We start from the raw sequence: 224,780 nt of genomic DNA on the forward strand, positions 1-224,780 counted from the left end.
AACCCAACCAACTCCCACTTGACACCCGGCCGCAGGTGGGCACCCCCCCTGGGGGGGGTGGTGTTCACCACCCGATTCCGCGCCGACACCACCTTTCCCGTTACTCGACGAAATCGAATTCGCCGGCCCGCACCCCCGAAACGAAGGCCCGCCACTCGGAGTGGGTGAACCACAAGGTCGGGCTGTGCCGATCCTTGGAGTCACGCACCGCTATCTGACCTTCGTGGTGGGCGACCTCGACACAATCGCCGCCACCATAGCTGAAGGTGCTCTTGAAGAACCTCGGGCCGCGATACTCGCCGCGAACCATGTTGCAGTTCACATTCATTCCTTCCCCCCGGAGCGCCACTCCCCATGGCCCTCGCGTGAATCACTTACACCGACCACACTGCTATCCGAACCACCTACCGCGCAACCGAATTCGTCCGGACTTGCCCGCCGCCGCTTCGATTTCCTCATAACCGCAACCCTACGGCGACCCACCGACAAATCCCGGCCTCGGCCCAACCCCCCGACTCCCGATCTTGGACCGCGCATTACCGGTGATAACCCCGCCCACCCGTAACGGGCCCACAAACCCGCCCGCTACGTTCGACTGCCCCTTCTTCCTACGCCATCCAGTTGCTGTGGCACAGTCATTTTCGGGTCCCCGCCCCCGAGGCTATGGGTTGGTCAAGCCCATTCCCTGGGCCAGGAGGGGCCAGGAGTCGTGGAGGGCCTGTTCCCAGTAGGGCCAGTAGTGGGTCCCGACGGGGGTGAACTGGTAGGTGGCCGGGATCGACAGGGCGTCGAGACGTGATTTGAGGTTGTGGGTGCAGCCGTTCACCGCGGCCTCGATGACCATCCCCAGGGCGAGCGTGGTGGGTCCGCCGGTGGAGAGGTAGTAGTGCACGTCGTCGGCGACGGGGATGCCGCTGCCACTGGAGATGTAGAGCTGTGTGCCGCGCAGCTTTTCGGCATTGATGACGGGGTCGTTGGCCGACCAGAGCGGGCTGTCGGCGGGGCCGTACATGTTCGCGGTGTTGCCACCGCCCCAGGTCTCGACCGAGAGTTTGACGAACTGCTGACCCATCGGGTCGGCGATCTGCGCGCAGCCGCTGTAGGCGGCGACGGTCTTCCACAGGCCCGGTTTGGCTTCGGCCAGCGCCAGCACCGAGGTACCGGACGTCGACAGACCGGTCAACGCGTTGAGCCCCGTCGAGTGCAGGGCCTCGTCGAGCAGAGGCGGCAGTTCCTCGGTGAAGAACGTCTTCCACTGGTTCACGCCCAGTTGCGGATCCGGCTTGAGCCAGTCGGCGTAGTAGCTGCCGAAGCCGCCGATCGGCTGAATCACATTGACCTGCTTATCGGCCAGCCAGGCGATCGCGTCGGTCTGGGTCTTCCAGTTCGCGGTGCCCTCACCGCCGTCGAGACCGTTGAGCATGTACAGATTCGGCGCGGGCGTCGACTCGTCGACCGGACGCTGCACATCGACGGTGATGTCCCGACCCATCGCCGCCGAGTACACCTTCAGACGCCAGGTCCGCCCGTCCTTGGTGAGCGAGGTGATGGCCGAGGGCTTCTCGGGTTCCGCCGCCCCGGTGCCGCTGAGCATGGTCAAGGAGAGCACGGCGGCGAGGGCGGAAACACCGGTCCGGACAACGGCCGCGCCACGCAATATCGAAAGTTTCATCGAAACGGTACGTCCCCGGGTGACGCAGAACCGTTACACCACAGCCATGTTCGGCGTCATCGGCCATTCTGCTGGGCGGCGCGGCGGAGCAGCACCGGATCGTGGGCGTTGACCAGAAGAAGACCGGAAGGCTCGGTGGTCCAGAGTTCGGTGAGCCGTTCGTGATTGGCCCGCACCCGCGACACATCCTGGGCGACGAAACGTTCCATGAGGGTCAGGGCCGGTGGCACACGGCCGGTGCCGTCGATCTGCCCGTGGTGGTAGAAAGCGTCGCCCGCGTGCAGGATCCACCGCTCGCCGACATCGATGGCGACCGCGGCGTGGCCCCGAGTGTGGCCGGGCAAGCCGATGATGACGAGGCCGGGCGCGATATCGGTCAGCTCCCGGGTGGCGGCGAAGCCGTTCCAGGATTCGCCGTCACCGGGAAGGTGGCACACCAGGTTCGGGTGGTGGTCACGTTGCGCGGGCAGGTACCGGCGCTTTTCGACATAACTTCGCGGGTGCAACGCCGCATCGGCTTCGTCGGCAGTGAGATGGACTCTGGCCCAGGGAAAGTCGGCCAGCCCGCCGACATGGTCGGCATCGAAGTGTGTGATCACGATGTCGCGGACATCGCGGGGGTCGAAGCCGAGCCCTTCGATCTGCCGGATAGCGGTCTCGTTCTCGTCGAAACGCGGCCGCACATAGAAGCGCGCCGGGCCGAAACGCCCCGCCGGATCGGCGATATCACGCAAGCCGAGCCCGCTGTCCACCAGTGCGAGACCGGTGGCGGTCTCCAGGAGCAGGACGTGGCAAACCAAACCCGCGGGCGTGCCCGGCGGATGCATGGTGCCGCAGTTGAGGTGATGGACCTTCATCCGAGTGCCTCGAGCATCGCGGCCATGGCGGCGGGATCACCACCGATGAGATCGGCGTCGATGGCCTGGATCGGGTTGCTGCCGTCCCAGTTCGCCGCGGCCAGCTTGACCAGGTCGAAGACGAACCGCTTGGTACCACCGACATCGGAGATCTCGATGACCGTGCCCGGATGATGCTCGGTCCGCAGGTAAGCGAATCTGCCGTCGGCCCCGCCGATCCGGCCTTCCTGCCCGACCGTGAATCCGGCCGCCAACGCGCGGTCGTAGAGCCCTTGATAATCGTCACTCCAATAGGCGACGTGCTGCACGCCCTCATGACCGGCATCGAGGAAGTCCCGGTACATCGACGGGGCATCGTTGGCGGGACTGATCAATTCGATCTGGATGTCGCCGCTGTTGGCGACCGCGACATCCATCACCAGCGCCGACGGCTCACTCTGATAGGTGAAGTCCTGTGGGCGGACACCGCGCAGGAAGAACCACGGACCGATCCCGCAGGCGACGAAATTGCGCATCGACGCCTCGATATCCCGTACGACATAACCGATCTGGGCGATACCGCCGAACAAGTTGGCCACCGGGTCGGGGGCGGGTGCCACGCCGGTGTGCGCGTCGGCGAACGACAACACCACCTTCCCGGTCGCCCCGTTGTCCCGTAGCCGCCGCGCCGCTGTGACGGCGTCGCCGACGGCGTGGACACTGTCAAGCTTGGGGACGATCTCGCCTGCCGCGACGGCGGGCAGCACCCGATCGGACAGTGCCGCAACGACATCACCGAGTTCGGTACGGGTGCGGATGCTGAAGGTGGTGCCGAGCAGACGCTGGCGGCGGAAGGCCACGGTATCGAGATCGAGGGTGGTCACCGCGCCCGCCAGTCGCCCGATACTGACGATGGTGCCGCCGATCGAGGTCGCGGCGGGCAGTTGCCCGAAGAGGTCACCGCCGACGTGATCGAGGGTGATGGTCGCGCCGGTGCCGTCGGTCGCCGCGAGCACCGCCGCGGTCAGGTCCTCGGTGGCGGTGTCGACCGCGATGTCGGCACCCGCCTCCAGCAGGGCGGCGCGCTTCCCGGCACTGGTTGTCGTGGCGATGACCGTACCGGCACCGAGAGCCTTGGCGATCTGGATACCGATCAAGCCGATCGAACTGCTGCCGCCGACGATGAGAACGGTGTCACCGGCGACGAATCCAGCCTGGGTGACCAGGGCGTCGTGCTCGGTGATGAGACCGACGGGCAAGGTCGCCGCGGCCTCGAACCCGAGGTGATCCGGGATCGGCACCAGCAACCGCGGGTGACACAGCGCGTAGTCGGCGAACGCGCCGACGGTGATCCCCATGACCCGGGTCCCGACGGGCAGGTGCGGCGCGAGCAGGCTGGAAGATTCGACGATGCCCGCGACCTCCATGCCGGCCACGAAGGGTCCTTCGCCCTGTGAGTTCGCGGAGTAGCTGCCTTCCAGCGCGTAGAGGTCGGCGCGATTGAGTCCGGCGGCCATCACCTGGACGCGGACGGCACCGAGTTGCTCCGGCAGGTCTCGGTTTTCGAGGATCCAGTCGGCTCCCCTGCCACCGACGAGCGCACGCATTGCCACGGTCCTTCTCCTGAGTTCGTTCGAGTCCGGCGGTCAGTCGCCGAGTTCGGGTGGGGTGGTGGTCAGCAGGCGCGGGTCCGGTTCGGTCCCGGCCGTGGCGAGAGCGCCGGCGAGAGCCCTTGCGAGGGTGAGCAAGTCGCGGGGGTTGCGTTTGTTCAGGCCGGCCAGCAGTTGTTTGAGGACGGTGAGCTGGTCGAAGTAGATGCGTTCGATGGCAAGGTGCTCGTGTTCGTCGAACACGAAGTACGCGGTCATTCTGGTGCGGTGGTGCGAGCCGGTCGGGGGGATCTTGCCCAGTGGGCCGAGATGGGTTCCCAGCAGCCAGAATTCGACGATCACCGCGTCGTGGCTGTGGCGTAGCGCGATGATCTCGTGGTCCTGGTCGGGGAAGGCGACGCGGGTGTCGTGGTAGTAGCCGCGGACCTCGCTGTCGCCGTCGTGCACGAGCATCGGGGCGATCAGCTCGTAGTGCGGGTGCGGGAACGTGGAAAGCGTTGCGTCCCAGTCCTGTGCGACCTCGTCGTGGAAGTGGTCGAGGACGAGCTTCTCCCGGGCACGCAGGACGTCTTCGGGAGGCAGGGTGAATCGTGACGACATCGGATCTCCTCGGAGCTGTGGCGTCGGACTCTAATATCCACAGCGTGGGTTTACTGGATCCCAGTTAAACCCACAGTGTGGATTAAAACAAGAGGGTGGGGCAGAATGGCCGCATGCCCAGCCCAGCTCCCCCAGCCCGCCGCGGCCGCCCGCCGAAAGGAGCCGGGCAGCTCACGCGCCTCCGCATCGTGGAGGCAACGCTCGAGGTCATCGACGGCGACGGCATCGATGCCGTGGGGATGCGTGCGGTCGCCCGGGTGCTCGAGGTCGATCCCAAGAGCCTCTACAACCATGTCGACGGCAAGGACGGGCTACTCGACGCCGTAGCCGAGCAGCTGCTGGGCTCCATCGAATTACCCACGCGCACCGGCGATCTGCGTGCCGACCTCCGCGCGATCGCGAACGCCTTCCGCAATCGCGCACTGGTGCACCCCGCCGCCGCAGCCTTGGTCCTGACCCGACAACTGGCATCCATGGCGGGGTTGGCCCCGATCCAGGCGGTCCTGGAGATCCTGCGCGCCGCCGGTTGCGCCCCCGCCGAAGCGGTACACCTGATGCGCACCCTGCTCGCCGCCCTCATCGGCACCGTGCTCCGCGAGGTGAACGCCGGTCCCGTCTACGGCACCAGTGACACCGACGGCATCGCCGCCCGTCAGACGATCCTGGAACAGTCGGGCCTCCCAGCGGTGATCGAAGCCGCGCCCTACTTGGCGCGGTTCGACAGCCAGGCCGAATTCGACTTCACGATCGACGTAGCCCTCGATGCGGTCATCGCCCGCATTTCGCCTACCCGCCAACGCTGAAGCCGCATGCCGCGACCGCCGATCCCACGGCTCCGGACGCTGCCGGGTCGACGATGATCGGCCGGGCCGTGGCCGGTAAAGTTGCCGGTCGATTGTCGGGATAACCCAGCGGTTGCTCTGGGTGGATGAATGCACTGGGCGTGGAGAGGTTCGATGGGTCGGGCGAATGCGCTGCACCTGACCCTGCTGGACGGGGTAGAGGCGCGGCTGGGCGGGCAGGCGCTCGCGTTGGGGCCGCCGCAGCGCCGCGGGGTGCTCGCGATACTGGGTATGCGGCGGCGGCAATGGGTTTCGGCATCGGCCCTGATGGACGCGCTCTACGCCGACGAGCCGCCGGCCAGCGGTAGTGCGGTGATTCAAACCCATGTCTCGGCGTTGCGCCGGGTACTGGAGCCCGGGCGGCCGCCGCGGACACCGGCGACCGTGTTGCTGTCGGGACACGGCGGCTACCAGTTGCGCATCGAGGACGATCAGACCGATATCGGAGTGTTCGACCGGTTGGTGACCGAGGCGGCGCAAGCCCGGCGCGCGGGCGAAGGGGAAAGCGCCGCACGACTCTATGCCCAGGCGCTCGCCCTGTATTCGGGTGAACCACTGGCCGCGATTCCGGGACCGTGGGCCGAGCAGCAGCGGGCCGCATTGGCGGAGCGGCGGCTGGCCGTGTCCGAGGACAGTCTCGAGCTCGCGGTCGGGCGGGGCCGGGCGGACGAGGCGATCGATACCCTCCGCTCGCTGACCGGAGCGCATCCGCTGCGGGAGCGGCTGCGCGCGATTCTCATGCGGGCCTTGGCCGATCGTGGACTGCGGTCCGAGGCCCTGGCCGTCTACCGGGATACCAGACGATTGCTGGTCGACGAGCTCGGTGTCGAACCCGGCGCGGAACTGCGCGAGCTACAGGACCGGATTCTCGCGGGCTGGGAGCCGCAGGCCGCCACGCAAACGCGACAGCGGACGGCAGTCGCGGCGACACCGGCGAATATCCCCGGCTCCGCACCTGATTCGAGCTCGCCGCAGCTGGTGGATCGCGATCGGGAGCTCGCGACGATCGGCACGCTGGAACGACGGGCGGCAGCGGGAGCGGGCGGACTGGTGGTCCTCACGAGCCGTCCCGGCTACGGGAAGACCGTGCTGCTCGACGAGATCGCGCACCGTTATCCGCACGCGCAGCGTATCGATCTGACGGCTACACACCAGGATCTGGCGAACGAACTGCTGACCCGGCTCGGCGACTCGATCCCCGGGGACGACACCGACGCGACAACGCTGACCGCACAAGTGCGTACCGCCCTGACAGTTCGATCCGAGGATGTGCCGCTGCTGGTGCTGGTCGACGAGGCGACCCGGATGGACGAGCGGTCGGCGCGAGTCCTCGCCGCCGTCTCCCCCGCGCTGCGCGCCGCGCGGACGCTCCTCGTGGTGGCGCTGGACGGCAGCTTCTGGGATCAACGCGTTGTCGACCTGCACAGCCGCCTGGAACCTCTTGCAGTGCAGGTGCTTCGACTGCAGCGGCTGAGCCCAGCCGCGATCGCCGGTCTCTACGAGCAGCGCACCGGACTCGTCTGCCCGCCGCTGTTGGCCGCGGAGATCGAGCACGCCGCCGCCGAGATACCGATGCTCGTCGATGCGCTGATCGCGGACATGGCCGAGCGCGCGGACCGCACCCACGTCCCGGACCGCCTGCTCGACGGCCGCTATTCGCGCGCGACCAAGCGTCTCCTGCACGGCTTTTCGCCCCGGGGCTCCACGATGATGCGGGCCCTGGCCGCCCTCCAGGAGTTCGAACCCGGCCTGGACACCCTCGCCGCGGCCTGCGACCAACCGCCCACCGAGGTCCGGCACCGCTGCGAATTGCTCACGGACGCCGGCATCCTCGCCGCGGCGGACACGCCTCGGATGCGTCATTCCTTGATCGCCAACACGATTCACTGGCTCAGCAGTCGCGAGGAGTCCGCACGGTTCCGCACCGCCGCCGCCGAGCACGGGCGCGGCACCGGCCATCCGGCCCGGCAGGTCGCCCGGTATCTGCGCGACCTGTGCGGCCCCGGTTACGCCCGCTGGACCGTGGTGCTCATCGACGCCGCCGAGGAATGCCTGCGCGACTGCGTCCTGCCCGAGGCCGTGCGCTGGCTGGAGCTCGCCCTGCGCATCTGCACCCCCGAGCAGCGCGACGAGCTGCTGGTGCGGCTCGGGCAGTTGGAGCTGTGGACGAATCCCGCTGCGGCGCGGGCACATCTGGACGACGCACTACGCGGTCAGCGCGCCCACGCGGCGGCCCCGACCGCGGCCGTCCCGCTGGCCTGGACCATGGCGATGCGCCACGAAGCGACGACGGCGATGCGCCTGCTCGACGCCGTTGTCGCCGAGACCGAGCCCCGGGATCGCGAATCCGCCGAGGAGATTCGCGCATCGATGTGGATGATCGCGGGCCTGTCCGCCTCGAGCTGGCGAGCCCTGGTCGCCGGGCTGCGCACCCGGCCGAACCCTGATCTGATCACTGCGGCGACCTTGACCTGGGCCGATGCCTTCGGTGTCCGCATCGATGCTCGCACGGCCGTGGCCCGGATCGCTCCCGAACACCCGGACGAGATGCTGCCCTGCCGACTCATCGGCCTGCTGGCACACCTGCGGATGTGGAGCGGCGACCTGCCAGCCGCACTGAATCTCACCGAACAGCGCGCCGACCAGCATTTCGGCACCATCGACACCTACCGGGTCATCCTGCGCTCGGAGGTGCTGCTGCGCAACGGCGCCTACCGCGAGGTGCTGACGGAATTGGGTCCGGTGCTGGGCGATATCGACGACGCGCTGGTCGTGCCGCCGGCCACCCTGGCCGCCCAGTACGCGCACGCGCTGATCGGCCTGGGCCGGCTCGAGGAGGCCGAACGCTGGCTGGATCGGCGCACCGCCCATGCCAACCCGGCGACCTGGGAATGGACCGTCGCCATTCACATTCGCGGGCTGCTGTGCGCCGCGCGCGGCGAATCCCGTGCGGCCGTCGGCCATTTCCTGGAATGCGGACGGCGGGTCGGCGCGGTGGGCATCACCAATCCGGCGCATATCGCCTGGCGCAGTGCCGCAGCGATGGAGCTGGTGCGCCTGGGTGAGCACGAGCGTGCCCGGGAACTCGCGGATGAGGAGCGGGCGCTGGCCGAGCGCTGGAATACTCCCGCGACCATCGGAAGGGCCATGCGCGCACAGGCTTCGGCAGCACCCGGCGGTCCCGACGCGCACCTGCTGGAGCGGGCCGTCGCTGTCCTACGCACCCAGGACAGCCCGGTCGAGCTGATCCCGGCCCTGATCGAGCTGGCCCGACTGCTGCGCACCGAGGGCGACCGTGCGCGGGCCTTGCTCGAGGAGGCTCGCTCGCTCGCCGACGAGATCGGCGCCGTACTCGAACTCGCCGAGATCGACGCCGCGCTCGACGATGGTTCAGACCTGCTGTCCTAGTGCGACTTCGGCTTCGGCCCGGTCCACGGGATGCCCGAGACCACCGAATTCGTGCAGGTCCCCGAAGACCTCGATGCGAATGGCGGACTCGATGCCACCCACCCGGACCGGATCGAATCCCGCTGCGGTGATCAGGGATTCGACGGCGAGTCCGGCGCTCTGGTCATCGGTGGCATAGAAACCGACGGCCCGCGTGGGAGTCCGGCGCGCCGCGGCGCTCAGCGAGTCGGCTCCGAGCGTTCCGAACGCCTTGACCAGCGCGGTATCCGCGGGCAGCAGTGCGGCGAGGAGCTGTCCGGAGGACTGGTCGGCGGCGATCGTCTTGACGAATCCACCGTTGCCGTCCGGGGCGATCGGGTTGGATGGATCGACAATGATCTTGCCGTGCAGGCGATCCCGATACTGCGCGACGAGTTCACGGATGGTGTCGAACCACACCGCCAGAATGATGATGTCGGCTTCATCGATCGCCTGATCGAGGGTTACGGCACGGGCGTGCGTACCGAGTTGCGCGGCCAGCCGGTCGGCGTCGGCCGGTTCACGCCCGGCGACGAGAACGTCGACGCCGCCGGTGACGAGATCGGCTGCCAGTCGGCTGCCGATAGTTCCGGTACCGATGATCGCGGTGGTGGTCATGGCTGTTCTCTCTCCTCGGGCTACTCGGTACAGGGCGGAGCGGTCGGCGGCCAGCCGGTCGCGCGGAGCGGTGATGCCCGGTGCGAGGCGCAACGGGTCGAAATCCAGATCGCGATCGGCCGTGCGGGTTTCGAGGGTCAATCGGCCCAAGGGCACGAGCTGCGGCGGATATGCCCACAGCGTGGTGGGGTCGTGCACCGGGTCGCCGGGCTTCGGTAGCCGGGCGTGGAGGGTCATACCCACGGGCAGTCGATCCAGTAGGTCGTCGGTCAGATATCCCGCGGGTCGATGCGCCGCATCGTCTGCCTCGAGCGGTGCGAGCTCGGCATCGGGATGCCATTCGAGCCGCACCCAGGTGTTCTCGCCGTCCGGCGCGGTCAGCCCGAACGCGTGAACGGCGTGATACCGCTGCCCGACATAGCTTGCGGGCGGCCGATTGTCGGCGGCCGCCAGGGCCGCCGCCGACTCGGGGTGCAGACTCCGGAACTCGTCCATGGCCTCCGGCCCGGCGTGGGCGGCGGTCAGGAATTCGATCATGTCCGCCCCGGTGCGGACGAAGAACACCGGCAGCGTGAACGCGATCAGATCGGTGGGCAGCGCGCCGGGCGGCGCGAATCGCACCGACAGGCCTTGATCGCCGGTGTCGGCATCGCGGGCATCGCCGTGGGTGCCGGAGAAGCGTGCGGTCACCGGAATATCCCTGCCGCAGAACAACTCCGCCGTGCTGAGGCGGGCCGCCTCGGGACCCGCCCGGAAGGATCCCGACACCGTCACGCCACGGTGGTGCAGCATCCGCTGCCCGCGCGGCACGGGTGTCAGCGCGGCCATCCGGGCGGCGATGTCCTCGGGGGTGGAAGTATCGGTCATTGCGAAAGATGCTCACCTGTCGTGGTTTTCGGATGTAGCCAGCCGTGCAGCAGCCTGGTCGCGGCGGGCAACGCGAGGAATGTCATCGCGAGGCTGAACAGGACCGTGAACGTGAGAGTGCGCACGATCAACGGCTGCGCGGACAGCACCGGGCCCAGCAAACCGTTGCCCAGCAAGGAGATCGGGAAGATCGCCAGCCCCGACGCCACCGCCTGTTTCCATCGCGGTGGCGCCGGGAGCGGCAGTTCCGCCGTCATGCCCCGCGTGGTGCGGGGTGGACCATGTGCTTGATCTCCTGGAATTCGCCCAGGCCGCGCAGACCGTTGAGACGCCCCATGCCGCTCTGCTTGTAGCCGCCTTCTTCGAACTGGTCGACGACCACGGCCCAGGTGTTGGTCCACACCGTGCCCGCCCGCAGCTCCCGGCCCACGCGCAGCGGCCGGTCCACATCCCGCGTCCAGATGCTTGCCGCCAGACCGTATTCGGTGGCATTGGCCCGCTCGATCGCATCCGCCTCGGTGGTGAAGACCTCGAAGGTGGCCACCGGGCCGAAGACCTCGTGCTGCACGATCGGCACGGTGAGGTCGGACACCTCGACCAGGCTGGGCCGGTAGTAGGCGTCGACGGCGTCGACGCTGGAGTTCACCAGTCCCCCGCGCTCGACGATGACGGCGTAATCGGCGGCTTCGGCCACCATCCGGTCCACCCGCTCGGCATTGGCGCGGTCGATCATCGGACCCATCTCGCTGGCCGGATCGTCACCCGGGCCGACCCGCACCGCCGCCAGGGATTTCGCCATCCGCGCACGCAGTTCGTCGGCGATGCCCTGCTGAGCCAGGATGCGGCTGCCGGTCATGCAGAACTGTCCGGTGAAGGTGGTGATCGCCTTGGTCAGCACCGGAACCACGGCCTCGAGGTCGGCGTCGTCGAAAACGATCATGGGGCTCTTGCCGCCCAGTTCGAGCGAGAGCGGCTTGAGCGTCGGCGCGGCGTTCGCCATGATGATCCGGCCCACCGCGGTGCTGCCGGTGTAGCTGACCACATCCACCTCGGGAGACGAAATCAGCAGCGGCGCACCGGTATTGCCGGACTCGGTGAAACAGTTCACCACACCGGCGGGCAGGCTTCGAGTCGCGGCGATGATCTCGTACAGCAGTCCGTTGACCAGCCCGGTCTGGCCGGGCAGCTTCATGACGACCGTGCACCCGGCGGCCAGGGCGGGCGCGAAGGAACGCACCGCGAGCACCACCGGAGAATTCCAGGGCGCGATCACCGCGGCCACACCGGCCGGTTCGGTCAGCGTCATGGAGTACAGCCCCGGCTTCACCTCGGCGGCCCGACCACCCTCGGTGAGGGCGAGCGCACCGTAATAGCGCAGCTTCGGGATCGTCAGATCGATCTCGAAGGCGGCTTCCGCCAGGATCTTTCCGTTCTCCCGCGCCAGCAGGGTGACGAGTTCGTCGCGGCGTTCGGCCATCCGGTCGGCCATTTCGAACAGGGCTCGGGCGCGCAATTCGCGGTCCCGTGACCAGGCTGTGGTCTCGAAGGCGCGCCGCGCGGCGGTAATGGCCGCGATCGCCTCCGGCTCACCGCCGTCGGCGAAGGTGCCGAGGGCCGCGCCGGTGGCCGGGTTGTAGGAAGTGCGTACCACGCCGCCGTCGGTCCAGCGGCCGTCGATGTAGTGGCGGGCGAGAAGATTCGTCGAAGACGACAAGAAGATGCCTTTGCTATCGGGAGGATTCGGTGAATCAGAGCTGGGCGGCGATGTGCTCGGCGGCCATGATCACGGTGGCATTGGTGGCGGCGCAGACGGCGTCGGGCAGGATCGAGGCGTCCACGACCCGTAGGCCGGTCAGGCCGCGGACCGCACCGAGCGCGTCCACCACGGCGGCGGCGTCATCCTCGGAGCCCATGGGGACGGTCGAGGTCGGATGGTGATAGGTGTCGAGCGTGCCGCGCACCGAAGCCGCGATCGCGGCCGGATCCTCACTGCCCGGGGTCATTTCGTGATCGACGAGGTCGGCCAGCGGTCCGCTGCGGCCGATGCGGCGGCTCAATGCCACACCCTCGAGCAGGCGACCGCGGTCGGCGGGATCGGCCAGGAAGTTCGGGTCGATCCGCGGTGCGACGCGTGGATCACGGCTGGTCAGGGTGAGCGATCCGCGCGAGTGCGGGCGGGTGAGCGCGACCGCGAGGACGAAGGCCGCGCCGGTCGGGCTCAGGCCCTGGTCGATGAGATGGGTGGCGGTGATGTGCAGGTCCAATTCGCCTGCCTCCGCAGCGGAACTCGCGGTCCACACCTTGGCCCCGATCACCGGTTCACCCGCGCCGAGTCGATCGGGATGTGCGGCATAGGCGTTGTAGTAGAACGGGTGGTCGTAGAGGACGCTGCCCACCGGGAGGTCCGCCACTACCGGAATTCCCAACCGTCTCAACTGATCCGCGGGACCGATGCCGGAGCGCAGCAGGATCGCGGCGCTGCCGAACGTCCCGGCGCACAGGATGACTTGTCCGGCGACGATCGATTCACCCTCCGCTGTGACGACGCCGACCGCATGTCTTCCACTGTTGTCCACCATGATTCGATCGACGAGCACATTTCCGCGCACGGTCAGATTCGCCTCCCGCACCTCATCGGTCAGGTAGGCCATGCCGGTATTGACCCGCACCCCGTCGACCACGTTCATCGGATACGGTGCGACGCCGTACGGCTGCGGTCCGTTGAAGTCATCGGTCGATGGAATTCCGCACGCCAGCGCGGAATCCACGAACGCGCGCTGCATCGGGCTGAGCTCCGCGCGGGTGAGCTGATGCACCGGCAGCGGCCCGCCGCGGCCGTGCCATTCGTCGGCGCCCGCCGTGGTGCGCTCCAGCTTCCGGAAGCTGGGCAGCACCTCCGGAAACGACCAGCCCTGCAGGCCACGGGCCGCCCACCGGTCGAAATCCGCGGGCAGGGCCCGCACCAGCACCGAGCCGTTGACCGCCGAACTGCCACCGAGCACCTTGCCGCGGTAGAGCCGGATCGGATGCCCGACATAGCCGGGCTCGGCGGAGTAGCCCCAATCGTGGCCGGTGTAGCCGCCCAGCAGGCTGCTCGAGGCCACGGTGTCCGGATAACCTGCGGCGGGGTACACCGGTCCGGCTTCCAGCAGCAGGACCCTTCGATCCGCGTTCTCGCTGAGGCGGGCGGCCAGCACCGCACCGGCCGAGCCGCCGCCGACGATCACCACATCGGCCAGAGTGTCTGACACGGCCGGAGTTTCCGACATCAGTGCACCGCGCCGGCGGCCTGATCGATGACCGCGACCACCGCATCGGGATGGGAGACGGCGATGGCATGGCTGCCCGCGTGCTCGGTGACCGTGGCGTTGGCGCGCCGCGCCATCTCACGCTGCCCGGCCGGTGGAATCATGCGGTCGTCGGTGGCGACGAGATACCACGAGGGCAGCGTCTTCCACGCCGGCTCGCCGGTCTGTTCGGTGAAGGCCGCCACCGAGATCGGACGCTGCCCGGCCGCGAATACGGCCGCCTTGGCCGGGGACAGATCCTGCGCGAAGTACTCCGGGAACTTGTCGTCGGCGACCCGCAGTTCGGGAACCGGGCTGCCGCCGACCGGGTGCGGGACTGTGATCTTGGTGGCGGGCCCGCCGAAACGGCCGTCGAGTTCGCCCAGGGACTCGCCCTTGTCCGGCGCGAACGCGGTCACGTAGACCAGCCCGGCGGCCTTCGGGGAACCGGCCGCCGCGTTGGTGATGACCGCACCGCCGTAGGAGTGGCCGACGAGCAGGGTCTTACCGGGCATCTCGTCGAGAATCCCGCGAATGTAGGCGCTGTCGTATTCCAGGCCACGCAGCGGGACGGCTGCGGTGGTTACCCGGAATCCCTTGGCTTGCAACTGCTCTGCCACACCACCCCAGCTGGAGCCGTCGGCGAAGGCGCCGTGGACCAGCAGCACGCCCGGCTTGTTCGGGTCCACAGCGGGCACCGTCGCCGAGGTCGGCGCGGCCGACTTGTCGCCGCTCGAGGAGCAGGCCGCGGCGGCCAGCGTCAGGGTGAGCGCACTCATCAGCATCATGGTGCGGCCGGACCGGCGGAGGCCGAAGCTCTTACGCATGGTTGACATGCCTTTCTGGTTGATCGGGTTTCGGGGAGAACCTTGACCCGGTCAACTCAAAGGCGGCTGAACGATCTCGAAACGCACTGGTCAGATAGGAAAGTCAGCGTCGAGTTAGGCGTTCACGCGGGTGATCCAGGCGAGCAGGTCGGCTTCGACCTCGTCGCGGTTGATCTCGTTGAGGATCTCGTGGCGAGCGCCCTCGTAGACGCGGTAGGTGATATCGGTCAGGCCGGCGTCGCGGTAGCGGGCGATCAGCAGGTCGCTCAGGCGCAGGCCGTCGTTCAGCGGGTCCTGGTCGCCCACCATGACGTAGAGGGGGAGGTCGGCGGGGACGGTCACCGGCTTCGACAATCGCTCGGCGGCAACCGATGCGAGCAACGCCATGTTGGCCGGGTCGATCTCGAACCCGCACCACGGATGCGTGAGGTACGCGTCGACCTGAGCCTCGTCGCGGCTGATCCAGTCGGCGATCGTCCGGGTCGGCTGAAACCGAGCGTTGAACAACCCCAGCAGATCTCCCCCGGACTCGGCGATCCTGGCGAACAAGAGGTCGACGGCGGTGGTGCCGCACAGGACGACGTCGTCGATCAACCCGGAATGATCGAGGATGTACTGCTGGACGGCGAAGGACCCGAGGCTGTGGCCGAACAGCACCACGGGAATTCCGGAGTGTTTGTCGCGCAAGGACTTCGTGAGTGCCGCGAGGTCTGCCACGAGCAGGTTCCAGCCATCGGGACCGAGGTCGCCGGGCGTACCGGCGATGCTGTGGCCGTGGCCGCGGTGATCATTCGCGTAGACGGCGTAGCCGTGGTCGGCGAGCCGCTCGGCGAGGTGAGCGTAGCGACCGGCGTATTCGCCCATCCCGTGCGCGATCTGCACGATGCCGATCGGCTCACGACCGGTCGGCAACCATTCCCGGACATGAATGATGGTGCCGTCACTGCTGGTGAATGTGGACATGGCGAAAATCGTTGCACCGGTGCGACGGCGATCCCATGGCCGCGGGAACAACACCGCTGCCGCCACGATTGTTCTCAGGGACAATCGCGCTGCCGGTAATCTGCGGAAATGTCCAGATCCACCCCGCCGGGAGAGGTCGTCGAAGTAGCGGACATCCTGCTCGAACGCATCGATGACCTCGGACTCCGGCTGGCCCAGCGCTTCCTGCTCGACCTCGACACCTACCGCAACGAGGTGCAGGTTCCGTTCGACAGCATCCGTACGTCGTGTACCCGCAATCTGGCACTCATGCTGCGGCACTTCACCACCGACGTACCCGTCGACCCGCAGCCGCCCAAGGAAACCGGGCGGCTGCGCGCACAACAGGGGGTGCCGTTGGCGGAAACCTTGCACGCCTTCCGCATCGGATTCGAATTCCTGTGGTCCGAACTCGTCGCCGAGTCCCGACGCCACCCCGAGGTCACCGACGCCATGCTCGTCCCGCTCGCCGCGGACGTGTGGGCGCTGTCGGGCGAGTACGCGGTCGCGGTCGCGGCGGCCTACCGGGACATGACGGCGGAACTGGTGATGCAACGCGAACACGAGCGATCGGTGCTGGTGGAGGCGCTGTTCACCGGCATGATCGCGGATCCGGCCACGCTCGGCGAGGCCACCCGGATTCTCGGCTTACCGCCCACCGGACGGTATGTCGTGGTTGCGGCGGAGGTGCCCGCCACCGGCCGCGAGGCGCTGCCCGGGATCGAGGCGATGCTGCGGGCCCGGCAGATCACGTCGGCCTGGCGACTGCTGCCGGAGCAGCAGATCGGCGTCCTATCGCTACCCGCCGCCCGAGAAGCCGCCGCGCTCACCGTATTACGGAAGCACCGCAGGCGGATCGGGGTCAGTCCGCCCTACGATGCGCTCCCCGAAACCCCGCAGGCGCTGCACTTCGCGCGGCTCGCGGTCACCGGCCTGCGGGGTCGCACGCATGGTGTGGCGCTGTTCGACGACGACCCGCTCGCCATGCTGATCGCGGCCGCACCGGTGGAAGCCGAACGGATGGCGCGGGTTTCGCTGGGACCACTGCTGTCGCTGCCCTACGAAGAACGTGAGCGGCTGCTGGAAACCCTGCGAACCTGGTACGCGGCAGCAGGTTCGGCAGCCGAGACCGGCCGGCTGCTGTTCCTGCACCCGAACTCGGTGCGCTACCGACTGCGCCGAATCGAGGAACTCACCAGCCGTTCGTTGAGCGATCCTCGAACCGTGCTCGAACTCGGTGCCGCAGTGCGCGCACTCTCGGTCAGCGGGCTCGATGCAGCACGAGCGGGCCGCCGGGCAGCTGCAGGGTCAGGGCACCGGGTGTCGCGGTTGCCTTGAACTCGCGCAGTGCGGTGGTGCCGGTGAGGGTTTGGATGGCGGCGGCCAGGGCCGGGGGCTGGCCCGGGAGCCCGTCGAGGACGGCCTGTGGGACCTCGATCGCGGCGAGATACTCACGGGGTACCGCGGTGAGGCCGTCGGCGGCGCGTAGCAGTCGCAGACTGTCGATCAGGTGAAGGCGCAGGTCCACACACGCGTCGGCGGCGCATACGCGCAACGGGGCGGGTGAGGCGGCGTAGTCGAAATCGGCTGTGCTCATGGACCATTGGGACGGATCGGCGTAGCCGAAGTCGATGCCGGACGGGGGTGCGAGGGTCTCGTCGGAGTGGTCGCCGGGGCGGTTGTCGAGCAGTTCCGCCGTCAGGTCCGCGCCGGTCGCCTCGAAGCTCCAGTTCGCGTCCGGGTCGACCGGCTTGTGCCAGTACCCGTTCCGACCGGCGCTGCGGCCCTGCACCCGCAGTTCGCGATCCGGGGAATCCCCGCCGGTCTGGTGGACGCTGACCACCGAGGTGATCTCACCGGGAATCTTGGGCTGCCGCACCCACTCCGGCGCGGGCAGTTGGTTCGCGGCATAGGTTTTCGGGCCGAACAGATTGTCGATCTCGGCAAGGCTCAGGTTGGGGGCGGACGGTTTTCCGCGCTGGTCGGCATACGAGTACCGGAAGAAGAGATTGTCCGCGCCCGACATGTCGAAATCCCATAGCCGCGTGTACATGTCACCGAACCGGTTGATCACCAGGGTGGTCGAACCCGCCGAGCTGAGATTGACCGCCTCGAAGCGCCCGCCCTTCGGGGTGGACATCTCATAGGAGTAGTCGTCGGGTGCGCCGGGGTCCCCGCCGGGCAACCACGGATCCAGGATGGCGATCCGATTCCCTTGTGCGCTCAACACATACGCGGTGGTGACACCCGCCCCGCCGACCGGTTGACGGCTGTCGGACGAATCGTTCCAGAAACCGAACTGCTCCCAGAAGCCCGGCTGGTTCGACGGAATCAACGTCGGGATCCGATTGTCCAGCCAGGACAGACTCCAGGCCCGCGAACCCGCCCGCACCCGCTGCCCGAACGGGCTCTGCCAGATCGGCGATCCGAATCGTGAAGTCCAGGCCCAGGTTTCGGGCCCGTGCGCGGCATTGCCCATGGTGTAGAGGCGACCGGTCGCGTCGGTGGCCATGAGCACATTGCCGTCGACCGAGACGGACGTGAGCTTTCCGGCGAGGCAGGCGGGCAACCAAACCTGCCGCCACGGCTCGCCGCCGCCGGTGACGTAGAGGTCGCCCCGATCGAGTGCGAAGGTCCACTGGTCGTTGAGTCCCTGCTGCTCGGTACGCAGGTCGACCTGCCGCGGCAGCCGAGCCTGGACCTCACCGGCGGCGACGGTCAGCGGACCGAGCCCGCCGCCCGGATTCGGCGGCGTATAGAGCGACAGCGGCGGCCCGACCATTCCCGGCAGTGCCAACTGGGTGCAGCTGTCCAGCGGTCCGTCCGCGTTCGCCGAGTCCGCGTGCGCCGGACCTGCGGCCGCACACGCCGCGACCAGTGCCAGTCCGACCCGCAGTGCGCTGCGGACACCATTCACGGTCAACAGATCCTCATTCGCTCGTCGCGCAGGATGATTCACTCAACGAAGTCAGGACCGTACTCGGTGGTCTGCACCAACGGTGATATTCGCTTGGGCCGTGTCGCCGCACTCCGGTCGCTCACCGCGTGAATATCGGGGCGACCGGACCCGTGGCGGAGCGGCTGAGTTCGATAGCGGGAAACACGATGGGGGCCAGCGGTTTCCCGCCCTGCACCTCCCACGCCCGGCCGGTTTCACCGCTGCGGATCACGTGTTCGACGGCGGCGGCGACCTCATCGGGATCGGCGACGAAGAAGCCCTGATCACGCAGGCGGGGTAGCCATTCCGTGGGAATCATGGCGGTTTCCACCACACCCGGGCAGATCGCGTTCATGGTGACCCCGGAGTCGGCCCAGACCATGGCCAGCGACCGCACGAAACCGATGATGGCGTGCTTGCTCGCGGAATAGGCCGGGTCGAAGGGGGTGGGCGCGACTCCCGCGAGGCTGGAGGTGACCACGATCGAACCGCCACCGGAGGCGATCAGGGCGGGTAGCGCGGCGCGAATGCCGAACATGGTGCCGTCGACATTGATCGCCATGACCCGGCGGTAGCGCTCGAGGTCGAAATCCGCGCCCGCACCGCCCGCTCCACCGGCCCCGGCATTGAGATGCACGACGGTAAGACGGCCGAACTCCGCCATCGCGACCTCGACCGCGGCCCGATTGTCCTCCTCGCGGGAGACATCCGTGACGACGAAGGTCGCGCCGGTCTCGGCCGCCACGGCCAGGCCCGCGTCCTCATCGAGATCGGCGATCACCACCTTCGCGCCGGCGGCGGCACAGCGGCGGGCCACCGCCGCGCCGATTCCATTGGCTCCCCCGGTCACCAAGACGACATCGTCGCGCATCACAGCTCCAATCCGGCTTCGGCGGCGACCTTGGCGCGGGTGCGCGAATTGCGCACGACCCGAAGGCTGGACACCTCGAGCACCACGAACACCACGACGTACTGCAGGCCGTTGATCAACGGCACCTGATCGACGGGCAGCGTGTACGCCAGCACCACCCGCACCACCGCGTCCGCGATCAGTCCCACACCCCAGATGAGCGAGGCCAGCCGCACCGCACGCTGGAAGGTGGCAGACCGCGCCCAACTGATCTCGATGCGCTCACGCACAGCACCGGTCGTCATCGCCCGCGCCATCTGCAGATAGAACGGTGTCCGTAGCAGGGTCGCGCACAGTCCGAGCCCGATGATGCCGGTCACCCAGCCGTCCTTGGCGAGCACGAAGCGGGGACTGCCGGTAAGGAACGAGACCGCCACGCTGATCACCAGCACGCCGATCGTGAACAGCGCCAACGCATCCACGCGCCGGCGCGTCACAACGGTCCAGGCGGTGTAGGCGGCCGGCGGGAGCACGCCCAGCGTGACGGCCGCCCACTGATCGACGCCGCCCGCCCGCAACCCGTAGAACAGGGCGACCGGTGCCACCACATTGATGGCGAGATTGGCGAGCGCGGCCCGCCTCGGATCCGGTGCCGCCTCCTGCGTCGAGGCGGGCACGGTGGTCGGCATAGTCATGACATTCCCTCCGAACTTCACGGAAACTGCTGGTAGCACCGAAATTACGAGAACCGGGTGCGCGGCGACATCCGCTTGGCACCCCGGCGGGGTGGGGCTGGCCCCACCCCCTTCCACGGGGGTTGAGGGCACTGCCGTGCGAATCGCGGTAGGCCAGACTGGAACCGACGAGGAGGTGAGAGTGTCCCGGCTGTACACCGGAATTCGGGCGATCGGACGCGGACTGGCGTGGTGCGTGCTCGCGCCCGTGCAGTTGGCGGCCTTCCTCGCGCAGGCGGTCGCCATCATCGCCGCCTGCGTCGGCCTGATCTTCCTGTTCCCGCCGATCGTCGAACGGGTCCGGGCACTGGCGGCGCTGGCACGGCGACTCTCGGCGAAATGGTCTGCGGTGCCGATCGATTCGCCCTACCGACCCGAACCGGAGGTGGCCGTGCGCGGCACGGACGAACGATTCCACGCCCCCGACGGCACCGCCTATCCCACCCGCCGCACCGCCGTGTTCGGGACGCGCTCGCGATGGGTGTGGACGGATCCCGCGACCTGGCGAGACCTGCTGTGGATGCTCACCGACCCGTTCGTGGGCGGCACGCTCGCCGCCTTCCCGGCCTTCATGATCGGGGCCGGGCTGGCGTTGCTGTGGTGGCGGCCGTGGTCGTGGCCCGCCGCGCTGGGCGTGGTGAACATCGTGCTGGGCTGGGTGATCGCGCCGACCATGGTGGTGCTGCACGGGTATTGGACGCGACTGCTGTTGGCACCGGCCTCGGCGGCGGCGCTCGCGCGCGGGGAACGGTGGCGGCGGCGTTTCGGGGCGGGCCTGCTCGCGGTGTTTCGTTGCCTGGCACTGGGCGTGCTGTCGCCGCTGGCCGCGCCGGTGCTGGCCGTCTGCTTCGTATCGCTGGTGTTCACCGGTCCCGTGGTAGCGATGTGGGTGCTGGCGTGGGCACGCTGGCTGCCGAATCTGTTCCGGCGCTTGGGCATCGACTGGTCGGCTGCGGACCTGCCGCGGCCCTATCTGTCCACACCACGGCTCGACCTGGTGGACCGGCAGGACCCGAGGACGAGCTGGTGGGCCGGGTTCGCCGGTCAAGCCCGCGCCATGTGGTTCGATCCGGCGACCTGGCGGGACCTGGTATGGCTGGCTTGTCAGCCGGTCGCCGGGCTCGCACTGCTGGTTCCCGCGGGACTCGTGGGCTACGGCATCTGGGGACTGGTACTGCCGGTGCTGGAATCTCCACTGGGCGAGACGGTTTCACCGTGGTACGGCGAGGTCGCGGGATCGAGTTGGACCGCGGTGCTCGTCGGGCCGCTGCTGGTGGTGTTCGGCCTGATGCTCGCGCCGCGACTGCTGCTACGGCACGGCGACTGGCTGTACATCCTGCTGCGGCCGACCGACCGGTCACGTCTGGTGGTGGAGCGGGCACAGCTGGCGGCCCGTGTCGCGCGATTGACCGAGACGCGCACCGCCGCCACCGACACCCTCACCGCCGAACTGCGCCGCATCGAACGCGACCTGCACGACGGCGCGCAGGCCCGGATGGTCGCGGTCGGCATGACGCTGGGCGCGGTCGAAGCCCTCATCGACCGGGATCCGGCGGCCGCGAAAGAGCTGGTGGCACAGGCACGTACGGCGTCGGCCGCGGCACTCGCGGACCTACGCGGGCTGGTGCGGGGCATCCATCCGCCCGTACTGGCCGAACGCGGGCTCGTCGACGCGGTGCGGGCACTCGCTCTCGACAGCCCGATCGAGGTGCGCGTGAAAGCACGCCTGGACGCGCCGGTCGCGTCGCCGGTGGAGTCGGCGCTCTACTTCACCATTGCCGAACTGCTCACCAACGCGGCGCGTCACTCCGGGGCCGACCGGGTCGAGGTGGAGCTGACCGGGCACGGCACGCTGCTGCGAATCAGCGTGCGCGACAACGGTTGCGGCGGCGCGAACCCGGCGGCGGGCACCGGCCTGCGCGGGATCGAACACCGCTTGAGCAGCTTCGACGGACAGGTCCGGCTCGACAGTCCGCCCGGCGGGCCGACGGTGGTCACGGTCGAAATACCGCTCACCGCGGACTGATCCCGCGCGATAACCTGGTGCGCGACGATCCCGACCCTGGAGCCGCCGTGCGCATTGTCCTCGCCGAGGACCTCTTCCTCCTCCGTGACGGCATGACCCATCTGCTGACCGCCCACGGTTTCGACGTGGTCGCCGCCGTCGCCAGCGGGCCCGAACTCCAGCGGGCACTGCGCGATACCGAACTCGACGTGGCGCTGGTGGATGTGCGGCTGCCACCCACCTTCACCGACGAGGGATTGCAAGCCGCGCTCGCGGCCCGGCGAGAGCGTCCCGGGCTGCCGGTCCTGGTGCTCTCCCAGCATGTCGAACAGCTGTACGCGCGTGAGCTACTGGCCGATGGCACCGGCGCGATCGGCTATCTACTCAAGGACCGCGTCTTCAATGCCGACCAGTTCGTCGACGCCATCCGCCGGGTCGCGGCGGGCGGCACCGTCATGGACCCCGAAGTGATCGCGAAACTCCTCGCCAGCACGCCGCGCAACGAACCGCTCAGCACCCTCTCCCCCCGCGAGCGAGAAGTGCTGGCCCTCATGGCCGAAGGCTGCTCCAACACCGCCATCGCCGGTCGTCTGTTCGTCAGCGAGGGCGCAGTCGGCAAACACACCGCCAACATCTTCACCAAACTCGCCCTCACTCAATCCGACGACACCAACCGCCGGGTCCTGGCAGTCCTCGCCTACCTCCACGGCCGCTGACCAGACCGGTCGGTTGTGCAATTCCCCATCCGGCCCACCGAAGATTGGTGATCTGCCACATTTCACTCCCACCGGTCTCAGATAGCGTTGACGCACCATGAGAATCACGCTGGACCGAGCGTCTGGTCGCCGTCCAGAGGGAGATTCCAACGATGAAGGGCCTCGACACTTCGACAGTGCGAGCAGACTGGCGCGAAATCCTCGGTGAGATCTCCACAAACGCCGAAACCTTCGTCATCCTCAAACACGGCCGCCCCGAAGCCGTCCTCCTCCCCCAACGAATCTGGACCCAAGGCTGCCGCATCCTCCCCGTCCCCGACACCGCCCGCCGCTACCGAGCCTCCTCCGACGCCCGCAGCGGCCTCCGCTCAGTCCGCTCCGCCGCCGTCCAACGCGGCGAACACACCCTGATCCACCAGCTCTACGCCCCCCTCTTCAAAGACACCACACCCCTGAAAATCGCAGCAGTAGTCTCCCCCTACACATGGGTCCGCCAAGCCTTACCAGAACTAGGCGAGTTCCCAACCGCATAAGACACCCACCGGCAGCAGCGGGCGATTACGGCGCGGTCGCCCAGCCCCGAATAGCCACGGCCGGTTGATCCGACGTCCCCGCGCGTGCGCCATGAAGATCAGGGAGCACTCACCGCGGAATTTTGTCCACTTTCCCTCGCTGACAACTCCCTGATCTTGTCGCTGACGGCCCACCCAAAGGAATACGGGTGATTTTCAAGGGAGGCCGCTCGTGGCAGAGTCGGTCCACCAGTGGCCAGACCGAACAACCTGGTAAGCGGCGTGTAGTGCGTTGGCACCGTCATTCGGCCTCAAGGGATGAGCGCGTCGACGACTGCGCGGATCCGGGCATCTCTGTCGCGTGGCAGGGCTTGGGGTCCGGCGAGATGCTCGGTCCATGCCTGCGATTGTGCTGCGCCGCAGAACATCAGCGCCAAAGCCCAGGTGTCGGCCCTGGTGGCGAGCGCGCCGGTTGTCTGCCAGCTGCCCAAATACTCGGCCATCGACTGCACGGCCAGTTGGGGTCCGGTCCCTTGGGAGGCGTTCGTGGCGCGGTAGGCGTCGAGAAGGGCGATGTCGGCGACAGCGCCGGCAATGAGCGGGAGCGAAGCTGCGTAATAGCTCGACATCGGGAGTGACACGTGGACATCGATATGCTCGTCAACATCGGATTCACCGGAATCGAACGCTTCGCGGTCGGCGTTGTCGCCGCGGGAGGGCTGATCATGGTTGCCGGAGTCCGCCCACTCCTGCTAGCCGCTCAATCACCAGGAACAGCACCGAATATCGCCCTTGCCGCCGAGCGGATCTCGGTCGGGGCGTGGACCCGCTACAACCGCGCTTCGCTGATCGCGAGCATCGTCCTCGCAGCGGTCGAGGTCGCGCGCCTTGCTTCCGGTGCCGGGCCGATCGCTGCGGTGTATCTCGCCGGAGCCGTGGTCATGGCGGCCATCCTCACCGTAAAGCTGCGCGTCGACGCCGTTCTCGCCATGCGCGTGGCCGGCGGCGCGGACAGCGTCAGGAGCGGCCCCAAGGGCGGAACAAGCATCAATTCCGATCTCGACCGGACTCATCGCCTGGTCGAGCGACTCTCGGCTCCGCTACTCCTTATCGCGGTGCTGCTCGCCCTGATTCCGGTACTTCGCTGAGTCGAAACAGCCTCGACTCGTTGATCTTTCGCCGACTCGCTCGGCCGGCTTGGAACGCGCGGGTTGCGGCATGAGCATGTGTTCGTATGGTTCGGGCGATCGAGCGGAAGTCCACAGCGCACATTCGTAGGCTGGCGGTCGCCCGGACTAGCGCTCGTAGCCGTACACCCATCCACCGTCATCGTCATCGGCGGTGACCATCTGCATCCATGCCTCGTACTCCGGATTCGTCAGCCGCAAATCGATACCTTGCTGCGAATAGCCCACGAGTTCAACGAAAACCAGGGGTCTCGACCAGCAGAACCGGAGTCCGAACCCTCTGCTCAGAACTTCGATCCTTGCGTCCCCGAGCCCGTCCTTCATGCCTCGGCCCAACTGCTTGAAACGTTCATACAGGGCTTCCTTGCCCACCGGGTCCTCGGTGTCGAATCTATCGCTGACACCCACATGGATGTACTTGAGGTTGCCGTCCACAAACGGCCACACGAGCGGCGACGCAACAGGCAGGTGGGTGCGGATCGGGGATCCAGAATCTGGTGACCATTGCCCCAGATCCCATCCCGCAGCCGCTGCGAAACGACCCACGTCCGTCTCTGACCAGGTCCAATCAAACTCCGCCGCGACCACAGCGAGATCGACCGCGGGCTCTCCACCTTCATGCATAGCGTGATATTTGGCCACGAATCGCCACCATACAAATCGACAGTGTCGGGAGCGGACCAGCCACCATCCACGATGGCACTGAACTCGGCAGAAGCGGATGTTGGGTGGGTTAGCCCCAAGGCTTCTTTCTCATCAGGTGATCGAGATCCTCGACCACACCTTGCCAGCTCTCGACTTCCATGTACTCGATGAGTAGCCACCGTTGAAACGGGCGGAGAGGGTGCTGAGACAAGCACCACCGGAATGGAGTTCGCGCTACCCGTTTCGGTTGCTACAGCCGGTTGTTGAGGCGACGACGAATGGCGAGTATCGCGCCGCCGACCAGTAGCAGACTTACCAGGAAGGGCAGTACGCCTGCGATAAAGGCATTCGCTCCGTCGGCCGCGCCCTGGATTACCAGGGCCAGTACAACGATGCCGCTCAGCACGGGGAGAACCTTGAATATCTTGTCCGCCGCACCGATCCAGCCTCCGGGACCGGCCTGCAATTGCCAATCCAGGGCGGTCAACTCGGCTCTGATCAGATCGCCGGTCCGGTCGCGTGGGTCCCGGGCGCTCTCCGGCGGCAGATCGCCCGGCCCGTCGTCTCGCTGATACACCGGCGACATCCATGCGCGGCTGTTGTTTTCGTCCAACCGCAGGTGATATCGGAACGGTGTGCGTGTCTGGCTGTTGCGGAAGGGGCGCTCGACCTCTAATCCATCGTCGACGAAGCGCACCTGGAAGGGGGTGCCGCCCAAGACGACCCGCAGTCGATCTTCCAACACCATCAACTTCGACTCGTCCACCGCACCCACAAGATCACTATAGGGTCGAAAACTCTTGTGTAGCAGCGCTATAGGATGCATTTATGATGGGGAGGGACCTGCGGCGGTTCTTGTCGCCGGCAGTCGCAGTGGTCGGGGTTCTGGTTGTGCTGGTAGCGGGCGTCTTCGGCTACCGGCATTGGCTTCGACCGGCCAACCAGGCCAAGACCTTCCTCGACAAGATCAGCGTGGACGGTTTCTCCGAGCAATCGCGACGCACTCACCCCTACAGCCATGGCTACGAGGATGCGGACGCCCTGTTCATCGGTCCACCGATACCCGATCAGACGTGCGCAGAGACCGAGTGCAAACTCCAAGCGATCCTGCGCCGCGTCGACGCGCCTGGCCTGACCTTGAATCCCCTCAACAGCGATCCGCACACCCTGGTTCGTCTGGATCCCGGCGGAACCGTCACCGAGTACTACACCGTCGGGTGGGGCGACCACCCCGGTGGATTCACCGTCACCGTCGAGCAGGAAATCGAGAATCCGTCCTACAACGACCGACTGGACTCCGCCCAGCGCGCCGCGATGAAGAACGGCACGATCACAGTCCTGCACATCGCGGTCACCCATGGATACGGATAACCGACAGGGTGTCGCGGGCCTTGGGAGCTGTCGACCGTGGGGGCGCACAATGGTCAGCCGCCTGCTCCGCTCGACAGGGTGTCGGGCGGTCCGGCGGGGCGGGTCGCACGGCGCCTGACCGTTGGATCGCGCCGCACCGATGGCGATGCGGGAGGCGGTTGTTGGGAGGCCGGCGCCGACGGCCGACCAGTTCGCCACTGTTTGAACTGCCCACATGCCATCGCACCCCACCCCAGGGCAAGCCCCGCGGAGAGCACATATTCGGCCGGTGTCGCGGACAACGTCACGGCGCGGGCGATCGCGTCAATCGACATGATGGTCTGAGCAAGGAACAACCAGACCAAACAGGAATCCGACCATCCCAAGGAGCGATCGTTGCGCTTGGTCGGCCTCGGGGCCGCCGTTTTCGATCGGGGGCTCATCCCACTCGGTACCCCCGGGACTGGCCTTGACGGGCCAGTTCATCGAGGTCGGCGAGCAGGCTGGGACCCATCAGGCGGTGCCAGAACACGAAGCCGCTGCCGAGCATGGCGTAGACCACCAGCATTCCGGTTGGGAGGAGCCGGAATCCTGGCCGCAATGTTTGGGCGAGAAGTACCAGCATCGAGCCGCCGCCGAGGGTGATCATCACCCAGATGAAGCGTCTCTGCTTCTCCAGCCGGTGCCGCTCGGCGAGGATGTGGGCATGCCACCACGGCGGATGGATTCGATCCGGGAGGCGGCGATTGTCCTGCGCCTCATAGAATTCGAGCTGGAGCGCCCACACGCCGAACCGTTGATAAGTATCGCTTCGACGACCGACTATCCCAACGCCGAACCCGGTGGCGAAGTACACCGCTGCCCACAACCAACCGGGGTAGAGGTCGGAAATCGAGATGCCCAGCGCGCCCAGCCCACACAGAATCGGCCCTGCCGCCCACATGCGTCGAATTCTGCGAAGCAGGCCGCGCAAGCGATCGCGTGCCGCTACCGACGAGGCGGATCCGAGTCTCTGCACCGTTCCTCCCGATGGATATGCACCAGTTCGATATGCACCGAAACGCCACCAGTCAGGCAGGTACCGGAGATCCGCTGGAGATGCGAAACTCGTTTCCGCTTCGACTTGGCTACTACAGCTGGAACCCCGATGGAAACGGAACCCCGACCCCTGTCACACCGCCGTGTAAACCCGCTGCCATTTCGGGGTTTACACAGGTAACGACTGGGACATCAGGTCGGAATCGCGCGGGGTGATCCATGCCACAGTGACACCGCAGGCCCTAGAATTCGACTCTGTGAACCACCGCGATCAAGGCCGCGAAGCGCTCGCAGAACGCATTCAGCAACTTCGTGGCGAACATCCGGAGTTGAGTTTGCGGGCCATCGGTGACCGGGCTCAGGTCAGCCACACCACGGTCGCGCGAGCGCTGTCGACGGCCGACAAGCTGCCGTCGTGGCCTTCGATCGCCGCGATCGCTCGCGTCCTGGGCGGTGCGGGTAGCGATGTCGAAGCCTTGTGGCTCTGGGCCTCCACCGGTACGCCCCCGGAATCCGGGCCGAACTCCGACGACGCCGTGACACTGGCCGAGGCCACGGCATCGCGCCGACCGCGCTGGTTCATTCCGACCTGCGTCGCCGTGGCCGTCACGATGATGATCCTCGCCATCGTGCACAGCGCCGTCCCACCCCAATCGCACGCGGATCGATGGCTCGGCAACGTCGCGCAAACCGTGTTCGCCACCGCGGCGACCCTCGCCTTCGCCGTCAACGCACGCCGCGCCCACGCACCCGAGCGCCGCTGGCTACTCGTCGCCTGCCTGGCCAGTGGCTGCTGGACCGCGGCCATGGTGTGCTGGACCGTCGTTCACGAAATCGGCGGCGACCATGACCGTGGCACCACGCTCGCCGAGGTCGGCTTCCACGGCTACTCCCTGCTGATGCTCACCGCGCTGTGGCTGCGCCTGCGACCCGCACTCGGCCGGGCACCTCGCGGCGACACTCTCCGGACGGTAGCGCTCGCCGCGGTTGCGGCCCTGTCGATTCCGGCGCTGATCTGGATCCTCGCCGCCCTGCTGCACACGAACCCCGCCGACCCACCCGACAACACCGCGATCCGATTGACCTACCTGTACCCGATCGCCGACGCCGCCATGCTCGCCCTGGCCCTGCTCACCGACGCGCACGGCCGCTGGAGCACCCAATCACGTTTGCTCGCAACAGCATTCGTCGCCCACACCGCCGCCGCCATCCTTGCCACCATCGACATCGCCGCCGACGCGAGCACCGACCTGGTCGCCAGCTCCGAACTCGGATTCACCAGCTTCACCGCACTACTCGCCCTGGCCGCCATCACACCCGCCGACCACCACACCCCCTCGCCACGCCTGCACCACCGCATCGCCCGTGGCTTGCAAGCAACGGGACTCATCGCCGTCGCCATCTACATCCTCGCCCCGGCCACCGGGCACCTCCCGGCAGCCATCAATTCCGGTATCGCCGCAGGCATTGCCCTGCTGCTGGTCGTCGCCCTCCTCGCCAGCTTCTATCACCCGACCCGCAACCCCCGACCCCTTCCATAGTCGGGGGGTGCGGCCCGGACCCTGCAGGAAACTAGACGGGGCGAAGACCCGCTCCGACGCCGCCGGTGGCGTTGACGGCTTGCAGGATTTCCATGATCGGCCGGAAGTATGCGGGCGAGTGCATCGGCGATGCGGCGTTGACACACTGCATGTCGACGCCGAGCGGGTTGTAGTGCCCCTGATTCATGCCGACGAGTTGATCGCCCACGGTCACCGATCCACCGGAATCGCCGGGGACGGAACAGGATTGGTTGATGATCCGGTCACCCATCGGACCCCAGACCACACCGCAGTCGTAACCGCTGGACCGCCCGCTCGAGCAGACGGTCGCCCCCGTCCCCGGTGGTGCCCCGAACCCGGCGATCGTGGTCTGCCCCACGCTGCGCACCGGTGTCACCTTCGAGGGCTCGAATTCGATGATCGCGTAATCGAGGCCGCGCCCTTGATCGGAGAACACCACGGTGCCCACCGGACCGGCCGCCAGCGCGCGTTCCACGCGAACCGACGCGCCGGCCCCGGCACAATGCCCCGCGGTGAGACCGACCAGCCGACCGGACCCGTCGTAGCCGATCGTGGTCAACGAACAGGTGACACTGTCGTCCAACACGATCCCGGAGCTGCCACCCAACGGTGGCGGATCCGCCGCGGCGGGCCCCGCTGCGGCGGCGACAGCGCTTGCGGCGCACGCGATGAACACCACTACGAGATGACGTCGTTTCATTGCCCGAAATCCTTTGCGTAGAAGTGGGAATGGTCTGACGCGCCTACCAGTACTGGCCTACGACGAGCACGGCACCCGGATCCTCCGGGTCGAAGGGATTCAAGACCCCGATGAACGTGCCGCCACCGGGGTGCGCCGCGGCCTCGGCCGCGATCTCGTAGGTGCTGGCGAAGGTGCTGCCGTCGGGCTGGATCAGCTGGGAATCCGGTTCCAAGTCCACGCGCTGAACCCCGGCGGGCACCAGTGCGTCGATCGCACCGGGAATCGGGCCGGCGGCGAAGGCCGCGTTCTCACTCGGCAAGAGCACGACACCGGTGGCATCGGGACTGGTGAACGGCACCGCGGCCGAGGCCGCTCCCGAGCCGAGGACCAGGGCTGCGGCCGCGCTTGCCGACAGTGTCGTCAGGACGAAGATGGCACGAGTACGCATTTCAGCTCGCTTTCCGGGAGTGGTGCCGATCGATGGCGGTCCGCGATGAGGGACCTCTGACTGCGATCGGAACCAGAATGAGTCGATCCGACTCGGCAACTAGAGCTGGAACACCACTGTCAACGGAAGGTCGGTGGCTGTCACACCCTGTTGGAAACCCCGTCACACCGTGGGGTTTCCACCGCTCATCACCCCTCCGGAGCGCGTCGATCAGGCTGGGTGATCCACACCACTGTGACAAGGACGCCCAGCAATACACGGCCGGGCGGCCGGCTCCGTGAGCACTCGGCAAGCACCCGTCAGCCGCGGTACATGGCGTCGATTGTGTCGGCGTAGCGGGTGGTGATGATGTGGCGCTTGACCTTGAGGGTGGCGGTTAGTTCGCCGGATTCTTCGGTCAGGTCGTGGTCCAGGAGGGCGAACTTCTTGATGGCTTCGGCGTGGGAGACGGTGGTGTTCGCGTCGTCTATGGCTAGTTGCAGCTCGGCTCGTAGGGCGGGGTCTGCACGGAGGTCGGCGACCGTCGCGGGGGCGGGTTTGCCGTTGGTGGCTTTCCAGGTTTGGAATGCCTCCGGGTCGATGGTGAGCAGCGCGGTGATGAAGGGGCGGCCGTCGCCGAGTACTACTGCCTGCGAAATCAGTGGGTGTGAACGGATTCGGTCTTCCAGGGGGCCGGGTGAGACGTTCTTGCCGCCGGCGGTGACGAGGAGGTCCTTCTTGCGGCCGGTGATCGAGAGGAAGCCGTCCTCGTCGAGGACACCGATGTCGCCGGTGCGCAGCCAGCCGTCGCGGACCGCTGCTGCCGTGGCTTGGTCGTTGTGCCAGTATCCGGCGAACACGACACCGCCGGACAGCTCGATCTCGCCGTCCTCGGCGATGCGAACCGCGTTGCCGCCCAAGGGTTGTCCCACACTGCCGATCTTGATCGCACCGGGCACGTTGACGCAGTGCGCGGCGGTGGATTCGGTCATTCCGTAGCCCTCGTAGATCGGGACGCCGACACCGCGGAAGAAGTGGCCCAGCCGCGGGGCCAGTGCGCCGCCGCCGGAGATGGCGAACTCGCAGTGCCCGCCCAGGGCCGCGCGCAGCGGTGCGTACACCAGTCGATCGCACAGGGCATGTTGGAGGCGGAGGAGCGGGCTCGGGTGGAATTCGCCTGTGCTGTCAGCTGTTTCGCTCCAGCGGATGGCGGTCCGCTCGGCGTATCGGAATACCGCGCCCTTGACCTTGCCGCCCGCCCGCGCCTTCTTGTCCGCACCGTCACGGACCTTCTCGAAGACTCGCGGTACCCCGAGAATCGTGTGCGGGCGGAAGCGCGTGAACTGCTCGGTAATGGTTTTGAAGTCCGCCCAATGCGCCTGTGTCATACCGCCTTCGAAGGCGGCCAGCGAGACGGCGCGCGCCAGCACGTGCGCGAGCGGCAGGAAAGTGAGCATGCGCTGCCCCGGGCGCGCGACCTCGCCGATGCTGGCGTGCAGGATGCCGCGCACCTCCGAGAGCAGGTTGCGGTGGGTGAGCATGCAGCCCTTGGGACGGCCGGTGGTGCCCGAGGTGTAGACCAGCGAGGCGAGACCGTCCGCACGCAATCCGTCGAGGCGCTCGCGCAACACCGCGTCCGCGGTCTGCTCACCGTCGGTGATCAGGATGGCTTCGGCACCATCGTCGATCACCACCATCCGCTGCAGGCTGTCCGGCGCGGCGTCGAGCAGGTCCTTGTGCCGAGCGGTCTCCACCACCGCGAGCGCCGCACCCGAGTCCTCGAGAATCCAGCGCACCTGCTCGGCGGAGGACGAGTCGTAGACCGGGACGGTGACCGCGCCCGCCGCCCAGATCGCGAAGTCGAACAGCGTCCATTCGAATCTGGTCGCCGACAGCAGTACGACGCGGTCGCCGGGCCGAATCCCGTTGGCTATCAACCCTTTCGCAACCCCGGAGACCAGGCGCGCGAACTCCGCGGCGGTGACATCGAGCCAGCGATCCCCGGACGGCCGAGAGAACAGCACCCGCTCCGGCGTCTGCTCGGCCTGGGTGTAGACCGAGCGGACGATCGTCTCGTCCTCGGCGATGGCGAAGGTGCTCGCCGTGGCGAATTCACGCATGATCGTCTCCAATCGTCGAATCGGGGTGACCGAGTCGCCGCAGCGCTCGCGCCAGGTCGGCAATCTCCCGGGTGGTCCATTCGGCCGTGCGCTCGCCCAGCCGAGTCAGATCGTGTCCGATCGCCGCCGACAACGCGGCCCGCCCCGCATCGGTCAGATGCAGCGGGAAGCCGACGCGCAGGTTGCCTTCCCCCGCCTCGAGCCAACCCTCATCCATCAAGGTCCGCACCTGCCGCGACACCGTCGACCGGTGTACTCCGAACATCTCGGCGATCTCCGTGGCACGGCACCCCGGTTTCCGGTCGACATACGACAGCACCGACTGCTGGGTGAACGACGGCACCCCTTCGGCGGCCGGGCGCCCGGCCACGATCTCGCGGACGATCCCCGTCAAGCCGTCATGGACCGCGAGCAGTTCGGCGGACCACCGCCCCGGTTGGTGTTGCATCACGCAACTATAACCTCACGCCGGCACCTCCCCACGCAACCCCACGTCCACTCCTCCCCGAGGCCTCGAAACTCACTGCACCGGCAACATCGGCCAACAAGCGGTGATGCCGGACTGCATCTCCTATTGCGCACCAAATCTCTTGCGGCCGAGTATGTTCACGATCCTGTGGACGCAAGAAACCCCGAGTGGGTGTACGACTCTGTCGTTGAATTCGTGGAGAACTACCTCAGCCTCGTTTACCGGCGAGAAGTCGATAACGGCCGTCGAGTGTGGTGCCAGGAGTGGTGGAAGCACGCCGAGGCTGTCGCGCGATTGGATGCCATGTGGCGGACGTGGGAGCACTATCGACTCGACTGCAATACGGGATTGAGCGTGTGGTTTCTCGACCACGCCGATCCGCATATGCGCGTCCTGTTCGACCTGGACGGCCCCTTCCAGTACTGCTCCATCAAATCCGGGCACTCCGACCAGATATCGCCACTGCCGCTGAAGTCGCCACCGTCCGGCCTTTTCCGCTTGTCCTGAACTCGCGGATTCAGCCGGTGATCAGCTGTTGCATGGCGGTGGCGACCACCGCGTCTCCGTGCACGCTGGGGTGCCAAGGGAATCCGAGTGGGTCGGAGCGCGGGTCGAATACCCCGTCCAGCCAAGGGTCCGAGGTGCAGGGGCCGTGACCGAGGGTGACCGCTCGGGCGTCGAGGAAGTCCGCGTTCAGGAGGGCTGCGGCTTCGCGCTGGGCCGTGTCGAGGCGATCCAGGAACGCGGTGATCGCGCCCGCTCGGGGCTGCACGACATCGATGCCGAGGATGCTTGCACAGGCGGAATCGCCACCGGGAGAGTGAATTTCCGGGTATCCGACGAAGACGATGCGCGCATTGGGGGCGTAGTAGCGGATGTAGTTCACCGCTTGGCGGACTCGGTCGGCGTAGGCCTCGCCGGTGACGGCGTCGGCGTCGGGGACGCGGCCTTGGGCTGCGGCTTCCGGATCGCAGCCGTCGATCAGGTCGGTCAGGCACGTCACCGCGTGGGCCATGGAGACCGGGTTATCGGTTCCCCAGGCGTCATTCATGCCGAGTTGAATCGTCACGGTGTGGGTGCTCGGCCCGAACGCGTTGTCGGACATGGCCAGTTTCACCTGATGCACCAGTGTCCAGCCGACGGTGTCGATCGCCGCGCCCTGGCACGAGGTGTCCTCGACGTCGCCCGGCGACAAACCCAGACGCTGCGTCAACTGCGTCGGCCATGCTGTGGACACATGCTTGCAGCCGACCCCTTCCGTGTTCAGCAGGTCGAGGATCTCGCCGTTGGCGGAGAAGGAATCGCCGATGACCACGAGGGTTTTGCCGCCGGGAGTCTCCGCCGTGGTCGGCGACGCCAGTGCGGCGACCAGCATCGCCCCGCAGGCCGTGGATGCCGCGAGCAGCCGCAATCGAACCGAATTCCGCACTGGCCGTGCACCTCCCATCGCTTCGTTGCGATATGCGAAGCGTCATCGCTTCAGATTTGATGGCTCACTGTAGCCGCGCGACGCTCACGCCACCGGCGATCGCTAGATCGTCATGCAGATGTGTTGCCGGACCGCACGTTCGTTCATCTTCCAGTGACGGTGACCAGACAAGCTGGGAGTGGGCACGCGGGTGGCCTGGTGCCGAACCCGGAATCTTGTGCGTCCGCGAGGGCTCGCGGAACGAATACTGAAGACGACGAGCGCAGGATGTGCAGCCTTGACTATCGACACGACGCTAGAGCAGCCGACGACCCCACCGACGGGGACCGCGGCCGCATCGACGCGCGGCAGTGAGTACGCGACCCTGATGCGGCGAATCCGGCAGGCGGGCTTGCTGGATCGGCGCATGCGGTTCTACGGATGGCGAAGTGCGGTCACCGCAACGGCTTTCGTGGGCGGCTGGGCGGCATTGTGGCTGATCGGGGACTCGTGGTGGCTGTTGGGCGTCGCCGCCTTCCTCGCCATGGTGTTCGCGCAGCTGGCGTTTCTCGGACATGACGCCGGACACCAGCAGATCTTCGGGACCAAGCGGGCCAACCAGTGGTACGGGCTCGTGGTCGGCAATCTGGCCACCGGAGTGAGCATCGGCTGGTGGACCAGCAATCACAACCGGCACCACGCGCACCCCAACACCGAGGGCGCCGATCCCGACGTCGAAGGAGTGCTGGCCCATTCCGGCGCGCGGGCGATGGCCGGAAAGGGCTGGCGGCGCTTCATCTTCCGATACCAGGCCTGGCTGTTCTTCCCGCTGCTGCTACTCGAGGCGGGCAGCCTCCACTTCGCGAGCGTGCGAGCAGTACTGAGCTGGCCGATCCCGCACCGTCTGCGCGAGGGCGCAGCGCTCGCCGCACACGCGATCATCTACCTGAGCGCGGTATTCCTCATCCTCTCCCCGGTCCATGCACTGGTCTTCATCGCCGTCCAGCAGGGCCTGTTCGGCTTCTACATGGGATGCACCTTCGCCCCGAATCACAAAGGCATGGCGGTACTCCCGGAGAACGACCGCACGGACTTCCTCCGCCGCCAGGTCCTCACCTCCCGCAACGTCCGCGGCAGCATCCTGACCGACCTCGCCCTCGGCGGCCTCAACTACCAGATCGAACACCACCTCTTCCCCTCCATGCCTCGCCCCGCTCTCCGCGCCGCCCAGCCCCTGGTCCAAACCTTCTGCGCGGAAGCAGGCATCCCCTACGCCGAAACCACCCTCCTCGACTCCTACGCCCAAGCGCTACGCCACCTCAACGAGGTAGGCCGCCAAACCCGCCGCTAGCGGGCCGGGCGGCACCGGAATTACTGCGCGAGTAGTTTGCGGAGGCTGGTGAGGACGTAGCCGGGGTTTTCGTCGAGGACCCAATGGTCGGCGTCGGGGACGACGTCGGTGGTCACGGTCGTGGCGACTCGCGTCATCATGGTGCCGACGGCGGAGCCGATGCCGTCCTGGCCGCCGAGGCCCAGCACCGGGATGGTGAGTTTGCCGTCCTTTTCGATCAGGGCGTCAATGGCCTTGTCGCCGGCCGGTTTCTGGCGGTAGTACTCCAGCCCGGCGTGGGTGCGGCCGGGACGGCTGAAGGCGGCGATGTAGGCGTCGCTCTCGGCCCGGTCGATCGCGCCGTTCTTCGCCGCCCGATAGAACTGGCCGTAAAACGCGGATTCCTTGCCCTCGATCAGCTGTTCGGCGAGCTGGTCCTTGGGTCCCAGCGCCAGCCAATCGAACCAGAGCACGTCGGGTTTCGACAGCGCCACCTTCGCGTAATCGCTGCTCGGCGCGGCCTCCATGATCGCCAGATGACCCAGGTCCGAACGGTATTCGTCCGCATAGGCCAAGGCGATCTCACCGCCCCAATCGTGGGCGAACAGGTCGAAGCGGCCCAGATTCAAGTGCTGAGCGACCGCGTGCACATCCGTGGCGACGCTCAGGGCCTGATAGCCGTCGTCGGATTTTGCGAAGCCGGAGTCACCCATGCCGCGCAGATCGATCGCGACCACGGTGTGATCCTTGGCCAGATCGGGGGCCAATTTCGACCACGCACGCCAGGTTTCGGGCCAGCCGTGCAACAACACGATGCCGGGCCCGTGTCCGCCGACCACGTAATGCACCTGCACGCCGTCGTTGTCGATGGTGCCATCGCGGAACCCCGGCAGCGGGTCGGTGGCGGTCGGAGCCGACGACGAGCAGGACGTGACCAGCGCGCCGACCGCTACCAGCGCGGCGGCGACTGGCAGCAGTCTGTGACGGAATACGTTGAACCGCATACTATTTGGAACCTCTCCGGGGTTGTACAGCCTCATCCGGCCGGGGGAACCTGGCCCCAATCACTGCCGCCACCCTGAACCCCGCCCCTGGCAGACCGCTGGCAGTGCCGGCATTCATCTGCTGGCCCGGGTCCCGAACCCGCTAATCAGGGTTCACTCCAAGGCATTCCGCCAAGTCTCCAAGCCGGTGTCGACGTCCCAAGCCCAACAGATACTTAGGCCATTGGTCCGATACCGCGGCGGCTTGCAGGTACCTACGGTCCTGGGTATGACCATGGAAACCCTGATTGCCGACCGTCTCGAAATCTCCGACCTGTTCAGCCGTTTCGGGCAGTTGCTCGATGAGCATCACTGGGAGGCAGCCAACACGGTGTTCGCCCCCGACATCACCGTTACCTCGCCGCGGGCGGGAAAGCTGACGGGAATTGATCAGGTCATCGGCTACATTCGACAATCCGTGGTCGAGGGAGAACATACCCAGCACATCACCACCGACCTGCAGGTCGATATCGACGGCGACCAGGCGGCCGCTTCGGCGAACTCGCAGGTCTACTTCTACCGTGACGGCCAGGCTCCCCACCAGACAAGCGGGCTGCGATTGGTCGCGGGTGTCGTCCGCACGCCGATCGGCTGGCGACTGAGTAGTACGCGCACAATCCTCGCCTGGGTGCGCAAGGACTAGCGTGGCAAATCAAACACCCCGATGCCCCCTCGAGCATCGGGGTGTGCTCAATTCGAGTTGCAGTACAGAGACTTGATCACTCGTCCAATAGCATATATGCGCAGCGTGCGTGCCGCAAATATGCGGCACGCGCAGGCGGTGAAGCAGCTTCAGCGCCGGCCACCCTCGGGTTTACTCGTGAGCACCAGGAACCGCGGCACCTATCGAAGGATGACGCATATTTGCTGGCTTCATGATGCAAATATAGAATGAGGGAGATCGAAACATCGGGGACGGACTTCACGGGCCCCACCGGCCCCAAGGTGCCGACCCCGAATCCAGGGAGGAGCCAGGGTGCCGACTTACGACAGGACGACCGCAACCGACTTCCTCAACCAGGCTTTCCAAGACGAAGCAGCGGTTATGCGCGTGGACCCACCCGAGCCCGGCGACAACCCGCTCCCCTACATTCCCGTCGACAAAGCCATCGGGGCAAACGTCCTGCGCTACCGAGAGGCCGCGGGTCTCAGTCAAACCGCGTTGTCTCGTCGCCTGTCCACACACGGCATGCACATCGCACAGCGTCAGATCTCAGAGCTGGAAAACGGCAATCGAACCCTGAAACTGACCGAAGCGGTCGCCCTGACCCACGCACTCCGTATCACGATCGATCAACTATTGGCGGGCGTGCAGTTCGCCGGTAATGGCCAGCGCTCGCCGCACCCTTGATCGAGGATCGCCTGCCTGGCGCCATCCACGCCCCGTCGCCGCTCGGCGCTGGTGAGCCGCACCGGCGGATCGGCGAAGACAGTGGGCCGCTTCCCTCGAGCTGCTATGGCGTGAATGTCCTTCCGTCAGAAGGAAGATAAGCGCGCGAGTTCGACGCGGCTGGCCACACCGAGTTTCGGGAAGGCCCGGTAGAGGTGGTGGGCAACGGTTTTCGGGCTGAGGAACAGTTTGGCGGCGATCTCCTTGTTGGTCGCGCCTCCCGCTGCCAGCTTGACCACTTGTAGTTCTTGCGGGGTCAATGCTGCCGAGGATTTCACGGTGGGCTTCTCAGGCAGTGGCGTTTGATCGCCAGCGGCGAGCAGTTCGAGACGAGTGTGGTCAGCCCACGGGAGAGCGTCGAGCCGGTCGAATATCTCGACAGCCTGACGCAGGGCGCCGCGGGATTCGCCGATTTCGCGTTCGCGGCGCAACAGTTCTCCGAGTAGCAGCAAGGTCCGCGCGTAGTCGTACCAGAGTCCCTCCGCGACTTGCAATTTCGCTGCCTCGCGATAGGCGTTGCTGTCCGAGTCGAGGAGCCCGCGTGACCGTAACCGGATCGCCTCGGCGAACGGCGATCCGAGAGCCTGCGCCCACCTTTCGATTTCGGCCATGGCTTCGCTCGCACGCTCGGGCTGCTGGGCACGGACCGCCGCCTCCACCAGATCGCGCAGCAGGTGCAACCAATGTCCGCGGATCCGGTTCGGTATTCGATACAGCGCATCGAGCCGGTCGATGGCACGGTCATAGCGCCCGTGCCCCAGATCCAGCAGGCCGAGCGCCCACTCGTTGTGCGTCACATCGATGAAATTGTCCTGGCCGTGCGCGCGCCTCGATCGCTCGATCAGGTCGCGGCAACTCTCATCGTCTCCGCGGATGGCCGCGATGAGCGCGAGATAGCCTTGCCCGGAAGCGATTGTGTTGACCTGACCGATGTCTCGTGCCACGCGAGCGGCCCGCGTCTGGATCTCTTGAGCCTCGGGCAGTCTGCCGAGCATGAGCTCGGCTGCGCCGGCGTAGACGGCCGCAGTGGTGAAGCGACCCACCATGCCCTGGTTCTGGGCATCGTCCAAAGCCCGGTAGGACAGGGTGCGCGCGTCCTCGAGATCCCCGATGAGCATGGCTTGCGCGGCAGCCACCAGCGCCAGTGCCGGATCCTCGGTGCGGTGGCCTTCCGCGACGGTCGCGCGCACGATGGCGATCCCCTCGACCAGCTCACCCGAATACAGCTTCAGTGGGCCGTCGATGGCTGCGAGCAGCGCCGAACGTTGTTCCGCGGGCAGCCGCAGAGCCGTGAGTTTCGCTCGCGCCGTTCGCGCGTGCTCCCCATCGCCGAGAAACCAGGACGCCCGGCTCGCCTCGATGAACAGCGGACCCGCCCGCACCGGTTCGACCGCCGCGACTTCTTCGGCGGCCAGCAGCAGTGCGTCGCGCGCTCGGCGCAGCTTGCCGCTCTCGAACTCGACCGAGGCCTGCACCCAACCCAACCGGGCTCGGCCCTCGGTACCGATAGGTAGTTGCATCGCCTGCCCAGCCAGGGTCGCCGCGCGCTGGAAACTTCCGGCGGCCGCCGCCCACTCGGTGGCCAAAACCATCCGACGACCGCGGATTTCGTGGTCCGGGGTGAGCCCGGCAGCACGCTCCATGGCGGCGGAGGCCGCCGAGTATCCGGCCCGATCGACCGCGCGTTCGGCCGCCGATTCCAGGAGCGCAGCGACACTCTCGTCGCGGCCGATGGTCGCGGCGGCCAAGTGCCAGGCTCGGCGATCTGGATCATCCAGCGACGCCGCCGCCAACGCGGCGTGCACCGACTGCCGTTCGTGGAACGAAGAGCCGTGGTAAACGGCCGCACGCACCAGCGGGTGTCGAAACCGAATCTCTCGCGCGGAGACCTCGATCAGGCCGGCCGCTTCACCCTCGCTGATGCCGCCTCGACCCACCTCCAGAGAGTCCAGTGCCTGCAGCGCGATCCGCGGATCACCGTGGGGCTCGGCGGCCACGGTCAACAGCGCGAGACGCCCGGCCTCGGACAGCGCGTCGACGTGTCGCCGGTACCCGCCGGCGAGCCGGTACGGAAGCGGCAGCGGTCCGATGGGCAGCTCGTCCAGATCCATGCGCGGAAATTCCAGCAGCGCCAAGGGATTTCCGGATGCCTCGCGCAGAACACGTTCGCGCATAACCGGATTGATTCCCGGCCACCGCTCCTGGAGCAGGCGCTCGGATGAGGCATCGTCCAGTGGCGGCAGGTGCAGCTCCGCGATACCGGGCAGACAGCGGGTACGGCTCGCGAACAGCATCACGATGCTCTCGGTGCCCAGGCGGCGCGCCGCGAAGCGCAGTGCTTCCGCGGACATCGGGTCGAGCCATTGGACGTCGTCGATGACGCACAACACGGGACCCTCGTCGGCGAGCTCCGCGAGCAGCGACAGCGTTGCCAGACCCACCAAGAAACGATCCATCTGATTCGGCGCGATGGTGAGGCCGATCACCGCGCGCAGCGCCTCGGCCTGGGCGGGAGGCAACGCACCCAGCGGCAGCGCAGCAGGGCGACCGACCGCCGCCAGCAGTTCCTGCAGTCCCGAGAAGGGAAACTCCGATTCACCTTCGACGCCTGTGCAGCGCAGTACCTTCCACGACTCGCCCGCGAGTTCGACAGACCGATTCAACAGCGCGGTCTTGCCCGCACCTGCCTCGGCCACCAGTTCGAGTGCCGCGCTCCGACCAGTGGCCGCGGCGTCCAAGAGAACGCCGATTCTCCGTTCTTCGAGATCCCGGCCGTACAGCATTATCCCAACCTATCCGGAACCGCAAATGTTCAGCACACCGGTATGCCTTAGAAGATTTCCCGATAACGCATTCGATCGCGAGCCGTTACCGTTGCCCAAGCGTGGCCGGTGAATATCGCAACGAACGTTCGAGGACAGCCACCAAGTGGTAAGCGAATTCTTTTGCATCGGTATGCATACCATTGCGCACACCTGGGAATTCGGTGACCTAGTTACCGAGCGTAGGCGTCGACGTTGTTGTAGAGGCCGGTGCTTGTTACGGCTGCGACGGCTATTCGGGTGTGTCCGCGGCGATCCAGCGTGCGAAGACCTCGACACGGTCCGCAGGCCAGGCACCGTCGCAGGGCATCGAACCCTGTTCGAGCCGGTGCAGAATGGCCTCCGCGTGAGTGGCGACATCCGCGTGAGACCACAGGTCGAAGGCGAAACTCATGGATTTGCGGTCCCTTTCACGGAAGAGCGGCTTGATGTCACGGGCGAAGCTCAGCGGCGACTCGGGCGTTGGGAGAGCGACAGCAGATTCGGGCTCTGGGGCGGCAAGTGCCGAGATGCGTGCGCCCGGAGTCGCATTGCACACCCACCACCAGCGTGGTATCGGCATATGGGGTGGCGGTGTGGCTCCCGGCTGCGAGTTCTCGACCGCGATCCGCGAGCCCCACTCGATGTAGGACACGAAGGCGGCCCGAAACTCCGGATCGGTCGGCAGGCCCGCGTCATCGGCCGCGCGGGTGATCAGTTGGGCCCAGCGAGCGCGCCATTCCTCGGTGAGGGCCTTGCCGGCGTGCTCGGCGACCATGTGGTCGTAGCCGCCGTACTGCTCGGTGTACAGCTTGGGCCCGCCGAAGGTTTCGGCGAGCCATGCCGCGACTCGCTCTGGATGATCGGGTGACATTCGGGCGAAGAGCGGGCCGAGCAGAGGGTCGGAGGGAACGTACTTGGTGTAGAAGTACTGGGTCATCCGAGTCAGCGCGGGCAAGCCACCGGCCCACTCGAACAGGGTCGGCTCGTCCGAGAGCGCCGGATCGGAAAAGCCTGCGTAGTAATGCATTCCGCTGCAGAATGGCTTGTTCTGCGAATGACCACAGCGGCACAGGCTGTAGTGCTCGGACGAGGCTCCGGCATTGCGCGGCCCCCCGTCCACCAGGGGGATGCCGCCGGTGACACGGTAGGGGCCGTCTTTGGATACCTCGATGGCGGGCCCTCGGCGCGGTGGCGCCGCGTCCATCCCATCGACGGCGTAACCCAGTGCACCGGAGGGACAGGCACGCACCGCCCGTTCGATCTCATCCTGGCGACCACCACTGGGTGCGACGAAAGGGTCTTCCCCGGCACGGAATACGGTCGGAAGCCGGTCGGTGCAGAACCCCGAATGCGCGCACAGGCCGCGATTGTCGAGCACGGTGACGGCGGTGCCTTCGTAGCTGTCACGCTGGTCGGGCACCCGTTGCGAGTTCTTGTCGCCGTTGAACTCGATGCGGGAGTGGCTGCCGTCGCACAGCGGCTTGGTTTCCGATGCGCCGCAACGGCACAACGCCATCTGCGGCAGCGCGCGTAGCGGCTCGCCGAGCCAGTTCGTGATGGTGACCGGATTGGTGACCAGGTACGGGCCATCCGGGGCGACCTGGATGCAGGAATCCAGCTCACTCTGCAGGGCCGCAAGCTCCGATACCCGGGCGTCGGGGTCCTCGGCGGCCAATACGGCCAAGTGCTGCAAGGCGGCCGTGGCTTCCTGTACGCCGGGGGGTGCGTCCGGCGTAGCGCGCAGTCGGGTGAGATCGGATGCCAATTGCCAAAGCGCGGAGCCGATCTCCTCATTCTCGTCGGTTGCCAGTGGGGAGTCAGGCGATGCGGGCGGATGGCCGGTCAAGGCCGTGTACACCTGAGTCAGCGGACGAATCACCGAGTTCCGCAGTGGTGCTGCATCTCCCGACGGACTGTCCGCCATCGCCTGAGCCAGGCGACGATCGAGCGACACGGCACGGTTCAGCACAGATTCCAACTCTTGGTGCACTGTCGTTGCCTCTCTCCAGATTTCAGACTCGGCGCTCCCGAACGGGACCGAACCGCATGAGGATTACTTGATTACACCGTTGCAGATGTGTGCGGCCGGTGACGTCCGCTTCGCCGAGGGCAGAAATCGTGCGGTGGGTGGATCCGGAGTGGACCCACAGAGAAGGTTGGCCAACGAACGAGGTGGGAACAATGCTCGATTGCTCAGCAATCCCTTAGTGATACTGAGCAATCGAGAACGATCCCCTACCCCGGTCAGAAGGACGGCGACGCGCAGTGTGGGCTGCTCCGGCTGGTCGACAGAGCGATCTCGCTGAACGTCCGAATCTTGTTGGTCTCGTGCGATGTTCGCCATACCAGGCCCAACTCGATCGGTGCGCCGTCGAGCACCGGGAGATACGTGACACACGGCCGTTGATGGAGCGTGGCCGCGCTACCGCCGACCAGGAACCCGCCCTCTCCTGCACTGGCCAACGCCACCATCTCCTCGAACGTGTTGGCGCGCTTACCATGAGAGATCGGGCGACCGTTCGGAGTTCGGCGCGGATTGCGATCTGCCGCGAGTGCGGCGGGCCAGGCCTCGGGTACTCGCAGGAGCCGCACCTGCGCGAGATCCTCGAAGTCGATGGCCGTGCGTGCGGCCAGCGGATGTCGAGTCGAGATCGCCAGCATGCGCCGCTCGCTGATCAGCACCGGACCGAGAGTCAGCGCGGGATCCACCAAGGGCCTATCGACCAGAACCATGTCGCGCTCCTCGCCGAGCCAACCGTCGATACCGTCGGACATGCGCACCTCGCAGATGTCGAAATCGGTTTCCGGCGAGAGCGAAAGAAATTCGCGGCCTGCCGAATACGTCAGTTGCCCGGCGGCGGCCCCGAGGAAGCCCACGGACAATCGACCCTCGAAGCCGCGGCCGGCATCGGTGGCACGCTGGATCGCTCGGTGGATCTGGTCGTAACCGGGCCGCAGATCGGTGAGCAATTGCTGCCCGATTCGGGTCAGCGCGACCCGGCGCGTGGTGCGGTCGAAGAGTCGCGCGCCGAGGCGGCGCTCCAGTCGCTGTATCGTCTGGGTTATCCGCCCGGATGTCACATGGAGTTGTTCAGCGGCACGTCCGAAGTGCAGATGGTCGGCCACCGCGAGGAATGCCTCGATCTCGTAGCGTTCCACAGTCACTAACTCGATTCATTGCCACAGAACACATCCCGTTCCCGCTCGAGGCCGCCGATCGCGGGGCTCGCGGAAACAGTCATTCGGATCTCCTGTTGCTGGTCGCCGGGTTCGCCGGTAGGTTGCGAATCCTATTCATCGGCAAAGTCTTTCGGGATTGCGACCGCACCGTAGGCGGCTTGCAGTATCGCGCCGGATTCGGCGCGGACCTTGCCCACAACGACGGCCCCGCTACAAGGCGATCAGTCGTTCCGGGACGGTTTCGAGGATCTCGCAACGGCCATTGCACATTGGGCGCGACACCACTACCGACATCGCTGCATGGAACTCGACGATGTAGGTCTCTCCGCTCGGCTTGAAGCGGACGACATCACCGGGGCTGAACATCGGAGTATCCGTTCTCCATCGGCGCAACGCGGCCGGGCGTCGAGTTGGGGCGCAGATCGTAGCCTTTACTCCACGCCCAGAGCATGAACGCCAGCACGACCACCGAGACCACGGCCGAGACAACCACCGACACCGAGACCAGAGGATTGCGCGGATCCGGCACCTCGCGCGAGTCGCTCACGATGGAATCTCCAGTCGCGCTACGAGCCTGCGTCGGACGGTTCCGAACCTCCCGAGCACATACCGCGCGAGCACAGAGACGCGCCGCTCACCGGTGGGGTTGTCGAATTCGGTCATGCACCTTAGCTTTCGGCTGTTGTTGTGAACGTCAGGGATTTCGACGTACGAGCTCTCGATCGAGTGCGACTGGATCGGGAGTCGACGGACCCGGATCGCGGGCGAGATCAGAATCCGCAGGGTGTCCCGACCGCGTCCATGGCAGCGGTGAATGCAGCGTCCCGCGTCACCCCGTCGGCCTCGTCGAGGCCCTCCGCAGTGGCGAGTCGATTCAGCTGTACCGCAGCGATATAGAGTGCGTCCTTCAGTGCGCCCCGGTCCGCGACTGCCGCGGCTGCGTCGAATTCCGCTGCGGTGTCGGCGTAAATCAGCCGCAAGTCCGCAATCGAGCCCCTGCCGCCGAGCGCTGCGGTCCGCTCGACCAAATCGGTCCACGCCACGTCGACGGCGGCGCAGGTCGCCTTGTCGTCGACCGCGCCCGCCGTACCAGCAACCGCAGTGAGCCCAACGGTAGCAGCCACCAGCGTAATCGCGGCGAAAAGTGTTCTCCGCATCGGCATTTCCCTTCTTCGCTTCGAACCAACAGCTGTCAGACTTGCTGGGTCGGCAGCACGATGGCCTGGCGCAGATTGACGCGCGCGGGGCGGCTGGTGATATAGGCGATCAGGTCGGCGACATCGTCGGCGTGCAGCGCTTCCATGGCCGTGTACATGCCATCCAGCTGGCTGCTGAGCTCAGTGTTATCGATGTGGCTGCCCAATTCGGTATCGGTCAGGCCCGGTTCGATGTTGGTGACGCGGACCTTTCGGGGGCCCAGTTCGGTGCGCAACGTCGCGGACAGTTGGGTGATGGCGGCTTGGGTGGCCCCGTACACGGCATAGGTGGGGAAGAGGACGTGCGCACCTATGGAAGAAATATTCACCAGGTCGGCTGCGTAGCCGGCGTCCGCCGCGGCCACCAGGTCCGGAATGAAAGCACGAATTATGCGCAGGCGCCCAGCCACATTGGTGTCGAGCATGCGAGTCCATTCGTCTTCACGACCGGCGTCGATCGGATTGGGCAGCATGACCCCCGCCGAATTCACCACCAGATCGACCGGCCCGAAAACCGCGTGCACCTTTTCCGCCGCACGTCCGACGCTTTCGGGATCGGTGACGTCGACCATGACCGACAGCGCGGTTCCGCCGCGATCTTGTCGGCTAGTGCTACCAGTCGATCCGCGCGACGGGCGAGCAATGCGACCCGAGCGCCGTGGCGGGCAAGGAGCAGGGCGGTGGCCTCACCCATGCCGCTGGCGGCACCGGCGACGACGGCGGTACGGCCGGAAAGGTTGTCGTAACTCATTTCTTCCTCGTTCTCGGTTCGATGCCGCGGGCGACGGGTCACTCGGCCCAGCGCAGCGGCAGCTTCTTGTCCGGGTCGGCAGGGACGCCGGCTTTGCCTCCGACCGCCATGGCGACGAGTGCCTGGGAGTCGCCGACAGCGGTGAGTCGGCGTTCGCTATTCCTGCGGAACGTGTCATGCACCGAGTTCTTGCGAGAGCGCCGCGGTGATGGTGATCAAGACCTTGGATGCGGTGCGGCTGTCTTCGTCGGACACCTGGCCGTAGGCGCGAGCCAGGATGGGTGCCAGACTCGCCCGCACATCGGTCACCAGTGTGCGGCCGAGCTCGGTGGGCTGGGCACCCTCGAGCAGATCCCGCTCGTTGAGGCGGGAGATAGCGGATTCAACAAGGGCGGCATCGAATTTCGTGGCACTGACAACGTGGGCCAGCAGCGCGGTGCGGTCGGCCGGATCGATGGCGATGGACTGGTTGAGAGTGATCCACTGTGTCTCATCCAGACCCGTACCCGCCAAGGCGCGCGACAGAATCACCGTGTGCACCTTTTCTGCTTGGCCGACAATCGAAGGGTTCAACGGAACAGTCATTGGCGAGTCCTGTCTACGGCCACCGAGTTCCGGCAGCGCGAGGTATGAAATAGGCTGGAAATCAACAGATTTCGCTTGGAGTACGTGCGAACTACGGGCACCAACGTGCGATGGCGTCAGCAATGGCCCCGGGCTGATCCTCGGTAGCGTGGTGGCCGGCCGGCCCGATGTGTTCGACGGTCAACGCGGCGATGTTTTCAGTGCACCACGCTGCCGTTTCCGGGGTGATCAGCAACGTGGGCGAGGTATCGAAGGTCAGCAGCAATTTCGGGATCTGCGGGCTGGCGGCCAGCCATTCGTCGTAGGCAGTCACGGCCTCCGTGACATCGACAGGGTCACCATCCAGCGGGATGGAACGTGCCCAGTGCAGGACCGGCTTTCGGCTCTCGCGTGTCGGATACGGCCGCAGATAGGGGGCCAGTTGCTCGGTATCGAGTGGATGCAGCACTCCGCCCGTGTAGGCGGTCTCGATGAAGAAGTTCGTGTCGAGCACCAACTCCTCGCCCTTGGACGAGCGCATCGCCTCGGACCGTTGACGCGGTCCTTCGCCGAGCTCACTCCAGGAGAGCGGCCGCACGATGGTCTCGAAAAAGGCTACGGCCCGGACTCTTTCGGGATGGCGTGCGGCCCAGTCGAAGGCGAGCACGCCACCCCAGTCGTGCCCGACCAGCACGACATCGTCAAGTTCGAGCGCGTCGAACCAGGCATCGAGGTAGCGGGCATGGTCGGCGAAGGTGTAGTCGATTTCGGGTTTGCCCGAACGACCCATGCCGATCAGGTCGGGAGCAAAACCGCCGAGGGTCGGCAGGATTTCGCGCCACATATGCGAGGACGCAGGATTGCCGTGCAGAAATACGAACCGAGTACCGCCAGGGGCCTGTTCGTAGTAGATGGTCGAGTCCAGGACCTCGACTGCGGGCATAACGGTGACTCCGAACTTCGATCGGGAACAGAGATACGACGACATCGATGAGCTCAACTACGACAACCCCTCGATGTCGAAGCTGCCCGATGCCGCCGCCGGACGAATCCGTCACCTCACGGTAGGAAGGCCTGGCCAGAGGCGGTATCCGTCAGATGTCCTAAGTGCCCGCCGGTCTTGGCGAGCCGGTTTGCCGAGAACGGCGGATCGGGCTCGCTCCCCCGCTTCGGAGCTGGGGACTACGACAAGAGGCCGCGCGCTACCCGTTCCGGACGGGAGCGGGAGGCGCGGGCCTCCGACTGCGCCTCGTCACGATGTTCCGTATCCAGCAGTCGACGTGAAAGCTCTTGGACGAGTTGACTGTTCGTCGCCGCATGCAGCGCCTCACCGATACTGGATCGATCGTCGACCATGGGCAGGGTGAACATTTCCGCCGGTGCCAGCCCGGCCTCGATCAGGCCTTCCGCCGGGTTCACACCGAAGGTGACACAGAAATCGATGACCGTCTGCGCGACCGGCGCCTTCTTGGGGTCGAACAGGTGCCGGTTCACCGTGCTGGGGTTGACACCCATCCGCTTGGCGATCGCCAGCTCGCTCATACCGCCTGAGATCTGCTTCAACCAGCCCTGGAACCTCGTGCGCATGCGCAGAGTCTAGTCGCAGTTTTGCGGCATTCCGCCGGTGCTCACCTGTGAAAACAGCCGATCAAAGCTGAACCGTGCCGCAGAAGTGCGCGATCCTAGGACTCCTGCCAGCCGTACTGTGCGCCCTCCTGCTGCCTTCGCACCCGGCGATCACGCCGAGCGGTCAGCCAATAGTTCAGAATCGCGTAGGCCGAGTACGCGAAGACCGTGGCGACGCCCAAGGAAAGCGTGACCCGCGACGAGAACCCGTAGACGGCAGGTACCCAGATTCGGACGATACGGTTGGCGCCCCAGATGATTCCGAATACCGCGGCAACGCCCAGAAGCGAGAGCGCGATCCGGTCGGTACGGGCGAACCCTGCCCAGCCGTGGCGTGCGGCGTACAGCACCGTACCGAGGACTGTCCCGTTGGCGATCACCGTCACGGATCCGCCGATGGTCGCGTACGCCTGAGCCCAGCCGCCCAGGTCGCCGATCAGACGCGTCGGCGTCGTCGGCGCGTCTGATGCAGCGAAGGAACCGACGACACCGAGGGCGGCAATCGCGGCGGCGGCACCGATCCAAGGCACGAGATCACGTCGCCCCCATGCCTGCCCGGCGACATGCACGCAGAGCAGGCGGGAGGTCGCGATGGCGACCAGTTCACTGGCGAGGGCTCCCAGATTGTGACCGGGCGCGGTGTCACCGATAAAGTCCAGAACACCCCGGATTCTGAGAATCGCGAAGATCGCGAAACCGGCCATTGCCGAGGTCATCGGGCGGGTTCCCGGATCACGCCGCCAGCCCGGCAGACGCACCGCGACCGCAACCGTCGCCGCGCAGCAAGCGGCCAGGTAGTAGGGCGCTGTCACCGGCAGAATCCCTTCGTCGTCAACGCGTATCGTCGCGTCCCCACGCCTCCCGGTCAGGGACATCGCTGCAGGTCATGATGCCACCCGCAGCGAGCCCCACTTCCACGAGCACCAACCTGCAAGTTGCCAGCAACTAGGCAATCACCTAGGACAGATGACCGATTGTGAGGCAAATTCCCACACCATACGGTCGACAACAGAGATCAGACATGAGTACCGATCTCAAAGTGGCAGCGATCGCGAACAATCAGCAAGTCGGCGGCGCGCCAAGGCACCACAATCGAGAGGAACCAACCTGATGTCCACAGGAATTGAACTGGGAACCCTGCTGCTCAAGCTGTTCGGGAACGGCATCGTGCCGCTGACCGGCTCTGCCGGCATCCCTACCCCTCGCTAGACGAAGCGTGTAGCGGGTTGAGAACGCCCCCAAGGTCCAGCCTCCCTCGCTGGCGTCTTGGGGGCTTTTTCGCAGAGTCGCCCGAAATCGCTCCCTGCAGCCAGCGACGCCTTTGGTTGCAACACCGCCCATTGAATGATCGCGACGGAAGAGCACCACCGCCAAAAAGCAAGTAACGCTTGGGGGTTGGTGATAGGTCCGAGAGTCGGGGGAGCCGGGCGCTCGAGGATGTGCTCACGCTCGCGTCACGATGTAGTCCGTTGGGTTGAAGCGTGCGGTCATGCGGCGGAGGCGACGTGCCGACCAGGGCCAGGAGAAGCCGTTGCGGCCGTTCTCGTCGAAGTAGTAGCTGCGGCATCCGCCTGAGTTGTAGACCGTGCTCTGTAGTGCGGCTTGGACGTCGTTGTTGAACTGGCGCATCACGTTTGCCCGGACTTCCAGGGATACCGCGCCGCTGTGCCGCAGATGAGCCAGTGCCTGAATCACCTGCTGCAGTTGGGATTCGACGATCAGGAACCCCGACGCGACGGCCGACACGTTGGGCCCGAAAAGGATGTAGAGGTTCGGAAAGCCGGGCACCGTGGTCCCGAGGTACGCCTGTGGGCTGCCGGCCCAATGCTCGGACAGACTGCGTCCGTCGCTGCCCCTGACCTTGCCCGCGATCGGCATGTCGAGGATCTTGAATCCGGTCGCCATGATCACGATATCGACCTCGGTCTTGGAATTGTCTTCGCCGATAAGGGTATTCCCGCGAACGGCGGTCAGGCCGGTCGAGACAACCGAGACATTCGGGCGCGCGAGCGCCGGGTAGTAGTCACTCGACATCAACAGCCGTTTGCAGCCGACCGACCACTCGGGCGTGAGGGCGGCACGCAACGCGGGGTCATCGATGGCCGACCGGATGTTCTGGCGCCCTAGCCATTTGAAGGCCGCCTGCCCCCAGCGATGGTTGAACGCGATATTGGTGAACTCGAGAATCAGTTCCTCACGCCGACGGTTGAATTCGTGCACGCACCCCAGCCGATGCAGACCCAGGCGGCGCACGATCCGGGACCGCGCAGGCTCCATCTTGGGCACCACCCACTGCGGAGTCCGTTGCAGGACATGGAGTTCGGTGACCTGCTCGGCAATGCTCGGCACCACTTGGATCGCCGAGGCTCCGGTTCCGACGATCGCCACCCGCTGTCCGGTCAGATCGACGTCATGATCCCAGCGCGAGGTGTGGAACACCGGGCCTGGGAAGGAGTCGAGGCCGTCGATGGCGGGCAGGCTCGGCTCATGCCATGGTCCGGCGGCGGCGACGAGCGAACGGGCACGGATCTCGCCGCCGCTGGTGTCCAACACCCAGCATCGCTGCGGCTCGTCCCAGCTCGCCTCGAACACCTCGACCCCGAGACGCAGATGCTCGGTGACGCGGAAGCGGTCCGCGGTCTCGCTCAGATAGGACAGGATCTCCGGCTGCGGCGCGAACTTTCGACTCCAGTCATCGTGGGGCGCAAAGGAATACGAGTAGGCGATCGACGGGATGTCGACCGCGCACCCCGGATAGGTGTTGTCTCGCCACACTCCGCCGACACTGTCGGCCTTCTCCAGCACCACGAAGTCGGTGATCCCCGCCTCGCGCAGCTTGATCGCGGTGCCGAGACCGGAGATGCCGGCGCCGATCACGGCAACCTCGAACAGGGGTGTCATGCGTCCTCCAGGACCAGTTGGGCGGCGCGCTCGCCGATCATGATCGACGGCGCGTTGGTGTTGCCGCCGGGAATGGACGGCATCACCGATGCGTCGGCGACGCGCAGCCGCTCGATGCCGCGCACCTTCAATTCGGGGTCGACCACGGCTCGATCGTCCACGCCCATCCGACACGTGCCGGTCGGGTGATAGACGCTCGAAATCCGACGGCGGGCGTCCTCTCGGGCGGGCGTGGTGCCGGCGCGGCCGGGCGCTACTTCGGCGCGGACGTAGGAAGCGGCTCCCGGATGTGCCATCGCCTCGCGGACGATCTCCAGTCCCGACATCAGCACGTCAAGATCCGCGGCTGCGCTCAGGTAGCGAGGGTCGATCACAGGCGCGGCATGCGGATCGCGCGAGGCCAGCCGAACCGTGCCCGAGCTCTCCGGATACAGCAGCACCAGATAGACCGTGAAGCAGGCGCCGTCGATATCGGGGTGAACTCCCGGGATCGTGGCATCGGGGCCGCGGCGGCCAAGCGGAGTCGCGAACAACTGCAGATCGGGAACGGCGTCCGCGAACTCCGACCTGAGGTGAGCAATACCCTCCATGTACGAGCCTGCCAGGAAGGTCGAATTCGCCCGCAGGCGCTCCTTGGCCATCGCGGCAACGAATTTCGCCGGACCGAGGATCGGGCCTTCGGTCACGTTGTAGACCACCGGGACAACGGCGTGATCTTGCAATCCCTCCCCCACCGGCAGATCACCGAGTACCGGGATCCCGTGTTCGGCCAAGTGTGCGGCCGGTCCGATGCCGGAGAGCATGAGCAGTTGAGCGGTGCGGAACGAACCGGCGGTCACGATGACTTCCTGGTGCGCGACAAGACGTTCCGTGCCTCGCTTGGTAGCGACTTCGACGCCGACGGCGGAGCCTTTGTCGATCAGGATCCGCGTGACGTGCGCACCCGTCCGCACCCGCAGGTTCGGCGGTGCACCGCGCAGGTAGGCCTCCGCCGAGCTCTGCCGACGTCCGCCGGCCGCGTTCCATTGGGCGACCGAGACGCCCTCCTGTTCGGCCGCGTTGTAGTCGGCGTTGTGGGCGACTCCGGCCGTCGTGGCGAGCGTGTCGAGGAAGGCTTCGGTCACCTCGGCGAGATTGCGTGCACGAGTGACGCCGATCGGGCCCGAGCCGCCGCGGTAGTCGTTCGCGCCGTCCTCGAACGACTCCATGCGCTTGAAGATCGGCAGCACGTCCGCGTGACTCCAGCCGACGCAACCGGCCGCCGCCCAGTCGTCGTAGTTCTTGTGGTGCCCGCGGGACCAGATCATCCCGTTGACAGCGCTGCCGCCACCCAGTCCGCGCCCGTGCATCTGCGATACCCGGCGTCCGGCGGCATTCGGCTGCGGGCTGGTGCGCGGCTGCCAGGTGACACTGCGCTGCAGCGCGCCGACCCCATGCATCGCCCCGACCATGCCCGGAACCCGGACGAGCCGGGAGTCGTTGCGGCCGCCCGCTTCCAGCAGCAGGACCTCGGCACCGGCATCAGCGATCCGACGTGCCACGGCCGCTCCGGCGCTGCCGCCGCCGACCACGATGTAATCCGCAGATGTGTCGTGCGGGAATTCTCTTGCCATGGATTACTTCTCCTTGTCGGATCGCTCGATGGCGACGGACGGGTAGTTACGGCGAAGCGCGACAAGGGCATTGCTCAGCTCGATCACAGCCTGCAAACGAGCGTCCTCGAGCTCCGGCCGCGGCAAGACTTCGCGAAGGACGGCCTCTCCGTCGAACATGTGCACCAGCGACGTGCCCATCAACCGCAGCACTGCGGGATCGACTCCCGCGCCCGATGAGGGCACCACCGCGAGCTCGTCGACGGCAGCGTAGAGCCGGGCCGCCACCGGCGTGAGCTGCTCACGCAACTCGCCGTCCGTGCGAGCGGCGACCAGCAATTCGAACCAGACCGCATTGATCTCCGCTCGCGACTGGCTTCGCGTCAACGCGAGCATCTCCCCGACGGGCGCGTCACCGAGAGCGCGAAAGCCCGCAAGGTGCCGACGACCGACCTCTTCGGCAACTTCGACAACCAGCGCGAGCCGCGAATCGAAGTGACGGAACAACCCGCCCTTGGATACCCCTGCCCGGGCACAGATCTCGCCGAGCGAAGCACGGTAGTAGCCGATCTCGGCGATAGTCGCGATCGTCGCATCCACCAACGCCGCCTTCGTGGATGCCGTGCGCTCCGCCTGGGTCCGGCGCACATGCTGGTTCTCGGTCACACAGCAGATTGCAACCAATCGGTCTCTAAATGTCAATAGGCCGAAGATTATTGGGGGACATGAACATTCGAGCGCAACCGCGCATCACGTCACGGGTCGGCGACTATCTCGGTGACCGGGACCTCCCCTTGCCACAACGAATCTCGACCCCATGCCCCGACGAGTGTTCACGGAGTGACTCGGCCCCAGGCCACCTCGGAGACTCCGCGGCGGAACCAAAAGGCGTGATTGAATATTTTCGACATCGACGCACGGAGCAACGCATGAGCATCACACATGAGCAAGCCTGCGAAATTGTCTATCGGACCGTGCAGCCAACGTGGACCCATGGCACATTCTGCATCGACGATCGCATGATCGCGGAGACAGACGACTACTATCTAGTCGTCATCGGCGCACGAGAATGGTTGATCAATGGCGATGATTCATTCCTGACTTTTGGTGGTAGGGCGACTGTTGTCTATAAGCAAAGCGGAGAAATAGGGAGACTGATGCCCTTTACCGTCAATGACGATCCGACCTTGCGGAGACGTGAGAATCCGAATCCGAGAGTGCTACTTCAAACCTAGCGCGCCTACTCCGGCGACCCATCCGCCGAACCACTTCGAGATCGGCCTGAAACGGTTGCCAAAGCTGTGTCAGCGGCTCTGTCAGGTCGACATCAGCGGGGTGTCAGTCGCGGCGGACAAAGTATGCCCATCGAACAAAGCAGGCCCGAGCCAACACCGGCTCCGAGCTACTGCCACAACAGCTTTCGAAGGAGCACACCATGTCCGCCACTCTGAACCTGACCGACCAGGACAAGGCCACCATCCGCTCGGCCGCCTACGGCGCGGTCTCGCTTATCTCCGCCGCCTAAGCCGCGATCAAATGCGTTGAGCGCGATACCCCTGCGCCGATCGCTACGCGATGTCGCGAATATGGACGTCGCCCTCCCGTATATCCGACACTTGCAGGTCAGGCAGGAGCAAGTCAACCGGACTAGGTTGCCCCGGCTCCCAACCGAACGATCAGCGGCAATGCAGGACGCCCGAACCTCAATCGACCTCGCCTCTCCCTCCACCACCAACGTTGTAATCGCCAGCAACGGCACATATCTCGTCGCCGAGTGGCACATCCCGAAGGGGTTTCGTCTGGTTTGTCTTCGTTTTTGTGCCACTCGATATTCGGCATGTACGTGCGATCCGCCGGCATCGGATGGCCTGGCCCCGTTGATCTTCCAGGCGGTGGCGTTGGTCGGTACGACCGGCGGCATGAGCTTGCATTCCGAACTGGCCTCATCACGAGGAGGATCCCGCGTCGCTCGATCTGCGAAAAATGCAACGGATCCGGCACTACGTGTCTGCGCGGGCGAGGGCCTCGGCTTCCATCGCGGCGATGAAGTCGCCGACGTCGGATCCGTAGATGCCCCAGCTGTTCACGCCGCCGAGTTCGACGAGGCGAAGTACGCCATCGGGGCCGACGCCGATATCGACGGTGAGCATGGTGCAACCCTGAGCGAGTAGCCGCTGCGCTGCTATTTCCGCGAAGCCACGAACGTGATCGGGGACGGGGAGATACGGCTCGATCGGATAGGAACTTCCGCAGACGAAGCGGCCGTGGCGGCAGAAGCAGCGGTACTCGCTTTCGAAGGGCACCACCTCGGACACGACGACGAGCTCGTCTCGGTACTGGTCGTAAGTCTCGAGCCAGTGCCACAGCTCCGTGATGGCATGCACGCCTGCGGGGAACAGCTTGTAGTTCGTATCGCTGCGGATGAAGACCTGGTCGCTGTCGAACATGCGTCGCAGCGGTAGACCGGCAACCGCCGAGAACGGCACGAAGACGGCGGTGCGTCCAAGGAGGTCGTAGACGTGCCGGTAGTAGAACGAGCAGCGCAGCATCGTGTAATCGTCGAAGACCGCTTCTCCGAGCCGAGGCACGCGACGGAGACTTCTCATCGTGGGCATAGTCCCGTACCCGACGATCGGCCGGCCGTCTCCGACGACCGGCCAGCGTCCCGTCATCGCATCGCGCGATTGAATAATCAGGGCATCGTCGAGCGCGGCCGCGACGAGAGCGGATCCGGGGAATTCCTCATGGAGATCGATGAGCCATTGCGGTCGCATGGCACGATGCTATTCGCGCTGAATGCGAGAGCACGCCGCAATCAGGTTGGGTCAGTCTGTGATTCGGGAATGACGACCACGCCCGGTCAGCGCGCTTCGCGGCAGTTGAGTGCATGTCAGCTGCGATAGCTACAGTCGCACCGTGGTATTCGGCGAGTGGTTCTCGTTGGGTTTGTCGGGTAGTGCTGGCACGATCGATGCCGTGAACGAGCCCGACCTCCGCGCCTTGATGCGACTGCACATCCCCGAAGAATTCCACTCCGAGATCGAGCTGACCGTCCGTGAAGGGTTGCGGCTGCGGCACGCTCGCGAGGATGACTCGGTCATCGGCTATTTCGGTGGTCTGCCGCAGTTACCGGACGGATTCGCTTGGCCTGGAGCCGATCACGGTCACGACCAGCACGTCGCCACCATAGATCTCGCCACTCTGCCGAAGCTGGATGTGAATCTGCCTGCCTCCGGGACGATCTCGGTCTTCGGAGATACGAATGGCTGGGCCGGGGCTTGCCTGTACTTCCCTCACGACGTGGCCCTCAACGAGGCGCCCTTGCCGACGGATCTCGCCGAACGTAACGGCATCATCAGTCGTGTCGACATGACCTACGCGGTGGTCGAAACCATTCCCGACGCACAGTGGTTCGAAGAGAACCTACTCGACGGAAACGACCACGACGACGAGGTATACGAAGGATTCGAAGCGTTCGGCGAGGCATTCTTCACCCATTCCTGGGCCTGGCACCAGCTCGGCGGCTGGGCCAACGAGATCCAGGGACAACGCGACCGCGGCCTGCTGCCAGGGACCGCCGCCGAACGACACTTCTACCATGACTTCGAACCGTCAGGTCCGCTGCTGCTCGCCCAGTTCGACACCGATCCCGAAATCAACATGGGATGGGGAGACTTCGGCACTCTTTACTGCTTCATCACGCCACAGGATCTGGCCGTGCACGACTTCACGAAGGTCAGCGTTCACTGGGAAAGCTACTGAACAGCCAAATCTGCCCCCGAAGACTCGACCGCGGTGCCAAGCGACGATCGGCAGAAACGGATACCCCACGCTGGCTGGTTCCACCAGCGAGGTATGCGGCTACTTGGACACTTGATGTCGATTCAGGCAGCCGGCACGCATCGTAGCTCGGGGAGAGCGGCGAATGTGCTGGGGCTCAGCGGAAATCGGCAAGGTGGTCGTTGACCCAGTCTCGGTATGTGTGTGCGGGTGCACCGGTAACCTCGGCGACGGTGGGGAGGACCGGCTCTGGCTGCGCGGTCAGCTCGTCCATGTCCAGCAGGGCCTTGTCCACGTGGTCGACTGGCATCCAAGTAGACATCGCCGCACGCATCTGTTCCCGGGGCATTTTCTCGAATCGCACCGGCACCCCGAGCGTGTCGGCGATGATCCGCGCCCGCTGCGGGGCGGTCAGGGACTCGGGGCCGGTCACCTCGTAGACGGTGCCGGTGCGACCCTCGAGCAGTGCCCCGACGCCCACCGCGGCGATGTCCCGCTCGTGGATCACCGACCTGGCCCATTCGTCGTAGTGCTCGCGCACAACACCTTCCGCACGGATCGACTCCGCCCAGCCGAGGTCGTTGCCCGCGAAACCGCCTGCGCGCACGAACGTCCAGCCCACCCCCGATTCCTCGATGAGCCGCTCGAGATAGCCGTGCGAACCGAGCACCGCGCCAACCCGTTCGTCGGCACCCCTGGCAGAAAGGTAGACAATGTGGCGCGCCTGCTCGGCCAGCCGCCGAATCACGGCCCGCGCGACCGTGTCCGCTTCCAGCGTCGGCCACACCAGGAACACCGCGTGCACTCCGTCCAATGCGGCATCCAGACTGCCCGGGTCCGACAGATCGCCGCGAACGACCTCTACACCTGGCGGAAGATCCACCGCCTCCGGGCGACGAACCAGTGCGCGGACATCGACGCCTGCCTCGTGTAGTTGGTTGACGGCTGCGCGGCCGACCTTGCCTGTTGCACCGGTTACCAGAATCATGACTCGATCCTGCAACCTGAACTAATGTTGAGGTCAAGCATCGACTCGGATCGATCTTGCGGACACAGGCGCGGCCACGTTCGATAGGCCACGACCTCGATACCGTCCATCCAGTGCGTTCACAGCAGCAGGCATCAACACTGCGTGTGCGGGTCCGATGCGGGCGAAAATAGCTCGGCGCCTTGATCTTTCCGAGTTGCTCAGCGTCTGGCGCCGGGGCCTCTCCGGGTCAAATTGCCTCGAATTGGGTTGTGGCACAAGTATCATGGGCAGTTGGTGGGAACGCGCGCACCCACCCTTCTAGATACTCTTCGAGAAGGGGCGGGCCGATGAAGGCTAGCTACCAAAATCAGATCGCGCTGCCCGAGGGCATTTCATTCGATGTCGTTTGGGTTCCGGACGCCGCAATCGTGCAGGCCACCGTGGACGCCTATGTCGGCGCCTTGGCGAGGCCGGCCTGGTACACCGATCCCAGTCAGCTGCGTGTCACCCGGGACACCCGGATCTTCATGCTCACCAACCACAAATTCCTGCCGGTGACCGATCCGTGGAATCCGACCACGCAGATGCGGATCTACCAGTGCGGTACCTGCGGCCACGGGTGTAGCGAGAGCGGCATCGAACTGGGTCACGTCCAGAAATGGCGGGACCACCTCAAGTTCGCGGCCGTGACCACCCCGGCCGAAGCCAAAGCGGCATACAACAACCTGAACAACCTGCGGCTGGAATGCCGATCCTGCAACGCCAGCCACGATTGGGAGTAGAGCGAATCACGATCGGGCCGAAGCCAAAGAGACACCCCCGCCTGGCGGCCGCGCTACTTGTTGTCGGAGCCGAACTGCTCGCGCCATGACGCCACCTGGTCATCCGAAACTTTTGTGAACAGCACCGGCGGCACGGTGAATTCGGTTCCCGCGCGCAGCCAGGCGAGGGATTCGACGTCGGCACAGTCCGGCCAGTCGATTCCGGCGACGTTGGGTTCGCTTTGCCGCCAAAGGCCCCGGAGAGTCGCGGCCGTGGTCGGAATAATCGGTGCGGAGATCATCGCGAACAGGAAGATGAGGTTTGCGGCCGTGCGTAGCGTGAGTGCTGCGGCGTCCGGGTCGGTCTTGATCTGGATCCACGGTGCACGGTCGTTGATGTATTCGTTGGCCAGGCTCCACATGCTTCGAAGGGTCGCGGTCGCCTTGCGGAGTTCGATCGCCTCGAGGTGGGTTTCGTAATCAGCGAGCAGCCGTGAGAGCCGGTGGCCCAGTTCGCGTTCGGCGTCGCCTGCGGGTGAGCCCTCGGGCAGCTGCTCACCGAATCGCTTGACACAGAACGTCAGCACGCGGTTGACGAAGTTTCCCAACACATCCGCGAGATCCTTGTTCGTTTGCGCCGCGAACAGCTCCCACGTGAAGCTGACATCGTCGGACTCGGGAGCGTTGCCGATCATGAAGTAACGCCAGTAGTCCGCGGGCAGCATGGCCAGTGCGTCGTCGGTGAAGATGCCGCGATGCTCAGAGGTGGAGAACTTCCCGCCGTAGTAGTTCAGCCAGGAGAACGACTTGATGTAGTCGACCATCTTCCACGGCTCACGCACGCCAAGTTCGGTGGCGGGGAACATGACCGTGTGAAACGGGACATTGTCCTTGCCCATGAACTCGGTGTATCGCACGTCGTGCGCGTTGAACCACCAGTCTTTCCAGTCCCGCCCACCCGGATCGGCATCGGACCATTCCTTGGTGGCGGCCAGATATCCGATCGGGGCGTCGAACCAGACGTAGAAGACCTTCCCGGCCGCCGCAAGATCCGGCCAGGTATCGGCAGGAACGGGCACACCCCAGTCCAGATCGCGGGTGATCGCACGATCTCTCAGGCCCTCGCTGAGCCACTTGCGCGCGATCGAAGTGGCCAAGTGCGGCCAGCTGCCACTCACCCGGTCGATCCAATCCTCTACCTCGGGTTGCAGCTTGGATTGCAGCAGGAACAGATGATCGGTTTCGCGGACCTCGAGATCGGCCGAGCCGCTGATCGCCGAGCGTGGATCCACCAGGTCGGTCGGATCCAGCAGGCGCGTGCAGTTCTCGCACTGGTCGCCACGCGCCCGCTCGTAGCCGCAGTGCGGACAGGTGCCGGTGACGTAGCGGTCGGGCAGGAACCGCCCATCGGTGGGCGAGTACACCTGGGTAACCGGTCGCTGTTCGATGAACCCGTTCTCCAACAGCTTGCGGGCGAAATGCTGGGTGATCTCGAAGTTCTGCGGTGAGGAAGTCCGGCCGAACACATCGAACGACAGTCCGAAGTCGTCATAGATCGCCTTCTGCGTGGCGTGCGCCTGGGCGCAGAACTCCGAGACGCTCAATCCTGCAGCTGCAGCGGCCAATTCGGCCGGCGTGCCGTGTTCGTCGGTGGCGCAGACAAAAAGCACCTCATGCCCGCGAGCCCTGAGATAGCGGGCATACACGTCCGCAGGCAGCATCGACCCCACCAGATTGCCCAGGTGTTTGACCCCATTGATGTAGGGCAGGGCGCTGGTGATGAGATGCCTTGGCATGACGGCGTTTCCCCCTCGATCCGCTCTACGACGCCGGGACAATAAGGCCCCCGACCGCTTGACGGATACTACTCATGCACCGTTACCTGCGGAAATTCTTTAGCCCCGGATGCGCGTGCGCCATCAAGATCAGGGAGCACTCACTGCGGAATTTTGTCCGCTTCCCCTCGCTGACAAACTCCCTGATCTTGTCGCTGCCGGCCCACCCGAAGGCATACGGGTTGAATTCAAGGGAGGTTGCTCGTGGCGGTGACAGTCCACCGGTGGCCAGACCGAACAACCTTGTAAGCGGCAATAGCGTGCGTTTTGCTGACCGTGATCGGGTGGCTGCGTGAGGTGTTGCTGAGCCCGGTCACAGCCGGTCAGTCTTGATCCGGTTACAGGCTTGGGAGTTCCTTACGATCGTCGATGGTCAGTCCTGCTGCGCGGACGGCGATTTCGGCTAGGCCACGCCATGCCTCAGGCGAGGCTGGATATTCGCCGTTGATCGTCCTCGTCGACTCGTCGATCAAGATCCACCAAGCGTCCGCATCGCTTCGGAGGAGAGTCAGTGCCACCGCCGGAGTCGATCGGCCGCCACCGGAGCGAGCGCCCAACACCGTACGGCTCGGGTCGGTCGCCGATCCAATTCCGGTCAGCCCCAAGGCATCACGCAATGCATCCAGCCGTATCTGGTCGAGTTGCCCGTTCACGGTGAGCAAAATTCGTCTCATGACAGTAATCGGGCGGGTATGCCCAGAAGAGGCAGATCGATGGCGCGCTCGCTCGTGTCGAGATCCCAGGCGTCGTACGCCAACGTTGAGGCATTCGGGATGCAGTGAAAGTCTCGAAGACCTGTGACGATCATTTTCGCCAATTGCCCGTGGATCAGTACCGATACCGGCCATGGCAACTCGATCCACCAGCAAGTTCCATGGTCGGGGTTTCCTGGCGGTTGCCAGCCCACAGCCGACATCAGCTCCGGGCCGGAACCGAGGGAGACCGAAGCGCCAACGAGCGGCAGCTCCAGAACTATCGCCCACAGACAGTCGCCGAACTGCGCTATCTGCACTAGACGGTCGGATGTCGGCCACCGGAAGCAACCGATATCCACGACCGCATTCTCGGGGAACGTGGCCACCTGCTCAGCGAGTCGATCGGTGAACTCACGCCAATCTGTCATGACCACCCCGGCCTCGAATCACCATTCGAGCCCGTATCCCATTCCCGTCGTGCGCATTTGACGTGGCACTCGCATGTACCACCGGCGACATGCTATCGGCACGTCCGTGCATTCGGCCGGCCGAGATGGGCTTGCCGCAGTAACCTTCGGAGCGCATCGCGGCCACTCCGATCAGCGCGGGATGCGGCATGTGCGGATGTGTGACGGAGGGTCGTTCAGCGTGGATGGCGATTGAGCCACGAAGATAGGGGCCATGCAGTCTTTGGGGAGCGAGCTGGAACACCCGGCGGTGGATCGGTTTCTGAGTGCGGTGGACCAGGTGATGAACAGCAACACACTGTTGCTGAAGATCCGAACCGACTCCCCCATCACTGACGAACACGAAGGCGCGGCAGTACTTGAGTTATTCCTCCGATCGGCAGTGTTCAGCTCAGCCATGCTCGAAGCCGATCGCAACCGTAATTGGTGGATCCTTCAGTCGATGGCCGACAGTGCGGCGGCAGACAAATCCAGGCTGCTGCAGGAGGGATTCGAGCTGACTTGCTCCCCGATGGACGCATCCCAGTTCGAAGCACGATTGCTCTGGATGTTGTGCACGGCATTCAGCCCGTATGGACGGCACCGAACAGCAAGCCAGGCGCGCGAGTTTATTCGTGACTTCGAACGTCAGCTGTTCGGGCCGTCCCCGGCCGGTTGGTCCTTCGTTGCGGTGCAACCGAACTTCCTCGCCTCGACTCATTACTACGACCAGCAGGATGGAGGCTCGGACCCCGCCTACTTCGATGGCGGACCTAATGACTCGGCCAGCTTCATCTTCCGCGGTGACATCTTCTACTTCCTACTCACCAACGGATGTCCTTGACCCCCGCGCTGCCATCGGCGTGTGCGGACACCAGAACGGCCCGAGTTGCCTCGGGCCGTCGGTCTTCCACAAGACCGCGTTGACCGCTTCGAACCGCGCGGGCAGCGGCAGACTAGGACGCTCCGGCATCCGGCCGACCCCCACCCCTCCCGCCGACACCAGCATCGTAATCGCCAGCAACGGACGATATTTCGTCGCCGAGTGGCACATTCTGGAGGGGTTTGGCCCGGTTTGTCCTGCTTTTTGTGCCACTCGGCATTCGGCAATTCCGTGCGTTCGCCCAGTCCCGAATAGCCACGGCCGGTTGATCCGGCGTCCCCGCGTGTGCGCCATCAAGATCAGGGAGTACTCACTGCGGAATTTTGTCCGCTTTCCCTCGCTGACAGCTCCCTGATCTTGTCGCTGACGGGCCACCCGAAGGAATACGGGTGCGGTGCGGTCAGCGATGGCCGTACAGCGCTTGTCGTAGGGCACGGCCCAACTTCCGCTGCAGGCCCCGGAGGATCGCGATGGTCTGCTCGTCCGAGAAACCTGTGGTGATCGACCAATCCAGGCCGGATCCGAAAACGTCGCTGGCGAAGACGAACTCGGTTGCCAGCAGCGAGCGCCGCCAATCGCGAGCACTCAGTGGCTCGTTTGCGATCAACGCCGAACGCAGTCGACGCCCTTGTTCGTACAGGTCGGCCACGCTTTCGAAGTCCATGGCCACCGCGAGCGCGTCACTGCAACGAGCGGGCCCGCCCCACTCGTTCAGCCCGCAACGCAGCACATCACGTTCGTCATCCGACAGGTCGATCTCGACCAGGTGATCCGAGTCCACCGGCACCAGGATGAACGATTGAAGGCTCTCGCGCCAATTGCCGGCTCGAACCGCCCGACGAGCGGCGACCGTCACACTTGAACATGTTCAACTGGCGGGTTAGCCTTCGTTTTGAACACGTTCAAATAGTTGAGGAGTTGGGATAATGGACTTCGTCGTCGTTACTTACGGGGCATACGCGACTATCAGCTTGGCTGTCACGTTCTGGGTGGCGCGGACGCTGCATCGGACCGGGGCACGGTTTCTGGTGGATGTTATGAACGGGGACAGTGAGCTTGCCGAGGTTGTGAATCATCTGCTGGTTATCGGGTTCTGGCTTGTGAATGCGGGGTTTGTGGCGGTGGCCTTGCGGATCAGTGGGCCGGTTGTGGATACGCGGGCCGCTATCGAGGAACTGGCGTCGAAGCTTGGGATGGTGTTGCTGGTGCTCGGTGGGATGCACTTTGCAAACCTGATCGCTCTGAACAAGATCCGTCGTAGCCGCCATCAGGAGAAGCAGGGCGTCGTCGCTGCGGTTCCGGCCGGCGCGGCCACGCTAGCCTGACCCGCATGACCCGCCCCGAGCCCGCGACCGCGCGCGGCGAGGAAACTCGCCAGCAGATCATCGACGCCGCCCTGCGGCTGTTCGAGCAGAACGGCTATACGAAGACCACCATGCGCGCGATCGCGAGCGAAGCCGGCGTCAGCGTCGGGAACGCCTACTACTACTTCAAGTCCAAAGAGTATTTGGTTCAGGGCTTCTACCAGCACATTCAGGATCTGCACGCGCGGCAGCTCGAGCAGACGGCCCGCGGCGACTCGCTCGCCGCCCGCTGGCAGACGATGGAACTGACGTTCGTCGATATCGCCGCGCCCTACCACGAGTTCGGTGGCAAGTTCTTCGCCAGCGCCGCCGAACCCACCAGCCCGCTCAGTCCCTTCAGTGACGAAAGCCAGCCCGCCCGAGCGTCAGCCACCGCCATCATGCGCGACCTGGTCATCGGCAATGAGGTCAAGGGTGACAAGCGGCTGATGGCCGAGCTACCGAATCTGCTGTGGCTGGCCCATATGGGCGTCGTCCTGTTCTGGGTTCACGACCGCAGCCCCGACCAAGAACGCACCCGACTGCTGATCCGCCGGGTCGCGCCACTCGTCGAACGCATCGTCGCGCTGTCGCGACTCCGGCCCCTGCGCGCCGTCCTCTACCCGGCCCTGGATCTCATCGACGACCTCGGCAAGTAGGTGCCAACCGAAAATCGCTTTACCGCTTCGGAACCCACTGCTACTTTGACTTCAAGACCACGGCCACGACAACAGGAAGGCGGCCCCGCGACGATGCGCAACCAGCAGCAGTTCACTCTCGGCCAGCGCCGCTTCCTCCGAGTACGCGCCGGCGCACGGAGCTGCCACTGAGGTCTCGACCATCGCAGACCTTTCAGGGCCGCTTCCTCGCATTCGCAGGAGCGGCCCGCTCTCATTTCTGGCACAGCACAGTAGCCACCGCGTGCAGTTCGACGACGAATGGCGTCACAGCCGATGCCCGCACAGTCTCGTGTGGATGCTGTTGCCCCACAACGACGTAACCAACCGATCTTGCTCCGCGCACCTCAGTGCCGAGCCGATGTCAACGCCGACATCCGCGTGGAGCCCTGTGCCCGTAGCTCAACTGGACAGAGCGTCTCCCTACGAAGGAGAAGGCTGGAGGTTCGATTCCTCCCGGGCATACCAACCCTCGATGAAGCGTGGTGTAAACGGCAGCACGGCAGATTCTGATTCTGTCAGTTCAGGTTCGAATCCTGGCGCTTCAGCAATGATCGAACGTTCCGGCCGCAACCCCGCCGACGAACGAATCCCACTGGCCGGGGGTGAAGACCAAGGCGGGGCCGGCGGAGTTCTTCGAATCACGCACGCCGACAGCAGCTTCCCCAACCCACGCCACCTCGACGCAGTCGGTCTGACCGCCGCTATGACTGCTCTTGAACCAGGCCGCTCCCGCCAGATCGGTGCTCATGCTTGATAACTCCTTGCCACCTGCCTGAGCAGGTCTCGTGTGCGGGGCTCGTCCAATGCGGTGCGACGGACCGCCGAGGCAATGTCAATGTAGCGCTGCACGTCGTCGGCATGCTCGAGGTAAAGGTCAAGTTTGCCATTGCCTTCGCAGTAGACGAGCGGCGGTTCGATGCGATGACCACGCGGATCGTCGCCGAAGTCCAGAATCACGAACGGGCCGTGCAGAATTCCCCACGCGTAGCCACTGGCGAACGGTTGGATGCGCACGGAAACGTTGGGAAGAGTGCCGATCTCGGCCAGATGCCGCAGTTGGGCGGCCATGATTCGCGGACTGCCGACGACCCGGTGGAGAGCCGATTCATGGAGCATCAGCTCGAGTTTCACCGGCTCCACCTTGCGGGTGATGATCGTCTGCCTTTTCAGGCGCAACTCGACACGGCGGTCGATGTCCTCGGTACTGCCGTCCCGATAGAACGCGCTGATCAGAGTCCTGGCGTAATCGGCCGTCTGCACCAACCCCAGGACCATCTCGTGATAGGCGATCAGACGGTGTGCGGATGCCGCCAGCCCGACGTACATGTTGAAGGTCGCGTCGCTGTAGAGCCCGCTGAAAGCGGTGTACCAGGATGGGGTTCGTGCCTGCTCGGCCAACTCGACGGCGCGCGCCGTGTCAGCCTCGTCCACTTCGTACAATTCGCACAGGGCGCGGATATCGCGGACGCGCATCTTCTTCACGCCGCCTGTCTCGATCCGATGGAGCGCGGTCTTACTCAACTCCACCAGATTCGCCGCACGATCCATCGAGAACCCGCGCCCCTCACGGGCTTCCCGTAGAAATCGCCCGAGCTGTCGCCGCGGCAGCGTGGACGGTTCTTCGTCATCGGCCATGTTCGCATCCTCGGCATTTCCGGAACGGAGCAGACACCATCGCGGAACAGACGGTACGCCGGGCACGGACCCCATCCTGGCGTTTCGGACCAATCCTGTTCGGAAGGTCCGATTTCGCTGGGACCTGCGAACTTCCGATGATGTTCTGGTGGCACAGCAGCGACAGGGAGGAGATCGCGATGTCCAGCGAGAACCCGTGGTCGGTTCGGGCCATCAGTGCGCGAATCGAATCGGAACGTAGGAGTGGCGGGAGCGGTGGGCGGCGGCGTCCCACGCAACATCGGAGACGGCGACCGAGTGCGTGGCGGTATGGCATGACACTGCTCGCGATGGCGTTCTTCGGTGACGGCACAGCGGGATTGGGTGGCCGCCATGCCTTGCGATGATCTCGGACAGGTCGAGTTGCAGGTCATTCAGGACGTCCTCGAGGCGGTGGAAGCAAGGATCCGCGATATGGAGCGTTGCGGGTGGCGATTGACGGTGCCCCGCTCACGCGTCTATGCCACGGTTCTGCTGGCGGTGGTGGTGAGTGCACGGGAGGCGCACCGCATTCCGGCCACTCTGGATCGAGCCGAGATACTCGACGAAATCCTCGACGGTGCAGAACCATTCGACACCCGCCCCAGTCGGCAACCGGTCGAGGAAACCGTTCGCAGGTACGCGACACCGGCGAACTGAATAGTGGCCGTGGGTCGTTCGTCCACGGAATGCACTGTCGGGGCATGCGGATACGCTGGCCGGGACGAAAGGGAGGCGCGGCCATGGGGATGGCGATGTACTTCAGCGCGACGCGTGAGCGACCGCTGGAAGTCGGTGAGATCGCGGAGATCGATCGGGGGCTCGAAGCGATCGCGGAGAAGGGCAAGGAACCGTACTCGATCGACGATGATGGTGCGCGGGAGCCGGGCACCATCTTCTCCCGCTGGCTACAGCTCCCGAAAACCGCGGCCGCCTGGGACGCTATCCACCGCTGGTCGGTTCTGCTCACACATATTCGACGCCATGTGCCCGATGCCGAGTGGCTCGTGACGGTGGACGACCATGAAATCGTCTGGGATGAACAGCTTCGGGCCTTCGACCCTTCCCGCTAGCGTCCTGGTGCCGCATCGGATCGTTGTCGGTGGGCACTGCGATCATGGTGCGGAGCAAGCGAGTTGGGTTCGGAGGATCTCGGTGAGTAGCCAGGAATGGGATACGTTCGCGACAAATCTTGCGGGAGTGTTGTGCCGGTGCCCCATCTACACTGCCTTGATCCTCAGATCAGGCAATAGGTTTCTGGATTTCAGCAAGGGCGAGGGCTCAGGAGGTCATTACCTCAACATCCTCGTGTGTGATGACATCACCGACCCGGGACGGCAGTACCTGCACGAACGTGGTTGGTATATACCAGATTCCGATGACAACTGGTGGCTTTCGATCCAGCGACCGGGGCCGAACGACTACCGCGAAATCGCCTGGGAGTCAGTGGGAATCCTGCGCGAGGTGTTCGGCGTTGCCTCGCCGACGGATCTGCGGCTGGATGGATGGGTCGAATGCAATGACTGGCAGGTGCCGTTCGATCAACTGCGAGGAGTCGGCTCGCCATCGGCCGATGGCGAGCCGAATTCGCTGCCTGCGATCGCCGAAGCGCTACTGAGCGATCATCTGTGGCTGGTCGACACTGTGCGATACGCGCTCCGGGATCCCGCGACGGATCGGGGTTTCGGTGCGTGGAGTCGACTGCTCGATTGCCTCGGCGACTGTAGTCACGGCGGGATCGGCGTATTCGCACAGTTTTACTGGAAGCAGGACCCCCAGGACATCCGAGAGAGGTTGCAGCGCTCGCTGTTCCACCCGAGGGATCTGTCGTGGGAGTGGTTCCCCGAATTCCTCGCGACCGCGGCCGAGTGGCATCCGGGCGATGTCACCGAAGTCTTGCTCAATCGTGTCGGCGAACACTGCGCCGGTCTCGGGGTCACGCTGGTTTCCTTTGTCACGGAGGGTGACGACTTTGCCGTCACCTTCGTGTCCGCCGACCGGTTGATCCGGTTGAACGAGCTCGCCGCCGGCGAAGGCATTCGCATCGACACGATCCCCTGATCGGATCCGGCGTCGAGCCGCCTCAGATATTGACGCCGATTTGGCGGAGGAGGGTTACGTCGTCGAATACTGCTCGGGCTGAAGCGATCTTGCCGTCGCGGATGGTGTACATGCCGAGTTGGGTGTATTCGACCGGGCGGTGGGTGGCGGGGATGCCTCGGAGGTCGCCTTCGTGGGTGCCGCGGATGGTGATGTGGGCCCAGACTTGGTCGCCTTCGGCTACCAGGTCATCGGGGGTGAAAGTGGCGTCGGGGAGGGCCTCGAAATAGGCGAGCAGGAAGGTCTTGTAGTTCTCTACACCGAAGTTCGGGATGCCTGCCCGGAGGGCGAGGGTGGGGAACTCGCAGTCGGGGGTGAAGGAGTCCCAGATTGCTTGCAGGTCACGGGTTTCCACGTCGCCGACCTTCATGAACTGGCGGATCACGTTCTTGTTGTCTTCCAGCGACATCTCTTGCCCCTATAGTCTCATTGGTACGGTCTCGCTGGCATGAAATCTATAGTCCCACTGAGACTGTGTCAACCCTCGCAGGTCAGCTGGATGCGGACGACAGGTTGCTCATGAGCAGGCCGAGGGCGAATTCGAAGCGGTCGGGGCCGGTTCCGGAGATCAGTTGGGCGGCATGACGTTTGGTTTGCGGGAACTTGTCGGCAGGGAGGGCGGTGAAGCGGTCCAGGAGCTCGTCGTGACTGAGCACCCATTCCTGGTCCTGGCTGCGGCGACGCTGACTGACCAGACTCTGCTCGAGGGCGTAGGCGCTGACATAGAGGGAGAGGGCGTCGCGGGCCCAGCCGGCCGTTTTCGGGTCGATGCCGCCCGCGAGCAGGATCGACAGGATCCCCTCGCCGACCCGCAGGGTTTCCAGATTGGTCGACACCATAGCCAGAGCAGCGCGCGAGATGCCGGGATATTGCAGGTACAGGTCGCGGATCTGGATGTACACGCCGAGCAGTTGTTCGCGCCAGACGGCCGGATCCGGTTCGGGGAGAACGACTTCGGCATAAAGTCGACCCATCAGCAGATCGTCGATGTCGTCCTTGTTGACGATGTGCGCATACAGCGAGGACGGACCGGTCCCGAGCACGGCGGCGACCCGGCGGATGGTGAGCGCGTCATACCCCTCGGTGGCGACGACCTGCATGGCGGCGTCGGTGATGCGCTCGACCGTGATCGGCTGCTTACGCGGCGCCGGCGCGGCGGTGTCGGCGGCGGGTTGGGCGTGACGGGCGGCGCGGCGTTGGCGGGGATCGGTGGGCATAACGGCCACCATACCTTGACACGAACAATGTTCGTCACGTAGAACTTAGATCGTCAGAACGAACTTAGTTCGTGTCGATGTCCTGGAGGTGCGTGATGCGAGTTTCCGTCGTCGGAGCTGGTCTTGGTGGTTTGGCTCTCGCTCAAGGTCTGCGTGGTGCCGGTATCGAGACCGAGGTGTTCGAGCGCGATCCGGGCATCGTCGCCCGATTCCAGGGCTACCGCCTCGTCCTCAACCCGATCGGTTTCCAGGCGGTGCGCGACTGCCTGCCGACGCGCTGGCATCCGCTACTGGACGAGATCGTCATGGACGCCACCGCCGAACAGCTGATCCTGGACCCGCAGCTCAACGAGATCGGCAGGCTCGGCGCGGGCCGGACCGGCATCGTGGTCGACCGGCAGGTGCTGCGGCACCTACTGCTGACCGGTCTCGACATCCACACCGATGCCGCCTTCACCGGCTACGACGCACAGGCCGACGGCCGGGTCCGAGCCCAGTTCACGCATCGCGACCCGGTCGTCTCCGACCTGCTCGTCGGCGCGGACGGCGTCACCTCCGCGGTCCGCGGCGTGCTGTCGCCGCAGACCACCCCGACCGACACCGGCGTCCGGTTCGTCATCGGACGCACCCCGCTGACCGACGAATTCGAAGGTCTCTCCAAGGCTTTCGGCTCGAAGATCGCGGGCGACGGCGTCAGCCTGCTGCTCGGCGCGATGCGCTTCCGCACCCCGCCGAAGCAGGCCGCCGAACAGCTCGCGCCCGAAGTCACGCTGCCCGATATCGGTGACTACGTACGCTGGGCCATGATCCTGCCGCCCAACGGCTCGCTCGAGGATCTGTCCGCGCAGGACGCCGTGCTGTCCAGGATGGACGGCTGGCATCCGCAGTTGCGCGCGCTGATCGAGGAGGCCGACCCGGACAACAGCACCCTGCTGTCCATCCGGGTGGTGAAGCCCGGCGCGCGCTGGGCAACCGGCCCGGTCACGCTGCTCGGCGACGCCATCCACGCCACCTCCCCCACCGGCGGCAACGGCGCGAACACCGCGCTGCGCGATGCAGACCTGCTGCGCCGCTGCCTGATCGACGCCGACCAAGGCCGCCAAGACCTGCTCGGCGCGGTCGCCGACTACGAGAACCAGATGTTCGAGTACGGCGCCGAGGCTGTGCGCAGCAGTCTCGAGAAGCTGCCCGCATTCGCCCCCGAAGCGAAACTTTCCTGACGCAGGCAGTCCCCTCCGGGTTAACAAGCCGACCGGCAGCAACGATCATGTGTTGATCTTGTTGTCTCGAGGTACAGGGGAAACCCACAGTGAGAGTTATTGTTTCGACGGTCGCACTGATCGCGGCAGTTCTGAGCGTCAGCGCCTGCCAGTCGGGCTCGGACACCTCCGGACCGCACTCCACCACCGCGGAGTTCCCACCGCCCCCGACGAGCACCGCCGTAACAAGCACCGCTGCGCCGAGTACCGACACCACAGCGCCGAAAACCACGACGACGGAAGCAGATTCGAATCCGTGCGACACCGTAACCGCCGCGATCCTGCAGCAGGTGGCCGCGAGCGCGCACGCCTCATCGGTTCCCGTCGAGTTCAAACAGCCACAGTGCGTACAGGGTTGGGCGCTGGCGTCCTCGAAATCCACTCCCGCCGCACCCCAGTCCTCGGGATACCTGTTCCATGCGACCTCGCCGGGAGCGTGGCGCTACATCACCGTCGGCAGCGCGATCGACTGCACGAACTTCGGGATGCCACACGAGGTGGCAGCAAAGCTGCAAGGCTGCCGCAGCTAGTCGGGTACGGGACAGAGGAGTTCGATCATGAACGGTAGAAAACTTCACATCCTGGGCCTCATCGGCGCGGGATTGGTCGCCATGACGGCGTGCAACTCGGCCACGGTGACATCCGGGCCCACGGGAGGGACACCGCCCACCACGACCGCGCCGACCGGGGGCGGCACGCCGACCACCGAATCATCCAGCGCGGCAGCGGGTATCGGCGAATGCCGGGCCGATCAGCTGAGCGTGGCAATCGGCAAGGGCGGCGCGGCAGCCATGCATTCCTACTTCCCCCTGATCTTCACCAACACCGGCTCCACACCGTGCACCATGCAGGGCTACCCCGGCGTCTCCCACACCAACGGCCCCGACGGCGACCCGATCGGCAAACCCGCCGACCGCGACACCAACACCACACCCGTCACCCTCGTCCGCCTCGATCCCGGCGCGACGGCCTCGGCCAAAATCGTTGCCCTCAACGGCCAAGGCGCTTACTCGTCCGCCGACTGCAAGCCGGTCCCCGAGAAGGGCCTGCGAATCTATCCGCCCGACAACAAGTCCTCACTGTTCCTGGACCTGCCCGGAACCACCTGTAGCAACCAGTCCCTGACCACCCTCACGGTCCAAGCCGTTCAATCCGGCGTCGCGAACTAGCGGCGGCTTATCCGGTCCTGCAGGGCGGCGGCGAGGATCCTGTCGCCCTGGGCCGTGGGGTGCCAGGGGAAGCCGAGGAGTTCGGTGGTGGGGTCGAAGACGCCGTCCACCCAGGGGTTCGGGGTGCAGGCGCCGTGGCCGGCGGTGACTGCTCGGGCGTCGAGGAAGTCGGCGTCGAGCATGGCGGCGGCTGCGCGCTGAGCGGTGTCGAGGTGGTCCAGGAAGGCGGTGATCGCGCCTGCCCGGGGCTGGACAACCTCGACGCCGAGGACGGTTGTACACGCGGAATCTCCACCGGGAGAGTGGATTTCCGGATAGCCGACGAAGATGATGTGCGCGTTCGGGGCGTAGTAGTGGAGGTAGACGACCGCTTGGCGGACGCGGTCGGCGTACGCCTGCGGGGTGATGGTTTCGGGGTCGGGGGCGCGGCCCTGCGCGGCGGCTTCCGGGCCGCAGCCGTCGATCAGGTCGGTCAGGCACGACACGGCATGCGAGAGGGCGACCTTGCTGTCGGTTCCCCAAGCGTCGTTCATGCCGAGCTGGATCGTCACGGTCCGAGTGTCGGGACCCAGTGCACCATCGGACATGGCCCGTTTCACCTGATAGGCGAGGGTCCAGCCGGAGGTATCGATGGTGGCGCCCTGACACGAGTTGTCCTCGACGTCGTCGGGTGACAGGCCGAGGCCTTGCGTCAGCTGCGTCGGCCAGGAGGTCGGCACGTGCTTACAGCCGGTATCCCCGCCCTTGTCGATCAGGTCGAGAATGCCCGCGTTGGCGGAGTAGGAATCACCCAGCACCACAAGGGTTTTGCCGCCGGTGCCGGCCGCCGTCGCCGGGGCCATCGCAGCGAGCACCGCCGCGGTGCCGCAGACCGTGGACGCCGCGAGCAACCGCAACCGAGCCGAACTCTTCACTTGCTTTGTACCCCTCATCGTTCTAGGTCGAACGTCCAAGATAGCGGCGAGGAGGGTGCCGTCGAGGCGGTTTCGATACCTGGCACCGATGACTTTCGCGGTCCGATCCGCTCTGTATGTGTAGGAGACACCCCCGACACGATGGGCGGATCATGCACACGGTGACCAAGACCGGCAGCGAGGACTTCGGACGGCTCAGCGAGCCGTTCCGCCGCGAGCTGCTCGCCTACTGCTACCGCATGCTCGGATCGGTCGACGAAGCCGAAGAAGTGGTGCAGGACATCTATCTCGACGCCTGGCGGGCCTACGACGGGTTCGAGGGCCGATCGTCGTTGCGCACCTGGCTCTACCGCATCGCGACCCGGGCCTGCCTCAAGGCGCTCGAGAAGGGCAGGCGCAGGCCGCTGCCCGCCGACCTCGGCGACCCCGAGACGAGCGTGCGGGCCGGGCTCGCCCGATCCCCGGAAGTGCCGTGGCTGCAACCGATCCCCGACTTCCTGTTCACCGCCGCCCCGAGCGACCCCGCCACCGTGGTGGTGCAACGGAACAGCCTGCGACTGGCGCTGATGGGTGCGCTGCAACAGCTGCCGCCACGGCAACGGGCGGTGCTGATCCTGCGCGACGTGCTGCAGTGGCGAGCCACCGAAGTCGCGGAGTTGCTGCAGATGACCACCGCCGCCGTCAACAGCGCACTGCAGCGCGCACGAGCCCAGGTTCCGCTGCGCGAGGACGGTCTGAGCGAACCCGACGAACCACGGCAGCGCGCCCTGCTCGACCGCTACGTCACCGCGTTCGAGACCGCCGACGTCGATCAGCTCGTCGCGGTCCTGACCGAGGACGCGCGCTGGGAAATGCCGCCCATCGCAACCTGGTTCGAAGGCCGCGACACCATCCTCGCCTTCCTGGTCCAGCAGATGCGGACGATCGGCCCGGCCGAACTGGTCGCCACCTCCGCCAACGGCCAACCGGCCTTCGCGGTGTACGCGCGCGGCCGCGACGGTGCGCGTCACCCGCACGCCCTGCACGTCCTGACAGTCACCGCGGCGGGCGTCAGCCGGGTCGTCGCATTCCACGGCTCCGCCCTGTTCCCGCTGTTCGGCCTCTGAGGGACCCGACATGCCCGAACCAGCGCAGCCCGATGAGGCGCTGCCCGCCCAACTACGCCTGTTCTGCGAACTTATGCTCGGCTCCGCCGAGGCCGCCGACTGCGTGATTCAACAGATCTACCAAGCGGATTCGCCCGCCGAACGCCTCCGCCTGTTCCGCCTCGCCGCCGCCCACTGCGGGCTGCTGCCGTGATCGTGTACGAGGCATGGGCCGGTCGGCTCGCGCGGATCGCCGACATCTCCAGCGGCCACACACGCGTGGGCGAGCGTCAATCCGACAGCCACGGTGGAGGTTCGGCGCCGCTCGAGTACTGCTCCCACAGCGGGCCTATGTCAGGCCGGCGGGGTAAGCCGTCGCGGCCACCGACCGTGGCGGAGGCTGCCAGTGCCATGACGTGGGCCAGGTTGACCGCCTCCTCCGGGGTGCCACCGTTGAGCAGGCTCAGCATGACGCCCGCGACCGATGCGTCCCCGGCTCCGGTGGTGTCGGTTAGCCGGTGGCAATCGACGTCGACGACCCCCTCGGGATAGTGGGTCGTCATCCGGTCGCCGGCTTCGGTCACCGTGATCGCGACCGATCGCGTTTTCGCCACTCCGGTAGACAGTTTGAGCACGATGACCGACGGCCGCAGCCTGGACAGTCGTGCCCGGACGTCGCGAATCTTGTCCTCGACCGGACGATCCTGGACGGTGCGGTGGCCGAGAAAGAGGTCGAGCTGTTGTTCATAGACGAACACAACGTCGGCAAGGCTCAGTAACGGTTCCACGCCCGCGACTCCCAGGGACGCGTAGATCGCACCTGGGTTCAGGGTGATCACGGTTCGATCCGCCACCGTCGCAGCGACTTTCTGCTGCAGTACCCGCTGTCGATGGCCTTCCATCGAGGTCAGGTGCAGGATTCGGCAGCGCTGCGCGGCCTCGATCAGCGCATCGACACGACCTTGGCGGCGCAGCCGAGTCGCCAATTCCGAATTGATGCCCGGCGATACAACGATCATCCTCCCGCCGGATTGGTCCGCCAGGACAATGGTGCTGCCGGTGGGAAGCCGGGAATGGGGCACCGACAGTACACAGTCGACGTCGACCTCATCGGCGACGAGCTGGGCCACCAGATTACGGCCGGCACTGTCGTCGGCGACAATGCCTGCGACGGCGGCCCGGCCGCCGATTCGCGACAGTGCGACAGCGGTATTGGCGCCCGAGCCGCCCGGCGCGTATTGGCTCCAGCGGCTGACGACCTCATGATCGCGCTGGATGCGGTCGACCAGATGCACCGCGTCGGCATTCATCGCGGTGATGGTCAGCAGATCGGTGGGACGGTCGCGTCGTGCTTTCTCGACCGCATGACTCCATCCGTCAACGGGCGCGGGTGCGGAGTTGTAGCAACGTCGGTAGAGGTCGTCCCACCAGTCCTGGTCCCGCCATTGAGGATTGATCGGCTGGCCGGTCCGGTCGGCCAGATCCAGGCAGGCCCCGACAAACGCTTCAACGGTGGACCACACCGGTACCCGGGTGTCGGCCGGCGAATCCATCCGGTTGTACAGGTCGTAGAGGGTGTTGCGGCCCAGCTGGATGCCGAGGATCTGAATGCGCCGGAACAGATCCGCCACCGTCGGGGATCCCACCGCGGCCCGGAGCGCGCGCAAGGCCGTGAACAGATCAGGCTCCGTCGCCACAGCTACCCACCCCAGAACGAATTCCGGCCCGGCAGGCCGGATCCGGACCGGATTTTCGGGCCTGCTCGAGCGGTGACCATATTTTATGGCAACTACTCCCGTGGGGCACAAAGAAGATGCCCCACAACCATGGGTGACACCGGGCCGTGGATCGGTCATCGGCGTCAATGTCCGCGCCCCGAGGCTATTACGATGGTTGCGCCGCAGCCACTGGCAGCCGTGATCCCGGCGGGGATCCTGCTTGTCGAACAGGCACTCGCGCCGATTACGGTGCCGCCCAGCCTCGGCGCGATCCTTCTCATCTTCGCGCTCCAGCTTCGACTCGCTTCCTCCAGCCGCCGAGGTCGGGCATCGATCCTGGTCCGGTTCTCACCGCTGCAACGCCGGCTCGGAATGCTGATCCACCTTGTCGACGACTCGGGACGGCGGTGGGAGGCGCGCTTTCTCCCGGTCACCGCGATGGAGCTGGATATCGGCGACCCGGTGTTCACCGAGGGCAGGATCGACCGTCGTGGCCGACTGCGGATTCGCGCGATCACCAACATCCGCACCGGTGTTCGCCGGCTCAGCCGCGGTTCCGCGGTGTGGCCGATCGTCGTGATCAGCGTCGTGGTGATGATCCTGACTGCTGCCGCGGCGGTCTGAAGCGGCTGGAATCGAACTCAGCCCAGGATGATGGAGGCGGCGTGTTCGCCGATCATCATGGTGGCAGCGTTGGTGTTGCCGCCGACGATGCTGGGCATGATGGAGGCGTCGGCTACTCGGAGGGCTTCGATGCCTCGGACTCGGAGGGTGGGGTCGACGACGGCGCGGGCGTCGGTGCCCATGCGGCAGGTGCCTACGGGGTGGTAGACGGTGGTGGCGCGGTTGGGGACTTCGGCGGCGAGGTCGGCGCGGGTGGGGTACTGGGGGCCGGGGGCGATCTCGGTGTCGACGGCGGGGCTGATCGACTTGGCGGCCATGACTTCCCGGGTCAGCTCCATGCCATGCACGAGGGTGTCGACGTCCTGCTGTTCGGCGAGGTAGTTCGGATCGATTGCGGGGGCGGCGGTGGGGTCCGCGGAGGTGAGGCGCAGGGTGCCGCGGCTGCGCGGGTAGATCATCGTCACCAGAACCGTCAGCGACTGGCGTGGGTCGGGAACATGGCGGATGGGGGCGTCCTGATTCGGTCCGGGGTAGCCCCAGGGCAGGACGTGCAGTTGCAGATCGGGGGCGTCGACCGCGTACGGGGTGCGCAGGAACGCGACCGCCTCGAAGACGCTGCGGGCCAGCCAGGTGCTGTTGTTGCGCAAGGACTCTCGCACGAAGGCGCGCGCGAAGTAGCCCGGTGACGAACGGCGCACGGCGGTCGGCATGGCGAAGGACATCGGGACGAACAGGTGGTCGTGCAGGTTGTCGCCCACCGGGAGGTCGGCGACCACATCGATGTCGAAGGCCCGCAGGTGGTCGGCCGGTCCTATACCGGAGAGCATGAGCAGTTGCGGGGAGCCGAATGTGCCTGCGCTGACGATGATCTCGCGCTCCGCACGCAGCACGTCGAGACCGCCGTTTCCGGTCCGGTACTCCACCCCGACGGCCCGGCCGTTCTCGATCACGATTCGCGTGACCTGCGTATTCGGCAGCACCGTAAGGTTTTTCGGCCGATCGTCGAGGTATCCGACCGAAGTGCTGTAGCGCAGCCCATTGCTGTTGCTCTGCTGCAGGATCGAGATGCCGTCCTGCTCGGCACCGTTGTAGTCGGGGTTGAACGGCAGATCCACGGTGTCGGTGAAGGCCCGCATGAACGCGTCGGAGGCCGGGGTCAGATCGTGCGCGCGAATCACCCGGATCGGGCCGGAGTCGCCGCGGAAGTCGCTCGCGCCGTCCTCGAAGGACTCGAACTTCTTGAAGCTGGGCAGCACATCCTGATACGCCCAGCCGCTGTTGCCCTCGCCGGCCCAGTCGTCGAAGTTGCGCCGGTTGCCGCGCACGAACACCATGCCGTTGACCGAGCTCGAACCGCCGACCACCTTGCCGTGCGTCTGCGGGACGGTGCGGCCCAGGGCGTGCTTCTGCTCGACGGTGTAGTGGCCCCAGTCGATCCGCTTCTTCAACTGGGGCACACTGTGCATCGGGCCGATCATGCCGGGCTTGCGGACCAGCCGGGAGCGGTCAGGTCCGCCCGCCTCGAACAGCGTGACGGCCGCGCCGGAATCCGCCAGTCGGCGGGCGATGATGGCCCCCGCACTCCCGGAGCCGATGACGATGTAATCCGCCGATGCCATGACCAGTCCTTCCGCCCTCGCAAGTCCCGCCGCGAGTCGCCGACGACACTGGAACGTGTTGCGAAAATACTCGAATTCGGACGCGAACGAACCCGTTTCGGGCCACCCGACCCGCAGGATTCACCTGGCGAGCTGAAGCGCCACCGTCGCGGCGGCCGGAACCAGGTACAGCACCGGGAAGATCGCCGACCCGGCGTGACCGGCGCGGATGGAGGTGGCCGAAGCGCCGAGGAAGTACAGCACCAGGCAGATCGCGGCCGCGATGCCGACGGCGGGGATGAAGAAACCGGCGATCAAGCCGAGCGCGCCCGCGCCCTTGGCCGTCGCCAGCCAGTTCCACCAGGACTTGGGGACGCTGTACTGCTCGAGCGGCTCGGTCACGAACTGCTTCTCGGTGAACAGGGAGAAGCTGGAGAATCCGATCCACAGGGCCGCGACGATTCCGACGACGTGATAGGCGATGTTCATGAGGGTCTTCCTTGATGAATTCGTGGGAGTGAAAGTGCTTGGGTGTCAGGGACGTTCGTCGACGATCTCGCCGGTCGTCACGGAGGCGTCCAGCATCAGCGCCTCGGTGGCCTCGACGAGTGGAACGCCCTGTGCGGCGGTGAGGGCGGCGAGCATGTCTTCGGCGCGATCCCAGCGCCAGGCGTCGAGGTAGGTGCCGTCCTCGAGGCGGGTGAGGCGGGTTCCGGTCAGGCCCGGATTGGCCCGGCGGATGCCGTCGATGAGCATCTTGCGTTGTGTCAGCAGGGTTTCGAGATCGGCGCGGGCCACTCGGAATCGGTGGATCCGGACTACGGCCATGGTGTCCTCGCTTCTTGGGGCTTGTCGTGCGAACAAGAACAAGCCTCACAGCGGCGAGGGACGCGCAGTAGTGCGCACGGCACCGATCGCACCTGCGTCAAGCACTGTCGGACCATGCAGAATGCACGGTCAGCAGGGCAGCGCGGCCGCGAGGCGGAACTCGCCGTCACCGATCGAGGTCGTGAACGAGCCACCGGCGTCCAGCACGCGGGCCCGCATATTGCGCAGTCCCTGCCCGGCACCGTTCGTGTCGGCCGCACCGACCCCGTCATTGTGAATGTTCAGCTCTACCTGCCGATTTCGGCTGCGGCACCGAATTTCGACGCGGGTCGCGGTGCTGTGCCGCAGCACATTGGTGACGGCCTCCCGCACGACCGGCGCGAGCACCAGGTCGGCCCGCTCGGGCAGTTCGTCGTCGTAGTCGATGCTGACGCTCGCGATGGCGGCGGCGAGGATGGCCGCCGCCGAATCGAATTCGCCGCGCAAGGTGCGGGCGGCACGATCGTCGGTGAGGGCGAGCGCCTCGAGTTGCGCGTCGGCCGAGATGCGCAGCGCCTGCCCGATCTCCGACTCCGCCCGGCTCGAATCCCGGGCGATCAATTCGCCGATGAGGTCACACTTCAATGCCAGCACCGACAGCGTCAGGCCGAGCAGATCGTGGATGTCGCGGGCCAGTCGCAGTCGTTCGAGCTGCGCCGTCCGGGCGGCCAGCGCGGCACGGGATCGGTTGAGCTGCATCGAGAGCTGGTGAAACCGGGCGAGCCCGAACAGCACCAGGGTCGCCTCCAGAGCCAGCAGCACCCAGCTGGTCCGATCGGCCAGGCCGCCGGTCGGTGCGGTGAAAACGGCACGCAGCGCGAGCGCGCCGACCGCCACGAGCAGCCACGCCACCCGCTCGCGCAGCAGGGCGGCCACCGCGAGCGGGACCAGCCACAGCGCCCAGAACGGGCCGAGCCACGGCAGCGGAGCCAACGTGAGAACCAGCTGGGTCCACAACAACGATCCGGCGAGGCGTGGCCGGACCACCTGTGCCAGTAGCAGACTCGAAACAGTCAGCCCGCCGATCGCGTTCGCCACGGGGTACCGCTCGACCTCGAAGACCTGATTGGCGGTGAGCGCCAGCATGCTTGCGGCCAGCGTGGCCAGCGCCAGCCGGGGTGCCGTGCGGGACACCGGCGCCGGGTCCGCGGCGGGCAGGTCGAGATCGTGCTGGGCGGCGGCGGTGCGACGCATCATGGCGACGATCGCGCGCGTCCGCTCGGCCGCGTCGTCGGCCGTGCGGACCGCGAGGTCCGGCGTGTGTGCCAGTTCAACTCGCGCCCGGTGCAGGTGTTCGGTCACCGCGACCAGTTGTGCGCCGAGCCCGGCGCGCAGATCCCGCGCCACCCGCAATCGTTCCTCGGAGCGGATGACCCGGGTCAGTTCGTCCCGGGTCGAGCCGAGCCGATCGACCAGGCCGGGCAGGCGCAGCAGGCTGAAGATCACCAGTCCGATGGCGGCCGTGCCGACCGAGGCGAGCAGGTAGGTCGAAGCGCCCGCGTGCCATCCGTGGTGAACGGGACCGGAGGCGAGGGCGACGGCACCGAAACCCAGCCACCGCCACCGCGGCCCGAGCGCGATCGTCGCGGCCAGCAGCGCGTCGAGATCCGTGGCGGGATCGAAGAGTGCGATCGGAAGGTAGGTGAGCAGCCCCTGCGCGACCAGCGCCGAGCGATAGTGACCGCGCCACCGGTACGCCACGACGAGCAGTGCCGCCTGGACAACCGCACACCCGCCCGCGGCAATTCCGTTCTCCCCGAACACGACCGAGAGGACGTACGCGACCAGGAACAGGTACCCGGTCGACCTGGCGAGCAGCGACACGCGATGATTGCATACCGTCCGGCCGGTCCTGAGCAAATCGAACGGCTCGGGTGACCCGGTTCGCACAGAGGAGTGGTATCAGATGATCAGAATCCTGATCGCCGAGGACATGCGGCTGCTGCGCGAAACCCTGGTCGCCTCACTGGAACTGGAAGCAGACCTCGAGGTGGCCGCCGTACTGGCGGACGGCAACGCCATCGTCGCGACCGTGGCGGCCGAGCACATCGACCTCGCCATCCTCGACATCGATCTCCCCGGCAAGGACGGTCTCACCGCCGCCGCAGAACTCCGCCGCGACCACCCGCACTGCCGAATCCTGGTGCTCACCTCCCTGGCCTCCCCCGGCCATCTCAAGCGAGCCATCGACATCGGCGTCGGCGGATTCGTCCTGAAGGACAGCTCCCGCCGCGACCTGCTGCACGCGGTCCGGGTCGTCGCGTCCGGCGGCAGCATCCTGGACCCGGGACTCGCCTTCACCGCCCTGCGCGGCCCCGCCAATCCGCTGACCGACCGCGAAGCCGACGTCCTGCGCGGCCTCGCCGCCGGCGCCGACCCCAAACAGATCGCCGCGGACCTGCACCTCTCCTACGGCACAGTCCGCAACTATCTGGCTGCCGCCACCACAAAACTCCAGGCCCGCACGCGGGTCGACGCCATTCGCATCGCCCGACAGGCCGGTTGGCTCTGACTCAGCGTCAGCCGCCGGGCGCGGCATCCCGGCGGAAAATGCCCTGAAACGCGCGAAACCCGCGCCGTAGCGCGGGTCTCGTGTGTCAGTACCAGAACTTAGATGACGCGGACGTTCTGGGCCTGCGGGCCCTTCTGGCCCTGGCCGATCTCGAACTCGACACGCTGGCCCTCTTCGAGGGACTTGAAGCCGGAGCCGGAGATCGCGGAGAAATGAACGAAAACGTCCGGATCGCCATTATCCTGCGCGATGAACCCGAAGCCCTTTTCGCCGTTGAACCACTTCACACTGCCTTGCGACATTCTTTTTATTTGCTTTCTGTTGCGAGCCGAGCGATCACATCAACAACCCGTTCTCGACATACAGCATGCCACACATTGGTGCGGCTGCCGACGGCGACCCGGCGTGGAGATCACAACTCTCGACCTACGATGTGACCGAGGCCACTTTCGCGATGTACGTTTTTTGGACGACGCAGAGGAACTCAACTCGTTTCCCAGCTATAGATCCAGGAACTTCCCTGCGTCGCGGGACCACCATAGCGGGCCCACGCCGTCAACGCCACCTGATTGGCGGCACCGGCATCACGAGCCCGATCGACACCGGCCCCGCGATCCGGGATCGATGCAGCTCAGGACTGTGCTTTGCCGAGGCGGGCGATCGCCTCATGGAGAGTGGCGTCACGTTTGCAGTAGGCGAAGCGGACCAGGTTGTTCCACTGTGACCGAGCCGCCAGTGCCGCCACCGGGATAGCGGCGACGCCGGCGCGGGCGGGGAGTTCGCGACAGAAGGCGGTGCCGTCGCTGCCGACGTCGGCACAGACGAAATAGCCTCCGGCGCTGCGCTTCACGGGGTAACCAAGGTCACGCAGGGCGGTCGAGAGCAGCTCGGACTTGCCGCGCAGCGCGGCGCGATTGGCGGCGGCCCACTCCTGTTCGTGGGCGAGGGCATGCGCAACAGCGGGCTGGAAAGGGGCGGGCGAGACGAAGGAGAGGTACTGCTTGGCGGCGTGGATGGCATGGATGAGCGGGGCCGGGCCCAGCGCCCAGCCGATGCGCCAGCCCGTGACGTGAAAGGTCTTGGCGGGGCTGGAGACGACGATGGTGCGCTCACGCATGCCGGGCAGGGTCGCGATCGACAGGTAGTCGTCCGCGTCGAAGACCAGGTGCTCGTACACCTCGTCGGAGACGACGAGAAAGTCGTGCGCGCAGGCCAATTCGGCGATCAAGCGCAGATCCGCGGGGCGCAGTAGGGAACCGCTCGGATTGTGCGGCGAGTTGACGACCAATAGCCGCGTGCGGGCGGTGATCGAGCGGCGCAATTCGTCGAGATCGAGGGTGAAGCCGTCACCGTCGGAGACCATTGCCACCGTGCGCGGTACGGCACCCGCCATCGCGACGGCGGCCGCGTAAGAGTCGTAATACGGTTCGATCAGCACGACCTCCGCGCCCGGCTCCACCAGGGCGAGCATCGCCGACGTCAGCGCCTCGGTGGCGCCGGCGGTGACCACCACCTCCGCGAGCGGGTCATAGCCGCCGCCGAGCCGCCGCCCGCGTTCGGCGACGATGGCCTCCCGCAACACGGCCTGCCCCTTCGAGGACGAGTAGTGGTTCATGCCACCGGATATCGCCGATCGGGCCAGCTCGAGCATGGCGGCGGGGCCCTCGTAGTCGGGGAAGCCCTGACCCAGGTCGACCGCTTCGTTGCTGGTGGCCAGCCGGGAGATCTCCTCGAACACCGAAGAGCTGTAGGGCCGTAACCGTTCGACCAGGATGTCGCTCATCGCAGACCCCGCAGTACGAAGCAGGTGACCGGTTCGCGGCGGCCCTTCACGGCGATCGCGTGCAAGGGTTCCACCAGCGCCCGGGGTCCGAGCTGGGCCCGGGTCAGCGGGCCGATCACCACATCGCCGGGATGCGCCACGCCCTGCAGCCGGGCCGCGGTGTTGGTGGTGTCGCCGATGGCGGTGTAGTTGCGCATCTGGGCCGCACCGATATTGCCGACCAGGGCGGGACCGGTATTGACCCCGACCCGGAAGCGCGGCCACTCCGGCCGGCCCTCGGCGATCCGTGCCACCGCCTGTTGCAGGCCCAGTCCGGCGTGCGCGGCGCGCAGCGCGTGATCCGGTTGCGGGGTGGGCGCGTTGAACACCGCCATCACCGCGTCACCGACGAATTGCACCACCACGCCCCCCGCTTCCAGAATCACCGGCACGATAGCGCCGTAGTAGGTGTTCAGCATCTGCACCACCAGCGCCGGGTCGGTGCGCTCGGCGAACGGGGTGAAGCCGCTCAGGTCCGCCATCAGCACGCTGACCTCGGCGATCCGGCCGCCCAGGTCGGCCTCGGCCGGATTGGCCAGCAGGGCGGTCGCGACCTGCGGGGACATGTAGGAGCGGAACAGCTGATCGAGTTGACGGTAGAGCCGGGCGTTCTGTTCCAGCACCACGAACTGTCTCTCGGTGAGCCCGAATCGCTTCGACAACTCGACCCCGACCGCACCGAGCGGCTGGTCGGCCGGGACACCGTGCGCGGCGCGCTGCCGCAGCACCTCCGCCATCTCGGTCATCGCGCGGGTGTAGTCGCGTTCGAGGGCGGCCATGGTCTGGTTCAGGGTGACGCTGTCGAAGAGGCCGAGCTCGGAACCCTCGCGCCGGAATTGCAGGTGGCTGCTGACCGCGATCAGGCCGAAGGCCGCCACCATCAGCACATGCCATTCCCACCAGGAGACCTGCCAGCTGCGCCCGTAACCGACCGCCAGCAGTGCCTCGATCAGCAGAACGAGTGCGGAAAGCACACTGAGCAGCAGCAATCCACGCCGTCGGCGGAACTGGCGGGCGTAGGCCACCACCGCTCCCAGGTACGCCAGGGAGCCGATGTAGGCGACCACCACCAGCGAGTGGGAGGTCTCGGTGGCGCTGGGCATGGCGTCGAACGGCGGTGATCCGGTGAGCGACAACATGGCCCACACCAGCAGCGCGAGTACCGGCAGCGCCGAGAGCAGCCACATGAGTCGATTCAGCCGGGCAGCGGCGACCGGTCCGTATTCGAAAGCCGAAGCCAGCGCGGCGAATCCGCCCAGGGTCAGTCCGACCGGGACGGCGTAGACGAATCCGGCATTGGGCATCTGGATGATGACGCCGGGGGTGGCGATGGCGTGCAGGCCGAGGAAGCCCGCCGAGAACTGGAACATCAACGACACCAGGATGAGTCGCAGATCGTGGCGGCTGCGTGCGGTGCGGTAGAGGACGACCCCGAGGGCCATCGCCAAGGCCGCCGCGGCCAGGACCAGCCAGAAATGCTGGGGATGGTGTTCGTAGTGGGCGTCCAGGCGTGGGTGCGAGATCAGCAACCACAGTCCCGCGACGGGCAGGCTGATCGCTGCGGTCCAGGTCAGGACGCTTACCTTCGACACCTTTGAACCCTACCGACGGATCGGCTCGAGTGCGGGGGCGATTCCCGCCGGGCGGAACGGCTTTCGCAGTGGCGCGGTCTGCCCGGCGGGGATTCGGTACCCGATCAGATCAGGACGACCGATGTGTCGGGACGACTAGTGCGCCGAGAGGCTGCTGAGCAGACCGGCCAGCGGGTTGGACGCCGAGGAGCCGCTGCCGCCGCCGGTGGTGCTGCAGTCGACCACGGTGACGGTGGTGGACTTGTTGCTGATCACTTCCTGCACGGCCTTCAGGGTGTGCGAGCCGGTGGTGGTCGGCGTCCAGGAGAAGGTGGCCACGCTGTTCGACGGCTTGTTGCTGCCGACCTGAGTGTCGTTGTCGGACAGCGTGACATTGAACAGGAACGACGTGGGGGTCACGTCGACGCTGACGGTGTAGGTCTGGTTGGCGCAGTACTGGCTCGCGCTCGCCACGCTGATACCCGTGACCAGGGCGCTGGCATTCGGTGCGGTCAGCAGTGCGACCGCGGCCGCGGCGCCGATTGCGGTGGCGCCGACGCCTACCCGCCGAGTGGTGTTCATGAGTGTGCTCCTCTCATCGTCCACAGGATCGTGGACGATGCGAAACGTTAATACTTCACAGTCTCGTTCGGAGGAGATTCACAGGAAATCATTCACCACCGGAGCTTCTGCCGACCCTATCCGGCCAGCAGGCCCTTCGCGATGTGGGTGACCTGGATTTCATTGCTGCCCGCGTAGATCATCAGCGACTTGGCGTCGCGGGCGAGCTGCTCGACCTTGTACTCGGCCATGTAGCCGTTGCCGCCGAAGAGCTGCACGGCCTCCATGGCGACCTCGGTGGCGGCGCGCGAGGAATAGAGCTTCATGGCCGACGCCTCTGCGAGGGACACCTTCTCCCCCGCCGCGGTGCGCTCGATGGCGTTGAACACCATGTTCTGCACATTGATTCGCGCGATCTCCATCTCGGCCAGCTTCAACTGGATGAGCTGGAACTGGGCGATCTCCTTGCCCCACAGCTTGCGCGTCTTCGCGTAATCCACACACAGCCGGTGACATTCGTTGATGATGCCCAGCGCCAGCGACGCGATGCCGATGCGCTCGGCGGCGAAGGACTCCTTGGCGCTGTCCTTGCCGTCGCCCTTGGCCGGGGTCTCGGTCTCGCCCAGCAGGCGGTCCGGGGTGATGCGGACATTGTCGAAGAACAGTTCACCGGTGGGCGAGGAGTTCATGCCCATCTTCTTGAACGGCTTGCTCTGCGTGAAGCCGGGCATGCCCTGGTCGAGTACGAAGGTCAGCACCTTGCGGTCGCGGCGGTCGGTGCCGTCCTCCTCGTCCAGCTTGGCGTAGACGACGGTGACATCGGCGTACGGGCCGTTGGTGATGAAGGTCTTCTGCCCGTTGAGGATGTAGTCCGCGCCGTCGCGGCGCACATACGACTTCATGCCACCGAAAGCGTCGGAGCCCGAATCGGGTTCGGTGATCGCCCACGCGCCGACCTTCTCGAAGGTCACCAACTCCGGCAGCCAGCGCTTCTTCTGCGCCAGCGTGCCGCGGCTGCGAATGGTCCCGACCGTCAGCCCGAGACTGACACCCATCGAGGCCACCAGGCCGAGGCTGATCCCCGCCAGCTCACTGTTGAGAATCACGCCCATCGAGCCCGAACCACTGAACCCGCCGCCCGCCTTCCCGGTGGTCCCGGCCTCTTCACGCGCGATCGCCTTCTCGAGACCCTCCTTCGCCATCTCGTCCAACCCGAAGGTGGCGTACAGCTTCCGAATGATGTCGAACGGCGGCAGCGCCCCACTCTCCAGCTGCTCGACGTGCGGCTTGATCTCCTTGTCGATGAACCCGCGCAGCACATCGCGGAACATCAGATCTTCGTCGGACCACTGGTACATGTGAGAGAACTCCCGGAGGCTCGCGGAACAGTCACCCCGAATATAGAACACGTTCTACATTCGGAGTGACTGTCGCAGGTCATCCACGAGTTCGGATGATCAACCGGGCAGGGCGGTAGGTGGGTTGGGGGTGAGGATGGGGGCGGGCGGGGTGGAGGTGGGAGTGGCTTCGCCGGTTTCGAGGTAGTGGACGACCGCGTCGTCGACTTCGGGGATGCCGCGGGCGAAGGAGCCGTGGTCGGTGCTGTCGACCCAGATCAGGGTGGCGTTCAGGGCGGCGGCCATGGCGGGGCCGCCAGCGGCGGGGGTGGCGGTATCGCGGGTGGATTGCAGCACCAAGGGGCGGGTGGTGAGGGCGGTGCCGTCGACACGGATGCGGTCGGTCGAGGACGGCCAGGCTCCGCACATCGCGCCGGAATCCTGCAACCGGGATAGGAACGCGAAAATACTTGCGCCGGAGATGAACTCGCTGACCGCGCCCGCTACGACGGCCGGGTCCTGGGCCGTGGTGTCCTCATTGCAGGTGATCGCGTCGTACATCCACTGGCCGGTCGGATCGAGGGCGGTGCGGCCGGACACGTAGGTGAGGAATTCGGTGTTCGTGGCGTCGGCGCGATAGCGGCGCATCCCTTCGGCGAGATACGGCCAGAGGTTGCGCGAGTAGACCGCGGTCGAGGCGGCGGCATAGGTCGGGGTCGCCGATCCGTTCGGGTGCCGCACGGTCTCCACCAGATTCGCTATGCGCCCGGACAATTCGTCCGAGCCGGGCGTCTGCCCGGGCGCGGTGAGCGCACCGGCCGCGCCGCCGAGCGCGGGATCGAGCCGGGCCAGCCAGCCACCGCCCTGGGCGTCGACCTGCCGAACCCATTCGGCGGCAACGGTATTGCGGGTCGCACCCAGACCGTAAATGGGGTCGTTGGCGGCGATCCAATCGAACAGCTCGGTGAAACCGGCCTCCCGCGCCTGCCAGCCCCGCGCGAACTGCTCCCGCCACGACCATTGCGGGTTCACATTCCCGTCCAGCACAAGGCGATCGACGCGCGACGGGAACAGCGTCGCGTAGGCGGCGCCGAGAAAAGTGCCGTACGAGCCGCCGTAGAAATCGATCCGATCGACGCCGAGCGCCTGCCGGGCCTGCTCGATATCGCGGGCCAAGGTTTGGGTGGTGATGGTGTGCGAGTAGCCGGGATCGGCTCTCTCACAGGCGGAACGGTCGGTGGTCGAGATGACCAGCACGGTCGTCATCGCACACTGCAGCGGCGTCGCCCACCGCAACCCCCGAGGCTGCACCGCGACCTCATCGAACTCCCGATGCAGTACGGGCACAGTCGAATTCCGCGACCCCCAGAACCCCAGCGCATCCGCCCCGGGCCCACCCTGCCCAGCAAAAAGCACCCCGCGCTTATGCGCCGGATCAGCAGCCGCAATCCTGCTCACCGTGATGTCGATACGCGCCCCGTCCGGCACCGCGTAATCCCGCGGCACCGACAACGTCGCACACACCGCCCCGCCCGCGTTCGCCTCGACAGGGCAAGGCCCCCACTGCAATCCATCCCCGACCTCGGCCGTCACCACCGGCGCGAGCACGGCCACCGCGATCACGCCGACCACCCCCGCCGCCGCGCGCAACCAGCCTGCCGAATGAATTCCACCCACCATCGTGCCCCTCCCCGGGCGTGATCTCCGCAGCCGTCACCCTACACAGCCGCCACGAGTACCGGTGCGTCCCGATGGAGCTCAGTCATTTTCGAGTCCGTGACCCTCAACACATAGTTAGCCAAAAGATTGCTGAAATCGTTCTGGTTTGTTGTTGTTGAGCGAACCACCCGCCGACTGCACTCCCCAAGCAGGTGATCGGAATGTCAAAGATCGTGCGTTGTAATCGAATCACCGCCGGGCTCGTCGGCGCCGCAGTGGTATTCGCAATCGCCGCATGCGGTTCCAACGACCAGCCCCCCGACAGCACATCGCCGACCCCACCGGTGCAAACCACCGTCGCGTGGTCACCGCCCGTCTACCGCACCATCCCCTCAGCTCCGGGAGATGTCGTCGTCACCAGGGACCAACTGATCGGCACCACCGTCGCTGCCACCCGCGCACTGCTGTCAGCAGGTTCGTGGCAGCCGGAAATCGTCGAGGGCACCTACGTCAGCACCAGCCCAGGCCAACCCACCCCCGACACCACCGACACCGGCAACTGGCGGATCGCGGGAGCCTGCATCACCCCCGACTACAAGGTGCGCATTACAGCCAAGGCCCCGGACCAATTCCGCGACACCGAACTACCCCGGATGCGCGACGGCCGATACGACGACAGTGCCTGCCAGAACGGCTGGAACGGCATCAACCTTTCGAGAAAGCCATAACCAGGCAGACCGCGTGTCACTGTCGGATTTCGGGCGCGGGAGCGACGACCATGGGCTGAATCCCGGTATCGGAACTGGTAGGAGGCGCAATGCTCGCACTCGGGTTCTTCGGCTGGATCATTATCGGCGGATTGGCCGGTTGGATCGGCAGCAAGATCATGGGTACCGACGCCCAACAAGGCATCGTCCTCAATGTCGTAGTCGGCGTTGTCGGCGGCCTACTGGGCGGATTCCTGCTGAAACTGGTCGGCGTGGATGTCAACGGCGGCGGCCTCATCTTCAGCTTCCTCACCTGCCTGGCAGGCTCGGTACTGCTGCTGTTCATCGTCCGCAAGGTCCGCAGCTAACCCACCGGGCATCCCCGCCCGCACCCGGCGGCCCGGACCAATTCCGCGACAGCGAACTACCCCGGATGCTCGACGGCCACTACGACGACAGGGACTGCCAGAACGGCTGGACCGGCATCAACTTGTCGGAAAAGCCAGAATCGGCACCGCCGCACCTACAGCGCTGGCGGCGTGGGTGCGGCGGAGGCGTTATTCCTGGTCGAACAGATCCGAAGCAACGTTCACGGTGACAGCCCGAGTGAGCCAAACCGACAGCAGCCCGAGATCCGAGCAGGTCAGAATGCGCTCGCGAGAAGAGCACTCGACCTCGATGCAACGAGCGGCCAGAACCGTCAGGATCGCGGAGGCCTCCCCTTCGGCCACGCCCTCCGCACGACCGATTGCCTGGTGGCGATGGGCGAACTCGCTCTCCCACTGGTAATCCTCGACAGAGATCGACATGAGCTCCTCCAGCTCCGAACGGACCGCCTGCGGCAACCGCGCGCTGATGTAGTCATAGTAAATCAGGCCACGCTCGGGCCCGAATGCTTGAATCGCCCGCATCACCATCTCGAGCACGCGATGTCGGGACGTGTCGTCCACGTGCCCAGGAGCCGACAACAACACCAACTCGGGCCATTCGTGTGCCTGCACCGGGTCAGTCACCGCCGCCAGCCGGCCCGGCCAGTAGGTGATCGGCGCGAAAACGAAACCCGGATGCCCAGTTTCGACCGGCTCGCCGACTGCAGCCGCGACCTTTTCATTCGGGCAGTAGGCCAGCAACGCCACGGGACAACGTAGCCGTTTGCGCAGGTTCGTCACGTACTCCGGCCAACTCGACCGAATGCGAATCAGATCCTCACAGGTAGCCGAGTTTTGGACCTCCTGGATGATCGCGAAGTCGGGCCGCTCCACGCTGCCTCCGACCACTGACACATCCAAATGCAGTTCTAGCGGACCCAGCATGGTCACCGTCTCCGGTCCCAGCCGCCAGCACGGACCCTCCGGGACGGCTAAGCCGAACACCTCCCGCGCCACCTTCGGCGCGAGCTCAGGTCTCTCCCGGAACAGTTCCAACGGCACCTCATGGTTATTGGAAGGCACGTCGCGGACCGTATAGCAGGGTCTGCGGCGACACGCCCCGAACACACATTCGATGACCGATCGGTCTTGCTGTCGGCGTGTCCGGCGGCCCTGCGCCGCACTCGATTTCCTTTGGCCGTCAAGGGTGTTGGTGCGGGAAGGTGGGGGCGAAAGCGGGGGTTAGGTCGTCGAGCCAGCGGGCGGTGGCGCTGTAGTTCGCGAAGAATGGTGTGCCGACCAAGGATTCGTTGCGGGCTTGGAGGAAGCGGAGGGCGAAGACTCGGTGGTCGGCGATGGTGGTGATGCCGTCGATGACTACCTTGCCGGGGGTGGCCGACATTACGGGGCCTCGGACGGTGCGGGCCAGGCCGGGGACGGCGCGGTAGGCGGCGGTGAAGAGGGCGGTAGAGGCGGCGAGGGGGACGGCGAAGTGGTCGCGGGGGCCGGTGTCGCGTTCTACGAACATGTAGTACGGGATCATTCCGAGGCTTACTTCCTTCTGCCACAAGGTGATCCAGTCGTCCGCCGTGTCGTTGACGGTGCGGACTACCGGTGACTGGCACCGGATCATCGCACCGATGCTCTGCAGGCGCTGGATTGCGGTTCGGACGATCTCGGTGTCCAACTCCCGGGCGTGGGAGACGTGGGCCATGATGGCCAGGTGGCGGCCGGAGGCGGTGATTCGGGCCAGCAGGGCCAGCAGGTCGTCGGCGTCGGGATCGGTGACGAATCGGTACGGCCAGAATGCGAGTGCCTTGGTGCCGATGCGGATGGTGGTCAACTGTTCCAGTTCCGGGGTCAGTAGCGGTTCCAGGTGCCGCGCCAGGACCTGGGCGCTCATGATCATCGGATCGCCGCCGGTCACCAGCACGTCGCTGGCCTCGGGATGCCGTTTCAGATAGCGCACCAGCGTTTCCGGTCCGGCCGCGGCCATGTGCAGTTCCGGGTCGCCGACGAACTGCGCCCAGCGAAAGCAGTACGCGCAGTAGGCATGACAGGTCTGGCCGTTGCGCGGGAAGTAGAGGACGGTGCTGCGGTACTTGTGCTGCAGTCCCTCGAAGGTCTCGCCGTCGACCTCGGGCAGATTGAGGGTGCGCTGGCCCTCCGGATGCGGATTCATCGATTTGCGAATCCGGGTGGCGGCGTGGCGGATATCGGCGGCGGGCGCGTCGGTGGCGAGCAGCGACACCAGTTCGACACGGTCGGCGTCGGCCAGCATGCCCGGATTCGGCATCGTCAGGCGGAAGATCGGATCGTCGGGCGCGCGGTCCCAGTCGATGAGTTCGTCCAGCACATACCGGTTCGTCCGGAACGGCAGCACCGCCGCCACCGCCGCCAATTCCCGTGTCCGCGCGGCATCGAGCCCGGCCCGCGCGGCCAGCCGCGGCAGTTCCCGGGCGCCGAGCGCGCGAAATCCATACCCCGTGGTGCCCAGCGACATCCGATGCCTCCAGCCACTTGCCCGACGGATGTCGAGCGACCGAGGTCCGATCTTATCGATCCGCGGTTGCCCCGTCTTCGCGGACATGCTCCAGGATCAACGGAATGGAATCCAACCGGCGAAAGGTACCGCCCGGTGCGTCATGGAAGAGTTCGGCCAGCATCGCGTCCAGGCGTTGCACCAGCTCGGCTTCGACCACGCACGACACGGCATGCTCGCCGCCGCCGTCGATCCGCACCGTGATCGAACTCGGATCGGCCCCCTCCAGGAAACGATCCACCTTCGAACTATGAACGAACCGGACATCGTCCAGCACAATCGTTCTCACCAACCGCTGGAGCTCAGCACCGCGACCGTCGGACACCGTGATACCGATCAAATGCTCCAGCGGCGAGGAACGACGCCAGACCGCGTGAAAGCGATCATTGACGAACTTGCCGAGTGGGGAATATCGCGACACCTCGAGCTGACGCGAATCGCCGGAGAGCTCGCCGAGGGTATAGAACGAGATCAGGCACCTGTCGTCGGACCTGTACATCGTCACGTCGGGGCCCGAATGATACAGCCGCACTTGAAATTCCGCGCGCAGCCCGCGCCCGCTGTGCCCTTGATCGGGTTCGCCGATCTCCCGCTGCAATTCACGCAGCGTGTGCAGATTGCGGGCGAGCTGTCGTTGCAGATCCTTCGAAGCGCCCAACTCCAGATCACGCTGCTCGGCCGCCAGGGTCGAGGGGTTGATGAGCAGGACGTGCACCGACACCCCGCGCGCCACCGCCGCCCGAACGATCCGCCCGAAGCGCTCGGAATACGGCTCGAGCAGCATGTTCGAGAAGGTGTCGACGATCCGGATCGCATCGGTGCTGCGGTCCGCGCGGTCGAGGAAGCGCCCGTAGTCGAGCTCGCGGTGCTCACGCACCCGGGACTCCCCCACCCGCTGGATGATCGGGGTCAGCAGGAAGATCGTGAAGACTGCGCCGATGAGATCGGCCGCCGTGTTCAGCTCGAAGTTGCGCCAGTAGTCCGGCAGTCCGCCGGCGAGCATGGACAGCGTCAGGATGGTCGCCACCCCGACACCCAGACCCGCGATCCACCGCGGTTCCGGCCACCGCCATCGTCGATTCCGCTTCCGACGCTGTGAAATTCCCCCGCCTGCCACGACTTCAGGGTATGGGCACCGGCCGCGAGCTTCAATTCCGCGCGGGGGTCGCGGTTCTCGCTCCGGAGATCCAGGCAAGATGGTGGCGGTCGGGTCGCTCGGTGCACGGGAGGGTTCAATGCTGGAAGTGGCGCGGTTGGTGCGCAGGTTCGGAGAGAAGGTGGCGGTGGACGAGGTGTCGTTCACGGTGCCGGAAGGGGAATTGAGCGGGTTCGTCGGCGGGAACGGCGCGGGAAAGACCACCACCATGCGAATGATTATGGGGGTCTTGGGGATTCACGGCGGGGAGGTGCGGTGGGCCGGGCGCGCGGTGACGGCCGGGGACCGGCGGAAGTTCGGGTACATGCCCGAGGAGCGGGGGCTCTACCCGAAGCAGCCGATCGTCGATCAGCTCGTATACCTGGCGCGATTGCGTGGGATGAGTGCTGCGGCGGCCGTTTCGCGGGCCGACGGGCTGTTGGAGCGGTTCGAATTGAGTGGGCGGCGCAAGGACAAGCTGGAGTCGCTGTCGCTGGGCAATCAGCAGCGGGTGCAGATCGCGGCCGCCGTGATCGCGGAGCCGGTGGCGTTGGTGCTCGACGAGCCGTTCTCCGGATTGGATCCGGTGGCCGTAGATTCCATGGCGGAGCTGTTGAAAGAATATGCCGCGCAGGGTGTCCCGATTCTGTTCTCCTCGCATCAGCTGGATCTGGTGGAGCGGCTGTGTGACCGGCTCATCATTCTGGCCGACGGGCGGGTCGTGGCGCAGGGATCTGCGGCGGAGCTGACCGAGTCCGGGCCCGCGAGGTATCGGCTGGTGCTGGGCGCGGACGCGCAGTGGCTGCGGGCGCTCGCCGGAGTCGAGGTGATCGAAATCGACGGCGCGACAGCGATTGTCGAGTTGCCGGATACGACGACGGACAAGGTGCTGACCGAAGCGCTGAGCCGCGGATCCGTGCGGGAACTGGCCGAAGTACGGCCGTCCGTGTCCGACATCTACCGGGAGGCGGTGGCATGAGCCACGACACCATCGACGAGGCCGCACCCCGGGGCGTGTGGCGGCTGGTCGCACAGCGCGAAATCGCGGTGAAACTGCGCGACCGCAACTTCCTGATCTCCACGGCGATCACCATCATCGCGATCGTCGCGTCACTGGGGATCAGCGGATTTATCAGCAGCCGAACCGAAACCATCGATATCGCGGTCACCGGACCGGGCGCGAGCGCGGTGGTCGAGCTGGCCGGGCAGCTGGCCCACCACTCCAACGCCAAGGTCGATTTCGTGGCGCACGAGGTCGCCGATCCGGCCGCCGTCGAGGCGAAAGTCCGGGCGGGCGACGCCGATGCGGGCCTGGTGCCCGACCTACCCGGTGGCTGGCGACTACTCGGCAAGACCGCCAAGAACGACAAGGCCGACACCTACCTCTCGGCCGCCGCCGGGCAGCTCGCCATCCAGCAGAACACCGCGGCCGCAGGCATTTCCACGCAGCAACTCGCCCGCGGCGGCACCGTCACCTCGGCGTTGCTCGAACCGAACGCCATCGACCCCGGCCTGGCAAAAGCCGCCGGTTTCGTGTTCGCGTTCCTGTTCTACCTGTCGTCGATCCTGTTCGGCCTGTCCATCGCCCAGAGCGTGGTCGAGGAGAAACAGAACCGCATCGTCGAAATCCTGGCCAGCGCGATCCCGTTGCGCCAGTTGCTGATCGGCAAGGTGATCGGCAATACCGTGATGGCACTCGGCCAGCTCATCCTGTTCGTCAGCGCGGGCCTGATCGGCCTGGCCGCCACCGGCAAGGGCGATCAGATATCCCAGATCGGCGGCGCCGCAGGCTGGTTCGTGGTCTTCTTCCTCGTCGGCTTCCTAGCCCTGGCCAGCCTCTGGGCCGTCGCCGGAGCCCTGGCCACCCGCACCGAGGACCTGCAAGCCACCTCCACCCCCTTGACCATGCTGGTGATGATCGTGCTCTTCGCCGGAATCTTCCTCTCCGGCACCGCACAAACCATCGCTTCCTTCGTCCCGCTGGCGTCGGTCGTCGCCATGCCCGCCCGCCTGGCCGCCGGTACCGCCGCCTGGTGGCAACCGGTGATCGCCCTGCTGATCATGGCCTGCGCCGCCTACGCCATCGTCCTGATCGCGGAGAAGATCTACCGCCGCTCCCTCATGCAAACCCAGGGGCGGCTGACCCTGCGGCAAGCCCTGGCGCTGGAGGACTGACTCGGCCGCCTAAGGCCGGCAGAGGCCATCGATGGTGTGATTCGGGAGGATCGCGGCCAGCCGGGCCGCGATCGTCGCGGACGTCTGGGCACAGATCCGTGTCACCGCGTGATCGGGATTCAGATCCCAGATGCGGACGGTGCCGTTGTCACCGGCACCGAGGAGGAAGCCGCCGCGCGGATGGAAGGCGACGTGCCACACCATAGGTCCCGCAGGGGTCAGCGACTGTCCTTGCCGGACAAGATGCTTGGGATCCGAGGCGTCCCACAGCTGCACGGTGCCGTCCGCGCCGCCCACCGCGAGCGTGGCACCGGTCGGCGCGAAATCGAGCGACTGAACGGCATTGCCCGTGACCGTCTGTGGATCGCCCAGCGGGACAACATGGCTCGGGTCCGCGACCGACCACAGCCGGACCGCCCCTGCTCCCCAGCCGGCGGCCACCACACGATCATCGGCACTGACTGCGAGGCCATTGCCCCCGCCGGTCCAATCCGTCGCGGTGATGCTGTCCGGCCGCAAGGCCAGCGTGTCCTTCTCCTGCCAGACATGCAGTTTGTCGGTCAACGCGACAACCAGATGCCCGTCATGGCTCGTGGCCATGGTGAGAGCGGCTGCCGCGTTCGGTGATCCGAAGCTGAACAACCCGCTGCCACGGTTCACCGGATTCCAGGGATCGGTGAAATCCCAGATGTCGAACCGCGGGAATGGTGTCGGATAGATCGCCTCGAGCATTCGACGGTCAGCTGCGAAACCGATGCTCACCGCGCCGGGAAAGGTCTTCACCGTTCGCTGACGATCGGGTTGGGAGACGTCGAGCAATGTCTCCTGTCCTTGCAGCACGGTCGCGGCGAACTGCCCGTCCGCACTCATGGTGGGCGACACCCTGATAGACACGTTCGGAAGCCGGTAGTCGGGTTTCGGGATGGATCCGACGATCCGCGCCGCCGCGGGATCGTGGATATCCCAGATGCGTGCGTCGGCCCCGGGCGCCCCGGTGATCATCCGCTCGCCATTGGCACTGATCGCCGAGGTCAGTACGCCAACCTGTCCGGCTTGTCCGGCGAGGACGCCACCGGGTAATGCCCAGTGCGCGACAGCCCCCGTATCGAACCCGATCGCGACGTTGCGGCCGTCCTCCGAGAAAGCCGCATTGGTCACCATGGGAGCGCAACGAACCTGGGGATTCGGGCATTCGGCGGTGGTGCCGGTGAGTGGAGAACCCAGCGGAGTTGGTTGCGCCGGATCGGCCAGGTTCCACAGCTCGCTACCCAGGGTCGAAATCGTCAGCAGGACACGACCGTCCGAGCTGTGCGCAAATCCTCGGAGAGCGTACGCGGTGGTTACCGGGAAGGGCGGAGCGATAGCGACTGGCTGCGTCGGATCATCGATCCGGAAAAACTGGACGGTGCTCTTGCCAACATTCGCCCCTTCGCCCTGACCCCTGACGTCACCGATCGCCAGTACGGGTTCGGTTTCGGAGACCTCGATGAGTGGCACGTCCCCGCCGGTGAAGATCGTCGATCCGTGGGCGGTACCCGCGGTTCGATCGATGCTCCAGACCGACGTCGTCACCGCCTGACCAAAAACGTTCTGCTTCGTATACGCCGTGGCGAGCAGCATGCCATTGCTGCTGAAGTTGAGGGCGGCGATAGTCCCGCCCACCGGGAACACGATCGGCTGCTGAGTATCCGGTGCGGCGAGGTCGAATACCGAGACATCGCCGTCCTCTCGGGCCACCGCCAGGCTGTGCTGATCGCGGGAGAGCGCGGCCAGCGTGATCGGGACTCCGACGTCGACCGCCCGCACGAGCCGGGGATTGGCGGGATCCGAGAGGTCACGGATCCGCACGATGTGATCGACAGCGGTCGTGACCAGCAATGATCCAACCGTGTAAAACGTGCGGATCCCACCGGCGTTGTCGGCGATGGCCGGACCCGCCGACACTGCCGCCCCGGATCCCCGGACCCGCCACAGCCTGATCATCCCGTCATTGCTCCCGACCACCAGTGTTCCGTCGGGGAGATAGGACACGCCCGCCACCGAACCGCCGCCGTTGTCGAAGGTCTTTGCCACGGGCGAAGTTTGGCTCGCGACCAAACGGGATCGGATACCCGCGTCATCGGGCCTCAGATGATTCGCCAGCACGGTGAGTTCGGCCGCGAGCGTCGGGTCGGAGGTCTGCCATCGATCGATTTCGCTCGTCACCGTGTCGAAGTAGTCGGCCGCACGCCGTCGATTCGTCTCACCGATCCGTACCAGCACCACCGAGACGAGCACGAGCAGCACCACGAGCGCACACGCGGTGGCGGCCTCCGCTGCCCGCCGGCGTTGCCGCGCCCGGATCGACGCCGCCAGGAAAGCGCCACTGCGCCCACTGATTTCGGGATCGCTGCCGCGCGCACGCAGCAGGCGCTCGCCACGGTAGAGCAGGGCCGAGCTACGGCCGGCGGATTCCCATTCGGCGGCATCGGCCTCGGTCCGCTGGCGGACCACCAGGCTCTGCCGGTCGTCGTCGATCCAGCCGCGCAAGCGCGGCCAGGCGTCCAGCACGACCTCGTGCACGAGAGTGACCGCGCCGTCGTCGAGAGTGACCAGGCGGGCGCGGGCCAGCGTCTCGAGTGCCGCCGCGGCCTCGACGGGATCCGTTGCGCGCGCGAGCAGGTCGCTCCTGGTCACGCGACGCCGCATGTCGCGGGTGCCGTCGCCGACGGTCACCATGGCGATCAGCAGGTGCCGGGCCGCGACCCTGCCTTCGGGCTCGAGCTCCTGCCACGCCTGGTCCGCGGTGTGGGCGATCGACGAGGCGACACGGCCCGCCGCGACGTAGGCGGCCATGGTGAGCTTGCTGCCGCTGCGCCGTTCCCACATCACCTGCATCACATGCGATACCAGCGGCAAGGCGCCCGCGGCGTCAGCACCCGAGAGGTGGACGAGGTCCGCCAGAATCAAGTCGACCAGACCGGTTTCCAGTTTCAGGCCCGATACCCGGGCCGGGCCGCTGATGGCCTCGCGCAGTTCGGACTCGAGCAACGGCCCGAGGATGACACTGCGTTGCGCGACAACGGTTTCCGCGTCATCGGTCACCTGCTGGTTCGCCAGCGCCTCCGCCAGCACCGGGTACTCCAGACAGCGTGCGAAGAAGTCGGCCCGCACGCCGACGATCACAACGATGCCCGCCGCCGCGCAGTTACTCAATCGATCGAGGTAATCGCGACGCTCGTCCTCGGAATCCGTTGTCGTGAAGAGCTCTTCGAATTGGTCGACGATTTCCACCCGGCGCTCGCCGGGCGCGGGCGGGGTCAGCGCCCGCGCGTCGCCGCCACCGGGCGTGGATCGGACCACCGTCCACACCGCGTCGAGTTTCGGGATCAGCCCGGCTGCCAACAGGGACGATTTGCCCGAACCCGATGCTCCGACAAGGACACCGACACCCCCACCACCCGCGCCGATGGCCTCCACCAACGCGATCAGGTCCACGACCGCTCGATCGCGGCCGAAGAATCGGTCGGCGTCCTCGGAGCGATACGACCGCAGGCCGCGGTACGGACAGACCGGTTCCGGTGTCCACGCCTTGGCCTCCGACCAGAGCTGGTACCAGTATTTTCGCCCTAGCTGCTCCGCTGGAAGCGGTGCGTCGGAGGTGGCCGAGCGGGCGATCAATACGCCGAGAACCGGCCACACCGAATCGAATTCGCCGGGGAGGTTGTTCCCGCTCTTCCACGCGGCGAACTTCTGGAACCGAAGCTCCTTGGCGTTCGGGCCGCGCGCGGGGCCCATCAGCCGGTTGGCGGCGGCGACCACGCTGGTCTGCGGTGGCCGGCCGGCGGATTCCCATAGTTCCGTGAGCCGCCGCGCGAACATCTCACGCGGCGATACGGGCTCCGCCGGCTCGGCCATGTTGTCTCCCCCACTGGATACTCAATGGTCGGTATCTCCTGCACCGCAGACTGTTTCGATACCGCGTTACAGTATGAACGGGGCGGGGGACGGGAGGCGCCGAAGTCAGTAGGTGCAGTGCCACCCCGTAATGCCCGCGCCGCTCCCCGCTGCCGACAACGCCTCGTTCTCCGCTATGGACAGGGTCGCTCCGGTGCCGTAGCCGATGTAGTTCGTGCCCTCGGCGATCGCACCGCAGCCGTTGTACCAGCTGATCTTGTATACACAATCGGTGTAGCCACAGGCATTCTTCGCACCGGTGATCGCGGCGCTCAGCGATGCCGCTTCCCACGACCACCCGAACCGGTGCCCGCTCGGCGAGTACGCGATCGCACCCCAATAGGTCGTGGAGGCATGTGCCGCCGGGGCGGTCGCGACCGATACCCCACCGATACCCACGGTGGCGATCGCCAGCACGGTAGCAAGACTGCAAGCCAGCTTCTTCATGATCATCTTCTTCGAAAGGTGCGGATACTCCGCAGCATTGATCGAGACCCGGAAACCGATCCCCCCAGACCTCATCCGACGCTTCAATTCTCGATCCGACCACCCGCCGGCCACCATTTCGCGATGATCAGAATTCAGCATTTACACAGTTCAGAGGCATAACTAGAGGTTCCGGACCGGAACCGGACCCCCGGAAACCGCTTTGCGACCGAATGCCCGGCCGACAATGCGACCATTAAGTAATGCGTCGATCGAGATCGATTACGTACTTTGCCTTTTCACTGATCTCACTGTCGATCGCGGTACTGCCGACCGCGATTCCACCCCGCGCCGAAGCCGCCGACGACATCGTCCGCGACTACACCGATGCGGACGGAACGATGGAATACCACATCCATCTGCCGCCCGGGGACCCCGCGGGCAAGCCGATGATCGTCTGGCTGCACGGATGCGGGCGGGGGCCGGGACTCTCCGAGCAGGAGACCCGGGATCCGAACGACGACTGGGTCGTCAACCGCGTCGCCGACGAATTCGGCGCGGTTCTCGTCCGCCCGATCCGACGCTACGGGCCCGACACCCTCTGCTGGGACTGGCTGAGTCCGGCCAATCAGCAACGGGGCCACGGTGACCCGGCCCGGCTGGCGAATCTCACCACCGCCATCGTCGCGGAGTTCGGATTGGACCGGTCGCGCGTCTATATGAGCGGTTACTCGGCGGGCGGCGCAATGGCAACCGTCATGGGTGCCACCTATCCCGATCTGTATGCCGCGATCGCACCGATGGCCGGCGCGCCCTTCCGGATCGATCCGACCACGGCGTTCGAGTCACTCACCGGCACTGTGATTCCCGGCTCCGGCCAGCCCATCCACGACGCGATGGGGGCGCGGGCGCGGCCACTGCCCACGTTCTTTCTGCAGGCGCCCGGCGATCAGCTCAGCCTGTACTCGGTCGGGCGCGCCGATCTCGAACAGTGGCTCAGCGCCGACAATATCGCCTACCGCGGCAGTGACGACGGAACGGTGCCGCGGCTACCGGCGTCGAACGAAACCGTCGGGCCCGGGCCCGGGTTCATGGTGGCGGCCGGTGACGAGCACTACTCGACCCATGGGTGCGAGATCGCGGAGTTCGTCTCCCCCACCGAACTCGAACATTTTCAAACCCTGGGCCTGCTCAGCTCCGATGACGGTATCGGCTATGTCCGGATGATGATCGGGTTCCTGCTCGCGCACAGCCTGGACAGCTGCCGTTGATGTCGGCTACTGGTCCTGGTCCGGCTCCGCGTCGGGCGGTTCGCCGCCGCCTCGGATGGTCCAGAGGAGGCCGTCGAGTTCGTCGGGTTTGATGAGGACGTCTCGGGCCTTGGAGCCTTCCGACGGGCCTACTACGCCTCGGGTTTCCATCAGGTCCATGAGGCGGCCGGCCTTGGCGAAGCCGACGCGGAGTTTGCGTTGCAGCATGGAGGTGGAACCGAATTGGGAGGTGACTACCAATTCGATGGCTTGGACGAGGAGGTCGAGGTCGTCGCCGATATCGGGGTCGACGTCCTTCTTCTCGCCGGCCTTGGCGGCGGTGACGCCCTCCTGGTAGTCGGGGGTGGCCTGGGTTTTGGCGAAGTCGACTACGGCGGAGATTTCCGCGTCGTCGATAAAGGCACCCTGTAGACGGGTCGGTTTGCTTGCGCCCATGGGGAGGAACAGGCCGTCGCCCATGCCGATCAGCTTCTCCGCGCCCGGCTGGTCGAGGATGACTCGGGAGTCGGTGAGCGACGAGGTCGCGAACGCCAGGCGGGACGGGACGTTGGTCTTGATCAGACCGGTCACCACGTCCACCGACGGGCGCTGGGTCGCCAGCACCAGGTGGATGCCTGCGGCACGGGCCTTCTGGGTGATGCGGACGATCGCGTCCTCGACGTCACGGGGGGCCGTCATCATCAGGTCGGCCAGCTCGTCCACGATCGCCAGGATGTACGGGTAAGGGCGGTACACCCTTTCGCTGCCCAGCGGCGCGGTGATCTGACCGGACTTCACCTTCCGGTTGAAGTCGTCGATGTGGCGGACCTTGTTGACCTGCATGTCCTGATAGCGCTGCTCCATCTCCTCCACCAGCCAGGCCAGCGCGGCGGCGGCCTTCTTGGGCTGGGTGATGATGGGCGTGATCAGATGCGGAATGCCCTCGTAGGGCGTCAGTTCCACCATCTTCGGGTCGATGAGGATCATGCGCACCTCCTCGGGGGTGGCGCGGCACAGCAGCGAGACCAGCATCGAGTTGACGAAGCTGGACTTACCCGAACCGGTGGAACCGGCCACCAGCAAGTGCGGCATCTTCGCGAGATTCGCGGACACGAACTCGCCCTCGATGTTCTTGCCGAGACCGATCACCAGCGGATGGTGATCGCTGCGCGTGCTCGCGGCCTTCAAAACATCGGCCAGGCGCACCAATTCGCGATCGGCGTTCGGCACCTCGATACCGACCGCCGACTTGCCCGGAATCGGGGCCAGCAGGCGGACGTTCTCCGTCGCCACCGCGTAGGCGATATTGCGGGCCAGCGCGGTGATCTTCTCGACCTTCACGCCCGGACCCAGCTCCACCTCGTAGCGGGTGACCGTCGGGCCGCGCACGAAACCGGTGACCGCAGCATCGATCTTGAACTGCACCAGCACCTCGGTGATGGCCTCGATCATGGATTCGTTCGCCGCACTGCGCTGCTTGGGCGGATCGCCGTCGGTGAGCAGGTTCAGCGACGGCAGTTGGTAATCGCCGTCCACCTCGCGGTCGGTGACGAACTCCAGTTGCTGCGGCTCCGGCGGCGGCGGGGTCTGGTCGACGACCTTCGGAAGGGGCTTGCGCGGCTTGACCTTCTCGGCGGGCCGGGGCTTCTCCTCCGCCGCGACGATGTCCTTGGCGTCCTGCAGCGGCGGCTCGCCGATGATCTCGGTGACGGCGTCGGAGCCGGAGAACTCGTCGGCCGGATAGTTCTCCGACGGGGATTTGCTGCGGCGCTTGCGCACTTCGGGGCGATGGCGCGGAAAACCGTCCGCGTCATAGTCGTCCGGGTCGTAGAGGCCGTGTTCCTCGGAGTAGTCCTCGTATTCGTCGCCGCCCGCGCCCGTGCCGAAGATCTCGCGCATGCGGGCGGGCACGTCACGCACCTGGGTGCCGGTCAGCAGCAGCACGCCGAAACCGATGGCCAGCATGAGCAGTGGGACCGCCAGGAACGCGCTCAGGCCGTCCTTCAGGGGTCCGCCCACCACGTAACCGACGAAACCGGCGGCATGTTCGCGGCCGTGCTCATCGGCCGGGGAACCCGCCGCCATATGCCACAGGCCCAGGATCGGCAGACCTGCCAGCAGCCCGCCCAGCACCAGGCGTGGCCGGATCTCCGGCTGCGGCTCGGTCCGCATGAGGATGACCGCGATCCCGACCGCCACGAACGGCAGTGCCGCCGAAGCGGATCCGGCCACCCAGCGCACCGCGGTATCCACCCAGTGCCCGACCGGGCCACCCGCCGAGAGCCAGACGGCCGCCGCGATCACGAACGAGAAGGCGACCAGGGCCAGCGCGATGCCGTCGCGCCGATGCCCGTGCTCGATATCCCCCGCCCGGCTCACGGCCCGCGTGGTGGCCCCCAGCCCCCGCGCGGTCGCCGTCCAGGCCCTGGTCGCGCCCCGCCGAACCACCGCCAGCGGAGCGGTATTCGAGGCGCGCCGCGGTGCGGGCCGCCGCGCCGGAGCCTTCCGCGCCGCCCGCTTCGCGGGTTGGCGTGGAGTGCGAGCCCGGGACTGTGCAGGAGTCTGACCCCGCGTAGCCCCCGCTCGCGTACGTGACGTTCCGGTGCGGGCCTTACCTGCCATGCGTCCCAGGCTAGCCGCTCAGGCCCCACCCGGACCATCCGCAACACCCGGCCCACCCATATCAGACATGTGGCGCTCACTACCCGAAACCAGCGGTTCACCGGGGCGGGAAGGGCGGTTCAACCCCGCTGCCGCCGTGCGGAATCGCGGGTCAGCGGGTGGCGGGGAGGTGGGTTTCGGCGGTCCAGGCCGTCAAGGCGGCATCGAAGTCGGGGATTTGGGTGGAGGCGGTGCGGTAGCACTCGGCGGCGTCGATATTGCGGCCCAGGCGGCGCAGGGCCGTGTAGCGGATGAGGAGGTTGTGGGTGTGGACGGCGCCGGTACCCGCCGAAATGCGGGTGGCTTCGGCGCGCTCGGCGTGCTCGGCGGCCCGGGCGAAGCCGCCGGCGGCCAGGTGGGCGCGGGCGGCGCGGGCGTGGACGACGGATTCGTAACGGGTGTTGCCGAATCGACGGGCCACCGACAGGGCGGCGTCGAACAGGCGGGTGCCGCGCTCGGAGTCGCCCTCTCCGCTGAGCACCCAGGCGGCCTCGGTCAGGCCGTACACCACATTGCGGCGCACCCCGGCGTCACTGTCGGCCACCACGGCGCGGGCGGCGGCGGCCAGCGAATCGCGATTGCGCCCGGCCGCCGAATAGGCCCGCGACAGCAGCGAATACGCGAACCGGACACACTCGGGGCTGCTGCCGCGGCGATACATGGTGAGCGCGGTGGCGAGATACGTTGTCGCACCGGCCGGATCACCGTCGTACAGCGCGAGCAGACCCGCCATCGCGTTGGTGGCGCCCGACGCCCAGGTATCGGAATCCGGATCGTCGGCGGCCAGCAGCAACTGCACGTGCTCGGCCGCGCGCCGCGGGTCCTCCATCTCCCCCAGCAACGCGAAAACCAGCGCGATCCGGACCCGGCGCACCGCACCGGAATCGCCGTCCGCCTCCAGCGCGCGGATCAGATCCTCCAGGGTCCTGGTCAGATCGATGGTGGCGTCACAGGCCAATCCGGTCTCCGCGACCGTCAACGCGAGATCCGCCGCCACGACCCGGTGCCGGACCGTGCCCGTGATGGCCAGCCGGTAGAGGGCATTGAGATTGCGCCGCTCGATGGTGAGGAATTCCCGTGTCGAATCCAGATCCGTCAGGCGCGCGCCCGGATGACCGGTCGACGCCAGCCGCAGTCGCAGACCCGGATGCCGCACGCGCAGCACCGTTTTCATGGTGGCCAGGTAATAGTCGAGCAGGCGGGCGGTGACATCCGCCTCCGCATCGGTGCGCACGGAGAGGTGATGCCCGAACAGCCGCATCAGGTCGTGGTAGTGATAGCGGCCGCGGCCGACCGATTCCAGCATGCCGCGATCGACCAGTTCCTCGCACAGGTCCTCGGCGACCGGTTCGATGGTGTCGAGCACGGCGGCGGTGGCGGCCAACGGCAGATCCGGCAGATCCGCGACCGCGAGCAGCCGGAAGGCACGCGCGGCCTCCATCGGCAACTGGTCGTAGCCGGCGCGGAAGGCGGCCGTCAGGGCCAGGTCTCCGGTGCGGAAGCGGTCCAGGTCGTGGCGTTCGGCGGCCAGGCGTTCGGCCTCGGAGACGATGGTCCAGCGCGGGCGGGCCGCTACCCGGGCGGCCACGATCCGCACCGCCATGGGCAGCAGACCGCACAGTTCGACAATGCGGCGCACCGCGTCCGGCTCCGCCGACACCCGCGCACCGCCGACGATGCGGGCGAAGAGCTCCACGCCCTCCTCGGGTTCGAGCACCCGCAACGCGGACACCCGCACCCCGGGCAGCGCGGTCAGCGGGCGGCGGGCCGTCACCAGCACGGCGCACCCGGACTCCCCCGGCAGCAGCGGCGTGACCTGCGCGGCATCACCGGCATTGTCGAGCACCACCAGCATGCGGCGGCCACTGATCGCGGAGCGGAACAGGGCGGCCCGCTCGGCCACCCCGACCGGAATCTCCTTCTGCGCCACTCCCAATGCGCGCAGGAACGCGCCCAGCACATGCTCCGGATCGGCGGGCGCGGCACCCGCGCCACACAGGTCCACATACAGCTGCCCGTCCGGATAGCGGCTCCGAATCCGGTGCGCCACATGCAAAGCCAGCGCGGTCTTGCCGACACCACCCATACCGGAGATCGCCACCGGTGCGGGCGCGGCACCGCCGAGCACCGCACACAACTCCTGCGCCAGGTCACCGCGACCGGTGAAATCGGCTGTGTCGGGCGGCAATTGGGCCGGGCGCGGCGCGACCATGGTGATCGGCGCGGTCGCCGACTCCGGGACGGGCAGCTCGTCGGACAGGATCTGGCGGTGCAGTTCGGCGAGCATCGGGCCGGGCTCGATGCCCTGTTCGGACACCAGCAGTCGCCGGATGCGCTGGTATTCGTCGAGCGCCTCGGTGCGACGGCCCGCCCGGTAGAGGGCGGTCATCATGAGTCCGCGCAGCCGTTCGCTGTGCGGGTCGCCGGTGATCAGCGCCTCCAATTCGGCCATGGCGTGCGAGAAGTCGCCGCGCTGCACGGTGATCTCGAGCAGGTCCTCCTCGAGCACCCGGTGCAGGCGTCGCAGTCGTGCGCGTTCGGCCGCCGCCCACGGGCCGGGCACACCGGTCAGCGGATCACCGCGCCAGGCGCGCAAGGCGGTGCGCAACGCCGAGTCGGCGGTCTCCAGGCAGCCGCCCGCGCGGGCCTCGCTCACCTCGGCACGCAATCGTTCGATGCAGTCGACATCCAGTTCCAGCGCGCCGTCGAGGCGATAGCCGCGGGCCTCCGAGGACAGCAGCACCGCGCCCTGCGTGGCGAGGTGCTTGCGCAGTGCCCAGGCGTAATTGCGCAGCGCGCCCACCGCCGAGGACGGCCGGTCGGCACCCCAGATACCGTCGACGAGCTCCTCGACCGAAACCGTGCGACCCCGCGCGCACGCCAGCATCACCAGGGCGGCCTGCTGTTTGGGTGGCATGGGCGGTATCGGCACCCCGTCGGCCGCCAACTCGACCGGTCCGAGAACCGCCAGTTGCCAAGACATTGCCTACCACCTTCATCACACCCGGAACGCTTGCTGATTACGCAAGTTACCGCTCGTCGCGTGATCGTTTCATGACCGGTACGTACCACGCCACTCCGGCCGGGACGACGGTCTCAGGAGGTGGGATGTCAGACGCTGCGGTCGAGGGCGTGGACCAGTGCCACGTCGTCCGGCGCTCCCGTCGCCTCGAGCCGAACCTCGTTGCGGCCGAAGGCGTGCAGCAGCAGTTCCGAGGGCGGGCCCGCGAGCACCACGGTGCGGTCACCGGCCTGATGCGCGACCGTGCGGCGGCCGTCGGGCGTGGTGAGCGCGACAGTAACCGGCGATTTGCGATATGCCATGCGCGCCAAGCCCGTCAGGACCTTCCAGAGGCGGTCCTCATCGGCGGGCGGCAGGATGCGCGGCTCCCAGCCGGGAACACCGCGACGGACGTCCTCGTGGTGGACGAACATCTCGGTGAGGTTCATCAGCGAGTCCACCGGCCGCAGCAGCAAGGGCGGGCCGCTGCGCACCTGATCGAGCAGCTCGGCGAAGGGCCGCTGCACGACCTTGGCCTGCACCCGGTCCAGATACGGCGCGAAGGGCTTCAGCATGATGCCGGGGGCGGCGTCGGGGCGGCGCTCGCGAACGATCAGATGCGCCGCCAGGTCTCGGGTGGTCCATTCCCCGCACAGGGTGGGGGCGTCCGGACCGGCCTCGGCCATGGCCTGGACCAGGGCCTGGCGCTCCCGTTGAGCCATACTCATAAGGGGGACCTTAGTCGTGCGTATCCGAATATGCACGGCACCACTTTTCACGCCCTTGCGCTCGACCGCCGCGGTGAACCGGCACAAAACACAGATGCGGGTTGGCGTCAACACTTTCGTATCGGTAGCTTGATCGGCGGTCCAGAGGGTCATGGACCCGAAAGCACAAGAAGGGCAACAACTTGAAGAAGATCCTCAGCGGCGCAGCCGTGATGGTCGCGGCCGCCGGTTCCCTGCTGGTGGGCACCGCGGCCCCGGCCAATGCCTACCAGGACTACAACTTCGGTGCCATCGCGCTGTCGGTATCCACGGGCAACATCGGCTACTCCTACGACTACTCCGACAGCCCGTCGGCGCAGAACGCGGCCATGAGCTCGTGCACCTACAACGATTGCAAGATCGTGGCGCGCTTCACCAACGGCTGTGGCGCCGTCGCCTACTCGCGACGCGACGGCTACTACACCTTCGGTGCGGCCTCCTCGCGGGTCGCCGCCAAGAACCAGGCCCTGAACCGGAACTCCGGCGACGCCACCATCATTCACTGGAACTGCACCACCGGCTACCAGCTGTAGCCCGCCGGCTCCGAAACCATTGGGGAGAATTTCGTTGAAGCACACCATCTTTCGCGCGACCGCCGCGCTGATGCTGGCCACCTCGGCGCTGGGCCTGGTGGCCTGCAGCAAGTCCGATGACACCAGCAAGGCCGCCACCACCACCTCGGCGGCCGCGCCCGCCGGCAAGTTCGACGGTGGCGTCGACGGCGACGGCAAGCTCACCGGCGAGGCTCCGGCCCCGACCACCACGGCCGACCTGGCCAAGCCGAGCGTCGCCGACCTGAACGACAAGGTCGCCAAGGCCTTCGATCCGTCGATCGACGCGAAGACCAAGACCGACTGGATCGAGGACGCCGCGCTGGATCCGCAGCTCGCCCAGAAGCTGGTCGACGCCGCCAAGGCCAACAACGTCAAGATCAAGATCACCAACGTGGGCGACCCGTCCGCCGGCAAGCTCAAGGCCGACGCCGACGTCACCATCGACGGCAAGCCGGTCCAGAACGCCACCGTCTCCTTCGTCGCCGACGGCAACGACTGGAAGATCGACCACAGCTACGCCTGCTCGATCGTCAAGGCCGCCAAGCTCGATTCGGCCGCCTGCCAGGACAAGTAACCCGGCCGAGCCGGGTACACACGAAACCGCCCGAACATCGAATGATGTTCGGGCGGTTTCGTTTCGGGTCGATCAGACGCCGATGACCGTGGGGACGATCATGGGGCGGCGGCGGTACTTTTCGGCGACCCAGCGGCCGACCACGCGGCGGACCGATTGGGCGATGCGGTGGGTGTCGGTGACACCCTCCACGGCCAGGCGGTGCAGTTCGCTCTCGACGAGTTCCTGGGCGCCGGTGAGGGCTTCGGGGTCGTCGGAGAAGCCGCGGCCGGTGACCTCGGGGGTGCTGACGGCCTTGCCGGTGGCGGAGTCGATGGCGACGTTGATGGAGATGAAACCGCCCTCGCCGAGGACCAGGCGGTCCGACAGGGTGGATTCGCCGACGTCACCGACGGAGAGGCCGTCGACGTAAACCTGGCCGACCGGGACGCGGCCGGTGATGGTGGCAATGCCGTCGACCAGGTCGACCACGACGCCGTTCTCCGCCAGGATGACCCGATCCTCCGGCACGCCGGTGGCCGCCGCGAGCGCACCGTTGGCGCGCAGGTGCCGCCATTCGCCGTGCACGGGCATGGCATTGGTCGGGCGGACCGCGTTGTAGAGGTAGAGCAGCTCGCCCGCCGAAGCATGGCCGGAGACATGGACTTTCGCGTTCTGCTGGGTGACGACCGTTGCGCCGAGACGCGCCAGGCCGTTCACGACCGCGAAGACCGCGTTCTCGTTGCCGGGGATCAGCGAGGAGGCCAGCACCACGAGATCGTCGGGGCGGATGTTGATCTGGCGGTGATCGCCGCGCGCCATGCGCGACAGCGCCGAGAGCGGCTCGCCCTGCGAACCGGTCGAGATCAGCACCAGCTTGTGCACCGGCAGGTTCGCGGCCTGATCCAGATCGACGACCAGATTGTCCGGGATATCGAGGTAGCCGAGATCCTGGGCGATCTGCATATTGCGGACCATGGACCGGCCCACGAAGCACACCCGGCGGTCGTAGCGCTGCGCCACATCCACCACCTGCTGAATGCGGTGCACGTGAGAAGCGAAGGAGGCCACGATGACCCGGCCCTTGGCCTTGCCGATCACATTGTCGAGCACCGGGCCGATCTCACGCTCGGGCGTGACGAAGCCGGGCACCTCGGCATTGGTGGAATCCACCAGGAACAGGTCCACGCCCTCGTCGCCCAGGCGGGAGAACCCGGCCAGGTCGGTGAGGCGGCCGTCGAGCGGCAGCTGATCGAGCTTGATGTCACCGGTGTGCAGCGCGATGCCCGCGGGCGTGCGGATCGCGACCGCGATGGCGTCCGGGATGGAGTGGTTGACCGCGAAGTACTCGCAGTCGAACGGCCCGTGCTGGGTGCGCTCGCCCTCGACGACCTCGGTCAGGTTGGGCTGCAAGCGATGTTCGCGGCACTTGGCCGCCACCAGCGCGAGGGTGAACTTCGCACCGATGACCGGGATGTCGCGACGCAGACGCAGCAGGAACGGGACCGCGCCGATGTGATCCTCGTGACCGTGGGTCAGGATCACCGCGGCGATATCGTCCATGCGGTTCTCGATGGGACCGAAGTCCGGCAGGATCAGGTCGACGCCGGGCTGCTGGTCCTCGGGGAACAACACACCGCAGTCGACGATCAGCAGCTTGCCGTCGTACTCGAAAACGGTCATGTTGCGGCCGATTTCGCCGATACCGCCGAGCGCGAACACCCGCAGGCCGCCCTTGGGGGCCTTCGGCGGGGCGCTCATGGCGTGCGGATCGCGCGGGGCCGGAGCCGGGTCGCGATCGCGGCCACCGGCACGGCCACGGCCACCGCCGCGGCGATCGCGGCCACCACCGGAACGCGAATCGTCACGGCGGGAACGGGAATCGTCCTGACGCGAGCGCGGGGCCTCCTCGGCCGGTCTGGACGATGCAGCCTTGGCGCCATTGCGCTCCGAGGTGCCGTTGCGGCCGCGACCGTTGCGCTCCCGAACAGGTTCGGCGGCAACGGATTCCGAGCGAGCAGCGCTCACCGATTCCGGCTGGGCGGCGGCGGGCTGGGCGGCCGGTTCCGGCTGCGCCACGGGCTGCACCGGAACTTCCGGGGCCGGCGGCGGCGCACCGGCGGCGCGGCTGGCGGTACGGCGCGGGCGACGGGCGACTGGTTCGCTCATGCAAGCACCCCCGCAGCGCGCAGGTCCACCGCGAGCTCATCGAGTTGGTCTTGGGACGGCAGAAGTTGAGGCAAGCGTGGCTCTCCGGTTTCGATGCCCAGCAGTCGCAGCGCACCCTTGGTCATGGCGACACCACCGAGGCGGGCCATGGCCCGGTTCAGCGGGGCCATGCTGACATTGATTTCGCGTGCACGCTGCACATCACCGGCGCGGTAGGCGTCGAGGAGGGCACGCAGGCGATCCGGCACGAGATGGCCGATGACACTGATGAATCCGGTCGCGCCGACCGACAACCACGGCAGGTTGAGCGTGTCGTCACCGGAGTAGAAGGCCAGCCCGGTCTCCGCGATCAGCTCCGCGCCCGCGCCCAGATCGCCCTTGGCGTCCTTGACCGCGACGATGTTCGGGTGCGCGGCCAGACGGCGAATGGTGTCGGTGGCGATGGGCACCACCGAGCGCGGCGGAATGTCGTAGAGGGTGACCGGCAGATCGGTCGAGTCGGCGATCGCGGTGAAGTGCGCGAGCAGGCCGTCCTGATTGGGACGCGAGTAGTACGGGGTCACGACCAGCAGGCCGTGCGCGCCCGCGCGCTGTGCGTTGCGGGAGAGTTCGATGCTGTGCGCGGTGTCGTAGGTTCCGGTGCCCGCGATGACGGTGGCACGGTCACCGACGGCGTCCACGACGGCGCGCAGCAGGTCGAACTTCTCGGACTCGGTGGTGGTCGGCGACTCACCGGTGGTCCCGGAGATGGCGAGGAGATCGACGCCTCCGTCGATCAGGCGGGCGGCCAGCGCGACACCGGCATCGACGTCGAGCTTGCCTTCGGCGGTAAAGGGGGTCACCATCGCGACACCTACTGTGCCGGACGCGTGCAGCTCGATTCGCGTCGATTCACCGTTCGTCATAGTCAGAAAGGCTACAGCGTCGCTGGAACGGGATTTGCACCGTTATACCCGAACCGTGCCGGGTGCGATGCCGATTCACGTCAAGCGCCCGATTCAGGCGTCAAAAGTTTCCTTGAATGGTGTCAGAAATGACGCCACACTGGTGTCATGGATCTCAATAAATACACCGCCCAGCTGCGCGAGAACCTGATCGCGGCGGCCGCTCTGGGTGATGAGAAGACACAGTCCACCGCGGCCGCGCTGGCCGCCGCCACCGAGAACTCGGCGCGGCTGGTGTTGCTGGCGGCACTCTCCGATCTCGCCGCCGAGGTCAGCGCCACCCTCCCGGACCGGACCGTGCACGTGTCCGTGGACGGCACCGACGCGCACGTCGACGTCCGCAAGGCCGGGCGCGAGGAGGAACATCCGACGTTCGAGGAGATGACCGGCGACATCAGCCGGGTCACGCTGCGGCTGGTCGAGCAGATGAAGTCGCGGGCCGAGGAGGCCGCGGCGCAGAGCGGGCAGTCGCTCAACTCCTGGCTGTCGACGACCGTCCAGTCCGCGCTGCGCGATCAGATGTGGAAGGGCGGGCCGGGCCGCTACGAGGACAAGTACCGCTACGGCGAGAAGCCCCGCCCCACCGAGAAGCCGGGCGACGACGACAAGGCCTAGCCCGGCGAACCCCGATCGGTCAGTCCGTCATCGTGGTGACCTGGCCGTCGGTGTCGATCTCGGTGCGGCGGTCCTGATCGGGCGCTGTGGCCAGGACGGTCGCCAGCACGTGGCGGCCCAGCGGTAGCACGCGAACGGTGATGCGGCCGGAATTGGTGGCGTCGAGTTCCTTTGTCGCGGCATCGATCACACGCTTGCGGACCCATTCGGGGACACCCGCGAAACCGCCGTCATCCAGCAGGATGACCTCCACGCCGCGGCCTCGCGCGCCACGGGCCGCGCCACTGAGTTCATCGGTCACCAGTTGCGGGGCGCGTAGGCCGTCACGGAGTTCGGCCTCCAGCAGACGGCATTCCTCCCGTTCGGCGGCGCTGAGTTCGACACCGTCGGCGATGCGTTCCAGGATCGGGCGCGCCACCCGGTCGAGGCGGGCCAGCTGCCGGGAGCGTTCGCTGTCGGCGGCGGCCATGGTCGCCTCGGCGGCGGCCCGCATCATGGCGTCCTCGCGCAGGATCCGCAGCGAACGCTGCATGGGACGCATGACGGCGGTGAACACCGAGATCGCGGTGACCGTGCCGACCGGCATGAGCGAACCGACCAGGGTGCCGGGCTGCAGGTGACCGCCGATCAGGCCCAGCGACACCAGCACGGCCGCCACCGCGATGACACCCACCCACGCGGTGCGAATCCGGCCGCGCAACACCAGGACCGCAAGTACATAGGAAGACGCGAACGCCGACCACACCGTCTCGTGCACGAGATCGTGTTCGGGGGTGATGACGGTCAGCGTGGTCGCCACCGGCGGGGCGATGGCCGCGTACAACGCCACCGGGATCGGCAGCGGATCCACCGGGATCGCGGTGACCAGGGCACCGGCGCTGAGCATCAGCACCATGCTGGCCGCGGCCGCCCACGGCGGGGACTGACCGAAATTGCGCACCATATAGAGCGCGATGACGGCTTCCAGGATCAGCAGGAACAGCCAGGCGGCACTGCCGCGCAGGCCGAGCAGATCACGCAGCCCGAACCGGGGGTCCAGTTCCAGGCTCGCATTGTCAACGGGAACCATCGCCACCCCAGACCAATGTCACGGTGGTGCCCTCGCCCGGTTGGGTCTCCACGAAGGCCGAACCGCCCGCGAGCTGTCGCATGCGGCCGATGATGCTCATCGAGATGCCGAGCCGGTCGGCGGAGACGGCGGCCAGGTCGAAACCGGCGCCGTCATCGCTGAATACGATGCGGATGCTGCCCGCGCTGACGGTGGCGGTCACCGTGCGGCGCACCTCGCGGCCCGGAATCGCGGCGTGCCGCAGGCTGTTTCGCACCGCCTCGGAGAGGGCGGCGGCGATGGTGCTGGCCGAGTGGACCGGCATGCGCAGGTCGTCGTAGCCGGGCCAGGTGCGGGTGGCGAAGCGCACGCTCGGATTGATCTCCTGGACGGCGGCGCGCAGGAACAGCACCGCCGAGCGGGCGTCGAGCAGGTCCGGATCGCGTTGCTCGCCATGACATTCGTCGAGTTGCTCGATGGTGCGTTCGGCCTGGCGCTGCAGCACATCCGATGCGGTGCCGGCACGAGACGCCTCGAGCAGGGTCGAGAGCACGGCGTCGTGGATGAGCGCGGCGAAGCGGGCGCGTTCGCGGTCGCGGGCCAACGCGGCGGCCTGGGCGGCGGCGCGGCGGCTGGCGATCGCGGACTCGCGGTCGACGCGGGCCGCGGCCCCGGTGAGGGCGACGCCACACCACACGAACAGCGCCGAGAGGCCGACCGCGCGCAGGAAGTTCTCGGCGACATGCTGAGTCGTGAACGCGGGCACCGTGTACAGGGTCGCCGCGGCGGCCGAGGTCGCGGAGACCAGGAGATAGATCACGGTCATGCGGGTCTGCCAGGCCAGGACCGCGGCGGTCACCGCCAGCGGGGTCACCCGGTAGGGCCACACCGTGGTCGCGTCGATCGCGTGCAGGTGCAGCCCGAACGGGATCGAGGCCAGCGCGCCGAGGAAACTGACCGCGGCGCAACCGGATACGAAGCGGATGGCGCGCGGACCCGACACGGCGGCAACGATGCCGATCACCGGATACCAGCCGAAGGCCAGCAGGACCGCGGTCACCGTCCACCACATGGGGCCGTAGCGGCCCTGTTCGGCGATCTCGGGCAGTTCGACACCGCCGACGATCACGCCCGCGATGCCGATCGAGATGCCCAGCCGCAGCATGATGCGGTCGTAGGCGGCGGTGGCCGGATCCTCCCGCATGGTGAGGCCGCGGCGCAGGCGCGCCACGAACGCCGCCGGGGAGGGCACCGGCCGGGTCGCGGCCGTCGAATCCAGGGTGCCCGAGGCGGTCATGCCCGCGGATTCCGTTCGGGGACAGGCAGCCACCCGTCCTCGACGGCCCGCTTGTACAGGTCGGTCTTGGTGGGGGCCGGGCGGCCGGCGTCGGCATACTTCTGCCGGATGCGGCCCAGATAGTCGTTGACGGTCTGCTCGGACAGGCCGGTCATGCGGGCGACGCGCGACGCCTTCTCGCCCGAGGCGTACAGCTGCAGCACCTGCTGCTGGCGCGGGCTCAACCCGACATCCTGCAGTTGCGGGTCGCCGTCGATGGCGGCCGCCCAGTCGGTGGTCACCACCTGTTCGCCTTGCGCGGCGCGGCGTACCGCGGCCACCACGGTCGCGGCGTCCTCGGATTTGCGGACCACGCCGAGCACGCCCTCGCGGGCGGCGGCGCGGACCAGGAAAGCATTGTCGGCGCCGGTGAACACCAGCACCTCGATCCCCCGCGCCCGCAGTGCGCGCACGTTCTCCTCCGGCTGCGAACCGTCGGCCAGGCGCAGATCCAGCACCACCAGATCCAACTGCGGCCCCGCCGCGAGCAATTCGGCGACGGTTCCCGCCGTGATCACCAATTCCAGATCGGCCTGCGGCGCCAACATCGCCGCCAGTCCGATCGCTACCGACTCATGGTCCTCGACCAGCCCAATCCGGCGTATCCCCGACTCTTGCGCCATCACGGCGGCCGTCACCTCTTCCCACACTCCACAAACGGACATTCAGCGAATGTCCTCCCGAGTATGACGGTCCCACCACCCGATGTGTCAGCCACCAGAATTCGGGGGAACGCTCCGCATCTCGGCGAACATCCAACTCAGCCCATCAACCGAGCCGCCACCGTAGCCCCCAACTCCCAGCACCGCTCGACATCCGCCTTCTCCGGCTTCCCCGAAACGATCACCGGCGCGATCACTTTCTCCCACCCGAGCCCGGTGGTAGCGCTCACCACACTCCGCTCCGCCCCCTCGGTCCCCTGATTGCCGTGGATATAAAGCCCGTACGGCCGCCCCTTGGTGGAGTCCAAGCACGGGTAATAAAAGGTGTCGAACGCATGCTTGAGCGCCCCACTCATGTACCCGAGGTTCGCCGGAGTCCCGAGCACAAACCCGGCCGCGGCAAGCACATCGCTCGCCGTCACCGCCAAGGCGGCCCGCCGAACCACCTCCACCCCCTCGATCTCCGGATCGGTCGCGCCTGCCACGACAGCCTCGAACATCTCCTGCATGAACGGCGACGGGGTGTGATGAATGATCAGCAAGGTCGGCACTCCCCGAGCCTAGATGCGGCGACCGCCTCGACCCGGAAAATGGCAGTGAGTTTCGGTGGGCGGCGTGCTATATCTGCGGTCGGCATTCGAGAATGGGGAGTTCAGGGGATGGGGAGCGATGCCGGGAGCAGCTGTGACGCTGCAGGTTCCGGGATGGGAGAGCGGACGGCGGGCAAGCGGCTGATCACTCGGCGCGGGGTACTGGCCGGAGGCGTGATCGGAGTGGCTGCCGCTGCCGCCGGGATCGCATACGGGGTCGGCGGCGCGGGTACGCCGCATACGCGGCCACTGCCGTCACCGCCGACGGCGGCCGGGACGATTACCGGGCATACCGACTTCGTGCTGTCGGTGGCCTTCAGTCCGGATGGCACGCTGCTGGCCAGCGGAAGCGCGGATACGACGGTCCGGCTGTGGAATACGAGAACGCTCCAACCCGACGGCCCCGGGTTCGGTCACAACTACTGGGTGCGCTCGGTGCTTTTCAGCCCCGACGGATCGACGCTGGTCAGTGCCGGTGAGGATCGATCGATCCGATTGTGGGACATGCGATCCCGTGCACCGCAGGGTGTCAAACTGCTGGCGCACGCGGGCGCGGTGCGGACCCTGGCCCTGAGCGCGGACGGAACGCGACTGGCCTCCGGTCACGAGGACAAGACCGTGCGGCTGTGGGATATGCACAGCCGTCAGCAGATCGGGTCACCGCTGGATCCACGGGGCAAGGACCTTCTCGACGAGGATGATTCGGTCGTATCCCTGGCCTTCAGTCCCGACGGCGCGCAACTGGCCACCATGATGCTGTTCGAGAACAAGCCGGTCAGCCTGTGGAACCTGCGCGACCTCGGGGTCGGGCGCACGGACATCAATGTCGCCGGTAGTAGCGCCGGGGCCGTGGCTTACAGCCCGGACGGCACGCTGCTGGCCATTACCTGTGCCGATAATGCTGTGCGGCTGTGGAATACGCGGCACAACGCCTTCGAGGACACCGCATTGACCGGGCACGAGAAGGGGCCGGACGCGCTGGCATTCAGTCCGGACGGCAGGCTGCTGGCCAGTGGCGGGTACGACAAGACGGTGCGGTTGTGGGACGTCGCCGGCCGAAAACCGTTGGGGCCACCGCTGACCGGGCACACCGGGCCGGTGGAGGCCGGCGCGTTCAGTCCCGACGGGATGCTGCTGGCCAGCGGTAGCGAGGACAAGACGGTGCGGCTGTGGAAGTTCTGATGTCATGGATCGGGCGGCGACTGGCCGCCCTGATCCTCACCTGCGTGCTGCTGCTCGCCGCGTGCGGCGGTGAGAAACACGCGAATCCCGTTGCGCCGCCGAGCACTCCCGCCGCGAGCAGCGCCGCACCGACGACGGCTCCGGTGTCCGCCGACCCGGCGGTCGCGGTGTACCGCGCCCGGACCGAGTTGGGTTTGGTCACCGCCGATCGCGTGATCGCCCACGTGGACGGCCAATTCTCCGACGACGGATTCGCCCGCGACGAATCCCTGATCTACGCGATCGACGAAACCGGCGATCTGGAAGCCATCGACCCGCACTCCGGCGACTTACTGCCCGAGTACATCGGCTGCCACTGCGGCCAGGCCTTTCCGACCACCGCGACCACGGTCATCTGGTGGAACGAAACCGATAAGTCGCTGTACGAAGCCGATCTCCACCACCTGCGCGCGGCAACGAAAACCCCGATGACTCTTCCTGATCCACGCGACCCACCGGGCGCGGGCAACCGCTTGTCCGACCCGACCCTGGTAGCCGCCGACGCCCACCACCTGATCATGACCCGGCAGGAGACCGGCGGCGGCTACTGGTCCTACAACCACCTCTATGTTGTCGACCGCGACACCGGCGCCATCCACCAACTCGGCCGCTACGAGCACCTGAACGAGCCCTTCAACCGCGGCGTCATCACCCCCGACGGCCGCAGTGCGGTCCTCGCCGGCGAGGCACACGTCAGCAACGGCTGCTCACACCTGGAGCTGATCCGTTTCACCCTCGACGCCGACCACCCCACCCCGCTGGCCTTCCCGATCACCTCGGAGTGCCTCACGCTCGACACGATCCACCTGACCGATTGCGAGCTGACCATCTCCGTCACCGACCGCAAATGGGAACAACAGCCCCGCGAGAGCACCCACTCCCTCTGGCAATTCGACAGCCGCCAATGGCAGCAAAACCCCGACCCCGACCTCCTCGCGCACGCCACCCTCTCCCCCACCACCACCTTCGAAATCCGAACGGGCCCACCCTCCCCCAAAGACACCTCCGCCCAACTGACCGTGGTAACCGCAACCAAAACCACCGTCCTCGCCACCCACGCCTACGACATCCAAACCGCCCACGAACCCACCTGCGCCCAGTGATGTCCAGGCATGAAAGAATGCCGCAGCGACCGCGCGACGTCGAATCTCGGTGGTAGGAACTTCCGGATCAGGTAAAACCTCCGCACCATCACCCGGGCCCTGACCCGCCGCGAACTGCGGAACGAGCCATCAGCTCCAGCAGCCGTCCGAGCTGTCCGGCCTGAATCTCCGCGTCTCCGAGCCAGGTTCGCAACGCTTGTTCCTCCAGTACCGTAACGAAGCGCTTCCCGCCACGTTTCAGGACTCGCTGACGTTCCTGCCGCACGGCGACGGCCTCTTCGAGGTCGTTGGGTGCGCCGAGGACACGCTTCAAACCCGCACGGCTCTGCCGCCGGAACTCGCGGTATGCCGAGTCCACTACACGCAGCGTGGCAATCAGGTCGAGGACATGCCCATCTGCCCGGCAAGCCCGGCACCAGTCCCGGATGTCTTGATCGGTGGGCGGCTGGATTCCGTTCTCGATCTTCCACACCCGCGTGTAGTGCTGACCGGTCTGTTGTGCCAGCTCACGTGCGGTCAGGTCAGCGTCTTTGCGGAGGTCCCGTAAGCGGGTGCCGAGCGCTCGTCGGGCCTGCTGCGCCGAGCTAGATGGGCTGGTAGTCACGGTGAGGAATCGCCAGTGTCCACACCGCCTCGAATGCCTTGCGGCACATCCGGATATCACCAGGATCGGTCGATGTGTCCTTTCCCCTTGCCAGACCATTACCCGAGTAGTGCAGAAAGACAACGAGACGATCGTCGAACAGGTAGAAGTCGTTGCCAGGCAGACCTATTGACGAGATCAGCCGTCGAGGGGCCCAGCGAATGTCCTCACCGGCGTCGACCATGGGCTGCGCGATGCTGTGCGACCAAAGCTGGTATCCGCTGAGCGGTTCGGACACGATGCGAGCGCGCCGCACGGATCGTCCGGCTGCGACATGACTGCGCAGGACGGCACACCAGCCTTCCAACCATTCCGAGTCGTCAGGTTCCCCCACAGCCCATTTCGCCATGTGCGGCAGCTCGACCGCGGTGCCGTAGGCATCGCGGGTCTCCAGATGAATCGACTCCTGGCCGAAACCTGTCAAGAGCCGATCGAACTCGTCATCACTGATCGAGGCCACTGTCCCCCTGCCCGAAAAATGGAATCAGCCGGTCCGGGATCTCGACGCTTGTCGGTCCGATACAAGGTCGGAGAACCTGTCGGGTTCGAATTCGGATCCTTGGCAATGAAAGTCAGACACATAGAGGTCCACCAGCCTCTAGGTTGCGAATGGTTGCGCCGAGAATCCGATGATTGCGCCCCTCATGGCCCCTAGTCAAGTGGATCTGGTGATGAGGCGTGCAGTGGGGGAACTACGTTCGACTGGTCGATCGGGTCGTTCGCGATGACATTGATGCTGTGTCTACTGCGTCGCAGAAGGCTGGCGATTCACCGTGCATAGCGAGGATCAGTACGCCGATTACGGCTCGCTTCCGAGCGGATAGAAGACCTTGCCGGTGTCCAGAAGCTTTACCGCGGTGAAGTATTCGCGGTCGTTGCCCTCGAGGAGTGGGAGGACGTCGTCGGCGTGGAACATCGGGAGGTGCATGGAGCCGCGGAAGTGGGCTTCTGCCAGGCGGACGATGAGGTCGGTGGGGAGGCGGGGTGGTTCGGCTCGGGGGATCCGACAGGTCGGAGGCTGCGCCTAGGGTGGGTTGGTGTGAGTGGTGGTGAGGTGCCCAAGCAGCGGTTTCTGGTTTGCCACGACTATGGGATGGGGGGCGTGTGGTGGGTGATTCTTGCGCGGTCGGCGCGGGAGATTGTCGAAACCTTTGCCGAGACTGCGGTGGTCGACGATCCGCAGCGGTGGGTGGAGGTCGAGGAGTGGGGATTGGACGAGGTCGATATCGATGATCGGTCCGATTCGTCGTTGAACAGCCTGCGTGCGCGGCGAGATACGCAACGTATTCGGCCGGGGTTCGGGGTGATGGCCGACCGTGCGTTGCTGTATACCCGCAATCGTTGGGATCCCGAGGAAGATAGGGCTGCTGCGGACTATCTGACCGAGATCACCGACGGCTATCGCACCCGCCAGGTCGAGATCCTGGACACCGGGGAAGCGACGCGCACCGATCTCGACGACTTTCCACTCAATCCGCCGATCGACCTCTGGGATCCGGACCTGGCGGAGCAGGAGATAACCGCCGAGGAGTTCGAAAAGGCTTGGGACAGTGCGATGCCGCCGCCAGAGGGTTGGTATCTCTGACGGCGGCGGGGTTCAGATTCCGCTGGGGAAGGTGAGGGTTTGGAGGGACGGCCAGACGTCCGCCCAGGGGTGTTTGGGGTTGTGGCAGACGTAGACGGTGATCAGGCGTTGGAGGCCGGGGAGGCCGTTGGGGTCGATGATCTTCTGAATCGTTGTGGTGGATTCGAATTGGGAGAGGAATTCTTTGTCGCCTACGCCGTCTACGGAGAGGTAGACGATGGTTTTGGCGGAGTTGGGGGGTGGGCCGAAGTAGCCCCAGCCTCGGTTGGGGCTGTAGACGGGGGGCAGGTTGTATTGGCGGCCGAATTCTTCGAGGGCGCTTGCCTGGACGTAGGCGGCGGCTACTACCGCGGTATTCGAGCGTTCGGATTCGGGGAGGCTCTGCACTGCGTCGTTGACGGCGGCGGTGAAGGTGGCGTAGCCGTCGGGGCCGTACCAGGATTCGCGCATCCAGTACTGGGCCTGGTTGGTGATGGGGGAAGAGATCGTGGTCAGGCTGTTCGGGAGGGGGATCCAGCTGCGGGACAGGGGGACCGAGGTCATCCAGACGGCGAAGAGGGCCGCGGACACTACTGCCGCACCCGTGATCCAGCGGCGGATCAGACGCTTGGCTTCGACGGTGCCGAGGGCGAAGGCGCCGGCGCCGAGGAGGGCGGGCCAGAAGCCTGCGACGTAGTAGGAGCGGCCGTTTTCGACCAGCACCACGGCGACCAGCAGGAGGCCTGCGACGAAGGCGAAACGGTAGGGGCGCAGGGGTTCCAGGCGGACCATGCCCCACAGGCCGAAGAGGCTGAGGATGCCGCCGATCAGGCCGCATTGGATGGCGATCTCGACCGCGCAGATCAGCGGGCCGGTGTTGGCGGCGTGCTGTTCCTGCGAAATGATCTCGGTCATCTGGGATTCCACCCAGCCGTGCCGCGTCTGCCACACGATGCCGGGGATCATGGCGGCCACCATGATCAGGGTGCCGATGTACAAAGCTGGTCGCCGCAGCACCTCGCGCGGGCCGGCCACCAGCACGCCGATGCCGAGCATCGCCCACACCCCGGGGACCATCCATTTGGCTTGGAACGCAACGGCGGCAGCGACTCCCGCAGCAATCAGCAGCCAGTCCTGGCGGGTGCGCACCCAGCGGATGAGCAGGTAGACGATCAGCGCCTGCAGCGGGATGTCGAAGGTGAGGGTGATCAGCTGCACCTGATCGAAGGCCAGCGGCGAGACGGCGTAGGCAAGGGCGGCGAGCATCTGGTAGCGCGCCCCGGCACCGAGTTCCCGTGCGGTGGCGCCCGAGAGGATCGCGGCGGCCGCCATCAGGGCCAGCGCGGGAATGCGCAGTGCCAGTACCGAACCGGGCGCGATGAGGTCCATCAGGTGCGCGACGAACGGTGCGAGCGGCCCTTGGTCGGGATAGGCCCAGGCCAGTCGCCGACCGGCCGCCACGAAGTACAGTTCATCACCGAAGTAGTTGATGCGGGCGGCCGCGATGCCCATCACGGCGGCGAAGCCGAACGAGACGGCGAGCACGCCCCGCCAGGCGAACGGTACGTGTGCGGTGACCGGCCCGTGTTCCTCTACCGGCGCAACGATGTCCGACGGCAGGACCGCGTCGGTAGTTGACATTGTGTCCCCTCCCAAAGGAACGAAAAGACGCCCGGCAGAACCGAAAGTCGGCATTGCCGGGCGTCGATCAGAACAGCAGACTATCCGGTCTGACGCACACCGTCTTCACATTCATTTCCGGGGCTTGCCCATCCGGCCACGATGGTCTGTGATGTAGGTCCACAACTCAACGACAGCCTGTAGTATTGAGTCATGACCGAGCGCAAACCGCCCGGAATCTCCTTCGAATCGTTTATCGACAAGCAGGTGCGCGAGGCCACCCAGCGCGGCGAATTCGACAATCTGAAGGGCGCGGGCCAGCCCATCCCAGCCGGTGCAGCCGATGAGAACTGGTGGCTGCGAAATTATTTGACGCGCGAGGGTGCGAGCGCCGACGGCCTGCTCCCGGAATCGATCATCCTGCGCCGTGAGCGCGAGCGCATTCAGGACACCGTCGCAGACCTGCTCTCCGAGAAGGAAGTTCGCGCCGTCGTCACCGCCCTCAACGATCGCATCGTCGACTATCTGCGGATGCCCAGCGGCCCGCACGTCCCGATCGGCCCGCTGAAGACGGACGAGGTGGTCGCCGCCTGGCGCGCCGGACGCGAGGCGACCCGAGCCGCGCGCACACCGGCCGCCCCGACCTCTCCACGCCCGCAATCGACCGAACAGCGTTGGTGGCGGCGACTTTTCGGGCGCGACTAGCGCGATTGCCCACGTTCGCGGGCGGTGGCGGTTTCGCGGGCGTTGTCGACGACGAGGGGTTCGTCGTCGAGTTCGGTATGGGATTCCACGGTGTAGAAGCGGACTTCGTGGCCGTCCGGGTCGTGCAGCAGGGGCAGGATCCATCCGATGGTGGCGAAATGGACGCCCGCGTGGGATTCGCCGAGGGCGGTCAGGTGTTCGGCGAGCGCCTCGATGGCCGGACGATCCGGCACGCCGATCGAGAAGTAGTCGAATCCGGCTGCGGCGGCAGCCTTTTCGGGGTCGAGCCGGAGGCCCAGCATGGGACCTCCGGCCGGGTGATGCAGGGCGACACCCCTCAGCACGCCCTGCTCGTTGAATTCGACGCCGACCTCGTAGCCGAGCCGGGTGCGGTACCAGTCGATCGAACGCGCGAGGTCGGAAACGGGAAGTTTGAGGTGATGCACCCCGGCGAGAGTGGGGATCATTGCTGGTATCCTCTGCAGTACAGATGTAATAGTGCAGCATCACTGTAGTGATGCAGTAAGGATGCAGCGAATGAGCCGTGATGTCAAGAAGACATCTCCGCTATGGGATGCCCGCAAGGCCGAAACCGAGCGGAAGATCCTCGACGCGGCCACCCGGCTGTTCATTACCGACGGTTATGCCGCCACCTCCCTGGCCGCGGTCGCCGACGCCGCCGAGGTCGGATCCCGCACGGTCTACCTGCGTTTCGGCTCCAAGGCCGAACTCCTCAAGCGCGCCATCGACGTCGCGATCGTCGGCGACACCCAGGACATCGACCTGGCCCATCGCGACTGGTCCCAGCGCGCCGCCACCGCCCCGACCCTGCACGAACGCATCGCCGCATACGCCCAGGGCGCAAGCGCTCTCATGCACCGCGCGGGTCCGTTGATCGCGGCCGCCGCGGCCGCCGAAGCCAGCGAACCCCTGATCGCCGAGGCCGGCCGAGTAGGCCGCCTGGCCACCCAGCAACACATCGCCGACCTCTGGCGCGGTATGCACGCCGACGGCCTCCTGCACCCCGACGCCGACCTCGAGTGGATCATCGAGACGGTCGGCCCGCTCGGCCAGGCCGACACCTACAACCTGATGACCAGCACCCTCGGGTTCGACCCGCCCGCCTACGAGCGCTGGCTCTACGGGACCTGGCTGCGCCTGGCCACCAGCTCTTCGACGCTGCAGGCCTGAGCCGAATCCGTCAGGACGCCAACTGGGAATGGCACGCGGACCAGGCCGCGGGAGTCAGGTGGGGACGGACACGACTGAACAGGTCGTAGAGGGGCTGGCCGATTTCGGCGGTGAGTTCAGGGTTGTGGGACAGGACGTCTAGTTCGTTGGCCACCGTCAATTCCAGGAAGGCGTGGAAATCGGTTGGGGTGGGCACGAATTCGCGGGTGGTGAAGCGGTCGCGGAACAGGACCGGGGTGGAGTCGATTCCGGGGTATACGGCTTTGCGATCACAGGCCGCGTAGAAGTAGATGAGGGATTCGGTGCGCTCCCCCACCAGCTCGACAACCGTTGCCCGGTCGGACAGTTCGACCAGCCGGCGATCGAATCCGTCGGTGCCGTAGACGGCGTGGGCCAGGCCCGCGAGTTGTAGATCGGCGTCGTGACCCCAGGAGGCGAGGGTGTCGGCGACGCGGCCGAGGTGGGCGAGGAGGGTGCCGCCGGGGTGCGGGATGGTATCCGCGCCGCGATCCCGCAGGAACCGCTCGACGCGGGTCCTGCGGGATGCGAGGGGTTCGTTCACTCGTTCAGTGTGGCGCGTGAACCCCGTTCGGCGGCAGTGCCGTTCGCCACTACGCCTTGCGCTGGTGGTTGCGCAGCACCGTCGAGGCGACCGCGGACACCAGTGACAGCGCGGCGAGCGCACCGAACGCGACGTGGTAGCCGGTGACCGGCTCCCAGCCGGAGGCCGTTGCGCGGGAGAGGATCACGGCGACGATCGCCACCCCGATCGCGCCGCCCACGCGCTGCATGATGTTGACCAGGGCGGCCGCGTCGGGCAACTGCTCGTGACGGACGGACCCGTAGGCGGCCGACACGAGCGGCATGGCACCCACGGCGGTGGCCAATCCCGCTGCGAACAGCAGCAACTGGATGACGATGCCGTTGGTGTCGACCGGCAGGAAGGCCAAGGGCAGGATGGCGGCGGCGATCAGGAGGTTGCCGATCACCGCGACCCGCCCACCGCCGAAGCGGTCCGTGAGCCGGCCGCCCAGCGGCAGCATGATGACGCCGCCGAGTCCGAAGCTGAGCAGGTCGACGCCGGTGCGGATGAGTCCGGTGCCGTGCAGGACCTGGAAGTACAAGGGCAGCAACACCATCACGCCGAACATGGCGCCACCGGCGAAGGATCCGGCGGTGGTCGCCGCCCGGAACCCGCGGTTGCCGAAGAGCCGAATGTCCAGCAGCGGCCGGGCATTCCGCAGGGCACGGGCGATGAACCCGCCCAGCCCGGCGAGCCCGAGCACCACGGGCAGCCACACCGACAGCGAGGTCACCGATCCGGTCGCCCCAACCTCGGACAGCCCGTACACCACGGCCGACACGCCGCCGCCCGCCAGGATCAGGCCGACCACGTCGAGCCGCTGCACCTCGGTACCGGCACTGCGCGGCAGGTATCGCAGACCCAGCGCCAGCCCGATCAGCCCGAGCGGAATGTTGATCAGGAACAGCCATTCCCAGCTCCAGTTGGCGAGCATGAGCCCGCCGATGGTCGGCCCGATGGCGGGCGCGCCGACGACCGCGATGCCGACCACGCCCATGACGCGGCCCATGCGCTTCGGCCCGGCCGCCTGCCCGAGGATGGTCTGACCTGCCGGAATCATGAGCCCGGCGGATAGCCCCTGCAGGATGCGCAGCGCGATCAGCCAGTCGGCAGTGGATGCGAGGGCGCACAACGCCGAGGTGATGGTGAACGCGACGAGCGCGCCCATCCAGAGCCGGGTCACGCCGACCCGGCGGGCCAGCCACCCGCACACGGTGAGTGAAACCCCGAGCGCGAGCAGGTATCCGCTGGCCACCCATTGGATGGTGGCGAGCGAAGCGCCCAGGTCCGCACCGATGGTGTGCAGCCCGATATTGACCAGCGACGTGTCCAGCATGCCCATGACCGCGCCGAACACCACCACCGCGGCGGTGCGCCAGACATGCGCGGGGATCTTGTCGGAATCGGCGGGTGGCGCGGCGGCCACTCCGGTGCCGGATGTCTTGGTGTCCGAACGCATTTGCGTCATCGGACCTCTCCTTCAATCGTTGATGAGCGACTCAATTGCAGAGCGTATCAATGATTGAGTGGCTCAACAATAGATATAATCAGCGGGTGACCGACGAACCTTCCCCCGCGCGGCCCTACCACCCCGCCGGCCTGCTGAAACACCCCACCTACGCGCTCGGCAAGCTGCACAAGGCGATGCACACCAACCTCGCCACCCCGCTGCGCGAACACTGGGTGCTCACCTACCTGGCCGAGCGCGCCGAGGTCTCCCAGCAGGAGATGGCCAATGCCATGGAGATCGACCGCAGTGAAGTGGTGCGGCTCATCGACACCCTGGAGAAGGCCGGACTGGTCACCCGCACCCGCGATCCCGAGGACCGCCGGAAATACCGCCTGACTATCACCGCCGCCGGTGAGCGGCTGCGCGCCGAGACCGACGCGAAAATCCTCGAAGCCACCGATGTGCTGCTGTACCGGCTCACCCCGGCGGAACGCGAGACGCTGCATCACCTTTCACTCAAGGCCCTCGGCTACGACCCCGACGAGATCTGACCCACACCCCGCCGCACGAGCGGCCGCGACCGGTACGGCGTACGCAGCGGTTCGGCGACGGGCTAGGGTTGGGGCCGTGCCTTCTCGCCCGCGTCTACCTCGTCTGCCCCAGCTCAACCCGCCTCTGGATGCCCGCCGCGGCTACTCCCAGCAGGAGATTCTCGGCGAAATGCGCCGGTTGATCTTGGAGGGCAACCTGCCACCGGGCACCGGTCTGCCACTGGGCGAGCTGGCGCGCATGTTCACGGTGAGCGCGATCCCGGTGCGCGAGTCGCTGCAGACCTTGATCGGCGAGGGCCTGGTCGAGCATCGCCCCAACTTCGGCTACCAGGTGACCATGCTCACCTCCGAGGAGTTGCGCGAGCTCTACGTCGTGCGCGAACGGCTGGAGTCCGTGGCCATGGCCGCGGCCGTGCACAACGCCACCGAGGCCGATCACCAGCTGGCCCGCGACATCCACGCCCGCCTCGAGCAGGCGGTATTGACCGAGGACGCGGTCGCCTATCATCGCGAGACCCGCAACTTCCATCTCGCCCTGGTGCGTCCGTCGGGTATGCCGCGCGTGGTGCACATGCTCGAATACGCTTGGAACATCACCGAACCCGTGCAGCCGATGGTGCACGTGTCGACGATGGACCGGGTGGTGCTGCACGCCGACCACAGCAAGCAGTTGCAAGCCTTCCTCGCGAGGGATGCTGAAGGTTTGCTGACGGCCAGCGAGGGCCATCACACACGGCTCAACAGTGTTCTGGAACACCTGCCCACAGACACCGGTTTGTTCGCCGAACCCGCAGGTGAAGAAGATATATAACCCCTGAGCCAGGGCCGTTCGAACATATACGGTTCCAGCAACCACGAAGCTCTGTCTGTTCGATAGCGTGGACCCATGCGGATCCGGGTTATCAATCCCAACACCACCGCCGCGATGACGGCTCTCATCGGGGACAGCGCGCGCTCGGTCGCCGCGCCCGGCACGGTGATCGAGGCCGTCAACCCCGAGATGGGCCCGGCCTCCATCGAAAGCCACTACGACGAGGCGCTGTCGGTGCCCGGCCTGCTCGCAGAGATCGCCAAGGGCGAGGCCGAGGGCGTCGACGCCTACGTGATCGCCTGCTTCGGCGACCCGGGCCTGGACGCCGCCCGCGAGCTGGCGCGCGGTCCGGTGATCGGCATCGCCGAGGCGGCCATGCAGTCGGCGAGTCATCTCGGCCGCAGCTTCAGCGTGGTGACCACGCTCGCCCGCACCGCGGGCCGGGCCTGGGAACTCGCGGAACGCTATGGCATGGAACGCTTCTGCGCCCAGGTCCACGCCTGCGAGATCCCGGTGCTGGAACTGGAGGATCCCAAGGCGCGCAAGGTGATCGCCGACGCCTGCCGCGACGCGGTGGCCGCCGACAACTCCGACGCCGTCGTGCTCGGCTGCGCCGGGATGGCGGATCTGTGTGAATTCCTGACCCAGGAGGTCGGGGTACCCGTGGTGGACGGTGTCGCCGCCGCCACACTGACCGTGCAATCGCTGGTCACCATGAAGTTGCGAAAGTCCGGCCGCGGGGAATTCGCGGCCCCACTACCGAAAACGTATGTGGGATTGCTCGCCGATTTCGGCATCGAGGAAAAGGAGGCGCAGGCGTGACGCTGCCACCGGAGACATTGAACGGGATCGAATCCCGTTTGCAGGCCGTGGATTCGGAGCTGCTGCGACATTACCCGGGTGACCGCCCGGGGCAGCCGATCCATACCGCGTACGTATCCGGCGCGGACGCCTCCGTCGACACCCCGCGCGAATGGGGTTCGGCCGCACTGGAACTCGCCGAGAGCCAGCGGGACCTGCTGGTCGCGCTCGCCGGTGAGGACGTGGTCGCACGCACCCTCGAGACGCTGCGCGAGCGCCCGATTCAGGATCTGCGCTTCGATTTCGAGGACGGCTACGGCACCCGCGACGACGAGACCGAGGACGCCGCCGCCCTCAATGCCGGCGCGGTGCTGAAAGCCCTTCCGGCCGAGGTTCGTTCGCGCGGTATCCGCACCAAGGGTCTGACCACCTTGGAGTGGGCGCGCGCCATCCGCACCCTCGAGAAGGTCCTCGAAGGCGCGGGCGGTGTGCCCGAGGGCTTCGTGTTCACCGTGCCGAAGATTCGCCACGTCGAGCAGGCCGATCTCACCGTGCAGGTGTGCGAGGCGATCGAGCAGGCGCACGGGCTGCCCGCCGGTGCGCTGAAGTTCGAGCTGCAGATCGAGTCCCCGCAGGCCATCATCGCCGCCGACGGCTCCTCCCCGGTGTCGCAGCTGATCCAGCGGTCGGCCGGACGCGCCACCGGATTGCACTACGGCACTTACGATTACAGCGCCGCGCTGGGTATCGCGCCGAAGTTCCAGTCGTTGGAGCACCCGGTCGCCGATCACGCCAAGGCCGTCATGCAGGCCGCCGCGGCCACCACCGGCGTGTGGGTGTGCGACGGTTCCACCCAGGTGCTGCCCATCGGCACCGACGAGGAGGTGCGCGCGGCGGTGTCGCGGCACTTCCGCCTGGTCACCCGCTCGCTCGAGCGCGGCTACTACCAGGGCTGGGATATGGGCGCGGGCCACCTGGTCACCCGCTGGCTGGCCACCTTCGCCTTCTTCCGCGAGGGTCTCGGCGTCGCCGCCCCGCGCATCGGCCGCTACCTGGATCGCCAGGGCGGCGCGGTCATGGACGAGCCCGCCACCGCGCAGGCGCTGGCCACCGTGGTGCTGCGTGGATTGGAATGCGGCGCGTTCGATCCCGCCGATGTCACCGCCATCGCCCCCAAAGCCTCTGTCGACGTACTGCATCAACTGCGAGAAAGGAAGATTCCGGCGCTATGAGCGACGACTTCACGCTGCTTCCGGACCTGGCCGTGCGCACCTTGGGTGGCGCCGTGCTGTGGGCCAACGACGAGTCCTTCGCCGAGCGGGAGAACCTCATTCGCCCGCAGGCGGCGACCTACTCCCCCGCCACCTTCGGCCACAAGGGCCAGGTGTACGACGGCTGGGAGACCCGCCGTCGCCGCGGCGAGGACGGCGGCCACCCGGCCGGAGACGACTGCGATTCGGCGATCATCCGCCTGGGCGTGCCCGGTGTGATCAAGGGCGTCGTCGTGGACACCGCCTGGTTCAAGGGCAACTACCCGCCCGAGATCACCGTGGAAGCCATTGCGGTGGAAGGACATCCGTCCACCGAAGAACTGGTCGCCGCCGAGGGCTGGACCACCATCGTCGAGCGCGCCAAGGTCGCGGGCGATTCGAAGAACCCGTTCGCCGTGGACTCCGCCAAGCGCTGGACCCACGTGCGGCTGCGCATGTTCCCGGACGGCGGCATCGCGCGACTGCGCGTACACGGCGTCGCCAAGCCGAATCTGGCGTGGCTGGAGTCGGGTCCGTTCGACCTGGCCGCGATCGAGAACGGCGGCCTGGTCGCCGACTGCTCCAACATCTTCTTCTCGCACCCGCAGAACATCCTGATGCCGGGCCGCGCCGCCACCATGGGCGACGGCTGGGAGACCGCGCGCGGTCGCGACAAGTCCACCAACGACTGGGTGCTGGTGCAGCTGGCCGCCGAGGGCGTCATCACCGCCGCGGAGATCGACACCTCGTACTTCCTGTTCAACAGCCCGGGTGCGGGTTCCCTCACCGGCATTCGCGCCGACGGCTCCGAGGTGGAACTGCTGCCGCGCACCCGCCTGCAGCCCGACACCCGACACCGCTTCCTGATCGACGCCGCCGAGGCGGTCGTGCGGGTGCGCTTCGACGCCTTCCCCGATGGCGGCATGGCGCGGCTGCGACTGTTCGGCACCCTGACCGATGACGCCCGCGCGCAGCTGCGCGCCGAGCTGGAAAATGAACTGGCATGAGTGATTTCGACCTGAACTACCCGCGGGACATGGTGGGGTACGGACCCAACCCGCCGCATCCCCACTGGCCCGGCGATGCGAACATCGCTGTCAACTTCGTGCTGAACTACGAAGAGGGCGGCGAGAACAACCCGCTCGACGGTGACGAGGGCTCCGAGGCGTTCCTGACCCCGGACATCGTTCCGGGCGGGGCGTTCCCGAACCGCCACCAGAGCGTCGAGACCATGTACGAGTACGGCTCCCGGGCCGGACTGTGGCGCATCCTGCGGCTGTTCGAGCAGCGCGACATCCCGCTCACCATCTTCGGTGTGGCGCGGGCGCTCGAGCGCAACCCGGAGGCCGTGGCGGCGTTCAAGCGGCTGGGCTACGACATCTGCTCGCACGGGCTGCGCTGGTTCACCTATCAGCTGGTGGACAAGGAGACCGAGCGCGCGCACATGGAAGAGGCGGTGCGCATCATCACCAAGCTCTTCGGTGAAGCGCCGAAGGGCTGGTACACCGGCCGCGACTCGCCCAACACCCGCGACCTGGTCGTGGAGCACGGCGGGTTCGTCTACGACTCGGACTCCTACGGCGATGACCTGCCGTACTGGGTGAAGGTCGGCGAGCAGGACCAGTTGGTGCTGCCGTACACGCTTGAGACGAACGATATGCGCTTCGCGTCCCCGGCCGGTTTCGCCAACGGCGAGGAGTTCTTCTCCTACCTCAAGGACGCCTTCGACGTGCTCTACGCCGAAGGTGCCGCGGGTGCGCCGAAGATGCTCTCGATCGGTCTGCACAACCGCATCATCGGCAAGCCCGCCCGTTTCAAGTCCCTGGAACGCTTCGTGGACTACGTGCAGTCGCACGACAAGGTCTGGCTGGCCCGGCGCATCGATATCGCCGAGCACTGGCGCACGGTTCACCCCGCGCCCTGACACCGAAAACCCCTGCGGCCCGGATGATTCGCGCGGAATCCCCGGGCCCGGTGGAATGCCGGTAAGGCCCGCTGAGCACACCGCTTCTCACCGGCGCCCGCCCGTCACGGGTGGCCGGACTCCTCGGAGTGCGAGCCGTGGCCGACCGGCAACGAATGTGGCCCGGAACCATCAGGTTCCGGGCCACATTGGTGCCTTCTGGAGGTAATCGATTCAGAGCGTGCCGTTTTCGATATCGGCCTTGACCGCATGTTGCGAAGCCATGTGCGCGGCAACACCGTTGGTGGCGGTGAAGTCGATGAGCGCGGCGTCCGCGATGAACTGCAGGTGCTCGTTGACGGTGGTGGTGCCGTCACCGTTGTCGGTGAAGGTGATCAGCTGGTGGGTGGTGACGTTCGGGACGTCCCAGCTGTCGGAGGTGTAGTAGTGCTCGTCGGGGTGCAGTCGCTGCTCGGCCTGGGTGTGGCCGGGGAAGGTGACCGGGCCCATCGGAATGTCTTCCAGCGCGGTGAAATCCCGGATCTCCACGCCGTCCGCGTCGCAGGTGCGGTGCATGATCACGTCCTTGAGGAACGAATGCCGCCCGATGCCCTTGCTGACATCGGAGTACACGTCCCACACCTTGTCCAGCGGGGCGGCGATGATGATCGGCAGATCCACCTCGGTCACCGCGCGGCCGTCGGCCGGATTCTGCTGCTCGGCTTCGAAGATCGCCCAGCTGGCCTGCCACTCCAGCTTGTAGCCGTTCTCGTACTCCACACACGAGGGCGCCTCGTCCGCCCGCGCCACGCCCGGCCCCGCCGCGGGCGACGCCATCGCCGCGCAGGCCACCGCGAGCGCATAACCCACCATCAACTTCACCGGCCGGACTTTACTCCGGCTAAAGGCTACCGGCAGGTTTCGCGCGAAACCCGGGCTATCGTTTGCCCGAACGTTCGGCGCGCTCCAATTCGACTGCGCGCTTCATCATTTCGCGCGCCCGGGAACGGTCACCCGCATAATCGTAGGCGCGGGCGGCGCGGTAGTTGCTGCGCCAATTCTCCGGATCCGCCTCGAATTCCTGCTTCACCTGCTCGAAAAGCGCGTCGGCGGCGTCCTTCTCGATGCGGCCCGAGGCGCGGCGGGGCAGCGCGGAGACATCCAGCTCGCCGCCCTCGTCGTGCATGCGCCGCGCCAGATGCTGATGCGCGAAGGCGGCCCGCACGCTGGTCGCGACCGTCCACACGCCCAGCAGCGGCAGGATGAGCACGCCGACGCCGAGCAGGATCGCCGCGACTTTGCCGGAGGTGATCAGGCCGATCGCGATCCGGCCCAGCAGCACGAAATAGAACCCGAGGATCAGCACCAGGGCGGTGATGAAACCGACCCGCTTGTAGACCTCGCGCGTGTTGTTGTCGGCCGGGGCGCTCACAGGTCGAGCAGCGGGTCGATGCCCACGGTCAGGCCGGGACGCAGCGGCGTCTTGCGCACACCCAGCAGCACGCCCGGCACGAAGGAGGTGCGGTCGAGGGAATCGTGGCGGATGGTGAGGGTCTCACCCTGGGTGCCGAGGATGACTTCCTGATGCGCGACCAGACCGGCGAGCCGGATCGAATGCACCCGCACCCCGTCCACATCCGCGCCGCGCGCACCCTCCAGCTCCTGGCTGGTGGCGTCCGGGCTGCGGCCCACACCCGCCTTCTCCCGGGCCGCGGCGATCAGGCCGGCCGTGCGGAAGGCGGTGCCCGAGGGCGCGTCGGCCTTGTTCGGGTGATGCAGCTCGATGACCTCGACCGAGTCGAAGAAGCGCGCCGCCTGCTCGGCGAAACGCATGCTCAGCACCGCGCCGATGGCGAAGTTGGGGGCGATCAGCACGCCGACCTCGGGCTTGGCGGCCAGCCAGCCCTTCACCTGCTCGAGCCGACCGGCGTCGAACCCGGTGGTACCGACCACCGCGTGAATTCCGTTCTCCACCAGGAACTTCAGATTCGGCATCACCACATCGGGATGGGTGAAATCGACCACCACCTCGGTCCCCGCGGCCGTGAATGCGTCGAGCGAATCATCCTTGTCGACCTGCGCCACCAACTCCAGATCCGCAGCCGCCTCGACCCCGGCACAGATGGCCTGCCCGACCTTGCCGCGCGCCCCGAGCACACCTACCCGGATCCGGTTCGTGGTCACCTGGTCTCCTTCATTACGCCCACCATGGAATAGCCCTAGCTTAGTGGGCGGCGTCCGCGCCCCCGCCCGCAGCCCGCGCACGCCCGTGCCGAACACAGTGGTAGCGCCCGCCGGTCGACGCGTCTCCGCCGCCGGGCGCGCGCTCATCGGGTAATCAAGATCAGGGAGCTCTCAGCGTGGAGATTTGTCCGAATCTCCACGCTGAGAGCTCCCTGATCTTGTGGCGAACGGCTACTGGTCCGAGTTGGAGGGGCGGCATAGCGTCGCGGGGTGTCAGGGGATAACCGACGCGTGGCGCGAAACCCAGTTATCGATCGGCAGGGTCGGGGCGTGTTGCTCGATCACGTCGGCTGTGCGGGAGGGGTTTCGGTGGACGGGCGGGTTTATTTGCTGGCGGCGGGGGTGTTTCTGGCGGGGGTTGCCGAGAATATCTGTGCTGGAATACTTCCCGAGATTTCCAGTGGACTCGGGGTGTCGATTGCGGTGGCGGGGCAATTGACCACCGTGTTCTCCGGTGTGTTCGCGGTGGCCGCGCTCGGGGCCGCGGCGCTGGTGGCACGCACCGAGCGCAGGATCACAGTGTTGATGTCGCTGGCGGTGTTCGCGGTGGCCGATCTCGCGGCGGCGGCCAGTCCGAATTACCTGGGTCTGCTCGCGGCGCGGGTGGTGATGGCCGCGAGTTGTGCCGTCCTGGTGCTGGTCGCGAGCCGGCTCGCGGCCGAGCTCGCCGCACCCGAGCAGCGGGGGCGGGCCATCGGGATCGTGTTCATGGGGATCAGCGGGTCGCTGGTGCTGGGGGTGCCGATCGGGATGCGAATCGCGGAATGGGCCGGGTGGCGTGCGGTGTTCGTCGCGATCGCGCTACCGGTCGCGCCGCTGATGATGTGGCTCGGGAGGCGGTTGCCGCGCAGGCAACCGACGGCGGTGGCCGAGCATCGGTCCTATCGAACGGTATTCACCGACCGGCGGCTGGTGGCCGCGCAATTGGTGTCGATCTTGATGATCGGCGGGCATTTCACGCTGTTCGCTTATCTGACGCCGTATCTGAATGCTGTTCTGCGCCCGAACCCCACCGCTTTACAGGGCCTCTATGTCGCCTTCGGGGTTGCCGGTGTCACCGGCGCATGGCTCGGCGGGCTGTTGTCGGACCGCCTCGGCGTCGCTCGCGCTTTGTGCGTCTGCCCGGCGGTATTCCTGTGTGCCATGGCATTACTGCCCGCCGCCGGTAGCGCGCCGGGCTGGTTCGTGCCCGCGATGATGCTGTGGGGTGCGGTCAGTTGGTCTGTTTCCCCGATCGTGCAGAACTATTTGATCAATGCCGGTCCGGCGGTCGCCGATACGACCGTGGCCGTCAATGTGTCGGCGATGCACGTCGGGGTGGCGCTCGGCTCCGCGCTGGGCGGCGTGCTCGTCGGTGCGGGCGCGCTGCGGGCGACGCCGTGGGCCGGGTGTGCGCTGGTCGCCGCCGCCCTGGTCTGCGCGGTGGTGTCGGTACGGAAACCGCAGCGCGAGTGGGAATTACGGCAATCGATCAGATGATGTTCGCCGCGATCAGGATGCCGATGATCAGTAGCACGGCGGCGGTGATCAGGTTGGCGCTCTTGTCGATCCACGCGCCACGCAACTGGTAGCCCGCCAGGGTGCCGAGCATGGTCAGGCCGACGATGGTGCCGAGAGTGACCAGGGAGAAGGCGATGAGGGTGCCGATCGCGGCGGTGACGCCGACCGCGCTGGCCGCCAGGAAGACCGGCAGGATCGTGAGATCCGGCGAGGCCGCGGCACCGAAAGGCACGGCGACGGCGAGCAATCGGGTGCCACGCGACCGGTGCTCGTGACCGTGGTCGTCGTGGTCATGGCCGTGGTGGTGTCCATGGTCATCGTGATCGTGGTCATGGTCATGGTCATGCCCGTGCCCGTGCCCGTGCCCGTGCCCGTGAGCATGGTCGTGACTGTGCCCGCGGCCGAGTAGTTCGAGCACGGCGAACACCACACCGGTCGCGATCAGCAGTCCCCCGACGATGAGTCCCTCGTTGCGTTCCACCACCGAGCGGAACTGCAGGCCGACGCCGATCACGATCGCGCCCAGGATCAGTGAGAGTGCCACGTGCGCGAACCCGGCCAGCCCGGACAGCCGCAGGACCCGGCGAAGCGGGTAGCGCTGGGCCCGGGAGATGACGGCCAGCGGCACCCAGTGGTCGGGCAGCACGGCGTGACCGAAGCCGACTCCGGCTCCGGCTGCGATCAACGCGGGAGCGGTCAGGCTCATGACGACCTCCTGGACGAACGGCGGGAACGCTGGAACCATAACAGAACACATGAAGACGTCTTCATATATATCCTCGACTGTGGGCGTCGACACCACCGGTAGGCTCCGAAACCATGGGACATGGAGTCGAGGACCGCGACCGCCCCGCGGCACGTCTGGACGCGGACGCCGCGGCGCACATCGCGAATACTCTTCAGGCCCTCGCGACTCCGAGCCGACTGCTGATCCTCACCGAACTCCGGCAGGGTCCGCTCGCGGTCACCGAACTCGCCGAAGCGGTCGGCATGGAACAGTCCGCGGTCTCCCACCAACTGCGCCTGCTGCGCAATCTCGGCCTGGTCAGCGGCACCCGCACGGGTCGCAGCATCGTCTACAGCCTCTACGACAGTCACGTGGCGCAACTCCTAGATGAGGCCGTCTACCACATCGAACACCTCCGCCTGGGCATCCCCGACCAGCCGGAAACCGCCGGCTGACCGCACCGAACTCCCACCGGCGCGCACGCCTTTCGCCGTTCGCCGCCACCAGCGCAGGCTCGCTGCCGACGGGTTCCCGCTACCGTCGGGGAGATGGACGTCGATCGAGCGGGTCTGGTGCACGACTACGGGAGTTTCCCGACGCAACCATTACCGATCCAGCGTGCGCACCGCTCAATCGCGGCGGCCGATCCGAAAAGCGCTGGCGGGCCGGGCCGTTCGGAGTCCGGCGAGCTGGCGCGGGCGGGCCGGGCGCTGGCGGTGGCCGGGGTGGTGAGCCGGGTGACCGGGTTCGCTCGCACCCTCGTGCTGGCGGCCGTGCTGGGGACCGCGGCGGTCGGGGACGCCTACAACGGCGTGAACACTCTGCCGAACATGATCTACGAGCTGCTGCTCGGCGGGGTGCTGGCCGGCGCGGTGGTTCCGGTGCTGGCCCGCGCACGACGGCACGGGCGCAAGCACTCTCGCGAATTCACCCAGCGTGTGATGGTCGGCGCGGTGCTCACATTGACGGTCATCACGGTGCTGACCGTGGTGTGCGCGCCGCTGATCGTGCGGTTGTTCATCGCCGATACCGGGCAGCGCAGGCTCGCCACCGGATTGGCGTATCTGCTACTGCCACAGATCTTCTTCTACGGGGTGGCCGTCGTGGTGGGCGCGGTCCTCAATGTGCGGGACAGTTTCGCGAGCGCGGCATGGGCTCCGGTGGTCAACAATGCGATCGTGCTGGCCACCTGCGGGGTATTCACGCTGCTACCGGGCCCGGTGACGCTGACCCCCGGCACCATGACCACGGCGCAGGTGCTCACCCTCGGCATCGGCACCACCGCCGGGATCGTGGGCCAGTCCGCATGGGTGGTTGCGGCGTTGCGGCACAGCGGGTTCCGGTGGAGCTGGCGGGCCCGGCCACTGCCCTACACGCTGCGGCCGGTGCGCGTGGGTATGCCGATCCTGGGCTGGCTGCTGGTGTACGCGGCGATCAGTCAGGTCAGCGTCGCGGTCACCATGCGGGTCGCCTTCGACCATGACGGCGTCTCCATCAACAACTATGCCGAACTGCTCTTCCAGGTTCCGTACGGCATTCTGGCCGCCTCGGTGCTGACCGTGCTCATGCCGCGCATCTCCCGCGCGGCGGCCGGGCACGACCATCGCGCGGTGCTCGCCGATCTGTCGCGCGGCGCGCGGTATCTGTTCACGGCGCTGATCCCGATCAGCATGGCCATGAGCCTGCTCGGTCCCACCTTCGCCACGCTGGTGTTCACCGGCCGCGTCGATCCGCAGGCCGCCCGCCTCATCGGCATCGCGATCGCCTGCTCAGCCTTCGGCCTGGCCCCGTTCGCACTGGTCATGCTCCAGATGCGAGTGTTCTACGCCTATCACGACACGCGCACCCCAACCCTGATCAATCTGGTCATGGTCCTCACGAAGGTCGCCATCGTGGCCCTGACGGCGACGCTGTGCACCGGCCCGACGGTCGTCGTAATGCTCGGCGTCGCAAGCTCCTTCGCCTACGTCACCGGGGCTGCGACCGGTCATCTGCTGTTGCGCCGCCGCCACGGCCCGCTGGGATTCCGCATCGTCGCCGCGAGCGCGCACCGAGTCGTGTGGGCCACCGTGGCGGCCGGAGCCACCACCCTGGCCACCGTCTTCCTCACCACCACGACGATCTCCGCCCCGACCCTCGCCCAGATCACCACCCTCACAGCCGGATTCGTCTCCGGCACCGTCGTCTTCCTGCTGACCGCCAAGGCCGTCGGCATCCCCGAACTCCGCGTGGCCCGCACCCTGCTGACCTTTTCCTGAAGTTCCGGGCCGTCACCCCACCTGTTACTAGCGAAACGATAGTACGATCCCGGCATGTTCCCGCTTCGACTGATCTCCCTGGTGGCGGCCTGCGGCGCGCTCACCGCACCGGCTTCGGCGGCAGCACCGGAGGATTCGGCCCCGATCCAGCGCTACGTGGCACTCGGCGACTCGGCCGCGGCGGTCGGCTCGCTCGACCGGCTGGAGACGGGCGTCCCGCTGTTCTGCGCCCGCTCGGACGACAACTACCCCTCCGATCTGGCCCGCAAGCTCGCGCCCGCGCAGTTTGTGGACGCCACCTGCAGCAGCGCGAAGACCACGCACATGACCCAGCCGCAGACCGGCGCCACCCCCGGATCGGTACCGCCGCAGTTCGATGCCTTGACCCCCGACACCGACCTGGTCACGATCACCATCGGCGCCAACGACATCGGCGCGCTCGGCCACCAGGGCGCGGTCACCGAGACCGAATTGGCCACCATGGGAACCAATGTCGGCGCGGTCCTCGACGGCATCCACCAGCGCGCACCCCACGCCACGGTCGTAGTGCTCCCCTACATCCGCTACGCCCCACCCGACGGCCCCGGCTGCTACGGATTCAGCAGCGCCAACGGCCAGCAACGCATGGCCGACACCCTCGCCGCCACGGCAGCCGCCCACCACGCCCGCTTCGCCGACATCTTCGCCATGACCGGCCACGACATGTGCGAGCCCGCGGGCACCAACTGGGTCAACGGGCCCCTCCCCGACACCTTCTCGGTTCCCTTGCACCCCAACGCCGTCGGCCAGTCCTACGCGGCCGACGTCATCGCCCGCACCCTGTCCTGAACCACCACGCGCAGGGCCCGTTCCCGCTTCCGCGAACGCGAAAAGCCGCTCGAGCGTAGCGATCCCGGGTGGCGGGCCTCAGTCGAAGGTGATGATCTGGCGGAGGGCGTGGCCGGAGGCTAGTTCGTCCATGGCCTGGTTGATGTCCTCGAGGCGGATGTGGGAGGAGACGAGGCGTTCGACGGGGAGTTTGCCCTCGCGCCACATGCGCACGAATTCGGGGATGTCGCGGGCGGGGACCGCGGAGCCGAGGTAGCTGCCGATGATGGCGCGGCCCTGGGCGACCAGGCCCAGGGGGGAGATGCTGGCGCGGGCGTCGGGGGCGGGGAGGCCGACGGTGACGGTGACACCGCCGGGAGCTGTTGCGGCGACGGCGGTTTCGAAGGCGCGGATATTGCCCGCCGCCTCGATGACGGCTTCGGCCTGGATGTGCTCGGCCGCGACCTCCTGCGGCGTGTAGGCGGCGGTCGCACCCAGATCCATGGCGATCTTGAGCTTCTCGGGGACGGTGTCCACGGCGATCACCTCGCGTCCGGTCCCCGCGCGCAGAGCGGCGGCCACCAGGACGGCGGCCATGCCGACACCGCCGAGACCGACCACCATGATGCGGTCGGCGGGACCGGGTTTCGCCGAATTCAGCAGCGCCCCACCACCGGTGAGGACGGCACAGCCGAGGACGGCGGCCACCTCCGGCGGCACATCGTCGTCGACCGGCACCACCGAGCGGCGATCCACCACGGCATGCGTGGCGAAGGCCGAAACACCCAGGTGGTGATGAACTTCCGCGCCGTCGCGCAGCAATCGCCTACCGCCGGCGAGCAATTCGCCCGCATTGTTGGCCAGGCTGCCGGGCTCGCACGGGGTGCGGCCGTCGGTGGCGCAACCGGCGCATTCGCCGCAGCGCGGCAGGAAGGTCATCACCACGCGCTGCCCGACCGCGATATCGCTGTCGCCCGGCCCGACCGCCTCGACCCGTCCGGACGCCTCGTGCCCGAGCAGCATCGGCACCGGCCGCACCCGATTGCCGTCCACCACGGACAGATCCGAATGGCACAGCCCGGCCGCCTCGATCCGGACCAGCAGCTCACCCGGACCGGGTTCGCCCAGGTCGAGTTCGGAAATGGTGAGCGGCTTCGACTCCGCGAACGGCGTCGGCGCGCCGATGCTCTCCAGAACGGCACCACGAATCCTCATGCGCCCGACGCTACACCGGCGGCCGGAAGCCACACCGGGGAACCTTCCCAGACAGCTGGATATCTGATTCCATGAGTACCGGACAGGAGCACACATGAGCACTTCGCTGACCACCGGCAATCGCGCCTTCAACCATGTGGTGACGCAGTTCTTCGGAAACGTCGCCCGCGCCTACGACACCGCGGCCCTGCAACAGGTCGTCTACCGTCCCCCGCAGGATCAGGTGCTGTCGGAACTGCGCCGGGCCAAGTCCCGCCGCATCGCCGACATCGGTTGCGGCACCGGCATTCTCACCTCCCGCATCCAGCGCGAACTACGGCCCGACGCGGTCTTCGGCGTGGACGCCTCCCCCGGCATGCTGGCGCAGGCGCGCGCCCGCTCGAAGGACGTGCAGTGGCGGCAGGCCGCGGCCGAGCATCTCCCCTTCGCCCCCGGCGATCTGGATGCGGTGGTCTCGACCAGCGCCTTCCACTTCTTCGATCATCCGGTCGCGTTGCGTGAGTTCCATCGGGTGCTGGTGCCGGGCGGTCTGGTCGCCATCGCGACCATGCACCCCGACGGCCCGACCTCCCGCCCGATTCAGCGTCTCACCCGCAGCCCGCTGTTCCCGGCCCACGCCCCGTCACCGCGTGAGACCCGGAAACTGTTGGAGGACGCCGGTTTCGAAATCGTCGACCAGCGCAAGATCGCCCGGCCGCTGCCGTCCTGGTTGATCCCCGACGTCATCACCGTCGGCCACCGGGTCTAGCGATTCACTTCCCCGGATTGTCGCTGCCGCGGAAGCAGACGGTGAGCTGGAGCTTGTTCCACACCACCCACACCGCCCCGCGGCCGTCACGGGGGCAGCCCGCACCCGAGGTGGAGTTCACGAACACCGCGGTCGCCTGCACGATGTGCTCACCGGTCGCGGCGCAGTCGACCTTGGACGGCACATCCATATTGGTGGTGTCGTAGCAGACCCCGGCCCGCCAGTCGAAGGTCAGGCACAGGTGATAGCGGACCTTGCCGGTCTTGTCGTGCGGGGCGGATTCGAGGGTGTAGAGCGGATCGGTGCACGAGTCCGGCCCGATCTGCAGCACCCGATAATTCGCGTCCACCGACGCGCAATCCGACGGCTCCGGTGTCCCCGCCTTCCAGGTCGGGTCACCGGCGGCATTGCGGGCCTGCTCGATCGGCACCTCGACACAGTCACCGACCTTCAACGCGGCCATCGGATCCGGGGCCGGCGCCTTGCCGGTGACCGTACTGGGCTGACCGGCCCGCACCAGCTCCGGCGGGGCGGCGAGCGCGCTCCCGGCAATGGTGTCGTGGTGCAGGAACGGCAGATTCGAGGCGACCGCGGCGTACACCAGCACCCAGCCGCTGACGGCCAGACCCGAAATCAGCGCGCGCGGACGGACTCCCACCCCGGCAACGGCGGGGTCGGCCCGGGCCCGCGCCTGGCGAGCGACGGCCCGAACGGCGAGCACGGCCCCCACCGACAGCAGGACGACCGCCGTCCCGACCACAAACCACACGCCGCAAACCCCTCCGCAAACCCCTGCCCGATCGACTGCAAGCTATCGCACGGGCGAACAACCGGGCAATCCGGCAGCCCCGGCGAGCATGCGGTGGAATGCTGGACCCCGCCGGGGCATTCCCGGCGACCAATCCCGAAAACAAAGGAATTCCAGTGCTCACAACCGAATTCGTTCCCGGTTCACCCAACTGGCTCGACCTCGGCAGCCCCGACCTGGACGCGGCCACCGCCTTCTACGGCACCGTGCTCGGCTGGGAGTTCCAATCCGCCGGACCCGACGCCGGCGGCTACGGGTTCTTCCAGGTGGACGGCAAGACCGTCGCCGGCATCGGGCCGCTCACCGAGGCGGGCGCGGCCTCGTCCTGGACGGTGTACTTCCAGACACCCGACGCCGATGCCACCACCAAGGCCGCCGAACAGGCCGGGGCCACCGTCCGCAACGAACCCTTCGATGTCATGGGCGTCGGGCGCATGGCCAATCTGACCGGTCCGCTGGGCGCGCAGTTCGCGGTCTGGCAGCCGCTGGCCTTCCCCGGCTTCGAACTCGCCAGTGTGCCCGGCGCGCTGGCGTGGGTGGAGTTGCACGTCTCCGATCCGGCCGCCGCCGCGGCCTTCTATCGGACGGTGTTCGATTGGCGGACCACGCAGATGGACATGCCCGGGATGCCGTACACCGTCCTGGCCACCGGTGACAGCGCGCCCGACGACACCGGCTTCGGTGGCATCGCGCCGCTGCAGGGCGAGAACGAGCCGCCGCACTGGCTGGCCTATTTCGGTTCCGAGGATGTCGACGCGCAGGTGGCGTCCGCGACCTCGGTGGGCGGCTCGGTCGTGGTGCCGCCCATGGACATTCCGACGGTCGGCCGGTTCGCCGTGCTCGGCGATCCGGCGGGCGCGGTCTTCGCGCTGCTGAAGCCCGAAATGCCCGCGTAGGTCTCGCGTCAGGCTGCCGGTTCCTTGGCGGATTCCGCCAGGGCCGGTGGCCACGGCGTGGGCGTGATGTTCGCCGGTTTGGTGTTGGGGCTGCCGTCCCAGTCGAAATGCACGCCGACCCAGGCCTTCGGCCCCTCGAAATCGATGGCGCGGGCATCGAAACCGACACGGCGGAACGAGATGTCGCCGAAGAAGTCGCCGCCGGCGAAGGTCACCAGCCGACCGGAGAAGGTGGCATCGGCGAACGACACCCGCCCGTGGTACTCGGCGCGGGCGAAGGAGATTTCCTGGGTGCGCCCGGTGCGCCAACGGACCTGCGCGCCGAGCTGGGCGCAGTCGAAGGAGCTGGATTCGGTGTAGAAGCGGGTGTCGGCGAAAGTCGTGCGGGCGCCGGAGAATTCGGCGCCGGTGAACGTCACCCGGTCACCGTCGAAGACCGCGCGCTCGAAGGAGGTCAGGTCGGCGGCGAAGCCCGCGTTGGCGAAGCTGCTGCGCTCCCCCGCGAAGGTGGTGCGCTCGAATATCGTTCGCGCGCCCCGGAATCGAGCGCCTTCGAAGCTGACACCGCCGCCGAAGGTGGCCTCGGTGAACACCGTCGCGGCGGCGCGCCGCTCACCCCGACGCACGGCGCTGTGGGCGAAGTCCGTTCGATCGAAAACGGCCAGGCTGCGGAAGATGGCCCCGCGGAAGGTGACTCGCTTGCCGAGGAACCGCGCCTGCTCGAAACTGGCCGTGCGGCCGCTGAGGAACATGGCATTGGCGAAGCTGGTATTGCGGCCGCCGAAGATCGCGCCCCGGAAGTCGGCGTCCTCGAATACCGCGTCGGAGAAGTCGAAATCACAAGCCGACCAGGATATTTCGGCCGAGGATCGGAGGCGCCGGGTGACCACGCGCACGATGGTGTCGCGAACCTGCCGGTCGTTCTGCCGGTAGGTGTACACCCGTTCCACGGCGGTGCCGTGATCCTCGATGCGCTGCGATTTGGAGACCAGGTGACTGGCCCCCTCCTCCGGCGCATACGGCAGCCGCAGGTACCCGCACAGCACATCCACGCACTGCTGACGCCGCCGGCGCGCCGCGAAATCGTCGGCCACTCCGGCCATGGCGTAGACGCCCGCGATCCGCACGGCCACATCGGGATCACCCAATTGCCGTGCGGCGGCGGCGAAGACCTCGGCGAAGCGTGCGCGCTCGGCATCACGCCGCCAGCGGTAGACCAGCAGCACTACGAACGCGGCACCCACACCCACGGCCACGGCCGGGGCCACCTTGCCCGACCACCACCAGGTGAGGCCGCCGACTGTGAGGCCGCCCAGCACCGCCACCAGTATCGACACCGTCTGACCCGACCGATGAAACGTCCGGCTCACCACCCCACCGAACCTCCACCGCGACATAGCCGAAGAATAGCGATTCTGGGCCGGTCACGCATCGGTTGCGAGGATTCGTTCACGACTTCGCACCCCCGAAAATGATGTCCCGCCAATCCGTTTCGCCGGAAATGCCGCGTCCGCCCGGCGACGGGTGGTCACCGGGCGGACGCGAAACGGGCTATCGGGGGAGAAATCACGCAACCTCGGCAGGCACGGCAGCCTCGACGGGTGCCGTCACCTCGGCGTTGCGCCGCAGCCCCATTCCGGCGGCACCCAGGCAGGCCAGCGCCACCACGATCACGAACCACGGGAACACCGTGCTCAGCCCCCAGGTGGTGGCCGCCCAGCCCGCGATGACCGTCGGAATCGCCATGGCCGAGTAGGCCAGCAGGTAGTACGCCGACATGGTCTCGCCGCGCTTGTGCTGCGGCACCACGTTCGACAGGTGCCGCAGCGACCCGCCGAAGCCGAGCCCGAAGGTCCCACCCAGCGCGAATCCGGCCAGCAGCACCAGCACCCAGTTGCCGGTGTTCAGCGCCGGAATGGTGACCATCAGCGCGATCGCCATGCCGATGTCACCGGCGATGGCCGCGCGCCGGGCCGTGATCCCACCGGCCACGGCCTGCGCGAGCGCGCCCGCGGTCGCCGTGGAGGCCACCACCGCGCCACCGAAGACCAGATTGTGGATGCCCGTCTTGGACGACGCGAGCGATGGATACAGCGACAACAGCACACCCAGCACCGACCAGGCCGCCATCACACCGAGCGCGGAGAACCAGAAGTCACTGCGAATCTCCTGCGGTACAGCCGGTTTCGCGATGGTGATGCGCTGCTTCTTGCGTGCCGTGTGCGGCTCGCGCAGCGCCAGCACGCCCGCCGCGAGGAGCACGCAGACCACGGTGATCACCACGTACGGCGTCCGCAGCGGATGCGGCGCGTACTGCGCCAGCACCGCCGAACCCAGAATCGCCACGGCCATACCGACATTGAAGGCGACGCCGGACAACTGCCCCGACCGCGCCCCGTGCTGCGGGCGCAGATCCAGCAGCGCCGCCGCGCCCGACACCACGATCGCGCCGACCGCCGCGCCGTGCAGCGCCCGGGCCAGCAGCAGCATGGCCACATTGTCGGCGAACAGGAACACCACCAGTCCGAGGATCATCAGCCCGAACGCGCCCAGCAGCACCGGCTTCCGCCCCACCACATCGGAGATGCGGCCGGACACCAGCACCGAACCCAGCGCCGCGACGGCGTAGGTGGCGAAGACGAAGGTGGTGGTGAGCGGCGAGAAATGCCAGCTCTGTTGATAGATCCCGTACAGCGGGGCGGGCGCGCCCGATACCCCGAGCGCCACGCCACAAGCCGCAAGTATGAGGGCGTAAGCCCAGGTCTGGCTGCCCTGTTCGGCTCGAGTCGCAACTGCCGTTGCCGATGCCATCGAACCCTCCATCAGGTAAGTTTGATTTGTATCGAACCCGACTCTACGGCAGGTTCGATAATTATCAAACCAGTCCCCAGAGTGAGGTAGGTCATGTCCGACACCGAGGCGAAGCCCGCGGTCGCCCCGCTGCCCGCGGTGCTGGGCGCACTACAGGACCCCATCCGCCTCGAGGTGGTCCGCCGCCTCGCCAATGCGGGCGGCCCGATGCGCTGCGGCCTGACCTACGAGGGCATCAGCAAATCGACGGCCGCGCACCACTTCAAGATCCTGCGCGAGGCCGGTGTCACCGAAAAGGTCACCATCGACGGCAACACCCACCTGCAACTACGCGCCGAGGATCTGAACACCGCCCTGCCCGGCCTGCTGGACGCCGTCCTGACCGCCGCCAACGAGGCCGCCGAGTAACCGCTCGTTCTCACGGCGCAGTTCCTCGATCTCGGCGGTCAGCCGATCTCGCTCGGCGGCGGCGGTGCGGCGTTCCAGCGCGATGGCCTCGTCGAGGCGGTCCTTGGTGAAGCGGGGGCGGATGTATTTGACGCAGTTCCAGTTGTAGGCCTCGACCGTGATGATGATCGCGCGCTCGGCGATCTTCTGGATTGCGCCGTTGTAGGCGGCGGAGATCCGATCCACCGGGCCGGGATCCTCGGTGCGTTCGACCATGCGGGCGCGGCCGTACACCTTCAGGCGTTCGCGCAGCGGATAGTCGATGAAGAACAGGGCGACTCGGTCGTTGCCGGCGAGGTTGCCGACGGTGACGTACTGGCCGTTGCCGGTGAGGTCGACGAAGGCGAGGGTGCGTTCGTCGAGGACCTGCACGAAACCCGGCGGGCCGCCGCGATGTTGGATATAGGGCCAGCCGTCGGGGGTGGTGGTGCCGAGGAAGAACGAGTCCGCCGCGCGGATGAAGCCCTGCTCACGCATTTCCAGCGGTTGCGGCTCGTCGCGCCCGCGCTCGAGTTGGGCACCGTAGTCCCGATAGCTGCCGATGAGCTTCTGACGCTCGCGCGCCGCCTCCGAGAAGGCGATCCGCGCATACCGATTCGACATTGCGCTCCCTTCCACACCCTGCGATCAAATTTAACAGTACGGACGTACTGGATACAGGAGGGTGCGGCGGAGATCACTACTGCGTGAGCGGCAAGGATTTCCACCAGTCGACGACGCCGCTGGGCGCCTTGGGCGTGCCACGGGTGTACATGAGGAACTTCTCACGCTTGGGGTCGTCGAAGAAGGTGGTGGCGAAGGCGGTCGAGGGGACCTCGGGGAAGGAATCGAAGCGGAGGTTCGTGTATTGCTTACCGCCGCACGCCTCCTGGAAGGTCAGGTTCTCGAAGGTGCTGCCCGCCGGATGGATTCGGCTGGCCACCGAGTGGGCCGCCGCGCCCGAACTGTAGGCGAACAGCACGTACTCACGCACGTCGTGGTCGGCAGAGTATTGGCAGTCCCACGCGGCCGCCCAGCCCTCGAAGGCCCACGGCGGCAGGAAGTCCTTGGTGTCGTGGTCGACAACGCGGCAACTCGCGGCGACATAGCCCGAACCGAGTTCCGGCTGAGCCGGCACCAAACCGGGGAAAGCCGCACTGATCTCGGCGATTTCGGGAGCCGGGGCCTTCGGTTTGGCCGTATTGCCGAAGGGGGTCACCAGAAAGACGGCCACACCCAGCCCGACCGCCAGGCAGACACCGAGCAGCACCACCATCCGCAAGCCCACCAGCCACCTGCGCGGTGACGGCGGCGATTTCGCCTCGGCGAGCGGGATTCTCGAATGCCGGTCGGTCGCCGGTCCCATCAGTGCCGGAATGTCGGTGAGTTTTCCCGACCGCAGCGCCACGGCGGACGGTGCCGCCCGGCGCTGGGCATGGGGCCCCGACTGCGGCGACCGGGCTTGCGGCGGCGACAACCGCGCCGCGGCCGGCGACGACCGGGCCGGGGTCGCGCCCGCCTTCCCGCGCCGCGGGGCCGGAGCCGGTTTCGCCCGGCTCGCAGGAGTTTCCGGAGCCGTATCCCGGATCGAGATGGTCGCCGAACCCACCGGGTCACCCAGCGTCAGCGCTCGTTGCGCGGCGGCCGCGAAGTCCGAACACGACGGATAGCGATCGTCGGGATTCTTGGCCAGCGCCCGCGCCAGCACCGGGTCCAACGAGGCAGGCAGACCGGGGCGATAGCTGCCCACCGGCGGCGGACTGTCGTACAGATGCGACTTCACGATCGCACCGAGATCGGTCGCACGAAACAGCGGCAATCCGGTCAATAGTCGAAACAGTGTGCAGGCCAGCGAGTATTGGTCCGAGCGGTGATCGACGGGCTGACTCTGCAGTTGTTCGGGTGAGGCGTAGGCCAGGGTGGCCATCACCGAGCCGGAACCGGTGAGCCGCCCGGTGTCCTCCTGTAGTCGCGCGATCCCGAAGTCGGTGAGCAGCACTCCGGCCTGCTGTTCGCGAGTCTCGGTGGCCAGCATGATGTTGGCGGGCTTCACATCTCGATGCAGCACCCCGACGCGATGCGCGTAGTCGAGGGCGGCGGCGGTGGCGACGACGATCGCGACGGCCTGCTCGGGGGTCATGTCCCGCACCGATTCGGCCTCGACGCCGTCGACGTACTGCATGGCGATCCACAGCCGCCCGTCCTCGACACCCCGGTCGTACACGGTGACCACATTCGGGTGATTCAGCCGCGCGGCCAGATCGGCCTCTCGCTCGAAGCGGGCGTGAGTTTCGCTGTCCCCGTGGAATTCCGCGTTCAGCAGCTTCAACGCGATCCAGCGCGGCAGGCGCGGGTGGCGGGCCAGGTACACGGCGCCCATCCCGCCGCGTCCCAGCTCTCGTTGAATCACGTACCCGGCGAAGATCTCACCCGGTCTGAGCACAAGCCCCTCCCATCCAGCGAGGAGATCATAGCCACAAACCGGCACACCTAGCAGGGTGTACGGGCCTACTGTCGAGTAGCCGTCTCAGTCGGCGAGACGGCTACTCTCAGGGAACGAGACAGTACCTTCAGGGCACCAGCGATAACCCTCAGGGAACCAGTCGGCGCACCGCGGCCGGAAGGTCGCGGGTGCGGCGGTACGGACCCGCCACCGCCACGCCGAACGGCCGGGCGAGCAGGTTCGCCGCGATGCGGGAGACCTCCTCGGTGGTGACTTCGTCTATGCGCGCGAGGGTTTCGGAGACACTGCGGTGATTGCCGTAGCTGAGTTCCGAACGACCGATGCGGTTCATCCGGGAACCGGAATCCTCGAGCCCGAGCACCAGCCCACCGCGCAGCGAACCCTTGGCGCGGGCGCATTCGGCGTCGGTGATGCCGTCGGCCGCGACCTCCTCGAGCACCCCGCGCGCCAAAGTCGCGACGTGGCCGAGGTTTTCGGGCTGGCAGCCGATGTACACCGAGAACGCGCCGGTGTCGGCGAAGGTGTCGACGCTGGAGTACACCGAGTACGCCAGGCCGCGCTCCTCCCGAATGCGCTGGAACAGCCGCGAACTCAGGCCACCGCCGAGCACGGTGTTGAGCACCGACAGCGGCCAGCGCTTCTCACCCTCGTGCCGCCCGAAGGCGCGGGTACCGAACACCAGGTGCGCCTGCTCGCTGTCGCGCTGGATGCGCAGCAGCTCCGGATTGCCGCGCGGGCGGAACTTGCCCTCGCGCCGCGGCGCGGGTTCCAGGCCCGGTTCGAGCCGATGCGCGAACGCGCGGTACACCAGCTCGACCACGTGCTCGTGCTCGATATTGCCCGCGACCGCGACCACCATCCGGTCGGGCCGGTAGCGGCGCAGATGGAACGAGCGCAGCTGATGGGCCTGCATATCCTCGATGGTCTCGACGCTGCCGATCACCGGCCGGCCGATCGGATGATCACCGAACAGCGCGGTCAGGAAGGCGTCGCCGACCATGTCCTCGGGATCGTCGTCGCGCATGGAGATCTCCTCCAGCACCACCTGCCGTTCCACCGCCACATCCTCGGCGCGGCACAGGCCGTTGAGCACCACGTCGGCGACCAGGTCCACCGCCATCGGCAGATCCTCGTCGATGACGTGCGCGTAATAGCAGGTCTGTTCCTTGGCGGTGAAGGCATTGAGCTCACCGCCGACCGCGTCCATGGCCTGCGCGATCTCCAGCGCCGAACGGGTCGGCGTGGCTTTGAAGAGTAGGTGTTCGAGGAAATGCGCGGCACCGGCGACCGTCGGGCCTTCGTCGCGCGAGCCGACGCCGACCCATACGCCGATGGAGGCCGAGCGCACGCTGGGTACATGCTCGGTCACCACCCGTAGCCCGCCGGGCAGCACGGTGCGCCGCACACCGATATCGGTTGCGGGCGCTTGGTTCTGGACAATGGCCAGCGCAGAACCCCCCTGCTCCAGATTCCGGAGCAAGGGGGCCGTGTCTGTCGCGGCGCGCGCGGAACCCGCGCCCACCGCCGACTGCTTCTTCGTCACAGAGAAATAATTACTCTGCGATCGCGTCGACCGCAGCAGAGGCTTCGGAGTTGTCCGAATCCTCGTCGACCGGCACCAGCGAGATCTTGCCGCGGTTGTCGATATCGGCGATCTCGACGCGGATCTTGTCACCCACGTTGACCACGTCCTCGACCTTGGCGACGCGCTTGCCGTTGCCCAGCTTCGAGATGTGGACCAGACCGTCGCGGCCCGGGAGCAGCGACACAAACGCACCGAAGGCGGTGGTCTTGACGACCGTGCCCAGGAAGCGCTCGCCGACCTTCGGCAGCTGCGGGTTCGCGATCGCGTTGATCGCGTCGATCGCGGCCTGCGCCGACGGGCCGTCGGTCGCACCGACGAACACGGTGCCGTCATCCTCGATGGAGATGTTGGCGCCGGTGTCCTCGGTGATCTGGTTGATCACCTTGCCCTTGGGTCCGATCACCTCGCCGATCTTGTCGACCGGGATCTTGATGGCGGTGACGCGCGGAGCGTAGGGGCTCATCTCGTCCGGGGTGTTGATGGCCTCGGCCATCACGTCCAGGATCGTGTAGCGAGCGTCCTTGGCCTGGTTCAGCGCACCGGCCAGCACCTGCGACGGGATGCCGTCGAGCTTGGTATCCAGCTGCAGGGCGGTCACGAACTCGCGGGTACCGGCGACCTTGAAGTCCATGTCGCCGAAGGCATCCTCGGCGCCCAGGATGTCGGTGAGGGCCACGTAGCGGACCTCGTCCTCACCCTTGTCGTTCTTCACGGTGTCCGACACCAGGCCCATGGCGATACCGGCGACGGGGGCCTTCAGCGGCACACCGGCGTTCAGCAGCGACAGGGTCGAGGCGCACACGGAACCCATCGAGGTGGAACCGTTGGAGCTCAACGCCTCCGAGACCTGACGGATGGCGTAGGGGAACTCCTCCTGCGACGGCAGCACCGGCATCAGGGCGCGCTCGGCGAGGGCGCCGTGGCCGATCTCGCGGCGCTTGGGCGAGCCCACGCGGCCGGTCTCACCGGTGGAGTACGGCGGGAAGTTGTAGTGGTGCATGTAGCGCTTGGAGGTCTCCGGGCCGAGCGAGTCGACCTGCTGCGCCATCTTCACCATGTCCAGGGTGGTGACACCCAGGATCTGGGTCTCGCCACGCTCGAACAGCGCCGAACCGTGGGCGCGCGGGACGACCGCGACCTCGGCGGACAGCGCGCGGATGTCGGCCAGACCACGGCCGTCGATGCGGAAGCTGTCGGTCAGGATGCGCTGGCGGACCAGCTTCTTGGTGACCGAGCGGAACGCCGCGCCGATCTCCTTCTCGCGGCCGACGAAGTCCTCGGCCAGCGCGGAGAGCACGTCGAGCTTGATCTCGTCGATCTTCTCTTCCCGCTCGTGCTTGCCCGCAATGGACAGCGCGTTGTTCAGCGGAACCTTCGCGGTGCCCTCGACGGCGGTGTAGACGTCCTGCTGGTAGGGCAGGAAGACCGGGAACTCGCCGGTCGGCTTGGCGGCCAGCGCGGCCAGGTCCGACTGCGCCTTGCACAGGCGGGCGATGAACGGCTTGGCGGCCTCGAGGCCCTCGGCCACAACGGTTTCCGTCGGCGCGATGGCACCGTCGGCGATCAGGCTCAGCACGTGACTCGGGGCCTCGGCCTCGACCATCATGATGGCGACGTCACCCTCGACCACGCGGCCGGCGACGACCATGTCGAACACGGCGCCTTCCAGCTGCTCCACGGTCGGGAACGCGACCCACTGGCCCTCGATCAGCGCGACGCGCACGCCGCCGACCGGACCGGAGAACGGCAGGCCCGCGATCTGGGTGGACGCCGAAGCGGCGTTGATCGCGACCACGTCGTACAGATCCTTGGGATCCAGCGACATGACGGTCACGACGACCTGGATCTCGTTGCGCAGGCCGTCGACGAAGGACGGACGCAGCGGCCGGTCGATCAGGCGGCAGGTCAGGATGGCGTCGGTGGAGGGGCGGCCCTCACGACGGAAGAACGAGCCGGGGATGCGGCCCGCGGCGTACATGCGCTCCTCGACGTCCACCGTCAGGGGGAAGAAGTCGAACTGATCCTTGGGCTGCTTGGAGGCGGTGGTCGCCGACAGCAGCATGGTCTCGTCGTCGAGGTAGGCGACCACGGAACCCGCGGCCTGCTTGGCCAGGCGGCCGGTCTCGAAACGGATGGTGCGAGTTCCGTAGCTGCCGTTGTCGATCAGGGCGACGGACTCGAAAACGCCGGGCTCGACCTCGGCGGCGGAACTGGTCTGTGTGTCAGACATGTGTTTTCTCTCAACCTCTCGTCTTCGCCGGGGTTCGCACATTCGTCTCGTGCGATCCGGCTCGTCGGCCGTACCCGACATGGGCGCGCGCCAACCCTCGTGGTCGGCGTACGCACACCCGGCCTTTATCCCCTCTGAACCAGAAGGGCGACGCGGAGGCGATCATCGATCGAAGCCCTCCGGGCGCGCATGGTTCATCTCAATCCGCGCCCCGAAAAGCCACTACCGAAGACCGACGCCACGCGGCGGGTGCATACGGCTTCTGTTGGCGTATACCCGTCTCGACCTCCCCCTCGTGGGGAAATCGGACACATATACGAAAGGCCAACGAGGAGATTCTATGCCTCCTCGTCGGCCGGTTCGTCAACTACCTCCGGCGGCAGGGGCATGTCGCCCCTGCTGGGAGGAAGACGTCACTGAAATCAGCGACGCAGGCCCAGACGCTCGATCAGCGAACGGTAGCGGTTGATGTCGTTGGCCTGCAGGTACTTCGACAGGCGACGACGGCGACCGATCAGCGCGAGCAGACCGTGGCGGGTGTGGTGGTCGTGCTTGTGCACCTTGAGGTGCTCGGTGAGGTCGGCGATCCGCTTCGACAGCAGCGCGATCTGAGCCTCCGGGGAACCGGTGTCAGTCGGGTGCAGGCCGTACTCGGCGAGGATCGTCTTCTTCTGCTCGGTGGTGAGAGCCACTGAATCTCCTTGTTTCAGTCCGCGCTCAGGAAAAGTCCGGGAAAACCCGGCTGGGCAGCAACCGCGGACCGCAGCAAACCCAACGGGCCACCCTACCGGAACGTCCCGTTCCAGCGGAAATCGGCCCCGCCAACCCGTCCGAAGGGGTGACGCTATTCCTCGGTTTCGTCGTCGAGCACCTTGCGGGCCTGATCGACGTCCTTGCCGATGGCCTCGACCAGATCCTCGATGGAGTCGAATTTCCGCATGCCGCGCAGCTGTTCGACGAAATCCACGCCGACGTGCTTGCCGTAGAGGTCGGCGTCGAAATCCAGGATGTGCGGCTCGACCGTGCGATTGCGGCCGTCGAAGGTCGGATTGGTGCCGACCGAGATGGCGGCCATGAGCCGCTGCCCCGCGAGCGGGTCGCCCGGTTCGAGCACGGTGAACCAGCCTGCGTACACGCCGTCGGCCGGAATCGCGGCGTGCATGGTCGGGGCCACGTTCGCGGTCGGGAAACCCAGGCCCTTGCCGCGGCCGTCGCCGTGCACGACCACACCCTCGACGCGGTGCGGGCGGCCCAGCGCCTCGGCGGCCGCGCCCACATTGCCGTCGCCGAGGCAGCCGCGAATGTAGGTGGAGGAGAAGGTGACCGCGTGCTCGCCGAGCAATTGCACGCCGTCGACGTCGAAGCCGTGCTCGCGGCCGAGCTCGCGCATGGTGTCCAGGGTGCCCGCGGCCTGCTTGCCGAAGGTGAAGTTGTCACCCACCACCACCTCGGAGACGTGCAGCCGGTCGACGAGCAGCTCCTCGACGTATTCCTGGGGCGTGAGCTTCATGAAGTCGCGGGTGAACGGCATCACCACGAACACGTCGATGCCGAGTTCCTCGACCAGTTCCGCGCGCCGGTTCAGCGTCGAGAGCTGCGCCGGATGCGAGCCGGGCCGCACCACATCGAGGGGGTGCGGGTCGAAGGTCATCAGCACCGATGGAACACCGCGCACCGCAGCGGATTTCACCGCGCGGCTGATGAGCTGGGCGTGCCCGCGGTGCACGCCGTCGAATACCCCGATGGTGAGGACACACCGGCCCCAGTCCGCGGGCATCTCGTCGAGGCTTCGCCATCTCTGCACACCGGAAGCCTACGCAAAGCGCGTCACAGACAATATTCGGCCGTGCCGATCTTCACGGGTCGAAGCATGCCCGTCACCGTGCGTTCACCGGGGCGGGCGCTCGGCACAACATGCTCGCTACGCTCGGCGCGGCATCGTCCCTACCAGCGTGCGAGCCGATGTGGGAAACCGCGCCAGGTGTGCCTAAGCTCGGGTACGTGCCCGGAAAACGAGACATCGCCACCCGCCGCGAGTTGGCCGATACGTCCGCATCTTCCGAATCTCACGGGACCACCACGACCCATGCCACCAGCATCGCGCCGGAGCTGTCCTCGGTCGCGCAGGACTACCTGAAAGTGATCTGGACGGCCCGGGAGTGGTCGCAGGAAAAGGTGACGACCAAGCTGCTCGCCGAGAAGATCGGGGTGTCCGCGTCGACGGTGTCGGAGGCGGTGCGCAAGCTGGCCGACCAAGGACTGGTCGAGCATGCGCGCTACGGGTCCATCACCCTCACCGAGGACGGCCGCCGCGCCGCCATCGCCATGGTGCGCCGGCATCGCCTCATCGAAACCTTCCTGGTCAACGAGCTCGGCTACGGCTGGGACGAGGTGCACGACGAGGCCGAGGTGCTCGAGCACGCCGTCTCCGAAACGCTGATGGAGCGCATCGACGCCAAACTCGGCCACCCGGACCGGGATCCGCACGGCGACCCCATCCCCTCGGTGGACGGCGCGGTCCCCACTCCCCCGGCCCGGCAGCTCAGCGATTTCGACGCCGGTGAATCCGGCCGCGTGGCCCGCATCTCCGACTCCGACCCGGCCATGCTGCGCTACTTCGATTCCCTCGGCATCGCCCTGGACACCCCGATCGCCGTGGTCGAGCGCCGTGATTTTGCGGGCACCATCGCCGTGCGCGTCGAGGAACGCACCATCGACCTCGGCAGCATTGCCGCCGAGGCCATCTGGTTGAGCGAAGCGCACTAGCGCGTCGGGCTATCGGGCCCGGTTCAGAGGTCGCCACCCTTCGGGTAGACACACGAGCTCGAACCGACGGTGGGCAGCATGCACACGAGAACGAAGGGGAAGGGCACCGCGATCCGGGCCCCCGAGCCGCTCCACAGCGGCAGGCCCGGCGTGTAGTTGTCCGAGCCGGTACCCGAACCGGTATCCGCGACCGGCGCGACCGGGTCCGCCGAGGCGGTGACCATCCCCGCCGCGACGCCGGACAGCACTACACCGGCGACCAGGGTCAGGCGCAATGTCTTACTCATGTCTTCCTCCATCTCGAGACCAGAACATTGCGCCAGATCAGTGACGGTCCGGCATGCCCCCACTCACCGTGCCCAGGGAAAGCGGGGGGTTGCTATTCGAAATCCGTTTGCTATGAGAGGGATTCAGACCAGCCGGTGGCCGCCGTCGACGTGCAGCACGGTGCCGGTGACGAAGTGGCTGCGCAGTAGCGAAGCGACCACTACCGCGATGTCTTCCGGGCGGCCCAGGCGGCGGGCGGGGAGCTTCTCGGCCATCGCGCGCAGGCGCTCGTCCTTGTCCTCCCAGGGCATGTGGTCCCAGATTCCGGTCATCACCCAGCCGGGTGAGACCGCGTTCACGCGGATCGGGGCGAGTTCGACGGCCAGGGCGCGGACCAGGCCCTCGAGGGCGGCGTTGATCGCGGCGACCATGGCGCCGCCGACCGCCGGGCGGTAGGCGGCGATACCGGAAATGACCGTCAGCGAGCCGTTTTCGGTCAGGCGTGCGTGCTTGGCGAGCAGCATCGCGCCGAGCAGCTTGGACTCGAGGAAGCCGCTGCCGTGTTCGAAATCGAAGGTGGCCATCGGGCCGTAGGAGCCGTCCAGATCCGCCGCGGTGGTGATGACGTGGTCGACGGTGCCGACGGTGTCGAACAGCCGCGCCACCTCCTGCTCATCGGTGATGTCCGCGGCGATGGCGGTGAGCTTCCCATCGCCGAGTTCGCGCACGGCGTCGGCGAGCCGCTGCTCATTGCGCCCGACGATGATCACCTCGTAGCCCTCGCCGAGCAGTGCGTCGGCAATCGCCTGTCCCATTCCCGAGCCGCCACCCACAACCAGCGCACGCTCGGCCTGTCCCGTAAATCCCTTGTCTGTCATGCCTTTCAGCCAACCCGTGGCGTGCGCGGCGGTCCACGACGCGCGATCGAAGCCATGTGAGGCCGGGGCTAACACCGCAGGAATAGTGCCGAATCACTGCCATATTGGACGAGTGACCAGTATGGTGCCTGGGTGTGAAACGTTCACGAGTCATGTGCTCGATGTTGACCGCGCTCGCCGTCATCGCCGGTAGTGCCACCGTGGCTGCCGCGGACCCGACCGACATCGCCGGATCCGGCAGCTCCAGCGGATCGGGCAGCGGCACCGGTTCGGCCTCCGGCAGCGCGAGTGGGTCCGGGACCGGGAGCTCGGGGGCGCCGACCAGCGTGCCCGCGCTGGGGCCGGACTTCCTGTGGGGCGTGGCCATGGCGGGCTTCCAGTCCGAAGGGCATGCGCCCGACAGCAATTGGCTGCGGTATGCCAATTCCGGGAAAGCGCATGACACGTACCGGAATTCGGTCGATTTCTACGACCGGTATGCCGAGGACATCGATCTGGCGGCGGGCATGGGGTTGAAGGTGTACCGCCTGTCCATCGAATGGGCGCGGGTGCAGCCGCAGCCGAACACCTGGGACGAGAACGGCTTCCAGTTCTACGACCGGGTCATCGCGAAGATCAAGGCCGCCGGGATGCGCCCGATGCTGACGCTGGATCACTGGGTGATCCCCGGCTGGGAGGCCGATCGCGGCGGCTGGAAGAACCAGGGCATGGTGGCCGATTGGCTGACCAATATGCGCCGCGTCGTGGACCGGTACGCGGGCGACGACCCGATGTGGGTGACCATCAACGAGCCGATGGGCTATGTCGCGCAATCGATTCAGATCGGCGACATCGGATTGCTCGACGCGCCGGCCATGTTCGATCGGCTGGTCGCCGCGCACAGCGCGATCTACGACTACATCCATCAGCGCCAGCCCGGCGCACGAGTGACCAGCAATATCGCGCAGTACCCGATGATCCAGAACCTGACCGACATCTTGTTCGCCGACCGGGTCAAGGGCAAGCTCGATTTCGTCGGCCTCGACTTCTATTACGGTGTGTCCCTGCAGCATCTGCCCAGCGCGTCACTGGTCGGCAGCGATCTGTGGAACAACGCCATCGAACCCGAGGGCATCTACTACGACCTGCGCACCTACGCCGAGAAGTTCCCCGGCCTGCCGCTCTACGTGGTCGAGAACGGCCTCCCCACCGACGACGCCGCCCCGCGCGCCGACGGCTACGACCGCGCCGACCACCTGCGCGACACCGTCTACTGGCTGCAACGCGCCAAGGCCGACGGCATCGACGTGATCGGCTACAACTACTGGAGCCTCACCGACAACTACGAATGGGGCAGCTACTCACCGCGATTCGGCCTCTACACCGTCGACGTCCGCAACGACCCGACCCTGACCCGCCGCCCCACCGACGCGGTCCCCGCCTTCAAAACCATCACCGCCGCCCAGGGCGTCCCCTCCGACTACCGCCCCACCCGCAAACCCACCCTCTGCTCGATCGTCACCCCGCTGGAGAGCTGCCTGCGTCCGGTCTCGGTCCCCTGACGGTCAGAACGGGACCTCGGTTCCGAGTGGTGGGCCGGCGGGGCCGCGTCCGGAGAGGGCACGGCAGAACTCGATGGCGTCGAGTTCGAACGGTTCGCCGTCGCCGTCCGGCGACGTCCAGGTGCCGCCGGCCGGACCGGTGAGGGTGAGGCGGTAGGGCTTACCGTGCCGCTGCGCCCATTCCCGCACCACGTCTTCGACGATGCGGCCGTCGTGGACGGCTGTCAGGCGGAGTGGGTGGCCGGTGGCGCGGCACAGGTCGATGCGGTGCATCCACGGGTCGCGGGTGAGGATGATGTCGAGTAGGTAGCCGAAGCTCCACCGTTCGGGAATCCCGTTGATCACCTCGGTTTCCGGCATGGATCGACGCCGGAGCAGGCCGGGGGCACGGCGGCGGCCACGGGCGACGCGCGGGCCCAGCTCGGCGAGCATGGCGACCAGTTCTTCCGGTGTGCGCCTGCCGAATTCGCGGACCTGCAGGGCGCCGAGGGCATCCACCGTGGTGGCCTCGCCGCCGGGCCGCTTGCTCGCGATGCGGTTCTGGCGCAGGCTCTCGCGCATCGAGGCCGCCATGGCGGCCGCGCCGACCACGTGGGCGACCAGTTGATGCACCGACCACTCCGTGCAGTCGGTGGGCTTGTCCCAGTCCTCGGGACCGAATCGGTTGAGGAGGTCGACGACGCGGAGGTATTCATCCGCGCCGAGCCGCAGGGCCTCCGGACGCTCGATCTTCGGCTGCCGGAGGTCGGAATCGGTGCTGCGCATGGCTGTGTCCTTGTTCGGAGCCCGGTCGGGTATGACTCACACCACTACCGAATTCTATAGCCGTGCGGCATCGCCGATCAGTCCGAGGACAGCCGCAATCCGCCGGCCAGGGCGTCGGCCATGGTGTGCAGGAGGGGGTTGCGGGTGGCTGCGCGCCAGGCGGCGGCGTAGGTGATGACCAGCGGGCGGGGTTGCAGTGGACGCCATACCAGGCCCGGGACGGCGGCGGTGCGGGCGGAGCCGACGCCGATGGCTTCGGGACGCAGCGGTAGCAGTTGCAGCATCTGGGCGTGGCTCATGGCGCTGTCGCTGAGCACCACCGAGGCGCCGCGCTCCCGCAACTGTTCGAGCACCGAGTCGTGGACCTCCGGTGCGGCGTCGCGGGCGAACATGATGAGCTCGTGGCCGCCGATGTGCGCCGGTTCCACCGAACCCGTTGCGGCCAGCGGATTCTCCCGGGACATGACGATCCCGAGCTCCTCGTCGGCGATCGGCGTGTAGGTCAGGTGTTCGGCCAGTCGCACCGGCAACCGCAAGACCGCCAGATCGACTTCGTCGCGATCGAGCAGTTTGGCTTGATCACCGCTCGTGCCGGTGGTCAACGCCACCCGCACGCCCGGCTGCCGGGCCTTGAGCAGGGCCTCCATTCGGCCGGGCAGCCATTTCGGCGCACCGTTCACGATGCCGAGCCGGAACACCGCATTGCCGGGCTGCGCCACCGCGCGCGTCTCCCGCAGCGCGATCTCCGCCGCCTCCAGCACATTTCGGGCAGTCTTCAACAGCACCTCGCCGGCCGCGGTCAACTCCACCCCGTGATTGCCGCGAATCAACAACGGCCCCCCAACTTCCCGCTCGATCGCGCGAATCTGCTGGCTCAACGTCGGAGTCGAGATGAACAACCGCTCCGCCGCCCGCCGAAAATGCAGCTCCTCCGCCACCGCCACGAAGTACCGCAACTGCCGCAATTCCACCCTAGAACCGTACGCGGCCCCGCCCCCCAAAAGACAACCCCGACAACCCCCACCGAGGTGGCGGCGTCACGAGTCGCGAGGGCAGGATTCGAACCTGCGATCTCCGGCATATGAGACCGGCGAGCTGACCATCTGCTCCACCCCGCGTCAAGGAATCTCACGCTACGCCCGAGGTCGGCAGGCAGCCAATGGTTTACGCCCAGCCGGGGTGGGGTGAGGGCTGGGAGACGGTGGCCCAGCGTTCGGCGATGCGGCGGCCCTGGAAGCGCCAGAGGACGAAGCCTTGGAAGGTGAGGGGCTGGCCGGTGGTGCGGTCGGTCCATTGCCAGATGTTGCGGCACATCACCTTGTCGCCCTCGGCGAGCATTTCGACGACGGTGACGTGGAGGTCGGGCATGGCCTCGTACATGCCGAGCATCATTTTCTCGTCGCCGGTGAGGTCGGTGGGCTTGCCGCCGGGGCCGTCGTGGTCGAGGAAGTCCGGCGTCATATTGCGGTGGATGACCGCCGCATTGCGCCGGTTGACGAACTCCTCGAAGTGGTCGGCGACAAACTGTTTCATGGATTCCTGCGACAGGTCGGTGGCCATGATCGCCTCCTCTACGCGGCCGGACGACCTTTCCATGGTGCGCCCGCCGCGCGACCCGCGTGCGGATTTGGGCAGCGCCGGGTCGGCGGTTGGGCAGTGTCAGAGATTGGCGGGACGTACCACCAGCACCGAGGCGGCGCGCTTGCCGGACTCTTTGATCAGCGCGACCGCGTGCCCGGCCGGATCGACGGCGGCGTAGACGCCTTGCAGACCAATCGGTTCCAGCCAGCGGCCGTTGCGCAGATCCCCCGCCTCGGCCTCGCTGATCTCGCGGACCTCGAAGGCGGTGCGCACGGCCGCGTCGATGTCCAGGCTCAGCATCGGCTCGCCCGCCGCGGCAGAGGCGGCCAACTGCTCGAGGGTGCGGGCGTGTTCGAGGGTGAAGGGGCCGACGCGGGTGCGGCGCAGCGCGGTGAGATGCCCGCCGACGCCGAGCTTTTCACCCAGGTCGCGGGCGAGGGCGCGAATGTAGGTGCCCGACGAGCACGCCACCTCGACATCCAGATCCACGAACTGCGTTGTGCCGGTGTCGATATCGCGGCGGGCGAGCACCTCGAAGCGGCTCACCGTGACGGGCCGCGCGGCCAGTTCCACCTCTTCACCCGCGCGGGCGCGGGCGTAGGCGCGCTCTCCATTGATCTTGATCGCGCTGACCGTGGCGGGGACCTGCTGGATATCGCCGGTCAATTCCGCGATGTGCGCGGCGATCTCGGCATCGGTGACATGACCGGCGGCGGTCGTCGCGGTGACCTCGCCCTCGGCATCGTCGGTGATCGTGGACTGCCCCAACCGGATGGTCGCGGTGTAGGCCTTGGTGGTCAGGATCAGCTGCCCGAGCAGTTTGGTGGCCCGCTCCACGCCCAGCACCAGCACGCCGGTGGCCATCGGGTCCAGGGTGCCCGCGTGCCCGACCTTCTTGGTGCGCAACAGCCCTCGCCCCTTGGCGACCACGTCGTGACTGGTCCAGCCGCCGTCCTTGTCGACGATGACCAGGCCGCCGAACGCGTCCACCAGCGGCGGCAGCTTCTCCCGCCGGGGCGGGCGCGGCTCACGAGATCGCTTGTCCCGCTTGCCCTCGGCGGGCTTGTCGCGCTCGTCCACAGCGGGCAGGGTGCCGGGTTCGGTTCCCATCAGGCCTCCACGATCGCGGTCAGGATGAGGCCGTCGCTGATCAGCCAGCGGCCGTCGAACGAGCTCAGCGGGGTGCCGCCGTCGGTCACCTGACCGGGGATCAGCAGGTCGGTGTGGAAGGTGCCCGCGCCGCCGCCCGCGGACTCCTCGTCCACGGTGAAAGTGATGTGCGCGTCCTCGAATCCGAGCCAGCGGCCGGTCAGCGGCCGCCACGCCTTGTAGGTGGCCTCCTTCGCGCAGAACAGCAGCCGATCCAGGTGCAGATCGGTGCCGGACAGCACGGCGGCCAGCCATTCGCGTTCGGGCGGCAGGCTCACCGAATCCAGCACCCCCTCGGGCAGCCGGTCGTGCGGTTCGGCGTCGATGCCGATGGACCGGACCCGCAGCTTGTGCCCGAGCGCGGCCGCCTTGTACCCGTCGCAATGGGTCAGGCTGCCGACGATGCCGCGCGGCCAGGCCGGCGCCCCGTCCTCGGCCTTGCCGATGGCGACCGCCGGTTCACCGAGCTGTTCGAGTGCCTGCCGCGCGCAATACCGCGCGCCGATGAAGTCGCGACGCCGCTTCTCCACCGCGCGGGCGATCAGATGCTCCTCGCCGGGATGCGGTTTCAGGTCCGCCGGGTACACCGTCAGTTCGGCCGCGGCGACCCCGTTGGGCAGAATCCTGCCGAGTATGCGCGCCGACTCCGTCGCCGCGACTGCCCGCTCCTCGATGACCGCCTCCTGCTCGCGTCCTGCATTCTCGCGTCCTGCACTGCCGGATCGAGCCTACCGGGCAGGCCGGGACCACTCGGCCACTCGTGCGGGCCCCGATCGCCGCCGCGCGCGCTCCCGCGAACGTTGCTAGGCTTTTGCCAGCTCATCCCAACCGCAGTCCGGCAATCGTCGCGGCACTCCTGAGTCCGCGAGGCAGGAGGCGAGGCATGACAGTCGAACCGTCGAAACGGACCGGGATCGCACCGGCCGAATTCATCGGGCCCACCCGCACCATGACCACCCTGCGCGTCAACGGCCACGAGTACTACACGGTCTTGGAACCGCGCACCAGCCTGCTGGACGCGCTGCGCGAGCATCTGCACCTGACCGGCACCAAGAAGGGCTGCGATCAGGGCGGCTGCGGAGCCTGCACGGTCTGGATCGACAATCGGCGCGTGCTGGCCTGCCTGACGCTGGCGCTGGCCGCCGAGGGCCGCGAGATCACCACCATCGAGGGCATCGCTGACGGGGATCGGCTGCATCCGGTGCAGCAGGCCTTCCTCGAGGCCGACGGATTCCAGTGCGGCTACTGCACTCCCGGGCAGATCATGTCGGCCATCAAATGCATCGAGGAGGGCCACGCCGAATCCGGGACCGAGATCGCGGAATGGATGAGCGGCAATATCTGCCGGTGCGCCGCGTACCAGAACATCCGCGACGCGGTCGGTCAGGGCCGGGATGCCATGCGCCGCAAGGACGGTGAGCGATGAAGCCCATCGCCTACGCCCGGCCGACCACCGTCGAGCAGGCCGTCAGCACCGTGACCTCCAGGCCCGCAACGGTTTTCCTCGCAGGCGGCACCACCCTGGTGGACATGCTGCGCATCGGCGCGATGCAGCCGGACAATATCGTCGACATCACCTGGCTGCCACTGGGCGGTATCACCCACACCCCCGACGGCGGACTGCGCATCGGCGCGCTGACGAAGATGAGCGAGGTGGCCGCGGAACCCGGTGTGATCGAACGCTATCCGTTCCTGTCGGTGGCACTGTGGAAGGGCGCGTCGGCGCAGCTGCGCAATATGGCCACCATGGGCGGCAACCTCATGCAGAAGGTGCGCTGCTCCTACTTCCGCGAACCCGAAAGTGCTTGCAACAAGCGCGAACCCGGCTCCGGCTGTGACGCGGTCGACGGCTTGCACCGCGGGCACGCGATCCTGGGTACCAGCCCGAAGTGTTTCGCCACTCATCCCTCGGACGTGGCGATCCCCTTGGTCGCCTTGGACGCGACGGTCACCGTGTGGGGGCCGCGCGGCGAACGCACCATCGCCTTCGACGATTTCTTCCTGCTGCCCGGCACGACCCCGCACCTCGAACACCCGATCGCGGCCGACGAACTGATCACCCGCATCGACGTGCCCGCACTGCCGTTCGCACGCAATTCGCACTATCTGAAGGTGCGGGATCGGGAGTCCTACGAGTTCGCGCTCACCTCGGCGGCGGTGGCGCTGAGCGTCGCGGACGGCACCGTGCTGGATGTGCGAATCGGGTTGGGCGGCATCGCCACCAAACCGTGGCGGGCCCGCATCGCCGAGCAAATGCTGATCGGCGTCTCGGCGACCCGGGAAAACTTCGCCAAAGCGGCCGCGACCGAACTGCAGGCCGCCGACACCTCGCATCCGATGAACGCCTTCAAAGCCGAACTCGCCCAGCGGACCTTGGTGCGGGCACTGGAAACGGTGGCGCAGCAGCTGCATTCGGGAGGCAAACGATGACCGCCACCGCCGCACGGCCACTGGTCGGGCAGGGCTTCGATCGCATCGACGGGCGCGCCAAGGTGACCGGTGCGGCGCAGTACACCGCCGAGGTGCCATTGCACGGACTTGCGCACGCGGTGCTGGTGGGCGCGCGAATCGGCAGCGGCACAGTGCTGTCCGTCGACTCCAGCGCCGCGCTGGCGGCCGGGGCGGTCGCGGTCTACACGCACGAGAACCTGCCGAAGGTGGCGGCGATCCCGTCGCAGTGGCCCTCCGGTTTCGGCGGACCCGCGCCCGGGCAGACGTTCTTCCCCTTGCAGGACACCACGATTCACTACTACGGGCAGCCCATCGCGGTGGTGGTCGCGGATACCTTCGAAATCGCGCAACACGCGGCCGAACTCGTCACCGCACGCTACGACGAGGGGCACCCGCTCATCCGGCTCGCGGACGGACGGCACGCGCAGTATCAACCCGAGAAGGTGTTCTGCGATCTCGTGCCGGCGGTGCAGTCGCGTGGCGACTTCGATACCGCGCTCGCCACAGCCGCCCATTCGGTCGATCCCACCTACCATTTCGCCGCCAACCATCACAATCCCATCGAATGCTCGGCGACCGCCGCGAGCTGGGACGGCGACACCGTCACCGTCTACGACGCCACCCAGGGCGTCGCGGCCACCCAGGCCACCGTGGCCGCCTACCTGGGCATGTCGCCCGGCCACGTGCGCGTCATATCGCATTATGTCGGTGGCGGTTTCGGGGCCAAGGCACTGATGTGGCCGCACGTCACCCTCGCACCCATGCTGGCCCGCGAACTGGGGCGGCCGGTCAAGGTGGTGCTCACCCGCGAGCAGATGTTCTACGGCACCGGATTACGCGAGGAACAGGAACAACGGGTCACCCTCACCTGCGACGACCGGGGCACCTTCACCGGCCTGCGGCACCACAAGCTCTCGGTCACTTCACCTTTCGACAATTGGGCCGAGGTGTCGCTGGGCGTGGCCGGGCAGGCGTACGCGATCCCGAACTGGGACGGGCAGTATCGCCTGATCCGCGGCAACACCATGACCCCGACCTTCATGCGCGGCCCCGGCGAAGCGTCGGGCATGCTCGCCCTGGAGTGCGCCGTCGACGAACTCGCGGCCGTGATCGGGCGCGACCCCATGGCATTACGGCTGCACAACCACGCCACCATCGACCCGGAGAGCGGGCATCCGTGGAGCTCCGACGGGTACGCCGAATGCGTGCGCGTCGCCGCCGAACGCTTCGGCTGGTCGGCCGAGTCCGGGCGCGGCCCGGCCCGCACCGACGGAAACTGGCTCATCGGCTGGGGCATGGCCACCGCCGGATACCCGGTGTACGAACCGGGACAACCACAGCGGGCGCACGCACGCCTGCTGGCCGACGGAGCCTTGATCGTGCAGGCGGGCACCCAGGAGTTCGGCACCGGCGTGGCCACCACCATGGCACAGGTGGCCGGGGACGCCATGGGCATCGAATTCGACCGCATCCGAGTCGATATCGGCGACACCGACTACCCGAACATCGCCGCGGCTGTCGGGTCCATGGGCGCGGGGATGATCAGTGCGGCCGTGCACACCGCATGCACGGAGCTGCGCGGCCAGGTGATCGCGCTGGCGGTCGGCGACCCGGAATCGCCGCTGCACGGACGGATCGCGCTGGAGATCGAATCCGTCGCCGGGCGGCTGCGGGTGCGCTCCAATCCCGCGGTGGGCGAGACGTATTCGGCGCTGCTGGCGCGGCATCACCTCACCGATGTGGAGACCATCGGCACCTGGCATCCGCCAGCCACCGATCTGCCCTTCGGCCGCATCACTTTCGGGGCCCAGTTCGCCGAGGTGGCGGTCGATCCGGAACTCGGGCTAGTCCGGGTGCGACGCATGGTCGGCGCGTACGCGCCCGGCCGGGTGCTCAATGCGAAGCTGGCCCGCAGCCAGGTGCTCGGTGGGATGAACTGGGGGCTGTCACAAGCCCTCATGGAGGCGACGCTGCCGGATCCGCGCACCGGCGCGTGGGCCAATCCCTCACTGCTGGAGTATCTGCTGCCCGTGAACGCGGACGCGCCGGAGGTGGATATCAGCTTCGTCGAAGTCACCGACGGGATCGTCAATCCGCTGGGCGTGAAGGGACTCGGCGAGCTCGGCATGATCGGTGCCGCGGCGGCCATCATCAACGCGATCTCGCATGCCACCGGCAAACACCTGCACGAGATCCCGGTCCGCATCGAGCACTTGCTCTGAAAGGCGTTGCCGCCGAGCGTCAGCCGTTCACCAGCTGGTCGACCTCGGCGGCGAACAGCACGGCCGGGTCGAAATCCATCCCGGTGAAATGCCCGGCCAGTTCCAGTGACAGCACGCCGTGCACCCGAGTCCAGAACGACAGGGCCCGGGGCAGAGCCTGCTCGGCGCGCACCGGCAGCCGGGCGTGGGCGGCGCTGAGCACCGTCATGATCTCGTCGGAGATGACGGTGGTGTCCGCGGGCGCGTGATAACCGGGGACCGGCGTTCCATAGATCAGGAAATAGCGCTGCGGATCGCACAGTGCCCATTCCCTGATCACCTGTGCGATCCCTGCCACGTCGGCACCGGCGTCGAAGGCCGCGCGGACGGCGTCGGCCAGGCTGCGATAGGCGTCCCGAATGAGCTCGGTGATGAGGTCGTCGCGCCCGGCGAAGTACCGGTACAGCGCGGGCCCGCTCATACCGACCTGCTTGGCGATCGCATTGAGCGACAAGGCCGAAGCGCCGGAGGTCGCGATCTGCTCCCAGGCGCGTTCCTTGATCTCCGCGCGGATCTGCTCGCGATAGCGCTCCCGCGAACTCGTCGCACCCACCACAGCAGCTCCTTCGTCGGCTCGGCCTCGTTCAGTTAGAGGTTATCACTTTTCCTATTGACTCTAACCAGAGTCCAGTTATAGGTTCTAACTAACTCGATAGCATCTAACCGATTCGCGAAACAGGAGCAGCATCATGCACCGCACCCTTCTCGGCATCGCACTGGCCGCCGGAATCCTCGGCGCCACAACCACTCCCGCCACCGCCGACACCCCGGACCCTGCGCCGCTGTCCTGCGAGGGTCAGACCATCGACACCAGCGCGCCCATCCACTACCGCACCGAGGCACTCATCAAGGCGCCCCTGGACACCGTCTGGAACCTGCAGACCGATGTCGAACACTGGCCCGCCTGGCAGCCGCCGGTCGCCACCGTGCAGCGCCTGGATTCGGGCCCGCTGCAGCCGGGTTCGAGCTTCCACTGGACCACGCCGGTCCCCGCCTCCGCCTCGACGCCGGCGACCACGCTCGGCATCACCTCCACCGTCCAGCAGGTCGTCGACCGGCAATGCCTGCGCTGGACCGGACCCGCCGTCGGCGACGGGCTGAATATCGAAGGTGGCACGCATGTGTGGACCTTCACTGCCGTCGCCGACGGCGTCCTCGTCCAGACCGAGGAGAACTGGCGGGGAGCCCAGGTAGAAGCGGACATTTCGACCTCAACCGGCTTCCTGGGCATGGGTCTCGAGGCATGGCTCACCGACCTGCGCCACGCCGTGGAACACTGAGGTCGCGCCGGAGAGTCGTATTGTCGACGGCAATCCCCGTTGGGGCTCACCGCTCGAGAAACCCTCCCGCGATGGCCCGACAAGGGATGATCAAGAAAGTGACGGGCTACCTGACCGTCATTGCTCGTCCCCCCTCATACGAAATGAGTTTGGCTATGGCCGACAGGCAGAGCGGGACCGTGAAGTTCTTCAACGACGAGAAGGGGTTCGGCTTCATCGCACCGGATAGTGGCGGCGATGACCTGTTCGTCCACTTCAAGGCGATCGAGAGCGATGGCTTCCGGTCCCTCAAGGACGGACAGCGCGTGTCGTTCGTCGCGGCCCGCGGCCAGAAGGGCATGCAGGCCGAGCAGGTCCGCCCGGAGTGATCGCTCAGCGGTAAATCGCAATCAGCGGTGAATCGGGCCGTCCGCCTCGGCGAGGGGACGGCCCGAAGCTCCGCCCGCCTCCGCGATGATCTGAGCGGCGATGGACACCGCGGTCTCGTCGGGGGTCGAGGCATTCAAATCCAGGCCGAGCGGACTGCGCAGGCGGCCCAGTCGTTCGGGTCCGATGCCCGCGGCCGCGAGGCGCGCCACCCGGTCGCGATGGGTGCGACGCGATCCCAGCGCGCCGACGAAGGCCAGGTCGGGGAGCTCGAGCGCCTCGGCGAGCATGGGGACATCGAATTTGGCGTCGTGGGTGAGCACACAGACGACCGTGCGGGAGTCGATCCGACCGCCGTCGTGTTCACGGCGCAGATAGCGGTGCGGCCAGTCGACCACGACCTGCTGCGCGGCGGGGAATCGGGTTGGGGTGGCGAAGGTTTCGCGGGCATCCACGACGGTGACGCGGTAACCGAGTTGCGCGCCGAGACGACTCAGGGCGCGGACGAAATCATTGGCGCCGGCCAGGATCATGCGCGCGGGGGAACCGAAACTGTGCACGAAGGCGCGCGGCGGGTAGGGCGGCTCGCAGTCCGCGGAGCCGATCGTGCCGGTGCGGCCGGATCTGGCCATGGCCACGGCGTCCCGGCTGATCGCATTCCGGCCGGTCGCGGCGTCACCGGTGGGCCCGATCAAGTGCCAGACGGGAGAGCTGTCGAGAGTGGTCGTCAGTGCGACCGGGCAGCCCTCGTGGATCGCCCGCTCGAGTGCCTCGAGGTCGGCCAGCCGCTCGGGTCCGACGGGTTCGATGAAGACTTCCAGTTCACCGCCGCAGGTCAATCCGATGGCGATGCCGTCCGGATCGGCGAAGCCGTAATGCTCGAGCACCGCGCATCCGGTGGCCAGCACGTCACCCGCCGATTCGACGACCGCGGCCTCGACGCAACCGCCGGACAGGGAGCCGAGGACCTCGCCGGTCGCGGTGACGACCATGGCGGCCCCGAGTTCGCGCGGCCCGGCACCGGTCACGGCCACCACTCGCGCCAGCGCGACCGGACCCTGCCGGACCCGATCGATCAGCTGCGCCAGCACATCCCGCACGCCACCTATCTTCACAGCTCAATAGCCTTGGCGCACGCCATGCCATGCGCACGGCAATTTGACGGCTACCGGCGTTGCGGCTACCGGTCAGACGCCGCGGCGGCGCTCGGCGGCTGCCTTCATCTTCTCGCCCGCGGCACGCATTTCGGGAGTGACCTTGAAGTGGCCGCCCCACTCGTTGAGGGTGTCGCCGTAGTCCGGGACCGGCAGGATCTGGCGCAGCAGCGGGTCGGGCACGCCGCGGCGCTGCCATTCGCGCGGGTAGCCGAGCGAGACCTCTTCGAAGCGGACACCGTCGTACCAGGTGGTGCGGGGGATGTGCAGATGGCCGTAGACCATGCACACGGTGTTGTAGGTGACGTGCCAATCCGAGGTGAGATCGGTGCCGCACCAGAGCGCGAACTCCGGGTACCACATCATGTCGACCGGCTGGCGGACCAGCGGCCAGTGGTTGACGAGCACCAGCGGGGTCTCCGCGGGCAGGGCGTCGAGGCGGCGCTGGGTGTACTGGACGCGGGCGTGACACCAGGCGTCGCGGGTCAGATACGGCTCGGACGACAGCAGGTATTCGTCGGTGGCCACCACATTGCGGTCCTTGGCGATGGCCAGGCCCTCGGCCTTGGTCTTCGCGCCGGCGGGCAGCCACGAGTAGTCGTAGAGCAGGAACATGGGTGCGATCGTCACCGCGCCGCCGTAGTGCTCCGCGCCCGCGCCCTCCCACACCGGGAACGGGTCCTCCGGGGTGAGCACGTCCACGTCGCGGCACAGCGACACCAGGTAGTCGTAGCGGCCCGCACCGTGCATCTGCACGGGATCCTTTGCGGTGGTCCACAATTCGTGATTGCCGGGCACCCAGATGACCTTGGCGAAGCGGCCGCGCAGGGTTTCCAGCGCCCAGCGGATGTCATCGGTCTTCTCCCCGACGTCACCGGCCAGAATCAGCCAGTCCTCGGGAGAATCCGCGCGAATCGCCTCGACCACCGGCTTGTTGCCCTGATGACCGACATGGATGTCGCTCACCGCCATCAACTTCGGAGTCACCCGGTTCCGCCTCTCTGTTCACGACCGATCACTGCGGCAACAGCCCCGGCCCCCACCAGATTCCCACGCCCGCCGCGAGCAGCGCTCAGCGCACCCAGCGGATGCGGGCCGCGGCGGCGAAGCCGGTAGCGACGGTGAGGCTTCCGGTGGGCTCGCGGCGGCAGGAGGCGATCGCGATGTGGCAGGGGCGCGGGATTTCGGGTGGAATGCGGACGCCGCCCTCGATCTCGTAGCGCATATTGGTGATCTTCCAGCGGCGGGCGTGCGGATCGTGCGGGTCGACCGGTGGCGCGTCGGGGCGGGCCACCACCATGACCTCGGTGATGCCCGTCGGCCATTCGAAGACCAGCAGGCCGCGCTGTTCGGTCAGGCCGCGGACGGTGGGCATGCCGCTGGGGCGGTCATCGGCGGCGCCGTCCCCCGCGTCGGCGTCGGATCGGCCGTCGGAGCGGGTCATTTCGGAGGTTCTTCCGGAGACGGACGCGACCACGCCGTAGACGGGCACGGCTCCCGTCGAACCCGCTCCGCCGTCCTCGAGTGCGATGCCGCGCGTGCGGCCGACCACCCGCCAGGACCCGTCGACCAGTAAGCGGGTCACCCGGTATTCCACCTGTTCGGTGGCCGAGGCGAGCCAGGCGATCACCACGGTCCCGTCCGGCTTGCGGCTGGCGCTCACCCGGCCGGGCGCACCGACTCGCAACTGCGCCAACGCCGCTCGCGCCTCCGCGTGATCGGCACACACCTCCAGCACGTCCAGCACCGCCCGCAGCCGTGCGTCCGGCGGCTCCGGCGGCGCGGCCTCGAACATCCGCCCGGCCTGGATGACCGCCGCCCGCGCCCTGCCGCTGAGCAGTTCCCGGCTGGCCCCGTGCGGATCCGGATTCGCCACATCCATGGCCCGCCGCTCCAGGAAATCCAGATGCTCGGTCAACGCCTCCACGAATCGCCGTCCCGCACAAGCGGAGACGGCCGCCCGCCAACGCAACTGAGCCTCGGCCAACACCCGCTCGACCTCATCGCCCACCGCCCGCACCGACTTCGCGCCGGTAACATCGTCGCCGACGCCCCGCCGCGCGTCCTCGACGAACCCGGCCGCCGCCCGCGGCCGCCCCGCCCGCAAAGCCCCCCGCGCCGCCTGCAACGCCGCCTCCCACGGCCGCGCGGCCCGCGCACCCGTCAGATTCCCGGCCGTTCCAGACGCATCATCCCGCCCGCCACCGCCGTAGGGCGTCCGCTGCCAGTGCGCCGGATCCGGCGCACCCGCCGCCGCACCCGCATCCCGCCGCGAATCCTGCCGCGCCCCACCGCCTTCCACCGACTCGCTCGACGTCGAACCTCCGACCTCTCCCGAATCTCCCCGCGCGCCACTATCACCCGCCGATCCGCGTCCCGACCTGTCTGCGGCCGCAGACGATCCGGTGCGATCGGCAGTGTGTCCCGCGGAGCCACCGGCGGTCCTCAGCGCGGTGCCGCCGGGTGAGGCGGCGAGGTGTTCGCGGCCTTCGACGACGGTGCCTAGTTCGTCGGTGAGGGAGATGAGGAGGCGTTCGGAGGTGGGGCGGTCGAGGCCGGCGGTGATGGCTTCGCCGAGGAGGTAGTCGAAATCGGCTGCTACGAGGAGGTCTTCGACGAGGACGGCGGCGCGGACCTGGGGGCGGAGTTGGTCGGTGACGTCGTCGATGACGGATTGGAGGTAGGCGTCGACGAGGTTGCCGCCGGGCTCGAGGAGGTCGGCGATGTGGATGAGGAGTTCGTCGAGGACGACGCGGAGGCGGCCGGGCGGGAGTTCGCGGGTGCGGGCGCGCCAGGCGTCGGCGCGCAGCCGGATTTCGACGGTGTGGTGGGCGTCGGCGAAGGTCAGGCCGAGCACGGACAGCAGGGTGGGGACCGGGTCGTCGTCGCGCAGCCGCTCGAGTTCGAGCAGTAGTTTGCGGATCTGGCGGCGGCGTTCGGGGGTCAGGGCGGGTGCGGCCGGAGGCGGTGCGGGCGTGGGTGATTCGTCGATGATGCGGTGGCGGCGGACGTGCGCGGCGATCTCGGCGGGGGTGAGCCCGCCCATGCGGCCGATGTCCTCCAACCCGGGAATCTTGCCGGCCGGAATGCCGCCGTGGCGCTGCACCAGCCGGTCGATCGCGGCATCGAGCATCTCGAAGCGTTCGGCCTCACGCCGCGCCCGCAACTGCCGCACCCGGTCGGCCTCGATGAGCCGGGACCCGGTCTCCAGCAAGGGTTCCGAAAGCTCCCGGTGCGCGTCCACCAGCAGCCCGGCCAGCACCCGGAACTTGGGATGGTCGCGCAGCTTCTGCCACAGCGTCCACACCTGCTGCACCCGCGCCGCCACCTCGGCGTCACTCAGCCGCGCGGCCTCGGCGATCGGAATATCGTAGAGCTCGAAGGCATCCGACTCCTCGGGCCCGCCCCGGCGTTCGACGGCGGCGAGGACACGTTTGCGATAGTCGTTGGGATCGAAGGCGTGCATGGCTTTACGTGGACGGCGCTCTCAGGAGTTGCGGCGGCGGGTGCGCTGCAACTGATCCAGCTCCCGCTCGACATCGGCCTGCGACAGTGTGGCCCCGGTCTGCACCGACAGCGTGAGCGGAATATCGGCGTCCACGTGATAGGCGGTCACGTGCAGCACCCCGTCGAACCCCATCTCGAAGGTCACCCGGACCTCGCTGCCCTCCGGATATCCGGGCGGAATATCGCTGATCCGGCCTGCCACCAAGACTTTCGAGTCCTCGGGCCGGGTCGAGGCCGCCTGCCCCTGCTGTTCGACAATGGTCAACTCGATCTGATCCTGATCGGCGCGCACCGTGCCGTAGGAGCGCTTCACCTTGATCGGCAGCGTCTGATTGCGATGCACCAGCCAACTGGCCGCCAGCCCGTTGAACGGATCCAGCGCCAGCACCCCGAACCCGCGCGACACCACGGTGTCCACCTGGATCTCGAGCATGCGCCGCACCAGACTCACCGGCTGCCCGAACGAGTCGGCCACCCGTTTGAGCGCCGCCTCCAAATCCGCGGGATCGGCCTCGAAAAGCTCTGCGCCGTCGCGTAGTCGGCCGCGGGTGATCAGGTCGGCGGACACCAGCCGCTCCATCTCGAGCTTCTCGCCGTAGAGCGCGGCCCCGCGCGCCACCGACAGGTCCGGGTCGCGCAGCTCACCGAAGAGCCCGAATTCCTTCTGTAGTTGTTCGGCGACCATCGGCATCCGTGAGGAGCCGCCGACCAACAGCAGCCGATCCACGTGCCGTACTCCGCGCTGCCCGGCCGCGGCCAGCACCGCCCGGGTGAGGTCGAGGGTGCGCCGCATGAGCGAGGCGGTCATGGTCTCGACTTCGTCGCGGGTCAGTTCGATGACCGCCCGCGCGCCGTCGTGCGCGATCACCACCTCGGTGGTCTCGGCGGTGGTGAGCTCGTGTTTGGCCTGTTCGGCGGCCAGCACCAGCAGCTGGGAGCCGACCGAATCGTCAAGCGGGTCTTCGGCATCCGGGTTGGCGGCGCAGAAGCGCTGCGAGAGGTGCAGCGCCAGCCGCTCGTCCCAGTCCGCGCCGCCGAGTTGATGGTCGCCCTCCACGGCCAGGACCGAGATGCGCCGGTCGGCCAGTTCGATCACGGTGGCGTCGAAGGTGCCGCCGCCGAGGTCGTAGACCAGCACGGTCTCCCGCGCCGGGCCCTTGTCGATCTCGATACCGCCGTCGAGCCGCCCGAAACCGTAGGCCAGCGCCGCCGCGATGGGTTCGGACAGCACGCCCGCCACATCGAAGCCGGCATAGGTCCCGGCCTGGATGGTGGCGCGGCGTTCCTCGTCACCGAAGTAGGCGGGCACCGTGATCACCACCCGCCGCACCGGTTCGCCGCCGCCGAATTCGGCATCGGCGGCAAGGCTTTTCAGAATCAGCGAGGACACCGCGGGCGCGGACCACATCTGCCCGTGCGCACCGAAACGCCATTCCGCATCCCCCATGCGGCGTTTCACCAGCGTGCAGACGTGATCGGGGTCCAGGCGGGCCTGTCGCCGCGCGCCCTCCCCCACGACGTGATCGGTGGCCGAGGCGAACAACACCACAGACGGGACGGTCGGTTCGCCGTTCAGTCCGATCAGCACCTGCGGCCGACCATCCGCGTCGATTGCCGCAATTGCCGAATTCGTTGTGCCAAGATCGATTCCGTAGACCCCCACGTCGGCGATGGTAGCAGCCGGGACCGACAGCTGGGTCTATCGTTCCACCATGACCGATCCAGCCCCGGCGGCCGCGATGACCGAGGTAGCCGAGACCCCAGTGGCGGTACCCGCGACGAGCCTCGACCGCATTACCGAACGCATCGACGACCTCGCGCGGGTGATCGCCCGGCAGGCCGCCACCATCGAGCGACTAGCCGACGAAGCGAAGGTGCAGATCCGCGATGAGCGCGCCGAAGCCGACGCACCGATGCTGCGGGATCTGTTCGCCCTGCACGGGCTGGCCCAGACCTTCGCCTCGACCTCCAATTCGGAGGCGGACCGGCCGGGCTTCGAGGCGATCAGCCGGCGCGTGGAACGGATGCTGACCGAGCGCGGTGGTCAACTGGTGACACCGTTCCGCGGGGCGGCCTTCGATCCGGAGGTGATGGAGGCCGCCGAGCTCTCCGATACCGATGATCCGGAAGCGGACCGAACCGTCGAGTCCGTTATCCAGCCCGGCCTGACCGTCGGGGATCGGTCCATTCGCCCGGCGAAAGTCGTTGTCCGCCGGTATCGCAGGTTCTGATCGACCCGTGCCCATAAACTGACACTTGTTCTAATAATCACAAGTGCTTAACCTCGGGCACATGACCTATTCCTCCGCGACCGCGATCGTGACGGGTGCCGCTTCCGGCATGGGGCGCGCGCTCGTCACCCGGCTGCTGGCCCAGGGCGCGGCCGTCTACGCGGTGGATCGCGAAGTCACCGGCCTGGATTCGCTGGCGGCCGGCAGCCGCGGCGACCTCACCACCATGGTCGCCGACGTCACCGACCGCGAGGCCCTCGCCGAAGTCGTGGAACGCGCCGTCGCCGAACACGACCGGCTCGATCTCATGTTCAACAATGCGGGCATCGTGGTCGGCGGCGATTTCGCGGACATGACCGACACCGTCTGGAACACCATCGTCGACGTCAATTTCTGGGGCGTCGTGCACGGCACCCAACTCGCCTACGCGCACATGCTGAAACAGGGCCGCGGGCACATCGTCAACACCGCCAGCAGCGCGGGCGTCATGCCGGTCGCGCGCTCGACCGCCTACGCCGCCACCAAGCACGCCGTCGTCGGCCTGAGCACCTCGCTGCGCGCCGAGGCCGCCGCGCACGGCATCAAGGTCAGCGTGGTGCTGCCGGGGGTCGTCGACACCGGCATCTTCGACAATGCCGTGAACCTGCCCGGCTACAACTACCGCGCCACCATCGACAAACTCCCCTTCGCCAAGGTGACACCCCTGGCCGCCGCCGACGCCATTCTCGACGGTGTCGCGAAGAACAAGCAGTACATCAGTTTTCCCGCATACAACCGGATCATTATCGGGCTCAATCGAATGCTGCCCGATGTGATGGCCCCGATCATCAATCGCGGAGGACGCAAATGAGCCAGCACTATCGCAGTATCGATGTCGGCGAGCCGATGACCCGATTCGCCCGGGGCTGGCACTGCCTCGGACTCGCGGAAACCTTCCGCGACGGACAACCTCACTCGGTCAATGCTTTCGGCACCAAGATCGTGATCTGGTCCGACAGCAAGGGCGAATTGCACGCCCTCGACGGCTACTGCCGGCACATGGGCGCGGATCTCGCCTACGGCAGCGTCAAGGACGACAATATCGCCTGCCCCTTCCACGATTGGCGCTGGCGCGGCGACGGCAAATGCGCCGCCATTCCCTACGCGCGCCGCGTTCCGCCGTTGGCGCGCACCCGATCCTGGACCACCTGCGAGGAGAACGGGCAGTTCTTCGTCTGGAACGACCCGGAGGGCAATCCCCCGCAGCCGGAGGTCGCCATCCCGCACATCGAGGGCATGGGCACCGACGAGTGGAGCCCCTGGGACTGGAACTCGCTGCTCATCGAGGGCGCGCACTGTCGCGAAATCATCGACAACAACGTCGATATGGCGCACTTCTTCTACATCCATTTCGCGTACCCGGTGTACTTCAAGAACGTTTTCGAAGGGCACGTGGCCACCCAGTTCCTGCATTCCAAGGGCCGCCCCGACATCCACGCGAAGTCCAACTATTCGCAGGAGATGTCGCTACTGCGTTCGGAGGCTTCGTATTTCGGGCCCTCCTACATGATCAACTACCTGCACAACGACTTCGGCGACAACACCGTGGAAGTGGCCCTCATCAACTGCCACTACCCCGTCACCCACAATTCCTTCATGCTGCAGTGGGGCGTCAGCGTGCAACGCATCAAGGGCCTCCCCCCGGAGAAGTCCGCCAAACTCGCCAAGGCCTTCGGCAAGAGCTTCGGCGTCGGTTTCCTCCAGGACGTAGAAATCTGGAAACACAAGACCCGCATCGACAATCCCCTCCTCACCCAGGAGGACGGCCCGGTCTACCAACACCGCCGCTGGTACGAACAGTTCTACGTCGACGTCGCCGACATCAAACCCGAAATGACCGACCGCTTCGAATACGAGGTCGACACCACCCTCGCCAACCAGCACTGGGAGGCCGAGGTCGCCGACAACCTCGCGAAACAGGCTGCCGCCCAGGGCAATGGCTCCGCCGAATAGAGCGGTACGAGGCCGGGACGGATCAGCCCAACCGTCCCGGCACCTCGGCTCCCACCTGCGCCCACCGTCCCGACAACGCACGCCAGCTGACGGCGATCAGGCGCAGCAGCATGAAGGCGACCAGACCGGTCCAGATTCCGCCGATGCCCCAGTCGTAGGCGAGGGAGAGCCAGATCATCGGCAGGAAGCCGATCAGCGCCGAACCGAGGGTGGCATTGCGCAGGAACGCCGCGTCGCCGGCGCCGAGCAGGACGCCGTCCAGGGCGAAGACCACACCCGCCACCGGAATCATGGCGACGAAGAACCACCAGACCACATGGGTGCGATCCAGTACCGACGGGTCGGTGGTGAACAGACGCGGGATCACCGAATACCCGGCCGCGAAGAGGGCAGCCAACGCCACCGAGAACATCGCCGACCAGGCCGTGATCCGGCGTGCCAAACCCTGTGCGCCACGGGCGTTTCCGGCTCCCAGCGCGGCACCGACCAGGGTCTGGGCGGCAATGGCGAGCGAATCCAGGGTCAGGGCAAGGAAATTCCAGATCTGCAGGACCAGCTGATGAGCGGCCACCGAGGCCGCGCCGAAACGGGAAGCGACGGCGGCGGCCGAGACGAACGAGGCCTGAAACGCCAGGCTGCGCACGATCAGATCCCGGCCGAGCACCAACTGCGCCTTCATGATCGTGATGTGCGGCGCGAGGGGCACCTTGGCGCGCCACAGGGCGCTCACGAACAGCGCGCCGGAAATCGTCTGGCCCACCAGGTTCGCGATGGCCGAGCCCTCCAGCTCGAGCCGCGGGGCACCCAGCAGGCCATGCACCAGCAGCGGGCACAGAATTGCTGAAATCACCAGTCCGGCAAGCACGTACAACAATGGCCGCCGAGTCTGCTGGACCCCGCGCATCCACCCGTTCCCGGCCATCGACAGCAAGATCAGCGGCACCCCGAACAGCGCGATCCGCACCCACGACTCCGCCTTGGACGCAATGTCATCCCCGCCCGCGATGGCCCTGGTGATCGGCCCCGCGAAGATCTGCACCACCGCCACGATCGCCAACCCCACCCCCACCGCGATCCAACTGGCCTGCACCCCTTCGATCACGGCCCCGCGCTCATCCCCCGCCCCGTGCCGCCGCGACGCCCGCGCGGTGGTCCCGTAACTCAGGAACGTCAACTGCGAACTGACCTGCGCCAGAACCAAACCCCCGACCGCCAGCCCGGCCAGCGCCAACGCCCCCAACCGCCCCACCACGGCCATATCGAACAGCAGATAGATCGGCTCCGCGACCAACACCCCGAGCGTCGGAATCGCGATCCCCAGAATCCGCCGCGGGCCCGCCGCCGCGGCCTCGGCCCCGCGCGCGGCAGCCAGCATGTCCCGAGCCCCTCCGGTCTGCTGGGACTTCCGGATAGATCCGGGGTCCTCGCCATCGACAATCTCGGTGCTGCTCATCAGCTCACCATCCCACACCGGTACGACGCCCCCACCCAGCCGCGCCGCGCCTGCCGGTCCGCCCTCTTCCGCCCCGAACCAGCACGCCACCAGCGGGTTTCCCGCCCGCACCCGCGCCGAGCCAGTACCGCCGACGGGGCACCGCATGCCCGGCACGGCGCAAATATATGTCCCCCGAATATGTCCCACGTGCGACCTCGGCTCACCGCCAGCCGCCGACGGTGGCACCCCGGCTCCATCCGGGCCTGCTTGCAATCGTGACCGCGATCGCCCGACGCCGCCTATCGCAGAGGCCGATACATAGTTACGCAAACATATGTCAGTGTCCGCATCCAACCGACCGGCCCTATTCCGGTCGGCCCCTGCGGCCGCGAAGGCCACACCGGCAGCGCGATTCGCGGCGCGCCTCGACGACACCACGATTCGCGGGCGTAATCACGTCGACTCCCGACCGCGGCTCGGGCAGGCTGGGCGGCATGGTCGATCTCGAGACAGCAATCGCGGCGGTGACGGTCTATCCGGATCGGGCGCGGGTCACCCGGTCCGGTAAAGCGACGCTCGAGGCGGGTGAGCATCGGATTCGGGTCGCTCCCCTGCCGATGGAACTGCTGCGCGACTCGATTCGCGTGGCCGGGCGGGGCGAGGTGACGGTGCTCGGGGTGGACATTGTCACCGAGCGACAGCCCGAGCCCAGCGATGAGCAGGTGGCCGAACTGACCGCGCGCAGAGACGAAGTCGATGTCGCGCTCACCGAGCTTGCCGACGCGGACAAGGCCGCGGATGCCCGCGTCGAATTCCTGCAACGACTGGTGCAGAAGTCCGCCGGGCAGCTGGCCAAGGCATCGGATGAGCGGGTCGTCGCGTTCGGCGACAGCCTCGAGGCCCAGTACGCCGCCGTCCACGCCGGACGCCGGGAGCGAGCGGGCCTGCGGCAGGACAAGATTCGAGAGAAGAACTCGTTGGAACGGCGGCTGGCCGACCTCGGCCGCAAGAACCGCCCCGACATCCGGGCCGCGGTCATCACCGTCGACGCCGCCCAACCGGCGACCGTCGAACTGGAACTGTCCTACGTGGTGCCGGGCGCGAAATGGTCCAGCACCTACGATTTGCGCATCGACGACAAGGGTTTGAGCCTGCGCTGGTTCGGGCTGGTCAGCCAGCAGACCGGCGAGGACTGGCCCGAATGCCGACTCGAATTGTCCACAGCTCGCCCGGCCGTCGCTCTCGACGTGCCCGAATTGGACCCCTGGTATCTCAGCACCACCCCGCCCGAGCCGACCCGCAGGGCGCGGGCCTCCCGCTCCTACGGCAGCCCGGAAGGCGCTCCCATGCCCGCCGCGATGGCCATGCCCCCGGGCGCGCCCGGCGGGGCACCGCCCATGCCGGCGCCCGCCCCGGTCCGGGAAGCCGTCACCACTGTGGAGCACGGTGCCACGGCCGCAACCTATTCCCCGCAGCGTCCGGTCGCCGTCGCCGCCGACGGGACCGAACACCGCACGCTGATCACCGCTCTCGACCTCGAGGCCGACCTGGATCACGTGACCGCCCCGATCCGCTCCCCCGAGGCGATCCTGCGCGCCACCGCTCGCAACACCTCCGAGCACACCCTGCCCAAGGGCCGCGCGTCGCTGTTCAACGACAGCGAATACGTCGGCGCGACGAACCTCGACATCTGGGCCCCCGGTGAGGAACGCGAACTCGCCCTCGGCGTGGACGACCGCATCCGCGTCGAACGAGAACTGGTGCGCCGCAACGCCTCCAAGGCCACCCTCGGCTCGGCCCGCCGGGTCGAATGGGAGTACACGATCACCGTCGCCAATCACGGCAAGCGCCCCACCACGGTCACCGTCCTGGATCGCCTCCCGGTGGCCCGCGACACCACCGTCACGGTCAAGGAGACGGTGATCAAGCCGCCCGCCGAGCGCGACGAGCTCGGAATCCTCACCTGGAAGCTGAATCTCGACCCGCAGGCCACCTCGGCCATCACCCTCGGCTACCGGGTGGAGGCCCCCAAGGGCGTCACGATCTTCGGCCTGCCGGACTGACACACTCGGTCCGGGCCCGGCGCGGTCGCGGTCAGTCGGCGGGTTGGTCGTCGGATCGGTGCCCGCGCCGGGCATCCCGGTCGAAGATGCCGAGGATCTCGCACGGCTTGCCTTCGGCCCCGAGAGCGTGCGGCATCATGGTGGGAAATTCGGCGGCCTGATTGGTCTCGATGCGGAAGCGGCGGTCGCCGAGCAGCAGGATCGCGGTGCCCGACAGCACGACCAGCCATTCCCGGCCCGGGTGCGCGCGCATCCGGGCCGGGTTGTCCGGCGGCGGGTCGGTGAGCCGCTGCCGGACCACATGCACGCCGGGATCGCCCTTGATGGGCCAGCGCATCGTCTGATGCGAGGCATTGATCATCGGACTGATGACGACATCCTCATCGGCGGTCTCGACCAGTTGGTCCAAGCTGGTGTCCAGCGCGCGAGCCAGGATGACGAGCTGATCGAGCGCGAGGCGGCGCTGTCCGTTCTCGATCCGGCTCAGCGAGGACTGGCTGAGATTGGCCCGCCCGGCCAGTTCCTCCAGCGACCAGCCCTGGGCGACACGCAACGCGCGGATCCGCTGGCGTACGAGGCCGTCCAGGCCGCCATCTTCTTGCGTCATAGGCAAGAGTCTATGCCTCTCATGCAAACAATGCTTATCGTCGCTGGTACGAGCACTTGCGGAGAGGAACCCATGAGTACGAACCAGGCCGAGCAGATACCGGCAACCGGGCTGCAGACACCGGCAACCGGCGCGCAGACACTGTCTACTAACGGGCAGGCACTGTCCATCCAGGCGCAGACAGTGTCTACCGACACCCCCGATCCCCGGCGGCTGCGCGCAATCCTGATCGCCGTCTCGATCGCCCTGATGGCGGTCATCGCCTCGGTGTCCGGACTGAACGTCGCCCAGACCCAGATGGCCGTCGAATTCGGCGCCTCCCAGACCACCATCCTCTGGATCATCAATCTCTACACCCTCGTGCTGGCGGCCCTGCTGCTGCCACTGGGCGCACTCGGTGACCGGTGGGGCCGCAAACCCATGCTGATTACCGGACTGACCGTTTTCGGGGCCGCGAGTGTCGCTGCGGGCCTGGCCCAGTCGACCGAGGTGATGCTGATCGCCCGCGCGGCCGCCGGAATCGGTGCGGCAATGATCATGCCGATCACGCTCGCTGTCATCACCGCGACCTTCCCGCAAGATCAGCGCGGCAAGGCGATCGGCGTCTGGACCGGCGTCGCCGGGGGCGGCGGCATCCTGGGCATGTTCCTGTCGGCACTGCTCGTCGATGTCGCGGATTGGCGATGGCTGTTCGTGCTGCCCGTCGTCCTGGTGCTCGCGGCCTTGGCGATGACCCTGCGATCGGTGCCCAATTCCCGTGCGCACTCCCCACATTCGTTCGACGGTGTGGGCGCACTGCTGTCGGCCGTCGCCGTGGTCGGTCTGATCCTGGTCCTGCAGGAAGGCCCGGAACGCGGCTGGACCGCGCCCGTGACAGTGATCGGTCTCGCCACCGGGCTCCTCGCCGCCGTCGGCTTCATCGTCTGGGAGTTGCGACGCCGCGACGCCGCACTACTGGACGTGCGCCTGTTCCGCGAGCGCGGACTCGCGGGCGGATCACTCACGCTGCTGGTGGTTTTCGGCGTACAGGCCGGTATCGCCGTCGTCCTGTTCCCGTTCTTCCAAGCCGTGCTCGGTTGGTCGGGTCTGCTGTCCACGGTGGCGATGCTGCCGCTGGCCGTGATGATGATGGCGACCTCGGGCCTGGCCCCGAAACTGGCCGCCCGCATCGGCTCCCGCGCCACCATCGCCACCGGAATCGCCTTCGCCGCCGCGGGTTCGGCACTGATGGCCGTCTTCGTCTCGGTCGACGGCGGCTACCTCCCCGTGCTGCCCGGACTGCTCGCCATGGGTATCGGCATGGGCCTGTCGATGACCCCCGCCACCGAGGCCATCACCGGCTCCCTGCCCCGCGAGCAGCAGGGCGTAGCCTCCGCACTCAATGACGTCACCCGCGAATTCGGTACCGCACTCGGCGTCGCACTGCTGGGCGCACTGGTATCGGCGGGCTACCGCAACGCCATCGCCCCACGCCTACAAGGCATTCCGGCCGCCGCCGCGAACACCGCCCGAGAGGGCATCGCGAACGCCGTCGACGTGGCCGCCAGCACCGGCCCACACGCGCAAAACCTGATCCACGCCGCCCAACAGTCCTTCATCGACGGCTGGCAGCAGGCCATGTGGGCGGGCGTCGCCGTCATGGTCGCCCTGTTCGCCTTCGTCCTCGTGCGTGGCGTCGGCCGACCGGACTGACCCTCAGATCAGGTCGACGGCTTCCAGACCGTCGAAGACTGTTTCGGCGGTCTGGTACATCACGCGCATTTCCAGTGCGGTCGCATCGTGCAGCGCCGGAGTTCCGAGCGCCAGGCCATTGGCGAAGGAAACCCCGCGCACGCTCTGGAACATGACGTAGCTGGTCGCGTTCTCACCCAGCACCGAGTCGAGGGCGGGGCCCACGAAGTAGGCGTGGAAGAAGTCGGCAAGCTTCGCGCCGTACACGGCGTCCAGATCGGCGGTGATGTGGTTGGTGGTCGCGATGAGCGAGTCGCCGATGACGAAGAAGTCCCGGGTGTGCGCGGCAAGGGTTCCGGTGGCGGCGATGGCCTCCGGGAAGTCGATGTGCAGGTGCGCGTCGAGCGCCGCGGCGGCCACGCGCCCGGGCGAACGGGCCGGGTCCGCGGCCAGGTCGTAATAGCGCGCCCACTCCGGCGTGACGGTACCGCCGGTCAGATTGCTGTGCAGATTCACCAGGTAGATCCGGAAGAATTCGGCGCTGACCGCGCGGGCCCAGGCCGGATCGTCGAAGTTGCCCTGATCCAGAACCGGGTTCGCGTCGCGCAGGATATTGCGATAGAAGATCGCGAAGATGCCGCGGCGATCGTGTGCGCCCGCGAAGATCTCGGCGATCCGTTCCATGCGGCGCTGACCGTCGTGCAGGTCGGCCACGGTGGCGGGGTCGGACAGCGCGACCAACTCGGCGCTCTCGGCCGCGGCGAGGGCACGCGCGACGCTCGGTCCGGCGGGTGTGATGACCCCGGCGGAACCGCTGGGCGCGGCCGGATCGGCGGCAGCGGTGGCGGCGGAGGCGGCGGTGATCGCGGTGGCGATCGCCAGCACGAGGGCGAAGCGGGTGGCTTGAACCATGACTGTTGTGACTCCCAAAGACGAATGTTCCCAGGGAGTCTGCCGACAGCGCTATTTCATAGCAAATTGCGATAATCGCTGATCCGGGCCCTGATCGGAGTCGAACCATGCGGCGGCACAAGGAGATCCGGATCCGGTTGTCACAGTGCCACGCGAGCCCGCCGGTGCGGTGATTCACGCCCCGCACGGACGGTGGGCTCAGTCACTCAAGCGGGCTTTGAGAGCCTCGAGCAGGGTGTCCAGGTGGCCGGCGGTGGAATAGCCTGCGGCGTAGCGGTGTCCGCCGCCGCCGAGGGCGGTGGCTACGCAGGCGACGTCTACGCCGGGGGTGCCGTCGGGGTTGGCGTGGGAGCGCAGGGAGACCGTCCAGTAGTCGGGGGCGGTGCGGGATTCCTTGAAGACGGCGGCGACTTGGGCTTCGGCGGTGGTTCGGATCAGGTCGATGACGGATTCGACTTCTTCGGAGCGGACGGCTTCGGTGTCCTCGCGGCGGACTACCGCGTAGACCAGGCCCGCGCCCTTCGCCGCGTCGGGGAGGACCTGCGCCGAGGACAGGACTCGCGACAGCATTGGGAGCCAGGCGAAGGGGTGGGTGTCCATGAGGGTGCGGGTGATGGCGGCGGCGTCGATGCCGGTGGCGATCAGGCGTTCGGCCAGGGCGTGGGAGCCGGGGCGGACCCATTTGAAAGAGCCGGTGTCGGTGACCAATCCGGCGTAGAGGCAGTGTGCGATATCGCGGTCGATGGGTTCGCCCCAGGCGTCCAGGACGCGGGCGATGACGCCGGCGGTGGATTCGGCGTTCTCGTCGATGACGTTGACCTTGCCGAATCGGGTGTTGGAGCGGTGGTGGTCGATGACCAAAGTTGTTGCGGCGCCGTCCAATCGGTCACGCAGCACGCCGAGGCGACCGGCGCTGCCGCAGTCCACGGAGACCAGCACGTCGACCTCGCGCGGCACCTTGTCGGCGGGCACCAGCAGGTCGGTGGCGGGCAGCGACCGCATGGAGACCGGCAGTTCGGCCGGTTCGGCGAAGGCGACGACGACCGGGACCCCGCGTCGACGCAGCACCTGCGCCAACGCCAGCCCGCTGCCGACGGTGTCGGCATCGGGCTGGACGTGGCAGAGAATCGTCACCGATTTCGCGCGGTCGAGAATCTCGACGGCGGGAGTGACATCAACGGGGGTCACGGCAGGTCAGGCTTCGCCGTCTGCTTCGTCCTCGTCGGACTTGTACGGGTCGGCCTCACCGGCGTAGCTCGCGCCCACCGACACCTGCGCCACGCGGGCGTCGACGGCACGGGCCTTGGCCAGCAGCTCTTCCATCTCGCGTGCCGCCTCGGGCACCTTGTCGAGCTTGAACGCCAGCGTCGGGGTGAACTTCACCCCGGTGCCCGCGCCGACCTTGGACCGCAGGATGCCGGCGGCCTTGGCCAGACCGGCGGCGGCCTCGGCGTAGTCGGGTTCGGCGTCGATGGTTTCACCCATGACGGTGTAGAAAATTGTTGCCTCACGCAGGTCACCGGTCACTTTTGCGTCGGTGACGGTGACGAACCGCAGTCGCGGATCCTTGATCTCGTACTCGATCGCGGTAGCCACGATCGACGAGATGCGCTTTGCGAGTCGGCGTGCTCGAGCCTGGTCAGCCATGCCGAGCCTCCTCACTTCTTCAGTCTTCGGGTCCGAAGATGCGGCGGCGTACTGCCAGCAACTCTAACTCCGGACGATTGGCGATGTGCCGTTCACACTTGTCCAGCACCTCGGTCAGGTGGTTCATGCCGTAGCTGACCATTGCCACACCGAGCAAGGTCCGTCGATAACGGTCATGATCTCCGCCCTCGGTGACACTCACGTCGAACCGTTTCAGGTCGGCCATGATCGGGCGAATGACAGAGCGCTTCTCCTTCAGTGAATGAACATCACCGAGCAAGATATCGAACTCGAGCGCTCCGAAAAACATCTTTTCAGTCATATGAACGCGCCCCGGGAAATGCGCGCACCGTTACCCGGAAAGGGCTGGGACACTTCAAAAACAAGGCCACAACCCCGCCGGACCCGAAGGCCCGGCGGGATCGTGTAAAGCTTCCTAGTCGCGCGGCTTCTCCCGCAGCTCGTAGGCCTCGATGATGTCACCTTCACGAATGTCGTTGAAGGTCAGCGTGATACCGCATTCGTAGCCTTCACGAACCTCGGTCACGTCATCCTTCTCGCGACGCAGCGACGCGATGGTCACCGTCTCCGCGACAACGACGTTGTCACGCAGCAGGCGCGCCTTGGCATTGCGCTTGACCGACCCGGAGGTGATCCAGCAACCGGCGATGTTGCCGAACTTGGAGGAACGGAAGATCTGACGGATCTCCGCCCGACCCAGCTCGTGCTCCTCGTAGATCGGCTTGAGCAGACCCTTGAGGGCCTTCTCGATCTCGTCGATCGCCTGGTAGATGACCGAGTAGTAGCGGATGTCCACGCCTTCGCGGTTCGCCAGCTCTGTCGCCTTGCCCTCGGCACGGACGTTGAAGCCGATGATGATCGCGTTGGAGGCCGACGCCAGGTTGACGTTGGTCTCGGTGACGCCACCGACACCGCGGTCGATGACGCGCAGACGCACCTCGTCGCCGACATCGATACCGAGCAGCGCCTCTTCGAGGGCCTCGACGGTACCGGAGTTGTCGCCCTTGAGGATCAGGTTCAGCTCCGAAGTCTCCTTCAGAGCGGCATCCAGATCTTCCAGGGAGATCCGCTTGCGGCTGCGCGCGGCCAGGGCGTTGCGCTTGCGAGCGTTGCGGCGATCGGCGATCTGACGCGCGATCCGGTCTTCCTCGACCACGAGCAGGTTGTCGCCTGCACCCGGCACCGAGGTGAAACCGATGACCTGGACGGGCCGCGACGGCAGGGCCGCCACGACATCGTCGCCGTGCTCGTCGACCATGCGGCGGACGCGACCGTAGGCGTCACCCGCCACGATCGAGTCGCCGACCCGCAGGGTGCCGCGCTGGATCAGCACGGTCGCCACGGGGCCACGGCCACGGTCGAGGTGGGCTTCGATGGCCACACCCTGCGCGTCCATGTCCGGGTTCGCCCGCAGATCCAGCGAAGCGTCGGCGGTCAGGACGACCGCCTCGAGCAGCGATTCGATGTTCGTGCCCTGCTTGGCGGAGATGTCGACGAACATGGTCTCGCCACCGTATTCCTCGGCGACCAGACCGTATTCGGTCAGCTGCTGGCGAATCTTCTGCGGATTCGCGCCTTCCTTATCGATCTTGTTGACCGCCACCACGATCGGCACATCCGCGGCCTGCGCGTGGTTGATGGCCTCCACCGTCTGCGGCATGACGCCGTCGTCGGCCGCGACCACGAGGATCGCGATATCGGTGGCCTTCGCACCACGGGCACGCATGGCGGTGAACGCCTCGTGACCGGGGGTATCGATGAAGGTGATGAGACGCTCTTCGCCGTTGACCTCGGAGAGCACCTGGTAGGCGCCGATGTGCTGGGTGATACCGCCGGCCTCGCCCTCACGGACGTTGGCCTTACGGATGGTGTCCAGCAGTCGGGTCTTACCGTGGTCGACGTGACCCATGACGGTCACGACCGGCGGACGGATCTGCAGGTCTTCCTCGTCGCCGTCGTCCTCGCCGTAGGTGAGGTCGAAGTTGGCGAGCAGCTCGCGGTCCTCGTCCTCCGGGGAGACCACGTGCACGACGTAGTTCATCTCCGAACCCAGCAGCTCGAGGGTCTCCTCGTTCACCGACTGGGTAGCGGTGACCATCTCACCGAGGTTGAACAACGCCTGTACCAGCGAGGCCGGGTTGGCGCCGATCTTCTCGGCGAAGTCCGACAGCGAGGCGCCACGGGCGAGGCGAACGATCTCGCCGTTGCCGCGGGGCAGCCGCACGCCACCGGCGATCGGAGCCTGCTGGTTCTCGTACTCGGCGCGCTTCGCCCGCTTCGACTTACGGCCCTTGCGGGGCGCGCCACCGGGACGACCGAAGGCACCCGCGGCACCGCCACGACCACCACCGGAACCGGGACGACCACCGCCGCCACCGCCACCGGGACGACCGCGGAAACCACCGGGAGCACCGGTGTTACCGCCCGCACCCGCACCGGCACCAGCGCCGGCACCGGGAGCGCCGCCGCCGCGGTAGCCACCGCCACCGCCGCCTCCGGGACGACCGCCACCGGCACCGCCGGGACCACCCGGACGCGCCGGACGACCGGCACCGCCGCCACCGGGACCACCGGCCGGACGCTGAGCGCGCGCCGGCATGGCACCGGGGTTAGGACGAGGAGGCATCGAGCCGGGGCTCGGACGCGGACCACCGGGACGGGGTCCACCCTGACCGGCGGCCGGACGCGGACCACCCTGGCCCGGAGCCGGACGCGGACCGCCCTGACCCGGAGCCGGACGCGGACCACCCTGGCCGGGACCCGGACGGGCACCGCCCTGCTGCTGACCGGGACGCGGACCGCCCTGCTGCTGACCACCCGGACGGGGGCCACCGGGGCGCGGACCGCCCTGTTGCTGTCCACCCTGCTGCTGGCCACCCGGACGGGGGGCCGGGCGCGGAGCGGGACGCTCCGGAGCCGACGAGAAGGGGTTGTTGCCGACGCGCGGCGCCTTCGGACCCGGCTTCGGACCGGCCGGACGCGGCGCGGCCGACGGGCTCGGAGCCGCAGCGTTCGAGGCCGCGGCATTCGGAGCCGCAGCGTTCGGCTGCGGAGCCGCCGCCGGACGCGGAGCCGGCTGCGCGGGACGCGGGGCGTCCGGACGCGGGGCCGGGGTCGCCGGGGCGGAAGACGCTGCGGGAGCGACGTTTTCACGCACGACGGGCTTGGGCGCGGGGCCCGGGCGAACCGCCGGTGCGGGGTTGGGTGCCTCGGTGCGGGCGGCCGGGGCCACCTGCTCCGCCGCGACCGGGGTCACGGGCTTGGGCGCTGCGGGGGCCGGAGCCGGGGCCGGGGCGGGAGCCGCCGGACGCGGACCGGGACGCGGACCGGCACCCGGGGTCGCCGGCTTGGCCGCCGGACGCGGGGCACCGTCACCACTGGGCCTGGGGGACGCCGACTTGGCGTTTCCATTGGCGGGGGCGCTCTTGGGTGCGAGCGACTCCCGCAGACGACGCGCGACGGGTGCTTCCACCGTCGAGCTCGCCGACTTCACGAACTCGCCCTGCTCCTTGAGCCGCGCGAGTAGTTCTTTGCTCGTGACACCGAGTTCTTTAGCCAACTCGTGCACGCGGGCCTTGCCTGCCACTGCTCTCCTCACTCAGAGGTCGAGCGCGGCAGCCCGTTTCACGACGGGACGCGCGCACGACCTCGACTAATTTCGAAGGCCGATCATTTCTGGGACTTCACGGTGTGCTCATGAGTTCTCGTGCCTGTTCTCTACGTAATGCTCCAGGGCTGAGATATCCAGATGTCCGGACACTCGTAGTGCTCTGCCGATTGCTCGACGCCGAACTGCTTGACTCAGACAAGCGGAAGTGGGGTGCAACCACGCACCCCGTCCGGGAAGTCTGCGCCGCGGATCCGGAACGACCACAATCGTCTGCCCAGTTTCGACAGACCCTTGCGCCACGACCCGCATCAGATCGGCAGCCAGCTCGCGTTGCCGACATCCGATGCAGGTCCGGACGGGTGTTGATCTTGCTGACACCCGTTCGGCACGCAGAGAAGCCGACGACTCGCGCTGAGCCTTCGTCCACTCTACCGCTGTCACGTCCCGATCTCCGCATCCGTACCCCTTGGAAGTTACCAACCTGTCATCCGAGGGGTCTGTTTCACAAATCTCGGGAGCGACCGGGCCGGATGAATCCGGCAAGATCAACCCCGGTGGGCCTCGCCGCCACCGGCCGCCGCGGCCGGGCGCACACCGCCCTGCATATCCGGTGCCGCATCAGAGCGAATGTCGATCCGCCAGCCCGTCAGCCGGGCCGCCAGGCGGGCATTCTGGCCCTCCTTGCCGATGGCCAGGGAGAGCTGGAAGTCCGGAACCACCACCCGCGCGGCGCGGGCGTCGGGGTCGACGATGGTGACCGAAACAACTTTCGAGGGGGACAGCGCATTCCCGACGAAAGTGGCCGGATCATCGGCGAAGTCGATGATGTCGATCTTCTCGCCGGCCAGTTCGCTCATCACGTTGCGCACGCGCTGACCCATCGGGCCGATGCACGCGCCCTTGGCATTGACGCCGGGGACGGTGGAACGCACCGCGATCTTGGAGCGGTGCCCGGCCTCGCGCGCCACGGCCACGATCTCCACCGAGCTGTCGGCGATCTCGGGGACCTCCAGCGCGAACAGGCGGCGCACCAGGTTGGGGTGGGTGCGCGAGAGGGTGATCTGCGGGCCGCGCGGGCCACGGGAGACACCGACCACGTAGCACTTGATGCGGTCGCCGTGCTCGTAGGTCTCGCCCGGCACCTGCTCGGCGGGCGGGATGACCCCTTCCGCGCCATGGGCTTCGGAGCCGATGCGGACCACGATGGTGCCGCGGGCGTTCATCCGGGCGTCGCGCTGCACGACACCGCCGACGATGTCGCCCTCGTGGGTGGCGAATTCGCCGAAGGACTTCTCGTTCTCGGCGTCACGCAGGCGCTGCAGCACGACCTGGCGGGCGGTGGTGGCGGCGATGCGGCCGAAACCTTCGGGGGTGTCGTCCCATTCGGAGATGACATTGCCGTCGGCGTCGACCTCGCGGGCCATCACGCGCACGACACCGGTCTTCTGGTTGATGTCGATGCGGGCGTTGGCCTGGTGGCCGTCGGTGTGCCGGTAGGCGGTCAGCAAGGCGGACTCGATCGCGGAGATCACGGTCTCCATCGAGATCCCCTTGTCGGCGACAATCGCGCGCAGGGCTTCGATTTCGATGTTCATTCCACGATCCCTTCGGTCAGTGAATCGGATTCTGCTGCTGCATCTTCGGTGGTTGCGTCGGACTCGGTGGTGTCCTCCGGCGCGCCGGGCTGCGGGCGGCCCGGTGCGACTCCCCCTGCCAGTTCCAGTTCGGCCGCGCCGGGTGGATTGAATTCCACTTGGACGACGGCGGATTGGATGTCGGCCAGCGGCACCGTCACCCGGTGTGGCTTCCGCTTGCCGCCGAGGACCAGCGCGATATCGGTGTCGGTGGCGACGCCGACGCGGGCCTCGAAGGTGGTCTTGCCCTTCTCCTCCGGTGATTCGACGCCGGGGCACAGGACGATCTTGACCTTGCGGCCCTGGGCGCGCTGCCAGTGGCGCAGGGCGGTGAGCGGGCGGTCGACGCCGGGGGTGGTGATCTCGAGCAGGTACGGGGTTTCGCCGAAGTCACCGGCGTCGTCGAGGGCCTGCGAGATGTCCGAGCTCAGGTCCGCGACGGCGTCCAGGTCGGCGGAGCCGTCGCTGTCGACGGTCACGGTGACCTTGGCGTGTGCTGTACCGGCAGCCGAAAGCGCGACGCCTTCGAGGTCGAATCCTCGGCGTTCGACGAGCTCAGCTACTAGCTGGCTCACCCTTTCCTCGGTCGGCATCGGCATATGGGGCGGCTCCTGGTTCAGTTGTCACGGGTGAAGTTGTCGGTGTTCGTACTGGTTGGCACGGTCGGCGAGCTCATTTCGCCCTCGGGAGGGCGGATTCGGCGAAATACCGTGCCGGAGATCTAGCGTAACGCGCGGAAAGAGTGTAAAGGACCAGCCAACTCGCTCGAGTTCGGCATGGTCGGCGCTGCGGTGCCTGCGGCGTGTCCACTCGCGACGCGCCAGTGACGGTTGCCCGTCGTTCCAGATCACAGGGTATCTGACCGCCCTCGCGCAGCAAGCCGTCGGCGACGGCTGGCACCATGTATGCCGTGCCCAGCAGTCAGAGCGGCCATCCGGCCGGTGTAGTCGGTTTCACGGTCCCGAGGGATCGTGTCGGAGCCGCCCAACCCTCGCCCGAGCCTCCCTTCAGTGCCGTGAATCGCCGGGTCGCCTTGCGGCTGGCCGGTGGGGGCGCGCTGGCGGTGGCGACCGTGGGCGCGCTGGCCGCCTGCGCGCAGGACGACAAGCCGAAGCCGCCGGATCCGCTGATCGCACAGGAGACTTCGGCCCGCACGGACGCCGCGGCCGCCACCGCCGCGATCGCGACCAGCCCCGACAAGGCCGGGGCGCTGCAGATCATCGCCACCCAGCGCACCGCGCACGCCGATGCGCTGCGCACCGAAATCGACCGTGCCGTAGGCGTTTACGGTGACGGCACGCTGCCCAGCCATCGCACCCCGCCGGTCACCCCGACCGCGCCGGTGCCACCGCCCGCCGTGGCCGCGCTGCGCACGCAGTTGCAGCAGTCGCAGCGCACGGCCGCCGACCTGTCGGTCCAGCTCTCCGGCTATCGCGCCGGTCTCCTTTCTTCGATCAGCGCGTCCTGCGCCACGCACGCGGGGGTTCTCCTGGCATGACCACGACCGACCAGCAGGCACTCATCGATGCGTTGAGCGCCGAATACGCCGCTGTCTACGCCTACGGCGTGATCGCCGCCTACGCCAACCACGACCGCGACAAACTCGTCGCCGAATACACGGCATCCCATCGCGCCCGCCGCGACGCCACCATCGACGCCCTCGCAGCCTCCGGCGCAACGGTCCCCGAACCCGCCGCCGCCTACACCTCCCCCATCCCCGTCAACGACCCCATCCCCGCCGCCAAACTCGCGGTCACCGTCGAATCCGACACCGCCGCCGCCTGGTACACCGTCGTCCAGCACGCAACCACCTCCGACCTGCGCCGCACCGGCCTCGACGCCCTCACCGAATGCGCCCTGCGCCTAGCCACCTGGCAGTCCGTCCTCGGCACCAACCCCGCCACGATCGCATTCCCCGGCAAACCCTGACCCGAGTGTTGGTCACCGGAAATTCGCTCAGGCGTACTTGACGTTTGTGTGCGCGACCCTGGCCGGGCACTCTGGGGGCCTAGGGTCCTGGCGGCGCGGCTTTTCGTATTTTCCTGCCGCGCAACCGTATTCGGTGCCGGGTCAAGGGAGATGTTGTGGCGGTGGATGTTGCGCGGGAAGAGAAGGCGCTGCGGGAGGTGACCGATCGCCTGGTCGAGGACTATGGCGAGGCGCATCCGGCGGAGCGGGTCGAGGCCGTGGTGGGTGCGGTGCGCAAGCGGTTCGAGGGGCATTCGGTGCGGGATTTCGTACCGATTCTCGTCGAGCGGATTGCGCGGCGCGAGTTGGATCCGACGCGGACGAAAACCGCTGCGGTGCAGGTGGATTTGTCGAAGTCGGGGCCGAGCGGCCCGGCGGCGGACACCACGAACGTGTTCGCGGCGGTCGCGGGACGTTTCGTGCCGGTGCGTTTGTCGGAGCACAAGCGGACGCTGGGCGTCGTCGCGGCCGGGGCCGCCGTCGTGCTGGCGGTCGGCGTGGCGTTCGCGGTGCAGCAGTCGGATTCGCCGTCGGCGACCACGGCCGCACCCGCGTTGACGACCGTGCACGGGGTGGTGGGGTCGGAGAAGTCGGCCTTCTTCGACGATCCGAAGGTCGCCGACGCGCTGGCCAAGCACGGGCTGAAGGTCGATGTGGAGCCCGCCGGGTCGCGGCAGATCGCGACCTCGGTGGATTTGGGCAAGTTCGATTTCGCGTTCCCGTCGAGTTCCGCCGCGGCGGAGCTGGTGCAGCGCAAGAGTGGGGTGACCGGCAAGTATGTGCCGTTCTCCTCCCCCATGGCGATCGCCACCTTCAAGCCGATCGCCGATCTGCTGACCCAGGCCGGGATCGTGGCGCCCGGCGCGACAACGACTTTCGACGTCGAGAAGTATCTGTCGCTGGCGGAGAAGGGGGTGCAGTGGAATCAGCTCGAGGGCAACTCGACGTACGCGGTGCCCAAGAACGTGCTGGTCTCCACCACCGATCCGCGCACCTCGAATTCCGCCGCCATGTATCTGGCGGTGACCGCCTATGTCGCCAACGACAACACGATCGTGCGTGGCGCGAAGGCGGAAGACTATGCGGTGTCCCGGGTTTCGCGCCTGTTCACCCGACAGGGTTACACCGAGGCGAGCAGTGACGGCCCGTTCAAGGACTACCTGTCCAACGGCATGGGCACGGTGCCGATGGCCTGGATCTACGAGGCCCAGTACGTCGACGCGGCGGTACACAACCAGCTCAAGCCGGACATGGTCCTGATGTACCCGAAGCCGACGGTCATGTCCCAGCACACCGTGGTCCCCCTCAACGACAAGGGCGACCGGCTCGGCAAGCTGCTCACCACCGACCCGGACCTGCAGCGTCTGGCCGCCGAGCACGGCTTCCGCCCCACCGACACCACCCTGTTCACGAATGTGACCGCCGCCCATCAGGTTCCGGTCGACATCAACCTCGTCAACCAGGTCACCCCACCCGACTACGACACCCTCGAACACCTCCTCGACGGCGTCGCCAAGTCCTACAACTGACGCCCTGCACGAATCCGGGCCGGACACCACCTGGTGTCCGGCCCGGAGTGCGTTCGGGCACTGCCGCACGGCCGGGTCAGACGAGCAGGACTCGACGGCCTCGGGTGTGGCCGGACTGGCTGTCGGCGTGGGCCGTCGCGGCGGCGGCCAGGGGGTAGGAGCGGTCGACAGGGATCGCCAGCTGCCCGCGGGCGATGAGATCGACTGCGGCGGAGAGGGCTTCGGGCATGGGGCCGCCCACGCCGGCGAAGCGGATGCCGAGCATGGAGGCTTCCAGGTCGGCGATGGTGATGATTTTGTCGGGGTCGCCGGTCAATTCGAGGAGGCCGGGCAGAACGCCCGCGCCGGTCAGGTCCAGGGCGGCGTCGATGGGGCCGAGGCGGCGGACGCGCTCGACCCAGCCGGGGCCGTAGGTGGTGGGGATCGCGCCGAGGCTGCGCAGGTAGTCCTGGTTCGTGGGGCCGGCGGTGCCGATGACGGTGATGCCGCGGTCGCGGGCGATCTGGAGGACCGCGGAACCGACGCCGCCGGATGCACCGCTGACCAGCAAGGTCTGGCCGGGTTCGATGCCGACCAGACGGAGGACGCGCAGTGCGGTCTCGACCACCGACGGGTAGCCCGCCGCTTCGGCGAAGGTCATCCCGTCGGGCAGGCGCGCCCAGGAGGAGAGGACCGCGTGTTCGGCGTAGGTGTTGCGGCCGCGGCCGAACACGCTGTCGCCGAGGGCGATTCCGGTGACGCCCGCGCCTATCTCGTCCACGATGCCGGCGGCGTCCTGTCCGACGCCGGTGGGTAGGTCGATCGGGCGGATCCGCTGGAACTGGCCCTCGCGGACGCGCCAATCGTGGGGGTTCACCCCCGCCGCTCGGACGGCGATGCGGAGCTGTCCGGGGCCGGGATGGGGTTCGGCCACGTCTTGGAGTTGCAGGACTTCCGGGCCGCCGTACTCGGCGAAGCGCACTGCTTTCATGAACCCAACATAGGACTAACGGTTAGTGTTTTGCAACGGGTAGTTTTTTGGATCAGGTACTTATTCGCAGCTGATAGTGTCAGGGCATGACCGTGCCGACCGGCCGCCGCGAGCGCAAGAAAGCCGCGACCCGCCAGAAGATCGCCGACACCGCGCTGGATCTGTTCCTGGAACGCGGCTACGACGCGGTGGGCATTCGCGATGTGGCTGCCGCGGCGGACGTGGCCGTGACCACGCTGTTCTCCCACTTCACCGGCAAAGAGGCCCTGGTCTTCGAACAGGACGAGAACTTCGAGCGCCGCCTCGCGCAGGCCGTCGTCGATCGCGCGCCCGACGAGCCGCTCATCCCCGCGCTGCGCCGCGAGATCGTCGCGATGGTCCGGCACTGCGCCTCCGACGAGGCCGCCCCGATCCGAAACATGATCGACAACTCCCCCGCGCTGCGGATCTACGAGGAGTCGATGCACCTGCGCTACGCGGATTCCTTGGCAACAGCCATCGCCACCGACCTCGCCCTGCCCCCGACTACCCCATCCTGCCGCGCAATCGCGAGGTCCGTGATCAACGCCTACGCACTGGCCCGAGACTCCACCGACCCCGCCGCCGCCCTCGACGACCTCTTCCCCATGATCGAGGCCGCCTGGGCCAACCGCCCCGCCCCCTGAATCCCCACCGGCGCAACAAGATCAAGGTGTACTCAGCGCGGGAATCTGTCCGAATTACCGCGCTGAGTACACCTTGATCTTGTGTATCAGCGGAGGATGCCGTGTTCGATGGCGAAGAGGGTGGCGGCGCCTCGGGTGGAGGCGTTGATTTTGGTGTAGATGTGCTGGATGTGGTGGTCGGCGGTTTTGGTGGAAATGACCAGGCGGGTGGCTATTTCGCGGGTTTTGAGGCCGATGGCCAGGAGTTGGAGGACTTCGATTTCGCGGGCGGTGAGGCCGGAGGGGTTGGGCGGTCGGGCATTTCGGCGGTGGCCGGCGGCGTCCAGGACGCGTTCGACGGCTTCGGCGTCTAAGCGGCCGTCGGTGGTCATGGCGCGCAGTGCGGTGGCGGCCGCTGCGGGTGCGAGTGCGGCGCGGTGGGGGCGGTCGGAGGTCATGGCGGCGTAGCAGTCGGCGGCGGCGATGACGCGCTGGGTGTCGTCGAGTTGAGATCCGTGCAGCCGTCGGCAGTAGCCGGAGCCGTCGAGCCGTTCATGGGTGCCGGCCGCCGCGTCGGCGAGGACCGCCAAGGACGGGATGCGGCGGAGCAGTTGATCGGTGAGCAGGGCGTGGTATTCGACGCGGTCGCGCTCGTCGCGGGTGAGGGGGCCGGGCTTGTCCCAGATGGTGTTCGGGACGCCGACTCGGCCGAGGTCGTGGACGAGGGCCGCGGCCTCGGCGGCTGGTCCGCCCGCGTCGCGGGCGAGGGCGGCCACGGTTCTGGAATGGCCTGCGGTCCACGGTGATTTGAGGTCGGCGAAGTCCGCGAGGACCAGTAGTGCCGCATGGACCTGAACGCCGTCGAGGGGTGCGCACACGGGCGCGATCGCCAGGGCCACCTCCCACGGGTCGGCGGATTCGAGGGCATTCCACCAGTCGGCCCCGTGCTCGAGCAGGAGGTCGGCCAGGGCCGGATCGTAGGCGCGATCGCGGCGGGCCCGGACGATGTCGAGTCCGGTGGAGACGCCTTCGAGGCGGGACATGACCTCGAATTCGTAGCCGAGTTGTGCGATGCGCATGACGCGTGGGATCGCGTCGCCCTGTACGCCGTGCGGGTAGCCGCGGCCGTTCCACCGTTCGAACGAGGTGCGTAGGGCGGCCTGCACGGTGTCGTCCAGACCCAGGCGTTCGGCGAGTACGTCGGCGACCTCGCAGGCGGTCCGGAAGTTGAACTCCGCGGCCCGGCGGCCTCCGGCCAGCGCGGACAGCTTCGCGCGGTAGCGGTCCGGGCCGTGCCGGTCCCGCCCGGCGAATCCGACCATGGCGCGTGCCATCGCCAGCGGATCGGACATGTCGAGCCGGGCAGCGGCGGCCCGCATCTCGATCTCGTCGCCGAAGACGACGGCCATGTCGAAGGCGTGACCGGTGCAGCCGAGGAAGCGCAAGGTGGAAGTCCACCAGAGGGTTTCGCATTCCGAGGGGTCGGCTCCCACCGCCCGGGCGAGGCTGTGCCCGAGGACGGCGGCACGGAGCTGGCAGCCCGGCGGCTGTCCGAGCGCGTGATCCTGCATGGTGGCCAGCAGTACGGCCACCTCGGCCCGGGTGGGCTTCACCTCCACCCGATGAATCATAGATAGGGAGTTCTCCCGACGCGGTGACCAGCGGTGTCCGCGCATCGTTGAGCTACCCGCCGGATCCGGGTGACCCGGCATCGATCATCGAGGAGACCATCATGACCACCACCGAACTCTCCGGCATCACCGCGTTCCTGGATCGGCTCGCCGACACCTGGAAGACCAATGACGGCACGGCTCTGAGCGAACTGTTCACCGCCGACGGTTCGCTGATCAACCCCTTCGGTGAGCGTGCCGACGGCCGAAACGGGGTCGCCGCCATGTACGGCGAATACTTCCGGGGCATGCTCGCGGGCACCACCACGAGCTGCACCCTCGAGCGGACCCGGGCCGTGGACGGGGACCACGCGCTGCTGGACGCCGAGCAGATCATCACCGCCCCCACCGGCGAAACCGCTCTCACCGTTCACCTCTCGGCCCTGCTCCGACGTGACGGCGACGGCTGGCGGTTCGTCGACTGCCGCCCATACGTGGTCGCCGACCGGCCCTGATCCGGTTGCACCGCAGCATCTTTCGAGTGGCCCGTCGTCCTACGGCGGGCCACCGACTGTCAGTGGAAACGGCGACGGTCAGCGGGAGATGTCGACGGCCAGGCGGGGCGGGTCGAGCAGCCTGGTCACGGTGAAGTGTGGCCGGTCCGCGGTGGTGCCGATGAACGATTCGGTGGTGGGCTGCGCGCCGTCGTCGTAGGGCGTGGTGAGGTGGACTTCGGTGATGGCCGGTGTCTTGGCGTCGGCCAGCGGGTTGGTTCCGCCGTAGGCGGGCAGGCCGACCTTCGCGGGTGCGTTGGCGTAGAACACGATTCGCAGGATCGAGGCACCGGCGACGAGTAAGGCGGTGGGCCGCCCACGCGGGGTGGCCTCGGCGACGTAGTCGGCCTGCCAGGCAGGCACACCGATGCCGCCGAATCCGTAGATCACCCGATCGAACCCATCGTGATGTTCGAGCTGAATCTCGTTGACCGCGATGCGATCCGGCGGCGCGGGTGTGGTCGTCGCCGGGGTGGTCGTCGGCCCCGGCGTGATCGGACTCGTCGGAACCACCGGTGGAACGAGCCTCGGCTCCGGCGACGGCGACGGGCAACCGGGGCAGTACTCGCCGTCATGCTTCGGCTCGGAATCACCGGCCCCGGCCGCCGTCGTCACGACCGCGACGGGGTGATCCCGCCCCGCCCCCTCGGTCCCGCATGCGGAAAGCGCCAGCGTGCAAGCCAATAGCGCGATACCTCGCGCCGTCGATAATGAACTCCCCATGCCCCTGTTTCGGCGGAGCCGGGCCGGACGTGACATCGCAACGGTCGACAGGACAGCAGGACGATCAGGAGCAGCCGAAGGGTTTTTCGAGTGGCTCGGACTTCGTGGCGGGCCACGATCCGGGGTCGGGTGGTGTCGGCTGCGGGTCGAGGGTGTGGGTCAGTGCGGTGTAGAGCCAGTGGTGGGCGGTGCCCACCGTGATGCGGTCGGCGAGAAGCTGGTCGGTCAGCGTCCAGTAGCGGTGGATTCGGGGGTCGGAATCGGTTGCGCCGGTGAGTAGTCGGCTGCGGAAAGTGGGGGTGTCGTGTTCGCCTCGGGCGGTGGCGTGGGCGGTGGCGAAGCGGTCGACTTCGCTGCCGGGGTGTGGGGGCTCGCCCTGGGCGATGCGGGTCAGCACGTCCGGGATGATGTCGCCGACGTCGAGGAAGAGGGCTTGGCGGTCGCGGATCAGGTCCGCCCGGGTGCGCCAGTATTGCTGTCGCACAGTGCGGCTCATGTCGGGATCGGCGGCCAATGCGGCCAGTTCGGCGTAGGCGACCACCTGGTCGACGGTCGGGTCGGCGGGCGGTTCGGGGACGTTCCAGCACACCCAGGCTTCGATGTGGTGCTTGGGGATCGGGGCGAGGATGCGCCGCCAGTAGCGGATGAGGCAGTCGTGGGCGGCGCTGCCGTCCTCGGCGGCGGCCAGCAGGGCCAGGCGGTGCGGGCGTTGCCCGGGGTCGGCGGCCTCGACCGCGCGCAGGGCCGCACGCCGCCAGGTCAGGGACCTGAATTCGATGTCGAGCCTGGCGCTTTCGGCGGCGACGACCTCATCGATGGAGCGTTCCGCGCGCAATACCCCGGTGATCGCTTCCAGGCCGAGGCCGAGGGTGCGCAACCGTCGCACCAGCAGGAGTCGTTCGGTGGCGGTGCCGGCGTCGAACAGGCGATGCCCGCCGGGGCTGCGGCGGGATTCGAGAATGCCTTCGTCGCAGTAGAACCGGATCGTGCGCACGGCGAGACCGGTGCTGCGCGCCAATTCCCCGATACTCACCAGCGCGCCGGTCTGTGTGTCGTCTGTCACAAGCTGTTGAACCTCCACCCCGGTGGAGCTTTTACCGTACCCGGGACGGAGTTCGTTACCAGGAAAGGACAATTCGTGGCTACCACGCAGGAAGAGATCGTCGCCGGGATCGCGGAGATCATCGAGGAGGTGACGGGGATCGAGGCCACCGAGGTGACGATCGACAAGCATTTCGTCGACGATCTGGACATCGACTCGCTGTCGCTGGTCGAGATCGCCGTGCAACTGGAGGACAAGTACAGCGTGAAGGTCCCCGACGAGGATCTGTCGAACCTGCGCACCGTCGGCGACGCCGTCACCTACGTGCAGAAGATGGAGGCCGAGAAGCCGGAGATCGCCGCCGAGATGGAGGCGAAACACAAGGAAGGCCAGGCGAATTGAACCGCACACCAGTGGCCACCGAGGCGGTACGCCGATGATCGCCGACGCGGAACTCAACCCCGCCGCCATCGAACTGGGCAGCTTCTTCCCGCAACCACCCGAGGCGGTCTGGCGGGCGCTCACCGATCCGGACCTGCTGGCCCGCTGGCTGCTTCGCCCGATCGGCTTCGCCGCCGTCCCCGGAACCCGCTTCCGATTCACCGTCCCCGACGCGCCGATCAGCGAGATCCGCTGCGAGGTGCTGACGGCGCAACCGTATTCGCAACTGACCCACACCTGGCACTATCCGCAAGCCGACTATCCGGCCCGCTGGATTCTCGACTGGACCCTCCGCCCCCAGGGCCACGGCACCCGGCTCCTACTGACGCAAACCGGTTTCGACCTAGGCGACCGCCGTCAGAAAATGGCCCGCAACGCCATGGAACGCACCTGGAAGCGCCGCCTACTCCCCCGGCTGGGCGAGGTGATCCACCTCTGACCTGTTCCGGGGGCTAGCGTCGGAGGATGGACGCGAAAGAGTTGCGCGCCGTGCAGGCGCCGCTGAAAGAGCAGTATCGGCAGGATCCTGGAACGGCGCGGACTCCGTTGCGGGCGGTGGGGCGGATCGGGTCGCCGGGGGTCACGTTCGATGTCGAACAGTTCTCGGGGGTGAGTCGTGCCGGATTGCACCGCGCCACCGGGGGTGACGGGTCGGATGCTTGCTCGGGGGACATGCTGCTCGAAGCAGTGCTCGCCTGTGCGGGCGTGACTCTGCATTCGGTCGCGACAGCCTCGGGCGTTCACCTTCGGTCGGTGGACGGTCGAGCCGAGGGGTTCTTCGACGCTCGCGGCACCCTGGGCGTCGATCGGGAGGCCCCAATCGGCGTCCAGCAAGTGACGGTCGTCTTCACCGTCGACACCGACGCCGAAGACGACGCCCTCGCCCGCCTCGCAAACCTCACCGAGCGCTACTGCGTGGTCGGCCGCTCCCTCGCCGAACCCCCGTCGATCGTCGTCCAGCGTCCGCGCTGATCGCTCGCTGAACTCCAGAACCCTGTTCTTGATCGAATACCAGTGCGCCGGGGGTCATTGCGAGCGGGCGGACGGGGCCTTTCCAGCCGCACCAGCCGCCGCATTCGGCGATGTCCTGGGACTCGACGCGGTGGTCGTCGAATTCCGCGGTGATGTGCCACGCTCGGGCGGGGTGGCCGCACAGTGGGCACTTCCCGAAATAGTTCAGGATCTCCTGCACCTGCGAGGCGATAACGCCGCGTGTTCTCTTGTCTCCCATGATGCCTCCCGCTCGCAAAGTTACTCGCGGAGCGGTGTCAGGTTGGTGTCAGGGCGATGTCAGCGGGGGCGGTCACAGTATGTCCATCGAAGAAAACGAGCCCGGATCACATCGGATACGGGTTCTGCCACAACAGATTTCGAAGGAGTACATCATGTCTGCCACTCTCAACCTGACCGACCAGGACAAGGCTGTTATCCGGGCTGCCGCTTACGGCGCGGTTTCCCTCATCGCCGCCGCTTCCGACAAGGCGCACAAGGCCGCGACCGCCGGTTCCATCGCGCTGGGTGCCGCCACCGGGCAGGTCGGGCACGTGCTGAACGCGAAGTCGAAGGATATTCACCTGAGCGGCAAGACGGTTGCCGAGCTCGCCGACCAGGTGCTGCCGGCGCTGACCGAGGCGGCGACGCTGCTGCAGCAGCAGGATCCGGCCGAGGCCGACAACTTCCGCGGCATCGTGCTCGTCGCGCTGGAGTCCGCCGCGGCCACGGGCCGCAACGCCCAGCCCAGCCCGGTCGTCGCCGACATGACCCGCAAGGTCACCGCCGCCCTGAACGTCGCGTGAAAAGGAAAGCGCCACTGAACGATTACCGATCACGCCCCTGACACACATCGCACACAAACGCCCCCGCTGACCGAGCCGGTCAGCGGGGGCGTTTGTGTGCGTTCGCGACAGTGCTACCGGCGGGTGAGGTCACCGGTAGCGGTGAAGGGGGTTCCGGTGGGGGCGGTTCCGGAGATGGATGAGAGTTGGTGGTGACCGTCGGTGGCGATTGTCCAGGCGGTGAGGGTTACGGCGGAGTCTGCGAGGGTGCAGGTTTGGATGGGCGGGTCGAGTTTCGCGGTGTTGCCGCGGGCGATGAGGGACCAGTCGCAGCCGTTGTCGGTGTGGGCGGTCAGGCGGGGACCGACACTCGTGGTGATGGTGACCGATCCATTCAAGAGGGTGGGGGCCGCGCCGGGGGTCAGGCTGGTGTTGGCTCCGGTGCGGGGGTCGGGCGAGCCGTAGGTCCAGGTGCCTTGGAATTCGCCGGCGGACTTGGGGTCTTCCTCCGGGGCGCGGGTGCGGGCGCCGCGGGTCAGGTCGAACTCGTAGTCGCGGTCCCGGTGGTGGCTGATCGCCTTGATGGATTCGGTTTCATGGCCTCCGGTGACGTGGACCGTCCACGCGGTCATGGTGTAGGTGTAGCCCGCGGTCGGGTTGTGGCAGGTCTGGTTCGGCGTGGCCAGTTCGAGACCGGTTGGGGTGACGGCGAATTGCCAGGTGCAGCCGACATCGGTGCGGCCGGTGATTCGGTCGGGCCCGGCCGGGGTGAACACGATGTCGCCGATCTGCGGGCCCTGCACACCGTCACCGATGTTCATGGTGGCGATATTGGTCATGGTGGCCACGTCGGGCAGATCGTAATTCCAACGGCCCTGGTAGATCTCGGCGGCGGGCGGGTGGGGCGACGAGGCGCAGGCGGTCGCGGCGGCGGCGGTGAGAACGAGCAATAGCGGAGTCGGATGGCGCACCATCGTCATTCCTCTCGGTAAGCTGATGTCAAGCAAATCTAATTACTAGGTTTCCTAGATATCAGGATGCCGAGGGGACTCTGGGATGTCAACGGAGAAGTCACGTTTGATCGATGCCGTGCTGGCGGGTGTGGGTCGCACCGCCGAGCTCGGCCTGCGAATGAATCAGTCCGCCGCCGCTCGACTGGGCATCAATGCCACGGACATGCAGGTCCTGCAACTCCTGCAGCACCGCCCGCACACCGCCGGGGAGCTGGCCCGCCTCACCGGCTTGACCACCGCCTCGATGACAGGCCTGGTCGATCGCCTCGAGCAGGCCGGACTGGTTCGGCGCGAACGCGATCCGGGTGACCGGCGCCGCGTCCTGGTCGAACTCGACGACGCCCGAGCCAGATCCGACATCGCCCCGCTCTTCGGCCCGCTACTGGGCGCCTGGCGGCGCGAGATCGGCGGCTACACCACGGCCGAACTGAAACTCCTCGCCGACTTCCTCTCCCGCATCGAACACGGCTTCACCACCGAACTCGAACCGGGAGCTGAATCTCGCACTACCGCAGCGGATGCCAGTGCTCTTCCTCGCCAGGTTCGGGGAGGATCGCGCCGCCTTCCATGATCCAGCTCGCCGCGAATTCGATCAGTGCGATCTCGACGGCCGGGGGCTGGAGGTGGGCTGCTTCGGAGATGGCGAGTTGCAGGGCTTGTTCGAGGCGGGCGAAGAGGGTGGCGTCGCGGTTGCCGCCGCCTCGGACTCCGGCGATCACCGACAGTTCGATGCCGGGGGTCAAGGGGTAGCCGTGCAGGAAGACCACGCTGACGAATTCCGGTGGTGCGCCGGTGATCTCGCAGTGGGTGGCGGTGATCGCCTCGACGACGGACCGGTGGGTGCCCGCTTCCGGCCGGGTTCGACAGGCGACGTTGTAGAGCGGCATGTCAGCTCCGATGATGGTTCGCGGCGATCGCGAAGCGGCCCCGCGTGAGCCTGGATGTGAGGAGGTGCGCGAGCGTGCGCAGGAGGAACAGCGGGCGGGCGTTGGGCCGGATGCGGTCGCGGTTGAGCCGCAGGTAGCGGTCGAACAACGAGGTGTCGACGAGCGCCAGCATGAGATCGTTGGGCCCGGCATGGGTGACGGTGTTCCAGGCGTCGCTCATCGCGTGCATGGCACGCTCGCGCCGAGCGGCGTCGAGTCCGTCGTCGGTCTCGACCAGTACCCACGACATCGTCGAGGCACGATTCTCGGTGTAGGACTGGCCCGCTGGGATCTCACACCAGATCACGACCGCGCGGCCGGTGGCTCCCAGCGACTTGCGATACGCCTCGCCCAGCGCCCGCTCCGCGGCCCGGCATTGCGCCGACGTGAGGCTGCCCTCCTGGATCGTGCACAGTATTCGACGCATAGGTGCCTCCTCACCGGCCGCAGCGATGCGGTTGAACGAACCGTAGTACACCAGTCGGTGTACTACAAGGAGTGTGTCGCTGTCAGCGAGTGACCATCCGGAACGCCATGTTTCGGCCGTGGCCCTCGCGCATCGCCAGCGTGAGCCACAGGCGCATGACGCCGTCGACGAGGTCGTAGGACTGCTCACCGACATAGACCGGCCGCAGTCCGACCGCGGTGATGAGTTCGTCGACCGCCGGCCGATCCGCCTGCGCGCAGGAGAAATACATGTCGGCGGGCTCGCCGTCGAAGATCGGATCGGTGAGGACTTCGGTGCCCAGAGTGTTGAACGCGCGGACATAGCGGCATTTCGGGGCGTGCTCGGCGAAGGATTCGGAGGCGTTGGCCGGCGACCCCATCACATTGTTGGTGGCATCGAGGATGAGCTTGCCCGCGAGCGCCTCCCCGTGTTCGCGAGCGAGATCCGCTGCGGCGTCGGGCGGGGTGGCAACAACAACGACATCCCCACCCTCCACAGCCTCCGCAACGCCGATACTGTCCCCGCCGGGCCGCCGAGACCCGTAGACAACGGGATACCCGGCCGCAGCAAGCGCAGATCCCACGGCCCTCCCGACACGCCCCGTACCGATCACCGCGATGCTTCTCCCCGCACCGTCCCGCCGCTGAACCATAGAACTGGTCATGTTCACTCCCGAAAGTCGTTGTGCGCGCGGACCCGAAGTCCGGCCGCCCGGCTCAACCGGGCACGCTCCCAGCATCGCCCCCGAGAGTCACCCACCACATCCGTAACCATCACGGAACCCGCCACTGAACCGAATAGGCCGCCACCCCAGCCCTCGAACATGCATTGGCGCACAAGCCTTCTCGTGAATCGCCTGCACCGGCCCATGCTCAGCGCATGTGATCAGCGAGAGACCGCTGGTCCTGATCAGCAGCGGGTGCGGTTCGATTCCATCCGGCGAACACCCGGATCCGAATTCCTCGGACGAACTCGAACGAGCGGCCGGGGGAACGCCGATGGTGTACTGAGGGCGTGCCGTTGCTTGCCGAAGCCTTCCCGAACCTGGTGGCCGACATCCTCGACCTGCTGGAGCCGGAGGACGAGCAGCTCGCTCGCACCATCCTCGACCTGCGGTTCCATGGCCGGTGCTCGTGTACGCCGACTTGCCCGGTTCTGCTGACCGCCCCGGCGGGCTCACCGAGCGCGGGAATCATCATGCTGGACCGCGACGATGACTGTGTCATCTGGCTGCACTATGACGCGGAGCAGTCCGCGGTGACGGGGATCGAAGTGCTCGACGGCCGCGAACTGGACTGAACGCCACTGGGGCATCGACAGGTGGTCACCAGCGCCATTGGATGCGGTGGTCGGTGATGAAATCCAGCGAATAGACCCGGTTGTCGATTCCGTCGCGGGTCCGGATCGTCCAGGTGCCACCCGTGCACCAGTCGACATCGGCCGAAGTCGTGCCGTGCCGGGCCATTTCGTGGGCGCAAACCTCGTCGTAGGCATCGTCGTCCTCGGGGAGGTCCTCGTGCGTGTTGAACCACTGCAGGTATGCGGCGGCGCGTTCGGAGCGGGCACCGCGGTCGGGGTCGAGATCGTCCACCCTGCCGGACGCCCAAGGCTGGTCGTAGCTGTAACTGGTGATCAGGGCGACAAGTTGCTGGTCGCGGTAGAGCTGCATGGGCGTGCCGAGGTCCATGGCGTGAGCGTAGAACGTCGCCCCGGCCGAGCGCCGCCAGGACTCGACACGCCGCCCCACGCCGCGCAGCTTCCGAGCGCACCCAAAATCTACTGCCGCCCAGGCGACCCCTACCGATCACCACTTCAAGATCAGGGTGTACTCAGCGTGGAATTTTGTCCGAATCCCCGCGCTGAGTACACGTTGATCTTGATGTCCAGGCGGAGATGGGCTGGGCCCAGCGGCACTTGCCCACGACATCTTCTCGCTGGTGATAGACGCCCACGCGCTGAGCGCCCTCGACGTAGATAACCGAGGGATCCACGAAAGCGTTTCGTTAGCCTCGCTATTCGGGTTGGTGCTTTTTGGCCTGCCCAGAATGGGCTTCCACCGTTCTTCACCACTCCCCTATTGCGAGGATGCCAGAAGCGCAAGACTAGGTATCTAACGATATTCAGTAATCAGCCAGGTGCCACCGCTAGGAGTCGAGATGGCTTGGGATGCTTGGGGTTTGATGGTTATGTCTGCTGCCGGTGTGGTGGTGTTCGCGGCTTGTCTCGTCGAGGAGATAAGAAATTCCGGTCGGTATTGGAAACGAACTGGTGGGGATCGGCGGTGAATGGGGTGTGGATACCTATGAGCGGCTGGAGAATTGTGATGTTCTCGATGGGGAGCCGGGGATGACTACTAGCGAGGCTATGGAATCGTTGGTTTTGCATCATGATTGTGTGACCGCCGTGTGTGAGCGGAAGATGGCGGCGGGGCAGATCATTCGGACCGATGCCGAGAAGGTTTTGTCGGCGAAGGTTATTCAGTTTCCGGGGAGTCGGGCGGAGGCGGGTTGTGGGACGTGTGATCCGTAGTGCGCATCGGGCGCGGTGAAAAAGCAAGTGGCGCACCACCCGAAGGTGATGCGCCACTGGCGGATTCGCGGGATCAGCCGCGGATCTTGGCGGCTACCGATGCTACGGCGGTGTCGGCGGGGAGCTCCTCCGCGGTGCCGGCGAAGCGGTCGCGGAGTTCGATCTTGCCTTCGGCCCAGCCGCGGCCGACGACCACGATGTAGGGCATGCCCAGCAGTTCGGCGTCCTTGAACTTGACGCCCGGCGACGCGGTGCGGTCGTCCAGCAACACCTCGAAGCCGAGGGAATTCAGTTCGGCGGCAACCTGTTCGGCGCCGGCGCGCGCGCCGTCGTCCTTGTTGGCGATGACCACGTGGACGTCGAACGGCGCGACCTCGCGGGGCCAGCGCAGGCCCTTCTCGTCGTGCATCTGCTCGGCGAGCACCGCGACCATGCGGGAGACGCCGACGCCGTAGGAGCCCATGGTGAGGCGGACCGGCTTGCCGTTCTCGCCCAGCACGTCGACCTGGAAGGCGTCGGTGTACTTCTGGCCGAGCTGGAAGATGTGGCCGATCTCGATGCCGCGCGCGGCTTCCAGGATGCCGCGGCCGTCGGGCGACGGGTCGCCGTCGCGGACCTCGGCGGCCTCGATGGTGCCGTCGGCGGTGAAGTCGCGACCGGCGACCAGCCCGACGTAGTGCTTGTTGTATTCGTCGGCGCCGGTGATCCAGGCGGAGCCGGACACCACGCGCGGATCGACGAGGTAGCGAACGCCGTTGTCGAGCAGCGCCTTCGGGCCGATGTAGCCCTTCTTCAGGAAGGGGTTGGCCTTGAAGTCGGCCTCGTCGAGCAGCTCCACCGCGGCCGGCTCGAGCGACGCTTCGAGGCGCTTCTCGTCGACCTCGCGGTCGCCGGGGATGCCGACGCCGAGCAGTTCGGTCTTGCCGTCGGGGTAGACCAGCTTGACCATGACGTTCTTGAGGGTGTCGGCCGCGGTGACTTCGCGGCCCAGCACCTTGTCGATGCCCGCGCCGTTGGCCCACTCCACCAGCTTGGCGATGGTGGCGGTCTTGGGGGTGTCGTGGACGACGGCCTCGGCCTGGCCCGCGATGGCGATCTCCGGCGGGGCGGCGGTGACCACGGCCTCCACGTTCGCGGCGTAACCGGATTCGCGGCAGATGACGTAGGTGTCCTCGCCGGAGGGGCTGTCGGCAAGGAACTCCTCCGACGCCGAACCACCCATCGCGCCCGAGGTGGCGGCCACGATCACGTACTTCACGCCGAGGCGGTCGAAGATCTTCTGGTACGCCTCACGGTGCGCGCTGTAGCTGTTCTTCAGACCGTCTTCGTCGAGGTCGAAGGAGTACGAGTCCTTCATGATGAACTCGCGGCCGCGCAGGATGCCGGCGCGGGGACGGGCTTCGTCGCGGTACTTGGTCTGGATCTGGTACAGCGTGACCGGCAGGTCCTTGTAGGAGTTGTACTCACCCTTCACGGTGAGCGCGAAGAGCTCCTCGTGGGTCGGGCCGAGCAGGTAGTCCTGACCCTTGCGGTCCTTCAACCGGAACAGGCCGTCGCCGTATTCGGTCCAGCGGTTGGTGGTTTCGTAGGGTTCGCGCGGCAGCAGGGCCGGCAGCGAGATCTCCTGAGCGCCGATGGCGTTCATCTCCGAGCGGACCACGTCCTCGACCTTGCGCAGCGTGCGCAGGCCGAGCGGCAGCCACGAGTAGACGCCGGGCGCGATGCGACGCACATATCCGGCACGCACCAGCAGCTTGTGGCTGGGCACCTCGGCGTCGGCGGGGTCGTCGCGCAGGGTGCGCAGGAACAGGTGGGAGAGGCGGGTGATCACGGCTCATCACCCTAGCCGCTGCTCGCGCACAGTTCACAAGGCATTACCGTGTTGGCTCGTGCTGGTGCTGCTGCCTCCCTCCGAAACCAAGTCCGACGGTGGTTCGGGTGGACCCCTGGATCTGGATTCCCTGTCGATGCCGCAGCTCAGCGCGGTGCGCGACAAACTCGTCACCGAGGTGATCGGGCTGGCCGCCGATCCCGACGCCGCGCGCGCCGCGCTGGGGTTGGGCAAGGGGGCTGACGCGGAGATCGCGCGCAATGCCGCGCTGCGCACCTCCGCGACACGCCCGGCGCTGGATCGGTATACGGGTGTGCTGTACGACGCGCTCGATGCGGCCGGTTTCACCAAGGCGCAGCGCGCCAAGGCCGAGGCGCGGCTCGGGATCGGGTCGGCGTTGTTCGGCGTGGTGCGGGCGGGCGATCCGATTCCCGCCTACCGGCTTTCGGGCGGGTCGAAACTGCCGGGGCTGCCGACGCTGCAGGCACTGTGGAAGCCGGTGCTGGCGGACGCTTTGCGCGCGGAGGCGGCCGGGCAACTGGTGGTGGACCTGCGGTCGGGCACCTACATGAACCTGGGCCGGGTGCCCGGCGCGGTGACCGCGACCGTGCTCACCGAACGTCCGGACGGTAAGCGAACCGTGGTGAGTCACTTCAACAAACACCACAAGGGGCTGCTGGCGCGGGCACTGGTGCTCTCGCGCACCGAACCCTCCGACATCGACGGGCTGGCGAAGCTCGCCGAGAAGTCGGGGCTGCGCACCGAGATCGCCTCGCCGTCCGAGTTGCTGATCATCACGTCCTGACCGCTGTCGGACGAGGGCTCTCGCCCCTGCCTCAGATATACGGAAACTTGGCTCGGCCGGGCCACTCGAGCTCGATAGAGTGGCCTGGTGGAACCCAATGATCTGGATCCGGAAGTCCTCGAGCTGGCGAGCAAGATCTTCGACCTCGCCCGCAGCGGCGACGCCGCCACCCTCGGCGCGTACCTCGATGCCGGTGTCCCGGTGAACCTCACCAACGAAAACGGCGACACCCTCCTCATGCTCGCCGCCTACTACGCCCACCCCGCAGCGGTGACCGCCCTCCTCGACCACAAGGCCGACCCCAACTTCGGCAACGACAAGGGCCAAACCCCGCTCTCCGGCGCGGTCTTCAAGGGCTCCGACGAGATCGTCCATGCCCTCCTCGCCGCGGGCGCGGACCCCAACGCGGGCAGCCCGTCCGCCCGCGATGCCGCCGAAATGTTCGGCCAGACAAAGTATCTGGCCTTGTTCGACAAATAGGGTGACGGACTTCCTGGCCGACCTCGCCGCCACGCTGATACGCAATGGCTCGGTGCCCCCGGACGCGATCCGGGGCTGCACCGACGCCGAAATCAACGCTCTGATGGCCGCGCAGAACGTAACGACTCTGCCGACGACATTCCGAAAGTTCCTGTCCTACACCGGCAGAAACCCGTACTGGTTCAGCCGCAACGACGAAGCCGACTACGAGTGGCTACTCGACGCGAAACAGTACGCGCGCGAGACCGTCGAGGAATACGGCCACGACTTCACCGAGTTCGAGGGTGCCTTCATCTTCCAGACCCACCACGACTACATGTTCCATTACTTCCGGACCGAGGATCTCACCCTTCCGGACCCTCACTTCTGGGTTTTCCGTGGCGACTCTCCCCCGGAGCGCAGTGAGGTCGCGTTCTCCCAGCACCTGCGGCTCTGGGCCGAATACCGTGTGCGACCGGACTATCCAGGCTGAGTCCAGACAGTAGCGGCCGGAAACCCACGGAGCGTACGTGGCCCCGTGGGTTTCGTCAGAGTTCCCGCTGCAGGATCAGTAGCAGACGGGGCGCCAGAGGGTTCCGCACCACATCTGGTTCAGATCGACTGAGCCGCTGGAGATTTCGGTGTTGCTCACCGGCTGGGGCTCGGAGGCGGGTGCCTGGTCGAGGTGGACTTCGGCTTGGGCCGGGGTGGCGGATAGCAGGACCGCGCCGGTCAGTAGGGTGCCGGCGATGATGTGGCGATTGACTCGAATCATTTGAAACCCGATCTTCCTGAGTTGATTTCGGTGACGAATGACCCCCGCCACTGGATCGAGCGTCGCTATCGGATTGTTACGAACAATCTTATTCGCAAACCGGAAGGCGTTCAGCCGAGGGGGATCTCGGAGGAGAGGGAGGGGATGGCGTCGAGGGTGGAGAGGACCTCGGCGGGGAGGGGGATCGCGGCGACTTCGAGATTGGCTTCGAGGTGGGCGGTTTGGGAGGTGCCGGGGATGAGCATGATGTTGGGGGCATGGTGGAGTAGCCAGGCGAGGCCGAGTTGGGCGGGGGTACAGCCGAGGGCTTGGGCCGTGGCGATGACGACCGGGTTGTCGGTGACCTTCGGCATGGCGGGGAACGTGCCGCCGAGGGGGAAGAACGGGATCCAGGCGATGCCTTCTGCCACACAGAGTTTCACCAGATCCTCGTCGTCGCGGGCGACCAGGCTGTAGGCGTTCTGAACGCAGACGATGCCGGCGGGGAGAGCCTGCCGCAGGCCGTCGAGGGTGACGGCGCTGAGGCCGATCGCGCCGATCTTGCCCTCGTCACGCAGCGCGATCATGGCGGCGAGTTGGTCGTCCAGGTCGACGACCTGATCGCCGGACGCCCGCAGCCCCGGCCCGGTGTCGAGGCGGCGCAGGTTCACCACCGGGATGCGGTCGAGGCCGAGCGAGGTGAGATTGTCTTCGACGCTGGCCCGCAGTTGCTCGGGTCGTTGCGCCGGGCGCAGCGGGATGCGGGCTCCGGGGTCGGGGTCCGCACCGACCTTGCTCACGATGACGACACCGTCCTCGGGCGTGAAGGCGTCGCGGATGAGCCCGTTGACGTAGCGGTCACCGTAGAAGTGGGCGGTGTCGACGTGGTCGACGCCCAGTTCCCAGGCGCGGCGCAGCACGGCGAGCGCGGCGGCCCGGTCGTCCGGCAGGCCCGCGAGCCGCATCGCACCGAATCCGATGCGCGACACGGTATGTCGGCCGAGCGTGCCGGGGCCGCCGGGGCGCGGCACGCCCGAGGGGGCGAGGGTGGTCGCGGGCGGGATGTTCGTTGTCATGGGAGTCCTCCCACATGAGATGATGGCCGAAGCGGAGGAACCTCCGCTTAATCCGACTATACCGGAGGTGCCTCCGATTTGAGCCCGGCCGATTCCGCGTCCGCCCATGACAAGCCTCGGGCTGCCCGCGCCCCGCGCGCGGACGCCCAACGCAATCGCGACCGACTGCTCGAGGTCGCCCGGGTCGCGTTCGCGAATGCGGGTGACACCGTGAGCTTGGAGGGCATCGCCCAGCAGGCCGGTGTCGGCATCGGCACCCTGTATCGCCACTTCCCCAATCGCGAGGCGCTGGCCGAGGCCGTCTACGCCGCCGAGCTCGACGATGTCACCGCCGCCGTCGAGGCCCTGCTCGAGCAGCACCCGCCGGAAGTGGCATTGCGGGCGTGGATGGGGCGGTACGCCGCCTTCGTGGCCACCAAGCGCGGTATGGCCGACACGCTGCGCGCCGGGTGGGCCTCCGGCCGGATCGCGATACCGGTGACGCGGGAACGCATTACGGGCGCGATCGCGACGCTGCTGGCGCGGGGAGTCGAAACCGGTTCCCTGCGTGCCGATGTCGAAGCCGCGGATATCACGGTCATGCTGCTGGGGATCCTGCTCACCACGGCGGGCGATACGGGCGAACAGACCGAACGACTACTCGACCTCATGCTCGATGCCCTGCGGCCGAGCCCGGTCCCGCGATGATGACGGTTGCGGGATCGCGGCCCGGCCCGCTGCTAGGTTGGGCGGGGTGGAACTGTTCGCACAGTCTTGGAGCGCGCTGCGTACCGCAGTCGGCGAACTCTCCGACGAAGACTTCGGGCGGCCGTCCGGCTGCGCGGGGTGGCTCGTGCGAGATCTGTTGTGCCACTTGGTCATCGATGCCCAGGATGTATTGATCACCCTGGTGACGCCGACCGAGGCCGAGCCGAACCGCGATTCGATCACCTACTGGCGGGTGAGCGACACTCGACCCACCGGCGACGACCCCCTGGACGCCTTGATCGTCCGGCTGGCCGCCGCCTACCAGGACCCGGCCCTGCTCACGTTCCATCTCGACGACGTCGGCGCCGCCGCGGGTCGCGCCGCCGCCCTCGCCGATCCGGCCCAGCGCGTCGCCACCCAGGACTACGCCCTCACCACGGCCGACTACCTCGGCGCCTACGTCCTGGAATGGACCCTCCACCACCTGGACCTGATCGCCAACCTCCCGCACGTGACTCCCCCACCCACCGAAACCCTCACCCGCGCACGCGAAATGCTCGAGCAGATTGCCGGAACCCCCTTCCCGGCCTCGATCTCCGACACCGAGGCCCTCCGCATCGGCACCGGCCGCCGCACCCCCACTCCCGCCGAATCCACCGAACTGGCGGCCCTGGCCGCCCGCCTCCCCTTCGTCCTCGGCTGACCACCTGTGTGGCCGGCCGAACGTGGTTCAGGGCGTGGCGGATTGCACGAGTAGGGCACCGAGCAGCATGGTCAACGCTCCGGCCAGCTGGGCCGGGGTGAGCGACTGGCCGAGCAGCAGCCAGGCGAGGGCGGCGGCGATCAAGGGTTCCGCGACCGCCAGTACGCCCGCCAGGGTCGGGGGTAAGTCGCGCAGAGAGCGGAGACCGGCCAGATAAGGCAGGACGGTGCCGGCGACGGCAAGCGCGAGGAGGATGATACATACCGGGGTCCGCAGACCGCCCAGAACGGCTGGGGCCGTGAGTAATCGGGCGGGCAGGGTCCACGGCGGCGTGAATACCGCCACCGTCACCGCACCGATGGTCAAGCCGACGGCGGTCAGCCCGGCCGGGTCGTGACTACGCGCGCCGCGCTCACCGAGCAGGAAGTACGCGGCCGAGCAGACCGCCGAACCCAATCCCGCGAGGATGCCCAGGGCATTCGGATGCGCGACCTGCCAGAGCTGCGCAACCACGGCCAATCCGGCCACCGCCAGCCCGATGCCCAGCCACACCCGGCCCGGCAGCTTCGTGCGCCGCACCACCCGCACCCACAGGGCGACCAGTACCGGCGCGAGATTGACCAACACCATCGCCGTCCCGACCGGAACCTGCTGCACGGCAACGAAGAACAACAACTGCACCCCGGCGACACCGAGCAGGCCATAACCGAGCAGCAACCACAGATCGGCCAGCCGGAAGCGTAAGGCCCAGGGCCGCACCAGCGCCACGATCGGAAGCAACAGAACGGCGGCCAACGTGATGCGAGCCGAGGTCACCGCCGCCGGTGACCAGCCCGCATCCATCACCGCCTTCGCCAATGGTCCGGAACTCGCGAACAGCGCCCAGGAGGTGAGGCTCCATCCGATTGCCGAGGTCCGGACCGGCACCCGCTCAGTCGTTTCCGTCGTCGTCACAGCAGCAGTGTGATCAGCCATGGGCCATCCGGCCACCGCATTTCCTGGCGGCATACCGCCGGCCGACGGTCGCCCTCAGAGGAAGACGCGCGCGTTCTCCAGCCAGAACCAGGCATCGTGGCCGTCGGCGGTGAGGTCGGTGTCGGCGAGGGATCTGCGTTGGGTGACTCGCAGGCAGAAATCGAGGGCACTCCCCCGGACTCGCTGCGCGGCATCGTCGGGGCCCCACACCCACACCGCGCCATCCGGTCCGGTCAGTTCGACCCGGAAGGGCGCTGTCGGGATGGGCAATTGGGCGGCATAGAACGACAGGCCGACCCCGGCCACGCCCAGCGCGGCGACGTGCCGGAGGCGAGCGGTGGGAGGGTGGGCGACACCGAGGGTGTCGTAGATGTCCTGTCCGTGCGCCCAGGTTTCCATCAGGCGCAGCGGGACCATGAGGGTCGCGGTCAGGTCCGAGCCGAACCACGGGAAGGACTGATCGAGGGGGATGTCGCGGAGCGCTGTCGCCAGTTCGGCTCGGCCGCTGCGCCATTCGTTCAACAGGGCCGATCGGGGTTTCGCTGCTCCCTCCTCGGCGTCGAGGTCGGCGGCGCGCGGACCCGCGGCTTCGGCTTGTTTCAGCACGGTGGCGAAGGTACCCGGGGTACGGATTGCGATGAGTACGTTCGCGTCGGCGACGGCCAGATGCGCGATCTGATGGGCGATTGTCCACCCTGCGGCGGGGGTGGGCGCGGTCCAGTCGTCGTGCGCGGAGACCAGTGCGTCGAGCTCATCTCCCTCGGCCACCAGATCGGGTACCGCGAGATCGCGGTTCACTTCGGACACGTCGAGGCCGTAGTCCAGCATCGGTAATCACCTTCTCGCGCAGGGTCGAACATGATCACCACCACGATAGCCTCGGGGACTACTGAAAGAGCTTGAGCAGGTTGACGATCAGGCGGTCCACTCCGTAGAGGAAGGGGAGGGTGACCCAGGACCAGGCGAAGATCAGTAGTGGGATGCGGCGGGGTGGGGTCGGTTCCGGGGTGGTCATTGCGGGTCTCCCTGCGGGACGGCCGGTTCGGCGGGCTTTCGGTGGTGCTTTGGCGATACGGGGCGGATCAGTTCGTTGGCGAGGAAGCCGACGCACAGCAGGGCGATCATGATGGCGAAGGATGTGCCGTAGAGGGACGGGCCGGATTTGCCTTGGCGGGCACCGGAATCGGCGATGGCGTTGACGATGAGCGGGCCTGCGACGCCGGCGACGGACCAGGCGGTGAGCAGGCGGCCGTGGATCGCGCCGACCTGGTAGGTGCCGAACAGGTCCTTGAGATAGGCGGGGACGGTGGCGAATCCGCCGCCGTAGAAGGACAGGATCACCATCGCGCCGAGGATGAAGGCGGGTTTGTTGTCGCGGCCCACCGACCACACCAGGACGTAGGCGAGGGCACCGACGCCCAGGTAGATGCGGTACATGTGCTTGCGGCCGATGAGATCCGACAGGGACGACCAGCCGATGCGGCCGCTCATATTGGCCGCCGACAGGACGGCCACGAATCCCGCTGCCGCACTGGCGGATACCGGCGTCGAGGAGTGTTTGAAGAAGTCGACCACCATGGGTGCGGCCTTCTCCAGGATGCCGATGCCCGCGGTCACGTTGAAGCACAGCACGATCCACAGCAGCCAGAACTGCGGGGTGCGGATCGCGTCGTTCGCGGCGACATCGTGGGCGCTGACGAGCTTGCCGGTGGTGGCGGGCGGCTCCCAGCCCGCGGGCCGCCAGCCTGGCGGCGGGACCCGGACCAGTAGCACGCCCACGGTCATGAAGACGGCGTAGACGAGCCCCATCACGAGGAAGGTCTCCGCGATGCCGCGGTGATCCTTGCCGAAGTCCGAGAGCATCTCGGTGGTCCACGGGGAGGCGATGAGCGCGCCGCCGCCGAAGCCCATAATGGCGAAACCCGTTGCCATGCCCGGCCGGTCGGGGAACCACTTGATCAGCGTGGACACCGGCGAGATGTAGCCGATGCCCAGGCCGATGCCGCCGATGAACCCGTACCCCAGGACGATCAGCCAATATTGGCTGAGCGCCGCGCCCAGCGCCGAGACCAGCAGTCCGGAGCAAAAGCACACCAGCGAGACGGCCATCGCCCAACGCGGCCCGCGTTTCTCGACGGTCGTGCCGCCGAAGGCGGCCGAAAGTCCCAGCATCACAATGGCGATCTGGAACGGCAGCGCACTCCCGGTGCCGGAGATGTGCATCGTCTTCTCGAGCGGCGGCTTGAACACGCTCCACGCGTACGCCTGCCCGATGGCGAGGTGGATGGACAGGGCCGCCGGTGGCACCAGCCAACGGCTCCAGCCCGGCGGTGCGGTGACACGGGAAAACCTCATGGCGTCAGCTACTGCTGTCATGTTCTGCCCCAAATGTCCGACGTGGGGCGATCATAGGACGACTGCATACCGGACCGTTGGGTATCGGACGAGGATGGCGGACTCGGCCGCACGCGTCCGGCCCGAGCGGCGGAAGTGCCACCCGGGCCGGACTTTTGCGCGGTTACTGGGTCCGCTGATAGGTGCGGAAGGCCGACAGCGCCCAGGCGAACGCGAGGGCGGCCAGGGCCGTCAGGTAACCGAGATGCGCGGCGACGAACCCGGCGTCCGCGGTGCCCGCCAGGCCGGTGCGGCCGATGTCGACCGCCCAGGTGACCGGGTTGAACTTCGAGATCGACTGCACCCAGCCGGGCATCAGCGCGGTGGCCATCATGCCCGAGGACAGGAACGTCAAGGGCAGGATGATCAACTGGGACATGCCGATCAGGGCGATCTGACTGCGTGTGATCAAGGCCAGAGCGACCGAGCCCGCGCAGAAGATCGCCGCCAGCAGGGTCGCCGCCGCCAGCGCGAGCAACATCCCGACCACGCCGCCGGGATAGCGTGCGCCACCGGCGAATCCGATGAGCAGCACCAGCGCCGACTGCACCAGGCCGATGGTGAGCTGAACGCCGAGTTGCCCCGCCACCACCGCGCTGCGCGAAACCGGCGCGGTCAGCAGCTGATTCATGACGCCGTTGTCGATGTCCTCGATGTAGCCGGTGCCCGCCCAGACCCCGGAGTACAGGACGGTCATCATCAGGACGCCGGGAGCCAGGAAGGTGATGTAGTTGGCGGCCCCGAAGCCGGGGATGTCGCCGACGGACTTGAACACCTGGCCGAACAACAGGATCCAGACGATGGGCTGCAGCAGCGCCGCGAAAACACCCCAGGATTCGCGCAGGGTGTTGACCATCCAGCGCCGGAAGATCTGGCCTGCCGCCACCGCCCAACCGGCCGTGGGGGTTTCGCGGGGCAGGTCGTAGGCGATCGCGGTCATGCCGCCACCTCCGCGGTCTCGCGGTGGTTGTCGGCCCGGTAGGAACGGCCCGCATAGTGCAGGTACACGTCATCGAGGGAGGGCCGGGAGATCGACACCGCACCGAAACCGATGGCGGCGGCGTCGAATTCGGACAGGACCCGGCCGATCACGCCGGACGGATCGTCGGTGCGGGCGATGAGTTTGCCGACGGGGCCGTCCTGCTCGATGACGATGTCACGCAGGGACGCGATGGATTCCCCGACCGCGCGCACGGCCGCCACATCCGGATCGATGAGCTCGACGGTGAGGGTGTCGCCGTCCAGCGTCGACTTCAGCTGCGCCGGTGTGCCTTCGATGACCGCGCGCCCGTGGTCGATGATGACCAGCCGGTCGGCGAGTTCGTCGGCCTCCTCCAGATAGTGGGTGGTGAGCACGACGGTGAGCGCCGCCTCGGTCGCCAATCGCCGGATCTCCGACCACATCTCGGCGCGCGCCTGCGGGTCCAGGCCGGTGGTCGGCTCGTCCAGGAACAGCACCGACGGGGTGTGCACCAGCCCGACGGCAACGTCGAGCTTGCGCCGCATACCGCCGGAGAGCTTGGCCACCTTACGCTTTCGCGCGTCGCCGAGCTGGAACTGATCCAGCAGCCGGTCGGCACGCAGCACGGCGTCGTGGCGGGACAGGCCGTGCAGGCGCGCGGCCATGACCAGGTTCTCGAAGGGTGTCTGACGCGGGTCCGCGCCGGAGCCTTGGGAGACATAGCCGATGCGATGCCGGATGGCCGCGGCATCGGTGGTGACATCGAATCCGGCCACTCGCGCGGTGCCGGAGTCGGCGCGCGAGAGGGTGGTGCAGATCTTGGTGGTGGTGGATTTGCCCGCGCCGTTGGGGCCGAGCATGCCGTAGACGGTGCCCGCGGCGATGCTGAAGCTGAGGCCGTCCAGGGCCCGCACATCGGGCTTGCGGCGGCCGCCGGGATAGGTCTTGACCAGGTTGTGCACCTCGACCGCAGCCGAGGGCAAGGGGGTGATGGACATGGTTGTGTTCCTCGTGTCAGGTACGGGGAACGACCACGGAAACCAGTGGATATGCTGATGAATGCAGTTCGAGCATCCGATGGTTCGCCGTCGGTCGTTCGGATCCGGCGGAGGCTCGGGTGTTGGCGCACCCGGGCCACCGTTGTCTTCAGGCGGTTAGCTCGGTGGTTTCGGCATCCCCCACTCCTCCAGGAAAAGGTCGGCGACGTTCTGCGGAATCTGCCCGGGCGGGTGCTGCGCGGCCAGCTTGGTCATGGCGCGCCAGCCGTCGAGGCCGCCCAGTACGCCGGATTCGATGCGCTCGGCGACCTCCGCGGTGAAGTCCCGATCGGCGCGCAGCAGGCGGACCTCGTAGTTGCTCTCGATCAGCAGGACCTCGGGCAGCCAGGAGGCCACGGACTCTTCGATGTCGCGGATCTCGGTGATCCGCTTGTCCAGCACCGCGACTCGGCGACGCAGCACCGCGGCCGCCTCCTCGGGGCCCAGGACCGGCAGGAAGGACAGGGCGGCCATGAACCGCGGGTATTCCTTCTCCGGCTCGGAGATCCAGGCGCGCAACCAATCTCGCAGTTCCGCGGCTCCGGATTCGGTGATCCGGTAGACGGTGCGGGCGGGCCGGTTGCCGTCCTGCTCCTCCCCGACCACCTCGATGAAGCCCTGCGCCTGCAGTGATTCGACGACGGGGTAGAGCGCGCCGTAGTTGATGCGCACGCTGCCGTCCTTGCCGCGCTGCTTGAGGGTCTGCGAGATCTGGTACGGGTGCATCGGGCGTTCCCAGAGCTGCGCGAGGACGGCCAGCGTCAAGGGATTGACCCGGCGAAATGCCCGCTTCCCGGCCACACGCACCTCCTATTACTCTGTCCAGAGTATTGGCTACTCTGAACAGAGTACTCCTCGCTGTGCGATAAACAAGGCGTGCCAGCTTCTCGCCGCAAGACCACCAACCGCCGAACCGTCCTCGCCGGGGCGGGCGCGCTCGCAGTCGGCACGGCCCTCGGCGCGGCCGGATGCAAGGATTCGGGCTCGCCGGCCCCGGCGACCACCGCCGACGCCGCGCTACCGGCGGCCGCCGACTCCGGGATCGACCACATCATCGTGGTGATGATGGAGAACCGCTCCTTCGACCACTACCTGGGCTGGCTGCCCGGCGCGAACGGCAAGCAGTCGGGGCTGACCTTCACCGACCGCAACGGCAAGGCACGCAAGACCTTCCATCTGGCCACCACCCAGGGCTGCCAGTACAACGACCCCGATCATTCCTTCGACGGCGGCCGCACCGCGTTCAACGACGGCAAGTGCGACGGCTGGCTGCGCGCCGGGCAGAACGACGAATTCCCCATCGGCTATTACCAGCCCGGCGATCTCGACTTCTATGCCAAGGCCGCACCGGCCTGGACGGTGTGCGACAACTACTTCTCCGCGATCATGGCCGAGACCTTCCCCAACCGCTGCTACCAGCATGCGGCGCAGACGGACCGCATTCACAACTCCATGACCGTGTCCACCCTGCCGACCATCTGGGATCGCTTGGCGGCGGCGGGAATCCAGGGCCGCTACTACTTTCACGACGTGCCGTTCCTGGCGGCGTGGGGCACCAAGTACGTGTCCATCAGCCACCTGTTCTCGACCTTCCTGGCCGATTGCGCGGCCGGGACGCTGCCGCCGGTCTCCTTCGTGGATCCGAAGTTCCTCGACGAATCCACCGGCACCTCGGCCGACGATCACCCGCACGGGGATATCCGTGCGGGACAAGCGTTCCTGAATCAGGTGTATCAGGCGGTCACCAAGAGCCCGGCCTGGTCGCGCACGATGCTGATCATCAACTACGACGAGTGGGGTGGGTTCTTCGACCATGTGCCGCCGCAGACCGCGCCGGACGCCAATCCCGCGTGGGGGCTGCGCGGATTCCGGGTGCCGTGCCTGGTGATCTCACCGCTGGCGCGGCGCAAGCACGTGGCGAGCGAGGTGTACGACCACGCGTCGGTGTTGAAGGCCATCGAATGGCGTTGGGGGCTACCGTCATTGACGCCGCGTGACGCGGCCGCCCGCAATCTCGCCGAGGTGCTGGACTTCACCAGCACGCCGAATCTCGATGCGCCGCAATGGGAGGTGCCGGGCGTCACCTCACCGCGCTGCACGCCGTCGGTAGTGGCCGACTTCGAGCAGTGGACCAGCCTGCGCAAGGTGGCCGAGGCGGCGGGCTGGAAGTTCTGATCCCACAGCCACTTCCACGCCGCCGTCGCGACTACTGCGTGGTGTGGCCGGGCAGCACGCAGACCGCGTCCAGGCCGAGCACGTGATTCAGGCGGCCGAAGGCGAGCCAAGAGCCCAGGCACATGGACAGTTCCACGATCTCGGCATCGGTGTAGAGCTTCTTCATGCGGGCGAAGAACTCGTCGTCGAGGGCGTGGTGGTCCAGCGCGTAGACCTCGGCGTATTCGGCGGCCATGCGGGTGCGGTCGTCGAAATTCGTGGTGGTGCGCCAGTCGGTGACGTCGTCGGCGAAGGACTCCTCGACCTTCTCGCCACCGCGGTCGGTGCGCCAGTCCAGGCAGAACAGGCAGCCGTTGATCTGGGCGATGCGCAGTCGCGCGGCCTCGAATTCGCGCAGGCCCAGGGTGGAATGGGAGTAGACGGCGAGGGAGAAGTTGGAGGCGGCCACGCCGATGCCGGGGACCATTTCGCCCCACACGTAGCCGATCGGGTCCTTGCCCTCGGGAATGTCGATGATCATGCCGGGTTCCTTTGCAGTGTTGATTGCTGCCCGAGAGTGGTCACTGCCTTCCGAGCGTGCCGAAGGGCAACGGGACATCGAGGGCGTCGTAGAGGCCTGGTTCCGCGTCGGCCAGCCAGGGGATGGCGTTCACCAATCTGCCCACGGCCGTGGCGTTTCCGCCCGCCGAGTGATTGCCGTCCTCATCGGTGGCCTGGACGGTGATCTCGATGCGTGGACGGCCCTCGATGAGGACGCGGTGCGCGCCCGCACCGCTGGGTGGCTGCGGCCAATCCGGTGCGCAGCTCGCGTGGATACGGGTGACGTGTTCGATGATGATGCGCGGGCTGCCGTCGACGATGCCCTGTACCTCGAAGCGGACCGCGCCCTGGGTGCCCGCCTCGAACTTGCCCATCAGCTGGGTCTCGACGGTGTCGTCGAGTGCCCGGCGTTCCACGACCTCACGAATGTCGGTGAGCGGCACGCCGAGTCCGCGGGCGATCATGCGAATCTGGCCGCCCCACACCATGGTCGGGATGGTGGGCGCGAGCATCGGAGGCTGATAGTCCAGGGGCTGGCCCATACCGACCAGGTAGCGCACCGAGTCGGGCTGGTCGTAGGTGGTGTAGTCGAAGATCTCCTGGCAGCGCAGCACATCCACGGTGCTGCCGAGGCCGCTCATCAGCAGCGGCAGGATGTCGTTGCCCCAGCCGGGATCGATGCCGGACACGAACAGCGCGCCACCGCCGTCGACGGTGGCCTTCGCGACCCGGTCGCGCAGTTCCGCGGGGGCGCTGCGGTGGTCGTAGAGGGCGTAGAGCGCGGGGGTGACCACCACGGCTCCGGTGCGCAGGGCACGTTCGATGTCGGCGAGGGCGTCGTCGGGACGGATGTCGCCGGAGGCGGCGTACACCACGGCTCGCGGGCCCGCGGCCAGGGCGGACTCGATGTCGTCGGTGGCCGCGATTCCCAATTCGGTGTCCAGCCCGGCCAATTCGCCGGCGTCACGGCCGACCTTGTCGGGGTTGTGGACCAGGACGCCGGTCAGTGCCAGTCCGGGATGGGCGGCGACGGCCCGGATGGCGGCACGGCCGACATTGCCCGTGCCCCAGACCAGGGTGGAAATCATGAAACTGAACGTAGCAAATGCTTGGTAGGTTGATGTCCGATTCGGCTACATTGCGGTATGGATTTCGAAGCACTCGAGGCGATTCGCCAACTCAAGCACCGCTACCTGCGGAGCCTGGACCTCAAGCAGTGGGACGACTACGGCGACACCATGTGCGAGGACATCGTCGGCAAGTACGGCTCCCCCTCCGGCGGGCTGCCCGCCGAATTCCGTGGCCGCGATGCGATCGTCGACTTCATGCGCAATGCGCTCGACGGCAAGAACATCATCAGCGTGCACGTCGCCAACCATCCCGAGATCACCGTCGACGGCGACACCGCCAGTGGCAGTTGGTGTCTGGAGGACACCATCATCGCCGCCGACTACGGGATACTGATCCGCGGCGCCGCGTACTACCACGACACCTACCGGCGCGAGGACGGCGTGTGGCGCATCGCCACCACCGGTTACCAGCGGCTCTACGAGTACACGACGTCCACCAAGGACCTGCCCAGCTTCACGCTCACCGCCAATCTCTGGGCACCCGACTCGGCCGAAGCACACGGCTGATCGGAAACCGCTGCGCCGCCGCATGGTTAACGCGTGCCCGAAACCTGCCGATCATGAGTGCGACAGTCGATCATGGCTGTGACACACGGGTGCCCGCACCCCGCCCCGCCGGGTGCGGGCACCGATTCGAGCAACGCTAGGAAGCACATGCGCAAGACCCTGCTGGCCCTGTCCGGAATCGCCCTCACCACCGCCGCCATCATGCTGCCCACCGCCCCGGCGCAAGCCGCGAGCGGCGCCTGGGGCGCGATCGCGGTGTCCGACAACGGCGATCTGGGCTGGGGCTGGAACTACGACACCGAGGACCAGGCCAACCAGGCGGCCATCGACAAGTGCGGCGTGGCCAGCTGCTCCGTCATCACCACGTTCCCGAAGTGCGGCGCGGCCGCCTTCTCCAACTCGATGAACAAGTACACCGGCGGCTTCGGCGATACGCCCGCCGCGGCCGAGCAGAACGCCGAATGGTACGGCGACTCGGTCATCGTGCGCGCCGCCATCTGCAACGACTGACGCCGCCGGCCGGGCGACGGACCCTGACACCGCCGCCCGGCCCGAATTACTTCCGCCGCAATCACTTTCCGCCGCGCATCGGCACGCCCGCTCAGCGTTCGGCGGCCTCGACGGCTTTGCGGACCACGTCGGCGGGAGCGGGGGTGGCCGGGTGCTCCCAGAAGGGTTCGGCGGTGGCGTAGGGCGTGCCGTAGACGGGGGTGCCGGGCTGGGTGCGCCAGCTGTCGGCGAGGGTGCCGATGTCGAGGGTGTCGTAGCCGAGAGCGCTGATCAATTGCGCCGCTGCGGCTTTCGCTTCCGCATCGTCGCCCGCGATCGGGAGGGCGGTGCGGTCGGGTGCGCCCGCCGGGCGAGCCAGTTCGCCCAGGTGGCGGAACAGGATGTTGTTGAACGCCTTCACTACTCGTGAACGCGGCAGATGGCGTTGCAGCAGTTCGGAACTCGTGGCGGTGCCCGCCGCCAGGTCGGCGAATTCGCCGTCGCGGCCGGGCGAGTAGTTGTTGGTGTCGATGACCACCTTGCCTACCAGCGGTTCCACGGGGACCTGCTGATACGCCTTCAGCGGAACCGTGACCACCACGATGTCGCCCGCGGCGGCCGCCTCGGCGGGCGTCGCGGCCCGCGCCCGCTCCCCCAGCTCCGACACCAGTTCGGCCAGCGTCTCCGGCCCGCGTGAATTGCTCAGCACCACATCGATCCCCGCGGCCACGGCCAGCCGGGCCACGGTGCCGCCGATATTCCCACTCCCGATCAATCCAAGTGTCGTCATGCCCGCAGCCAACACGGCGCGCTCCGGCCTTGTTCCCGCAACGATCGGCCCACCCGCCGCTCGGCATCTGCGCGCGCTTCGTCCACCGGCACGCTCACTGCGGTCGGCCGAGCGCCCTTCAGGTTCGGGTCGAGTGCGGGCCGCAGAGGCGCGGGCTTTGGAGCGCGCGGCGGTTGAACGTCATTCCTCCGGTGGTAGGGCCGCCGCCGCGGTCAGCGCGGCATTGAGTACCCCGGGGAAGCGGCCGTCGAGGTCGGCGCGGCGGAGGCTGACGAAGCGGTTGCGGCCGTCCTGGCGGGTGGTGATGAGGCCGGAGTCGCGGAGGACGCGGAAGTGGTGGGACATGGTGGATTTGTGGACGTCGATGCCCGCGGCCGCGGCGGCGCAGGCGTGCTCGGCGTCGTCGGCCAGGGATGCGAGCAGACGGAGGCGCACCTGGTCGGAGAGGGCGTGCATGACGGCGACGAAGTCGATGTCGCCGGTGGCGGGTTGGGGCAGGTACCGCATGGCGCCACCCTAGCAACTGTTGGATTGTTTGACATCTATCGAACCGTCTTCATAGTATGACGAGCATCCAACTAATGCGGATTCCCGCTCACCCAGCACGAGGAGTTTCGGGTGAATTCACGACTTATCACGTTGGCACTGGGCACATTTGCCATCGGCATCGACGCATTCGTCACCGCCGGACTGGTCGCTCCGGTGTCGAACGATCTGGGTGTGTCGACCTCGGCGGCCGGGCAACTGGTCACCGTCTTCGCACTCTCCTACGCGGTGCTGTCGCCGATTCTCGCGACCGCCACCGCGGGACTGTCCCGAAAACGGGTGCTGCTCATCGCGTTATCGCTGTTCGTCCTCGGCAACGTGGCGACCGCACTGGCCGGAAGCTTCGCGCTGGTGCTGGCCACGCGGGTGATCGCGGCGGCGGGCGCATCCATGTACACGCCGAACGCGACGGCCGTCGCGGCCGCGCTCAGCCCGCCCGAACGACGCGGGCGCGCGATCTCGGTGGTGATCGGCGGGCTCACCGTGGCCACCGCGCTGGGGGTGCCGATCGGCACCTGGATCGGCGGCGCGTTCAGCTGGCGGGCCACCCTGTGGCTGGTCGCGGCGCTCGGCGCGCTCGCGCTGGCCAGTGTGGCAGCGATCATCCCAGCCGTGCACCTGCCCGCGCCCGCGCGGCTGCGGGAGCGTCTGCTGCCCTTGCGCGACAAGACGATTGCGACCGGTCTGCTGCACGCGGTACTGCTGTTCGGCGGCATGTTCACCGTCTACACCTACCTCGCCACGGCCATGCATCCCGCGACCGGCGGCAGCACCGGGCGATTCACTCTCCTACTGTGGATATACGGCCTCACTGCCGTAGTGGGCAGCACGCTCGGCGGACGCTTGGTCGACCGGCTGGGCTCACGGCGAATCATGCCGCTCACACTGATCGGCGCCGGCGTAGTGGTGGCCTTGATCCACGTCTCGGGTCAGCACTTCGCCACCGCGATCGTCTGGTGTGTCGCCTTCGGCATCCCCGGCTGGATCTGGGCTGTGGCACAACAACATCGGCTGGTCGAACTCGCACCCCAGGGTTCGCCGCTGCTCCTCGGCCTGAACGCCTCCGCCCAGTACTTCGGCATCGCCCTGGGCGGTGCGGCAGGCGGCCTCGGCCTGCAGTGGTGGGGCGCAAGCTCACTCGGCTGGATCGGCCTGATCCTGGTGGCGGGCGCTCTCGCGCTACTCGCCCTCAGCCTGCGCGGATCGGCGCAGCGGAAGGATGTCACTGCTGCGGCTCCGCCGACCGACGCTCCGCCGATCTCCCCAACCGCAGCCACGGGCACAGCAGCTACACCTAGCGCGGCGACCGCTTGACAGTGCGGACTGTGGCCGGGATCGCCCCCACGGCCGCCGTCCTGCGACGGCCGTGGGAACTCGCCGGAAAGTTTGTGGCCGAAGGGGATTCGGCCGGGTGGACCTCAGCCGAGGGTGATGGCGTCGAGGCGGGTTCGGAGGAAGTCTGCCGAGATGACCGGGGGTAGGCCGGGGATGCGGCCTATGGGTGGCTCGAGGGGTGTCACCTGGGCGTCGTGGTCGAGTTCGTAGAAGTAGATGAGGGAGATCAGGTCTTCGTCGGGGGCGGTGGGCTGGGGTGGGAGGACGCGGTGGCGGCCGGCGGGCCAGCGGTGGCCGCTCCAATGTTGCAGCAGGTCACCGATGTTCACGGTGAGGGCGGTCGGGTCGTGGGGGGCGTCGGCCCAGCCGCCGTCGTCGGTGTAGACCTGCAGGCCGCCCGCGCCGGGTTCGCGGTCCAAGACGGTG

General features: G+C 67.2%; 228 protein-coding genes, 3 tRNA genes and 1 pseudogene (1 of these 232 cut by a window edge). 89 read left to right on the forward strand and 143 right to left on the reverse strand.

Annotation, left to right across the window (positions count from 1 at the left end):
• Positions 1 to 100 precede the first annotated feature (100 nt).
• The 5 genes from ACFXHA_RS12545 to ACFXHA_RS12565 all read right to left on the reverse strand — a co-directional run bounded on the left by ACFXHA_RS12545 (position 101) and on the right by ACFXHA_RS12565 (position 4,718).
• Positions 101 to 322, reverse strand: a complete 222-nt coding sequence (locus ACFXHA_RS12545) for a DUF397 domain-containing protein (RefSeq protein ID WP_379355889.1) — start codon at positions 320 to 322, stop codon at positions 101 to 103.
• A gap of 339 nt (positions 323 to 661) precedes the next feature.
• Positions 662 to 1,672, reverse strand: a complete 1,011-nt coding sequence (locus ACFXHA_RS12550) for an alpha/beta hydrolase (protein ID WP_379355891.1) — start codon at positions 1,670 to 1,672, stop codon at positions 662 to 664.
• Positions 1,673 to 1,728: 56 nt separating this feature from the next.
• Positions 1,729 to 2,529 carry an MBL fold metallo-hydrolase gene (locus tag ACFXHA_RS12555; RefSeq protein WP_379355893.1) on the reverse strand — a complete coding sequence of 267 codons (801 nt, stop codon included), beginning with the start codon at positions 2,527 to 2,529 and terminating at the stop codon, positions 1,729 to 1,731.
• Positions 2,526 to 4,115, reverse strand: coding sequence for a zinc-binding dehydrogenase (locus ACFXHA_RS12560; RefSeq protein WP_379355895.1), 1,590 nt, complete (start codon positions 4,113 to 4,115; stop codon positions 2,526 to 2,528). Before ACFXHA_RS12560 ends, ACFXHA_RS12555 begins: the two co-directional genes overlap by 4 nt.
• Before the next feature lie 39 nt (positions 4,116 to 4,154).
• Positions 4,155 to 4,718, reverse strand: a complete 564-nt coding sequence (locus tag ACFXHA_RS12565) for an ester cyclase (protein WP_379355897.1) — start codon at positions 4,716 to 4,718, stop codon at positions 4,155 to 4,157.
• 113 nt (positions 4,719 to 4,831) lie between these two features.
• On the opposite strand from ACFXHA_RS12565, the gene ACFXHA_RS12570 reads away from it, so the two are divergent.
• Both ACFXHA_RS12570 and ACFXHA_RS12575 read left to right on the forward strand, forming a co-directional pair.
• Positions 4,832 to 5,521 (forward strand): TetR/AcrR family transcriptional regulator, encoded by a 690-nt coding sequence (locus tag ACFXHA_RS12570; RefSeq protein WP_379355899.1) that lies wholly within the window; start codon positions 4,832 to 4,834, stop codon positions 5,519 to 5,521.
• A 153-nt stretch (positions 5,522 to 5,674) separates the two neighbouring features.
• Entirely contained in the window at positions 5,675 to 8,968 is a 3,294-nt protein-coding gene (locus tag ACFXHA_RS12575) for a BTAD domain-containing putative transcriptional regulator (protein ID WP_379355901.1), read from the forward strand.
• Here the strand turns inward: ACFXHA_RS12575 and ACFXHA_RS12580 are convergent.
• The 6 genes from ACFXHA_RS12580 to ACFXHA_RS12605 form a co-directional block, all read right to left on the reverse strand.
• A complete protein-coding gene (locus ACFXHA_RS12580) occupies positions 8,951 to 10,471 on the reverse strand; it encodes a catalase (RefSeq protein WP_379355903.1) in 1,521 nt (506 codons plus the stop codon). The genes ACFXHA_RS12575 and ACFXHA_RS12580 overlap by 18 nt on opposite strands.
• Positions 10,468 to 10,680 (reverse strand): hypothetical protein, encoded by a 213-nt coding sequence (locus ACFXHA_RS12585; protein ID WP_379355905.1) that lies wholly within the window; start codon positions 10,678 to 10,680, stop codon positions 10,468 to 10,470. Before ACFXHA_RS12585 ends, ACFXHA_RS12580 begins: the two co-directional genes overlap by 4 nt.
• Positions 10,681 to 10,724: 44 nt before the next feature.
• On the reverse strand, positions 10,725 to 12,185 hold the full coding sequence (locus ACFXHA_RS12590) for an aldehyde dehydrogenase family protein (RefSeq protein ID WP_379355907.1): 1,461 nt from the start codon (positions 12,183 to 12,185) through the stop codon (positions 10,725 to 10,727).
• A 34-nt stretch (positions 12,186 to 12,219) separates the two neighbouring features.
• Positions 12,220 to 13,722 carry a GMC family oxidoreductase gene (locus tag ACFXHA_RS12595; RefSeq protein WP_379355909.1) on the reverse strand — a complete coding sequence of 501 codons (1,503 nt, stop codon included), beginning with the start codon at positions 13,720 to 13,722 and terminating at the stop codon, positions 12,220 to 12,222.
• A 17-nt stretch (positions 13,723 to 13,739) separates the two neighbouring features.
• Positions 13,740 to 14,594: an alpha/beta fold hydrolase gene (locus ACFXHA_RS12600; RefSeq protein WP_379355911.1), complete on the reverse strand. Its 855-nt coding sequence runs from the start codon at positions 14,592 to 14,594 to the stop codon at positions 13,740 to 13,742.
• A gap of 105 nt (positions 14,595 to 14,699) precedes the next feature.
• Positions 14,700 to 15,548, reverse strand: coding sequence for an alpha/beta hydrolase (locus ACFXHA_RS12605; RefSeq protein ID WP_379355913.1), 849 nt, complete (start codon positions 15,546 to 15,548; stop codon positions 14,700 to 14,702).
• Between the two features lie 108 nt (positions 15,549 to 15,656).
• Here ACFXHA_RS12605 and ACFXHA_RS12610 point away from each other — a divergent pair, with 108 nt between their 5' ends.
• Positions 15,657 to 16,904, forward strand: coding sequence for a PucR family transcriptional regulator (locus ACFXHA_RS12610; RefSeq protein WP_379355915.1), 1,248 nt, complete (start codon positions 15,657 to 15,659; stop codon positions 16,902 to 16,904).
• Here ACFXHA_RS12610 and ACFXHA_RS12615 read toward each other — a convergent pair.
• The 3 genes from ACFXHA_RS12615 to ACFXHA_RS12625 form a co-directional block, all read right to left on the reverse strand.
• Positions 16,828 to 18,483, reverse strand: a complete 1,656-nt coding sequence (locus ACFXHA_RS12615) for a hypothetical protein (protein ID WP_379356667.1) — start codon at positions 18,481 to 18,483, stop codon at positions 16,828 to 16,830. The two genes, ACFXHA_RS12610 and ACFXHA_RS12615, sit on opposite strands and share 77 nt — an antisense overlap.
• 121 nt (positions 18,484 to 18,604) lie before the next feature.
• A complete protein-coding gene (locus tag ACFXHA_RS12620) occupies positions 18,605 to 19,375 on the reverse strand; it encodes an SDR family NAD(P)-dependent oxidoreductase (RefSeq protein ID WP_379355917.1) in 771 nt (256 codons plus the stop codon).
• Positions 19,375 to 20,049: a VC0807 family protein gene (locus tag ACFXHA_RS12625; RefSeq protein WP_379355919.1), complete on the reverse strand. Its 675-nt coding sequence runs from the start codon at positions 20,047 to 20,049 to the stop codon at positions 19,375 to 19,377. The genes ACFXHA_RS12620 and ACFXHA_RS12625 overlap by 1 nt, the downstream gene beginning before the upstream one ends.
• 181 nt (positions 20,050 to 20,230) lie before the next feature.
• Between ACFXHA_RS12625 and ACFXHA_RS12630 the strand changes: the two genes are divergently transcribed.
• The 3 genes from ACFXHA_RS12630 (at position 20,231) to ACFXHA_RS12640 (ending at position 23,342) form a co-directional block, all read left to right on the forward strand.
• On the forward strand, positions 20,231 to 22,114 hold the full coding sequence (locus tag ACFXHA_RS12630; RefSeq protein WP_379355921.1) for a histidine kinase: 1,884 nt from the start codon (positions 20,231 to 20,233) through the stop codon (positions 22,112 to 22,114).
• A gap of 47 nt (positions 22,115 to 22,161) precedes the next feature.
• Positions 22,162 to 22,809 carry a LuxR C-terminal-related transcriptional regulator gene (locus ACFXHA_RS12635; RefSeq protein ID WP_379355923.1) on the forward strand — a complete coding sequence of 216 codons (648 nt, stop codon included), beginning with the start codon at positions 22,162 to 22,164 and terminating at the stop codon, positions 22,807 to 22,809.
• Between the two features lie 176 nt (positions 22,810 to 22,985).
• Positions 22,986 to 23,342 (forward strand): hypothetical protein, encoded by a 357-nt coding sequence (locus ACFXHA_RS12640; RefSeq protein ID WP_379355925.1) that lies wholly within the window; start codon positions 22,986 to 22,988, stop codon positions 23,340 to 23,342.
• 290 nt (positions 23,343 to 23,632) lie between these two features.
• Here ACFXHA_RS12640 and ACFXHA_RS12645 read toward each other — a convergent pair whose 3' ends face one another.
• Positions 23,633 to 23,962, reverse strand: a complete 330-nt coding sequence (locus ACFXHA_RS12645; protein WP_379355927.1) for a hypothetical protein — start codon at positions 23,960 to 23,962, stop codon at positions 23,633 to 23,635.
• Between ACFXHA_RS12645 and ACFXHA_RS12650 the strand changes: the two genes are divergently transcribed.
• A complete protein-coding gene (locus ACFXHA_RS12650; protein WP_379355929.1) occupies positions 23,963 to 24,469 on the forward strand; it encodes a hypothetical protein in 507 nt (168 codons plus the stop codon).
• 147 nt (positions 24,470 to 24,616) lie between these two features.
• Here ACFXHA_RS12650 and ACFXHA_RS12655 read toward each other — a convergent pair whose 3' ends face one another.
• Entirely contained in the window at positions 24,617 to 25,150 is a 534-nt protein-coding gene (locus ACFXHA_RS12655) for a DUF6301 family protein (protein WP_379355931.1), read from the reverse strand.
• 253 nt (positions 25,151 to 25,403) lie between these two features.
• Entirely contained in the window at positions 25,404 to 25,928 is a 525-nt protein-coding gene (locus ACFXHA_RS12660) for a hypothetical protein (protein WP_379355933.1), read from the reverse strand.
• A 53-nt stretch (positions 25,929 to 25,981) separates the two neighbouring features.
• On the opposite strand from ACFXHA_RS12660, the gene ACFXHA_RS12665 reads away from it, so the two are divergent.
• Positions 25,982 to 26,524 (forward strand): hypothetical protein, encoded by a 543-nt coding sequence (locus tag ACFXHA_RS12665; RefSeq protein WP_379355935.1) that lies wholly within the window; start codon positions 25,982 to 25,984, stop codon positions 26,522 to 26,524.
• A 418-nt stretch (positions 26,525 to 26,942) separates the two neighbouring features.
• Here ACFXHA_RS12665 and ACFXHA_RS12670 read toward each other — a convergent pair whose 3' ends face one another.
• Positions 26,943 to 27,446, reverse strand: coding sequence for a hypothetical protein (locus ACFXHA_RS12670; protein WP_379355937.1), 504 nt, complete (start codon positions 27,444 to 27,446; stop codon positions 26,943 to 26,945).
• Between the two features lie 352 nt (positions 27,447 to 27,798).
• Here ACFXHA_RS12670 and ACFXHA_RS12675 point away from each other — a divergent pair, with 352 nt between their 5' ends.
• Positions 27,799 to 29,082, forward strand: a complete 1,284-nt coding sequence (locus ACFXHA_RS12675; protein ID WP_379355939.1) for a helix-turn-helix domain-containing protein — start codon at positions 27,799 to 27,801, stop codon at positions 29,080 to 29,082.
• A 31-nt stretch (positions 29,083 to 29,113) separates the two neighbouring features.
• On the opposite strand, the gene ACFXHA_RS12680 is transcribed toward ACFXHA_RS12675, so the two are convergent.
• From ACFXHA_RS12680 to ACFXHA_RS12695, 4 genes are all read right to left on the reverse strand, one after another.
• Entirely contained in the window at positions 29,114 to 29,803 is a 690-nt protein-coding gene (locus ACFXHA_RS12680) for a S1 family peptidase (protein ID WP_379355941.1), read from the reverse strand.
• A 43-nt stretch (positions 29,804 to 29,846) separates the two neighbouring features.
• Positions 29,847 to 30,233 (reverse strand): hypothetical protein, encoded by a 387-nt coding sequence (locus tag ACFXHA_RS12685; protein ID WP_379355943.1) that lies wholly within the window; start codon positions 30,231 to 30,233, stop codon positions 29,847 to 29,849.
• 299 nt (positions 30,234 to 30,532) lie between these two features.
• On the reverse strand, positions 30,533 to 32,332 hold the full coding sequence (locus ACFXHA_RS12690; protein WP_379355945.1) for an AMP-dependent synthetase/ligase: 1,800 nt from the start codon (positions 32,330 to 32,332) through the stop codon (positions 30,533 to 30,535).
• On the reverse strand, positions 32,325 to 32,780 hold the full coding sequence (locus ACFXHA_RS12695; protein WP_379355947.1) for a MarR family winged helix-turn-helix transcriptional regulator: 456 nt from the start codon (positions 32,778 to 32,780) through the stop codon (positions 32,325 to 32,327). Before ACFXHA_RS12695 ends, ACFXHA_RS12690 begins: the two co-directional genes overlap by 8 nt.
• Before the next feature lie 192 nt (positions 32,781 to 32,972).
• On the opposite strand from ACFXHA_RS12695, the gene ACFXHA_RS12700 reads away from it, so the two are divergent.
• A complete protein-coding gene (locus ACFXHA_RS12700) occupies positions 32,973 to 33,308 on the forward strand; it encodes a DUF4913 domain-containing protein (RefSeq protein ID WP_379355949.1) in 336 nt (111 codons plus the stop codon).
• Positions 33,309 to 33,318: 10 nt separating this feature from the next.
• Here the strand turns inward: ACFXHA_RS12700 and ACFXHA_RS12705 are convergent, their stop codons facing one another.
• Entirely contained in the window at positions 33,319 to 34,230 is a 912-nt protein-coding gene (locus tag ACFXHA_RS12705; protein WP_379355951.1) for an SGNH/GDSL hydrolase family protein, read from the reverse strand.
• A gap of 277 nt (positions 34,231 to 34,507) precedes the next feature.
• On the opposite strand from ACFXHA_RS12705, the gene ACFXHA_RS12710 reads away from it, so the two are divergent.
• Complete coding sequence (locus ACFXHA_RS12710; RefSeq protein ID WP_379355953.1) at positions 34,508 to 35,560, forward strand: fatty acid desaturase family protein; 1,053 nt, start codon at positions 34,508 to 34,510, stop codon at positions 35,558 to 35,560.
• Positions 35,561 to 35,580: 20 nt separating this feature from the next.
• Here ACFXHA_RS12710 and ACFXHA_RS12715 read toward each other — a convergent pair whose 3' ends face one another.
• Complete coding sequence (locus ACFXHA_RS12715) at positions 35,581 to 36,543, reverse strand: alpha/beta hydrolase (protein WP_379355955.1); 963 nt, start codon at positions 36,541 to 36,543, stop codon at positions 35,581 to 35,583.
• Positions 36,544 to 36,811: 268 nt separating this feature from the next.
• Here ACFXHA_RS12715 and ACFXHA_RS12720 point away from each other — a divergent pair, with 268 nt between their 5' ends.
• Together ACFXHA_RS12720 and ACFXHA_RS12725 are read left to right on the forward strand one after the other, a co-directional pair.
• Positions 36,812 to 37,225 (forward strand): nuclear transport factor 2 family protein, encoded by a 414-nt coding sequence (locus ACFXHA_RS12720; protein ID WP_379355957.1) that lies wholly within the window; start codon positions 36,812 to 36,814, stop codon positions 37,223 to 37,225.
• A gap of 333 nt (positions 37,226 to 37,558) precedes the next feature.
• Positions 37,559 to 37,933: a helix-turn-helix domain-containing protein gene (locus ACFXHA_RS12725; RefSeq protein ID WP_379355959.1), complete on the forward strand. Its 375-nt coding sequence runs from the start codon at positions 37,559 to 37,561 to the stop codon at positions 37,931 to 37,933.
• A 125-nt stretch (positions 37,934 to 38,058) separates the two neighbouring features.
• Here the strand turns inward: ACFXHA_RS12725 and ACFXHA_RS12730 are convergent, their stop codons facing one another.
• From ACFXHA_RS12730 to ACFXHA_RS12800, 15 genes and pseudogenes are all read right to left on the reverse strand, one after another.
• Entirely contained in the window at positions 38,059 to 40,755 is a 2,697-nt protein-coding gene (locus ACFXHA_RS12730) for a LuxR C-terminal-related transcriptional regulator (protein ID WP_379355961.1), read from the reverse strand.
• 271 nt (positions 40,756 to 41,026) lie between these two features.
• Positions 41,027 to 42,634: a CDGSH iron-sulfur domain-containing protein gene (locus tag ACFXHA_RS12735; protein ID WP_379355963.1), complete on the reverse strand. Its 1,608-nt coding sequence runs from the start codon at positions 42,632 to 42,634 to the stop codon at positions 41,027 to 41,029.
• Positions 42,635 to 43,020: 386 nt separating this feature from the next.
• Positions 43,021 to 43,941 (reverse strand): LysR family transcriptional regulator, encoded by a 921-nt coding sequence (locus ACFXHA_RS12740; protein ID WP_379355965.1) that lies wholly within the window; start codon positions 43,939 to 43,941, stop codon positions 43,021 to 43,023.
• A 225-nt stretch (positions 43,942 to 44,166) separates the two neighbouring features.
• A complete protein-coding gene (locus ACFXHA_RS12745) occupies positions 44,167 to 44,322 on the reverse strand; it encodes a hypothetical protein (protein WP_379355967.1) in 156 nt (51 codons plus the stop codon).
• Complete coding sequence (locus ACFXHA_RS12750; protein WP_379355969.1) at positions 44,306 to 44,503, reverse strand: hypothetical protein; 198 nt, start codon at positions 44,501 to 44,503, stop codon at positions 44,306 to 44,308. The genes ACFXHA_RS12745 and ACFXHA_RS12750 overlap by 17 nt, the downstream gene beginning before the upstream one ends.
• A 223-nt stretch (positions 44,504 to 44,726) precedes the next feature.
• Positions 44,727 to 45,113, reverse strand: a complete 387-nt coding sequence (locus tag ACFXHA_RS12755; protein ID WP_379355971.1) for a hypothetical protein — start codon at positions 45,111 to 45,113, stop codon at positions 44,727 to 44,729.
• A gap of 35 nt (positions 45,114 to 45,148) precedes the next feature.
• A pseudogene (locus tag ACFXHA_RS12760) lies at positions 45,149 to 45,903 on the reverse strand (SDR family oxidoreductase).
• A gap of 38 nt (positions 45,904 to 45,941) precedes the next feature.
• Complete coding sequence (locus ACFXHA_RS12765) at positions 45,942 to 46,085, reverse strand: hypothetical protein (protein ID WP_379355973.1); 144 nt, start codon at positions 46,083 to 46,085, stop codon at positions 45,942 to 45,944.
• Complete coding sequence (locus tag ACFXHA_RS12770; protein ID WP_379355975.1) at positions 46,078 to 46,488, reverse strand: hypothetical protein; 411 nt, start codon at positions 46,486 to 46,488, stop codon at positions 46,078 to 46,080. The genes ACFXHA_RS12765 and ACFXHA_RS12770 overlap by 8 nt, the downstream gene beginning before the upstream one ends.
• A gap of 91 nt (positions 46,489 to 46,579) precedes the next feature.
• Positions 46,580 to 47,410, reverse strand: a complete 831-nt coding sequence (locus tag ACFXHA_RS12775; RefSeq protein ID WP_379355977.1) for a haloalkane dehalogenase — start codon at positions 47,408 to 47,410, stop codon at positions 46,580 to 46,582.
• Between the two features lie 239 nt (positions 47,411 to 47,649).
• A complete protein-coding gene (locus ACFXHA_RS12780) occupies positions 47,650 to 48,054 on the reverse strand; it encodes a hypothetical protein (protein ID WP_379355979.1) in 405 nt (134 codons plus the stop codon).
• A gap of 95 nt (positions 48,055 to 48,149) precedes the next feature.
• Positions 48,150 to 48,905, reverse strand: coding sequence for a hypothetical protein (locus ACFXHA_RS12785; protein ID WP_379355981.1), 756 nt, complete (start codon positions 48,903 to 48,905; stop codon positions 48,150 to 48,152).
• A gap of 631 nt (positions 48,906 to 49,536) precedes the next feature.
• Entirely contained in the window at positions 49,537 to 50,994 is a 1,458-nt protein-coding gene (locus tag ACFXHA_RS12790) for a flavin-containing monooxygenase (RefSeq protein WP_379355983.1), read from the reverse strand.
• Complete coding sequence (locus tag ACFXHA_RS12795) at positions 50,991 to 52,607, reverse strand: GMC family oxidoreductase (RefSeq protein WP_379355985.1); 1,617 nt, start codon at positions 52,605 to 52,607, stop codon at positions 50,991 to 50,993. The genes ACFXHA_RS12790 and ACFXHA_RS12795 overlap by 4 nt, the downstream gene beginning before the upstream one ends.
• Positions 52,608 to 52,610: 3 nt before the next feature.
• Positions 52,611 to 53,252, reverse strand: coding sequence for a TetR/AcrR family transcriptional regulator (locus ACFXHA_RS12800; RefSeq protein ID WP_379355987.1), 642 nt, complete (start codon positions 53,250 to 53,252; stop codon positions 52,611 to 52,613).
• A 263-nt stretch (positions 53,253 to 53,515) separates the two neighbouring features.
• Here ACFXHA_RS12800 and ACFXHA_RS12805 point away from each other — a divergent pair, with 263 nt between their 5' ends.
• Positions 53,516 to 53,821, forward strand: coding sequence for a hypothetical protein (locus tag ACFXHA_RS12805; RefSeq protein WP_379355989.1), 306 nt, complete (start codon positions 53,516 to 53,518; stop codon positions 53,819 to 53,821).
• A 765-nt stretch (positions 53,822 to 54,586) separates the two neighbouring features.
• On the opposite strand, the gene ACFXHA_RS12810 is transcribed toward ACFXHA_RS12805, so the two are convergent.
• Positions 54,587 to 55,174: an ATP-grasp domain-containing protein gene (locus ACFXHA_RS12810; protein WP_379355991.1), complete on the reverse strand. Its 588-nt coding sequence runs from the start codon at positions 55,172 to 55,174 to the stop codon at positions 54,587 to 54,589.
• A gap of 328 nt (positions 55,175 to 55,502) precedes the next feature.
• Between ACFXHA_RS12810 and ACFXHA_RS12815 the strand changes: the two genes are divergently transcribed.
• Positions 55,503 to 56,348, forward strand: a complete 846-nt coding sequence (locus ACFXHA_RS12815) for a DUF1963 domain-containing protein (RefSeq protein ID WP_379355993.1) — start codon at positions 55,503 to 55,505, stop codon at positions 56,346 to 56,348.
• A gap of 175 nt (positions 56,349 to 56,523) precedes the next feature.
• Here the strand turns inward: ACFXHA_RS12815 and ACFXHA_RS12820 are convergent, their stop codons facing one another.
• Positions 56,524 to 57,354 (reverse strand): SDR family oxidoreductase, encoded by an 831-nt coding sequence (locus ACFXHA_RS12820; protein ID WP_379355995.1) that lies wholly within the window; start codon positions 57,352 to 57,354, stop codon positions 56,524 to 56,526.
• Between the two features lie 329 nt (positions 57,355 to 57,683).
• Between ACFXHA_RS12820 and ACFXHA_RS12825 the strand changes: the two genes are divergently transcribed.
• Positions 57,684 to 58,118 carry a GH-E family nuclease gene (locus ACFXHA_RS12825; RefSeq protein WP_379355997.1) on the forward strand — a complete coding sequence of 145 codons (435 nt, stop codon included), beginning with the start codon at positions 57,684 to 57,686 and terminating at the stop codon, positions 58,116 to 58,118.
• A 53-nt stretch (positions 58,119 to 58,171) separates the two neighbouring features.
• Here ACFXHA_RS12825 and metG read toward each other — a convergent pair whose 3' ends face one another.
• The 3 genes from metG to ACFXHA_RS12840 form a co-directional block, all read right to left on the reverse strand.
• On the reverse strand, positions 58,172 to 59,893 hold the full coding sequence (gene metG / locus ACFXHA_RS12830; RefSeq protein ID WP_379355999.1) for a methionine--tRNA ligase: 1,722 nt from the start codon (positions 59,891 to 59,893) through the stop codon (positions 58,172 to 58,174).
• 377 nt (positions 59,894 to 60,270) lie between these two features.
• Positions 60,271 to 60,585 (reverse strand): hypothetical protein, encoded by a 315-nt coding sequence (locus tag ACFXHA_RS12835; RefSeq protein ID WP_379356001.1) that lies wholly within the window; start codon positions 60,583 to 60,585, stop codon positions 60,271 to 60,273.
• 17 nt (positions 60,586 to 60,602) lie between these two features.
• Positions 60,603 to 61,055 carry a hypothetical protein gene (locus ACFXHA_RS12840; protein WP_379356003.1) on the reverse strand — a complete coding sequence of 151 codons (453 nt, stop codon included), beginning with the start codon at positions 61,053 to 61,055 and terminating at the stop codon, positions 60,603 to 60,605.
• Between the two features lie 253 nt (positions 61,056 to 61,308).
• On the opposite strand from ACFXHA_RS12840, the gene ACFXHA_RS12845 reads away from it, so the two are divergent.
• On the forward strand, positions 61,309 to 61,917 hold the full coding sequence (locus ACFXHA_RS12845) for a hypothetical protein (RefSeq protein ID WP_379356005.1): 609 nt from the start codon (positions 61,309 to 61,311) through the stop codon (positions 61,915 to 61,917).
• Positions 61,918 to 62,356: 439 nt separating this feature from the next.
• Here the strand turns inward: ACFXHA_RS12845 and ACFXHA_RS12850 are convergent, their stop codons facing one another.
• Positions 62,357 to 62,737 (reverse strand): hypothetical protein, encoded by a 381-nt coding sequence (locus tag ACFXHA_RS12850; RefSeq protein ID WP_379356007.1) that lies wholly within the window; start codon positions 62,735 to 62,737, stop codon positions 62,357 to 62,359.
• A gap of 145 nt (positions 62,738 to 62,882) precedes the next feature.
• Here ACFXHA_RS12850 and ACFXHA_RS12855 point away from each other — a divergent pair, with 145 nt between their 5' ends.
• Together ACFXHA_RS12855 and ACFXHA_RS12860 are read left to right on the forward strand one after the other, a co-directional pair.
• Positions 62,883 to 63,281, forward strand: coding sequence for a hypothetical protein (locus tag ACFXHA_RS12855; protein ID WP_379356009.1), 399 nt, complete (start codon positions 62,883 to 62,885; stop codon positions 63,279 to 63,281).
• A gap of 5 nt (positions 63,282 to 63,286) precedes the next feature.
• Positions 63,287 to 63,958 (forward strand): TetR/AcrR family transcriptional regulator, encoded by a 672-nt coding sequence (locus ACFXHA_RS12860; protein WP_379356011.1) that lies wholly within the window; start codon positions 63,287 to 63,289, stop codon positions 63,956 to 63,958.
• Between the two features lie 51 nt (positions 63,959 to 64,009).
• On the opposite strand, the gene ACFXHA_RS12865 is transcribed toward ACFXHA_RS12860, so the two are convergent.
• Positions 64,010 to 64,141 carry a hypothetical protein gene (locus ACFXHA_RS12865; RefSeq protein WP_379356013.1) on the reverse strand — a complete coding sequence of 44 codons (132 nt, stop codon included), beginning with the start codon at positions 64,139 to 64,141 and terminating at the stop codon, positions 64,010 to 64,012.
• 226 nt (positions 64,142 to 64,367) lie between these two features.
• On the opposite strand from ACFXHA_RS12865, the gene ACFXHA_RS12870 reads away from it, so the two are divergent.
• Both ACFXHA_RS12870 and ACFXHA_RS12875 read left to right on the forward strand, forming a co-directional pair.
• Positions 64,368 to 64,444 (forward strand) — tRNA-Arg (locus ACFXHA_RS12870).
• Positions 64,445 to 64,452: 8 nt separating this feature from the next.
• Positions 64,453 to 64,524 (forward strand) — tRNA-Gln (locus ACFXHA_RS12875).
• On the opposite strand, the gene ACFXHA_RS12880 is transcribed toward ACFXHA_RS12875, so the two are convergent.
• Positions 64,521 to 64,727, reverse strand: a complete 207-nt coding sequence (locus ACFXHA_RS12880; RefSeq protein ID WP_379356015.1) for a DUF397 domain-containing protein — start codon at positions 64,725 to 64,727, stop codon at positions 64,521 to 64,523. The genes ACFXHA_RS12875 and ACFXHA_RS12880 overlap by 4 nt on opposite strands.
• Complete coding sequence (locus ACFXHA_RS12885; protein ID WP_379356017.1) at positions 64,724 to 65,614, reverse strand: helix-turn-helix domain-containing protein; 891 nt, start codon at positions 65,612 to 65,614, stop codon at positions 64,724 to 64,726. Before ACFXHA_RS12885 ends, ACFXHA_RS12880 begins: the two co-directional genes overlap by 4 nt.
• 342 nt (positions 65,615 to 65,956) lie before the next feature.
• On the opposite strand from ACFXHA_RS12885, the gene ACFXHA_RS12890 reads away from it, so the two are divergent.
• The 3 genes from ACFXHA_RS12890 to ACFXHA_RS12900 all read left to right on the forward strand — a co-directional run bounded on the left by ACFXHA_RS12890 (position 65,957) and on the right by ACFXHA_RS12900 (position 67,693).
• Positions 65,957 to 66,292, forward strand: coding sequence for a hypothetical protein (locus ACFXHA_RS12890; protein ID WP_379356019.1), 336 nt, complete (start codon positions 65,957 to 65,959; stop codon positions 66,290 to 66,292).
• 83 nt (positions 66,293 to 66,375) lie between these two features.
• Positions 66,376 to 66,705 carry a hypothetical protein gene (locus ACFXHA_RS12895; RefSeq protein WP_379356020.1) on the forward strand — a complete coding sequence of 110 codons (330 nt, stop codon included), beginning with the start codon at positions 66,376 to 66,378 and terminating at the stop codon, positions 66,703 to 66,705.
• An 82-nt stretch (positions 66,706 to 66,787) separates the two neighbouring features.
• Complete coding sequence (locus ACFXHA_RS12900) at positions 66,788 to 67,693, forward strand: hypothetical protein (protein WP_379356022.1); 906 nt, start codon at positions 66,788 to 66,790, stop codon at positions 67,691 to 67,693.
• A gap of 22 nt (positions 67,694 to 67,715) precedes the next feature.
• Here ACFXHA_RS12900 and ACFXHA_RS12905 read toward each other — a convergent pair whose 3' ends face one another.
• On the reverse strand, positions 67,716 to 68,141 hold the full coding sequence (locus ACFXHA_RS12905; RefSeq protein WP_379356024.1) for an ester cyclase: 426 nt from the start codon (positions 68,139 to 68,141) through the stop codon (positions 67,716 to 67,718).
• A gap of 82 nt (positions 68,142 to 68,223) precedes the next feature.
• Positions 68,224 to 68,949: a TetR/AcrR family transcriptional regulator gene (locus ACFXHA_RS12910; RefSeq protein ID WP_379356026.1), complete on the reverse strand. Its 726-nt coding sequence runs from the start codon at positions 68,947 to 68,949 to the stop codon at positions 68,224 to 68,226.
• A 95-nt stretch (positions 68,950 to 69,044) separates the two neighbouring features.
• On the opposite strand from ACFXHA_RS12910, the gene ACFXHA_RS12915 reads away from it, so the two are divergent.
• The 3 genes from ACFXHA_RS12915 (at position 69,045) to ACFXHA_RS12925 (ending at position 71,377) form a co-directional block, all read left to right on the forward strand.
• Positions 69,045 to 70,169, forward strand: a complete 1,125-nt coding sequence (locus tag ACFXHA_RS12915; RefSeq protein WP_379356028.1) for an FAD-dependent oxidoreductase — start codon at positions 69,045 to 69,047, stop codon at positions 70,167 to 70,169.
• 89 nt (positions 70,170 to 70,258) lie between these two features.
• Positions 70,259 to 70,738, forward strand: a complete 480-nt coding sequence (locus ACFXHA_RS12920) for a hypothetical protein (protein WP_379356030.1) — start codon at positions 70,259 to 70,261, stop codon at positions 70,736 to 70,738.
• 27 nt (positions 70,739 to 70,765) lie between these two features.
• Positions 70,766 to 71,377, forward strand: coding sequence for a DUF4232 domain-containing protein (locus tag ACFXHA_RS12925; protein WP_379356032.1), 612 nt, complete (start codon positions 70,766 to 70,768; stop codon positions 71,375 to 71,377).
• On the opposite strand, the gene ACFXHA_RS12930 is transcribed toward ACFXHA_RS12925, so the two are convergent.
• Positions 71,374 to 72,291 (reverse strand): SGNH/GDSL hydrolase family protein, encoded by a 918-nt coding sequence (locus tag ACFXHA_RS12930; RefSeq protein WP_379356034.1) that lies wholly within the window; start codon positions 72,289 to 72,291, stop codon positions 71,374 to 71,376. The two genes, ACFXHA_RS12925 and ACFXHA_RS12930, sit on opposite strands and share 4 nt — an antisense overlap.
• A gap of 152 nt (positions 72,292 to 72,443) precedes the next feature.
• Here ACFXHA_RS12930 and ACFXHA_RS12935 point away from each other — a divergent pair, with 152 nt between their 5' ends.
• Both ACFXHA_RS12935 and ACFXHA_RS12940 read left to right on the forward strand, forming a co-directional pair.
• Positions 72,444 to 73,397 carry a sigma-70 family RNA polymerase sigma factor gene (locus ACFXHA_RS12935; RefSeq protein WP_379356035.1) on the forward strand — a complete coding sequence of 318 codons (954 nt, stop codon included), beginning with the start codon at positions 72,444 to 72,446 and terminating at the stop codon, positions 73,395 to 73,397.
• 10 nt (positions 73,398 to 73,407) lie between these two features.
• The gene (locus ACFXHA_RS12940) at positions 73,408 to 73,590 is read left to right on the forward strand and encodes a hypothetical protein (protein WP_379356037.1); all 183 of its coding nucleotides are present in this window, start codon (positions 73,408 to 73,410) and stop codon (positions 73,588 to 73,590) included.
• A 76-nt stretch (positions 73,591 to 73,666) separates the two neighbouring features.
• On the opposite strand, the gene ACFXHA_RS12945 is transcribed toward ACFXHA_RS12940, so the two are convergent.
• Positions 73,667 to 75,232 (reverse strand): carbohydrate kinase family protein, encoded by a 1,566-nt coding sequence (locus ACFXHA_RS12945; protein WP_379356669.1) that lies wholly within the window; start codon positions 75,230 to 75,232, stop codon positions 73,667 to 73,669.
• On the opposite strand from ACFXHA_RS12945, the gene ACFXHA_RS12950 reads away from it, so the two are divergent.
• The gene (locus tag ACFXHA_RS12950; protein ID WP_379356039.1) at positions 75,203 to 75,718 is read left to right on the forward strand and encodes a hypothetical protein; all 516 of its coding nucleotides are present in this window, start codon (positions 75,203 to 75,205) and stop codon (positions 75,716 to 75,718) included. The genes ACFXHA_RS12945 and ACFXHA_RS12950 overlap by 30 nt on opposite strands.
• 17 nt (positions 75,719 to 75,735) lie before the next feature.
• Here ACFXHA_RS12950 and ACFXHA_RS12955 read toward each other — a convergent pair whose 3' ends face one another.
• From ACFXHA_RS12955 to ACFXHA_RS12970, 4 genes are all read right to left on the reverse strand, one after another.
• Positions 75,736 to 77,337 (reverse strand): GMC family oxidoreductase, encoded by a 1,602-nt coding sequence (locus ACFXHA_RS12955; protein WP_379356041.1) that lies wholly within the window; start codon positions 77,335 to 77,337, stop codon positions 75,736 to 75,738.
• Between the two features lie 120 nt (positions 77,338 to 77,457).
• On the reverse strand, positions 77,458 to 77,805 hold the full coding sequence (locus tag ACFXHA_RS12960; protein ID WP_379356043.1) for a DoxX family protein: 348 nt from the start codon (positions 77,803 to 77,805) through the stop codon (positions 77,458 to 77,460).
• Between the two features lie 45 nt (positions 77,806 to 77,850).
• Positions 77,851 to 78,144, reverse strand: coding sequence for a hypothetical protein (locus ACFXHA_RS12965; protein WP_379356045.1), 294 nt, complete (start codon positions 78,142 to 78,144; stop codon positions 77,851 to 77,853).
• 129 nt (positions 78,145 to 78,273) lie between these two features.
• Positions 78,274 to 80,007, reverse strand: coding sequence for a histidine kinase (locus ACFXHA_RS12970; RefSeq protein ID WP_379356047.1), 1,734 nt, complete (start codon positions 80,005 to 80,007; stop codon positions 78,274 to 78,276).
• Positions 80,008 to 80,089: 82 nt separating this feature from the next.
• On the opposite strand from ACFXHA_RS12970, the gene ACFXHA_RS12975 reads away from it, so the two are divergent.
• Positions 80,090 to 80,695 carry a DNA-binding response regulator gene (locus ACFXHA_RS12975; RefSeq protein WP_379356049.1) on the forward strand — a complete coding sequence of 202 codons (606 nt, stop codon included), beginning with the start codon at positions 80,090 to 80,092 and terminating at the stop codon, positions 80,693 to 80,695.
• 98 nt (positions 80,696 to 80,793) lie between these two features.
• On the opposite strand, the gene ACFXHA_RS12980 is transcribed toward ACFXHA_RS12975, so the two are convergent.
• From ACFXHA_RS12980 to ACFXHA_RS13005, 6 genes are all read right to left on the reverse strand, one after another.
• A complete protein-coding gene (locus ACFXHA_RS12980; protein WP_379356051.1) occupies positions 80,794 to 80,997 on the reverse strand; it encodes a cold-shock protein in 204 nt (67 codons plus the stop codon).
• A 329-nt stretch (positions 80,998 to 81,326) separates the two neighbouring features.
• Positions 81,327 to 82,478, reverse strand: coding sequence for an aminotransferase class I/II-fold pyridoxal phosphate-dependent enzyme (locus tag ACFXHA_RS12985; protein ID WP_379356053.1), 1,152 nt, complete (start codon positions 82,476 to 82,478; stop codon positions 81,327 to 81,329).
• Entirely contained in the window at positions 82,475 to 84,109 is a 1,635-nt protein-coding gene (locus ACFXHA_RS12990) for an adenylate/guanylate cyclase domain-containing protein (RefSeq protein ID WP_379356055.1), read from the reverse strand. Before ACFXHA_RS12990 ends, ACFXHA_RS12985 begins: the two co-directional genes overlap by 4 nt.
• Positions 84,110 to 84,244: 135 nt before the next feature.
• Complete coding sequence (locus ACFXHA_RS12995; RefSeq protein WP_379356057.1) at positions 84,245 to 84,670, reverse strand: hypothetical protein; 426 nt, start codon at positions 84,668 to 84,670, stop codon at positions 84,245 to 84,247.
• A 116-nt stretch (positions 84,671 to 84,786) separates the two neighbouring features.
• A complete protein-coding gene (locus ACFXHA_RS13000; protein ID WP_379356059.1) occupies positions 84,787 to 86,007 on the reverse strand; it encodes an acyl-CoA dehydrogenase family protein in 1,221 nt (406 codons plus the stop codon).
• A 99-nt stretch (positions 86,008 to 86,106) separates the two neighbouring features.
• Positions 86,107 to 87,666 (reverse strand): alpha/beta fold hydrolase, encoded by a 1,560-nt coding sequence (locus tag ACFXHA_RS13005; RefSeq protein ID WP_379356061.1) that lies wholly within the window; start codon positions 87,664 to 87,666, stop codon positions 86,107 to 86,109.
• 323 nt (positions 87,667 to 87,989) lie between these two features.
• Between ACFXHA_RS13005 and ACFXHA_RS13010 the strand changes: the two genes are divergently transcribed.
• Both ACFXHA_RS13010 and ACFXHA_RS13015 read left to right on the forward strand, forming a co-directional pair.
• Entirely contained in the window at positions 87,990 to 88,373 is a 384-nt protein-coding gene (locus ACFXHA_RS13010) for a hypothetical protein (protein WP_379356062.1), read from the forward strand.
• Between the two features lie 89 nt (positions 88,374 to 88,462).
• On the forward strand, positions 88,463 to 88,720 hold the full coding sequence (locus ACFXHA_RS13015; RefSeq protein WP_379356064.1) for a GlsB/YeaQ/YmgE family stress response membrane protein: 258 nt from the start codon (positions 88,463 to 88,465) through the stop codon (positions 88,718 to 88,720).
• Between the two features lie 189 nt (positions 88,721 to 88,909).
• Here the strand turns inward: ACFXHA_RS13015 and ACFXHA_RS13020 are convergent, their stop codons facing one another.
• The 3 genes from ACFXHA_RS13020 to ACFXHA_RS13030 all read right to left on the reverse strand — a co-directional run bounded on the left by ACFXHA_RS13020 (position 88,910) and on the right by ACFXHA_RS13030 (position 92,289).
• Positions 88,910 to 89,803, reverse strand: coding sequence for a hypothetical protein (locus ACFXHA_RS13020; RefSeq protein WP_379356066.1), 894 nt, complete (start codon positions 89,801 to 89,803; stop codon positions 88,910 to 88,912).
• A gap of 118 nt (positions 89,804 to 89,921) precedes the next feature.
• Positions 89,922 to 91,223, reverse strand: coding sequence for a KamA family radical SAM protein (locus tag ACFXHA_RS13025; protein ID WP_379356068.1), 1,302 nt, complete (start codon positions 91,221 to 91,223; stop codon positions 89,922 to 89,924).
• 52 nt (positions 91,224 to 91,275) lie between these two features.
• Entirely contained in the window at positions 91,276 to 92,289 is a 1,014-nt protein-coding gene (locus ACFXHA_RS13030) for a hypothetical protein (RefSeq protein WP_379356070.1), read from the reverse strand.
• 208 nt (positions 92,290 to 92,497) lie between these two features.
• On the opposite strand from ACFXHA_RS13030, the gene ACFXHA_RS13035 reads away from it, so the two are divergent.
• A complete protein-coding gene (locus ACFXHA_RS13035; protein WP_379356072.1) occupies positions 92,498 to 93,376 on the forward strand; it encodes an ABC transporter ATP-binding protein in 879 nt (292 codons plus the stop codon).
• Positions 93,373 to 94,572, forward strand: coding sequence for an ABC transporter permease (locus ACFXHA_RS13040; RefSeq protein ID WP_379356074.1), 1,200 nt, complete (start codon positions 93,373 to 93,375; stop codon positions 94,570 to 94,572). The genes ACFXHA_RS13035 and ACFXHA_RS13040 overlap by 4 nt, the downstream gene beginning before the upstream one ends.
• A gap of 9 nt (positions 94,573 to 94,581) precedes the next feature.
• On the opposite strand, the gene ACFXHA_RS13045 is transcribed toward ACFXHA_RS13040, so the two are convergent.
• Positions 94,582 to 98,469 (reverse strand): WD40 repeat domain-containing protein, encoded by a 3,888-nt coding sequence (locus ACFXHA_RS13045; protein ID WP_379356076.1) that lies wholly within the window; start codon positions 98,467 to 98,469, stop codon positions 94,582 to 94,584.
• A gap of 105 nt (positions 98,470 to 98,574) precedes the next feature.
• Complete coding sequence (locus ACFXHA_RS13050) at positions 98,575 to 98,955, reverse strand: DUF4189 domain-containing protein (RefSeq protein WP_379356078.1); 381 nt, start codon at positions 98,953 to 98,955, stop codon at positions 98,575 to 98,577.
• A gap of 242 nt (positions 98,956 to 99,197) precedes the next feature.
• Between ACFXHA_RS13050 and ACFXHA_RS13055 the strand changes: the two genes are divergently transcribed.
• Entirely contained in the window at positions 99,198 to 100,205 is a 1,008-nt protein-coding gene (locus ACFXHA_RS13055; RefSeq protein ID WP_379356080.1) for an alpha/beta hydrolase family esterase, read from the forward strand.
• A 6-nt stretch (positions 100,206 to 100,211) separates the two neighbouring features.
• Here ACFXHA_RS13055 and ACFXHA_RS13060 read toward each other — a convergent pair whose 3' ends face one another.
• From ACFXHA_RS13060 to ACFXHA_RS13070, 3 genes are all read right to left on the reverse strand, one after another.
• Complete coding sequence (locus ACFXHA_RS13060) at positions 100,212 to 102,806, reverse strand: DNA translocase FtsK (RefSeq protein WP_379356082.1); 2,595 nt, start codon at positions 102,804 to 102,806, stop codon at positions 100,212 to 100,214.
• Positions 102,807 to 102,957: 151 nt separating this feature from the next.
• Entirely contained in the window at positions 102,958 to 105,828 is a 2,871-nt protein-coding gene (locus ACFXHA_RS13065; protein WP_379356084.1) for a BTAD domain-containing putative transcriptional regulator, read from the reverse strand.
• Between the two features lie 128 nt (positions 105,829 to 105,956).
• Positions 105,957 to 106,574, reverse strand: a complete 618-nt coding sequence (locus ACFXHA_RS13070; protein ID WP_379356086.1) for a TIGR03085 family metal-binding protein — start codon at positions 106,572 to 106,574, stop codon at positions 105,957 to 105,959.
• A 182-nt stretch (positions 106,575 to 106,756) separates the two neighbouring features.
• Between ACFXHA_RS13070 and ACFXHA_RS13075 the strand changes: the two genes are divergently transcribed.
• Entirely contained in the window at positions 106,757 to 107,146 is a 390-nt protein-coding gene (locus ACFXHA_RS13075; protein ID WP_379356088.1) for a DUF4189 domain-containing protein, read from the forward strand.
• A gap of 34 nt (positions 107,147 to 107,180) precedes the next feature.
• Complete coding sequence (locus ACFXHA_RS13080; RefSeq protein WP_379356089.1) at positions 107,181 to 107,741, forward strand: hypothetical protein; 561 nt, start codon at positions 107,181 to 107,183, stop codon at positions 107,739 to 107,741.
• Positions 107,742 to 107,813: 72 nt separating this feature from the next.
• Here ACFXHA_RS13080 and ACFXHA_RS13085 read toward each other — a convergent pair whose 3' ends face one another.
• Both ACFXHA_RS13085 and dapA read right to left on the reverse strand, forming a co-directional pair.
• Positions 107,814 to 109,889 (reverse strand): ribonuclease J, encoded by a 2,076-nt coding sequence (locus tag ACFXHA_RS13085; RefSeq protein ID WP_379356091.1) that lies wholly within the window; start codon positions 109,887 to 109,889, stop codon positions 107,814 to 107,816.
• Complete coding sequence (gene dapA / locus ACFXHA_RS13090) at positions 109,886 to 110,794, reverse strand: 4-hydroxy-tetrahydrodipicolinate synthase (RefSeq protein ID WP_379356093.1); 909 nt, start codon at positions 110,792 to 110,794, stop codon at positions 109,886 to 109,888. The genes ACFXHA_RS13085 and dapA overlap by 4 nt, the downstream gene beginning before the upstream one ends.
• Before the next feature lie 147 nt (positions 110,795 to 110,941).
• Here dapA and ACFXHA_RS13095 point away from each other — a divergent pair, with 147 nt between their 5' ends.
• Positions 110,942 to 111,448: a hypothetical protein gene (locus tag ACFXHA_RS13095; protein ID WP_379356095.1), complete on the forward strand. Its 507-nt coding sequence runs from the start codon at positions 110,942 to 110,944 to the stop codon at positions 111,446 to 111,448.
• A gap of 19 nt (positions 111,449 to 111,467) precedes the next feature.
• Here ACFXHA_RS13095 and ACFXHA_RS13100 read toward each other — a convergent pair whose 3' ends face one another.
• From ACFXHA_RS13100 to ACFXHA_RS13115, 4 genes are all read right to left on the reverse strand, one after another.
• Positions 111,468 to 112,517: a hypothetical protein gene (locus ACFXHA_RS13100; protein ID WP_379356097.1), complete on the reverse strand. Its 1,050-nt coding sequence runs from the start codon at positions 112,515 to 112,517 to the stop codon at positions 111,468 to 111,470.
• A complete protein-coding gene (locus ACFXHA_RS13105) occupies positions 112,504 to 113,793 on the reverse strand; it encodes a sensor histidine kinase (protein ID WP_379356099.1) in 1,290 nt (429 codons plus the stop codon). Before ACFXHA_RS13105 ends, ACFXHA_RS13100 begins: the two co-directional genes overlap by 14 nt.
• Entirely contained in the window at positions 113,790 to 114,497 is a 708-nt protein-coding gene (locus ACFXHA_RS13110; RefSeq protein WP_379356100.1) for a LuxR C-terminal-related transcriptional regulator, read from the reverse strand. The genes ACFXHA_RS13105 and ACFXHA_RS13110 overlap by 4 nt, the downstream gene beginning before the upstream one ends.
• Before the next feature lie 95 nt (positions 114,498 to 114,592).
• Positions 114,593 to 115,045 carry a flavodoxin family protein gene (locus tag ACFXHA_RS13115; RefSeq protein ID WP_379356101.1) on the reverse strand — a complete coding sequence of 151 codons (453 nt, stop codon included), beginning with the start codon at positions 115,043 to 115,045 and terminating at the stop codon, positions 114,593 to 114,595.
• A gap of 153 nt (positions 115,046 to 115,198) precedes the next feature.
• Between ACFXHA_RS13115 and ACFXHA_RS13120 the strand changes: the two genes are divergently transcribed.
• Both ACFXHA_RS13120 and ACFXHA_RS13125 read left to right on the forward strand, forming a co-directional pair.
• Positions 115,199 to 116,266, forward strand: coding sequence for a WD40 repeat domain-containing protein (locus tag ACFXHA_RS13120; RefSeq protein ID WP_379356103.1), 1,068 nt, complete (start codon positions 115,199 to 115,201; stop codon positions 116,264 to 116,266).
• The gene (locus tag ACFXHA_RS13125) at positions 116,266 to 117,408 is read left to right on the forward strand and encodes a hypothetical protein (protein WP_379356105.1); all 1,143 of its coding nucleotides are present in this window, start codon (positions 116,266 to 116,268) and stop codon (positions 117,406 to 117,408) included. Before ACFXHA_RS13120 ends, ACFXHA_RS13125 begins: the two co-directional genes overlap by 1 nt.
• Positions 117,409 to 117,496: 88 nt before the next feature.
• Here ACFXHA_RS13125 and ACFXHA_RS13130 read toward each other — a convergent pair whose 3' ends face one another.
• Both ACFXHA_RS13130 and ACFXHA_RS13135 read right to left on the reverse strand, forming a co-directional pair.
• The gene (locus tag ACFXHA_RS13130) at positions 117,497 to 118,012 is read right to left on the reverse strand and encodes a Scr1 family TA system antitoxin-like transcriptional regulator (RefSeq protein WP_379356107.1); all 516 of its coding nucleotides are present in this window, start codon (positions 118,010 to 118,012) and stop codon (positions 117,497 to 117,499) included.
• Positions 117,993 to 118,511, reverse strand: a complete 519-nt coding sequence (locus tag ACFXHA_RS13135; protein ID WP_379356109.1) for a DUF6879 family protein — start codon at positions 118,509 to 118,511, stop codon at positions 117,993 to 117,995. Before ACFXHA_RS13135 ends, ACFXHA_RS13130 begins: the two co-directional genes overlap by 20 nt.
• 594 nt (positions 118,512 to 119,105) lie before the next feature.
• On the opposite strand from ACFXHA_RS13135, the gene ACFXHA_RS13140 reads away from it, so the two are divergent.
• A complete protein-coding gene (locus ACFXHA_RS13140) occupies positions 119,106 to 119,636 on the forward strand; it encodes a hypothetical protein (protein WP_379356111.1) in 531 nt (176 codons plus the stop codon).
• 12 nt (positions 119,637 to 119,648) lie between these two features.
• Here the strand turns inward: ACFXHA_RS13140 and ACFXHA_RS13145 are convergent, their stop codons facing one another.
• Entirely contained in the window at positions 119,649 to 121,256 is a 1,608-nt protein-coding gene (locus tag ACFXHA_RS13145) for a glycosyltransferase family 39 protein (protein WP_379356113.1), read from the reverse strand.
• A 192-nt stretch (positions 121,257 to 121,448) separates the two neighbouring features.
• Here ACFXHA_RS13145 and ACFXHA_RS13150 point away from each other — a divergent pair, with 192 nt between their 5' ends.
• Entirely contained in the window at positions 121,449 to 121,940 is a 492-nt protein-coding gene (locus ACFXHA_RS13150; protein ID WP_379356114.1) for a DUF1992 domain-containing protein, read from the forward strand.
• Here ACFXHA_RS13150 and ACFXHA_RS13155 read toward each other — a convergent pair.
• Positions 121,937 to 122,407, reverse strand: coding sequence for a VOC family protein (locus ACFXHA_RS13155; RefSeq protein ID WP_379356116.1), 471 nt, complete (start codon positions 122,405 to 122,407; stop codon positions 121,937 to 121,939). The genes ACFXHA_RS13150 and ACFXHA_RS13155 overlap by 4 nt on opposite strands.
• Positions 122,408 to 122,477: 70 nt before the next feature.
• On the opposite strand from ACFXHA_RS13155, the gene ACFXHA_RS13160 reads away from it, so the two are divergent.
• Positions 122,478 to 123,131, forward strand: coding sequence for a TetR/AcrR family transcriptional regulator (locus ACFXHA_RS13160; protein ID WP_379356118.1), 654 nt, complete (start codon positions 122,478 to 122,480; stop codon positions 123,129 to 123,131).
• A gap of 10 nt (positions 123,132 to 123,141) precedes the next feature.
• On the opposite strand, the gene ACFXHA_RS13165 is transcribed toward ACFXHA_RS13160, so the two are convergent.
• Together ACFXHA_RS13165 and ACFXHA_RS13170 are read right to left on the reverse strand one after the other, a co-directional pair.
• Positions 123,142 to 123,693 carry a DUF6817 domain-containing protein gene (locus ACFXHA_RS13165; RefSeq protein ID WP_379356120.1) on the reverse strand — a complete coding sequence of 184 codons (552 nt, stop codon included), beginning with the start codon at positions 123,691 to 123,693 and terminating at the stop codon, positions 123,142 to 123,144.
• A gap of 49 nt (positions 123,694 to 123,742) precedes the next feature.
• A complete protein-coding gene (locus tag ACFXHA_RS13170) occupies positions 123,743 to 125,182 on the reverse strand; it encodes a DHA2 family efflux MFS transporter permease subunit (RefSeq protein ID WP_379356122.1) in 1,440 nt (479 codons plus the stop codon).
• An 86-nt stretch (positions 125,183 to 125,268) separates the two neighbouring features.
• Here ACFXHA_RS13170 and ACFXHA_RS13175 point away from each other — a divergent pair, with 86 nt between their 5' ends.
• The 6 genes from ACFXHA_RS13175 (at position 125,269) to puuE (ending at position 130,501) form a co-directional block, all read left to right on the forward strand.
• A complete protein-coding gene (locus ACFXHA_RS13175; protein ID WP_379356124.1) occupies positions 125,269 to 125,715 on the forward strand; it encodes a MarR family winged helix-turn-helix transcriptional regulator in 447 nt (148 codons plus the stop codon).
• Positions 125,716 to 125,791: 76 nt separating this feature from the next.
• Positions 125,792 to 126,526 carry a GntR family transcriptional regulator gene (locus ACFXHA_RS13180; protein ID WP_379356126.1) on the forward strand — a complete coding sequence of 245 codons (735 nt, stop codon included), beginning with the start codon at positions 125,792 to 125,794 and terminating at the stop codon, positions 126,524 to 126,526.
• Positions 126,527 to 126,601: 75 nt separating this feature from the next.
• Complete coding sequence (locus tag ACFXHA_RS13185; protein ID WP_379356128.1) at positions 126,602 to 127,348, forward strand: aspartate/glutamate racemase family protein; 747 nt, start codon at positions 126,602 to 126,604, stop codon at positions 127,346 to 127,348.
• Positions 127,345 to 128,559 (forward strand): DUF6986 family protein, encoded by a 1,215-nt coding sequence (locus ACFXHA_RS13190; RefSeq protein WP_379356130.1) that lies wholly within the window; start codon positions 127,345 to 127,347, stop codon positions 128,557 to 128,559. The genes ACFXHA_RS13185 and ACFXHA_RS13190 overlap by 4 nt, the downstream gene beginning before the upstream one ends.
• On the forward strand, positions 128,556 to 129,584 hold the full coding sequence (gene alc, locus ACFXHA_RS13195) for an allantoicase (RefSeq protein WP_379356132.1): 1,029 nt from the start codon (positions 128,556 to 128,558) through the stop codon (positions 129,582 to 129,584). The genes ACFXHA_RS13190 and alc overlap by 4 nt, the downstream gene beginning before the upstream one ends.
• Entirely contained in the window at positions 129,581 to 130,501 is a 921-nt protein-coding gene (gene puuE / locus ACFXHA_RS13200) for an allantoinase PuuE (protein ID WP_379356134.1), read from the forward strand. The genes alc and puuE overlap by 4 nt, the downstream gene beginning before the upstream one ends.
• A 213-nt stretch (positions 130,502 to 130,714) precedes the next feature.
• Here puuE and ACFXHA_RS13205 read toward each other — a convergent pair whose 3' ends face one another.
• The 3 genes from ACFXHA_RS13205 to dapB are packed head-to-tail and all read right to left on the reverse strand — an operon-like array spanning position 130,715 to position 132,664.
• Complete coding sequence (locus ACFXHA_RS13205; RefSeq protein ID WP_379356136.1) at positions 130,715 to 131,362, reverse strand: hypothetical protein; 648 nt, start codon at positions 131,360 to 131,362, stop codon at positions 130,715 to 130,717.
• 55 nt (positions 131,363 to 131,417) lie between these two features.
• Positions 131,418 to 131,912 (reverse strand): hypothetical protein, encoded by a 495-nt coding sequence (locus ACFXHA_RS13210; RefSeq protein ID WP_379356138.1) that lies wholly within the window; start codon positions 131,910 to 131,912, stop codon positions 131,418 to 131,420.
• Positions 131,909 to 132,664: a 4-hydroxy-tetrahydrodipicolinate reductase gene (gene dapB / locus ACFXHA_RS13215; protein WP_379356140.1), complete on the reverse strand. Its 756-nt coding sequence runs from the start codon at positions 132,662 to 132,664 to the stop codon at positions 131,909 to 131,911. The genes ACFXHA_RS13210 and dapB overlap by 4 nt, the downstream gene beginning before the upstream one ends.
• A gap of 402 nt (positions 132,665 to 133,066) precedes the next feature.
• On the opposite strand from dapB, the gene ACFXHA_RS13220 reads away from it, so the two are divergent.
• Positions 133,067 to 134,203: an MFS transporter gene (locus ACFXHA_RS13220; protein ID WP_379356671.1), complete on the forward strand. Its 1,137-nt coding sequence runs from the start codon at positions 133,067 to 133,069 to the stop codon at positions 134,201 to 134,203.
• Here the strand turns inward: ACFXHA_RS13220 and ACFXHA_RS13225 are convergent.
• Positions 134,196 to 134,930 carry a hypothetical protein gene (locus ACFXHA_RS13225; protein WP_379356142.1) on the reverse strand — a complete coding sequence of 245 codons (735 nt, stop codon included), beginning with the start codon at positions 134,928 to 134,930 and terminating at the stop codon, positions 134,196 to 134,198. The genes ACFXHA_RS13220 and ACFXHA_RS13225 overlap by 8 nt on opposite strands.
• A 113-nt stretch (positions 134,931 to 135,043) precedes the next feature.
• On the opposite strand from ACFXHA_RS13225, the gene ACFXHA_RS13230 reads away from it, so the two are divergent.
• From ACFXHA_RS13230 to ACFXHA_RS13240, 3 genes are all read left to right on the forward strand, one after another.
• Positions 135,044 to 135,406, forward strand: coding sequence for an ArsR/SmtB family transcription factor (locus tag ACFXHA_RS13230; protein WP_379356144.1), 363 nt, complete (start codon positions 135,044 to 135,046; stop codon positions 135,404 to 135,406).
• Positions 135,407 to 135,499: 93 nt separating this feature from the next.
• Positions 135,500 to 137,209, forward strand: coding sequence for a murein biosynthesis integral membrane protein MurJ (murJ, locus tag ACFXHA_RS13235; RefSeq protein WP_379356146.1), 1,710 nt, complete (start codon positions 135,500 to 135,502; stop codon positions 137,207 to 137,209).
• Positions 137,210 to 137,263: 54 nt separating this feature from the next.
• Positions 137,264 to 138,037 carry an SGNH/GDSL hydrolase family protein gene (locus tag ACFXHA_RS13240; RefSeq protein ID WP_379356148.1) on the forward strand — a complete coding sequence of 258 codons (774 nt, stop codon included), beginning with the start codon at positions 137,264 to 137,266 and terminating at the stop codon, positions 138,035 to 138,037.
• A gap of 78 nt (positions 138,038 to 138,115) precedes the next feature.
• On the opposite strand, the gene ACFXHA_RS13245 is transcribed toward ACFXHA_RS13240, so the two are convergent.
• The gene (locus tag ACFXHA_RS13245; RefSeq protein ID WP_379356150.1) at positions 138,116 to 139,231 is read right to left on the reverse strand and encodes an alcohol dehydrogenase catalytic domain-containing protein; all 1,116 of its coding nucleotides are present in this window, start codon (positions 139,229 to 139,231) and stop codon (positions 138,116 to 138,118) included.
• A 94-nt stretch (positions 139,232 to 139,325) separates the two neighbouring features.
• Here ACFXHA_RS13245 and ACFXHA_RS13250 point away from each other — a divergent pair, with 94 nt between their 5' ends.
• Positions 139,326 to 139,979 (forward strand): class I SAM-dependent methyltransferase, encoded by a 654-nt coding sequence (locus tag ACFXHA_RS13250; protein WP_379356152.1) that lies wholly within the window; start codon positions 139,326 to 139,328, stop codon positions 139,977 to 139,979.
• Positions 139,980 to 139,983: 4 nt separating this feature from the next.
• Here ACFXHA_RS13250 and ACFXHA_RS13255 read toward each other — a convergent pair whose 3' ends face one another.
• Positions 139,984 to 140,748, reverse strand: a complete 765-nt coding sequence (locus tag ACFXHA_RS13255; RefSeq protein ID WP_379356154.1) for a hypothetical protein — start codon at positions 140,746 to 140,748, stop codon at positions 139,984 to 139,986.
• Between the two features lie 155 nt (positions 140,749 to 140,903).
• Here ACFXHA_RS13255 and ACFXHA_RS13260 point away from each other — a divergent pair, with 155 nt between their 5' ends.
• Entirely contained in the window at positions 140,904 to 141,683 is a 780-nt protein-coding gene (locus ACFXHA_RS13260; RefSeq protein ID WP_379356156.1) for a VOC family protein, read from the forward strand.
• Positions 141,684 to 141,691: 8 nt separating this feature from the next.
• Here the strand turns inward: ACFXHA_RS13260 and ACFXHA_RS13265 are convergent, their stop codons facing one another.
• The gene (locus ACFXHA_RS13265) at positions 141,692 to 143,080 is read right to left on the reverse strand and encodes a pentapeptide repeat-containing protein (protein WP_379356158.1); all 1,389 of its coding nucleotides are present in this window, start codon (positions 143,078 to 143,080) and stop codon (positions 141,692 to 141,694) included.
• 169 nt (positions 143,081 to 143,249) lie between these two features.
• Positions 143,250 to 144,494, reverse strand: coding sequence for an MFS transporter (locus tag ACFXHA_RS13270; protein WP_379356160.1), 1,245 nt, complete (start codon positions 144,492 to 144,494; stop codon positions 143,250 to 143,252).
• Positions 144,495 to 144,587: 93 nt separating this feature from the next.
• Between ACFXHA_RS13270 and ACFXHA_RS13275 the strand changes: the two genes are divergently transcribed.
• Positions 144,588 to 144,902: an ArsR/SmtB family transcription factor gene (locus ACFXHA_RS13275; protein WP_379356162.1), complete on the forward strand. Its 315-nt coding sequence runs from the start codon at positions 144,588 to 144,590 to the stop codon at positions 144,900 to 144,902.
• Here the strand turns inward: ACFXHA_RS13275 and ACFXHA_RS13280 are convergent.
• The 6 genes from ACFXHA_RS13280 to ACFXHA_RS13305 all read right to left on the reverse strand — a co-directional run bounded on the left by ACFXHA_RS13280 (position 144,822) and on the right by ACFXHA_RS13305 (position 153,003).
• The gene (locus ACFXHA_RS13280; RefSeq protein ID WP_379356164.1) at positions 144,822 to 145,544 is read right to left on the reverse strand and encodes a pyridoxamine 5'-phosphate oxidase family protein; all 723 of its coding nucleotides are present in this window, start codon (positions 145,542 to 145,544) and stop codon (positions 144,822 to 144,824) included. The two genes, ACFXHA_RS13275 and ACFXHA_RS13280, sit on opposite strands and share 81 nt — an antisense overlap.
• A gap of 76 nt (positions 145,545 to 145,620) precedes the next feature.
• The gene (locus ACFXHA_RS13285; protein ID WP_379356166.1) at positions 145,621 to 147,363 is read right to left on the reverse strand and encodes a protein kinase; all 1,743 of its coding nucleotides are present in this window, start codon (positions 147,361 to 147,363) and stop codon (positions 145,621 to 145,623) included.
• Positions 147,364 to 147,511: 148 nt separating this feature from the next.
• Positions 147,512 to 148,852 (reverse strand): M16 family metallopeptidase, encoded by a 1,341-nt coding sequence (locus ACFXHA_RS13290; RefSeq protein WP_379356673.1) that lies wholly within the window; start codon positions 148,850 to 148,852, stop codon positions 147,512 to 147,514.
• A gap of 85 nt (positions 148,853 to 148,937) precedes the next feature.
• A complete protein-coding gene (locus tag ACFXHA_RS13295) occupies positions 148,938 to 151,199 on the reverse strand; it encodes a polyribonucleotide nucleotidyltransferase (RefSeq protein ID WP_379356168.1) in 2,262 nt (753 codons plus the stop codon).
• 422 nt (positions 151,200 to 151,621) lie between these two features.
• A complete protein-coding gene (gene rpsO, locus ACFXHA_RS13300) occupies positions 151,622 to 151,891 on the reverse strand; it encodes a 30S ribosomal protein S15 (protein ID WP_379356170.1) in 270 nt (89 codons plus the stop codon).
• A 152-nt stretch (positions 151,892 to 152,043) separates the two neighbouring features.
• Complete coding sequence (locus ACFXHA_RS13305; RefSeq protein WP_379356172.1) at positions 152,044 to 153,003, reverse strand: bifunctional riboflavin kinase/FAD synthetase; 960 nt, start codon at positions 153,001 to 153,003, stop codon at positions 152,044 to 152,046.
• 197 nt (positions 153,004 to 153,200) lie between these two features.
• Here ACFXHA_RS13305 and ACFXHA_RS13310 point away from each other — a divergent pair, with 197 nt between their 5' ends.
• On the forward strand, positions 153,201 to 153,965 hold the full coding sequence (locus ACFXHA_RS13310; RefSeq protein ID WP_379356174.1) for a metal-dependent transcriptional regulator: 765 nt from the start codon (positions 153,201 to 153,203) through the stop codon (positions 153,963 to 153,965).
• Between the two features lie 23 nt (positions 153,966 to 153,988).
• On the opposite strand, the gene ACFXHA_RS13315 is transcribed toward ACFXHA_RS13310, so the two are convergent.
• Positions 153,989 to 154,252 carry a hypothetical protein gene (locus ACFXHA_RS13315; RefSeq protein ID WP_379356176.1) on the reverse strand — a complete coding sequence of 88 codons (264 nt, stop codon included), beginning with the start codon at positions 154,250 to 154,252 and terminating at the stop codon, positions 153,989 to 153,991.
• Positions 154,253 to 154,375: 123 nt separating this feature from the next.
• Positions 154,376 to 155,110 carry an SDR family oxidoreductase gene (locus ACFXHA_RS13320; RefSeq protein ID WP_379356178.1) on the reverse strand — a complete coding sequence of 245 codons (735 nt, stop codon included), beginning with the start codon at positions 155,108 to 155,110 and terminating at the stop codon, positions 154,376 to 154,378.
• A 134-nt stretch (positions 155,111 to 155,244) separates the two neighbouring features.
• Here ACFXHA_RS13320 and ACFXHA_RS13325 point away from each other — a divergent pair, with 134 nt between their 5' ends.
• A complete protein-coding gene (locus ACFXHA_RS13325) occupies positions 155,245 to 156,651 on the forward strand; it encodes a glycoside hydrolase family 1 protein (RefSeq protein ID WP_379356180.1) in 1,407 nt (468 codons plus the stop codon).
• Between the two features lie 3 nt (positions 156,652 to 156,654).
• Here the strand turns inward: ACFXHA_RS13325 and ACFXHA_RS13330 are convergent, their stop codons facing one another.
• The 6 genes from ACFXHA_RS13330 to npt all read right to left on the reverse strand — a co-directional run bounded on the left by ACFXHA_RS13330 (position 156,655) and on the right by npt (position 160,781).
• Positions 156,655 to 157,416, reverse strand: coding sequence for a maleylpyruvate isomerase family mycothiol-dependent enzyme (locus ACFXHA_RS13330; protein WP_379356182.1), 762 nt, complete (start codon positions 157,414 to 157,416; stop codon positions 156,655 to 156,657).
• 77 nt (positions 157,417 to 157,493) lie between these two features.
• Complete coding sequence (locus tag ACFXHA_RS13335; protein ID WP_379356184.1) at positions 157,494 to 158,387, reverse strand: LysR substrate-binding domain-containing protein; 894 nt, start codon at positions 158,385 to 158,387, stop codon at positions 157,494 to 157,496.
• Between the two features lie 73 nt (positions 158,388 to 158,460).
• Positions 158,461 to 158,534: transfer RNA gene (locus tag ACFXHA_RS13340), tRNA-Met, on the reverse strand.
• A gap of 46 nt (positions 158,535 to 158,580) precedes the next feature.
• Entirely contained in the window at positions 158,581 to 158,976 is a 396-nt protein-coding gene (locus ACFXHA_RS13345; RefSeq protein WP_379356186.1) for an ester cyclase, read from the reverse strand.
• A gap of 99 nt (positions 158,977 to 159,075) precedes the next feature.
• On the reverse strand, positions 159,076 to 160,107 hold the full coding sequence (gene truB, locus ACFXHA_RS13350) for a tRNA pseudouridine(55) synthase TruB (protein WP_379356188.1): 1,032 nt from the start codon (positions 160,105 to 160,107) through the stop codon (positions 159,076 to 159,078).
• Entirely contained in the window at positions 160,107 to 160,781 is a 675-nt protein-coding gene (gene npt, locus ACFXHA_RS13355) for a 4'-phosphopantetheinyl transferase Npt (RefSeq protein WP_379356675.1), read from the reverse strand. Before npt ends, truB begins: the two co-directional genes overlap by 1 nt.
• Positions 160,782 to 161,029: 248 nt before the next feature.
• Between npt and ACFXHA_RS13360 the strand changes: the two genes are divergently transcribed.
• Genes ACFXHA_RS13360 through ACFXHA_RS13370 form a run of 3 tightly spaced genes read left to right on the forward strand, consistent with a single transcriptional unit; the run spans position 161,030 to position 164,819 of the window.
• Complete coding sequence (locus tag ACFXHA_RS13360; protein ID WP_379356190.1) at positions 161,030 to 161,572, forward strand: (2Fe-2S)-binding protein; 543 nt, start codon at positions 161,030 to 161,032, stop codon at positions 161,570 to 161,572.
• The gene (locus tag ACFXHA_RS13365; protein ID WP_379356191.1) at positions 161,569 to 162,576 is read left to right on the forward strand and encodes an FAD binding domain-containing protein; all 1,008 of its coding nucleotides are present in this window, start codon (positions 161,569 to 161,571) and stop codon (positions 162,574 to 162,576) included. Before ACFXHA_RS13360 ends, ACFXHA_RS13365 begins: the two co-directional genes overlap by 4 nt.
• Complete coding sequence (locus ACFXHA_RS13370) at positions 162,573 to 164,819, forward strand: xanthine dehydrogenase family protein molybdopterin-binding subunit (protein WP_379356193.1); 2,247 nt, start codon at positions 162,573 to 162,575, stop codon at positions 164,817 to 164,819. The genes ACFXHA_RS13365 and ACFXHA_RS13370 overlap by 4 nt, the downstream gene beginning before the upstream one ends.
• 19 nt (positions 164,820 to 164,838) lie before the next feature.
• Here ACFXHA_RS13370 and ACFXHA_RS13375 read toward each other — a convergent pair whose 3' ends face one another.
• The gene (locus ACFXHA_RS13375) at positions 164,839 to 165,411 is read right to left on the reverse strand and encodes a TetR/AcrR family transcriptional regulator (protein ID WP_379356195.1); all 573 of its coding nucleotides are present in this window, start codon (positions 165,409 to 165,411) and stop codon (positions 164,839 to 164,841) included.
• A gap of 136 nt (positions 165,412 to 165,547) precedes the next feature.
• Between ACFXHA_RS13375 and ACFXHA_RS13380 the strand changes: the two genes are divergently transcribed.
• Positions 165,548 to 166,138, forward strand: a complete 591-nt coding sequence (locus ACFXHA_RS13380) for an SRPBCC family protein (protein ID WP_379356197.1) — start codon at positions 165,548 to 165,550, stop codon at positions 166,136 to 166,138.
• Positions 166,139 to 166,293: 155 nt separating this feature from the next.
• Positions 166,294 to 166,506 (forward strand): cold-shock protein, encoded by a 213-nt coding sequence (locus ACFXHA_RS13385; RefSeq protein ID WP_379356199.1) that lies wholly within the window; start codon positions 166,294 to 166,296, stop codon positions 166,504 to 166,506.
• 21 nt (positions 166,507 to 166,527) lie between these two features.
• On the opposite strand, the gene ACFXHA_RS13390 is transcribed toward ACFXHA_RS13385, so the two are convergent.
• The 4 genes from ACFXHA_RS13390 to ACFXHA_RS13405 all read right to left on the reverse strand — a co-directional run bounded on the left by ACFXHA_RS13390 (position 166,528) and on the right by ACFXHA_RS13405 (position 172,828).
• Positions 166,528 to 167,604, reverse strand: coding sequence for an XdhC family protein (locus tag ACFXHA_RS13390; RefSeq protein ID WP_379356677.1), 1,077 nt, complete (start codon positions 167,602 to 167,604; stop codon positions 166,528 to 166,530).
• An 87-nt stretch (positions 167,605 to 167,691) separates the two neighbouring features.
• Entirely contained in the window at positions 167,692 to 168,645 is a 954-nt protein-coding gene (locus tag ACFXHA_RS13395; protein WP_379356201.1) for a metallophosphoesterase family protein, read from the reverse strand.
• 85 nt (positions 168,646 to 168,730) lie between these two features.
• A complete protein-coding gene (locus tag ACFXHA_RS13400) occupies positions 168,731 to 171,124 on the reverse strand; it encodes an Ig-like domain repeat protein (protein WP_379356203.1) in 2,394 nt (797 codons plus the stop codon).
• Positions 171,125 to 171,145: 21 nt separating this feature from the next.
• The gene (locus ACFXHA_RS13405) at positions 171,146 to 172,828 is read right to left on the reverse strand and encodes an Hsp70 family protein (protein ID WP_379356205.1); all 1,683 of its coding nucleotides are present in this window, start codon (positions 172,826 to 172,828) and stop codon (positions 171,146 to 171,148) included.
• A gap of 49 nt (positions 172,829 to 172,877) precedes the next feature.
• Between ACFXHA_RS13405 and ACFXHA_RS13410 the strand changes: the two genes are divergently transcribed.
• The 3 genes from ACFXHA_RS13410 (at position 172,878) to ACFXHA_RS13420 (ending at position 175,388) form a co-directional block, all read left to right on the forward strand.
• Positions 172,878 to 173,396, forward strand: coding sequence for a nucleotide exchange factor GrpE (locus ACFXHA_RS13410; RefSeq protein ID WP_379356207.1), 519 nt, complete (start codon positions 172,878 to 172,880; stop codon positions 173,394 to 173,396).
• Positions 173,397 to 173,457: 61 nt separating this feature from the next.
• Positions 173,458 to 174,246 (forward strand): SDR family NAD(P)-dependent oxidoreductase, encoded by a 789-nt coding sequence (locus tag ACFXHA_RS13415; RefSeq protein WP_379356209.1) that lies wholly within the window; start codon positions 173,458 to 173,460, stop codon positions 174,244 to 174,246.
• On the forward strand, positions 174,243 to 175,388 hold the full coding sequence (locus ACFXHA_RS13420; protein ID WP_379356211.1) for a Rieske 2Fe-2S domain-containing protein: 1,146 nt from the start codon (positions 174,243 to 174,245) through the stop codon (positions 175,386 to 175,388). The genes ACFXHA_RS13415 and ACFXHA_RS13420 overlap by 4 nt, the downstream gene beginning before the upstream one ends.
• Positions 175,389 to 175,410: 22 nt before the next feature.
• Here ACFXHA_RS13420 and ACFXHA_RS13425 read toward each other — a convergent pair whose 3' ends face one another.
• Positions 175,411 to 176,763: an MATE family efflux transporter gene (locus tag ACFXHA_RS13425; protein WP_379356679.1), complete on the reverse strand. Its 1,353-nt coding sequence runs from the start codon at positions 176,761 to 176,763 to the stop codon at positions 175,411 to 175,413.
• 554 nt (positions 176,764 to 177,317) lie between these two features.
• On the opposite strand from ACFXHA_RS13425, the gene ACFXHA_RS13430 reads away from it, so the two are divergent.
• Positions 177,318 to 178,886, forward strand: a complete 1,569-nt coding sequence (locus tag ACFXHA_RS13430; RefSeq protein WP_379356213.1) for a mucoidy inhibitor MuiA family protein — start codon at positions 177,318 to 177,320, stop codon at positions 178,884 to 178,886.
• A gap of 31 nt (positions 178,887 to 178,917) precedes the next feature.
• Here ACFXHA_RS13430 and ACFXHA_RS13435 read toward each other — a convergent pair whose 3' ends face one another.
• Positions 178,918 to 179,493: a helix-turn-helix domain-containing protein gene (locus ACFXHA_RS13435; RefSeq protein ID WP_379356215.1), complete on the reverse strand. Its 576-nt coding sequence runs from the start codon at positions 179,491 to 179,493 to the stop codon at positions 178,918 to 178,920.
• Between the two features lie 72 nt (positions 179,494 to 179,565).
• Between ACFXHA_RS13435 and ACFXHA_RS13440 the strand changes: the two genes are divergently transcribed.
• A complete protein-coding gene (locus ACFXHA_RS13440; protein WP_379356217.1) occupies positions 179,566 to 181,185 on the forward strand; it encodes an MFS transporter in 1,620 nt (539 codons plus the stop codon).
• A gap of 3 nt (positions 181,186 to 181,188) precedes the next feature.
• Here the strand turns inward: ACFXHA_RS13440 and ACFXHA_RS13445 are convergent, their stop codons facing one another.
• The 8 genes from ACFXHA_RS13445 to rimP form a co-directional block, all read right to left on the reverse strand.
• Positions 181,189 to 182,076, reverse strand: coding sequence for a DUF5995 family protein (locus tag ACFXHA_RS13445; protein ID WP_379356219.1), 888 nt, complete (start codon positions 182,074 to 182,076; stop codon positions 181,189 to 181,191).
• Positions 182,077 to 182,274: 198 nt separating this feature from the next.
• Positions 182,275 to 183,264, reverse strand: coding sequence for a bifunctional oligoribonuclease/PAP phosphatase NrnA (locus ACFXHA_RS13450; protein WP_379356221.1), 990 nt, complete (start codon positions 183,262 to 183,264; stop codon positions 182,275 to 182,277).
• 6 nt (positions 183,265 to 183,270) lie between these two features.
• Positions 183,271 to 183,723 carry a 30S ribosome-binding factor RbfA gene (gene rbfA, locus ACFXHA_RS13455; protein WP_379356223.1) on the reverse strand — a complete coding sequence of 151 codons (453 nt, stop codon included), beginning with the start codon at positions 183,721 to 183,723 and terminating at the stop codon, positions 183,271 to 183,273.
• Positions 183,724 to 183,742: 19 nt separating this feature from the next.
• Positions 183,743 to 184,033: a DUF503 domain-containing protein gene (locus tag ACFXHA_RS13460; protein WP_379356681.1), complete on the reverse strand. Its 291-nt coding sequence runs from the start codon at positions 184,031 to 184,033 to the stop codon at positions 183,743 to 183,745.
• 126 nt (positions 184,034 to 184,159) lie between these two features.
• The gene (infB, locus tag ACFXHA_RS13465) at positions 184,160 to 187,330 is read right to left on the reverse strand and encodes a translation initiation factor IF-2 (protein WP_379356225.1); all 3,171 of its coding nucleotides are present in this window, start codon (positions 187,328 to 187,330) and stop codon (positions 184,160 to 184,162) included.
• Between the two features lie 108 nt (positions 187,331 to 187,438).
• Positions 187,439 to 187,747 carry a YlxR family protein gene (locus ACFXHA_RS13470; RefSeq protein ID WP_379356683.1) on the reverse strand — a complete coding sequence of 103 codons (309 nt, stop codon included), beginning with the start codon at positions 187,745 to 187,747 and terminating at the stop codon, positions 187,439 to 187,441.
• Positions 187,748 to 187,899: 152 nt separating this feature from the next.
• Positions 187,900 to 188,949, reverse strand: a complete 1,050-nt coding sequence (gene nusA / locus ACFXHA_RS13475; RefSeq protein WP_379356227.1) for a transcription termination factor NusA — start codon at positions 188,947 to 188,949, stop codon at positions 187,900 to 187,902.
• The gene (gene rimP, locus ACFXHA_RS13480; RefSeq protein ID WP_379356229.1) at positions 188,946 to 189,587 is read right to left on the reverse strand and encodes a ribosome maturation factor RimP; all 642 of its coding nucleotides are present in this window, start codon (positions 189,585 to 189,587) and stop codon (positions 188,946 to 188,948) included. The genes nusA and rimP overlap by 4 nt, the downstream gene beginning before the upstream one ends.
• Before the next feature lie 416 nt (positions 189,588 to 190,003).
• Between rimP and ACFXHA_RS13485 the strand changes: the two genes are divergently transcribed.
• The 3 genes from ACFXHA_RS13485 (at position 190,004) to ACFXHA_RS13495 (ending at position 192,485) form a co-directional block, all read left to right on the forward strand.
• The gene (locus ACFXHA_RS13485) at positions 190,004 to 190,486 is read left to right on the forward strand and encodes a hypothetical protein (protein ID WP_379356231.1); all 483 of its coding nucleotides are present in this window, start codon (positions 190,004 to 190,006) and stop codon (positions 190,484 to 190,486) included.
• Positions 190,483 to 190,917 carry a ferritin-like domain-containing protein gene (locus tag ACFXHA_RS13490; protein WP_379356233.1) on the forward strand — a complete coding sequence of 145 codons (435 nt, stop codon included), beginning with the start codon at positions 190,483 to 190,485 and terminating at the stop codon, positions 190,915 to 190,917. Before ACFXHA_RS13485 ends, ACFXHA_RS13490 begins: the two co-directional genes overlap by 4 nt.
• A 155-nt stretch (positions 190,918 to 191,072) precedes the next feature.
• On the forward strand, positions 191,073 to 192,485 hold the full coding sequence (locus ACFXHA_RS13495; RefSeq protein WP_379356235.1) for a three-helix bundle dimerization domain-containing protein: 1,413 nt from the start codon (positions 191,073 to 191,075) through the stop codon (positions 192,483 to 192,485).
• Positions 192,486 to 192,561: 76 nt separating this feature from the next.
• Here ACFXHA_RS13495 and ACFXHA_RS13500 read toward each other — a convergent pair whose 3' ends face one another.
• Entirely contained in the window at positions 192,562 to 193,455 is an 894-nt protein-coding gene (locus ACFXHA_RS13500; RefSeq protein ID WP_379356237.1) for an NADP-dependent oxidoreductase, read from the reverse strand.
• Between the two features lie 86 nt (positions 193,456 to 193,541).
• On the opposite strand from ACFXHA_RS13500, the gene ACFXHA_RS13505 reads away from it, so the two are divergent.
• Positions 193,542 to 194,120 carry a TetR/AcrR family transcriptional regulator gene (locus ACFXHA_RS13505; protein ID WP_379356239.1) on the forward strand — a complete coding sequence of 193 codons (579 nt, stop codon included), beginning with the start codon at positions 193,542 to 193,544 and terminating at the stop codon, positions 194,118 to 194,120.
• 86 nt (positions 194,121 to 194,206) lie between these two features.
• Here ACFXHA_RS13505 and ACFXHA_RS13510 read toward each other — a convergent pair whose 3' ends face one another.
• Positions 194,207 to 195,718 (reverse strand): HD domain-containing phosphohydrolase, encoded by a 1,512-nt coding sequence (locus ACFXHA_RS13510; RefSeq protein ID WP_379356241.1) that lies wholly within the window; start codon positions 195,716 to 195,718, stop codon positions 194,207 to 194,209.
• Positions 195,719 to 195,753: 35 nt separating this feature from the next.
• Here ACFXHA_RS13510 and ACFXHA_RS13515 point away from each other — a divergent pair, with 35 nt between their 5' ends.
• Positions 195,754 to 196,224, forward strand: coding sequence for an SgcJ/EcaC family oxidoreductase (locus ACFXHA_RS13515; RefSeq protein WP_379356243.1), 471 nt, complete (start codon positions 195,754 to 195,756; stop codon positions 196,222 to 196,224).
• A gap of 78 nt (positions 196,225 to 196,302) precedes the next feature.
• Here ACFXHA_RS13515 and ACFXHA_RS13520 read toward each other — a convergent pair whose 3' ends face one another.
• Entirely contained in the window at positions 196,303 to 196,776 is a 474-nt protein-coding gene (locus ACFXHA_RS13520; RefSeq protein ID WP_379356245.1) for a hypothetical protein, read from the reverse strand.
• A gap of 274 nt (positions 196,777 to 197,050) precedes the next feature.
• Positions 197,051 to 198,049: a MerR family transcriptional regulator gene (locus ACFXHA_RS13525; protein WP_379356247.1), complete on the reverse strand. Its 999-nt coding sequence runs from the start codon at positions 198,047 to 198,049 to the stop codon at positions 197,051 to 197,053.
• Positions 198,050 to 198,124: 75 nt separating this feature from the next.
• On the opposite strand from ACFXHA_RS13525, the gene acpM reads away from it, so the two are divergent.
• The 4 genes from acpM to ACFXHA_RS13545 all read left to right on the forward strand — a co-directional run bounded on the left by acpM (position 198,125) and on the right by ACFXHA_RS13545 (position 200,265).
• Entirely contained in the window at positions 198,125 to 198,430 is a 306-nt protein-coding gene (gene acpM, locus ACFXHA_RS13530; protein WP_379356249.1) for a meromycolate extension acyl carrier protein AcpM, read from the forward strand.
• Positions 198,431 to 198,464: 34 nt separating this feature from the next.
• Complete coding sequence (locus ACFXHA_RS13535; RefSeq protein ID WP_379356251.1) at positions 198,465 to 198,908, forward strand: SRPBCC domain-containing protein; 444 nt, start codon at positions 198,465 to 198,467, stop codon at positions 198,906 to 198,908.
• Positions 198,909 to 198,934: 26 nt separating this feature from the next.
• Positions 198,935 to 199,441 carry an OsmC family protein gene (locus ACFXHA_RS13540; protein WP_379356253.1) on the forward strand — a complete coding sequence of 169 codons (507 nt, stop codon included), beginning with the start codon at positions 198,935 to 198,937 and terminating at the stop codon, positions 199,439 to 199,441.
• A 413-nt stretch (positions 199,442 to 199,854) separates the two neighbouring features.
• On the forward strand, positions 199,855 to 200,265 hold the full coding sequence (locus tag ACFXHA_RS13545; RefSeq protein ID WP_379356255.1) for a hypothetical protein: 411 nt from the start codon (positions 199,855 to 199,857) through the stop codon (positions 200,263 to 200,265).
• A gap of 113 nt (positions 200,266 to 200,378) precedes the next feature.
• Here ACFXHA_RS13545 and ACFXHA_RS13550 read toward each other — a convergent pair whose 3' ends face one another.
• Complete coding sequence (locus tag ACFXHA_RS13550; protein WP_379356257.1) at positions 200,379 to 201,218, reverse strand: hypothetical protein; 840 nt, start codon at positions 201,216 to 201,218, stop codon at positions 200,379 to 200,381.
• Between the two features lie 82 nt (positions 201,219 to 201,300).
• On the opposite strand from ACFXHA_RS13550, the gene ACFXHA_RS13555 reads away from it, so the two are divergent.
• Positions 201,301 to 201,828, forward strand: a complete 528-nt coding sequence (locus tag ACFXHA_RS13555) for a MarR family winged helix-turn-helix transcriptional regulator (RefSeq protein ID WP_379356259.1) — start codon at positions 201,301 to 201,303, stop codon at positions 201,826 to 201,828.
• Here ACFXHA_RS13555 and ACFXHA_RS13560 read toward each other — a convergent pair.
• The 3 genes from ACFXHA_RS13560 to ACFXHA_RS13570 all read right to left on the reverse strand — a co-directional run bounded on the left by ACFXHA_RS13560 (position 201,764) and on the right by ACFXHA_RS13570 (position 203,370).
• Positions 201,764 to 202,144, reverse strand: a complete 381-nt coding sequence (locus ACFXHA_RS13560; RefSeq protein ID WP_379356261.1) for a 4-oxalocrotonate tautomerase — start codon at positions 202,142 to 202,144, stop codon at positions 201,764 to 201,766. The genes ACFXHA_RS13555 and ACFXHA_RS13560 overlap by 65 nt on opposite strands.
• A 1-nt stretch (position 202,145) precedes the next feature.
• The gene (locus ACFXHA_RS13565) at positions 202,146 to 202,610 is read right to left on the reverse strand and encodes a hypothetical protein (RefSeq protein WP_379356263.1); all 465 of its coding nucleotides are present in this window, start codon (positions 202,608 to 202,610) and stop codon (positions 202,146 to 202,148) included.
• Positions 202,611 to 202,692: 82 nt separating this feature from the next.
• Positions 202,693 to 203,370 carry an NADPH-dependent F420 reductase gene (locus ACFXHA_RS13570; protein WP_379356265.1) on the reverse strand — a complete coding sequence of 226 codons (678 nt, stop codon included), beginning with the start codon at positions 203,368 to 203,370 and terminating at the stop codon, positions 202,693 to 202,695.
• A 275-nt stretch (positions 203,371 to 203,645) separates the two neighbouring features.
• Between ACFXHA_RS13570 and ACFXHA_RS13575 the strand changes: the two genes are divergently transcribed.
• Positions 203,646 to 203,930, forward strand: a complete 285-nt coding sequence (locus ACFXHA_RS13575) for a hypothetical protein (RefSeq protein WP_379356267.1) — start codon at positions 203,646 to 203,648, stop codon at positions 203,928 to 203,930.
• A 25-nt stretch (positions 203,931 to 203,955) separates the two neighbouring features.
• Here the strand turns inward: ACFXHA_RS13575 and ACFXHA_RS13580 are convergent, their stop codons facing one another.
• Positions 203,956 to 204,378 (reverse strand): hypothetical protein, encoded by a 423-nt coding sequence (locus ACFXHA_RS13580; protein WP_379356269.1) that lies wholly within the window; start codon positions 204,376 to 204,378, stop codon positions 203,956 to 203,958.
• 855 nt (positions 204,379 to 205,233) lie between these two features.
• Positions 205,234 to 206,991, reverse strand: coding sequence for a proline--tRNA ligase (locus ACFXHA_RS13585; protein WP_379356271.1), 1,758 nt, complete (start codon positions 206,989 to 206,991; stop codon positions 205,234 to 205,236).
• Between the two features lie 58 nt (positions 206,992 to 207,049).
• Here ACFXHA_RS13585 and yaaA point away from each other — a divergent pair, with 58 nt between their 5' ends.
• The 3 genes from yaaA (at position 207,050) to ACFXHA_RS13600 (ending at position 208,748) form a co-directional block, all read left to right on the forward strand.
• Positions 207,050 to 207,796 carry a peroxide stress protein YaaA gene (gene yaaA, locus ACFXHA_RS13590; RefSeq protein WP_379356273.1) on the forward strand — a complete coding sequence of 249 codons (747 nt, stop codon included), beginning with the start codon at positions 207,050 to 207,052 and terminating at the stop codon, positions 207,794 to 207,796.
• Between the two features lie 84 nt (positions 207,797 to 207,880).
• Positions 207,881 to 208,276 carry an ankyrin repeat domain-containing protein gene (locus ACFXHA_RS13595; protein WP_379356685.1) on the forward strand — a complete coding sequence of 132 codons (396 nt, stop codon included), beginning with the start codon at positions 207,881 to 207,883 and terminating at the stop codon, positions 208,274 to 208,276.
• Position 208,277: 1 nt separating this feature from the next.
• On the forward strand, positions 208,278 to 208,748 hold the full coding sequence (locus ACFXHA_RS13600; RefSeq protein ID WP_379356275.1) for a hypothetical protein: 471 nt from the start codon (positions 208,278 to 208,280) through the stop codon (positions 208,746 to 208,748).
• Between the two features lie 75 nt (positions 208,749 to 208,823).
• On the opposite strand, the gene ACFXHA_RS13605 is transcribed toward ACFXHA_RS13600, so the two are convergent.
• The gene (locus tag ACFXHA_RS13605; protein ID WP_379356277.1) at positions 208,824 to 209,030 is read right to left on the reverse strand and encodes a hypothetical protein; all 207 of its coding nucleotides are present in this window, start codon (positions 209,028 to 209,030) and stop codon (positions 208,824 to 208,826) included.
• 110 nt (positions 209,031 to 209,140) lie between these two features.
• On the reverse strand, positions 209,141 to 210,085 hold the full coding sequence (locus tag ACFXHA_RS13610; RefSeq protein ID WP_379356279.1) for an aldo/keto reductase: 945 nt from the start codon (positions 210,083 to 210,085) through the stop codon (positions 209,141 to 209,143).
• Between the two features lie 78 nt (positions 210,086 to 210,163).
• Here ACFXHA_RS13610 and ACFXHA_RS13615 point away from each other — a divergent pair, with 78 nt between their 5' ends.
• A complete protein-coding gene (locus tag ACFXHA_RS13615; RefSeq protein ID WP_379356281.1) occupies positions 210,164 to 210,772 on the forward strand; it encodes a TetR/AcrR family transcriptional regulator in 609 nt (202 codons plus the stop codon).
• A 46-nt stretch (positions 210,773 to 210,818) separates the two neighbouring features.
• On the forward strand, positions 210,819 to 211,475 hold the full coding sequence (locus ACFXHA_RS13620; RefSeq protein WP_379356283.1) for a maleylpyruvate isomerase N-terminal domain-containing protein: 657 nt from the start codon (positions 210,819 to 210,821) through the stop codon (positions 211,473 to 211,475).
• 27 nt (positions 211,476 to 211,502) lie between these two features.
• On the opposite strand, the gene ACFXHA_RS13625 is transcribed toward ACFXHA_RS13620, so the two are convergent.
• The 7 genes from ACFXHA_RS13625 to ACFXHA_RS13655 all read right to left on the reverse strand — a co-directional run bounded on the left by ACFXHA_RS13625 (position 211,503) and on the right by ACFXHA_RS13655 (position 217,643).
• Positions 211,503 to 212,429, reverse strand: coding sequence for a DMT family transporter (locus tag ACFXHA_RS13625; protein ID WP_379356285.1), 927 nt, complete (start codon positions 212,427 to 212,429; stop codon positions 211,503 to 211,505).
• 75 nt (positions 212,430 to 212,504) lie between these two features.
• On the reverse strand, positions 212,505 to 213,278 hold the full coding sequence (locus ACFXHA_RS13630) for a TIGR03084 family metal-binding protein (protein WP_379356287.1): 774 nt from the start codon (positions 213,276 to 213,278) through the stop codon (positions 212,505 to 212,507).
• Positions 213,279 to 213,336: 58 nt separating this feature from the next.
• Positions 213,337 to 213,465: a hypothetical protein gene (locus tag ACFXHA_RS13635; protein WP_379356289.1), complete on the reverse strand. Its 129-nt coding sequence runs from the start codon at positions 213,463 to 213,465 to the stop codon at positions 213,337 to 213,339.
• Positions 213,462 to 214,826, reverse strand: coding sequence for an OFA family MFS transporter (locus ACFXHA_RS13640; RefSeq protein ID WP_379356291.1), 1,365 nt, complete (start codon positions 214,824 to 214,826; stop codon positions 213,462 to 213,464). Before ACFXHA_RS13640 ends, ACFXHA_RS13635 begins: the two co-directional genes overlap by 4 nt.
• A 142-nt stretch (positions 214,827 to 214,968) precedes the next feature.
• Entirely contained in the window at positions 214,969 to 215,784 is an 816-nt protein-coding gene (locus ACFXHA_RS13645; RefSeq protein WP_379356293.1) for an ABC transporter permease, read from the reverse strand.
• The gene (locus ACFXHA_RS13650; protein WP_379356295.1) at positions 215,781 to 216,803 is read right to left on the reverse strand and encodes an ABC transporter ATP-binding protein; all 1,023 of its coding nucleotides are present in this window, start codon (positions 216,801 to 216,803) and stop codon (positions 215,781 to 215,783) included. Before ACFXHA_RS13650 ends, ACFXHA_RS13645 begins: the two co-directional genes overlap by 4 nt.
• A 156-nt stretch (positions 216,804 to 216,959) precedes the next feature.
• Positions 216,960 to 217,643 carry a PadR family transcriptional regulator gene (locus ACFXHA_RS13655; RefSeq protein WP_379356297.1) on the reverse strand — a complete coding sequence of 228 codons (684 nt, stop codon included), beginning with the start codon at positions 217,641 to 217,643 and terminating at the stop codon, positions 216,960 to 216,962.
• 75 nt (positions 217,644 to 217,718) lie between these two features.
• Here ACFXHA_RS13655 and ACFXHA_RS13660 point away from each other — a divergent pair, with 75 nt between their 5' ends.
• On the forward strand, positions 217,719 to 219,017 hold the full coding sequence (locus ACFXHA_RS13660; protein ID WP_379356299.1) for an alkaline phosphatase family protein: 1,299 nt from the start codon (positions 217,719 to 217,721) through the stop codon (positions 219,015 to 219,017).
• A gap of 31 nt (positions 219,018 to 219,048) precedes the next feature.
• On the opposite strand, the gene ACFXHA_RS13665 is transcribed toward ACFXHA_RS13660, so the two are convergent.
• The gene (locus tag ACFXHA_RS13665; RefSeq protein WP_379356301.1) at positions 219,049 to 219,537 is read right to left on the reverse strand and encodes a carboxymuconolactone decarboxylase family protein; all 489 of its coding nucleotides are present in this window, start codon (positions 219,535 to 219,537) and stop codon (positions 219,049 to 219,051) included.
• A 40-nt stretch (positions 219,538 to 219,577) separates the two neighbouring features.
• Entirely contained in the window at positions 219,578 to 220,645 is a 1,068-nt protein-coding gene (locus tag ACFXHA_RS13670) for a dihydrodipicolinate reductase (protein ID WP_379356303.1), read from the reverse strand.
• A gap of 57 nt (positions 220,646 to 220,702) precedes the next feature.
• Between ACFXHA_RS13670 and ACFXHA_RS13675 the strand changes: the two genes are divergently transcribed.
• Together ACFXHA_RS13675 and ACFXHA_RS13680 are read left to right on the forward strand one after the other, a co-directional pair.
• Positions 220,703 to 221,194: a nuclear transport factor 2 family protein gene (locus ACFXHA_RS13675; protein ID WP_379356305.1), complete on the forward strand. Its 492-nt coding sequence runs from the start codon at positions 220,703 to 220,705 to the stop codon at positions 221,192 to 221,194.
• A gap of 147 nt (positions 221,195 to 221,341) precedes the next feature.
• Positions 221,342 to 221,704, forward strand: coding sequence for a DUF4189 domain-containing protein (locus ACFXHA_RS13680; protein ID WP_379356307.1), 363 nt, complete (start codon positions 221,342 to 221,344; stop codon positions 221,702 to 221,704).
• 91 nt (positions 221,705 to 221,795) lie between these two features.
• Here the strand turns inward: ACFXHA_RS13680 and ACFXHA_RS13685 are convergent, their stop codons facing one another.
• Both ACFXHA_RS13685 and ACFXHA_RS13690 read right to left on the reverse strand, forming a co-directional pair.
• Complete coding sequence (locus ACFXHA_RS13685; protein WP_379356309.1) at positions 221,796 to 222,473, reverse strand: NADPH-dependent F420 reductase; 678 nt, start codon at positions 222,471 to 222,473, stop codon at positions 221,796 to 221,798.
• 180 nt (positions 222,474 to 222,653) lie between these two features.
• On the reverse strand, positions 222,654 to 222,980 hold the full coding sequence (locus ACFXHA_RS13690) for an ArsR/SmtB family transcription factor (protein WP_379356311.1): 327 nt from the start codon (positions 222,978 to 222,980) through the stop codon (positions 222,654 to 222,656).
• Positions 222,981 to 223,091: 111 nt separating this feature from the next.
• Here ACFXHA_RS13690 and ACFXHA_RS13695 point away from each other — a divergent pair, with 111 nt between their 5' ends.
• Positions 223,092 to 224,333, forward strand: coding sequence for an MFS transporter (locus tag ACFXHA_RS13695; protein ID WP_379356313.1), 1,242 nt, complete (start codon positions 223,092 to 223,094; stop codon positions 224,331 to 224,333).
• 104 nt (positions 224,334 to 224,437) lie between these two features.
• Here ACFXHA_RS13695 and ACFXHA_RS13700 read toward each other — a convergent pair whose 3' ends face one another.
• Positions 224,438 to 224,780 carry the 3' end of an isopenicillin N synthase family dioxygenase gene (locus ACFXHA_RS13700; protein ID WP_379356315.1) on the reverse strand. 617 nt of this gene lie beyond the right edge of the window, so the window shows 343 of its 960 coding nt (coding positions 618–960); its start codon lies off the right edge, out of view — the gene reads right to left on this strand; the stop codon is at positions 224,438 to 224,440.

The sequence above is a fragment of the Nocardia sp. NPDC059240 genome (assembly GCF_042753865.1).
GTDB lineage: Bacteria > Actinomycetota > Actinomycetes > Mycobacteriales > Mycobacteriaceae > Nocardia.

Coding starts and splice junctions, on each gene's coding strand:
- ACFXHA_RS13400 (WP_379356203.1), bottom strand. CDS start 171,124: ATGCACGCCTTCGATCCCAACGACTATCGCAAACGTGTCCTCGCCGCC.
- ACFXHA_RS13095 (WP_379356095.1), top strand. CDS start 110,942: ATGGATCTCAATAAATACACCGCCCAGCTGCGCGAGAACCTGATCGCG.
- ACFXHA_RS13110 (WP_379356100.1), bottom strand. CDS start 114,497: ATGTCCGTTTGTGGAGTGTGGGAAGAGGTGACGGCCGCCGTGATGGCG.
- ACFXHA_RS13645 (WP_379356293.1), bottom strand. CDS start 215,784: ATGACCGCGATCGCCTACGACCTGCCCCGCGAAACCCCCACGGCCGGT.
- ACFXHA_RS12845 (WP_379356005.1), top strand. CDS start 61,309: ATGCAGTCTTTGGGGAGCGAGCTGGAACACCCGGCGGTGGATCGGTTT.
- ACFXHA_RS12895 (WP_379356020.1), top strand. CDS start 66,376: ATGGGGATGGCGATGTACTTCAGCGCGACGCGTGAGCGACCGCTGGAA.
- ACFXHA_RS12555 (WP_379355893.1), bottom strand. CDS start 2,529: ATGAAGGTCCATCACCTCAACTGCGGCACCATGCATCCGCCGGGCACG.
- ACFXHA_RS13460 (WP_379356681.1), bottom strand. CDS start 184,033: ATGTTTTTCGGAGCGCTCGAGTTCGATATCTTGCTCGGTGATGTTCAT.
- murJ (WP_379356146.1), top strand. CDS start 135,500: ATGGACGTCGATCGAGCGGGTCTGGTGCACGACTACGGGAGTTTCCCG.
- ACFXHA_RS13685 (WP_379356309.1), bottom strand. CDS start 222,473: ATGACGACACTTGGATTGATCGGGAGTGGGAATATCGGCGGCACCGTG.
- ACFXHA_RS12880 (WP_379356015.1), bottom strand. CDS start 64,727: ATGAGCACCGATCTGGCGGGAGCGGCCTGGTTCAAGAGCAGTCATAGC.
- ACFXHA_RS13265 (WP_379356158.1), bottom strand. CDS start 143,080: ATGTCGCGGTGGAGGTTCGGTGGGGTGGTGAGCCGGACGTTTCATCGG.
- ACFXHA_RS13385 (WP_379356199.1), top strand. CDS start 166,294: ATGGCCGACAGGCAGAGCGGGACCGTGAAGTTCTTCAACGACGAGAAG.
- ACFXHA_RS12950 (WP_379356039.1), top strand. CDS start 75,203: ATGGGTGACACCGGGCCGTGGATCGGTCATCGGCGTCAATGTCCGCGC.
- ACFXHA_RS12695 (WP_379355947.1), bottom strand. CDS start 32,780: ATGCAACACCAACCGGGGCGGTGGTCCGCCGAACTGCTCGCGGTCCAT.
- ACFXHA_RS12665 (WP_379355935.1), top strand. CDS start 25,982: ATGATGGGGAGGGACCTGCGGCGGTTCTTGTCGCCGGCAGTCGCAGTG.
- ACFXHA_RS12885 (WP_379356017.1), bottom strand. CDS start 65,614: ATGGCCGATGACGAAGAACCGTCCACGCTGCCGCGGCGACAGCTCGGG.
- ACFXHA_RS12860 (WP_379356011.1), top strand. CDS start 63,287: ATGACCCGCCCCGAGCCCGCGACCGCGCGCGGCGAGGAAACTCGCCAG.
- ACFXHA_RS13230 (WP_379356144.1), top strand. CDS start 135,044: ATGGGACATGGAGTCGAGGACCGCGACCGCCCCGCGGCACGTCTGGAC.
- ACFXHA_RS13360 (WP_379356190.1), top strand. CDS start 161,030: ATGACAGTCGAACCGTCGAAACGGACCGGGATCGCACCGGCCGAATTC.
- ACFXHA_RS12865 (WP_379356013.1), bottom strand. CDS start 64,141: ATGGTCGAGACCTCAGTGGCAGCTCCGTGCGCCGGCGCGTACTCGGAG.
- ACFXHA_RS13320 (WP_379356178.1), bottom strand. CDS start 155,110: ATGACAGACAAGGGATTTACGGGACAGGCCGAGCGTGCGCTGGTTGTG.
- ACFXHA_RS12560 (WP_379355895.1), bottom strand. CDS start 4,115: ATGCGTGCGCTCGTCGGTGGCAGGGGAGCCGACTGGATCCTCGAAAAC.
- ACFXHA_RS12940 (WP_379356037.1), top strand. CDS start 73,408: ATGCCCGAACCAGCGCAGCCCGATGAGGCGCTGCCCGCCCAACTACGC.
- ACFXHA_RS13425 (WP_379356679.1), bottom strand. CDS start 176,763: ATGCTGGCTGCCGCGCGCGGGGCCGAGGCCGCGGCGGCGGGCCCGCGG.
- ACFXHA_RS13100 (WP_379356097.1), bottom strand. CDS start 112,517: ATGGTTCCCGTTGACAATGCGAGCCTGGAACTGGACCCCCGGTTCGGG.
- ACFXHA_RS13565 (WP_379356263.1), bottom strand. CDS start 202,610: ATGCGTCGAATACTGTGCACGATCCAGGAGGGCAGCCTCACGTCGGCG.
- ACFXHA_RS13240 (WP_379356148.1), top strand. CDS start 137,264: ATGTTCCCGCTTCGACTGATCTCCCTGGTGGCGGCCTGCGGCGCGCTC.
- ACFXHA_RS12670 (WP_379355937.1), bottom strand. CDS start 27,446: ATGTGGGCGGCAGGGCCGATTCTGTGTGGGCTGGGCGCGCTGGGCATC.
- ACFXHA_RS13000 (WP_379356059.1), bottom strand. CDS start 86,007: ATGTACCAGTGGTCCGACGAAGATCTGATGTTCCGCGATGTGCTGCGC.
- puuE (WP_379356134.1), top strand. CDS start 129,581: ATGAGTGATTTCGACCTGAACTACCCGCGGGACATGGTGGGGTACGGA.
- ACFXHA_RS13535 (WP_379356251.1), top strand. CDS start 198,465: ATGATCGCCGACGCGGAACTCAACCCCGCCGCCATCGAACTGGGCAGC.
- ACFXHA_RS13605 (WP_379356277.1), bottom strand. CDS start 209,030: ATGATTCGAGTCAATCGCCACATCATCGCCGGCACCCTACTGACCGGC.
- ACFXHA_RS12610 (WP_379355915.1), top strand. CDS start 15,657: ATGTCCAGATCCACCCCGCCGGGAGAGGTCGTCGAAGTAGCGGACATC.
- ACFXHA_RS13245 (WP_379356150.1), bottom strand. CDS start 139,231: ATGAGGATTCGTGGTGCCGTTCTGGAGAGCATCGGCGCGCCGACGCCG.
- ACFXHA_RS12795 (WP_379355985.1), bottom strand. CDS start 52,607: ATGGCAAGAGAATTCCCGCACGACACATCTGCGGATTACATCGTGGTC.
- ACFXHA_RS12965 (WP_379356045.1), bottom strand. CDS start 78,144: ATGGCCGTAGTCCGGATCCACCGATTCCGAGTGGCCCGCGCCGATCTC.
- ACFXHA_RS13500 (WP_379356237.1), bottom strand. CDS start 193,455: ATGAAAGCAGTGCGCTTCGCCGAGTACGGCGGCCCGGAAGTCCTGCAA.
- ACFXHA_RS13675 (WP_379356305.1), top strand. CDS start 220,703: ATGGATTTCGAAGCACTCGAGGCGATTCGCCAACTCAAGCACCGCTAC.
- ACFXHA_RS13150 (WP_379356114.1), top strand. CDS start 121,449: ATGACCGAGCGCAAACCGCCCGGAATCTCCTTCGAATCGTTTATCGAC.
- ACFXHA_RS13280 (WP_379356164.1), bottom strand. CDS start 145,544: ATGTCGAATCGGTATGCGCGGATCGCCTTCTCGGAGGCGGCGCGCGAG.
- nusA (WP_379356227.1), bottom strand. CDS start 188,949: ATGAACATCGAAATCGAAGCCCTGCGCGCGATTGTCGCCGACAAGGGG.
- ACFXHA_RS13250 (WP_379356152.1), top strand. CDS start 139,326: ATGAGCACTTCGCTGACCACCGGCAATCGCGCCTTCAACCATGTGGTG.
- ACFXHA_RS12685 (WP_379355943.1), bottom strand. CDS start 30,233: ATGCGTACTCGTGCCATCTTCGTCCTGACGACACTGTCGGCAAGCGCG.
- alc (WP_379356132.1), top strand. CDS start 128,556: ATGAGCGACGACTTCACGCTGCTTCCGGACCTGGCCGTGCGCACCTTG.
- ACFXHA_RS13370 (WP_379356193.1), top strand. CDS start 162,573: ATGACCGCCACCGCCGCACGGCCACTGGTCGGGCAGGGCTTCGATCGC.
- ACFXHA_RS12755 (WP_379355971.1), bottom strand. CDS start 45,113: ATGCGGAGAACACTTTTCGCCGCGATTACGCTGGTGGCTGCTACCGTT.
- ACFXHA_RS13270 (WP_379356160.1), bottom strand. CDS start 144,494: ATGGCATCGGCAACGGCAGTTGCGACTCGAGCCGAACAGGGCAGCCAG.
- ACFXHA_RS13440 (WP_379356217.1), top strand. CDS start 179,566: ATGAGTACGAACCAGGCCGAGCAGATACCGGCAACCGGGCTGCAGACA.
- ACFXHA_RS12915 (WP_379356028.1), top strand. CDS start 69,045: ATGCGAGTTTCCGTCGTCGGAGCTGGTCTTGGTGGTTTGGCTCTCGCT.
- ACFXHA_RS13435 (WP_379356215.1), bottom strand. CDS start 179,493: ATGACGCAAGAAGATGGCGGCCTGGACGGCCTCGTACGCCAGCGGATC.
- ACFXHA_RS13545 (WP_379356255.1), top strand. CDS start 199,855: ATGTCTGCCACTCTCAACCTGACCGACCAGGACAAGGCTGTTATCCGG.
- ACFXHA_RS12620 (WP_379355917.1), bottom strand. CDS start 19,375: ATGCGCGACGATGTCGTCTTGGTGACCGGGGGAGCCAATGGAATCGGC.
- ACFXHA_RS13415 (WP_379356209.1), top strand. CDS start 173,458: ATGACCTATTCCTCCGCGACCGCGATCGTGACGGGTGCCGCTTCCGGC.
- ACFXHA_RS12985 (WP_379356053.1), bottom strand. CDS start 82,478: ATGAGCGACATCCTGGTCGAACGGTTACGGCCCTACAGCTCTTCGGTG.
- ACFXHA_RS13105 (WP_379356099.1), bottom strand. CDS start 113,793: ATGACCGCCTCGGGCACCCTGGATTCGACGGCCGCGACCCGGCCGGTG.
- ACFXHA_RS13120 (WP_379356103.1), top strand. CDS start 115,199: ATGGGAGAGCGGACGGCGGGCAAGCGGCTGATCACTCGGCGCGGGGTA.
- rimP (WP_379356229.1), bottom strand. CDS start 189,587: ATGCCGATGCCGACCGAGGAAAGGGTGAGCCAGCTAGTAGCTGAGCTC.
- ACFXHA_RS13225 (WP_379356142.1), bottom strand. CDS start 134,930: ATGAGCCTGACCGCTCCCGCGTTGATCGCAGCCGGAGCCGGAGTCGGC.
- ACFXHA_RS13045 (WP_379356076.1), bottom strand. CDS start 98,469: ATGGCCGAGCCGGCGGAGCCCGTATCGCCGCGTGAGATGTTCGCGCGG.
- ACFXHA_RS13680 (WP_379356307.1), top strand. CDS start 221,342: ATGCGCAAGACCCTGCTGGCCCTGTCCGGAATCGCCCTCACCACCGCC.
- truB (WP_379356188.1), bottom strand. CDS start 160,107: ATGGGAACCGAACCCGGCACCCTGCCCGCTGTGGACGAGCGCGACAAG.
- ACFXHA_RS12975 (WP_379356049.1), top strand. CDS start 80,090: ATGATCAGAATCCTGATCGCCGAGGACATGCGGCTGCTGCGCGAAACC.
- ACFXHA_RS12745 (WP_379355967.1), bottom strand. CDS start 44,322: ATGTTCAGCCCCGGTGATGTCGTCCGCTTCAAGCCGAGCGGAGAGACC.
- ACFXHA_RS13155 (WP_379356116.1), bottom strand. CDS start 122,407: ATGATCCCCACTCTCGCCGGGGTGCATCACCTCAAACTTCCCGTTTCC.
- ACFXHA_RS13610 (WP_379356279.1), bottom strand. CDS start 210,085: ATGACAACGAACATCCCGCCCGCGACCACCCTCGCCCCCTCGGGCGTG.
- ACFXHA_RS12905 (WP_379356024.1), bottom strand. CDS start 68,141: ATGTCGCTGGAAGACAACAAGAACGTGATCCGCCAGTTCATGAAGGTC.
- ACFXHA_RS13170 (WP_379356122.1), bottom strand. CDS start 125,182: ATGACGCAAATGCGTTCGGACACCAAGACATCCGGCACCGGAGTGGCC.
- ACFXHA_RS13330 (WP_379356182.1), bottom strand. CDS start 157,416: ATGCGCAGCACCGATTCCGACCTCCGGCAGCCGAAGATCGAGCGTCCG.
- ACFXHA_RS12910 (WP_379356026.1), bottom strand. CDS start 68,949: ATGCCCACCGATCCCCGCCAACGCCGCGCCGCCCGTCACGCCCAACCC.
- ACFXHA_RS12955 (WP_379356041.1), bottom strand. CDS start 77,337: ATGGCATCGGCGGATTACATCGTCATCGGCTCCGGGAGTGCGGGGGCC.
- ACFXHA_RS13085 (WP_379356091.1), bottom strand. CDS start 109,889: ATGAGCGAACCAGTCGCCCGTCGCCCGCGCCGTACCGCCAGCCGCGCC.
- ACFXHA_RS12550 (WP_379355891.1), bottom strand. CDS start 1,672: ATGAAACTTTCGATATTGCGTGGCGCGGCCGTTGTCCGGACCGGTGTT.
- ACFXHA_RS13505 (WP_379356239.1), top strand. CDS start 193,542: ATGACCGTGCCGACCGGCCGCCGCGAGCGCAAGAAAGCCGCGACCCGC.
- ACFXHA_RS12575 (WP_379355901.1), top strand. CDS start 5,675: ATGGGTCGGGCGAATGCGCTGCACCTGACCCTGCTGGACGGGGTAGAG.
- ACFXHA_RS13380 (WP_379356197.1), top strand. CDS start 165,548: ATGCACCGCACCCTTCTCGGCATCGCACTGGCCGCCGGAATCCTCGGC.
- ACFXHA_RS13315 (WP_379356176.1), bottom strand. CDS start 154,252: ATGAGTAAGACATTGCGCCTGACCCTGGTCGCCGGTGTAGTGCTGTCC.
- ACFXHA_RS12600 (WP_379355911.1), bottom strand. CDS start 14,594: ATGTCAACCATGCGTAAGAGCTTCGGCCTCCGCCGGTCCGGCCGCACC.
- ACFXHA_RS13490 (WP_379356233.1), top strand. CDS start 190,483: ATGACCACGACCGACCAGCAGGCACTCATCGATGCGTTGAGCGCCGAA.
- ACFXHA_RS12935 (WP_379356035.1), top strand. CDS start 72,444: ATGCACACGGTGACCAAGACCGGCAGCGAGGACTTCGGACGGCTCAGC.
- ACFXHA_RS13550 (WP_379356257.1), bottom strand. CDS start 201,218: ATGGTGCGCCATCCGACTCCGCTATTGCTCGTTCTCACCGCCGCCGCC.
- ACFXHA_RS13570 (WP_379356265.1), bottom strand. CDS start 203,370: ATGCTGGGAGCGTGCCCGGTTGAGCCGGGCGGCCGGACTTCGGGTCCG.
- ACFXHA_RS13040 (WP_379356074.1), top strand. CDS start 93,373: ATGAGCCACGACACCATCGACGAGGCCGCACCCCGGGGCGTGTGGCGG.
- ACFXHA_RS13665 (WP_379356301.1), bottom strand. CDS start 219,537: ATGATCATCGACATTCCCGAGGGCAAGGACCCGATCGGCTACGTGTGG.
- ACFXHA_RS13050 (WP_379356078.1), bottom strand. CDS start 98,955: ATGAAGAAGCTGGCTTGCAGTCTTGCTACCGTGCTGGCGATCGCCACC.
- ACFXHA_RS12980 (WP_379356051.1), bottom strand. CDS start 80,997: ATGTCGCAAGGCAGTGTGAAGTGGTTCAACGGCGAAAAGGGCTTCGGG.
- ACFXHA_RS13410 (WP_379356207.1), top strand. CDS start 172,878: ATGACCGATCCAGCCCCGGCGGCCGCGATGACCGAGGTAGCCGAGACC.
- ACFXHA_RS13540 (WP_379356253.1), top strand. CDS start 198,935: ATGGACGCGAAAGAGTTGCGCGCCGTGCAGGCGCCGCTGAAAGAGCAG.
- ACFXHA_RS12925 (WP_379356032.1), top strand. CDS start 70,766: ATGAACGGTAGAAAACTTCACATCCTGGGCCTCATCGGCGCGGGATTG.
- ACFXHA_RS12625 (WP_379355919.1), bottom strand. CDS start 20,049: ATGACTATGCCGACCACCGTGCCCGCCTCGACGCAGGAGGCGGCACCG.
- ACFXHA_RS12840 (WP_379356003.1), bottom strand. CDS start 61,055: ATGACAGATTGGCGTGAGTTCACCGATCGACTCGCTGAGCAGGTGGCC.
- ACFXHA_RS13420 (WP_379356211.1), top strand. CDS start 174,243: ATGAGCCAGCACTATCGCAGTATCGATGTCGGCGAGCCGATGACCCGA.
- ACFXHA_RS12995 (WP_379356057.1), bottom strand. CDS start 84,670: ATGAACACCACTCGGCGGGTAGGCGTCGGCGCCACCGCAATCGGCGCC.
- ACFXHA_RS12775 (WP_379355977.1), bottom strand. CDS start 47,410: ATGCCCGCAGTCGAGGTCCTGGACTCGACCATCTACTACGAACAGGCC.
- ACFXHA_RS13060 (WP_379356082.1), bottom strand. CDS start 102,806: ATGGCAGGTAAGGCCCGCACCGGAACGTCACGTACGCGAGCGGGGGCT.
- ACFXHA_RS12960 (WP_379356043.1), bottom strand. CDS start 77,805: ATGAACATCGCCTATCACGTCGTCGGAATCGTCGCGGCCCTGTGGATC.
- ACFXHA_RS13345 (WP_379356186.1), bottom strand. CDS start 158,976: ATGGCCACCGACCTGTCGCAGGAATCCATGAAACAGTTTGTCGCCGAC.
- ACFXHA_RS12805 (WP_379355989.1), top strand. CDS start 53,516: ATGAGCATCACACATGAGCAAGCCTGCGAAATTGTCTATCGGACCGTG.
- ACFXHA_RS12690 (WP_379355945.1), bottom strand. CDS start 32,332: ATGCGTGAATTCGCCACGGCGAGCACCTTCGCCATCGCCGAGGACGAG.
- ACFXHA_RS13690 (WP_379356311.1), bottom strand. CDS start 222,980: ATGCGGTACCTGCCCCAACCCGCCACCGGCGACATCGACTTCGTCGCC.
- ACFXHA_RS13015 (WP_379356064.1), top strand. CDS start 88,463: ATGCTCGCACTCGGGTTCTTCGGCTGGATCATTATCGGCGGATTGGCC.
- ACFXHA_RS12770 (WP_379355975.1), bottom strand. CDS start 46,488: ATGACTGTTCCGTTGAACCCTTCGATTGTCGGCCAAGCAGAAAAGGTG.
- ACFXHA_RS12790 (WP_379355983.1), bottom strand. CDS start 50,994: ATGACACCCCTGTTCGAGGTTGCCGTGATCGGCGCCGGCATCTCCGGT.
- ACFXHA_RS13365 (WP_379356191.1), top strand. CDS start 161,569: ATGAAGCCCATCGCCTACGCCCGGCCGACCACCGTCGAGCAGGCCGTC.
- ACFXHA_RS13650 (WP_379356295.1), bottom strand. CDS start 216,803: ATGTCCATCACCCCCTTGCCCTCGGCTGCGGTCGAGGTGCACAACCTG.
- ACFXHA_RS13555 (WP_379356259.1), top strand. CDS start 201,301: ATGTCAACGGAGAAGTCACGTTTGATCGATGCCGTGCTGGCGGGTGTG.
- ACFXHA_RS13055 (WP_379356080.1), top strand. CDS start 99,198: ATGCGTCGATCGAGATCGATTACGTACTTTGCCTTTTCACTGATCTCA.
- ACFXHA_RS12570 (WP_379355899.1), top strand. CDS start 4,832: ATGCCCAGCCCAGCTCCCCCAGCCCGCCGCGGCCGCCCGCCGAAAGGA.
- ACFXHA_RS12605 (WP_379355913.1), bottom strand. CDS start 15,548: ATGTCCACATTCACCAGCAGTGACGGCACCATCATTCATGTCCGGGAA.
- ACFXHA_RS13125 (WP_379356105.1), top strand. CDS start 116,266: ATGTCATGGATCGGGCGGCGACTGGCCGCCCTGATCCTCACCTGCGTG.
- ACFXHA_RS12825 (WP_379355997.1), top strand. CDS start 57,684: ATGAAGGCTAGCTACCAAAATCAGATCGCGCTGCCCGAGGGCATTTCA.
- ACFXHA_RS13630 (WP_379356287.1), bottom strand. CDS start 213,278: ATGCTGGACTACGGCCTCGACGTGTCCGAAGTGAACCGCGATCTCGCG.
- ACFXHA_RS12720 (WP_379355957.1), top strand. CDS start 36,812: ATGACCATGGAAACCCTGATTGCCGACCGTCTCGAAATCTCCGACCTG.
- ACFXHA_RS13560 (WP_379356261.1), bottom strand. CDS start 202,144: ATGCCGCTCTACAACGTCGCCTGTCGAACCCGGCCGGAAGCGGGCACC.
- ACFXHA_RS12715 (WP_379355955.1), bottom strand. CDS start 36,543: ATGCGGTTCAACGTATTCCGTCACAGACTGCTGCCAGTCGCCGCCGCG.
- dapA (WP_379356093.1), bottom strand. CDS start 110,794: ATGACGAACGGTGAATCGACGCGAATCGAGCTGCACGCGTCCGGCACA.
- ACFXHA_RS12780 (WP_379355979.1), bottom strand. CDS start 48,054: ATGCGCACGAGGTTCCAGGGCTGGTTGAAGCAGATCTCAGGCGGTATG.
- ACFXHA_RS12680 (WP_379355941.1), bottom strand. CDS start 29,803: ATGAAACGACGTCATCTCGTAGTGGTGTTCATCGCGTGCGCCGCAAGC.
- ACFXHA_RS12580 (WP_379355903.1), bottom strand. CDS start 10,471: ATGACCGATACTTCCACCCCCGAGGACATCGCCGCCCGGATGGCCGCG.
- ACFXHA_RS12565 (WP_379355897.1), bottom strand. CDS start 4,718: ATGTCGTCACGATTCACCCTGCCTCCCGAAGACGTCCTGCGTGCCCGG.
- ACFXHA_RS13070 (WP_379356086.1), bottom strand. CDS start 106,574: ATGAGTATGGCTCAACGGGAGCGCCAGGCCCTGGTCCAGGCCATGGCC.
- ACFXHA_RS12945 (WP_379356669.1), bottom strand. CDS start 75,232: ATGACCGATCCACGGCCCGGTGTCACCCATGGTTGTGGGGCATCTTCT.
- ACFXHA_RS12855 (WP_379356009.1), top strand. CDS start 62,883: ATGGACTTCGTCGTCGTTACTTACGGGGCATACGCGACTATCAGCTTG.
- ACFXHA_RS13640 (WP_379356291.1), bottom strand. CDS start 214,826: ATGACAGCAGTAGCTGACGCCATGAGGTTTTCCCGTGTCACCGCACCG.
- ACFXHA_RS13005 (WP_379356061.1), bottom strand. CDS start 87,666: ATGGTGGGTGGAATTCATTCGGCAGGCTGGTTGCGCGCGGCGGCGGGG.
- ACFXHA_RS13430 (WP_379356213.1), top strand. CDS start 177,318: ATGGTCGATCTCGAGACAGCAATCGCGGCGGTGACGGTCTATCCGGAT.
- ACFXHA_RS13065 (WP_379356084.1), bottom strand. CDS start 105,828: ATGTCTTGGCAACTGGCGGTTCTCGGACCGGTCGAGTTGGCGGCCGAC.
- ACFXHA_RS13445 (WP_379356219.1), bottom strand. CDS start 182,076: ATGGTTCAAGCCACCCGCTTCGCCCTCGTGCTGGCGATCGCCACCGCG.
- ACFXHA_RS13635 (WP_379356289.1), bottom strand. CDS start 213,465: ATGACCACCCCGGAACCGACCCCACCCCGCCGCATCCCACTACTGATC.
- metG (WP_379355999.1), bottom strand. CDS start 59,893: ATGCCAAGGCATCTCATCACCAGCGCCCTGCCCTACATCAATGGGGTC.
- ACFXHA_RS13185 (WP_379356128.1), top strand. CDS start 126,602: ATGCGGATCCGGGTTATCAATCCCAACACCACCGCCGCGATGACGGCT.
- ACFXHA_RS13275 (WP_379356162.1), top strand. CDS start 144,588: ATGTCCGACACCGAGGCGAAGCCCGCGGTCGCCCCGCTGCCCGCGGTG.
- ACFXHA_RS13035 (WP_379356072.1), top strand. CDS start 92,498: ATGCTGGAAGTGGCGCGGTTGGTGCGCAGGTTCGGAGAGAAGGTGGCG.
- ACFXHA_RS12730 (WP_379355961.1), bottom strand. CDS start 40,755: ATGCTGTACGGCCGGGATCTCGAAGAACGGAGAATCGGCGTTCTCTTG.
- ACFXHA_RS13025 (WP_379356068.1), bottom strand. CDS start 91,223: ATGTCGCTGGGCACCACGGGGTATGGATTTCGCGCGCTCGGCGCCCGG.
- rbfA (WP_379356223.1), bottom strand. CDS start 183,723: ATGGCTGACCAGGCTCGAGCACGCCGACTCGCAAAGCGCATCTCGTCG.
- ACFXHA_RS13160 (WP_379356118.1), top strand. CDS start 122,478: ATGAGCCGTGATGTCAAGAAGACATCTCCGCTATGGGATGCCCGCAAG.
- ACFXHA_RS12820 (WP_379355995.1), bottom strand. CDS start 57,354: ATGATTCTGGTAACCGGTGCAACAGGCAAGGTCGGCCGCGCAGCCGTC.
- ACFXHA_RS13145 (WP_379356113.1), bottom strand. CDS start 121,256: ATGTCAACTACCGACGCGGTCCTGCCGTCGGACATCGTTGCGCCGGTA.
- ACFXHA_RS13670 (WP_379356303.1), bottom strand. CDS start 220,645: ATGATTTCCACCCTGGTCTGGGGCACGGGCAATGTCGGCCGTGCCGCC.
- ACFXHA_RS13295 (WP_379356168.1), bottom strand. CDS start 151,199: ATGTCTGACACACAGACCAGTTCCGCCGCCGAGGTCGAGCCCGGCGTT.